Genomic DNA, 225,153 nt, shown 5'->3' on the forward strand with positions numbered 1-225,153 from the left:
GGGATCGAGCCCCGTCCGATCCGGGCCTCCGGCGGGGATATTTGAGAAGCAGAGAAGATCCGGAGAGCCATCTTCGGAAGACTTGCCCAGACCGGTCCCCACTCCCGGACATCGGACGGCGGGGGTCCGGGGGGCGTCCCCCGGCCGGGCGGACGGAGGCGCGCGCGTGATCCGGCTGGAGAGGCGGGCCGCGCCGTCGCGCGGATGGTCGGCGGCGGCGCCGGTCGTCGCTGTGATCCTAACGCTGATCGCGGGCGGGTTGATGTTCGCGGCCCTAGGCACCGATCCCGTCGCGGCCTTGCGGGCGATCTTCTGGGATCCGGTCTTCGGAGAGTTCGCCTGGTATTTCCGAGGCCAGCTTTTGGTGAAGGCGGCGCCGCTGGTCCTGATCGCGACCGGGCTGGCGCTGGGGTTCCGGGCCGGGGTCTGGAACATCGGCGCGGAGGGGCAATACATCGTCGGCGCGCTGGCGGGCGCAGCGGCGGGATTGGCCTTCTACTCGGCGGAGACGCGGCTGATCTTCCCCTTCATGGTGCTCTGCGGCCTGCTGGGCGGGCTGGCCTGGGCGATGATCCCGGCGCTGCTGCGTGTCCGATTCGGGGCGAACGAGATCCTGACCTCTCTGATGCTGGTCTACGTGGCCGAGAACCTGTTGGCCTCGGCCGCCGTCGGATGGCTGCGCAATCCCGACGCGGTGGGCTTTCCCGGCTCGCGCAACCTGAGCCGGTGGGAGGCGAGCGCAAATCCCGAACTCATCGCCGGGACCGGTGCCCACTGGGGCGTTCTGACCGCGATCCTGATCGTCGTCGCCGCCCATGTGATTCTGACGCGGCATCTGGCCGGCTTCCAGATCGAGGTTTCGGGACAGGCCCCGCGTGCCGCTCGGTTCGCGGGCGTGGTGCCGGGGCGCATGGTGCTGATGTGCTTCGGCATCGCGGGCGCGCTGGCTGGCATGGCGGGACTGTTCGAGGTGACGGGACCGGCGGGACAGATCAGCATCGACTTCGCGTCGGGCTACGGATTCACGGCGATCATCGTCGCGTTCCTCGGGCGGTTGCAGCCCCTGGGCATTCTGGTGGCGGGGCTGCTAATGGCGCTGACCTATGTGGGCGGGGACAATGCGGCCTCGAATCTCGGCCTGCCGGTCGCGGCGATCAGCGCGTTCCAGGGGATGCTCCTGTTCTTCCTGCTGGCGGTCGACGTTCTGGCGAACTTCCGGGTGCGGGTGGGGAGGGTGGCCGCATGAAGGGCTTTCTCATCTCCACCCCGCGGGAGCGGTTGATCGCGGTGGCGTTGGCGGTCGCGGGCTATGTCTGGGCCGCGTTCTGTTTCGACGCGCTGGGCGGGCTGGAGGGGTATGGCGGGGTCGACCTGTTTCTGGTGTTCGCGCCCGGGCTGGCCATGAGCCTCAAGCCCGTCCGCCCGCTGGTGAACGGCACCTTCGCGCGGGGCAGCCGGTGGGACGTCGCCCGATTCTGGGCGGGCTGGACGTTGTTCGGGCATTTCGCCGCGATGATCTGGGCCGTCCTCGACGACTGGGTCCTGGCCGGGCTTCCACCCCTCCTCTGGTCCGGCGCGGAGGGTGCATGAGCAGCGGACCCGACATAGGACGCGATCTGGTCTTCACCCTGAAGCTGATCGCGGTCGCGCTGACGACGGCGATGTCGATGGTCGGGTGCATCGTGGTTTCGTTGGCGATGCGGGGGCCGGAAGTGGGAATTGGCGTCGCCTTTGTCGGCATCCTGACACTGGCGGCGCTTGGCGGGCTGAGACTGTGGCGGGGGCGCTGGCCTCTGCCGGGGCTGGCCATCTGGCTGATCGCGGCGGTGGCGGCGGGCGGCTTGATCTGCACGATGCTGATCGGGGGGGCGAGCTTTGCCTGAGGAACCTCGGTACCAGCCGCGTGGCGGAAGACCGTCCCGACAGAATCGGGTGCACCTTCCAGTCGCGATCCGGAGGGCTTTGCCATGATCGGCTCCATCGATCCGGCATTGCTGATCGCGTCGCTGATGGTCGCCTCCACCCCGATCCTACTGGCCGCGCTGGGCGAGTTGGTGGTGGAGAAGGCCGGCGTCCTGAATCTGGGCGTCGAGGGGATGATGATCGGGGGCGCCGTCGTCGGCTTCATCGCCGCGGCCACCAGCGGATCGGTCTGGTTGGGTTTTCTGGCCGCCATCCTGGGCGGCGCGGGGCTGGCGCTGATCTTCGGGGTGCTGACGCAGGTCTTCCTGTCGAACCAGGTCGCGACGGGTCTGGCGCTGACGTTGTTCGGGCTGGGGCTGGCCAGCCTGCTGGGCCAGTCCTGGGTCGGCATCAAGGGGCCGGGCGTGGACCGGCTGGACGTCCCGATCCTGTCGGACCTGCCCGGGGTGGGGGTTGCTCTGTTCCGCCACGATCCGATCGTCTACCTGTCGCTGGCGCTGGTCGTGGGGGTCTGGCTGTTCCTCAACCGCTCCCGCGCCGGGCTGGTCCTGCGCGCCGTGGGTGAGAGCGCCGAGGCCGCCCACGCGCTGGGCTATCCGGTGCGCGCGGTGCGGCTGGCGGCCATCGCCTTCGGGGGCGCCTGCGCCGGGCTGGGCGGCGCCTATCTGAGCCTCGTGCGAGTGCCGCAATGGACCGACGGGCTGACGGCCGGGGCGGGCTGGATCGCGCTGGCCATCGTGGTCTTCGCCTCGTGGCGGCCGGAACGCGCGCTGGTCGGTGCCTATCTCTTCGGCGGGATCAGCGTGCTGCAGCTCAACTTGCAGGCGGCGGGCGCGGATATTCCCGTCGAGCTGCTGAGCGCATCGCCCTACCTTGTCACCATCCTCGTGCTGGTGCTCATATCGCGGCGCCGCGAGAGGGGGGGCGACGCGCCCGCCGATCTCGCCAAGCCGTTCCATGCCTCCGCGTGACTGTCCGCGGGACCGGGGGCCAATCGACCCGATAACGGGGAAACTGGGGAGAGATACATGAAACTGAAGGCACTTCTGGCCGCCACGCTGCTGGCGGCCGCGCCGGCGCTGGCGCAGGACGATCCGGTGAAGGTCGGCTTCGTCTATGTCGGGCCGATCGGCGACGGCGGCTGGACCTATCAGCACGACCAGGGCCGTCTGGCCGTCGAGGAGCATTTCGGCGACGCCGTCGAGACCGTCTACCAGGAGAGCGTGCCCGAAGGCGCCGATGCCGAGCGGGTCATCACCCAGATGGCGCTGCAGGGGGCGGACATCATCTTCACCACCTCATTCGGCTACATGGACGCGACCAATGCCGTCGCCGCCCAGTTCCCGGATGTGAAGTTCGAGCACGCCACCGGCTACAAGCGCGAGCATCCGAACGTCTCGACCTATGACGCGCGCTTCTACGAGGGCCGCGCCGTGATCGGGACCATCGCGGGCCACCTGACCGAGACGGACCAGATCGGCTACATCGCGTCCTTCCCGATCCCCGAGGTGATCCAGGGCATCAACAGCTCGTTCCTGCACGCGCAGAAGGTGAATCCGGATGTCGAGATGAACGTGGTCTGGGTCTACACCTGGTTCGACCCCGCCAAGGAGGCCGATGCCGCGAAGGCTCTGATCGACCAGGGCGTCGACGTGATCCTGCAGCACACCGACTCGACCGCGCCCCAGGCCGCAGCCGCCGAGGCGAACGAGAACGGGGGCCGCGTCTTCACCTTCGGGCAGGCCAGCGACATGGCCGAGTTCAAGCCGACCCCGCGCGTCGCCTCGATCATCGACGAATGGTCGCCCTACTACATCGAGCGGGTGCAGGCGGTGATCGACGGCACATGGGAGCAGGCGGCCCATTGGGGCGGGATGCCCGAGGGCGAGGTCGTGATCGGCGAGATCACCGATGCCGTGCCCGCCGAGGTCAAGGCCGAGGCCGAGGCGATGATCGAAGCCATCACCGCGGGCGAGTACCACCCGTTCACCGGCCCCATCGACAAGGCCGACGGTTCGGTCTGGCTGGAGGACGGCGAAGTCGCCGATGACGGCGCGCTGGCCTCGATGGATTTCTACGTCGAGGGCATCGACGCCGAGATCCCGAACTGAGCGTCGCCTCGCGCGAGAGCTACGCCCGGTCGGAGACGGCCGGGTGTTTTTCGTCAGCGGTGTGTTCTTGTCGGATGCCATCCGACGAATTCGGGGCTCGTTGCGAGCGGCAGCAGGGGGGAGCCGGAGCCGGCCGTGGACGTTTCAGACAAACCCCTGCTTCTACATCCAAGGCTCGACATTTGGCTTCTCTCCCGACCGATGCCATAACATCCTGAGCCAAGAAAACTGGAGACGACTTTGATGCTCGTTGTCGGCTGGCAGGAGCGGGTCGATCTCCCGCTTCTCGGGCTTACGAATCTGAAGGCGAAGATCGACACGGGTGCGCGCACATCCGCCCTGCACGCCACCGACATTGTGGCATTCGAACGTGATGGAAGTCGATGGGTTCACTTCCATACGCGCTTCGACGACGACGCCCGTGACACGGATGTCGAATGCCCCATTCATGATCAACGCGAGATCACGAATACAAGCGGGGTTCCAGAAAGACGATATGTGATCCGAACAAAGTTTCGGATTTCCAATCGGCTCTGGAGAATCGACTTATCTCTGACCGAAAGGACCGAGATGAAGTTTCGGATGATCATCGGCCGAACGGCTCTCCGTGGTCATTCGATTCTCGTAGATCCTGGCAAACGCAACCTGACAACACTCGCACCTGCAAAACCCAACCATTAAAGAGAGAGTTTCACATGAAGATCGCGATGCTGGCCCGTAACGCGGAGCTCTACTCACATAAGCGCCTCAAGGAAGCCGCCGAAGAGCGCGGCCACGAACTCGACATCATCAACACGCTGCGCTGCTACATGAACATCGCCTCGCGTAGGCCTGAGATCTATTACAACGGCGAGAAGCTTCCGAAATACGATGCCGTGATCCCCCGGATCGGCGCGTCTGTCACTTTCTACGGGATGGCAGTGCTGCGTCAATTCGAGATGCAAGGTGTCTATCCGCTGAACGAGTCTGTCGCGATTGGCCGGTCGCGGGACAAGCTGCGCTCGATGCAGCTTCTGGCGCGCGATGGGGTCGGTCTGCCAGTGACGACCTTCGCCCACGACCCGAAGCAGACAGAGGAAGTTCTGGAGGTTGCTGGCGAGGCACCGCTTGTAATCAAGCTCCTCGAAGGGACGCAGGGCCTCGGAGTCGTTCTCGCCGATACGAACCGTTCGGCGAAATCCGTCGTCGAGGCTTTCCGAGCATCCGGGACAAACATCCTGATCCAAGAATTCATCAAAGAGGCGGGCGGCACGGACATTCGAGCCATCGTGATCGGCGGGAAAGTGATTGCCGCCATGAAGCGTACGGGAGCTGAAGGCGAATTCCGCTCGAACCTCCACCGGGGAGGTTCAGCCCAGTTGGTCAAGCTCACGCCCGAGGAGCGGTCCACAGCCGTAAGGGCAGCCAAGGCCATGGGGCTGAATGCCTGCGGTGTCGATATGCTGCGGGCCAATCACGGAGCCGTCGTGATGGAGGTCAATTCCTCTCCGGGACTAGAAGGCGTCGAAAAGGCGACCGGGCTCGATGTTGCAGGAAAAATGATCGAGTTTCTCGAGAAAAATGCCAAGCCTGGCAAGACAGGGACCAAGGGCAAAGGCTGATGCGGAAACGCCCCGGCTTCGAGATCGGCGGAGAAGAAGTCTTGCCGGGACAGCGCCGAACGATCGACCTTCCCGTGAGTTCGTTGTCTGACCACACGCCGGTCAACATGTCGGCCCATATTGTCCACGGCAAGGGTGATGGCCCTGTTCTCTTCGTCAGCGCCGGAGTGCATGGCGACGAGGTGATCGGGATCGAAATCGTGCGCCGTCTCTTGAAGTCTCCGGCCTTGCGAGGCCTGAGAGGTACGTTGATTGTCGTTCCTATCGTGAATTCCTTCGGGTTTATAAATCGCTCCAGGTATCTGCCGGATCGACGTGACCTGAACCGATCCTTCCCTGGAAACGAAGGCGGATCGCTTGCAGCGAGACTCGCCCATCTTTTCCTAAATGAAATCGTGTCCCGCTCGGACATCGGAGTCGACCTGCATTCAGCGGCGATCCATAGGATCAATTACCCTCAGGTTCGCGTCTCTCCAGATGACTCGCCGGCACGAGCGCTCGCGGAAGAATTTGGCGCGCCGATCATCATGGAGTCTCCGATCAGGCAGGGCTCATTGCGACGCTCGGCGAAGGACATGGGAAAGACGGTTTTGCTCTTCGAGGCGGGTGAAGGCCTGCGATTCGATGAGGTGTCCGTGCGCTCAGGTCAGGTCGGAATCCTGAGGGTCATGAAATCATTGCAGATGATATCGGGTCGGGGCGTCGCCGCCGCCAAAGCTCCACCGCAGATTTGTTCTTCGAGCAAATGGTTGCGCGCACCGATGGGAGGTCTCTTTCGAAGCCTGAAGGCTGACGGAGACGCGGTGCGCAGAAAAGACGTCTTAGGTGTGGTGTCTGATCCGTTTGGAGAAGACGAAACGGACGTGGTGGCACCATTTGACGGCATTATCGTAGGTCGAGCCGTGCTGCCGGTCGTCAACGAAGGCGATGCCGTGTTCCACCTGGCGCGCGTGCAGTCTGTAGAGAAGGCCGAAGATGCAATGGATGATCATTCGAGCCAGCTCTCGGATGATCCAATGTTCGACGAGGACGAGATCATCTGACACTCATCACGACGATGGCTCGCGAATTGACCCGCAATCCCCTTTTGGAGATGGCGGTCGCATAATCCTCGGCTGCCGTTGATTTTTCTTTAGCATTCGGGAGACCAGGGCTCAAACCGAGCACGCAAGCCCCCCCTTCGTGCCATGCTCCCCTTCTCCAGCCACTCCCCACCGGCAGGAAAGCGGAGGGGCACGGCGTCAATCGTCGAACAGGTGCGGCGTGCGGGCGATGAGGGCGGCCGTCTCCTCGTCGCAGGTGAAGACGCGGGTGAGCGTGGCGACGAGGGTCGCTTCGTCCATGCCCTCGTCGATGCGGTAGAGATGTTCGAGGTCGATGGCCCGGATCTGTTCGAACTCGGCGACCACGTCCTGCGTCAGCGTGGGCAGAATCTGCCGGATGGTCGAATCGGGCGTGCTGTCACCGATCAGGCCGATCCGTTCGGCGTGGCCGCGCAGATAGGCGTCGTCGGTGTCGCATTCGACCAGCAGGACGCGGGTCAGCGACCGGTCGGCGGCGAAATCGGCCACGAGATCGTGGCGCGCCGGATCGAGGCAGATCACCAGCCGGTCGGCCTCGAACCGGTTGTAGAGCATCCGCAGGACCGCGCGCCGGTGGCGGTGACGCTTTGCCAGCGTCCGGTCGATGCCACCCAGATCGGGCAGCGCCGTCTCCTCCTCGTCGAAAAGGTACTCGACGACCGGGATCGACAGCGCCTCGCGCGCGGTGGCCGCCAGACGCTTGGCGACGTGCCACTTCTTGCAGACGATCACGATCAGCTCGCGCTCGCGGCCCAGGCTGCTTTCGCGCTCCCAGAACCGCTGGGCGAAGCGGCGGCCCACGCGGCCGCGCTGGGTGAGGAACTCGAACAGGCGGCGCCCGTCGCCCGCGATGGGAAAATCCGTCCGGTCCGAGGACCAGAGCGCGCCGAGCCGTTCGAGCAGACCATGCGCCTCGGGCGAGATTTTGCGGGCGAAGAGGTAGTCCTGCGCCAGAAGCAGGTCGTGATGATCGTCGTGGAAGGTCGCCGGCATCCCGTAATCCGTGAACATCAGGAAGGTCAGCGTCCGACTCTCGATCTCGGCTCGGGGCACGAGGTGGCGCACGAGGGTCTGGAAGAAGGTCTCGTCCGGGATCCAGGTGGTGCGGAAGAAGCGCACGACGTCGCGGCGCCGGTCGATGAAGGCCAGAACCTTCTCGACGGTCGGGCGGCGCAGGCACCACCACTGGCTGCCGATCATCACCTCGATGTCGGGAGGGATGGACCGCGACAGGCCCAGGCGGCGCTGCATCTCGAGCAGGGCATAGAAGGTGCGCTTGTGCCGCCGCTCGTTGACGAGGTGGCGGTAGATCAGCCGTTCTTCCTTCATGCCGGTCTTGATCCAGTCGCTGTCGAAGAAATCGACGCTCTCGATGTAGTCGACGTCGCGGGAATCCAGCATCGCATGGGCGTGGCGCGCCGACTTGATCGCCCGGCAATCGCCCGAGATCATGTAGAAATGGCTGGCCCGCGGGAATGCATCGACGGCCTTGCGCAACGTGTTCAGCGTGGCCTCGACGAGGCTCCATTCGCCCCAGCCGCATTTCACGCGTGGCTTGGTGACGACGATGTTTGGCTCGCCGGCGATCCCGCGCTCGATGGCGGCGAATTGCGATGCGGGCGCGCGTCCGTCGAAATGGATCGCCACGTAGTCGCCCGCGGCCGACAGCTCGCGCGCCTGGGCGACGACGACGTCGGGATCCTTGTGGCAGAGCAGGATGAAGGCGATGCGGGCCATGGGCGTCCGAGGTTCGTTTCCCGACAGGAGACTGTCTTAGCTTCCGTGTGCCGTTGAAGGAACCGCCCCGAGGCGCTTAAGTGCGTGTCGGGTACAAGAGGGTTCGGTCCAGATGGGTTTTCCCGGCACGTGGATGACGGAAAGCGAAAGCGTGGTCTACCGCGTGGTGCCGAAATGCGCCTGCTCGTCCATCGGGCAGATCATGTATTATTCGGATCACGGCCGGTTCTTCGACGGCGACATCCACGACGCGACCGAGGGCCTGCACAAATGGGCGCAGGACCACAGTCAGCCCGTCATCACCGAGAACGTGCAGTCCCACCGCTCCTATGCGTTCACCTGCGTGCGCAACCCCTATACCCGGATCCTGTCGTCCTTCTTCGACAAGATCGCGGGCATTCAGCGTAATGGGCGGCGGTATCGGGGCAACCTGGTGCCCATGCTGGCGCAGAAATACGGGATCGACGTCGGTAGCCCCGAAAACGGGTTCGAATTCGACCAGATCGCCAGCTTCCGCCGATTCCTGCTGTTCGCGCGCGATACGATCCGGTTTCGCAAGCCGATGGATCCCGACATCCACTGGTCGGCCGTGTCGGGCCATGTGGCGACCTTCGTGGCCAATGGCGGGCGCTACGACCGGGTGATCTTTACCGAGGCGTTCAACGACGGGATGCAGGCGGTCCTGGACGCGATCGAGACGCCGGTTCCGGTCGATCTGGCGCAGGTGCCGCGTTTCAACGAATCCGAAGGGCACGGTCCCAAGCGGCTGCACCCGGTCGAGGACTATTTCGACGATCTGTCGATGCACCTCGTCTGGGAAATCTATCACCGCGACTTCCAGCTCTTCCGCTACGATTTCGAGCACCCCGGCAACAAGCTGCCGCTGGGCGAAGTCGATCTGGACGAATTGCACGCCGTTCTGGGAGAGTGATCCGGCGGACGGCCTGACGGCCGGATCCCCGCGGTCCGGGGGCTCTGCCCCCGATGCGCGCCTGCGGCGCGCCCCCCGGAGTAGTTGGACCGAGACAAAGGAGGGGAACGGGTGCAGCGGATCGCCTTGGCATCGAGCCTCGTCGTTGTGGGCATCTCCGGCACGGCCTTGGCGGATGGGCTGTTGCAGACCTGCGAGAACGTTCCGTTCGATCAGGCGAACTGCGTGCGTGCGCTGGCCTGCCTTGGGACCGAAGGGGTTCATTTCGACGGCATGGCGCGAGGCTGGGATGCCGGGACGCTGAGCGGAGAATTGTCGGATGGGGCGGCCTGCGTGGGACGATGGTCGTCGGACGGCCCGCTGGGGACCGGGATCGCCGATCTGGTCTGCGACGACGGGACCGAAGCCGATATCGTCTACTACACCCAGGACAACGTGACCGGCACGGTGATCGGGCGCGGGATGGACAACCGCGGGCGCGCGATCCGGGCGTGGTCCGGCCTGAACGTGCTGGAGTTCCTGACGCCGGACGGACAGTTGGGCGCCGAATTGCCCTGTGGGGACGCGCCGGTGCCGATCAGCTAGGCGGCGGCCCGGGCGCCGTCGTGTCGTCTGCGGGCGTCAGCCAACCGCGATAGTGCACCAGCAGCCCGGCGAGGGGCGCCGAGAGGCGGACGTCGAATTCGACCCGTGCGTCGCGGGCGAATTCCCGCGTCTCCGACCGGGGCAGCAGCGCGCGCGGGATCGGGATCCCCAGTGCCCAGCCACGGCGGACAGGATAGTGCAGGCCTTCGTCATCGGCGGTCAGGTCCAGCTCGAAGGTCAGGAGGCCGAAGCGTTCCGTCATCCGGTCGCCGCGCGGGCGCAGGTGGCTGCGGAAGCTGTCGCGGCCGAAGGTCCGGATCCAGGTCTCACTTTCGCCGTGGCTTTCCATTTCGACTTCGACGGGCACGTCCGGGGCCGCGCGCGGAAAGCGGAAGACGGCGCAGACGAGGCGCGACAGGACGGAGCCGCCCCGCTCTATCCGGGCGCGGCCCTGCCAGCGGCGCACATGCAGCACGTCGTGGAGCGCGCGGACCTCCGGCGGCAATGTCGCGAAGGCCGGGCCGAGGGTGCGGGCGAAGAGCGGGGGCGCCTGTCGCTCGGACCGGCCGAAGCTGACGGCAAGCGGGGCGGCCGCCTCGCGGACCTCGTCCAGCGTGAAGGCGCCCAGGGCCGGGCGTAGGCCCGGAGAGACGGTGCCGCGGGCGAGGCGCGCGATCAGGATGCGGGCGGGCAGGGCCGGGATGTGCGGGCCGTCGCCACCCTCGGCGATCAGGGTCCAGCACCGATCCAGCGCAACGCCGTCCCGCCAGCCCAGGACGCGCACCACCATGCCGCCCCGGTCGGAGCCGAAGCGTTCTAGCCGGTCGGCGGGACGGCAAAGCCGTAGTGTCGCTGCGCAGCGTGATGCGGTCGAGACGCGACCAGCCGGACCGCGTCGTCCAGCGGCCCCCGCGCCAGAGCCGAAGGGGGCGGCCCGCCTGGGCCAGAATGGCGTGCATGACCGACAGACCCCTCGGGGCACGATTACCGGGCAGGATCGCCGCCTCGACCAATTCGACGCGGTCGAGCCCCTCGACAAGCGCATCCGCCGCCACCGAAGACAGCGCGGGCACCGAGGAGACGCCCGACAGGACCGGGATGCTTGCCGCTTTCGCCCGGTCATCGAGATCGGCGATCGCCGCGGTGAAGGCCGCGTCGTCGGACAGGTCGAGATAGGGCACTCCCGCCGCGATCGCCGCGAGGGCGAGGCGTAGGACTGGAACGGTCCGGCGGCGTCGACCACCGCGTCGAACCCGGCGAGGCGGGCGGCGAGGTCTGGTGCATCCCGGTCGAGGGCAAGCGCCGCGCCTCTATGCGCCGCGACCACGAGGTCGAGGGCGGCCCGGGTGCGTCCGGCGACCGTCACGCGATGTCCGTCCGACAGAAGACCTGCGGCCAGGCGAGATCCGAAGACCCCCGCGCCGCCCAGGATTAGCACCCGCAGCGACCGGGACCGCGCCTTGGCGGTCGGGTCGGGTGACGCCGCGCCATCGGCCATTCAGAGCATCGCCGGCACGACCTGATCCGGCGGGCGGTGGCCGTCGGCAAAGGTTTGCATGTTGACGATGACCCGTTCGCCCATCTCGTGCCGCGCCTCGCGGGTGGCCGAAGCGATATGCGGCGTCAGTACCACGTTCGGCAGCGCGCGCAGGCGGGGGTTCACGCCGCGCCCGCGCTCGTAGACGTCGAGACCCGCGCCGGCCAGGTCTCCGCCGCGCAGCATCCGGGTCAGGGCGTTCTCGTCGATGACCTCGCCGCGGGACGTGTTCACGATCACGGCCGTGGGCTTCATCAATCGCAAGCGGCGCGCGTTCATCAGGTGGAACGTGGCGGGCGTGTGCGGGCAATTGACCGAAAGCACGTCGGACTGGGCGACCATCCGGTCCAGGCTCTCGAGATAGGTCGCGCCAAGCGGGTCCTCGATGCCGGAATGAAGACGGCGGCGGTTGTGGTACGAGACTTCCATCCCGAATGCCGAGGCGCGCCGCGCGACGGCCTGGCCGATGCGGCCCATGCCCAGGATACCCAGCTTGCGCCCCCGCAGGCGGCCGCCCAGCATCGCCTCGGGCGCCCATCCCTCCCAGTCGCCCTGCTGCATCTTGGCCATGCCCTCGGGCATCCGGCGGATGACGGCGAGGATCAGCGCCATGGTCATGTCGGCCGTATCCTCGGTCTGCACGCCTGGGGTGTTCGAGACCAGCACGCCGCGCTGCCGGGCGGTGGCCACGTCGATGTGATCCACGCCCGCGCCGTAATTCGCCACCAGCCGCAGCCGGTCGGAGGCCGCCAGCATGGGCGCGTCGACCGGATCGGACAGCGTCGGCACCAGCACGTCGGCATCGCGAAGCCGGGCCAGCACCTCGTCGCGGGTGAAAGCGTCGCCCTCGGGGCGGGTGACGGCGAACAGCTCGTCCATGCGCGCCTCGATGGCGGGCGGCAGGCGTCGCGTGACGACAACACTCAGCGGCGCTTTCGCCATGGCGGGTCCCCTCCCCTTTTGCGCGGGCGCTCCGATCATGGCATCCTCGCGCTGCAAGGCAAAGGGGCGCAAGACCCCGCCAGGACATTGACGGGCAGTCAGTATGAAAACGGTTCTCTTCGCGGCGCTTGCCGCACTTCTCCCCTTGTCGGCGCTGGCCGACGCTCAGAGGGGGTCTGTCACCAACCTTCCGATCCCGCGCTACGTGTCGATGAAGGCGTCCGAGGGCTATGCGCGGCGCGGCCCGTCCAGCACCCATCGGATCGACTGGGTCTTCGTGCGGCGCCACATGCCACTGCGCGTGGTGGACGAGTACGGGCACTGGCGCCGGGTCCAGGATCGCGAGGGCGCGGGGGGCTGGATGCATTACTCGCTGCTGTCGGGGAACCGGACCGTCATCATCGAGCCCGAAGAGCTGCATCTGAGGCGGCGGCCCGCGCCGGACGCGCCGGTCTCGGCCCGGCTGGCCAAGGGCGTGGTGGCATGGCTGGGCGAATGCCGCGACGGATGGTGCGCCGTCGAGGTGGAGGATGCCGAAGGCTGGGCCCAGCAGGCGATGCTGTGGGGCGTCAGCCCCGGAGAGACGCGGGAATAGATCGGGACATCCAAGTGAGCGCATCGCAGGGGCGAAACTGTCTCGCGCGATGCGTCAACCTGCGCGTTCGTCGGTCTGCGGTCCCCGAGGCGGCAGCCTGGGCGAGTGGGCCAGCGGGCCTCATCCGCGCTCGACCAGGCGTGCGCCCGGGCCCTCTGCGGCCTTCTGGTCGTCCGGGTTATAGAGCGGGCAGGTCTTCATCGACAGGCAGCCGCATCCGATGCACCCCGTCAGGCGGTCGCGGAGTCGGGTGAGTTCCTCGATCCGTTGCGTCAGGTCGTCGTGCAGATCCTCGGCGATCCTCTCCCAATCGGAAGGCGTGGGCGGACGACCCCCGGGAATGCCGGCCAGTGCCGCGCGGATGCGGCGCAGGGGCAGGCCCAGCCTCTGGGCGACGCGGATGAAGGACAGGCGCCGCAACTCGGCCCGGGGAAAGCGGCGGCGGCCCCCGCCGTCTCGGGGTGGAGAGATCAGGCCCTCGCCTTCGTAGAAGCGGATCTGGCTGATGCTGAGACCGGTCCGGTCGGCGACCTGGCCGATAGACAGTTCGCGGGGAAGACGCATGACGAGACTCCTCTTGACCTCGACCATGGTTGAGGTCCGATCAGAGGCGGGTCAATCGTGAAAGGAGGCCGCCATGGCCCATCTCGAACATGCAAACATCACCGTCCGCGACGCCGAGGCCGCCGCCGCGACCCTCTGCGACCTGTTCGGCTGGCGAATCCGCTGGTCGGGCGACGCCATCGGCGGCGGGCGCAGCGTCCATGTCGGTGACGACGAGGCCTATCTCGCGCTCTACACCCCGGCCGGGGAGGTGGCGGACGGGCCCAGCAGCTACGGCTTGCAGCGGTGCCTGAACCATGTGGGCATCGTCGTGGACGATCTGGATGCCAGCGAAGCGCTGGTGCGCGATGCCGGTTTCGTTCCGCGCAGCCATGCCGATTACGAGCCCGGACGGCGGTTCTACTTCGACGGGCCCGACGGGCTGGAGATCGAGGTCGTCGCCTACGACAATGCCTCGGCGAGCTGAGGGGCCATCATCTCCCACACGGCGGAGGAGCGCGCGTTGAAGAGCGCGCTTCCCGCCAGGTCGGCATCCGTCATCGTCGGCGCGTAGTCCCGCCCGTCCAGCAGGCCCGACCGTCCTCCCGCCTCCCGCAGACACAGGACGCCGGCCGCATGATCCCAGACGTTGATCCCGCCATTGACCACGAAGTCGGAGCCGCCGAGGCAGAGCAGGCGGTATTCATGGACGCTGGCGCCGAGATTGGTGTTGCGCCGCAGGCCCGGCGTCAGCGCCGCAAGCCGGGTGCGTCCGGGCTCGCCGTAGAAGTACTCGCCCAGATTGCCGCGCATCCTGTCCTTCGGCCCCGCCTCGGCGGTCGTGCTGAGGCGCCGCGCGGTGCCGTTCCTGTGGAAGTGGCAGCCGCCGCCCCGCGTCGCGAGAACCCAATCGTCGAAGCCCGGATCGTAGAGACAGCCCCAGACCGTCTGCCCATCCTCGACCACGGCGACGATCACGCCGTGATTGGCAAGGCCATGGGCGAAGTTCCACGTCCCGTCGATCGGGTCGATCACCACGCAGCGGCCGCCCGCCACCGCGTCGAGGCTCGCAGTGCCATCGGAGATCGACTCCTCTCCGATGACGGCGTCGCCGGGCAGAATGGCGCGAACCCGCCTGGTCAGGGCCTCTTCCGCGGCGCGGTCGGCCACGGTCACCAGATCGTCGAAGGCGCGCTTTTCGTCCACCGCGTCGGGCGGCAGGTTGCGGAACCTCGGGCGGATCTCGTCGGCGGCGACGGCGCGGATCGCGTCGACCATGGCGTCGGACTGGGTCGGGGTGAGGGGCATCGCGGTCTCCGGGCTGGTCTGGCCTGCGCCTAGCGCGCGGGCGGCGCGGCCACAACGGACCGCGCGGCCCGGCGATGCGCGTCAGCCGGGATCGTCACCGCGGGGACCCAGCCGCGCGGTCGCCCAGCGGTCCAGCCAAGTCAGACCAATCAGCGCGACGCCCAGCGCGAGGAACGCAAACACCCGGAACAGGCCGCCCAGCGCCGCGGCGTCGATCAGGAAGACCTTGGCGATGGTCAGGCCGATCGCCACGCTGCCCGCACGGCGCAGGCCCGGCGATTGCCGGGCGAGGCCGTACCAGAACAGCACCGCACCCAGGACGATCAGCGCCGCGGTGTAGACCACCATCTCGGCGGAGGAGATGCCGGACCCGATCTCCATCGCCGCGCTGCCCCTGATCGCGTGGCGCAGGGTGAGAATCGCCCAGAAGCCCGCAAGCACGGCGCCGGCCCCGGTCAGGATGCGCCAGCCAAAGCGGCGTCCCGCCCCGATCAGCAGCAGCCCGGGCAGGAGATAGGCGGGCAGCAGCGTATTCAGGATCGGGGGTCCGGCCACCAAGGCGAACCGGCTGGTTAGCGGCGATGACACGGTCAACCCGAAGACCAGCATAGCGAACCCTGCAAGCGCGAAGGCACCCGCCATGGCGATCCGCAGAAAACGCAGACCCGCGCCCCGGCGCAGTAGTTCGATCTGCGCGGCGGCAAAGAGAAGCAGAACCGTCGCCAGAATGCCCAGGGACGCATGGCCGCCGTCGGAATCGACCTCTCTCAGCACCCGCAGCAGCGACATCCCCACCGCATAGCCCAGGAAAGCCAGCGCTGACGTCTCGGCCACGTCGAAGGCGGCGCTGGTCTTCGGGCGCCCGCCGGCAAGCTGCTGCCGGGCGAGCCCGAACAGGATGGCCACGCCGAACATCGAGACCAGCACCTCGATCAGCGGGCCGTCCAGATGCCAGAAGACGCCCGGATCGACGGTCAGGCGCCAGCCGATGAAGGGGGCCGACAGGATGACGAACCAGCCCATCTCGGGCAGGTCCTGCCGCCGGGCGATCCAGGCGGACCCGAAGGCGAGGCCCGCGACCGAGATCGTCAGGGCCGTCTCGCCCACCAGCCAGCCCAGCCCGTAGCCGATCAGCGCCAGCGCCATGAGGCCCGCGAGCGCGACCCGCAGCCGATCCTCTCGCCGGTCGGGGAAGGCAGGCGCACGGGCCCAGAGAAGCGCCATCGCGGTCGCCGCCGCCGCCGCGCCCATGGCGATCAGGGCCCAGGTGAAGGCGCCCATCACCCGTGGTGCGTCGGCCTCCAGATGCAACGCCAGCCCCATCGCGGGCAGCGTGACCACGGCGCCGATGGCCCAGGGCAGCGGCCAGGTCGGGAACCGGTCGAGCGACCGGCGGAAGGCCGCCGCCGAAACCAGGGCCGCCAGCGCCAGGAGCGCGGCCATCTGACCTGTCCCGGGCGCCCAGCCCTGCAGCGGCATGGCGGGATCGGCAGGCGGCAGAACGACGGGGACGCGCATATGCGTCACCATCGCGATCAGGGCGGCGACCGGCAGCAGAGCCATGTCCTGCAGCGCGCGGGCCTCCCGGCCATAGAGCGCGACCATGAGGTAGAGGACGAAGGCCAGCCCCGCGCCCAGCATCAGCATCCTGTCCGCGAGCCAGAAGCTGGCACCGGAGGCGACGGCCACGGCGACGAAGGCCATCAGGACGGGCGGTCCGGGCCGCCGCATCCTCTGCCGCCGCGCCGTCCATTCCAGCACCATCCGGCCGCGATGCGCCGGCACGATGCGCCCGTCCGGGAAGCACAGCGCCAAGAGGACGATCACGCCCAGCGCGATCGCGTAGGCCGGCGCGGCATCCGGGTCGGCGGCGTGAATCAGCGCCGTGCCGCCAAGGCCCACAGCCAGCGCGAGCCACGAGACCCAGCGCCCCGACCAACGCCGCACGGCATCCACGCCCAGCCCGATCATTGTGAGCGCCGCGTAATAGCCATGGAGCAGCGAGAGGTCGTCAGACGCCCCTCCGAACACGAACGGAGAGAGCGCGCCCCCCAATAGCCCCGTCGCCACGAGCACCGGGCCGTGGAACCAGCCCAGCAGGACCGACAAGAGCGAGACGGCCACGATGCCCGCGAGCCCCGGACCCGGACCGATCAGCCCGTAGAGGTGGATCGCCCCCAGGATTGCGGCGTAGGCGGTGACCAATCCGGCCCCGGACAGCACCGAGGGGATGGACGCGGTCAGCGTCGCACCCTCCTCGGTCCCGTCTCCGTAGCGGCGTCGGACCACCTCTCCGACGATGACGAGCGCGGTGCCGAAAGCCAGCGCCGAGAGCACGCGGACGACCGGCGGAAAGACGCCCCGCTCCGCGCCGTACTGGACGAGGAAGATCCCGGCGAGGCCCAGCGACGCCGCGGCGGCGGCCAGGAACCAGTTCCGGGACAACCAGTCGGTCAGGCGTTGCCACAAGCCAGGACCCTGCGGAGCCGTTGTACATGCCTCTACCTGTGGTGCCGAATCCATCTGGCGCGATGCCGTCGCCTCCGGCGCGGGCTCCGAGGCCGGCTCGGAGCGGATAACGCGATCCGGCTCTTGGGACGCGGCGCGCCAGGGGCCAGCCGGCGTTTCAGCCGCCTCGTCGACCTCGGCCTCCGCGATGGTCGGTGCGGGATCGGGCGACCGGACCGGCCGTGACGCAGACTGTGGGATCGGGGCAAGTGCCGCGACCCGCGCCTCCAGATCGGTGAGCCGGCGGCGTTGGCGCGCGACCTGCACCATCAGAACGATGACCGCGACCGGAAACCCGACGATGAAGGCAAAGGCGACGATGCCGAGCAGAACTTCCACGCGCAATCCTTCTCATTCGCTCGAATGACGACGGAGCCTGCGCACGGGCCCGGCCCCGCAGGCCCGTCTAGAGCGTCAAATCGACAGAAACGAGGCAAATGCGCGTCCCGGTCGCCCGGGCGCCCGCGCGCGCACGGCGCCTAGTAGGCGCCGTGGCAGTGCTTGAACTTCTTGCCCGACCCGCAGGGACACGGGTCATTCCGGCCGGGATCGCCCCAGGTGCTTGGATCGTCCTCGACGAAGCCCTCGGCGGGCTGGCCCGCGGCGGCCGGTTCCGTCACCGGCTGGGGCTGGGCGGCGGCCTGCCGGTCCGCGACGGCACGCTGCTGCGCGACGAGCTGCGCCAGCATCTTCTTGCGCTCTTCCTCGGACAGCGGCCGGATCTGCGCCAGCTTCTGCGTGACGTCGGCGCGCAGGCTGTCGAGCATCCCCTCGAAGAGCTGGAAGCCCTCGGTCTTGTACTCGTTCAGCGGATCGCGCTGCGCGTAGCCACGGAAGCCCACCACCGAACGCAAATGTTCCAGCGTCAGAAGATGCTCGCGCCACTTCGCGTCGATGGTCTGCAACAGCACCTGCTTCTCGATCGAGCGGAGCTGTTCGGTCCCGAACGCCTTTTCCTTCTCGGCCATCATCTTGTCGGTCGCCTCGTAGAGGCGCTCGCGCATGACCTCCTGATCGACGCCGTCTTCCTCGGCCCATTCCAGGATCGGGACATCGACCGAAAGCCCGTCGATGACCGCGGCGTACAGCCCCTCGGCGTTCCACTGGTCGGAATAGCTCTTGGGGGGCAAGTACTGGTCGACCAGATCGTCGATCACCTGGTGCCGCATGTCTTGCGCGATCTCGCCGATATCCTCGGCCTCCATGATCTCGAGACGCTGCTCGAACACCGCCTTGCGCTGGTCGTTCATCACGTCGTCGAATTTCAGGAGTTGCTTGCGGACGTCGAAGTTGCGTCCCTCCACCTTGGCCTGCGCCCGTTCGAGCGACTTGTTGACCCACGGATGGACGATCGCCTCGCCCTCCTTCATGCCCAGCGTCGACAGCATCTTGTCCAGACGCTCGGACCCGAAGATCCGCATCAGGTCGTCTTCCAGCGACAGGAAGAAGGACGAGCGGCCCGGATCGCCCTGACGGCCCGACCGGCCGCGCAACTGGTTGTCGATGCGGCGGCTCTCGTGACGCTCGGTGGCGAGCACGAACAGGCCTCCCGCCTCCAGAACCTTGGCCTTCTCGTCGGCGACTTCCGCTTCGATCCGTGCGCGGATCTCGGCGGGCTCGGCCTCCGGCGCCTCGGCCAGCGCTTCGAGGACGCGCATCTCGACATTGCCGCCAAGCTGGATGTCCGTGCCGCGCCCGGCCATGTTCGTCGCGATGGTCACGGCGCCCAGACGGCCCGCCTCGGCCACGATCTTGGCCTCTTTCTCGTGCTGACGGGCGTTCAGGACGTTATGGGTCACGCCCGCCTCGTCCAGCATCTTGGACAGCATTTCGGACTTCTCGATCGAGGTCGTACCGACCAGGACCGGCTGGCCCTTCTCGTTGGCTTCCTTGATCTGCTCGACGATGGCCGCGTATTTCTCGGTCGCGGTCCGGTAGACGGCGTCGTCCTCGTCCTGGCGCGCGATGGGCTTGTTGGTCGGCACTTCGACCACGCCAAGCCCATAGATCGACGCGAATTCATCGGCCTCCGTCGCCGCGGTGCCGGTCATGCCGGACAGCTTGTCGTAGAGGCGGAAATAGTTCTGGAACGTGACGCTGGCCAAGGTGACGTTCTCGGGCTGGATCGCGACGCCTTCCTTGGCCTCGATCGCCTGATGCAGACCGTCCGAGAGACGGCGGCCCGGCATCATCCGGCCGGTGAACTCGTCGATCAGGACGACCTCGCCATTGCGCACGATGTAGTGCTGGTCCTTAAGGAACAACTTGTGGGCCCTCAGGCCCTGATTGACGTGATGGACCAGCGTCGTGGATTCCGGATCGTACAGCGACTGGTCCTCGGGCAGCAGGCCCGCCGCGTCCAGCCGGTTCTCGAGCCACTCGTTGCCTTCGTCGGTGAAGGTGACCTGGCGGGTCTTCTCGTCCAGCGTATAGTGCTCGTCCAGCACTTCCGGGATGATCCGGTCGACCGTCACGTAGAGGTCGCTACGATCCTCCGAGGGGCCCGAAATGATCAGCGGCGTGCGCGCCTCGTCGATCAGGATCGAGTCCACCTCGTCGACGATCGCGTAGTTGTGACCGCGCTGGGCCATGTCCTTGATCGTCGCGCGCATGTTGTCGCGCAGATAGTCGAAGCCCAGCTCGTTGTTCGTGGCGTAGGTGACATCGGCGGCATAGGCGGCACGCTTTTCGTCATCGGGCTGCTGCGGCACCACAACTCCGACCGTCAGGCCCAGCGCCTCGTAAACCTTGCCCATCCATTCGGCGTCGCGCCGCGCCAGGTAGTCGTTCACGGTGACGATATGAACGCCCTTGCCGGTCAGCGCGTTCAGATAGGCCGGGAAGGTCGCGACCAGCGTCTTGCCCTCGCCCGTCTTCATTTCGGCGATGTTGCCCTGGTGCAGGAAGATCCCGCCCAGAAGCTGCGTGTCGAAGGCCCGCAGACCCAGAGCGCGCCGCGCCGCCTCGCGGCAATTGGCGAAGGCCTCCGGCAACAGGTCGTCCAGGCTCTCGCCCTTCATGGCCCGCTGGGCCAGCGCCTCGGTGCGTTCCTTGATCTGTTCGTCGCTGAGCGCCTCGAATTCCGGCTCGAGCGCGTTGATCGCCTCGACCGTCTTGCGCTCCGCCTTCACCTTGCGGTCATTGGCGGTTCCGAACACCGCCTTCGTGATCTTGCCTAGTCCGAGCATTCCAGCCTCGCCCTTGCCGCCCCGCCCGAGGCCCCATAGGTGGGCGGGGATCAACTCGGCGGGTGGGGAAATCCGTTCGCCGTCACCTAAGACCGGCCCCCCGGGGTGTCAACGAACCCGAGCGGCGCAGGACGCGCCGGAAAGGACCAGACCTCATGATCCGACCCCTTCTTCTCGTCGGTGCCCTCGCCGCGCCGATGCCCGCCCTCGCGCAGGACGCGTCGACCGTGCTGGCGACCGTCAACGGCACCGACATCACGCTGGGCCATGTCATCGCCCTGCGGGAGCGTCTTCCCGCCGAATACCAGCAACTGCCCGATGACGTGCTGTATCAGGGTCTTCTGGACCAGTTGATCCAGCAGCAGGCCCTCAACGACGTGATCGGAGACGATCTGAACCGGGCCGACGAGCTGAGCCTAGAGAACGAGCGCCGCGCCTTCCTGGCCTCCCGGATGATCGGCCGTCTGGCCGAAGAGCCGCTCGACGAGTCCGCCATCGAGGAGGCCTACAAGGAGCAGTTCGGCTCTGCCGAGCCGGAAACCGAATGGAATGCCAGCCACATCCTCGTGGAAACCGAGGAAGAGGCCCGTGCGCTCAAGGCCCAGGCCGACGAAGGCGCCGACTTCGCCGAACTGGCGCGCGAGAATTCCACCGGTCCTTCTGGCCCCAATGGCGGTCTTCTGGGCTGGTTCGGCGCGGGCCAGATGGTGCCCGAGTTCCAGCAGGCGGTGGAAAGCCTTGAGGCCGGTCAGGTCTCGGACCCCGTGCAGACGCAGTTCGGCTGGCATGTCGTCAAGCTGAACGAGACCCGCCAGAAGGATGCTCCGCCGCTGGAGCAGGTCCGCCCCCAGATCGAGAACGCCTTGCGCGAGAGTACCGTTCAAGCCGAAATCGAGCGGATCGCGGGCGAAGCGCAGGTGGAACGGGCCGAGATCGACATCGAGCCGTCGGTGATCCGCGATCCGGAGCTGATCGACTGATCCCGATCTTTCCTCTGACCGGAAAATGATGTTCCCTCCCTGCCAGCCACGCCGGCAGGGAGGGTCCAAAACATGGCCAAGAAAGCCAAGGACAAGAAAATCAAGAAGCTGAAGGCCAAGGTCAAGAAGCTCAAGTCCCGTGCGAAGAAAGCGACGGCAGCGGCCGCCGATCAGGTCGCGGCAACGACCGCCATGTCGACGCCACAAGTCTCGCCCCTCGCCGTCGACATGCCCGATCTCCCGGTCGTGGATGGCGTGCGCTTCGCGACGGCTTCGGCAGGCATCCGCTACAAGGGCCGCACCGACCTGATGCTGGCGGTCTGCGACCCGGGCACGACGATGGCGGGCGTGACGACGCGGTCGGCTACACGCTCCGCCTCGGTCCTCGATGTCGAAGCCAAGCTGAAGGGGGCCAAGGGCAAGGCAGGCTGGGCGATCCTCGTCAATTCGGGCAATGCCAACGCCTTCACCGGTCAGGCGGGCGTCGATTCGGTCGCCGCGATCACGCAGGCGGTCGCGCAGGCGACAGGCCTGCCCGCCACCCGCGTCCTGACCTCTTCGACCGGCGTCATCGGCGAACCGCTGCCCCCCGAAAAGATCGCCGAAGCGCTTCCCGGACTGGGCGAAGCACTGTCGCCCGGCGGCATGGAAGACGCGGCGCGCGCGATCATGACGACCGACACCTTCCCCAAGGCCGCCACCCGGACAGTCGAGATAGAGGGCGAGACCGTGACCGTCGCCGGCTTCGCCAAGGGATCCGGCATGATCGCCCCCGACATGGCCACGATGCTGGCTTACGTCTTCACCGATGCGCGGGCCGGCGCGGGGATGCTGGCCTCGACGCTGCGGGATCTCGCCGACAAGACGTTCAACGCGATCACCGTCGACGGCGACACTTCCACCTCGGACACGGTGCTGCTGGCGGCGACGCAGAAGGCGGGCCCCGCCATCGCCTCGGCCCGCACGCGCGCGGGGCGTGACCTCAAGGCGGCGCTGCACGAGGTTCTGCAGGATCTGGCATTGCAGATCGTGCGCGACGGCGAGGGCGCGACCAAGCTGGTGGAGATCCGCGTCGAGGGTGCCGCCAACGCGCAGGACGCCCGCCGCGTCGCCTCGGCCATCGCCAACTCACCCCTGGTCAAGACCGCCATCGCCGGAGAGGACCCGAACTGGGGCCGCATCGTCATGGCGGTCGGCAAGTCCGGCGCCCGGGCCGACCGGGATCGCCTGTCCATCCGTTTCGGTGAGATCGAAGTCGCCCGCGACGGCCGGCGTGCCGACGATTACGACGAGGAGACCGCCGCCAGCTACATGACCCGCGCCGAAATCGCGATCACCGTCGATCTGGGCCTGGGCGAGGCATCCGACGTCATGTGGACCTGCGACCTGACCCATCGCTACATCGACATCAACGCGGATTACCGCTCTTGAGCCGCAAGACAGGGCCGCGCGCGTGAAGACCGTCCTCGTCTCGGCGGTGGCGCTGATCGACCCGGATGGCCGCCTGCTTCTGGCGCAGCGGCCCGAAGGGAAGTCGATGGCCGGCCTGTGGGAGTTTCCGGGTGGCAAGGTCGAAGCCGGCGAGACGCCCGAAGCCGCCCTGATCCGCGAACTGCACGAGGAGTTGGGCATCGACACCTGGGCTAGCTGCCTCGCTCCCCTGACCTTCGCGTCCCATAGCTACGGCCCGGACGAGGGGGGCTTTCACCTGCTGATGCCGCTCTTCACCTGCCGCAAGTGGGAGGGCGCGCCCCGCCCCAGAGAGGGACAGACCCTGAAATGGGTCGCCCCCGCCCGTCTGCGAGACTATCCGATGCCGCCCGCGGACATCCCCCTCATCCCGATCCTGCGCGACTGGCTCTAGCGGCGGGCTTGCCGGCCGACTGCCGGGGGCGCTGCCCCCGGACCCCCGGGATACTTGAAAAGCGAAGAAGACGCACGCAGGTCGCGGCCGTCCGGCCCATGCTCGATCGGGATGAGGAGCGAGGTTCCTTCTTCGCTTCGGAAATATCCCGGGGTCAGGGGCAGAGCCCCGGCACACTTCAGGAAGAAACCGGCCGTCAGGCGGTCCGCCGGATTACTCCGCCGCCTGCGCCACCGCGGCCCGGTCCGGCTGGATCCAGCCGGCGAGGTTCTCGTCGACGATGGCGGCCAGCGCGTCCATATGGGCGTCGTCCTCGTTGAGACAGGGGATATAGGTGAAATGCTCGCCCCCCGCCTCCTCGAAGCTCTCCTTGATCTCCTCGTTGATCTCTTCGAGCGTTTCGATGCAGTCGGCCGAGAAGGCGGGCGCGATGACGGCGATGTTCTTCTTGCCGTCCTCTTCGGCCAGGCGCGCGACCTCTTCGACGGTATAGGGCTTGAGCCATTCCTCGGGGCCGAACCGGGACTGGAAGGTGGTGACGATCCTGTCCTCGGCCCAGCCAAGCCGCTCGCGCAACAGGCGCGTCGTCTTCTGGCACTGGCAGTGATACGGATCGCCCTCCAGCAAATATCGCTTCGGCACCCCGTGATAGGAACAGACGAGGATGTCCGGCTCGCGCTCTAGCCCGGCATAGGCGCGCTCGACCGACTGCGCGAGCGCGTCGATATAGCGGGTATCCTCGTAATAGGCGGGGACGGTGCGCACGTTGGGCTGCCACTTCATCTTCATGAGCGCGCGGAAGAACTGGTCGCAGGCCGTGGCCGAGGTCGCGCCAGCATAATGCGGGTAGAGCGGGAAGAACACGATCCGGTCGCAGCCGGCGGCCTTCATCTGCTCCACCTTCGAGGTGGTGGAGGGATTGCCGTAGCGCATGCAGTAATCGACCACCACGCGGTCGCCGTACCGGTCCTGCATCCGCTCGGCCATCTTTGCGGTCTGGGCCTTGGTGATCGTGGCCAGCGGGCTTTCGCCTTTTTCGTCGTTCCAGATCGAGCGGTAGGCCGCCCCGGACGAGAACGGCCGCTTGGTCAGGATGATCCCCTGCAGCAGCGGCTGCCAGAGCCAGGGCGAGTAGTCGATGACCCGCCGATCCGACAGGAATTCGTTCAGGTAGCGCCGCATGGACCAGTAATCGTGCCCGTCGGGCGTGCCCAGATTGGCCAGCAGGACGCCGATCCGGCCCATCTTCACCTTCGGGTGGTCCTCGGGCGCGTGCGGCAGCGGCGTGTGATCGGTCATCATGTCCTCGTCCCCTCTTCGCCCAGTTCAGGCACGCCCAGCGCATCCGCCAGCCGGGCGGTCGCCGATCCCGGCCTCAGCGGCTTCGGCTGGTCGTCCGACGGCGCCCATCCGGTCAGGAAGATCGTCTCGAACGTCGCGCCGATGCCGTCCCCGTCCGGGTAGGCAGCCTTATAGATACGCTCGGCCTCGGAAAACAGTTCACGCGGCGGGGTGACGCGGTGGCGCGCGGCCAGGGCGTTGGTTTCCCCGGTGGCGCGCAGATCCCCGACCAGATGACGCAAATCGCGATAGCGGACCCGCCGCGGTTGGGTGTCGGCCACCGGAAGGGCCAGTCCCGCCCGCTGCAACAGGGCGCCCAGATCGCGCACTTCGCCCATCGGAGCGACGCGTGGCGACAGACCGCCCGAGATGCGCGCCTCCGCCTCGGCGAAGGCGGCGCGCGCCTCGGCCAGCGTATCGCCCCCCATGGCGCAGGCGATCAGCAACCCGTCGGGCCTCAGCGCCCGGCGGCACTGGATCAGCTGGCCCACCGGGTCGTCGGCCCAATGAAGGCACATGAAATGCACCACCAGGTCGTGCGCGCCCGGCTCCAGCGCCAGAACGGGCGCGTCCAGCACCACGACGGCGCCGGGCAGGAGATCGGCGAAAAGGTCCGGAAATGCCGTCACGACCGCAGGCGCGGTAAACGTTCTGTTAACGTCTCTGAGCCTTTCCTGCACCTCGTCCGCAGCTTCGCGATGCAGCGCCCAAGCACCGTCATCCGCGATCCGGCGGGCGCGGGCACGGGCCGCCTCCAATGCGCGGCGGTCGGTCAGGGTCGGTGTCTCGGCCATCGAAAGGCAGGTAGGACATGTCGGATGCGATGCAAAGGGTGGCAAACCTGACCCTCCGGGGTGGAATGGCGTTGCGCGACGCGATCTTTCCGCTCACCTGCCTGATGTGCGACGCGCGGGTCGAGGCGCCGGGCCTCTGCCCCGAATGCTGGCGAGAGACGCCCTTCGTGTCAGATCCGGCCTGCGACCTGTGCGGGACGCCCCTGCCGGGAACCGAAACGGCAGAGGGCGGGCGCTGCGATGAATGCCTGACCGTCCCCCGACCGTGGGAGGCGGGGCGCGCCGCGCTGGTCTATGCGGGCCGCGCCCGCGCGCTCGTCCTGCAACTCAAGCACGCCGACCGGACCGAACTGGCCCAGGCGGCGGCGCTTTGGCTGCACCGCAGGGCCCGCGACCGGTTGACCCCGGACACCGTCATCGTACCGGTGCCGCTGCACCGCTGGCGCCTGTTCCGCCGCCGCTACAACCAGTCGGCCGAGATCGCGCGCGCCCTCGCCGCGCGCACGGGCGGGCCGTGCCTGCCGCAGGGCCTGCTCCGGACCCGCGCGACGCTCAGCCAGGACCACCGCTCCCGCCCCGACCGGTTCGAGAACATCCGCGGCGCCATCGCGCCGGCGCCGGGCCTGGATTTGAACGGCGCGCCGGTCGCGCTGGTGGACGATGTGATGACCTCGGGGGCGACGATGGCCGCCTGTGCCGACGTCCTGCGCGCCGCCAGGGCGGGGCCGATCACCGCGCTCATGCTGGCGCGCGTTGCGAAGGACCGCTGAGCGTCTATATCGGGCACACCCCACAGGAGTGTCCCGGATGCAGCCCGTCACCGTCTATACCCAGCCGCTTTGCGGCTTCTGCACCGCCGCCATCCGCCTGTTGCGCGACAAGGGCGCCCAGATCGAAGAGATCGACGTCGCCAGCACGCCCGGCGCGCGGGCCGACATGACCCAGCGCGCGAACGGGCGCCGCACCACGCCGCAGATTTTCGTGGGAGACACGCATGTGGGCGGCTGCGACGACCTCTACGCGCTGGAACGGGCGGGCAAACTCGACCCGCTCCTGCGGGGATGAGGGCCGCCCTCCTCCAACTCACCGCCTCCGACGACCCAGAGGCCAATCTGCCCAGGACGCTCGCCTACGTGGACGAGGCCGCGGCAGAGGGCGCAGACCTGATCCTGACACCCGAAGTCACGAACTGCGTCTCTTCCTCGCGCGAGCATCAGAAGGCCGTCCTGCGGCCGGAACCGCGCGACCCGACGCTCTCCGCGATGCGCGCGGCGGCGGCGCGGCACCAGCGCTGGATCCTCATCGGCAGCCTCGCGTTGCGGACCGCCGACCCGCAGGGCCGCTTTGCCAACCGCTCGATCCTGATCGACCCGTCGGGCGCCATCGCGGCGCGTTACGACAAGATCCACATGTTCGACGTCGACGTCTCGGACACCGAGACGTTCCGCGAATCCGCCGCCTATCGCCCGGGCGCCCGCGCGACCGTGGCGCAGACGCCGTGGGGTGGGCTGGGCATGACGGTCTGCTACGACGTGCGCTTCGGGCACCTGCACCGGATGCTGGCGCAGGCGGGGGCCGTCATGCTGTCGGTGCCGGCCGCTTTCTCGCCGGTCACCGGCGCCGCCCATTGGGAGGTGTTGCTGCGCGCCCGCGCCATCGAGACGGGCTGCTTCGTCCTGGCGCCCGCCCAGACCGGACAGCACGAGGCCAGCGTCGGACGGACACGCCGGACCCACGGGCATTCCATGGTCGTCGCGCCCTGGGGCGAGGTGCTGCTGGATGCGGGCACGCATCCGGGCGTCCATCTCTGCGATATCGACCTGGCCGAAGTCGAAGCGGCGCGCGCCCGTGTGCCCGCCATCCATGCCGACCGCCGTTGGGACGGCCCATGACCGAGGAAGCCGACCGCCTCGCCGTCGCGCTCTTTTCCGAGGTGCTGACCGCGGACCAGCTCATCCGCGCGCGCCTGTCCAAGGCCTTGCCCAAGGGGATGGAGCTGAGCCATTTCGTCGTCCTGAACTACCTCGCGCAGCACCGGCAGGAACGGTCCCCTGCTGATCTGGCCCGCACGTTCCACCTGACGCGGGGGGCGATGACCAACACGCTCAACCGTCTGGAATGGGCCGGGCATGTCCATATCCGCCCCGACTGGGACGATGCCCGCCGCAAGCGCGTGGCCATCAGCCCGGCGGGCCAAAAGGCGCGCGAGGCGGCCCTTGCCGCGATCCGCCCGATCATGACCGCGGCCGTCCAGGAAATCGGCGAGGCCCGCATCCGTACCGCCATCCCCGTCCTGCGCGAGTTGCGCACCCGCTTCGGCGCGGGCGAAGACTAGGCCCGTCCGCCCTAGTCCCGCCGCCGCACCATGATCTGCGTGCCGTCCTTGCGGGTCTCCAGCCGCTTGATCTCGGCGATCAGGTCGCTCAGCTTGCGGCGCCCGTAGGTCCGGGTGTCGAAATCGGGGGCCACCGCGACGATCTGGCTGCCCAGCGCGCCCAAAGCGTACCAGTCGCCATCCGGGTCCATCCGCTCCATCGCGCGCAGGATAACCGGCAGCGCGTCCTGCGGCTTGCGCTTCGAGGGGCCGTCATCGACCCGCTCGTCGGTCAGGTTCTCGATCATGATGAACCTGTTGCAGACATTGCGTAGCGCCTCGGGGGCCTTGCCTTCGCCGATGCCGATCACGTCCAGCCCATCCTCGCGGATCCGGCTCGCCAGACGGGTGAAGTCGCTGTCCGAACTGACCAGCACGAAGCCGTCGAACCGCCCCGTATGCAGGATGTCCATCGCGTCGATCACCAGCCCGATATCGCTGGCATTCTTGCCCTTTGTGTTCGCCGTCTCCTGATGGGCGACCAGGCCCAGGTCGCGCACCTTACCGGCCCAGGGCTTCAGCCGGTCGCTGGACCAGTCGCCGTAGACCCGGCGCAGGCCGGGCTCTCCCAGCCCCGTGATCTCTTCGAGGATGGCTTCGGCGTACTTGGCGGGGATGTTGTCGGCGTCGATGAGGACGGCGAGAAGGGGTCTGTCGCGATTGGGCATCCCCGTAAGCTAGGCGAGTTTTCCGCCGCCGCCCACCGCAATCGCGGCCATCGCGCCAAAGATCTCTCGCTCGACCGGGCGCAGGGCATCGTCCTCGTCGCCCTCCGGCAGGCCGTTGAGCAGATAGGCGAAGGACAGACCGGCCTCGGCGTCGTGCCAGATCCCGCCGCACAGCCCGTATGCGTTGGCGAAATGCCCGATCAGAGCCCGGGGGTAGAAGGCGGGCCGGCGCAGGATCATCAGGCCCGGCCCGTAGCGGTCGAAGAGGTCGGTGGGCCGGGCTGGCCCCGGATCGTGCAGCACCGTCCGATCCATGGCGGGAATCGCGCGCGCCAGTGCAAGACAGCCCCGCAGCGAGGTCCGCAACCCGCCCTGCGGCGAGAAAGCCCCCGCGCCCGCGGCTTTCGGCGCGGGCGCCGGACCGGCCCCGTCGATCTGCGCGACGAAGCTCCGGTCCGTCCGGCGCAGGCAGGGGACGGCCCGCGCCCATGCTTCATCGGGAACGCCGGACCAGTTGAACCCGCCCTCGATGCCCCACGCGGCCAGCCAGGCCGAGGCCGCCTCTCCGAACCCAGCGCCCAGCACCGCGTCCGCCGCGAGGGCATAGCCCAGATTGCAATAGTCGAAGACCGGCGGCCCCCATTCCGCGTCCCCGGCCATCTGCACCGGCGACCGGCCATCCGCAGGCACCAGCCCCGCGCCGTCGCGCAGCCCGCTTACGTGACCCAGCAACGCGTCCAGCGCGATCCGCCGCCCCGCCACATCCACCGTTGCGCCGGGCGCCGCCGCCGCACGCACCACCTGCCCCGTCACCACCTTCGAGATCGAGGCCACGCGGATCGGTGCGTCCGGCCCCATCGGCGGCGCGTCCGGCGCGGCAGAGATCCCGAAGACCTGCGTCTCGTCGGCGCGCCCGACCGCCAGAGCCGCATGGGCGAGGCGCCCACGGACGGATCGGGCCAGATCGTCCAGGACGGTCACAGAAGCCGATACAGGATCAGCGCGTCGACGAAGCCCTCGCTCGGGTGTCGAAAAGCGCCGGGCACCCGGCCCACCTCTTCGAACCCCGCACGGCGCCAGGTGTCGATGGCGCGCGTATTCGTGGCCACGACGAAGTTGAAGACCATGCCGCGAAAGCCCAGCGCGCGCGCCTCCGACAGCGCGTGATCCAGCATCGCCCGCGCCACGCCGCGTCCTCGCGCCGCCGGGTCGGTGACGAAACCCGCATTGCACAGATGCGCCCCGCCGCCCTTCTGGTTCTCGCGGATGTAGAACGTGCCCACGGGCGCGCCCTCCAGCGACGCCACCCAGACCCGTTCCGCGAACCAGTAGGCCAAAGCCGCCTCGCGCGGGATCCCGCTATCGACGGCATAGGTGTCGCCCGCCCGAAAGACCGGCTCCAGCATGGCCCAGACGGTATCGTCCATCTCGCCGGGTCCGATCTCCCGGATCGTGACCGCGTCGCCGGTCATTCCCAGGCGAACCCGTCGCGGAACACCGAAAGTCCCTCCAGCGTCTCGGACAGGGACATCTCGCGGTTCTCCTTGATGACGACCGGGTTTCCCTGCTCTGGGGGCCGCTCGTTCCCGATGGGCCAGAACCGATCCGGGTTGTAGGCAAGCGACGTCTCGATCAGCCGGTCGCCATGCTTGGTGACCACCGAGGGCAACTCGTTCCCGTTCGTCTGCTGCATCGTCGCGACGGGCCCGTCATGGGCGGCGAACTGGAACAGCCAATAGGGAAAGTAGATGCCGCCGTTGAAATACTCGTCGTCATGGAAGGTCTGCGTCATGCGCAGGGCATGGCTGCCCTCATGCGGCTCCCTTGGGGCTTCGACCAGCTCACCGCCGCGGTAGACGCGCTTGGGACCGTAATGCCAGTAGAGATGGACGCCGTCGCCGGGCGCCCCCGTATTGCCGCGCAGGTAATCCTTCACGATGCCAGGCAAGCCGTCCAGCTCCGCGTCCGTCGGCGCATTCCCTTCGGACAGCACGGTCAGCGCCCGGTGCAGGGCCGCCGGCGCGTCGTGACGGACGTCGAAGCGGATGTGGAACAGGTAATGATCGGACATCGGAGTGGCCTTTCCTGACGGCGGACCCGGGTGGCCCTTCCTTCCATGGCGGCGCGCGGCGGGAAAGACGGGTCGCGCGATGTCGCAGGCCTAAGCGGGCGAACCGGGTCGCCACGCGCTCCAGGACCTGCAAACCTGTCCCTAGGCCCCGTGTAAGCGCTGCGCTCACCCTCCTGGGCACTCTGTCCCTTCGCGGATCGCGGCCGCCAGCGCCTCTGCCGATCCGGGATCGACGGGCGCGGGGATCTGGATATTGCCGCTGTAGATCGGCGTCATCAGTCGCGGTGCCACAAGCACCTCGCCGCAGCGCGAAAGTTCCACCACTTCGCCCACCAGCGGGGTGGTGAACGCCGCCAGACGTCGCGCGCCATTCTCCGACAGAGTGACGAAGACGACCGGCCCGCCCTGCTGCCCCTGCGCGATGACGGCATCCGCCACCTCGGCGCCGGTAAAGACCGCCTCTTCCGGACCCGCCGACAGGACGAACGCCTCCCCGGCCTGTGCAGCGCCCGCCAGCAGTGCCAGACCGGCGAGCGGAGCCCTCAATAGACCACCACGCTGCGGATGCTCTCGCCGCGATGCATCAGGTCGAACCCTTCGTTGATGTTCTCGAGCGACAAGGTGTGGGTGATCATCGGATCGATCTCGATCTTGCCGTCCATGTACCAGTCCACGATGCGCGGCACGTCGGTCCGACCCCGCGCCCCTCCGAAGGCCGTGCCCCGCCAAACGCGGCCCGTGACAAGCTGGAAGGGCCGCGTCGCGATCTCCGCGCCCGCCGGCGCGACGCCGATGATGACGCTCTCGCCCCAGCCCTTGTGCGCGGCTTCCAGCGCGGTGCGCATCACGTCCACGTTGCCCGTGGCGTCGAAGGTGTAATCCGCGCCCCCGCCCGTCAGCTCGACCAGATGGGCCACCATGTCGCCACTGACGTCCCCGGGGTTCACGAAGTCGGTCATGCCGAACCGCTCGGCCATCGCGCGCTTGTCCGGGTTCAGATCCACGCCCACGATCTGGTCGGCGCCCGCCAGCCGCAGCCCCTGGATCACGTTCAGTCCGATGCCGCCCAGCCCGAAGACCACGGCGCGGGACCCGATCTCCACCTTGGCGGTGTTGATGACGGCGCCGATCCCCGTGGTCACGCCGCAGCCGATATAGCAGATCTTCTCGAAGGGCGCGTCGCGCCGCACCTTGGCCAAAGCGATCTCGGGCATCACCGTATGGTTCGCGAAGGTCGAGCAGCCCATGTAATGCAGGATCGGCGTGCCGTCCGTCATGCGGAACCGGCTCGTTCCGTCCGGCATCACCCCCTGGCCCTGCGTCGAGCGGATCGCCTGGCACAGGTTCGTCTTGGGGTTCAGGCAATAGTCGCATTCCCGGCATTCCGGCGTGTAGAGCGGGATCACATGGTCCCCGACTTCCAGCGAGGTCACGCCCTCGCCGACCTCCACCACCACGCCCGCGCCCTCGTGGCCGAGGATGGCGGGGAACAGCCCCTCGGGGTCGGCGCCCGACAGGGTGAACTCGTCCGTATGGCAGATGCCGGTCGCCTTGATCTCGACCATCACCTCTCCGGCCTTGGGGCCGTCCAGCTCCACGTCCATCACTTCCAGCGGCTTGCCCGCCTCCAGTGCCACCGCCGCTCTCGTGCGCATCGCGTCCTCCCTGATCCTGCCGATCACCGTGGCGCGGCGACGGTCCACTTGCAATCGCCGCGCACCCGGTGATGCTGTGGGCCATGCGACGTCTCGCCCTCCTGATCCCGGTGCTCCTGATGGCCTGCAACGACAGCGACGATCCCTGCGGCGCCGAGGGTTACGCCTCGCTGGTGGGGACGAACGTGGCGGCGGTGACGCTGCCGGCGGACCTGAACCACCGCATCCTGGCCCCCGGCGGCATTGCGACCACCGATTTCGTCCCCGACCGCCTCAACATCGAGACCGACGCCGAGGGCACGATCACCCGTCTCTATTGCGGCTGACCCGGCGCGCATTGCCTGGATGCGAGGGGTCCGGCCCCCACAGCGCGACATAGGTGTCCACGACCATCCCTCGGCGCTGGAAGATCACGAAGGCCGCCGCCAGCCCGCCCCACCAGAACGACAGGCTCATCCACATCCAGCGCGGCGCGTTCGCCTGCCACAGCCCCGTCATGACGGCGGCAAGCGACAGGGCCAGCGCCGCATAGCCCAGCGTCTTGTGCACCCGCTCGAAGACAAGGCGGCGGCGCGTCATGTCGTAATGGTCGCCCCGCAGGCTGCCGCGGGGGTCGGTCGGCCCGCCCTTCGTGCCGCGCAACAGGCCCGACATCCCCTGCGCCGCGCCCAGCGCCAGGATCGCCCAGCCCAGCCAGTGATGGACCCATGCCCCCGCCGTGGCCGAGACCCCCGGCCCGGTCCACAGCACCAGCACGAGGCCGACCGCCATCAGGACCAGCGCCCCGCCCTGCGCCGCCAGATGGGTGCGCCACCAGAACAGGTTCTCGACCACTTCGGGAAAACGCTGTCGCGGCAGGACCTTGAAGAACCGCGCGATGATGACGCCAAGCGGTACGAGCACGCCCCAGGCCAGCACCATCAGCCGTCCGTGCCAGGCATGGAGCGCGCCGACATCGTGGGGCCGGGTCAGGTCGATGGGGGCCAGCAGCCAGTCGATCACGACGGAGCCCCCTCGGGAACGCCTCCGGTCATCGGCGCACGGACGGGGGCGGTCTTCCTCCGGCACGTCGCTTGCGATCCCCTCGAAAGGTCCACTGGACCTTTCGCCGGCTTCGCCGGTCCGTGGGTCGCCCAGGGCTGCGCCCGTGATCCGCCCGATCGATCCACCGGATCGATCGCCGCCGAGGGCGGACACCGGATCACCCCTTCACCGCCCCTGCGGTCATGCCGGTGATGATCTGCCGGCTGGCCACCAGAGTGAACAGGATCGGAGGGATCGCCAGCAACATGCCGGTCGCCATGATGACCCCCCAATCGATGTCGTACTCGGTGATCGAATTCACAATCACGACGGGCACCGTCCGCGTGTTGCGGTCCGCCAGCGCGTTGGCCAGCAGGAACTCGTTCCAGGCGATGCGGAAGGTGAAGATCGCCGCCGCCGCCAGCCCCGGCTTGATCAGCGGCAGCACCACCAGAAAGAAGGTGCGGAACGGCCCCGCGCCGTCCATCCGCGCCGCCTCTTCCAGTTGGATCGGCACCTGCACGATGAAGCTCTGCAGGATCCAGATCACGAAGGGCAGGTTCATCGCCACGTAGACCAGCACCAGACCGGCGCGCGAGCCGTCCAGCCCGTACTGGAACGTCCAGATCCCGAAGACCGGCACCAGCAGGACGGCCGGCGGCACCATCCGCACCAGCAGCGTCGTCAGGCTGGTCACCCCGCGCCCCATGAACCGGAACCGCACCAGCGCATAGGCCGCCATGCAGCCCAGGATCAGCGTCAGGAAAGTCGCGACCGTCGACACGATCAGCGAGTTCACCAGCGCCCGCCCGAAGGTCCGGTCGCAGCGGCGCACATGCTCCGGCTCGTACCAGAGGTAGTCGCACAGAACGGTCTCATAGTTGTTCAGCGTCGGCACGAAGAACAGAGCCGATGTGCCCGAGATGATATCCACGTTCAGCTTCAGCGACGTGGCCAGCATCAGCCAGATCGGCCCCACGGCCATCAGGACCAGCGCCACCAGCAAGGCATAGAAGGCGGGGTTGGCGCGGCGCTCCATCAGGTGATCTCCGCCTCGCGGGCCGCCGCCAGCCGGGCGGCACGCCGCTCGGTCAGACGGGTATAGCCGAACATCAGGATTGTCAGAACCAGCAGCAGGATCAGCAGCAGGTTCGACATCGCCGCCGCCGTGCCCAGATCCTGGAATTCCTGCGCCGTCCGCGCGATCCGCAGCGCGACGATTTCGGTCGACAGGCCCGGCCCCCCATTGGTCAGGACCAGGATCACCTCAAGCACCTTGAAGGCGTCGATCAGCCGCAAGAGCGCGGTGACGATCAGCACCGGCAGCATCAGTGGCAGCTTGACGTGCCAGATCAGTTGCCAGCCCGAAGCGCCGTCGATCCTTGCCGCCTCCATCGCCGATTGCGGCAGCGATTGCAGCGCCGCCAGCGCGAGGATGAAGATGAAGGGCGTCCATTGCCAGATGTCGGCGATCACGATCGAGGCGAACGCCCAGGTTCCGTCCGACAGCCAGGGCGCCGAAGGCAGACCCACGCTCTCCAGCATCCGGTTCAGCGTGCCGACGGTGGGATGGTACATGTAGCGCCACATCAGGCCCACCACGATGGGCGCGATCATCATCGGCAGGATGAAGATCGTCCGCAGCACGGTCATGCCCCGCAATTTGCGGTCAAGCAGAAGGGCCAGCCCCACGCCCAGCACCATCTCGACGGTGACCACGATCGCCGCGAACCGGATCGTCACCCAGAAGCTCTCGCGGAAGGCCGCGTCGCCCAGCAGGTAGATGTAGTTGCGAAGGCCCACGAACTCGGCCTCCCCGATCCGCTGGCTGGGATTCCAGTCCAGGAACGAGGCCCAGATCATGTACCCGATCGGGTAGAGCAGCGCGACCGCCATCACCAGGACGGCCGGCGCCAGGAACAGGTAGGGCGTCGCGCGGTTCACGTTCGCCAGCATGTCGACCCTCCCTCTTCGGTGGGGGCGTGCCCCCGGCTTCTTCTCGGCCCAAATACTCCCGCCGGAAGCCCGGATCGGTCGGGGCTCGATGCCCAGTCCGATCCGTCTCCCCGTGCCTCCGTCCGCCGCAATCCGTGCCGGTTGTGCAGACGGGGGGTGCACGGGGGGTGTACTGGACTTTCGGCAACACTCGCGTTGCCGATCGGTCACAGACGGCCCGCCGCGGGGGCGGGCCGCGTCCCTCACTCGGCGGCCTGCCAGGTGTAGTAACCCGACTCCTCCATCAGCGCGCGGGTCCGCTCCGCGACCCCGTCCAGCGCCTCCTGAGGGTCCAGCCCTTCGGTCAGGACCTGGCTCATCGTCGTCCCGATATCCGAGTTGATCTGCCCCCAGACCGGGATGATCGGCCGCCAGTCGGGATCCGCATATTTCAGAGCTTCACCAAAGGTTTCCGAGTAGGGATACTTCGCCTGCACCTCGGGATCGGCATAGGTCGAGAAGCGCGAGGGATTGCCGCCGGCCATCGCCACGGCCTTGTCGCCCTCCTTCGAGGTCAGCCATTGCAGCAGCAGGAACGCCGCCTCCTTGTTGGGCGCGTTCGCCGGGATGGCCAGCCCGAAACCGCCTGTCTGGCTGGCCCGCTCGACCCCCATCGGATGCAGCGCATAGCCGACGTTTCCAGCGACCTGGCTCTCGCTCGGATCCTCGAACCCGGCCGCAAAGGCGATCGAGTCGAGGAACATCGCCGCCTGACCCGACTTGAACGCCGCCGCCGCTTCGGACGGGCCGAAGGTCGTGCCACCCTCGGGGCCGCAATCAACGATCGTCTTCAATGCGTTGGCCGCCTCGACCCCCGCTTCGTTGTTGATGATCGGCTCCCAATTGTCGTCGAAGACCTGACCGCCCAGAGGCGCAAGATGCAGCAGGAAGGCATGGCTCGCCTGATGCCCCGACGCCGCGCGCGAGGCCATCCCCCCCATGCCCGGTTCCAGTTCGGGGATCCGGCATGCGATGTCGAGCAACTCCTCGTAGGTCTCGGGCGCTTCGATCCCGTGCTTCTCGAAGATGTCGCGGCGATAGGCCAGAACGCTGGTTTCGGACCCGAACGGCACCCCGAAGGCGCTGCCGAGCTGGCCTGGCAGATAGCCCTTGGTGCCGCCGGCCACGCCGATGTTCTGGACGTACCCGTCGATCAGGTCGCCCTGGTCGTAGGTCGGATCGGCCAGGGCCGGGTTCATGAAATACTTGGCCAGGTTCTCGAGCTGGTCGGCATAGACGTAGTCCGCCTTCGAGAACACCACGAAGGAGATCAGGTCGTAATCGCCCTCGTCCTTGGTCAGCTCCAGCGTCTGACGCTCCCGCATCCGCAGATACTGGAGCTGGTCCACCTCGACCTCGATACCGGTCTGTTCGGTGAACTGGTCCAGCACCTCGATGGCGGCGTCGTAGTGGGGATGCGCCGGGAACATCACGACCAGCGTCGTGTCCTGATAGGGCTCGTAGGGGTTGGCGAACGCGGTCCCCGCCAGCAAGGCCGCCGCGGCAGCCCCCGATCCTAGTCTCTTCAGCATGTCGTCTCCTCCCATGGATTATCCCTCGCCGTCCGGGACAAGGCGGGTGCCCGTCTCCGGATCGAAGATCATGATCTCGGCCGGATCGACGGCGAAGCGCACGGTCTCTCCGGGTTTCGCGCGGGTTGCGCTCTCGACTTCCGCCAGCACTTCGTGGGGGCCGCACCGTGTCACGAGGACCGATTGCGCGCCCAGATACTCGGCCACGACCACGCGCAACTCCAGCGGGGCGCCGTGATCGACCGTGATGGCGGAAGGGCGGATGCCGATCTCGACCGCGCCCTGCGGCACGGGCAGGCCGGGCGGATGCGGCAGGTCGAAGCCCTCGCCCACCAGCCGGTCCCCCTCGGCGCGCGCGGGCAGGAAATTCATGGTCGGCGCGCCGATGAAGCCCGCGACGAACTTGTTGACCGGCCGCTCGAACAGATCCTCGGGCGTGCCCTGCTGCTGGATGCGGCCGGCATTCATCACGACGATCCGGTCGCCCAGCGTCATCGCCTCGACCTGATCGTGGGTCACGTAGATCATGTTCTTGTCGATGGAGTTGCGCATCTCGGCCAACTCGGTCCGCATCCGGGCGCGCAGCTTGGCATCGAGGTTCGAGAGCGGCTCGTCGAAGAGGAACACACCCGCATCCCGCACCAGCGCGCGGCCCATCGCGACCCGCTGGCGCTGCCCGCCGGACAGGGCCGCGGGCTTGCGGTCCAGAAGGTGGTCGATGCCCAGCATTTCCGCGGCCGCGGCGACCCTGCGATCGATCTCGTCCTTTGGCACGCGCGACAGGCGCAGCGCGAAGCTCATGTTCTTGGCGACGTTCATATGCGGGTAGAGCGCATAGTCCTGAAAGACCATCGCCACGTCCCGCGCCTTGGGTTCCAGCTTGCTGATGGGGCGGCCGTCAAAGGTGATCTCTCCGCCGGACAAGGTCTCCAGCCCGGCGAGCAGGCGCAATGTCGTGGACTTTCCGCATCCGGACGGGCCGACGAGCACGGTGAATTCGCCGTCCTCCAACGTCAGGTCCAGCGGCGGCAGCACCTGCGTGCGGCCATATCGCTTCTCGACGCCGTCCAAGACGATTTCCGGCATTCCCTTCCTCCCGGGATGCAGCTTTGCCCGTGGACGGTCGCGCGGGAAGATGAGAAAAGCCGGATCAGCGTTACCGGTAACGTCAAGAGGGCCAGAGGGATGCGGAAGGGATCGGGCGCCGTCGGCGTGCGCGACGTCGCGGTGGCCGCCGGCGTTTCGGCGATGACCGTCAGCCGGGCGTTGCGCGGCATCGACGGGGTGTCAGAGGCGACGCGTCAGCGCATCGCGAGCCTCGCCGCCGAGATGGGGTACGTCCCCGACGGCACCGCCCGCGCGCTGGCCGTGGGCGAGACCCGCCTGATCGGGATCTCGGTCCCCAACCTCTTCAACGATGTCTTCGCCGACATTCTGGGCGGGATGCGTCGCGCGCTGCACCTGGCGGGTCATCCGAGCATCATCGACACGACCGATTACGACCCGTCGAGAGAGCTGGACTGGGTGGAGCGCATGACGGTCTGGCGTCCCGCCGCGCTGGTCCTGACGGGCTGCGACCACGATCCCGGGCTGGCCCCCATCCTGACGCGGGCCCGCCTGCCCGTGGCCGAGGTCTGGGACGTGCGCACCGATCCGATCGACTTCTGCGTCGGGGTGGATCACCTCGCGGCGGGTGAGACGCTGGGCCGGCACGCCCTGTCGCTGGGCTATCGCGCGCCGGCTTTCGTCGGCCCCCGTCCCGGGCGGGATCGACGGGCCGACCAGCGGGCCGAGGGGATCGCCATGGCCTTCGCGGGGATCGCTCCGCTGGCCCGGATCGTGGCCGAAGAGGACAGCGCCTTCGTCGCCGGTCATCGCGGCATGGCGCAGGTCCTGTCGGGGGAGAAGCGGGACGCCGTGTTCTTCCACAACGACAACACGGCGTTCGGTGGCCTTATGGCGGCCGAGGCGGCGGGGCTCGACGTGCCAGGCGATATCGGTGTCGTCGGCTTCAACCGTCTCGACCTGACCCGGGTCCTGTCCCGCCCCCTGACCACGCTAGAAACGCCCAGGCGGCAGATCGGCCAAATGGCGGCGGCGCATCTGCTGGCCCGCCTCAACGGCGTGACGCCGCCCCGCGTCACCCGGCTGGAATGCCGCCTGATCGAAGGGGGGACGTTGCGGAGAGTGGCACCCTAGGCGGCCGGACCACCCCTGTGCCTAGCCCGCCAGCGCCGCGCGCAAGTCTTCGGCGAGGTCGCCTAGACGAGGCGCGAGCGGCGTGGTCCGGCGCCAGACCATGCCGATCTCACGCCGGGGTTGCGGCTCGGGAAAGCGGGCGGTGGCGACAGGGGCGGCGCGGGTTTCGGCCTCGACGGCCATTTCGGGGATCAGCGTCACGCCCAGCCCCGCCCCCACCATCCGCACGAGAGTGGCCAGCGACGCCCCGTCCAGACCGGCCCCCGGGCGGGAGGGGCGGAGCGCGCAGAACGACAGCGCCTGATCCCGGAAGCAATGCCCCTCCTCCAGCAGCAGCAACCTCCGCTCGCCCAGGGTTTCGCGGTCCGGGATCGGCATTCCGGCCTCGGCCTCCGGCCGGACGAGAACGAAGGTCTCCGACAGGAGGGGCGCTTCGACCAGCGTCGGCTCCCCGAGGGGCAGCGCCACGATCGCGGCGTCCAGCCGGCCCTCGCCGAGCTCCTCCAGAAGGCGGGGCGTGACCGTCTCCCGGATATCGAGGTCGAGACCCGGACGCGCCTCGGCGACCGCCCGGACGAGGCGCGGCACGAGGTAGGGGGCAACGGTCGGAATCAAGCCGAGGCGCAACCGGCCGGACAGGTCGCCCCCCGCGGCGCGCGCCAGTTCCGACAATTCCTCGACCCCGCGCAGGATCGCGGCGATCCGAGGGGCGGCCCGTTCGCCGAAAGGGGTGAGGCGGGCCTGGCGGGGGCCGCGCTCGAAGAGGTCGGTGCCGAGGGCGGATTCCAGCTCACGGATCTGAACCGAAAGCGCGGGCTGAGAGACCGCCGACGCCTCGGCCGCGCGACCGAAATGCCCATGCCGCGCGAGGGCTTCGAAGTAATGCAGCTGCCTGAGCGTGATTGCCATAATCCAGTCCTATCGTTTGGATTGGAATTTGCAACTTTCCCCTATTGGCGGGAAAGGTTAGAACGATTCCACAAAGGCCGGACGACCGGCCCCCACCTACATTTCTTCCGGGAGGATCCGATGGACGGAACCGACAGCTCCGCCGGCAAGTGCCCCGTCGTTCACGGCGCCACGCTTCACGTCACGAACCGCGGCCGCGGCAACAAGGACTGGTGGCCGAACCAGATCAACCTGCGCATCCTGCACCAGAACCAGCCCGCTTCGCAGCCGCACGGGCCGGAGTTCGACTACGTCAAGAAATTCGAGGGGCTGGACTACGAGGCTCTGAAGGCCGACCTGACCGCGCTGATGACCGACAGTCAGTCCTGGTGGCCGGCGGATTACGGGCATTACGGGCCCTTCTTCATCCGCATGGCCTGGCACGCGGCGGGCACCTACCGGACAGCCGACGGGCGCGGCGGGGCGTCGACCGGCAATCAGCGCTTCGCGCCGCTCAATTCCTGGCCCGACAACGGCAACCTCGACAAGGCGCGCCGTCTGCTCTGGCCGATCAAGCAGAAATACGGCGACGCGATCAGCTGGGCGGACCTGTTCGTCCTGACCGGAAACGTCGCGCTCGAGTCGATGGGCTTCAAGACGTTCGGCTTCGGCGGAGGCCGCGCCGACATCTACGAGCCCGAGGAAGACATTTACTGGGGCATGGAAGACGAGTGGCTGGGCGATGCCCGCTACGACAAGGGCGAGGATGGCAAGGGCCGGTTCCTCGAAAACCCGCTGGCCGCCGTTCAGATGGGCCTGATCTACGTGAACCCCGAAGGCCCCAACGGAAAGCCGGACCCGATGGCCTCGGCCTACGACATCCGCGACACCTTCGCCCGGATGGCCATGAACGACGAAGAGACCGTCGCCCTGACCGCCGGAGGCCATACGTTCGGCAAGGCCCATGGCGCTGGCGATCCAGGCCATGTCGGCGCAGAGCCCGAAGGCGCCCCGATGGAAAGCATGGGCCTCGGCTGGACCAATACCTGGGAGACCGGGCATGGCGGCCATACCATCACCTCCGGCCTCGAAGGTGCCTGGACGCCGACGCCGACCAAGTGGGACATGAGCTATTTCGACGTCCTGCTGGGCTATGACGACGATGAGTGGGAGCTGCACAAATCCCCCGCCGGCGCGCAGCAATGGCGGCCCAAGAATCCCAAGCCGGAGCATATGGTACCGGACGCACACGACCCGTCGAAGACCCACGCGCCGATGATGTCCACCGCCGACATGGCGATGCGGACCGACCCGGACTATCTGCGCATCTCGAAGGATTTTCATGCGAACCCCGACAAGTTCGCCGACGCTTTCGCCCGCGCATGGTTCAAGCTGACGCACCGGGATATGGGTCCCAAGATCCTCTACAAAGGGCCCGAAGTCCCTGCCGAGGACCTGATCTGGCAGGATCCGATCCCGGCCGTCGACCACCCGCTGGTCGATGATGCGGACATCGCGACCCTGAAGGCAAAGCTGCTCGACAGCGGTCTCAGCATCGCGGAACTGGTCGGCACCGCATGGGCCTCGGCCTCGACCTTCCGCGGGTCGGACAGACGCGGCGGCGCCAATGGCGCGCGCATCCGTCTTGCCCCGCAGAAGGACTGGGAGGCGAACCAGCCTGCGGTTCTGGCAAAGGTGCTGAACAGGCTTGAAGGCATCAAGGCCGACTTCGATGGCGCCAACGCGCCGAAGAAGATCAGCCTCGCCGACCTCATCGTGCTGGGCGGTTGCGCCGCCGTCGAGAAGGCGGCCAAGGACGGCGGGCACGATGTCACGGTCCCGTTCACGCCGGGCCGCATGGATGCGACCGACGAGCAGACCGACGCCGACAGCTTCGAGCCGCTGGAGCCCCATGCCGACGGCTTCCGCAACTTCCAGGCAGCGGATTTCAACGTCTCGCCGGAGGAGTTGATGGTCGATCGCGCCCAGCTTCTGACCCTGACAGCGCCCGAGATGACGGTTCTGGTCGGCGGTCTGCGCAGCCTCGACGCCAATACCGGCGGCAGCAAGCACGGCGTGTTGACGGATCGGCCGGGCGTGCTGTCCAACGACGTGTTCCGCAATCTGCTGGACATGAACGTCGTCTGGAAACCGTCTTCGGACGAGGCGAACGTCTTCATCGGCGGCGACCGCTCCACCGGAGAGACGAAGTGGAGCGCGACGCGCTGCGATCTGGTCTTCGGATCGAATTCGCAGCTACGCGCCCTGGCCGAGGTCTATGCCCAGGACGATGCGTCTCGGAAGTTCGTCGACGACTTCGTCGCCGCGTGGACGAAGGTGATGGAACTGGATCGCTTCGATCTGAAGTGAGGCCGGATCAGCGGCGGCCCTGAGTTCAGGGCCGCTGCACCCCCCGCCGCGCCAGAGCCACGGAATAGAGGCTCGTGGTCGCGGTGATGTAGAGGACGTGCTTCGCCCGCCCGCCGAAGCAGACGTTCGAGACCGTTTCGGGCACCCTGATCTTGCCGAGCAGCCGCCCGTCGGGCGCGAAGCAGTGCACGCCGTCCCCCGCGCTGGTCCAGAGGTTGCCGTCCTCGTCCAGCCGGAACCCGTCCGCGATCCCCGCATCCGGCTTGGCGAAGAGGCGACCGTTCACGGGACGGCCGTCCTCCATGTCGTAGACCCGGATATGCTGCGGATCGTTGGACCACATACGCCCGGTATCGGCCACATAAAGCAGAGTCTCGTCAGGCGAGAAGGCCAGCCCGTTGGGGCAGTTCATGTCGGTGACCATGGGCTCGGGCACGCCGCCCTCGGGGGGGATACGGTAGACGACGCAAGGGTTCTCCTGCTCGGCCCGCGCGCCTTCGTAATCCATCATGATCCCGTAATGGGGATCGCTGAACCACACCGCCCCGTCCGACGCGACGATGACATCGTTCGGAGAGTTCAGGGGCTTGCCGTCGAAGCGATCGGCCAGGACGGTGATCGTTCCGTCATGTTCCGTCCGGGTGACCCGGCGCGCGCCGTGCTCGCAACTCACCAGCCGGCCCTGCCGGTCCCGCGTATGGCCGTTCGCGTAATTCGACGGCGCGCGGTGGGTGGTGACGACGCCCAATTCGTCCGGCCCCGTGCCGCGATCCGGCGTCCAGCGGAGGATGCGGTTGTTCGGGATATCCGAGAACAGCAGGCAACCGGCGTCGCCGAACCAGACAGGTCCCTCCACCCAGTCGAAGCCGGTGGCGAGGCGCTTCAGCGGGGCGTTGCCGAGAACGTAGCGGGCGAAGGCGGGATCGTGGATTTCGAAGTCTGACATGGGCCGGTTGTCATCCCGCCCGGACCGTTGCGTCAACCCGGCAGCCGGTGTTCCGCCAAAGCCCGCGCCAACTCAAGGAAACCCCGCGCCTGGTGACGGGCCAGTGCGTGACCCTTCTCGGCCGTCGCCAGATGCGCCTCGCCCACGACACCGTCGGGAGACAGGTCCGATGCGACCCAACCCAACGAAACCGGTCCGATCGGCGGGATCGGCGCATCCTCGGCGGTCGAGCGGAAATCGCGTGCCGCGCCCATCTCTACCGTCTCGGGCCGGAACGCCAGCATCAGCGACGTCTCCCGGTCGCCGCCATGGATCCCGAACTGCGCCTCTTGCGCGCCGAACATCCCGTCCGGTGCGCCAAAACTCATCCACTGGCACTTCACCGCCAGCATGTCATGCTTCACGCGCAACTCGCGCGACAGGATCGACACCAGATCCAGATTTCCCCCATGTGAATTCACGAGGATCACCTTTCGGATCCCCGCACGGGCAAGGCTGTCGCCGATCTCACCCCAGGCGCGCAAAGCCGTCTCGGCCGTGAGCGTCAGCGTCCCGGCCGCCCAGAGGTGCTCGTTCGACTTGCCCACGGCCTGGACCGGCAAGATCAGCAGGTCCAGATCATCCGGACAAGTGGCGCGCACTTCATCAAGCATGCCCTCGGCGATGTACGTATCCGTGCCGACAGGCAGGTGCGGCCCGTGTTGTTCGATCGCGGCCGTCGGCAGGACGGCGATCGTCCGCATCGGAGCCAGCGCCTCGAAATCCGGCGCACGCAGGTCGGCCCAGTCGCGCGCGCTCATGACGCCTTCGGCGCGTAGGTCGCCTTGAGCCTGGAGGCGAGGTAATCGGCCGCGCGGATCGGCGGGTATTTCGGTTCTCCGGTGCCCGGCAAAGCCGCGACGACGGCATCCGGATTGGCCTCGGTGAAGAACGCGACGGATCGGCGGACCCGTTTGGGCGGAAGCACGCGATGGGGGGTTGAGACGTAGATGTCGTTCGTCCACCGCATCAGACAATCGCCGATATTCACGACATAGGCACCTTCTATGTGGGGCACATCGGCCCAGTCGCCGCCACGGGGCCGGACCTGCAACCCGCCTTCGCCATCCGTAAGCAGCAGCGTGATCGCCCCGTAATCCGTATGCGCGCCGGCCCCGATCTCACCCTGCGCTCCACTGGCGGGCGGATAGCGCAGGACCCGCAGCGCGGAAAGCGGCTCTTCGAAGAGAGCGTCGAAATGGTCCGCCGGCAGGCCCAGATCGCGCGCCAGCGCCGACAGGACCCGCAATCCCAGACCCTGGCAGGCGTCATAATAGGCCAGCATGGTCTCGCGAAAGCCGGGCAGATCGGGCCACTGGTTCACGCCGCGGAATGGCTCGCCTGCAACGACGCGGGGGTCGTCAGCGGCAAGGTCGTAGCCGATATTGAAGCTTTCCTTCGTGTCCACTTCGGGCCGCGTCTCATCCAGGCTTTCAAGCCCTGCGCGGGCCCAGCCGCGATAGTGGGGCGTCTTCTCGATGGCGACTTCGGCTTTGGAGGCGACGGGCAGGTCGAAGAAGAGATCGGCCTGCCGCAACACCTCTGCCTGAAGGTCGGCTGGCACTCCGTGATCGCGCAGCAGGAAGAACCCCGTCTCGCGCACCGCGACGCCCAGTTCCGCGAGGCCGTCATCGGTGGATAGCTCGGGCAGGGACAGGATGGGGATCATGCGGTCATCCGATCGACTTTGGCGGCCACGGCGCGCAGATGCCTGGCGCGGGTCTCGGGGGTGGAGCTGTCCATCAGGTGATGGGCGGCGTAGTAGGTCCGGCAGCCCTTGGCGCAGATCGCGCGAACGCCGCGGGTCAGGGTCCGCTTGCCGGGTGCGCCGATCACCTGCGTCAGCCACCAGGACGCGCCGCAGGTCGTGAAGATGGCCAGACGTTTGATGTTGGTCAGGCCAGGACGGATGTCCTCTCCCTCGGCTTTCGGCATCAGGAAGGCGACGCCGGGCACCAGCACGCGGTCCAGCCACCCTTTCAACATCGCGGGCAGCCCGTACCACCACGTCGGATAGACGAAGATCAGCGTATCCGCCCATCGCAGATCGGCCACGTCCTGGGCCACCGGCTCGGTATTGGCGGCCTCGTCGAGATAGATGTCCAGCTCATGGGCGGTCAGAACGGGCGAGAAGTTGGACCGGTAGAGGTCGCGGATGCGGTACTCGACCCCGGCGGCCTCCAGTCGCTCCTTCACGGTGGTCAGGATCGCGGCGGAGAAGCTGTCCTCCTTGGGATGGGAGAAGACGATCAGGGCGCGCATTCAGAAGGACCCCATCTCGGCTTCGACCCGCTTGAGGAACGCCCCTCGCCGCGCGTCGCTCGCCCGGTTCATGTCGTAGAGCGCGAGATACCGCATGGTCCGCGGCTGGCAGACGAACCGGACCGCGCGCGTGACGCATCGGCGGGGCGGGTCGCCGCACAGCATCGCCCGCATCCGCGTCCCGCCATATGTCGTCACCGCCGCGAGACGGCGGACCCGCGTCAGGTTTGGCGCCAGCTTTCCGTCCCGGATCAGGAACGAGACGCCCGGCAGGAACACCCGGTCCAGGAACCCCTTCAGGATCGCGGGATAGCCGAAGTTCCAGACCGGAAAGACCATCACCAGCGCGTCGGCGGCCTCGACCCGTGCCACGTAGCTCTCGACCGGGCCTCGGTTCGCCGGCACCTCGTGATATCCGCGCCGCTCCGCCTCGCTGAGCACGGGGTCGAACCGCTCGGCGTAGAGGTCGCACAGGTCCACATCCCAGCCCCGCCCGCGCAGGGCGCCCGCCGTCGCGTCGCGCAGCGCCGCCCCGTAGCTGTCGGGCACGGGATGCGCTGCGAGTACCAGTGCGCGAACCAAGTCTCTCCCCTTCTTCGCTTTTCAAATATCCCGGGGAGCGCGAGGGGCTGGCCCCTCGCCCTCGCCGCATCCGATCACTCCGCCGCCTGCATCTTCGGGTAGGCGTACATCGCCTTGTAATCCCAGTCCGGATCGTCCCAGGCGATCATCTTGCCGGGGTTCAGCAATCCCTTCGGATCCGCCTCGCGCTTGAAGGCCAGTTGGCGGTCGTCGACCGATTGGCGACCGCCCTCCTCCAGCGTGTAGCGGTGGGGATTGAAGATCATTGCGCCCGCCTCTTCGTGCAGGCGCACGATCTCGTCCAGCCGCTCCTCGGAGGTGAACTTCACGAGGCTCAGGCCCGCGAACATGACCTTTCCGTTCTCGCGCAGGACCTCCAGATGCTGCAGGACCTCGGGCGAAAGCTCGTTCCGCATGCGCTCGATCAGGTTCAGGTGCTCGGGAAAGCCGTAGCGGACCTGCAGATAGGTGATCGACGGATCGACCTTCAGCGCCCGCAAGGTCGTGTGATTCCAGCCATATTCGAAGACGGGGCCGGGATCGCGCGCCCAGGCGTGATCATCGCTGCGATAGATGAGCTTGGCCTCGGGGCGGCGGCCCAGGAAGGTCAGGAACCCGTCCATCGAATGCGGGGCGACCATCAGGCCGACGAGGTTCGAACCCGGCGACACGTACGGCTTGACCCGCTGGAAGTAGTCATGGGCCACCGGAGCCTCGAACACGGTGGCCAGCTTGATCAGAATGCCGTCCTCGTTCGCAAGCTCCTCGGCGAAGCGCGCGGCGTCCATGAAGTCGTCGGTCTCGATGAACATGCCGACCCAATCGTAGGCGGGCGCCAATGGCATCTCGATTTCGGTGATGATCCCGTTCGTCCCGTAGGCGTGACTGACGCGGGCCAGTTCCTCTCCGCGGAACTCGACCACGCGGGGCTCCGCTTCCATGGTGACGACGCGGAGGCGGATGATGTTCCCCAGATCGCGCAGACTGCCCCAGGTGCAAGAGCCCACGCCCCCCGACCCGCCGGCGATGAAGCCGCCGATCGTAGCCGTGGCCCAGGTGCTGCTGAACATCCGGATCTCCTGACCCGAATGCTCCTTGCAGGCGGCATCAAGGTCCTTGAGCAGGACCCCCGGCTCGGTCACGACGCGGCCCGGTGCGATCTTCTTCACGGCGTTCATGCGCTGCAGGTGCATCACGCATCCGCCCGCCAGCGGCATCGCCTGTCCGTAATTTCCGGTCCCGGCGCCGCGCGTCGTCACCGGGCAATCGTGTTCGTAGCAGGTGCGCAGCACCTCGATCACTTCGGCTTCGGATTTCGGCGACACCACGAAATCCGCTTCGATATGGTCCAGCCGGTCCTTCAGCACCGGCGAATACCAGAAGAAGTCGCGGGACTTCGCGCGGATCGCGGCATCCGACGTCTCGATATCCAGATGGGCCAGCGCGTCTTTCGCGGCCTGTACGTTCGGTCTCATGGGCTCACCATTCGGTCGAGGTCACGGTAGTCGGGCAAGGTGCGGTCGATAGCGATGCCGTCGCGCAGCACGATGCGGTCGGATTGGGGCCGGGCCAGCAACTCCGTCCAGGTGCGCACGCGGAAGATCACCAGATCGGCCGGCGCGCCGGGGGACAGATCGGAACGACCGAAGCCGCAGATCGCAGACGGCTCCGTCGTCACCGACGTAACCCAGTCGTCGCGCGCATGGTCCAGATGACCGATGCGCGTCGCCTCGCGCCAGACCTCCAGCATATCCATGTCGCCATAGGCATAGAACGGATCGCGCGTATTGTCCGAGGCGAAGGCGACCGGGATCCCCCGCTCTCGCATCTCGTGGACGAGGGTGATGCCCCGCATCCTGGGTGTCCGGCCCGCCTGGCGGTCCTGAAGGTAGAGGTTGCACATCGGCAAACTGACGACGTTCAGTCCGGCCCGGGCCACCAGATCCAGCGTGTCGAGGGCCCGCGCCTCATCCTGCGAGGAAAGCGAGCAGCAATGGCCCACAACGACCGGCGCGTCGAAGCCTGTCTCGATCACCGTTTCGGCGATCGCGCGCAGCGTCTCGGAGGTCGGGTCGAGCGTCTCGTCAACGTGGAAATCGGCCGACAACCCGCGTGCGCTCGCCATCTCGAAGAAGAGGCGTAATCGCGGTCTCAGGTCGTCCACCGGATAGGTCACGGCGCCCAGCAGACCGCCATGTTCGCCCACGATATCGGCGGTGCCCGCAAAGGCATCATCCACCGCGTCGATCGGCACCAGACAGACAGCCTGCATCTCGATCCGGCCGGCCCAGCGGTCGCGCATCTCGGCCCAGACCGGCCAGGAGATCGCGTCCTGGCCGTTCATCGAATCCAGATGCGTCCGGATCGCACGGGTGCCGTGGGCATGGGCGCAGGTCAGCGAGAACTCCATCCGCGGGGCAAGGTCGTCCGCCGACCAGTTCGCGTGATCGGCGCGGACGGTCTCCAGTGCGCCCATGAAGGTCCCGTCGGGGTTCGACGCACGGGGCCAGATGTGTCCCTTGTCCAGATGGGTGTGCATGTCGGTGAAACAGGGCAGAACCATCGCCCCATCCATGGCGACGGTCTCGCCCGGTTCTTTCGAGAGGCGCCCATCGCGCAGATGGAGGTCGGTGCGGATCAGGCCACCGGTCCGCCCTGCGAGGCAGGCCGGGATCGTGACGTCAGACAAGGTGATCGGGCCGCTGGGCAGGGCGCGAAAGTCCATCAGCCCTCCCGCTTGAGGGCGGATTCGTGCCACTTGCGCAGCAGCAGATGCGACAGGAGCGACAGCGCGGCGAAGATGAACACGCCCATCGCGGCGATCAGCGACAGCGACGCGAACATCCCCGCGATGTTGAGGCGGTATCCGGCCTCCTGGATGCGACCGGCCAACCCGAGGCCGACGCCGCCGGTACCGGCGACCAGTTCGGCCACGACGGCGCCGATCAGGCTGAGGCCTCCGGCGATGCGGAGGCCGCCCAGAAAGTAGGGCAGGGCCGAGGGCAGTTGCAGGTGGATCAAACGCTGCCAGCGCGAGGCACGGTAGATCGCAAAGAGATCCCGCAAGTTCCGGTCGACCGAATTCAGGCCCAGCGTCGTGGAGGACAGGACGGGAAAGAACGCGACGATCCAAGCGCAGAGCAACATGCCCACCGTCTTGGATTCGACGTAGATGAAGATCAGCGGCGCGATCGCGACGACCGGCGTCACCTGTAGGATCACCGCGTAGGGGTAGAACGACAACTCGACCATGCGCGACTGGTTGAACAGGATGGCAAGCCCCGCGCCACCGATCACCGCGACGAGCAGCGCCATCAGTGTGATGCGCCCCGTCAATAGGGCGGCATCGGTCAGGTTGCCCCAATTCTCGACCAGATAGGCCCAGACCAGTCCCGGGGCCGGCAGGATGTAGTGCGGAATCTCGTTTATGGCGACGATCCGGTCCCAGGCGAAGATGGCCAAGACCATGCAGAGGACCGGCAGCGTATACCGCGCCGTCGCCTCGATCTTGCGGCTTTTGGCGCGACGGGCCTCTTCGGCGTCGACCACGGGGGCGCGCGTTGCGGCGTCGGTCATCGGCGCGTCGGTCATGCGGCCTCCATCGCGGTTTCCAGCGCCTCGCTGGCGCGTCGGGCATGATCGGCAAAGGCCGCGGAGGTACGAAAGCTCTCGGGACGCGGGTAGGGTTCGTCCACCCGAAGTTCTTCGGTGACGCGCCCTGGACGGGCGGCCATCACGACGATGCGATCGGACAGGAACACGCTCTCGAAAACGGAATGGGTGACGAAGATCACCGTGCACCCAATCTGGGCCTTCAGTTCCAGCAGGTCGTTGTTCAACTTGAAGCGCGTGATCTCGTCGAGCGCGGCGAAGGGTTCGTCCATCAGGATCAGGCGGGGGCGCGTGACCATGGCGCGGGCGATGGAAACGCGCATCTTCATGCCGCCGGACAATTCTCGGGGATAGGCGTTCTGGAACTTCTCGAGGCCCACCAGCTTGAGCGCCTCGAGGACCTCGTCGCGGACCGAGTTGTACGATTTGCCGACCAGTCTGAACGGCAGATAGACGTTTTGCGAAACCGTAGCCCACGGCATCAGTGTCGGTTCCTGGAACACGACTCCGATATCGCCGGCCCCGTGATCGCCCCGCCATTCGATCTTGCCGGAAGTGGGCGTGGATAGTCCCGCGATCAGGCGGAGCGCTGTCGACTTGCCGCACCCGGACGGACCCAGCAGAGAGATGAAATCCTCTTGCCGGACCGTCAGGTCCAGTCCGCGCAGGGCCTCTACATTGCCGGCGAAGACCTTGTCGACGCCGGACACGTGAAGCAGTTCGCGGCGCTCCCGGTTCATTCGGCCGGCTTCAGGTCCATGCCGACGCCCTCGTTGACGAAATCGAGCGTATAGCTCGCCTGCCAGTCGACATTCTCCTCGATGACGCCAGCAGCGACCATCTTGTCGAAGAAGCCGCCGATCACCTCGTCGGTCATGGCTCCGATGCCCAGTTCGAGCGCGTCGCCCGAGTCGACGATGCCCTCCTCGCGCATCATGTTCTTTGCGAAGTCGATCTTGTCCTGGGTCATGTCGGGGTTGGCTTCCAGGATCAGCGCGTCGGCCGCCGACGAGTCGCCGTAGAGATAGTTGTACCAGCCCGTGATCGACCCCTCGACGAAGCAGGCCACTTCATCGGGTTTCTCGTCGATGGTCGCCTGCATCGTCTCGACCGTCGTCGCGTAGGAGGAGTACCCGTTATCCGCGATCAGGAAGACGTTCGGCGTGATGCCGCCCTCGGTCTGGATCAGATACGGCTCGGAGGAAAGGTAGCCCTGCATCGCCAGGTTCGTGTCGGCCAGGAACGGCGCGGGGTTGAAGGTGTAAGGCTGGCGCTGTTCCACGGTGAAGCCGTGCTCGGCGATCATCCACTGGTAATAGCTGGTGAAGCCGTTGTCGCCGATCAGCAGGGTCCGGTCCTTCAGGTCCTCCCAGCTTTCCACGTCCGGATGGGCCACGATGACCTGCGGGTGTTTCTGGAAGGTGGCCATGACGGCCACGACCGGGATGCCTTCGGCGACGGCATTGAAGGCCTGAAGCATGTCGCCGCCCATATGGTAGTCGATCCGTCCCGCCAGCAGGAGGGCGCGATTGTTGACCTGCGGCCCGCCCGAGATGATCGTGACGTCCAGCCCGCAAGCTTCGTAGGTGCCGTCGGCGACGGACTGATAGAAGCCGCCATGCTCCGCCTGGGCCAGCCAGTTGGTGCCAAACGTCACGGGTACGGCATGGGCGTCGGCCAGTGCGGCACCGGGCACCAAGGCTGCGGCGAGGGTCAGAGCAAAGGATCGGGACATGGGGACTCCTCCGGGACTGTCGGGCCCAACGCGGGCCGCGTGACAAGGTCGGCGCGGTTCCGGCGATGGAAAGACGTTGGGGAAGGTTAACGGCCGCCGCCCGCGGAGTCTGCCCATTTCTTGAGCAGATGCTCACTGTGCGGGCGCGTTTGTCGGCAGATTGCGAAACGCGCCCGCCCGGCTGGACTGGATCGTTCTTCCGGGACAGCCTGATCCAATGACACCTCTCACTCCTTCCGACATCGCCCCGCCCTTCGGCGCCTACTCGCACGGTATACTCGCGCCTGCGGGCGGACATCTGGTCGTCACATCGGGTCAGTTGGCCCTGGCCACGGACGGAACCGTCCCTGACGATGCGCGACGTCAAGCCGACCTCTGCCTGTCGAATATCGCGGCGATCCTCGCGGAAGCAGGGGCCGGGCCCCGTCATATCATCCGACTGAACGCCTATGTGACGGACCGCGCGCATTTCCTCGATTACATGGCCGCCCGCGACGCATGGCTCGATGCGGCCGGAGTTGCGGTTCGACCCGCTTCGACCCTGTTGATCGTGTCGGGCTTCACCCGGGAAGAGTTTCTGGTCGAGGTCGAAGCGACCGCGTGGCTGCCCGGCGGCTAAGGCGTCCGCACGCTTGGACCCCAGTAAAAGCTGATCAACCCGATGCACCGAAAAGGCCATTTGTTCCCTGTCGGTCGCTCCGAATGACAGGCTTGTGATCGCGCGGGACCCATTTGGTGAGCTTCGTGCAAAGCGGACGAGTGAGTGTGCATTGACGAACGTTGAAAGCCAAGAAACCTGATCGGGGTGCGTTGAAGGACGCCGGATCTTCCCCAGATGTATCCCATCCAACGCGGATCAGTTCTGACCGCACGAACCACCGGAACTGGATCCGGGCTGAAATTAGAAGGAGATCGAAAATGAAGACGCTCATGACCACCGCCCTGATCGCCACCCTCGCCGCTCCGGCCATCGCTCAGGTCGATGCAGGCCCCGAAGGCGCGATCATGCACTTCAACCAGTCGCTCGAAGGTAACGACGTCGTGACGCTGAGCGTCGTGGACACGGAAATCGTTTCCACCCGCTCGGAGCTGAAGAGCAACGTGATCGACCGCTTCAATGCGTCGCTGTCGGGCAACGAGGTCATCACCGCCACCCCGACGCTCGTGTCGGGTGAGCCGGCCTTCGGCTCCGACATCTTCGAGCAGATCGACGCCGAAGACTAATCCCCTTTCTGTGCGCGCCCCCTCCCGCGCGCCTGCAGCAAAACGCCCCCGCCCCCCCGGCGGGGGCGTTTTCATTTTGTCAGGTGCCCCGGGGTGTGGCGACATCGGACGCGGTCGGGCCGACCGGGCAGATCCAGCGTGGCATCCCCACGCGGCTGGCGCGAGACGATCCGCCCCTTCGATACGACCGCGAGCCGGGCCGGACGCAGACGGACGGCTTCGACCGGGTCGCCGGCATCCAGAACGACAAGCGAGGCCATCGCCCCGACGCGCAGACCGTAATCCTGTGCCCCGACAATTGCGGCATTGGTGTCCGTGACCATCTCGAAGCAGGCGACCATCTCGCCGGGTGCGGTCATTTGGGCGACGTGCAGCCCCATGAAAGCCACGTCGAGCATGTCGCCCGTGCCAAGAGAGTACCAAGGGTCGCGGACGCAATCCTGCCCCCAGCCGACCGCGATCCCCTCGGCGCGCATCTCGCGCACGCGGGTCAGGCCCCGGCGCTTGGGATAGGTATCGTGGCGGCCCTGGAGCGTGATGTTGATGATCGGATTGGGGATCGCCGCGACCTGTGCCTCGGCCATCAGGGGTAGCAACTTGGACACGTAGTAATTGTCCATCGAATGCATCGACGTCAGGTGCGAACCGACGACCCTGCCCTGAAGACCACGGCGGATCGTCTCGGCCGCGAGCGTCTCGATATGGCGCGACATCGGATCGTCGGTCTCGTCGCAATGAAGGTCGACGGGCAAGCCGCGTTCGGCAGCGATCTCGCACAGGCGCACGACAGAGGCGCGTCCGTCCTCCATCGTGCGCTCGAAATGCGGGATGCCGCCGACCACATCGCAGCCCATGTCGAGGGCACGGACCAGATTGGCCTCTCCGTTCGGCGCCCGGAACAGCCCGTCTTGCGGAAAGGCGACGAGTTGCACGTCCAGGTAGGGCGAGACGCGGCGCTTGACCTCGAGCATCGCCTCGACCCCGCGCAGATGGTCGGGAGTCGTGTCGACATGAGTCCGGATGGTGAGCAGGCCCAGGCTGACCGCCCAGTCGCAATAGCGCAGCGCGCGGTCCACCATCTCGTCCACGGTCGCGATCTCTCGCAACTCCCCCCAGAGCGCGATGCCCTCCAGAAGGGTGCCGCTCTCGTTGAGGCGGGGCAGCCCGTAGCTGAGCGTGGCATCCATGTGGAAGTGCGGGTCGACGAATGGGGGTGAAACCAGATCGCCACTCGCATCGACGGTCTCCGCGGCATCGGCCTGCGACAGGTCGTCGAGAGCGGCGATGCGGTCCCCGCGGATACCGATGTCGGTGACGGTCCCGTCCGGCAGGGTGCCGCCGCGAACGATCAGGTCGAAATTCATCGCGTGCCTTTCCGATACGGAACCATCAGCGCCGCCGGGACGCGCGCGCTGCGCGACATGGCGACCAGTGCGAGAATCGACAGGATGTAAGGGGTCATCAGGAAGACCTGGTAGGGAAGTACCGCACCCAGATCGGTCTGTTGCAGACGGATCTGGAGCGCGTCGAACGCGGCGAACAGCAGCGCGCCGAGAACCGCCTTTCCCGGACGCCAGGCCCCGAAGACGACCAGCGCGATGCAGATCCAGCCGCGTCCGTTGACCATCTCGAAGAAGAACGAGTTGAAGGCCGACAGCGTCAGGAAGGCGCCGCCCACCGCCATCAGGCCTGATCCGGCGATCACTGCGCCCATCCGCAAGGCGGTCACGTTGCCGCCCTGCGCCTCGACGGCGGCCGGGTTCTCGCCGACGGCGCGCAGCGAGAGGCCGAGCGGGGTGCGATAGAGTACAAGCGCCGTCAGTCCTGCGATGGCGAATGCGGCATAGGTCAGGGGCGTCTGGGCGAGCGCGCCCGGCAGATCAAGCGGCTGAAACGGCTCGATACGGGGCGGCGAGGACACTTCGGGCAAAGCGACACGGTACGCGAAGTAGGTGGCCGAAGTGGCGAGCAGCGTGATCCCCAGGCCGACCACATGCTGCGACAGCCCGAACGGAACCGTCAGCGCGCCGTGGATCAGGCCAAAGCCGGCGCCGGTCAGGAACGCGACGACGACCGCCGGCCAAAGCGGCAGGCCCGCATAGGCGGCGATCCACCCGGCGAAGGCGCCCGCGACCATGATCCCTTCTATCCCCAGGTTCAGAACACCGGCGCGTTCGCAGATCAGCTCTCCCATCGTGGCGAGGATCAGGGGCGATGCGATGCGCAGGACCGCAGCCCAGAAGCTGGCCGAGAGGAGGATTTCGAAGAGCTCTGTCATGGTAGGGGAAGGGATCGGCGGACGAAGCAGGACCGGGGCTTTGCCCCGGACCCCGGAATATCTGCGGCAGGATGACGGAGCGGTCGTATCACAGTCGACGCGGCAAGGGACCGAACCGGGAGCCCGAGGCCGAACCGGTTGGCCACGAATGTCCGGCGGCGCATATGCATCGGACGTGATCTCATTCCCGCCGGACCCGGAACCGCGTGAAGAGAAGCGCCAGAACCATCGTCAGCAGCGCCGTCGCCAGCAGGATGTCGGCCACATACGACGGCACGCCCGCAGTGCGGGACATCGCATCCGCGCCGACGAAAACGCCCGCCACGAACAGGGCGGCAATGACAACGCCAAGGGGGTGCAACAGCGCGAGCATCGCCACGATGATGCCGGTGTAGCCATAGCCCGGCGACAGATCGAGCGTCAGCGAGCCTTTCGCCCCAGACACCTCGGAAAAACCGGCCAGCGCGGCGAGTCCGCCGGACAGCAGCGCCACGCGCAGGATCGTGGCATTCACCGGCATTCCGGCGAAGCGGGCCGCCGGAAGGCCCGCGCCGACGGCCCGCATCTCGAATCCCCAGGTCGTGCGCGACTGCACCAGCCAGACCAGCCCCGCCGAGATCACGGCCAAGGCAAAGCCCCAGTGCAGGCGCAGACCTTCGGCGATGCGCGGCAGACGGGCCTCGGCGACCAGACGCTCCGATTTGGGCCAGCCCATGCCCATCGGATCCTTCAGAGGACCTTCGAGTAACATCGACACGAAGAGCAGCATCACGAAATTGAACAGGAGCGTCGTCACCACCTCGTCCACGCCGAGGCGCAGCTTGGCCCAGGCGGCCCAGACGAGGCAGAGCGCGCCAGCCAGCATCGACGCCAGCGCGAGCGTCGGCAGCAATGCCCAGGCGGGCCAGCCCAATGCTCCGGTGCCCAGGACGACCGTCATCAGCGCACCGGCATAGAGTTGCGCCTCGGCTCCGATGTTCCAGAGTTTCGCACGGAAAGCGACGGCGACGGCAAGGCCTGTGAAGATGAGCGGCGTGGCGCGGTTCAGCGTCTCGAGCAGAGCGAAGCGGGAACCGACCGCCCCCGTCACGATCTGTCCGAAGACGGCAAGGGGAGCGGCCCCCGCGATCAGGGCCAGCGCCATCCCGACGCCCAGCGTCGCACCCAGCGCAATCAGCGGCGGGCCGAAGGTGCGGGCCGGACCGGGGCGGGCGATGGCCTCAAGCCGCATCAGCGCCTCCGCCAGCCATGGCAAGGCCCAGCGCCTCGACCTCCGCCCGCTCGCGCGGGACGGGGGGCGATAGACGGCCCGCATGGATCGTGTGGATCACATCGGACAGGGCCAGGATCTCGTCCAGATCCTCGGAGATCAGCAGGATCGCCGCACCTGCGTCTCGCGCCGCCAAAAGGCGAGACTGGAGATAGGTGACAGCCCCTATATCGAGCCCCCGGACCGGCTGATTGGCCAGAATGATCCTGGGGGCGCCATGCAGGGCGCGGGCCAGGATCAGCTTTTGCATGTTGCCGCCCGACAGAAGCCGGATCGCCGCGTCGGGGCCGGGGCAGCGCACGTCGTTCGCCTCGATCAGGTCCTCGGCATGGGCGCGGGCGGCAGACCAGTCGATCAGGGGTCCGCGCGCGAACGGGGCGTCGCGGTAGGTTTCGAGGATCGCGTTCTCGGTCAGGGTGAAATCGGCGATCGTGCCGGTATGGTGGCGATCTTCGGGAATGCGTCCGATCCCGGCCGCCACCGCGATCCGGGGCGACCAGTCGGCGGGCGCCGCGTTGCCCAGCGTCAGGGTGCCCGAGGCTGGTCGGATCAGCCCTTCCAGCAATCCGGCCAATGCGGATTGGCCGTTGCCGGAAACGCCCGCGATCCCCTTGATCTGCCCCGCGCGCAGATCCAGAGACGCGCGATCGAGCGCCGCGCCCTGGGTCGCGCCAGGCGGCGTAGAGACGGCGTCGAGGCGTAGCAGAACCTCGCCCGGTTCGGCCGGCATGGCCTTGGGTTCCGCGATGTCTGCGCCGACCATAAGACGCGCGAGATCGGCCGGATCCGTGGCCGCGGTCGCGCGTTCGCCGACCACACGGCCATGGCGCAGGACGACGATCCGGTCGGCCGTCGCCATGACTTCGTGCAACTTGTGGGAGATGAGGATGACTGCCAGTCCGCGTGCCGTCGCCCGGCGCAGGGTGTCGAACAGGGCGCGCGCCTCTTGCGGTGTCAGCACGGCGGTCGGCTCATCGAGGATCAGGACGCGCGCATCGCCATAAAGCGCCTTGAGGATTTCGACCCGCTGGCGCTGGCCGACGGTCAGATCGGCAATTGCGGCGTCGGGGTCGACCTGAAGCCCGTAATCGCGGGCGAGGTCCTCGATCCGCGCGCGCGCGGCGGCGCGGCCGCCCGGCCTCCACCAGGGACGGGTCCCGAGCGTCACGTTTTCCTGCACGGTCAGGGCGTCCGCGAGGGTGAAATGCTGGTGCACCATGCCGACCCCGGCCTCGATCGCGGCCCGCGGCTGCCCGGGCGGCAGGCGGCGCCCCATCACGCGCACCTCTCCGGCATCGGCGGCGTAGTGGCCGAAGAGGATGTTCATCAGGGTCGTCTTGCCGGCCCCGTTCTCACCCAGCAGGGCCACGATCTCTCCGGCGCGGAGCGTCAGGGACACGTCCTCGTTCGCGGTCACCTCGCCAAAGCGTTTGGTGATGCCGTCAAGGCGCAGGACCTCCGCGTCAGCGGAAGCCTGCGCCCCGGTCTCGGGGGAGGTCAATTCGAGACCGGCTCCGAGTCGTCGATCTCCACCTCGAATTCGCCGGCCTTGATCGCGGCTTCGCGTTCGCGGACCAGGGCCATCGTCTCTTCCGGAACGCGACCCTCGAACGTGCCCAGCGGCGCGAGGCTGGAGCCGCCTTCCTTCATGTATGAATAGACCCCGTAATTGTCTGCGGTGAAGCTGCCGTCGTTCACGGCGGCGATGGCGGCCTGCAGCGTCGGCTCGAAATGCCAGATGGCCGACGCGACGACGGTTTCGGGATAGTCGGCCTGGGTGTCGATCACGTTGCCGATGGCGAGAAGCCCGCGTTCCTGCGCGGCGTCCGAGACCCCGAAGCGTTCGGCATAAAGCATGTCCGCCCCGTTCTCGATCATGGCGAAGGCCGTCTCCTTGGCCTTGGGCGGATCGAACCAGGATCCGATGAAGGCGACCTGGAACTCGACCTCCGGATTCGTCTCTCGCGCGCCGGCCATGAAGGCGTGCATCAGGCGGTTCACCTCGGGGATGGGAAAGCCGCCGACCATGCCGATATTGTTCGACTCGGTCATGGCCCCCGCGATCAGGCCGGTCAGGTAGCTGGCATCCTGAATGTAGTTGTCGAAGACGGCGAGGTTGGGCAGCGCCGGGTCGTGCAGGAAGCTGGAGCCCATCAGGAAGGCGGTCTCGGGATAATCGGCCGCCACCTCTCGGGCCTCGTCCTCGACGGCGAAGATCTCTCCGATGATCAGGTCGTTCCCGCCTTCGGCATATTCGCGCATGACGCGGGCGTAGTCGGTGTTCGAGACGTTCTCGCTGAAGGTGTATTCGATCTGGCCGGCGTCCTGCGCGGCGAGGGCAGCTTGATGGATGCGGCTGACCCATTGCTGCTCGACCGGGACGGTATAGATGCCAGCGACCTGCAGAGGCGCGTCCTGCGCGGTGGCGGGCAGGGCTAGCAGGGATGCGGCCGCAGCGAGGACCGCGCGGCGAGTGAGTGAGATGAGCATGGTTCTTCCCCCTGTCGTGTGGCGCCCATGGGCGCCCAGAGGGGCCGTCGCGTCAAGCCGTCCCGATAGGCAGGTTCTCGGCCTGCCCGCCGATCAGGCGGGAACGGGACCGCCTGCCGCCCGCATTTGCAGATGCAGATCGGCGAGATCGGCATCGCGTCCAGCCGTCAGCGCGGCGATGACCTGACCCTCCTTCACATACCGGGCCATGAAAGGGCCGGAGGGATCGCCGTCGATGCGGATCTCGTCCCAGTCGGTCGCGTGGCCCAGATATCGGTACTGGCGGGCGAGCGCCGTCCAGAAAAACGGGATATCGGCAGGGTCTGCACGGTGACCCAGCATCGCGCGGGCGGCGCGCTTGCCGTGCTGGCAGGCGACGCGCCAATGCTCGATCCGGGCGGGGCCGAAGGGCGTGGGCGTGCTGGCGCAGTCACCGGCGACATGCACGCCGGCCAAGCCGGGCACCGACAGGTCCGGTCCGACGCTGACGCCGCCATCGTCGTCCAGCGGCAACCCCTCGATCCCGGCCGTCGCGGGAGACACGCCGACGGCGACGAGCACGAGATCCGTCTCGGTCCGGCCACCATCCTTCAATTCGACGGCGGTCACGCGATCCGTACCGTGAAAGAGGCGCGCTTCGGTACGGGGCGTGTGGTGGATGCCGGCTTCCTTGACCTCGGACAGAATCAAGCGGGCGATCTCTTCTCCGACGATGCGGGCCAGCGGCAGGGCCTCGCGGGTGGCCAGCGTTACCTTCACGCCGCGCTTCGACAGGCTCAGCGCCGCTTCCAGCCCGATGAAGCCGCCGCCGATGACCACCGCGCGGCTGGCGCCCTCGGCCGCCTCGGCCAGAGCGGTCGCCTGATCGCCGTCCCGCAAGCGGTAGATGCCGGGCAGATCCTCTCCGGGCAGGTCCAACCCGCGGGGCAGACCGCCGGGCGCGACGAGCAATCCGTCGAACGCTCGCGTCCCGCCGGAAGCAAGTGTCAACCGACCTTCGGAGACAGCCGTCACGCGATCTTCGACATGGACGACATTGAGACCCTTGATCGTGGGACGCAGTGTCAGGTCCTCGACCTGCTTGCCTCCGGTCAGGACGGCCTTGGACAGCATGGTGCGGTCCAGGGGCGGCCCGTTCGGTGCGATCATCTCGATCGCGCCATCGAAGCCCTCTTCGCGCAGGGCCGCGACGCAGGCATGGGCAGCGGCCCCTGCGCCGACGACGACCATCCGGCGGGCGTCCGGACCCGGGGTCGCGGTGTCCGGCAGCGGATGGGGGTCGATCCCGTCCGGCACGTCCACGAGTACACGCCCGTCGCGCAGGGCAACGGCGAATCGCGCCAGATCGCCATGACCCGGCGGCTCGGCCTGCTGGCCGGTCGCGGCATCGAAACAGGCATGGTGGAACGGGCAGATCACGGTGCCATCGCGCAGCACGCCCTTGGACAGGGGCAGGCCGAGATGCGGGCATTCGTGCGTAAAGGCCCGCACGTCGTCGCCTTGCCGGACCAACAGCATCGCGCGATCACCCGCTTCGACCTTCGAAAGCCCGTCGGGAATGTCGGACAGGGCGGCGACGTCGTGTTCGGGCATGGGTCTCTCCTTGCGGGCGGATCCGTGCAGGCGGATCGTCCGGTCAGATAGCGCCGGACCGCGCGCAGGCGAGACGAAGGCTTGCGCCGTCCGGACGTCCCGCCTATATGACCCTCAACAGCGGCGCCCCGCGGGGCTCCACCGACACTCTCAGCGGGCCGCACGGCCCGCTTTTTCGTTTCTAGAGGCATCCATGTCCGATCTGGTCGCCAAGACCGCCCTCGACCGCCGCCTGGTAGAGATCGTGCGCCCCGTCGTGGAGGACATGGGCGCCGAGTTGGTTCGCCTGCGCATGCAGGGTGGCAAGACTCCCAAGCTGGAGATCATGGCCGACACCGAAGACGGCATCGAGATCGACATGCTGGGCGAGATCAACACGATGCTGTCCGCGACGCTTGACGTCGAGGACCCGATCGACGGCGAATACACGCTGGAAGTCGGCAGCCCCGGCATCGACCGCCCGCTGACCCGCCTCAAGGACTTCGAGACATGGGACGGCTATGACGCCAAGGTCGAAACGGTCGAGCCTATCGACGGGCAGAAACGCTTTCGCGGCATCATTCGCGGGACCGAGGGCGAAGAGATCCTGCTGGAGATCGACCGCCCCGGCGGCGCCGTGACGATCGGGCTGACCTTCGACCTGCTGGCCGACGCCAAGCTGATCCTGACGGACGAGCTGGTGCGCGCCACGCTGAAGAAACGCAAGGACGCGGGACAGATCGACCAGTCCCAATACGACGAAATCATCGAGATGGACGGAGAGGACGAGTAGATGGCCATCACATCCGCCAACCAGCTGGAGCTGCTCCAGATCGCCGACGCGGTCGCGCGCGAGAAGATGATCGATCCCGGCCTCGTGATCGAGGCCATGGAGGAATCTCTCGCCCGGGCCGCCAAGTCCCGCTACGGCGCCGACATGGACATCCGCGTGTCCATCGACCGCAAGACCGGCCAGGCGACTTTCACTCGGGTCCGCACCGTGATCGATCCCGAGGAAGAAGAGCTTGAAAACGAGAAGGCGCAATTGACGCCCGATCAGGCGCGCCAATACCTCGCCGACCCCAAGCCGGGCGATACCATCGTCGACGAGGTGCCGCCCGTCGATATGGGCCGGATCGCCGCGCAATCCGCCAAGCAGGTCATCCTGCAGAAGGTCCGCGAAGCAGAGCGTGAGCGCCAGTACGAAGAGTTCAAGGACCGCGCCGGCACGATCATCAACGGTCTCGTCAAGCGCGAGGAATACGGCAACATCATCATCGATATCGGTGCCGGCGAAGCCGTCCTGCGCCGCAACGAGAAGATCGGGCGCGAGGCGTATCGCCCCGGAGACCGGATCCGCGTCTACATCAAGGACGTCCGCCGGGAGCCGCGCGGGCCCCAGATCTTCCTGTCGCGCACCGCGCCCGAATTCATGGAAGAGCTGTTCAAGATGGAGGTGCCGGAGATCTATGACGGCGTCATCGAGATCAAGGCCTGTGCCCGCGATCCGGGGTCCCGCGCCAAGATCGCCGTCATCAGCTACGATTCGGGCGTCGACCCGGTTGGCGCCTGCGTCGGCATGCGCGGCAGCCGCGTTCAGGCCGTCGTCAACGAGCTTCAGGGCGAGAAGATCGACATCATCCCCTGGAACGATGACGCGCCCACCTTCCTGGTGAACGCGCTGCAACCGGCCGAGGTCTCGAAGGTCGTGCTCGACGACGATGCCGAGCGGATCGAGGTCGTCGTTCCCGAAGAGCAGCTTTCGCTCGCCATCGGTCGGCGCGGCCAGAACGTGCGCCTCGCCTCGCAACTCACCGGGCTGGAAATCGACATCCTCACCGAGGAGGAGGAGTCGAAGCGCCGTCAGGCCGAGTTCGAAGAGCGCACCAAGTTGTTCATGGACACGCTCGACCTGGACGAGTTCTTCGCCCAGCTTCTTGTCTCCGAAGGGTTCACCAACCTCGAAGAGGTCGCCTATGTCGAAGTCGATGAGCTTCTTGTGATCGACGGCGTCGACGAGGACACGGCCAACGAGCTTCAGGCCCGGGCCCGCGACCACATCGAGGAGCAGAACCGCAAGGCGATGGAGCATGCCCGCGAGCTTGGCTTGCAGGACGACCTCGCCAATTTCGAGGGTCTGTCGCCACAGATGCTGGAGGCATTGACTGAGGACGGCGTCAAAACGCTGGAAGAGTTCGCCACCTGCGCCGACTGGGAACTGGCGGGCGGCTGGACGACGATCGACGGCGAGCGCGTCAAGGATGACGGCTTGCTTGAGAAGTTCGGTCTGGAACTGGAAGAAGCTCGCGAACTTGTAATGACCGCCCGAGTCATGCTGGGCTGGGTCACCCCCGAAGAGGCACTGGGCCAGGGCGACGAAGAAGCCGCCGAAGGCGAGGAAGCCACCGAGACCGAGGAGGCCGGGGCGTGATCGCCCCGGATCGTCTCCCTGAGCCGCGGCGGCAGGACGAAACATAGCAGCGAGCCAGAACGGCGCTGCATCGTCACCGGAGAGACCGGCCCCAAGGCGGGGCTGATCCGCTTCGTGGTCGGGCCGGACGACATGATCGTCCCGGACCTGTCGGGCAAGTTGCCCGGCCGGGGCATTTACGTCTCGGCCGAGCGCGAGGCCTTGGAAAAAGCGGTCGAAAAGCGCATATTCTCGAAAGGGGCGAAGCGGCAGGTCGTCATTCCGGACGGTCTGGTGGGCGGGCTCGAAGCGGGGCTTCTGCGCCGGGTTCAGGACACGATCGCATTGGCTCGAAAGGCGGGCGACGCTGTCTGTGGCTACGAGAAGGTGAAATCCGCCCTTGGAGATTGGCGCGTCGCGGCGCTGTTGCAGGCCGCCGACGGATCCGAGCGCGGCAAGGGAAAGCTGTGGACGCCCGAGGGTGCCCGCTGGATCGGCCATCTGAGTGCCGACGAACTTGGCCGCGCCTTCGGGCGCGACCGTGTGATCCATGCCGTTGTCGCGGCTGGCACACTTGGAAGAAGAGTTGTAGAGGAAGCCGCGAAGCTGAAAGGCATACGCGGATTTGACGGGGGCGATACGGCCTCCGGGAAGGACGATAGAAGCGCATGAGCGATACGGACGGCAAGAAACCCCTCGGCCTCTCGGGCGGCGCCCGCTCGGGCCAGGTGAAGCAGAGCTTCGCGCGTGGCCGGACGAAGAACGTTGTGGTCGAAACGAAGCGCAAGCGCGTGGTCGCCCCCAAACCGGGGACGCAGACCGCCGCACAGCAATCGGCGTCAGGCTCCAAGGGCAAGGCGGGCGTCACCGACGCCGAGATGGAGCGTCGCCTCAAGGCCCTCCAGGCCGCGAAGGCCCGCGAGGCCGAAGAGGATGAGCGCCGCAAGCGTGAGGAAGAGGAGCGCGCGCAGGAGCGCGAGCGCCGTCGCGCCGAGTTGGAGGCCAAGGAGCGCGAGGAACGCGAGCGCGAAGAGTTGCTCCGTCAGAAGGCCGAGGAAGACGAGCGTCGCAAGCGCGAAGCCGAAGAGGCGCGCAACCGTCCCGCGGCTGCCGTCGCCGATGCGCCGGCTGCCGACAAGCCGGACCGGTCCCGCAATCTGGGCCCCGACGCCAAGCCGGGCGGGCGGGATGCTCCGCGTCGGCGTGACGACGATTCGGGCAAGCCGAAGGGCGGCGACAGCCGTCGCAGCGGAAAGCTGACGGTGAACCAGGCCTTGCGGGGCGGCGAAGGCCGCCAGCGCAGCCTCGCCTCGATGCGCCGCAAGCAAGAGCGTCAGCGCCAGAAGGGCGGCAGTTCCGGACCGCAGGAAAAGGTGATCCGGACCGTTCAGCTTCCCGAGGCCATCACAGTCAGCGAGCTGGCGAACCGCATGACCGAGCGTGTCGCCGACGTGGTCAAGGCGCTGATGCAGAACGGCATCATGGCGACCCAGACCCAGTCGATCGACGCCGACACCGCCGAACTCATCATCGAGGAATTCGGCCACAAGGTGCAGCGCGTCTCTGATGCGGATGTCGAACAGGTGATCGACGTCGCCGAGGACAAGGACGAGGATCTGAAGGCCCGCGCACCCGTGATCACGATCATGGGCCATGTCGACCACGGCAAGACGTCGCTGCTGGACGCGATCCGCAACGCGCGCGTCGTCGCGGGCGAAGCGGGCGGCATCACGCAGCATATCGGCGCCTATCAGGTGAAGCAGGGCGACGCGACGCTGACCTTCCTCGACACACCGGGCCACGCGGCCTTTACGTCGATGCGGGCGCGCGGCGCGCAGGTGACGGATATCGTCGTGCTCGTCGTGGCCGCGGACGATGCGGTGATGCCGCAGACGGTCGAGGCGATCAACCACGCCAAGGCGGCTGAAGTCCCGATGATCGTCGCGATCAACAAGGTCGACCTGCCGGCGGCAGATCCCGACAAGGTGCGGACGGATCTGCTGCAGCACGAGGTCATCGTCGAGAAGATGTCCGGCGAAGTGCAGGACGTCGAGGTCTCGGCCCAGACCGGACAGGGTCTGGACCAGTTGCTGGAAGCGATCGCGCTGCAGGCCGAGATCCTCGAACTCAAGGCCAATCCCGACCGGGCCGCCCAAGGCGCCGTGATCGAGGCGCAGCTCGACGTGGGCCGCGGCCCAGTCGCCACCGTCCTCGTCCAGAACGGCACCCTGAAGCAAGGCGACATCTTCGTCGTCGGCGAGCAGTGGGGCAAGGTTCGCGCGATGGAAAACGACCAGGGCAAGCGCGTCAATGAAGCCGGTCCGTCCGTTCCGGTCGAGGTGCTGGGCATCAACGGCACGCCCGAGGCGGGCGACGTCCTGAACGTCGTGCAGTCCGAGGCGCAGGCCCGCGAAATCGCCGAGTTCCGCGCCCAGCAGGCCAAGGACAAGCGCGCCGCGCTCGGTGCCGCGACGACACTGGACCAGCTTCTGGCGCAGGCGAAGGCCGACGAGGACGTCAGCGAGTTGCCGGTTCTGGTCAAGGCCGACGTGCAGGGCTCGGCCGAGGCGATCATCCAGGCGATGGAGAAGATCGGCAACGACGAGGTGCGCGTCCGCGTGCTCCATTCCGGCGTCGGCGCGATCACCGAAAGCGATATCGGCCTTGCCGAGGCGTCGAAGGCGCCCGTCATCGGCTTCAATGTCCGTGCCAACGCGCCCGCGCGGGCCGCGGCGAACCAGAAGGGCGTGGAGATCCGCTACTACTCGGTGATCTACGACCTGGTGGACGACGTGAAGGCGGCCGCCAGCGGCCTGCTCTCGGCGGAGATCAAGGAAAACTTCATCGGCTACGCCGAGATCAAGGAAACGTTCCGCGTCACCGGCGTCGGAAACGTGGCGGGCTGTCTCGTTACCGAAGGCGTCGCGCGCCGCTCGGCCGGGGTGCGCTTGCTGCGCGACAACGTCGTGATCCACGAAGGCACGTTGAAGACGCTCAAGCGCTTCAAGGACGAAGTGAAGGAAGTCCAGTCGGGCCAGGAATGCGGTATGGCGTTCGAGAATTACGACGACATCCGTCAGGGCGACGTGATCGAGATCTTCGAGCGCGAGGAAGTCGAACGCTCGTTGGCCTGATCCGGGTCGAACGAAAGCAAGAGGGGCGTCCCGCGGGGCGCCCCTTCTTCATTCCGCGCCGCTTGCGGCACGGTCCAGAGCGAGGGGCCAGCCCCTCGCGCGCCACGGGATATTTCGAGCAGGATGAGAGAGCCGGTGCTTACCGCGCGACCGGCACGAAGCCCCTGTTGCGTCTCCAGATATCGGCGTTGAGCGCGGCCGCGTAGCTGACCCATATGAGGTAGGGCACCGTGAGCCAGAACGCGAGCGTGTCGAGCGGCCAGAGCGACCAGACGAGGCCGAGGACAGCGATCCAGAGACCCGCGATGACGATCAGCGCAGGGCCGATCTTGCGCAGGCCGAAGAAAATCGGCGTCCAGAGCGTGTTGAAGGCGATCTGCATCGCCCAGAAGGCCAATGCGTAGGCGGCCCCCTCCTGCGTCGCGATCCGGGCGCCCACGTAAGCGAGAGACAGGTAGAGCAAGGTCCAGGCCACGGGAAACAGCCAGTCGGGCGGCGTCCAGGACGGCTTGTCGAGGCGTTTGTACCAGTCGCCCGGCGGAAAGACCGCCCCGGTCGTGGCGGCCGCCCCACAGGCGGCAAGAAAGATGAGAAACAGAACCCAGTCCATGAAGATCAGTTAGGGCGCTGCAACATCCGGACCATGTTCCCGATCCGTCGCTTCGAGCTGAGCGAGAGCAGAGATCAGGCTCTCACCCCAGCCACTGCGCGCTGGGCGCGGATCCGCGGCGGCTTCGACGAGGAAAGCTGTCTCGGCCAAAGGTGCCGCATGGAGGATCGGCGATCGCGGCATCGTCGTGATCCAGGCGGATTGGACTAGCGAAAGACCCAGCCACCGCAGCTTGGCTGCCGATGAAGTGACAGCCCGGCTGGTTACGCTGTCATGGCCGGACCGGGCCACGGCCGTACCGATCCCGGCATAGGCGTGCCGCGCAGCGAGGATGCCGGGCCGGGCCGCGAGCGGCAGCGCCGCGACCCCCGCCTCTGAACGATGATAAAGCCGCGTTGCCTCGCCCAGCAGGCGCCGCGTCATCGCGCGGACGGCAGGCGAGGCTGTCGGCTCGGACAGGAACGCGTCTGACGCCAATCCGGCTTCGTCCAGCCACTCGGTCGGCAGGTAGAGCCGTCCTGCCCGCGCGTCCTCCCCGACATCGCGGGCGATGTTCGTCAGTTGCATCGCGACGCCCAGATCGCAGGCGCGGGCGAGCGCGTCGCGATCCCGCACTTCCATCAGGACGCACATCATGGCGCCGACGGTACTGGCGACCCGGGCCGAATAGGCGCGCAGGTCCGACAGGGTGGCGTACCGCCGATCCTGCGCATCCCAGGCAAAGCCTTCGAGCAGCGCCTCGGGCAGAGCGCGGGGCATGTCGAAGCGCTCTACCACGCGGGCAAAGGCCCGATCGGCAGGCGCATCGAAGGGGAAGCCGTTGTAGATCGCCGCCAGCCGGTCGCGCAGGCGCAGCACGGCCGGACCCTTGTCGGCCACCTCGTCCACGGCGTCGTCGGCCAGCCGGCAGAACGCATAGAGCGCGAGCGCCGGATCCCGGACCCGTGCCGGCAAGAGACGCGATGCCGCATGAAACGAGTGAGACCCCGTCCGGATCGCCGCGCGGCATGCTTCCAGATCCGTCTCAGCGTTCACTCGGCCGCCTGCTGCATTGGATCGGCCGTCACGACCGGAAGGGGCGGAACGACCCTTTCCAGCACCTCGGCCGAGGCGACGACGCCCGGAAGCCCGGCCCCGGGATGGGTGCCGGCGCCCACGAGAAACAGGCCCGGAACTTCTTCGGAGACGTTATGCGGACGGAACCAGGCCGATTGCAGGATGCGAGGCTCGATCGAAAACCCGGCCCCATAGGGCGAGAGATACCGGTCGCGGAAATCCTCGGGCGTGAAGCACATCGAGGCCGTGACGTGGTCGCCCAGACCCGGCAGCAACCGCTCTTCGAGGACCGCCTGAACGCGGGCCCTATAGCTTTCGGCGATCTCGGACCAGCGGACCGGGTCGCGATGTCCCAGATGCGGCACCGGCGACAACGCATAGAACGTATCTCCTCCCGCCGGTGCGCAACTCGGATCCGTGACCGAGGGACGGTGGACGTAGAGACTCATGTCGTCGGCCAGATGGCCTTTGCGGAAGACGTCGGCCAGAAGCCCCTCGTACCGCGGCCCGGACAGAATCGTGTGGTGGCCGACCTCGGGCCAAATGTGCCGGGTCTCCTCGGTGCCGAAATACCAGACGAAGAGTCCCATCGACAGACGCGTCCGGCTTAGCTTCCGCTTGGTCCAGCGCCTTCGCCCGGGCAGGAGTCGCGAATAGGTATGCCCGGCATCCGCATTGGAGACGACTATGTCGGCAGGGATCTTCTCTCCGTCGCTGAGCCGGACGCCTGCGGCGCGCTTTCCCCTCGTCAGGACTTCGGCGACCTCGGTCCGCTGGCGGATCTGTCCGCCCTGCCGCTCGACGATCCGGGCCATCTCTTCGGCCATCGCGCCGACGCCGCCCATCGCGTAATGAACGCCTTCCTTCGCCTCCAGGTGACTGACGAGCGCGTACATCGACGTGACCCGCGCCGGATCGCCGCCGATGAAGAGCGGATGGAAAGACAGAGCCATGCGCAGCCGTTCGTCCTTTACCCTGGCGCGGGCCAGCGACAGGATCGACCGGTCGGCCCGCAGCATCGCGAAGCGCGGAAGGACGCGGATCGTCGACCAGGCCCGGTGCATCGGCTCGATCAGCATCCCCTCGTAGCCGGTGACATAGCGCGCGTGGGCATCCCGCAGGAAGCGGTGCCATCCCTTGACGTCGTCCGGCGCCAGCCGCGCGATCTCGGCTTCGGCGGCGTCGTGCTGCGCGAACGCGTCGAAATGGGATCCGTCGGGCCAGGTGATGCGATAGAACGGATCGAGCGGGCGCAGGTCGACATCGCGGTCGAAGTCCTCACCACAATCGGACCAGAGCCGCCGGAACACGCTGGGCGCGGTGACGATGGTGGGGCCCAGATCGAATCGGTGCCCCCGCGACGTGATCGACGACGCCCGGCCGCCGGGCATGTCGAGACGGTCCAGAACGGTGACGTTCCAGCCCTTGGCTCCAAGGCGCATTGCAGCTGCCAGACCACCGAGGCCCGCGCCGATGACCACTGCGCGGCCGGACTGGCCGGAATGGGTGTCGTATTCGTTCTGAAGATCTCGCATGTCCAGTCTAGTTTACACAGGGTGCGTCGTCATGGCTATTCCAATGTAAGGATATCCGTGCAAACTTAGTGTCAGGAGGATAGGACAATCCAGACCGTCACCCTCACCCTCTGCCGTTTCGACGGGATACGCGACCGTGCCTGGGCCTTTGCCCAAATGGGCCTTGCACGTCCGTCTCTGCGTGCGACGCCCGGTCTGGAATTCTTTCGCCTAATGGGTAGCGGCACGGGCGAAGGGTTTACGCCCTTCCCGAACACGGCCGTCTGGGCGATACTCGCAGTGTGGCACGATGCCGACTCGGCGGCGAAAGGTTTGCAGAACGGCGTCCATGCGACCTGGACGGCACGGGCGGCGGAAAGCTGCCGCCTGTCGCTGACGACGATCTCTGCGCGCGGAGCCTGGGGCGGCGTGGCGCCCTTCCTTCCCGGCGCCCGACCCGTGCCGGGCCCGGTCGCGGTCCTGACGCGGGCGACGCTCCATCCGGCGAAGGCGCTTCGATTCTGGAAGCGTGTGCCCGACATCTCTTCGCGGATCGGCGCCGACCCCCATGTCATGCTCAAGATCGGCGTGGGCGAGGTGCCCTGGCTGCATCAGGTCACCTTTTCGATCTGGCCGGACACGGCGGCCATGACGCGTTTCGCGCGCGAGGCGGGACCCCACGCCGAAGCCATCCGCGCCGTGCGCGAGGAAGACTGGTTCCGGGAAGAACTCTACGCCCGCTTCGAAGTGCGGGAAGCCGCGGGAACCTGGCACGGACGACCCATGCAGGAGGCTCTGGCCGCATGACCTATCCCTTTGCCGCCATCGTCGGACAGGACGAGATGAAGCTGGCCATGATCCTGACCGCGGTCGATCCGGGGATCGGCGGGGTCCTGGTGTTCGGCGACCGTGGAACGGGAAAGTCCACCGCCGTGCGTGCGTTGGGCGCCCTGCTGCCCCCTCTGAACATGGTCGCCGGCTGCCCCTGCAACTCGGCCAGCGCAGACGCGGTCCCCGATTGGGTGACGCTGGCGGACGACAAGATCGTTTCCCGGCCGACGCCCGTGGTCGATCTGCCCCTGGGTGTGACCGAGGATCGCGTGACCGGCGCGCTGGATATCGAGACGGCGCTTACCCGCGGCGAGAAGGCGTTCCAGCCCGGCCTGCTGGCCCGCGCCAACCGGGGCTACCTCTATATCGACGAGATCAACCTGCTGGAGGATCACGTCGTCGACCTGCTGCTCGATGTCGCGCAATCCGGCGAGAACGTGGTCGAACGGGAGGGGCTGTCGATCCGACATCCCGCCCGCTTCGTCCTCGTCGGCTCCGGCAACCCAGAAGAAGGGGAGTTGCGGCCCCAGCTTCTGGATCGCTTCGGCCTGTCGGTCGAGGTCGGCTCTCCGTCCGAGATCTCCGACCGGATCGAGGTCATCCGCCGGCGCGACGCCTACGACCGCGACCCGGCGGCGTTCGCCGACAAGTGGGCCGATGCCCAGAACGACCTGCGCGCCCGGATCGTCGCCGGCCGCTCGGCCCTGCCTGCGACCGAGGCGGGGGACGACGTTCTGCACGATTGTGCCGCCCTCTGCCTTGCGCTCGGCTCGGACGGGCTGCGGGGCGAACTGACGCTGCTGCGCGCATCCCGCGCCTTGGCTGCCTTCGAGGGCGCGGCCCAGGCCACGCGGGACCAACTGCGCCGCGTCGCGCCCCTTGCGCTCCGCCATCGCCTCCGTCGCGACCCCCTGGACGAGGCCGGATCGACGATCCGCGTTGGCCGCGCGGTGGAGGAGGTGCTCGCGTGACGCCGTGGCCCGTCGCCGTCCTTGCGGCGCGCGCGTTCCGCGACGATCCCACGCTCTGCGTCTGGCTCCGCGCCCGCGCCGGGCCCGTGCGGGATGCCTGGCTGGAACTGGTGGGGCCCCTGCGCAAGATCCCGGTCGGGGCCGATGATGACGCCCTGTTCGGCGGACTCGACGTCGCGGCCACGCTTGCGGGCGGACGGCCGGTTTACCACGCCGGTCTGGTGGCGGACACGTCGCCGCTGATCCTCCCTTCCGCCGAGCGATGCCCCCCCGACCAGGCGGGCCGGTTGGCGCAGGTGCTGGATGCGGGGCGCCACGGCCTGATCGCCCTCGACGAGGGTCTGGAGGGCGAGGCGCCGCCCGCCGTCCTGACAGACAGGCTGGGCCTCGTCGTCGATCTGGACGGCATCGCGCTCGCCGACATGACTGGCTCGGCAGAGACGGCAGGCGACACGGTCGGGGATCCCGCGCCCGCGCTGATCGCTTTGGCCGACAGTCTCGGTGTGCCCGGGTCCCGCGCGCCCCTCGCGGCCCTGCGGCTGACCCGGACCCTCGGATCGACCGAGGCAAGTCTGACCCGCGCCGTCGAGCTGACGCTTGCCCCCCGTGCGACCCGCCTCCCCGCCCCTCCGGAGGAAGAGGAGGACACGCGGCGCGAGAGCACGACGCCCGATCCGACCGATGGCAAAGGCCAGCTCGAGGATCGCGTGCTGGATGCCGTGCGCCCCGCCCTTCCGGCCGACCTGTTGGCCGGTCTCGGACGCGCGGCGAAGGCGGGCGGCGACGGCGCGGGCGACAAGACGCGCGGCAACCGGCGCGGCCGCCCACTGCCCGCACGTCCCGGACGGCCCGGCGGACGGGCGCGCGTGGATCTGGTGGCCACCCTGCGAACCGCCGCGCCGTGGCAGAGGCTGCGCGGCGCCGAACCCGGCATGCGCCCGCGCCTGCGGGTTTCGGATATCCGCCTGCGCCGCCACGAGCATCGCTCCGACCGGCTGGTGATCTTTGCCGTCGATGCCAGCGGGTCCGCTGCCGCCGCCCGACTGGCCGAAGCCAAGGGCGCCGTTGAGATTCTGCTGGGCGAGGCCTATGCCCGCCGCGACCACGTCGCCCTCATCGGATTTCGCGGAACCGGCGCCGAGATCCTGCTCGAGCCGACGCGCAGCCTGGTCCGCACGAAACGGCAGCTCGCCGGCCTTCCCGGCGGCGGTGGGACCCCGCTTGCCGCCGGACTTCATGCCGGGGCGGCGATGGCCCACCGCGCACGGCTGCACGGCATGGCCCCGGCTCTTGTCGTTCTGACCGATGGCCGACCGAATATCACGCTGGCTGGCCAGCCCGGCCGTCAACAGGCCCGGAGCGACGCAGAAGCCATGGCCCGCCGTCTGCGCGCCGACCGGATCGACGGGCTGGTCATCGACACCGGCAATCGTGCGTCCCCGGCGCTTGCCGATCTCGCACGCGACATGGGGGCGACCTGCCTGGCCCTGCCCCGCGCCGACGCCCACGCTCTGGGCCGCGCCGTGGCCGCCGCGCTTTGAACTGGGCGCAATGGTCGGACCGCTGGCCTCAGGCCGAGCATTCGCGCTTCGTCGATGTGCGCCCCTATCGCTGGCACGTTCAGCAATACGGGCAAGGGCCCGATCTCGTCCTGCTCCATGGTGCCGGGGCTGCGACACATAGCTGGCGCGGATTGGGCCCGCTCCTGGCGCAGAACCACCGCATCACAGCGATGGACCTGCCGGGTCACGGGTTCACGTCGCGCGTTGCGGGCCGGTCCACGCTCGACGCGATGCGCGACGACGTCCACGCGTTGCTGGACGCGCTCGAAATCGTCCCCGCCGCGATGATCGGCCATTCCGCCGGGGCGGCGATCGCGCTGCGCATGGCGCAGGAGAGACCCCGACCCGTGGTGTCGATCAACGGGGCCTTCGCCATGTTCGAGGGCTTTGCCGGATGGCTCTTCCCGGTCATGGCCAAGGCGCTCGCCCTGAACCCGCTGACCGTGCCGTTCTTCACCGCGACGGCAACCGACACTCGCATCCGCCGCCTCCTGGAACAGACCGGCAGCCGCATCGACGACGACACGCTGCGCTGGTACGGCCCGCTGATCCGCGACGGAGAGCATGTGGCGGGCACCCTTGCCAAGATGGCGAACTGGCGCCTGGAACGGCTGAACCGGGCCGCCCCCGAGACCCACGCCCCGGTCCTGCTGCTCGCCGGGTCGAAGGACGGCACCGTCCCGCCCCGCGTCAGCCGCGACATGGCCGGGCGTTTGCCCGACGCTCGGCTCGAAATGCTGGACGGCTTGGGCCACCTCGCACATGAAGAGGCCCCCGACCGGGTGGCGGGGGCCATCGAGAGCTTTCTGAAGAAACACGGTGCCTGAGCGGCACCGCCGGCTTCAGTTAGTTTCTTCGCCAGTGCCCTCGGGCGCGGTGAACTGCGCGAGGAAGGCATAGAGGTTCAGGGCGTCATCCTCGGCGCGGACACGGTAGGACATCTTGCCGCGACCGTTCTCGCCGGTGACTTCCTGCAGATGGCCGGTTGGATCGAGCAGGTACGCGACCATGTTGGCTTCGTCCCAGACGAGGCCGCCCTCACCCGCCGTCACGATGATGTCCGAATACCGGAAATCCTCGACCACGCCGGCAACGCGGCCGACGACGCCATAGAGGTTCGGCCCGGTGCGCGCCGCGCGGCCGGCCAAGACCTCGCCGTCAGGGTCGGCGACCACGTGGCAGGACTGGCACTGACGGAACGCGCTTTCGCCCGCGGCGGCGTCGCCGGTCGCGGTCAGGTCGATTTCGGTGTGGGCATCCGCAAAGGCGGGTCCCGCGGCCAGCAAAGCCGCTGCGATGGCTGTTGTGCGGATCATGCAGTTTACTCCTCCTGAGTCCGGATCAGATGATAGCTTCACCACCCGGGAGGTCCAGCCGGCAGAGGCGGTCATGCAATAACCGGAAGGTCCGGAAGATGAATGCGGAAGCAGAAGACACCCGCAGTGGAGATGCGGCGTGGCTCGACGGCACCATCGGGACCGCAGATTGCGTGAGCCCGGACCCCGCAGCGGGCAACGTGGTTCTGCGTATCCGCCGGCACCCAGAGCCCGACGCTTACGTCAGACGGTTCGTCGGGCCTGCCGCGGACCGGCGGTTCCACCGCGAGCGTCCGGCACTGAAGCGGCTGTCCGCGAGGCCTCGACTGACCCGCAGTTTCTTCGTTCCGCGTCTCCTCCGGGAAGACAGCCCGTCGCAACGTCTCGCGATGACGATGGTCGAGGGGCAGTGCCTGACCGACGTGCTGGACGGGGCCGAGCGGCCACGCGCGCCCGGATCATCACGGCGACCGGGGCCGCGGCCCGGACGATCCGATCCACGATCCGCGTGACGTCGCGGCCTTCGCCCGCGGATTTGGTTCGGACCCGACATGGGATCCGTGCTTTCGGATCCTGATTCTCGAAGGGATCGTCCGCGACATGACGCGAGAGCTGAGCGATCTCCGCCATGGCCAGCCGCGATCGAACCTCCTGCACGCGAGCGCGCTGGCCGTGCCGGAATGGGAGCCGGAATTTCCCGGCCCGGACCGGGCCCCGCCTGAAGCGGGGACGATCCCGCTACGCCGTCAGGTCAGGCGCTGGCCCGTGCGAGGGCGCACTGCTTCCACAATGACGACAGCGCGCGCACCAGATGGTCGATATCGTCGACGGTATGGCGCGGGCCCGGGGTGAAGCGCAGGCGCTCCGTCCCCTTGGGCACCGTGGGATAGTTGATCGGCTGCACGTAGATCCCGAACTGATCCATCAGGTAGTCCGACAGCATCCGGCATTTGACCGGGTCCTTCACCATCACCGGGATGATGTGGCTCGGATTGCGCTCGTGCGGGATGCCCTCGGCATCGAGGCGGGCGCGCAGGCGGGCGACCTGCCGGCGCTGCTGCGCGCGTTCGATATCGCTGACCTTCAAGTGCCGGATCGACGTCGTCGCGGCGGCCGCGATAGCGGGCGGCAGAGCGGTGGTGAAGATGAAGCCGCTGGCGAAGCTGCGCACGAAGTCGCACATCGCGGCCGAACCGGCGATATAGCCGCCCATCGTGCCATAGGCCTTGCCCAGCGTCCCCTCGATGATGGTGACGCGGTCCATAAGCCCCATCTCCTCGGCGACGCCGCCGCCGCGGGGTCCGTACATGCCGACCGCATGGACCTCGTCGAGATAGGTCAGCGCGCCATGCTTCTCGGCGACGTCGCAGATCTCGTCGATGGGGGCGATGTCGCCGTCCATGGAATAGACGCTCTCGAAGGCGACGATCTTGGTCGCATTTGCCGGCAGACGGGACAGCTTGGCGTCGAGATCCGCTGGGTCGTTGTGCTTCCAGATGGTCTTGTCGCAGCGGGCGTGGCGGATGCCCTCGATCATGGAGGCGTGGTTCAGCGCATCCGACAGGATCACGGCGTTGGGCAACCGTGCTCCCAGCGTGCTGAGAGTCGCCCAGTTCGAGACGTAGCCCGAGGAGAAGACCAGGGCCGCTTCCTTGCCGTGCAGGTCGGCGAGTTCCGCCTCCAGTTCCAGATGCTGATGCTGGGTGCCGCTGATGTTGCGCGTCCCGCCCGCCCCGGTGCCGCATTCGCGCGCCGTCGAGGCCATCGCCTCGACCACGTCGGGATGCTGGCCCATGCCCAGATAATCGTTCGAACACCAGACGGTGATCTCGCGGGTCTCTCCGTCGTGGTGGTTCAGCGCGCGGGGATGCTGACCGCAGCGCCGCGTCAGGTCGGCGAAGTAACGGTAGTTGCCCTCGTCCTTGAGAGCCTGCAACTGGCTCTCGAACATCTTATCGAACGGCATCCGTTCCCTCCTCCTGCTTGTCAGGCAGCATCCACCGCCAGAGTTTTTCGTCCGGCAGCGGGACGACCATGAACCAGTGTTCCAATAACGCGAGCGCGGTCAGGGCCGCCAGTAAGGCGAACCCCACCTCTTGCGCCGGGGCGGGGGCGGCGATCAGACGCTCCAGCCAGCAGGCCACGGCGAATGTCAGCGCCGTGACCGATGTCGGGAACAGCCAGTTCATCCGCGCCGCGCCGAAATGGCTGGGCAGATGACGCAGGCTGCTCGGGATGAACTCGGTGTTCACCTTACGCACGCCCAGATAGAGGTTCAGCTTGGCGCTGATCCGCGCGGCGTAGAGCACCGCGAAGATCCACAAGCCGAACGTGTTGGCCGCGTCATGCGTCAACGCGATGATGGCGATCAGCGCCGCCGTCAGCGTCATCTCGTGATAGGCGACCGTGCCCCAGGCGCGGATGAACCGCTCCCAACCCGGGACGCCCGGCCGCGCGGGCCGGGTGTTGGGGCCGGTGATCATGCCGGTCAGAAAGGCCAGCTCGATCCAGCCCCACACCGCCAGCGCCGAAGCTGCGGCGAGGTAGACCTCCGCCGGATCCAGAACGCCCCGCGTGGCCCAGAGACCCCAGAAGCCCAGCCCCAGTATCGGCAGCGTCCCCAACGTCAGCGCCACGTGCCGGCCCCGCAGGTCGGCGCGGCGCACGGCCCAGAGGATCGCCCCGGTGGAGACCCACCAGGCGACCAGCGCGACCGCGCCCGCTATCCAGGGGCTCAGTAGCACGGCTCCAAACGGGTCTGGACGGGCACCTCGTGCCGCTTGGCCGGGATCGCGTAGAGCCGGGCGAAGGCCGCGGCGGCCTTGGCCGACCCGGCCAGCCGCTTGAGCCTGCCGCCCAGACCTCCCTGCCGATCACCCTCGGCGATCTGCTCGTTGGCGGCCTGCAGCTTGCGCAGCGTCGGCAGCCAGGCGGGATGGTCGATGTCCAGCGTGATCGGGAAGACCTGCTCGGACAGGGCCGAGGTCTTCTCGAAGACGGACTGGGCATATTCCTCGGGATCGACGCCCAGCGCGGCGTGGAAGGCCGGCCGCTGGTGGTCGCGCACGAACATCGTGCCGTAGACCGCCGTCAGGAAGAACTTGATCCACCAGACGTTGCGCCCGCTGGTCAGCTTGGGATCGGTCTTCATCAGCAGGGCGAAGGCCTCGCCATGGCTGAACTCGTCGTTGCACCATTCCTTGAACCACTTGAAGATCGGGTGGAACCGATGTTCCGGATGCTTCTCCAGGTGGCGGTAGATGGTGATGTACCGGGCGTAACCGATCTTCTCGGACAGGTAGGTCGCGTAGTAGATGAACTTGGGACGGAAGTAGGTGTACTTCTTCTTCTGCGTCAGGAAGCCCAGGTTCACCGCGATCCCCGCTTCGCGCAGCGCGTCGTTGATGAAGCCCGCATGACGCGCCTCGTCCCGCGCCATCAGCTGGAACAGCGTGGTGATGTCGCTGTTGGACCCGCGGCGCTTCATCTCCTTGTAGAGGACGCAGCCGGAGAACTCGGCCGTGCAGGACGAGATCAGGAAGTCGATGAACTCGGCGCGAAGCTCAGGCTCCATGCCGTCCCAGTCGATGTGGTCCCAATCCTCGTTCTTGCGGAAATGACCCTTGTTGGGATCCGCCTTCATCTGTGCGATCAACTCGTCCCAGTCCTTGCGCACGGGGGTCACGTCGATCGCGTCCATCTCGTCGAAATCGGTAGTGTAGAAGCGCGGTGTCAGCAGCGTGTTGCGCATCGCCACCTCGGTGGCGGTCTTGCTGTCAACGGGCGCGTGCATGTTCTCGGCGGCGAGGCCTTCCTCGGCCGTCGTGGCGTCGGCGGTGTGCTTGAGAGGCGCGTTCATGGCCGCACCTCCAGCGGCTCGCCCGAGAAGCTGAACTCGCAGAGCTCCATGAATTCGGCATCTCCGGTCATCCGCGTCCACCACCGCTCGAGTCCGCTCGCCCGCGTGATGACCGCCTCGCGGTTCTCGCAGACGACCTCGCCGAAGGGGGCCATGATCTCCGGCCCCAGCACCTCGACGACGTCGCCGGGATGTACGACCGATCCGTCGTCGAAGCGCACATGCGCCGACAACTCTTCGAAACGGTGACTGACCTCGACGGTACAGGGCACGCGTTCTGTGGTTTTCGTGAAGATGGGCATTGGTCGTTCCCCCTCTCAGTTGAGCAGCGCCGCGAAGGCGGCTGCGTTCTTGGCGCCGAACCCGATCAGCTCGGCACGCCATCCGGTCACGTCGTCCCGTAGGCTAAGCTGCCCCGTCTCGAACTCGATCAGGCGGACGGGTTGGGACATGTCTGCCCCCCGCCGCTCCCGCTCGAACTTCAGAGCACGATGCACGCCCGCGACGAAACCGCCCTGAGATGGATCAAGCTGCGCGATCACCGTCCCGTTCGTATCCAGCACACGCGCTGCCCCGGTCGAGCCGTCCGCATCCAGAAAGATCGTCCGCTCGCGCAGGATGCCGGCCTCGCCCTCCATGACCGGCATCGCTTCCAACGGCCGATCGGTGAGGCGGGCATAGGTCACGATAAAGAGCGCGCAGACCACCAGCACCCCAAGGGCGCGGATCAGCGTCGTGGGCACCATCTCACGGTCACGGGCCGCAAGGCGTTGTTCTGGCATCATCGCGTCTACTCCGCCGGGACGGGCGTGGCGCCCGTGGGTTGCGTCTGCGCGATTTCGACCTGCGGTAGGCTCGCCTGGACCTGCGCGGCCTCTGCCAGCATCCGCGCGACCGAGGCCGCGTCCGGGATGCAGCGCAACGCAGGCTGCGGCGGGTTGAAGCGCCACGGCCGCGCATGGGGCCAGAGCAGCAGATAGCTGAACCGCGTCTTGCCCAGCGTCCGCAGCGCGATCGTGCCGGTGCCGTCCCCCGCCAGTGTCAGATCGGCGGCGCCGATCCAGCGATAGGGGAATTGCAGCGACATCGTCAGCGCCGCGCCCACGCGCAGCACCACGCGCGCATCGGTGATCGTGTAGACCGTCGCCTTGGCCTGGCACCACGCGATCACCCAGAGCAGGGCGCAGGCCGCAGCGCCCAACACCAGATAGAACGCCGCGCCCCCAAAGGCGGCCAAAACCCCCATTTCGGTCAGCCGCGCCGTGCCGGACCCCAGGAAGAACAGGACGAAATAGGCCGCGACCCATCGCACCTTCAGCGCGTCGCGCGCCAGCGCCCATACCGAAGGCGCCCCCTGCCACAGGATCCGCTCTCCTGCGGGTAGGGCCTGCGGCAGGCCGCGGATCGGTTCCTGGTCGAAGTCGTCGTGGTCCATCTGGTCCTCCTCGGGCCGGGTCTGGCGGCCCTCATCGCGTCTTCAGAGTTGCGGCTCCTGCCGGTCGGGCGCGGCATAGAGCTTGCCGCCGCCGACGAAGGCCATGATCTTCTCTTCCTCCAGCAGGGTGACCTGGCTGTCGGACTTGGTGGTCGGGATCATCGGGAAGTGCCGCTGGTACAGAGCCTTGACCTCCACATGGTCCTCGAAGATGCGGACCAGCTGGATCGGGATCAGGTGCTTGCTGCCACCGGGCGCCTCGACTTCCAGAAAGCGGACGAGCTGTTCGGGCGCGTCCAGCCACATGTCGGTCACGACGGCGCCCGGCAGATCGTCGCCGCCGCGCACCTCCAGGCCGCGCGGATCGCGTCCGGCGGTCACGCGGAAGTCGGGCTTGCCGCGCATCGGCACGATCTTCGGATGGCCGTGACCGTCCAGTTCCGGCACGTCGCGGCGCGGCGCCCAACTGGCGGCCCCCACCCCGTCCACCATGGGATCCCCCGTCGGCTCGAACGGAAAGCCGTTGGGCGTCGCGGTCTTGAACATCGCGATCTCCCGCCCCTCCGGCGACATGTTGGGCACCGTGACCGTGCCGCGCCCGTGGGGCAGCACGAAGGTCTTCTGTCCCGGCAGCGGGAACGGCCCCTGGTTCGGCGCCAGCGTCCCGTCGTCGTTCTCCAGCGGGTAGCCTTCGCGCATGTTTTCCGTCTGCAGATAGAAGATCAGCAGCGCGAAGAAGAGGTAGAAGAGCCAGAGACTGAGGCTGGCCAGATCGAATTGCGCGAAGAAGGCTTCCGTCTGTTGCATGGGATGCTCCTGTTCAGGTCGGGAAGTCGGCCAGTCCGATCCTGGCCTCCTTCGATTGCGTTGTGTCTGTGCGCCGCACCAACGGGCCGAGGGCCACGAGGGTGAGGAAGAGAAGGCCGATCTCGACGTGGTAGACGACCGAGTAGCCGGTAGAGGGATCGTTCAGCGCAGGCCCCAGCGCGCCCGACATGGCCGCCGCGTCAACGGCATCGCGCAGGCCGCCGCCCAGCGCGGTCGCCAACCCCTGCGCCGTCGCCTGCGCGGCGCCCCAGGCGCCCAGCGCGAGGCCGCGCCCGGCGATGTCGGTGACTGGCAGCGTCATGGCCGTGGTCAGCGTCGCCACTGCGAACAGCCCACCGCCGAAGCCAATGCCGAAGCTGCCCGCGAAGAACAGCGCGGCGTTGTCGAAGGGCGCGGCGAAGATCACCGCGCAGAAAGAGGCAACCCCGGCCAGCACGCCGGCCGCCGCCATCCGGGTCGGATTCATGCCCCGCGCCAGCCACCGCGCCGCCAGAGCGAAGGCGCCCAGCGCGCCCAGCGCCCATGTCGCCGTCAGATAGGTCGTGGACGACACGCTCAGGCCCAGGATCTCGCCGCCATAGGGCTCCAGCAGGACGTCCTGCATGGCGAAGGCCATCGTGCCCAGAAAGACCGCCGCCAGCAGGCGGCCGGCGGTGCCGCCCCGCGCCAGATCGGCCCAGGCCTCCGCGAAAGGGGGACGCGGCCGAGCGCGCTCCTCGGCCGAGAGACTGCGCAGCCCCTCCTGCCGCCAGAGCGCGATGACGTTCAGCGCCAGCGTGGCGACCGCGGTGCCCTGCACCACCTGGATCAGCTTGACCGGCGTGAAGTCCCGCAGCAGCCACCCGATCAGCACCGCGCTGACCAGCATCCCCATCAGGAACGCCACATAGAGCAGCGCGACCACCCTCGGACGGGTCTCGTCGTCCGCCCGGTCGGCGGCCAGCGCCAGCCCGGCCGTCTGGGTCATGTGCATCCCAAGCCCCGTCATCACGAAGGCCAGCGCGGCGAACAGCTCGCCGACGAAGGGGATGTGGATCCGGTCGTAGCCCGACAGGATCAGCAGGGCGAAGGGCATGATCGCCAACCCGCCGAACTGCCAGAGCGCGCCGAACCACAGATAGGGCAATCGCCGCCAGCCCAGTGCCGACTTGTGCGTATCGCTGCGGAATCCCAGCAGCGCCCGGAACGGCGCCACCAGCACCGGCAGCGCGATCATCGTCGCGACCAGCGCCGCCGACAGGCCCAGCTCGACGATCATGACGCGGTTCAGCGTCCCCAGCAGCATCACCGCCGCCATGCCGACCGAGACCTGGAACAGCGACAGCCGCAGCAGCTGACGCAGCGGCAGGCCTTCGGACCCCGCATCGCCGAACGGCAGAAGCCGCAGCGCGATATGGCGCAAGGCCGTCACGCCCGCAGCTCCATCGCGGTCGAGATGTAGAACCCGCTCGTGACCCGCTCGATCACGGAGCCGTCCAGATCCCGCGCCATCCGATCGACGTCATGAGGCACCATCGCCGGGCTACGGTCGGAGCGGGGAAAGGCCTTGCCCGCCAGGAACATCACCGTCAGCAGGCGCGTGCGCGGCGCCAGGCTGGTCACGATCAGCGGCGCGCGGCCGCGCAGCGCATCCAGCTTCGCCTTCAGATCGCCCGCGCCGTAATAGATCATCGAATCCTGTGCCACGATCGCGTCGAACCGGCCCAGGCCGCCATCGAACATGTCGCGCGCTGCGAACGTCACCCGTCCGCGTAGCGCAGGGTCCAGCCGCTGGGCCGCGATCTCGAGCAGTTTCGGGGCCACGTCCACCGCAACCACCTCGGCACCCCGGGCGGCCATGGCGGCCGCCTTGGCCCCGGTGCCGCAGCCCGCATCCAGCACCCGCATGCCCGACAGATCGTCCGGCAGGCGCGACAGGATCACGTCGCGCATCCGCTCCCGTCCGGCGCGCACGGTGGCGCGCACCCGGCTGACCGGCGCGTCGGAGGTCAGATCCGCCCAGACCTTTGTGGCCGAGCGGTCGAAATAGCCTTCGACGCGGGAACGGGTGGCGGCGTAGTCCATCAGTCGAACCCCAGAAGCTCGAAGATGTCCCGGTCCTCCATCGGCGCGGGAGCCAGCGGGTCGGTCCCGCGCCACAGCGTCTCGGCCAGCCGGACATATTCGGCGCGGCAGCGGACGATGTCCTCGTCGTCGTCCATCTCGAACAGGGTCTTCTTCTTCAGCCGCGACCGGCGGATCGCATCCACGTCGGGCATGTGCGCGATGCGCTTGAACCCAACCGTGCCGCAGTAACGGTCCACCTCGTCGGTGTCGCGCGACCGGTTGGCGACGCAGCCCGCCAGGCGCACCTTGTAGTTCTTCGACTTGGCCTGAACGGCGGCGATGATCCGGTTCATCGCGTAGATCGAGTCGAAATCGTTCGCTGTCACGATGACCGCCCGGTCGGCATGTTGCAGCGGCGCCGCGAAGCCTCCGCAGACCACGTCGCCCAAGACGTCGAAGATCACGACATCGGTGTCCTCCAGCATGTGGTGCTGCTTGAGCAACTTGACCGTCTGCCCCACGACGTAGCCGCCGCAGCCGGTGCCCGCGGGCGGTCCGCCCGCCTCGACGCATTGCACGCCGCCCCAGCCTTCGGTGACGAAATCCTCTGGCCGCAGCTCCTCGGCGTGGAAGTCGACATCCTTCAACGTGTCGATCACCGTCGATTGCAGCTTGCCGGTCAGGGTGAAGGTCGAGTCGTGCTTGGGGTCGCATCCGATCTGCAGCACCCGCTTGCCCATCTGCGCAAACGCCGCCGACAGGTTCGAACTCGTGGTCGACTTGCCGATCCCGCCCTTGCCGTAGACCGAGAAGACCTTGGCCCCCTCGATCTTGGCGGCTGGATCCTGATGCACCTGCACCGATCCCTCTCCGTCGAGACCTTTCAGCGTGGGGATATCCTTGGGCATCTCGTCTCCTATTCCGCCGCGATGACGCCTTCGAGCCGGTCTTCCAGCTCGTCCGCGGCGTCCTGAAGCGCGGCAAGTGTTTCAGCGTCGGGCTGCCAGAAGTCGCGGTCGCCCGCCTCCAGCAGCCGGTTCGCCATGCGCGCGCTGGCCTTGGGGTTCAGCTCCGCCAGGCGGCGTCGCATCTCCTCGTCCAGCACGAATGTCTCGCTGATGCGCTGATAGACCCACGGGTCCACCGCGCCGGTCGTGGCCGACCAGCCCAGCGTGTTGGTGACAGAGGCCTCGATCATGCGGACGCCCTCGGCGCCGTGCCTGAGCAGGCCCTCGAACCACTTGGGGTTCAGGCTGCGCGACCGGGTCTCCAGCGCCACCTGATCGCGCAACGTCCGCACCTTGGCCGACCCTGTCGTCGCGTCGCCGATATAGACCGCCGGTTCCTCTCCGCGCGCCCGCGTCACCGCGCGGCTTATCCCGCCCAGCGTGTCGAAATAGTGGTCCACCGTCGTGACCCCCAACTCGACCGATTCGAGGTTCTGGTAGGCCAGATCGACCCGCGCGAGATTCGCCTGCAATGCATCCGGGTTGCGCGCCGCCTTGCCGTCGCGCCCGTAGGCATAGCCCTTGCGCGCCTCGTAGGCGTCGGCCAACTCGCCCTCGTCGTCCCAGGCACCTGAGTCGACCAGCATGTTGACGTTCGACCCGTAGGCCCCTTCGGCGTTCGAGAAGACGCGCAGCGCCGCTTCCTCCAGATCGCAGCCGGTCGCCGCCATCTGAGCGCGCGCGTGGGCCGCGACGGGGTTCATCGCCTCGGGCTCGTCGGCCGCGGCCGCAAGAAACGCCGCCTCGGCCAGCATCCGGGTCTGGAGCGGCAGGAGGTCGCGGAAGATCCCGCTCAGCGTCATCACCACATCCACGCGCGCCCGGCCCAGTTCGCCCAGCGGGATCAACTCGGCCCCGCAAAGCCGCCCGTAATGATCGAAGCGCGGCCTTGCCCCCAACAGCGCCATCGCCTGCGCCACCGGCACGCCGTCCGACTTGATGTTGTCCGACCCCCACAGGACCAGCGCCACGGATCGCGGCAGCGTGTCGTGGGTCTGCAGCAGCAGCGCCGCCTGCGCGGCACCGTCGCGCATCGCGTATTCGGTCGGCATCCGGAACGGGTCGAAGGCGTGGATGTTGCGCCCCGCCGGCAGGACCTCGGGCGACCGGATCAGGTCGCCCCCCGGCACCGGCGCGATGAACCGACCAGACAGCGCCGCCATCAGCCCGTCGAGTTCGGCACCGGACCGCAACGCGGCCCCCGCCTCTTCCCGCGCCGCTTCGGGCAGATGCGCCAGATAGGCGTCGACCTGCCCCGCCTCGGGGGCTGCCCCGACGACATGCAGCCCGTCGGTGATCAGCGCCTCTTCCGTCTCGAGCAGGGTCAGCCACAGCCCGTCGGGACGCCCCTCCAGATCGACGGCCGCCGCCTGATCGGCGATCAGGTCGGCCAGCGTCTCGGACCGGTCGCCGCCGCGCCAGCGCGTCAGCGACTCCTTGAGCGCCGCCAGCCCCTTGTAGAGCCCCGACGCCGCCAGAGGCGGAGTCACGTGCGTCACCGTCACCGCACCCGATCTGCGCTTGGCCAGCGTCGCCTCGGACGGGTTGTTGGACGCGTAGAGATAGACGTTCGGCAGATCCCGGATCAGCCGGTCCGGCCAGTCGGTCGCTCCCATTCCGGCCTGACGGCCCGGCATGAATTCCAGCGCCCCGTGCATCCCGAAATGCAGCACCGCATCGGCGCCGAAATCGTCGCGGATCCAGCGATAGAAAGCGCCGAATGCATGGGTCGGCGCAAAGCCCGTCTCGAAGAGCAGGCGCATCGGGTCGCCCTCGTAGCCGAAGGCCGGCTGCAGCCCGACGAAGACGCGGCCCAGTTGCGCGCCCAGCACGAAGACGCCGCGTCCGTCGGTCTGCACGCGGCCCGGCGCGGGGCCCCAAGCGGCCTCGGTCTCGGCGAGATAGGGATCTTCGGCCACCAGACGGTCGGCGGGGATATGGGCGGCCACGTTGGCCTCCTGGCCGAAGCGTGCGGCGTTGCCCTCCAGCACGGCGCTGCGCAAGGCGTCGACGTCTTCGGGGACGTTCACGTCGTAGCCCTCGGCCGCCATGCGGCGCAGGGTGTTAAGCAGGCTTTCCCAGACCGCCAGGTAGGCCGCCGTCCCGGCGCCTCCGGCATTGGGCGGGAAGTTGAACAGCGTGATCGCGATCCGGCGCTCCGCGACCTCGGACCTCCGCAGGCTCGCCAGCCGTGTGGCGCGCGCCACCAGCCGCTCGACCCGCTCGTGGCAGGGGGCCATGGCGCGGCTGTCGTCACCCCGGCATCTCAACGGGCAGCCGTCGCAGCCGCCCGCATCGTGGCGCCCGGCAAAGACGGTCGGGTTGGTCGCACCGTCGATCTCGGGCAGGGCGATCAGCATGGTCGTTTCGACCGGTCCCAGCCCCCGCGCATCCCGGCCCCACTGGCCCAGCGTTTGGAACTCCAGCGGATGGGCGGCGATATAGGGCACGTCCAGCGCGGCCAGCGCCGCGACCGCCGCCGGGCTGTCGTTGTAGGCCGGCCCGCCGACGAGGCTGAATCCGCTCAGCGACACCAGCGCGTCGATCCGGCCGTCCGAGAAGAAGGCGTCGATCGCCGGTCGGCCGTCGAGGCCCCCAGCGAAAGCCGCCATCACGCGCACGCCCTTCGCCTCGAAGGCCCGGATGACCGCGTCGTAATGCGCCGTATCGCCCGCCAGGACATAGGATCGCATCAACAAAAGCCCGACGGTGGTCCCGTCCCGCTCGGGCGGCACCTCGGCGGTGATCCCGTGATCGGGGTGGTAGAGGCCGACCTCCGGATATTCGACCGGCGCGCGGGCCTCGGTGTCGAACCCCGGCGCGTACCGACCCAGCAGGTGCCGCAACAGCCCCTCGAAATTGTCGTCCGACCCACCCAGCCAGTATTGCATGCACAAGAACCAGGCGCGCAGATCCTGCGCCTTGCCGGGGACGTACTTCAACAGCTTCGGCAGGCGGCGCAGCATGCGCATCTGCTTTTCGCCCGACGTGCCCGACGGCGCCTTCGAGCCGCGCAGCTTCTTCAAGAGCTGCACCGCCGCCGACGACGGCTCCGCCATGTCCAAGTCGCCCATCCGCGTCAGCCTGACGATGGCCGGATCGCTGACCATGCCGACGATGGCGTCCAGCCCGTCACGCCGCGCCGTCAGGTTCGGCAGGATCGCCTGGATATGTTCGTCGATGAACAAGAGCCCGCAGACCACGATATCGGCCGCATCGACCGCGCTTCTGGCTGCGTCGAGCGCCTCGGGTCGCTCATGCCATTCGGCGGCGGCATGGACGCTGACCTCCAGCCCCGGAAACTCGCCCGCGAGCCGCGCGCCCACGCGCCCTACCGGCCCCGCCGCATGGGCGTCCAGCGTGACGATCGCCACCCGGTAGGGCCGAGGCCCGGGGAAGGGCCCGTCACCGCGCATAATGCGCCTTCGCCTCGTAGAGCGTCTCGACCGAGATCTCCGCAAGACCCTGATCCTGGGCGAACTTCTCGGTATTCCGCCGCGCCTTTCCGCGCACGAAGAACGGCACTTTCCGAAGCTCCCGCTCGGCCCCGTCGAGCCAGATGAGCGCCGCGGGCGACGCGTCATGCCCGTCCCTCATCCTGCCGGACATGGCCGGTGGGTGCAGGGCCGGAGAGTGCAGGGCCGGAGGGTGCGGGGACTGGCCCCCGGCGCTCCCGGCGGGGGCCAGATGTCCGTGATGCGACGGGCCAGCCGCATCCGAGAATTCCGGATCGTCACGGAACATCGCCAGAAGATGCTCCTCCAGCCCCATGACCAGCGGATGAACCAGCGTGTCGAACAGGACGTTTGCGCCCTCGACGCCCATGAATGGCGAGTGCCGCGCCGGGAAGTCCTGCACGTGGACGGGCGAGGAGATCACCGCGCAGGGAATCCCCAGCCGCTTGCCGATATGCCGCTCCATCTGGGTGCCCAGGATCAGCTCCGGCGCGAGCTCGGCGATGCGGGCCTCGACCTCCAGGTAGTCGTCCGTGATCAGTGCCTCGACGCCGTAGTCCCTGGCGAGCGAGCGGATGTCGCGGGCGAATTCGCGGTTGTAGCACCCAAGGCCCACCACCTCGAAGCCCATCTCGTCGCGCGCCACACGGGCCAGCGCGCGGACATGGGTCGCGTCGCCGAACAGGAAGACGCGCTTGCCCGTCAGGTAGGTGCTGTCGACCGAGGCCGACCACCAGGGCTGGCGCAGGCGATCCTCGTCCAGCCGGGCCTCGATCCCGGCCAGTCGCGCCACCTCGGCTACGAAGTCGCGGGTCGCGCCCGCGCCGAGCGGGATCGTCTTCGTCCAGGGCTGGTCATGCTCGCGCTCCAGCCAGCGGGCGGCGGCTTCGGCATGTTCGGGGTAGAGGACGACGTTGAAATGCGCCGCCCCCAGCCGTGCCAGATCGGCGGGCGCCGCGCCCAGCGGCGCGACGACGTTCACGTCGATCCCCATTCCGGCAAGCAGCGCCTTCACCTCGACCAGATCGTCGCGGTGGCGGAAACCCAGGGCCAACGGCCCGAGGATGTTGCAACTCACCCGCTCCGTCCGCTGGATCGGCCGGGCGAGATGCCGCACGAGCTGATAGAAGGTCTCGTCCGTCCCGAACAGCTCCTTGCGGGTATAGCTGGGCAGGTCGAGCGCCACGACCGGCACCGGCAGGCCCAGCGCCTCGGTCAGGCCGCCGGGATCGTCCTGGATCAGCTCTGCCGTGCAGGACGCGCCGACGATCATCGCCTGCGGCTCGAACCGCTCGTAGGCCGCGAGGGCGGCGTCCTTGAACAGCGTCGCCGTGTCCGAGCCCAGATCGCGCGCCTGGAACGTCGTGTAGGTGACCGGCGGGCGATGATCCCTCCGCTCGATCATGGTGAAGAGCAGGTCCGCATAGGTGTCACCCTGAGGCGCATGCAGGACGTAGTGGACGCCCTTCATCGCGGTGGCGACGCGCATGGCGCCCACATGGGGCGGACCCTCGTATGTCCAGACGGCCAGCTTCATTCGGCCGCCAGGACCGGGGGTTTCACACCCCCGGACCCCCGTGGAGTATTTGAGCCGAGAAGAAGACCCTTGCGGCGCAGGGGCCGCGCGAAGAGCGCGGCCAGATCGGCCGCCTGCTCGTAGAAATGGACCGGCGTGAAGACCAGTTCGATGGCCCACTTGGTGGTCAGCCCCTCAGCCTCCAGCGGATTGGCGAGGCCAAGGCCGCAGACCGTCAGGTCGGGCGCATCCGCGCGCAGGCGGTCGAGTTGACGCTCGACGTCCTGACCCTCCGAGAGACGGCATTCGGGGAGCAGCGCCAGTTCCTCGGCCATGATGGCGGAATGCAGGTATGGGGTGCCGACTTCGACCGGTTCCATTCCGCATTCGCGGGCCAGGAAGCGGGCGAGGCTCGGCTCCATCTGGCTGTCGGGCAGGAAGCTGATCCGCTTGCCCGACAGCGTCTCGGCCACGGTGGAAACGGCCTTGCGGGCGCGGGCACGGGGCGCGTCGGTTGCGCGGGCGAAGGTCGCGTCATCGACCCCGTGGGCGTCGGCCACCGCGCGCAGCCAGGCGGTCGTCCCCTCTTCGCCAAAGGGGAACGGCGCCGCGATGCGTGTGGCGCCGGCGCGGTCGAGCGCGGCGGCGGTGTCGCCAAGAAACGGTTGGAGCAGGGCGTAGCGGGTGTTCGGGCCCACGCGCGGCGCTTCGCCCGCGCGGCGGGCGGGCAGGACCTGCGCGGCGATGCCCATGGCCGAGAGGAGCGCCAGCGCCTGATCCTCGACCACGTCCGGCAGCGCGCCGACAAGGACGAGGTTCGCATCGTCGGTCCGCTCCAGCGCGGGAACCATCGCGGCGAGGCAGGCATCCTCGCCTTGGGTGAAGGTCGTCTCGATACCCGAGCCGGAATAGTTCAGCACCGCCGTATGGGGCGCGTGGGCGGCGTTCAGGCGCTCGGCGGCGCGCGCCAGATCCAGCTTGATGACCTCCGACGGGCAGGAGCCGACGAGGAACAGCCGCCGCACGTCGGGCCGCCGTTCGAGCAGTTGGGCGACCGTGCGATCCAGTTCCTCGTTGGCGTCCTTGAGCCCGGCGAGGTCGCCCTCCTCCAGGATGGCGGTGGCAAAGCGCGGCTCGGCGAAGATCATGACCCCGGCGGCCGATTGCAGCAGATGCGCGCAAGTGCGCGAGCCGACGACGAGGAAGAACGCATCGGGCATCTTGCGGTGCAGCCAGACGATGCCGGTCAACCCGCAGAATACCTCGTGCTGCCCGCGCTCGCGAAGGACGGGGGCTTGCGCGCAGCCGGTCATGCCGCCTCCAGCCGCGCGGCGCGCAGCTTCAGCAGGAACTGCCCGGCATTGACGACGTAGGCGGCGTAGGCCGCCAGGGCGCAGGCCATCTCGGCCACCGGCGAGAATCCGCCGGACATCAGCATCCAGACATAGGCCAGGTGCAACGCGATGACGCCGAAGCTGACGACATCCTCCCAGAAGAAAGAGGGGGCGAAGAGCCAGTGGCCGAAGACGACCTTCTCCCAGATCGAACCCGTCACCATGATCGTCAGCAGGATGCCGGTCTTGAGCACGATCGACGCGGTGGCCGCCTCGTAGCCCGCACCGGTCAGCAGGAACCGCACCACGAGTGCGAGCGAAATCAGGAAGATGAGGAACTGCAACGGAGCCAGAACGCCCTGGACCGTGGTCCAGACCGTGGCGTCCCTCCGGGCGCGCTCTGCCGGCGTGTAGAGCCGGGCTTCGGCGCGGGTTCGGCCTGGCGCGTCCATCACGACGACTCCCCCCAATCATTGGAGGTATCATCCCCTTTACGCGCCAGATGTCAATTTTCATTTACACCTGCTCTGGGCGGCGTGTCGCTGGATCTGCAATCCGAATGTCAATCTGAGTTGACATTTTACTGGATATCACCAATCGTTCACGCAGCCGATGTGGGAGGTCCGGACGATGTACGACCTGACTTGGGACGACCGACCGCCACCGATCGCGCTGCGCTCTCTCGCTGCCCTTCGTGAAAATATCCGCGGTGCGCGCGCCGACGCGCGCCTCGCGGTCGAATTCAGACCGCTTCTTTTGGACGAGAGCGAGATGCCATGGCGCGCTTTCGTGCGGCAGGCGGCGCGCGAAGGGTTCGGTGATCGGCTGCTCGACGCGATCGCGCCTGCCGCCGCCGATCTCGGCGACGATTGGATGCAGGACCGGCTCTCCTTCGTGGACGTATCCATCGGGTCATCGCGCCTGCAGGATGCGCTGCGGCAGCTTGCCGGCCAGACGATGCGCCGGGCCGCAGGGCCCGCGATCCCGATCCTGGTTCCGCCCTGGGAACAGCATGTCCTCGCCGCCCATCTCGCCGCGTTGCGGCTTGCGCGGCGCGGCCGACGCGCCCCCGTCCTGACCGGTCTGTCTCCGGCGCAGGCTGCGGCGATGCCGGTCGTCAGGCAGGCCCCGGCCATCCTTGTCTCCTGCAGCGGCTCGCCTGGACGTGCCCGGCTGCCGGCATACGTTTCTTCCTTGGGGTCGTGTTTGCGCTCTCCTGTCCCCATCCTGACCGGGGGACCCGCAGAGATGGACACAGGTCCTAGGCCGCTCCATAGTCGCGAACGGAAGGACCCCGTCGCGGCGCTCGAGGCATGTGGCCTGCGATTCGACGACCTCGGAGACGCACCGGGCTGAAAGAACGACGGGGGTTGAGCAGGCGGAACGGGTAGCATGGCCACGCGAGAGAAAGACTTCTGGAACGAACGGGCGGTCCCGCGGATCGCGCCCGAGCATCTCAGCCACATCCTCGCAACCGCCGCCGACCTTGCCCTGATCGTCGGCGAAAGCGGCACGATCCACGACGTCGTCGCCAACCCGCTCAACAGCAGCTTCGGCAAGGTCGATCACTGGGTCGGCCGGAATATCGGCGATTTCCTGGCCCTAGACAGCCGCGAGAAGGTGCTGCGCCGCTTGCAGGATCTCGATCCGGCAGTCCCGACCCCTCCGATGGAAGTGAATCATGTCGACGGCGCGAACTGGACCGCGCCGATGCGGTATACGCTGCATCCGACCGGGCAGGACGGGCGCATCCTGCTGCTCGGGCGGGACCTGAGGCCGCTTGCCGACCTCCAACAGCGGCTGGTCCGCACGCAAGCCGCCCTCGAGCGCGACTTCGAGGCCCAGCGCGTGCACGAGACCCGCTTCCGCGTCCTTCTGGCCGAAATGTCCGAGGGTACCGTTCTGATCGACGCCACCACCGGGCGCGTGCAGGAGGCGAACGACCGCGCCGCCAGTCTTCTGGGCACCAGCCTCGACGCCCTGCGCGGCGCCGCCTTCACCGCCGAATTCGACGGTCGCCGCCGCAGCGAATTCCTGGACGAGCTTGCCCGTGCCGGCGCCGCCGGGACGTCAGTCGAGGTGCGGACGGCCCGTGGCGGCGCCATGCTGCGCCTTCTGCCGCACGCCTTCCGGGCGGGCGGGGACCGCGCGATCCTGTGCCGGATCGCGACGGACGAATCGCACCGGCCCGCCACATCCCCCCAAATGGCCGAGTTCTTCGACCACGCGCCCGATGCGATTGCGCTGATCGACACCGAGGGCCGGGTGACGCGGGCCAATGATGCCTTCCTGTCGCTGGTCGATATGGACAACCCGGGCGATCTGCGCGGACGAAGCCTGATCGACTTTCTGGGTCGCGGCGGCATCGACCTGAAGATGCTGACCGGCGAGGATCGCCCCCGCCTCCACGCGACGCGGCTGATCTCCGCTTACGGCACCCCCGTCCCGGTCGAGATCGCACCGGTCGACCTCGCCGACGGGGGTACCGGCTTCGTCATCCGCGAAACGGCCATCGCGCAACCGCTCCGCGATGAAGCAGGGCCCGAACAGGCACCGGACCGCGCCGCGCAGAACGCGCGCGCCCTCGTCGGTGCGGCCCCGCTGCGCGACATCATCTCCTCCATGACCGACGTGGTCGAAAAGGAATGCATCGAGGCCGCGATCGAACTCACCGACAACAACCGCGTCGCCGCCGCCGACATGCTCGGTCTGTCGCGGCAGAGCCTCTACGTCAAGCTCCGCAAGTTCGGGCTGCTCCAGAGGGACGAGTCGTAAACTTCATCTGACAGTGCGTGACATGCGAAGTGTATCTGCTACGATACACCCATGACGGCGACCGACCTTCTGCCATCCAGACGATTCCCGGAACCGGCGGCGCTTCTGCGCCTCATCAAGCCGGTGACGTGGTTCCCCCCGATGTGGGCCTATCTCTGCGGCGTGGTCTCTTCGGGCGTGGCGCTGTCGGCCGATCCGGTGGCCGTGGCGCTGGGTGTCCTGCTGGCCGGACCCATCGTCTGCGGCATGAGTCAGGCGGCCAACGATTGGTGCGACCGCCACGTGGACGCGATCAACGAACCCGACCGGCCGATCCCGTCGGGGCGCGTGCCGGGCCGCTGGGGCCTGTGGGTCGCGCTGGCGATGACGGCGCTGGCGCTCCTGCTCGCCACCCGACTGGGTCCGTGGGGCTGGGGCGCGACCGCGCTGGCCTGCCTCGCCGCCTGGGCCTATTCCGCAGAGCCTGTGCGCCTGAAACGCTCTGGCCTCTGGGGCCCCGGCCTCGTCGGCCTGTCCTACGAGACGCTGCCCTGGATCACCGGGGCCGTCGTCCTATCGGCGGGCGCGCCGGATCCGCGCATCGTACTGGTCGCGGTGCTCTACGGGATCGGGGCGCACGGGATCATGACCTTCAACGACTTCAAGGCGCTGGAAGGCGACCGGGCGATGGGCGTGAACTCGCTGCCGGTGACGCTGGGCCCGGAGCGCGCGGCGCGCGTCGCCTGCGCGGTGATGCTGGTGCCGCAACTGGGCGTGATCGCCGCGCTGCTGGCCTGGGGCCGACCGGTCCACGCCGCCGTGGTGGGCGCGCTGGTTCTGGCGCAGCTCTGGGCGATGGCGCGGGTGCTGCGCGATCCCAAGGGGCTGGCGCCGTGGTTCAACGGGACGGGCGTCGCCCTGTCCGTCGGCGGCATGATGGTGGCCGCCCACGCGCTGAGGGGGCTGTAGGATGCTGGGCTGGGGGAACATCGCACGTCTCTGCCTCGTGAACGCGGCCATCGGCGGCATGGCCGCTCTGCCCGTGAACCTGTTCAACCGCCTGATGACTGTGGAATTGGCGTTGCCCGCGCTGCTGCCGGGCCTGCTGGTCGCGCTGCATTACGCGGTCCAGCTTACGCGCCCGGTCTGGGGCCACCGCTCCGACACGGCGGGCCGCCGGACGCCGGTGATCCTGTGGGGGATGGGCGTCCTGGGGTTCGGCACGGTGGCTGCGGCCTGGGCCGTCTCGCTGCCGACGCCGGCGGCGCTGGCGGTCTGGGTGATCGCCTATACGGTCATCGGGCTGGGGATCGGCGCCGCGGGTACTTCGTTCCTCGCGCTGCTGGCCACGGCCGCCCCGGACACGAAGCGCGGCGCCGCCGCGACGCTCGCCTGGCTGATGCTGATCGCGGGCGCCATCGCCGCCTCCATCGGCACCGGCATCGCGCTGGAGCCCTATTCGCCACAACGTCTGACGCTGGTGGTGATCACCGTCGCCGCCATCGCCTGGCTTCTCTCCGCCATTGCCACCGTCGGGATCGAACGGCGGGCCCCGACCGTCGCGCCCTCCCGCCCGCAACCGCTCCGCGCGGCGCTGGCCGAAACCTGGGCCGATCCGGCCGCGCGGCGCTTCACCGGCTTCGTCTTCCTGTCGATCCTGGCCTTCTACCTGTCGGAGCTGATCTTCGAGCCCTTCGCCGGCCATGTCCACGGCCTGCCGCCCGAGGCATCGACCAAGCTGTCGGGCGCCAAGGACGGCGCCGCGCTGCTGGGCATGATCGCGGCCGGGGCGCTCGCAACGCTGCGGATGGGCGATCTGCGCATGTGGGCCGTGACCGGCTGCGTCGTCTCGGCCCTCGGCCTCCTTGCGCTGGGCGCAGGCGCACCGCTGGTGCCCGCGACGGTGACGCTGGGCCTCGGCAACGGTCTCTTCGTGGTTGGCGCCATCGGGTCGATGATGCGCCTCGCCTCGCAACGGGCGGGCGCCACGGGTACGCGCATGGGAGTGTTCGGCGCCGCGCAGGCCATCGCCGCGGGTCTCGCCGGTCTGCTGGCGACGGGCATGCTGGACCTGCTGCGCCTCGCCCTGCCCGACGCGACTGCCTATGGGGCACTCTTCACGCTGGAAGCTGCGCTCTTCATCGCCGCCGCGCTGGTCGCGGCGCGCATCCTCGCGGGCCGCGCGCCCGCCGCCATTCCGGGGGAATGACCATGGAACATGATGTCGTCGTCGTCGGAGGCGGCCCCTGCGGAGCGACCGCCGCCGAAGACCTGGCCCGCGCGGGCCTGTCGGTCGTCCTTCTGGACAAGGCGGGCCGGATAAAGCCCTGCGGCGGTGCCGTGCCGCCCCGCCTGATCCGCGACTTCGACATCCCCGACGAGCAGCTCGTGGCCAAGATCGACACCGCGCGGATGATCTCTCCGACCGGGCGTCAGGTCGATATCCCCATCGAGAACGGCTATGTCGGCATGGTCGACCGGGAACATTTCGACGAGTTCCTGCGCGATCGCGCCGCCCGCGCCGGGGCCACCCGCCTGACCGGCACCTTCCTCTCCATCGACCGCCCGGACGGCCGTCCTGTGGTCCGCTACCGCGACAAGGCCACCGGAGAGGAGCGCGCCCTCCGGACCCGCCTCGTGATCGGCGCCGACGGCGCCCGCTCCGCCGTTGCGCGGGCCGAGGTGCCCGGGGGGCGCGAGATCCCCTACGTGATCGCCTACCACGAGATCATCGCAGCCCCCGGCCGCACCGCGACCTACGACCCCCATCGCTGCGACGTGGTCTATGACGGCCGCATCTCGCCGGACTTCTACGGCTGGGTCTTCCCCCATGGGGCGCATTGCTCGGTGGGGATGGGCACGGGCGTCGACGGCGTCGACCTCAAGGCCGCAACCGCCGCCCTGCGCGAGGCGGCGGGCCTCGCCGACGCGCCGACCATCCGCAAGGAAGGCGCGCCGATCCCGCTGCGCCCGCTCGACCGCTGGGACAACGGCCGCGACGTGGTCCTGGCCGGCGATGCGGCGGGTGTGGTGGCGCCCTCCTCGGGCGAAGGGATCTTCTACGCCATGGCCGGGGGCAGGGCTGCGGCCGAGGCCTGCGAATGCGTCCTGCTGTCGGACAATCCGCGCGATCTGCGCATGGCGCGCAAGACGTTCATGAAGCAGCACAAGGCCGTGTTCCGCATCCTTGGCGCCATGCAGGACGCCTATTACAAGTCGGACGAGCGGCGCGAACGCTTCGTGACGCTCTGCCACGACATCGACGTCCAGCGCCTGACCTTCGAGGCCTACATGAACAAGGAACTGGTCCACGCCCGCCCGCTGGCCCACATCAAGATCGGGATCAAGAACGTCGCCCACCTGATGGGCCTCGTTCCGGCCCGTCCCGCCCTGTGAGCGTCCTGATCCCGGCCTGGGACGGCGGGATCCTGACGCCGGTCGAGAAGCTGGAGGTGCACCGCCGGGGCCTGCGCCACAAGGCGGTGTCGGTCTTCGTGATCCGCGACGGCGCGACGCTGATCCAGCAGCGCGCGGCGGGCAAGTATCACTCACCGGGCCTCTGGGCGAATACCTGCTGCACCCATCCCGAATGGGGCGAGGACGGCGCGGCCTGCGCCGCCCGCCGCCTGCAGCAGGAGTTGGGTATCGAGGGCCTGACCCTGACCCCCCGTCCGGGAATCGAGTACAAGGCCCGTGTCGGCCCCGACATGATCGAGCACGAGGTGGTCGAGGTCTTCACGGCACTTGCCCCGGCGACGCTGACGATCTCGCCCGACCCGGACGAGGTGCAGGCCACGCGCTGGGTGGACCTGTCCGCCCTGCGCCGCGACGTGGCGGAGAACCCGGACAGCTTCACCGCCTGGATGCGCATCTATGTCGGCGACCATCTCGATCAGATCGTGGGCCTCGCCGCCTGACGGCTGACCGGCTGCGGCGTCAGGGCCAGCCCAAGCAATGATGCGTCAGGTCCGCGTGGCCCGGACAACGCGGGTTGGCGCATCGCCCCTGCGCATCGCGCTCGACCGGAGGACGGCGCACGATCCGCCCGTCTCGCGCCCATTTCGCGAACACGTCATGGGGATCGACCGTCCCGTGCCCCTCGATCCTCATGCCCCGCAGGCCCATGCTCGGGAAAAGGGCGCCCGGTGTCATCGGTGACAGGCCCGACAGGTCGTTCGATGAAGCCCCGGCCGCGTAGACGGTGAAGCCGACGACCGTCCGGCCCGGCAACAGGCGCGAGATACCTTCGAGCAGCCGGTCTCCCGCGGCTTGGGCCCCTGCGGCGCAGGAATAGAAGATCAGCTCCGCCCGCGCGGTCAGGAAGTCCTGCAGATCGCCGATCTCCTTGGCGAAACTGTCCAGCGTCAGGACGGTCAGGTTACGCCGTTGTTCCTGTGGGTCCCGCTCGGGTCGGTCCGGGGAGACCCGCCCGAGCTGGATGACACCGCTCGTGTCGCCATGCGCCACGATGCCCAGCCGCGTGACGCTGCGCTCCAGGTTCCGCTCGGCCATCTGCCGGGTGAGATTGTAGAAACCGTGGTGATGGATCGTATGACTCCAACCCGACGCATAGGCCCGGTCGTGGTAGGTTCCGATCCCGTCCGCATGATACGGCGCCCAGACGGTCGCCATATCGCACCCTTTCGAAGGCCGTGCCAATGCCCGGAAGCCTAGCCTGAGACGGCGATGCGCGAAGCTACGGGTTCCCTACCCGACCGACAAATCGGCCCCGTCGGGTTTACTCGGGTTCCGCGTCCGAGGCGTCCTGCCAGTGGCCGGCTTGCGGCGCGAGGATCAGGCACAGGAAGATCGCCGCGAACATCAGCGCCGTGTAGAAAGACAGGCCCGAGGCCTGCGGCAGATGGCGGATCGAGGTCGGGTCGAAGGAATGACCGAGAAGAAGCCCGCCGAAAAGCGACAGGCCGGCGATCGACGGATAGTAAGCAAGGTCGGGCGCGCGGTCCCGTTCGGCGTCTCTTGCACACTGGATTACGGAGATCCCCGCCAGAACGGCACCGGTGATCGTGATGTTCGACATCTTGTCGAACGTATCCAGCGAATAGGGAAGGAGCGACTCGAAGCCGCGATCATCGACCAGGGTCCGAATCAGCAGATTGCCCAACGCAACGACGACTGCGACGACGGCCAGACGCTTGGCCATGCGGGCCTGTCCGAAGCCGGGACCGATGACGACGGCGGCAGCCAGAAGCGCGATGCAGAGGGCCGTGCTCGGCACCATCGCGGGCTGCCCGGGCCGGAAGCGGACCAATGCCTGAACGTCCAGATGCCATCCGAAGACCAGCGATCCGACCGAAAACAGCAACGCCGCAAGCCCGAAGACCAGGACGAGCGTGCGGATCTGAACCAGTGTCTTCATCGCCTCGGCCTCGTCACGGAAGGAGAAGAGCCGATGGAAAGATGAACGGCTCTTTCACTAACGTTAACACGGGCTTGCAGCTATTGGCAACGGCAGGCGCCCGGCGCGCCGGTCCCAAATTTTTGTAATACCGAAATAATTCGCGGCAACGACCGGAACCGGAGGCCGGTGTCGGCCCCCGGTCCCGCGATGCCAGGCGGTCACTGCGTGACGGCGGAGTAGTCAGGCTCTCCGGTGGTCGCCAGTTCGGGCCAGTCCGCGATCACGTTCAGACCCTGCATGGGCTTGTTGTACCCCTTGTGGCAGGTCTTGCAGGCGCCCTTGGGGGCGTCGGCGTAGATCGGTCCCAGACGCTCCGGCGGGTAGACGTCGCGCAGCGGCTCCAGATGCAGGTTGTTCAGATCGCGCACCATCTCGATCGCGAGAGAGGCATTTGCCCATTGCGGCGTGAACTGGGTCGGATCGTAGAACGCCCGGCTGTTGTGGCAGAAGACGCAGTTCACCCCCAGCGAGTTCGAGAAGTAGTTCATCAGGCTGTAGGTCCGCTCCGTGTCCTGCCAGGTCGGGCTCATCGGGTCCGACGGCACGTCGCCCACGCGGCTGGCCAGATCGTGAACGGTGATGCGGTTGTCCTCGTAGAGATAGCGGTAGAGCGCATCCGAGGGCAGCGAGGTGAACTGCGATTGCGGCGTCACCAGGTTCTGCACTCCGCCCCAGCCCTCCATGACCTCGACGGTCGGGTCGATCCTGAACCAGATCTCGCTGGGGACGTTCTGGCCGCGGTGGCAGGTGTAGCAGTTCACACCGACCTGGGCGTTGTAGTTGACGTGTGCGTCCCACTCCTCGTTGATGACCTGGGTCATCTGGATCATCCGGCGCCCGACGACCTTGGTATAGAGGCTGTCATCGGCATAGATGCCCTCGTCCGCGCCGGCATGGCAGTAGGCGCAACCCTCTTCCGGCGCGACCCAAAGCGTGATGGCGTTCATCAGCCGCAGGAAGTTGGCTTCGGTTACGTCGCCCAGCACCTGAACGTTCTCGTAGACCTCGCCGGCCAGCGGCTCCCCGGGTTCGGGGGCATAGGGCGCCTCGGTATAGTACTCGTCGATGGTGGGGTCGGCGGGACGGTTCTCCCGCTCGACCACGGCCATGCCGATCCCCGGAGGACCGGTCTGGATCGAGGTCAGCTGATAGGGCTGCCCCCAGGTCACCAGCATCGCGGCGACGAAGACGGCGGCCCCCAGCGCTCCCACCAGGATGGCAGGCCCGAAGATGTTGGTCGGGTTGCCGTTGTTCCAGTCGTTGAACCACTTGGGCAACATCTCATTGGCCTCCCGGATAGGTCCCGTCGCCGTAGGCTTCGTAGCCGTAGGGCTCCAGGTAGGTGGGGGCGAAGTTGTGCTCCTGCGCCCAGATGAACCAGTTGTCGACGACCGTGCCGGTCAGCAGGATGCCGATGCCGCCCGTGATCGGGGTCAGCACGGCGAACCACCAGGCCCAGCGGTGGATGCCCTCCATCGTGGCGTTGAACCCCATGGTCCAGCGCCAGAACAGCGAGGCGCGCTCGGTCGCGGTGCCGCGGTCGTAGATCTGCTCCAGTTCCCGGTCGCCGCCGTAGCGCGTGACCGCGAGGATCGTGCCGCCATGCATGGCGAAGAGCAGGACGGAGCCATACAGGAACACGATGCTCAGGCAGTGGAACGGGTTGTAGTAGAGGTTGCCGTAGCGGATCGAGAAGGCCGTCGTCCAATCGAGGTGCGGGAAGATTCCGTAGGGCACCATCTCGGACCACGATCCCATCAGGATCGGGCGGAACAGGCCCAGCACCAGGAACAGCCAGATCGCGGCCAGGAAGGCCCAGGCGACGTGCTTGCCCATCTTGTGCTGCTTGGCGAGGCTGTAGGACCGGGCCCACCACGACATGACCGAGACCAGCAGGAAGAAGCTGGCGATCATGAACCATCCGCCGTCATGCAGCGGCGGCATCGTCAGGCCGTATTCCGGCGACGGCGGCTCCAGCGACAGCCAGAAGAGCTGCCGGATGAATTCCGGGATGCTCCAGCCGACCTGGGCCAGCATGTTGAAGCCGATGATGTTCAGCCACAGCGTACCGGTGATCAGGCTGACCACCCCGTAGGCGCCCAGATAGATCGGGCCCAGCTGCGCGTTGCCCAGGAGCCCCAGAAGGGTCGAGAACGACGCGCCCTTGGTCCGCTCGCGGGCCATGCGGTTTTCGTTGTCCATCCCCATCTCGGGCGGACCGGCCACCTGTACCTGGGTGAAGATGTTCTGGTATTCGGGAAGCCAGCTCATGATCCCAATCCTCCCTCAGACGCCCGGCCAGATCGGCAGCTCGAGCCACCAGTTCCACCATTCGGGCCAGCCGCGGGTCCAGAGCGGACCCGAGATGATGATGCAGACCGCGCTCCAGAAGCCGGCATTGATCGCCAGCAGGTAGCCCAGGCGGTGGATGCCCAGAGTGCCGATCGAGTAGCCGATGAAGTCGCGGAAGAAGGTGTCCTCGTGATCCGGTGTCTTGGCTTCCTCGCCCTTCTCGGGGTTGGCGGCCGACAGGATCAGAGCTCCGTGCAGCGCCAGCGCCAGCGTGGTGGTGAAGAACAGCGTCACCGCCAGCATGTGCGCCGGGTTGTAGTGGAAGTGCAGGTAGGCGTAGCCCGTGTTCGACACCCAATCGAGGTGGCTGAAGATCCCGTAGGGAAAGGCGTGGCCCCAGGCCCCCATCAGGACCGGACGGAACACGTTCAGCGTCACGAACGCGAAGATCGCGACGCCGAAGGCGACAGGCACATGGTACCCCATGGCCAGCTTCCGGCAGATCTCGACCTCGCGCAGGGCCCAGCAGGTAAAGGACCCGACCGCACATATGGTGATGATCTGCCAGAGCCCGCCCTCGCGCAGGGGCGCCATGCCCAATCCGTAGGACAGGTCCGGCGCCTGGATGTGGATGATCCAGGGGTTGTAAGTCCCCTGCCACATCGCGCCGATGAAGATCAGGATCACGCCCAGCAGCGTGAAGAAGGCGCCGACGACGCCGAAGAACCCGACGTAGAATGGCCCGACCCAGAAGTCGAACAGGTCGCCCCCGATCAGCGTCCCGCCACGGACGCGGTATTTTCTCTCGAAGCTCAGAACCGCCATCAGTCGGCCTCCGCGTTTTCGGGACGGCGCGCAGCACAGGGGCGCGGGGGCCGTCGGGTGGAAGGTGGGCCGCGGGCAGGCATCCCGCCCGCGGCCAAGGCTCTACGTGCGGATCACTCGCCGGCCCGAGCACCCGGCAGCGCGCCGTTGCTCAGTTCGAACCAGTTGAATCCGTCATAGGAGAGCAGGACGAGGTGGATCATGACGGCGAGGAGGAACAGGAACACGCCCTGCGCCACGAAAACCCGCCGGGGGTCGAAGACCAGCCAGATCTTATAGAACTTAGCCATCTGCGATCACCCGAAGCTGAACCACGGGAACACGATATACGTGAGCAGATGAGCGACGACGGCCACGGCCGAAAACAGCCAGAGCCCGCTCAAATACACCGCATGCAGTTCCTGGGCCTGCTCGTCGGTCAAACCTGTAAAGGACAGGTCCGTTCTGTCAGCCATTGGAAAACCTCCGTAGGACTGACGCCGCACACCCTGCGGCCGGGCCCCGGTGCGGGCTCATTCCCCCACCGGCCATCCGTCCCCCGGCCCTGACGGACCTCGGTTGGGGAACGAACCCTGCGGCACCTGCCCCCCGGCCAGGGGCGTCGTGCCTGATCTGATTACTGCGCGGCGGTCTAGACCGAGCAGATGGTCGCCGTGACCTCATGGGCGCGCGACCAGGCATCCCGCAGGACCCCCTGACGCGGCGCCGCCTCCGAGGTGACGACCGCCCGCGCCGCGCGCATCGCGGCCAAGGGCACGCTCAGCACGAAGACGGGGGCGAAATAGGCCCAGTATTCCGGGCCACGCCCGCGCGATTGCCGCGTGGACGGAAGCTGTGAGGTGATGTCTGCCATCAGGCGTCCTCCTCTTTGGGCGCCAGGGGCGCGATGTGATCCGTGACGACCCGTTCGGCGCCGGCGTCCAGCGCGGCGCGCTCGGCGGCGTCGCGCAGCGACTTGGCGGCCGAGATACGGGTCAGGATGGGGTGATCCGCGACGATGCGGTCCAGAAGGGCCTGGGCCTCCGGTTCCCATGGCATGTCGCGCTTGAGTTGCGCGGGCGTGGCGGCGGCGTCGTCCAGATCGCTGCCCAGGGGCAGGATGTGGAAGAGCGCGTCGAAAAGCCCGTTGCAGATCTCCTGCAGCAGGTAGGTCGCGCCTGCATAGCCCATGAAGGGCGTCCCCGTGGCCCGCCGGATCGCAGCGCCGGGGAACCCCGCGGGGATGAAGGCGGGCTTCGGCCCGTGGCCGCCGGCCATCTCGGCCAGGTACATCTTCTCGTTGATCGAGCCCATCAGGATCAGCGGGCGCTTGGACTGGATATCCGCCCGCACGGCGTCGTTGTCCGTCTTGGTCCCGGCGACGCGCGCCGTCGCGATGACGCAGGGCAGGCCCAGATCGTCCTCGAGATATTTCCGGATCCCGCGCGTATAGGTCTCGTTCGCGACGATCCCGAAGCCGGCGGTGGCAAAGAAATCCTGCGTCACGCTGCGCCACAGGTCCCAGACCGGCTTGAGCGTGGAATGCTTCTCGCGCTCGATGAAGGGCTCGGGGTCCAGCCCGGTCAACTCGCCCAGCTTGCGCAGGAACAGCGTGGTGCTCTCCACCCCGATGGGGGCCTGCAGGTAGGGCTTACCCAGCACCTCGCACAGGCCGCGCCCGAACTCGCGGTACAGGCACACATTCACATCCGCATTCACCAGGTTGCGCATCTCGGCCAGATGGGCGCCCAGCGGCATCACCATGTTGACCTCGGCGCCGATGCCTTCGATCAGACGCCGGATCTCGGCCAGGTCGCTGGGCATGTTGAAGGTGCCGTACATCGGCCCGAGGATGTTCACGCGGGGCTTCGCGCCGTCGGGCCGCTTGACCTCTTTCGGCATCCGGCCCTTGGTCATGCCCCATTCGGTGAAGAGCCAGGTAATCGCCCGGTCGGCGGCCTGCCACTGGTCCTCGTCGATGGTGCGCGGCAGGAATCTCTGGATACCGGTCCCTTCGGGCGTGACGCCCCCGCCGATCATCTCGGCGATGGATCCGGTGACGACCACGGCGGGCAGGGCCGGGTCCAATGTACCCCAGGCGCGCTTCATCGCGCCTTCAGTCCCGTCGCGCCCCAACTCCTCTTCACCGAGGCCGGTCGTGACGATGGGCAATTCATGCGGTGGCAGTGCGTCGGTGTAATGCAACACGGAGGTCACGGGCAGGTTCTCGCATCCCACCGGCCCGTCGATGACCACCTGAAGTCCCTTCACGGCACAGAAGGCATAGACCGCCCCCCAATAGCCGCCAGCACGATCGTGATCCTGGATCAGCATGGGCGACCCCACGAGTCTGCCTTCTTCTCGGCCGAAATACTCCGGGGAGCGCGAGGGGTCGGCCCCTCGCTCCTACGGTCTCCGCTGGCGCTCGCCGTGCAGACGGGGGGTGCACAGGGGGTGCACAGGGGGTGCATCGGCATTTCTGCACGAAAGAGGCGCATCAGATCATCGCCTCCGCATTTTTCGCACGTTCTCGCTTGCCCATCTTCTTGGCATTGGTCTCGCGGAAATCGGGTCTCAGATTGGGGTCCCCTTCCCAGATCCCGGCCGTGTCGCCATGCCCCACGCCGTCGAAGAACGCGCGCATCCGGCCCATCCGGTCCCGATTGCCCATGGCGGCAGAGACGACCTGTTGCAGGCTCCCGGCCCCGGCGATCCCCATCAGGGGTCGGGCGGAAATGAGGTTCGTGAAATAGAGGCTCGGCACCCCCAGCTCTTTGGCCTTCTGCACCACCGGCGTCGTTCCGATGGCGAGGTCAGGGCGGAGCCCTTCGACCACGGCCAGATCGTCCTCCAGCGACGCTCGGAACCGCACTTCGCAGTCATGGGCCGCCAGCCATTCCACATCAGGCGCGGACCAGGGCGTCTTGGCGCAAGCCGTTCCCACGTAAGGAACTTTCGCCCCGCTCTCGATCAGAAGCCGCGCCACCAGAAGCTCCGATCCCTCGTAGCCCGATACGGTGATCGTCCCGTCGATCCGGGCCGCGTCGAACGCTCCGCGCATGGCGGGGAGAACGGCGTTCTGCGCCGCTTCTACCTTGCCTTGCGGCAACCCGAACGCGTCGCCTACCGCCTCCAGCCATGCGTTCGTCCCGTCCACGCCCACGGGCGCAGAGGGCAGGATCGGCCGCCCGGCGGCCTCGAACTCGCGGATGCTCGCGGTGTAGAACGGATGGATCGCGGCGACCGCCCCGCAATCCAGAGCGGAATATAGCTCGCGCCACTCACGGCAGGGAACGACCGGACCTGCCGCCAGACCGAGTGGCGCGAGCATCCCGCCTATCCCGATGGGATCGGCGGGAAACATCTCGCCCAACAGCGTAACCGTGGGACGAGCCTCGACACCCGAAGCAGGTGCGGGCACCGGACCGGCGGCCACCTCGCGACGGGCATAGGAGAGCATGGCGGATGCGAGGACGTCCTTCGCCTCCGCATGGGTGGGGATGCCGAAGCCGGGCACGTCGATGCCCACGATCCGGACCCCGTCGATCTCGTCGGGCAAGAGCCGCAGCGGCACGCCCGACGCCGTGGGAACGCACAGGTTCGTCACGACGATCGCATCGTATTTCGCCGGATCGGCCAACTTGTGGACCGCCTCCCGGATATCTTCGAAGAGCTTGCCGGTCACCAGCGTCTCACTGTCGAAGGGGACGTATCCAACCGACCGGCGCGCACCGTAGAAGTGGCTGACGAAGGTCAGGCCGTAGACGCAGCAAGCGCTGCCGGACAGGACGGTCGCGACCCTGCGCATCCGCAAACCCGTGCGCAGTGATCCGAAGGCGGGGCACATGCTCTGCGGCTTGTCATGAGGGCCGACCGGGTAATCCGCCTTGTAGCGGTCCAGCAAGGACCCCTGTCCCGCACGGCGCGCCGCCTCCTCCATCGTCTCGGCGGAGGAGCAGGCCGGAGCCTCCATATGCCCCAGGTCCTCAGGCATCGTCGTAGACGACCTCCAGGGACGGAACGGGAGCATAGTGCTTGCCGCGCATGTCGGCATCGGTCGCGGGTTCCAGCGTCACGCTGGCGCCGGTCTCGGATCCGTCGAAGAGCTCCAACAAGCCGTCCTGATCGAGCGGCGTGGGCCGCACGGGTGGCGCGGCGGCGACCTCCTCGCCCAGTCCGGCGAACAAGGCGCCCCACTGGCTCTCGGCGGTGCCGACGATCTGATAGTTTGCGGACTTCTTGCGCAGGTCGTCATCCTGCGGAATCGAGGCCAGGATAGGGATGCCGGCCGCTTCGGCGAAGGCCTGCGCCTCGCCAGAGTCATCGTCCTTGTTCACCACGAGGCCCGCGACGCCGACATTGCCGCCCAACTTGCGGAAGTACTCCACCGCCGAGCAGACATTGTTGGCGACATACAGCGATTGCAGGTCGTTGGACGCCACAAGGATCACTTTCTGCGCCATGTCCCGCGCGATCGGCAGGCCGAAACCGCCGCAGACCACATCGCCCAGGAAGTCGAGCAGCACGTAGTCGAAATCCCAATCGTGGAAGCCCAGCTTCTCGAGCAGTTCGAATCCGTGGATGATGCCACGTCCGCCGCAACCGCGTCCGACTTCGGGGCCGCCCAGCTCCATCGCGAAGACGCCGCCACGCTTGAAGCAGACGTCGCCGATCTTCACCTCTTCGCCGGCCAGCTTCTTGCGGGTCGACGTCTCGATGATCGTCGGGCAGGCCTTGCCGCCGAAGAGCAAGCTGGTTGTGTCGGATTTCGGATCGCAGCCGATCAGCAGGACGCGCTTGCCTTGCTCGGCCATCATGTGGCTCAGGTTGGCCAGCGTGAACGACTTGCCGATCCCGCCCTTGCCGTAGATCGCGATGATCTGCGTCTTCTTGGTGGCCTCGGTCGGAATGACGTCGGCTAGATCCTCGTTCGCCTCGTCGCGGAGGCGGTTCGAGAAGTCCCTGAGATCGGGGATATCCTTCACTGGATGGTCTCCCAGTCCAAAATCATCTTGAGGCAGGCGGGATCGTCGAAGGCGGTGGCATAGGCCGCCGTCGCGTCGCCGGCATCCGCCCGGTGCGTGACCAGCCCGTCGAGCGACAGGATGCCCGCCTCGACCAGATCCCGCGTCGCTATGAGGTCGTCGCGGGTCCATTCCGCGCTGACGCGCAGACGGGCTTCGGCCATGAATGCGGGGGGATAGGCGAAGGAGAGCGGCTTGGCGTAGAAGCCGGCCAGCACGATCTCTCCGCCCTTTGCGAGGCGGGGGATCACGGTGTTCAGGATGCCGTCGGCACCTGACGCGTCGTAGATCGCGGCATACTTCGCCTCGTCGCCCGCAGGGTCGATGACGGTATAGCCGTCCGCGCCGTCGCGACGAGCCGGGTCAACTTCCCAGACCGTCGGAGCGCCCCCCGCAGCGACCGTCAGACGGGCCAGCAGTCGCCCGAAGGTCCCATGGCCAACGATCAAGTCAGGCAATGCGGTGTGGATGCCGGCGATGGCGTGGCGGGCGGTGGCCGCGAGAGCCAGAAGCGCACCGTTCGCCCCATGGCCCGCATCGATTCGGGCCACGCGGTCGGCCGACGTGACGACGTGGCTGGCGGCCGCGCCGAAAAGGCCCCGCGCGCCCTCGAACCCGTCCGACCCCGGAACGAAGACCGTCTCGCCGACCTTCAGGCCGCCCCCGTCCTCGACCACTTCGCCCACGGCCTCGTAACCGGGGACAAGCGGGTAACCCATGCCGGGAAAGGGCGGCATCTCGCCGGACCAGAGCAGACGCTCGGTCCCTGTCGAGATTGCGGAATGACGGATCGCGACCACGACATCGCCGGCCGTCGGGGCGGTCAATGTCAGGACCTTCGGCGCGATATCACGCGGACCTGACAATGTGATCGCAGTCGTCTGCATTCCGCCTCCCACAAGCGGACGTTGCGTCCACCTTGCCTGTCACTCTATCGAGACAAGCCTGATTGTCAATTCAACCTTACAGTTTGATTGTCAGTCTTTGCGGCGGGCGGACAGGACGTGCGTCACGAATGGCCGTGACGTCCCATGATCGCGTACTGCTTCGAAACCCGCCGCTTTCAAAAGCTTGGCGATCTCGTCCGGGCTACGGGCCCGCCCCGTTCCCATCGCGAGCGTGTAGAAGGCGAAATACGCATTGCCCGATCGGTTCGGCGATACTCCGCCGGTCATGGGTTCGCTTACGACGACTCGGCCGCCGGGCGGCAGGGCGGCACGAATGGCGGAGAGGAGCGCCGCCACCGTCTCGTCCGCATGATCGTAGAGGACGCGGTTGAGGGTGATCGTATCGGCACCTTTCGGCAGCGGGTCGTCCCTGAAGCTGCCGGCGGTGACGTGCGCCCGGCCCGCCAGTCCTGCATGCGCCAGCCGTGCCTCTGCCTGCGCGACCACGGCCGGCAGATCGAAGAGGTGCAACCGGGGATGCGGATGCCGCTGCCCGAGGGCGGCCAGGAACGCGCCCGTACCACCCCCGACATCCAGCACTTCGGTCGCATCGGACAGGTCGATCCGGGCCAGGGTTTCCTCGGCGACCAGGATCTGGCTGTCGGACATGAGGCGGCTATACCGCTCGGCCGTGGCGGGATCCTCCGCGGCCCCCGCCCCGAAGACGTAGGGCCAGAAGCGGCTGAGTTCCGTCTCGCCCCCGCGCAGAAGCGCGAGCGGATCGGCCATGTCCCGATAGAGGACGGGGTGATGACGTATCATCCCTTCCAGCCCGGGCACACCCAAGAGAGCCGCGCCGCGCCTTGCGATCCGATAGCCGCGACGGGCCCGCCGCATCAGACCGAGGGCCACCGCTCCGTCGCAGAGGATCGCGATGCGTCGCGCATCGATGCCCGTGCCGGCGGCCAGATCAGGGGCATCGGCCGGACCGTCCATCAGCCTGTGCAGCAACTGAAGCTCCACCACGGCGAGCAGGATCTGGGAGTGAACGAATCCCGCGACGAGATCCATAAGCGCATCGCCGTCGCGTCGCGCCAGTCGTCTGAGCACCGGGATGCGCGCCACACTGGACTGGAACCGGGGCGAGGCGATGAGATGCGCGATAGACCACCCGCGCTTCGGGGGCGCCGCGTCGGCCAGGGTCACTCGGCCGGCGTCCTGTGATGGACGGGGGTCAGCCGTTCCGCCGTCTTCCGGACCATTGCCGCCAGCATCGCCTCGCCCGGACAGGCGGGAATAGAGGCGATGGCTCCCGACAGGATGTCCTCCAGCCGGCGGATGGCACCCGGAATGCCAAGCTGCCCGACGGCCGACGGGCGGTCGTGCAGGGCATCCTGCCCCATGGGCTTGCCGGTCTGCATCTCGGTCTGTGTCGCGTCCAGCAGGTCGTCGGCAACCTGGAACGCCTCGCCGATCCGCGCGCCGAGTTCCGTCCACGGCTCGGGGTCATGGCCGGCGGCGATCGCGCCCATGCGGGTCGCGGCGGTGAAGAGCGCCCCGGTCTTGGCCCGGTGGTAGGTCGCGAGGTCAATCTCATCCTCGCTCTCCCAACCCTGACCGGCACAGATCCCATGGGGCATACCCGTGAAGCGCGCGAGTTCGGCGACCAGGGGCAGACCTCGGGCGGGCGTCGCCCGGGACAGTTCCTCGAAGGCGAGGATGATCAGGCTGTCGCCGGCCAGCACCGCCAGCGGCTCTGAATAAGCGCGGTGCACGGTGAGCTTTCCACGCCGGATCGCGGCGTCGTCGAAACAGGGCAGATCGTCATGGACCAGCGATGCGCAGTGGATCAGCTCGATCGCCGCGGCGGCCCGGTCGGCCGTTCCGGGATCGTCATCCCCGCAGGCAAGCGCGACCGAAAGCGAGATCGTCGGGCGAATTCGGGCCCCACCGGGCTTGACCGCATGGTGCAGAGCGGAGGTCAGGCGGGGCGGCGGGGCGCCACCTCCGGCCCGGGCCAATGCGCCGTCGATGGCGCTTTCGATCCGGAATGTCAGCGGCATTCGCCCTCCGATCCGTGTATGTCATTGATAAATTACACGCGGTGTATAGTCTGGTTGACAGTTGGGGTGTCTGTCAACACTGAGAGGGTCATGGACGAGGTCGTCGTCATCGGAGCCGGGGTCGGTGGCTTGGCCGCCGCGATGCGGCTCAGCACGGCGGGCCTGCGCGTCACGGTCCTGGATCGCCACCCGGCGCCCGGCGGAAAGATGCGCGTCGTCGACAGCCTTGCCGGCCCGATCGACGCAGGTCCGACAGTGCTGACACTCCGGCACTTCTTCGAATCGATCTTCGAGGCCTGCGGCACGTCCCTCGATGCGCATGTCACACTGCGGCCGCTCGAAATCCTCGCGCGGCACCATTGGCAGGACGGATCTTCGCTGGATCTCTATGCGGATTACGACCGCTCCCGCGATGCCATCGCCGCGTTCGCCGGTGCCGAAGCCGCGCGCCAGTTCGCCGCCTTCCACCGCAACGCCGCCGGCCTGTTCCGCGCATTCGAAGCCCCGATGATGCGCGCCGCCGAACCGTCGCAATTGGGCGCGGGTCTGTCGGTGGCCCGCCGGCCGTGGCTGGTACCGTCCCTGACGCCGGGGCGCAGCATGGCGACCGCGTTGCGAACCCGGTTCCGGGACAAGCGATTGCGCCAGCTCTTCGGCCGCTACGCGACCTATGTCGGCGGCTACCCAGCGGCCACCCCCGCCCTCCTGTCCCTTATCTGGTATGCGGAATCCCAAGGCGTCTGGACCGTCGATGGCGGCATGCACGCGCTGGCTCAGGCCATGCAGGGCATTGCGGAACGGGCGGGTGCGGGGTTCCGCCTCGGGACCGCGGCAGAAAGCGTCGTGACGGAAGGCGGGCGCGTCACCGGCGTGCGGACTGCCGATGGGGTGATTCCGGCCGATGCGGTACTCTTCAATGGCGACCCGAAGGCCCTGCGGGATGGCCGGCTGGGCGCGGATCTCGTGTCGGTCGTCCCTCAGGCCGCAGTCGCACGGCGCAGCCTGTCCGCCTATGTCTGGACGTTCGCCGCCCGACCGACCGCTCTGCAGCCCCACCGCCATTCCGTCTTCTTCGCCGCCGATCCGCAGGCGGAGTTCGATGATATCGCAGCCGGGCGCATGCCGAGTGACCCGACGCTTTACATCCACGCTCAGGACCGTGCCGAAGCCGCATCCCCGGAGGGGGCGGAGCGGTTCGAGATCATCGTGAACGGCCCCCCACGCCAGAACACGACACCGGACCCCGAGGAGGCCCGCCAATGCCGGAAGATCACGTTCGACATGCTGGACCGGATGGGACTGAGCTTCGATACCAGGCCGGAAGTGACGGCGTTGACGGCGCCGGAGGATTTCAACCGGATGTTCCCGGGATCGGACGGATCACTCTACGGGCTATCCCCCAACGGCCTGATGTCGGCGTTCCGTCGTCCGAGGGCGCGGACGGCGCTTCCGGGCCTGTACCTCTGCGGGGGCGGGGCGCATCCGGGGGCCGGGATTCCGATGGCGTCCACGTCAGGTCTGCACGCGGCCGAGGCGATCATGCAGGACCTCGCTTCGACCTCGCCGTCCCGCCGGACGGCTATGCCTGGTGGTATGTCGACGGCATCTCGGATGACGGCGAACGGGCGATCTCGATCATCGCATTCATAGGATCGGTCTTCTCGCCCTGGTATCGGTGGAGCGGGCGGCGAGATCCCGAGAACAACGTCTGCATCAACGTCGTCACCTACGGGCGGGGCGGCCGCTGGTGCATGACCGACCGCGGGCGCGCGGCCCTGCGGCAGAGCGCCGAACGGCTGGAGGTCGGGCCGTCCTCTCTGCACTGGGAGGGGGACCGGCTGGTCATCGACATCGACGAGCTCTCCACGCCCCATGCGCAGCGGCTCGCCGGCCGGATCACGCTCACGCCGTCGGGGATATCGCCTGTCGAGGTCCCGCTGACAGCGGACGGCGCCCATGTCTGGCGTCCGGTCGCTCCGGTTGCGGATATCGAGGTGGACCTCAACCGGCCCGGCTGGCGCTGGTCCGGTCATGGCTATCTGGACAGCAACTTCGGGACCCGCGCCCTGGAAGCCGATTTCTCCTATTGGACCTGGGGGCGCTTTCCCACACCGGACGGCGCGGCCGCGTTCTACGATGCGGTTCGCCGCGACGGCTCCGAGCTGTCGGTCGCCTTGCGGTTCGGAGCCGACGGATCGGCCGAGGCGGTCGAACCTCCGCCGAAGGCCTCGTTCCGCCGGCCGGGCTGGATGGTCCGGCGCGAGACACGGTGCGACGCGGGCCACCGCCCGAGACAGGTGAAGGCGATGCTGGATGCTCCGTTCTACAACCGGTGCATCGTGGAAACGGTGATCGACGGGCACCGCACGGCCGGCGTGCATGAGTCGCTGGATCTCGACCGGTTCCGTGGCCCCTGGCTCATGCCGATGCTCGCCGTCCGGGTCCCGCGGCGTGCGGGGTGGCGCTGGCCCGATTGACGGCCCATATGCCCCCGGACAGGAGGCCCGACCCATGAGCGAACATCCCGGCTGGCACGGAACCACCATCGTCGCGGTCAAGCGCGGCGGGCACGTCTGCGTGGCGGGCGACGGGCAGGTGACCCAGGGACAGGCCACGGTGATGAAGGGAAATGCCCGGAAGGTCCGCCGGCTGTCCCCCGGTGGCCACGACGTGGTGGCGGGGTTCGCGGGCTCCACGGCCGACGCGTTCACCTTGCTCGAACGGCTCGAAGCCAAGCTCGAAGCGACACCCGGACAGCTTGCCCGGGCCTGCGTGGATCTGGCCAAGGACTGGCGCACGGACAAGTACCTCCAGAAGTTGGAGGCGATGCTGATCGTGACGGATGGGGATACGCTGCTCGTCGTGACCGGAGCCGGCGACGTGCTGGAGCCTGAACACGACGTCGCCGCCATCGGGTCCGGAGGCAACTTCGCCCTCGCCGCCGCGCGTGGCCTCATGGAAACGGACGGCGATGCCGAGGCCATCGCCCGCGGGGCGATGGCTATCGCCGCAGAGATCTGCGTCTACACGAACGGCAATCTGACGGTGGAGACGATCGGCCGCTCCTGAGGATTCATCACGGGTTAAGGCTTGGCCCCTAGACGGTGCGGGATGATCACGCGCCGCGCCTCCGGGGATTTCGTCGGACTTTTACTCATTCTGACCACGGTCCTGACCGCGCCCCTCCTGTCGCTCGCCGCGATGCCCCCTCGGGGGGGACCGGTCCTGGTGATCGTCGCGCCTTGGGATAATCCCGATACTGTCGTCAGTCTGGCTGGGGGGCGCCCGGTCCTTCCCGTTCCGGCACTCATGGCAACGCTTGCGACGGGTGACGACGGCTTCGGTCGCCGGGCCGTTCAGCAGGGCGCGTGGATAGTGGCGGATGGCGGATGGCTCGCTGCGATCTGCGGCGCGGGGTCCTGACGGTTGGATCATCTCGACGCGATCCGATCCGCCCGCAATCGCGCGGCATGGGGTCTCGCGTTGCTCTGCTGGCCGCTTGCTGTGGCGAACGGACTGACCGCCTTCTTGGCTGGCAACGGCCCGTTGCCAATTCTGGCCTTTGCCGGTCTCCTCGCCGGGCTCGCCGTCTGGGGGGCGCGGTTGACCTCGCCGACGGGCCACATGCTCGTCGCATATGGCGTGATTGGGCAGGCGATGGCCTTCACGGCCGCGCTTGCGGGTCATCCATGGCAGTCGGACAGTCATATGCTGTTCTTCGCGCTGCTCGCGGCGATGATGGGGATGGGGACGCGCAGGCCGATCGTCGTGGCGGCCTCTGCCATCATCGCCCACCATCTCAGCCTGACCTTCGTTGCGCCCGCGCTCGTCTATCCCTCCGGCGAGTTCGCTCCGAATGTCGGGCGGACGATCATGCATGCCGTGATCGTCGCAATGGAAACGGCGGCCCTTCTGATCGCCGTCACCCGCCGGCACACGCTCGACCTCGCGGTCGCCGAGACGTCCCGAAACCTAGAAGCCGCCCTTTCGCAGAGCGAGCAGGCGGAAAAGGAAGCGCAGCAAGGACGCGAAGATGCCGAACGCGCCCGCGATGAGGCACAGGAAGCGACGGCCGCTGCCAAGGCCGCGCATGATCTGGCCGAGGGGGAGTCGAAGCGCGCACAAGAAGCCGATGACGCTGCACATGCGATCGCCCTGCGCGAAGCCGCCGCATTGGCCGAACTCAGCGTTTTGCGCGAGAGGGTGGTCATGGTGCTGAGCGAGGCACTCGAACGCCTTGCCGCCCGGGACTTGACGCACAGCCTGGACCTTTCGTTTTCGGACGACCATCGCGAACTTCAGGTGGACTACGACGCCGCGACCGGTGCCCTGCGCGACGCAATCGCCTCTGTCGCCACGGCATCGCACAGGATCCATGAGGATCTCGGCAGCATCGACACCGCTCTGAGAGACCTTACCCGGCGGTTCCATGATCAAAGCGAAACCCTCACGCAGACCGCCAGGGGCGTGAGTGCAGTCGCAGGCCAGGTTCGCGGTGCTGCCGAGAATGCGCGCCGGACGGACCAGATCGTGACCGCCGCGGAGGCGGCGACGCGAACGACCGGCGAACTCGCGACCGACGCGGTCGACGCCATGACCGGCATCGAGGCGGCCTCTCATCAGATTGCTGGCATCGCGGAACTGATCGAGGACGTCGCGGCCCAGACGAACCTGCTCTCCCTCAACGCAAGGATCGAAGCCGCGAGGGCGGGCGAGGCGGGACGTGGCTTCGCCGTCGTCGCTGCGGAAGTCGGGAATCTGGCCAAACGCATCGCGCAAGCGGCGTCGGAGATCACCGACCTTGCCGAAGACAATGACGCACGCGTCGCCACCGGAACGGTTTGCGTTCGCAACATGTCCGAGGCGGCCTCCCGCACGATCGGTGATATGGAACGCGCGCGGAGCGTCGTCTCAGGGATCGTTGCGACGGCTCTCAACGTCTCCACCAAGCTGGACGAGGCGGAACACGCCATGGAAGCGCTCGATGGCCTGACTGCCGAAAATCTCGGGATGGTCGAGAGCGCTTGCAGCACCGGACAAGTCCTGCGGGAGGGGGCGCTTGCTCTGAAGCAATCGGTCGGGACCTTCCGGATCGCCCCACCCCAGAACGACGCAGAGGCGGAACCCATCAGGAACTCGCGCGCATCCTGAGATCAGCCGGCCCGCCGGACGGGAGGATTCCCATCACCGGAATTCGGGAAACGACGAAATGGACCGGCCCCTTCGATCGGACCGGTCCGAGAGATGCCTCGCCATCGGTTCGGACCGGGGAAGGACCCCGATCCGGACAGGATCACGACAGGTGGTGCACCTCCTGCAGACCGTAGACCGGCGTATCGATCCCGGCCTCCCGCGCTTTCAGTTGCAGCGCGAGGAACTGCGAATAATGCCGCGACTGGTGCAGGTTGCCGCCGTGGAACCACAGCCCCTCCTGCTGGGTCGGCTTCCACATGTTGCGGAGCTCACCCTCCCACGGGCCGGGGTCCTTCGTCGTGTCGGAGCCGAGGCCCCAGACCTTGCCGACCTTGTCCGCAACATCCTGGCTGATCAATTGCGCCGCCCAGCCGTTCATCGAGCCATAGCCCGTCGCCAGGACGATCACGTCGGCCTCCAGCTCGGTGCCGTCATCCAGCTTGAGGCCGGTCTCGGTAATCTCTGTCACCTGACCGTGGGCCAGCTTGATCTTGCCGTCGGCGACAAGCTCCGACGCGCCGACGTCGATGTAGTAACCTGACCCCCGGCGGAGATACTTCATGAAGAGCCCGGTCTCGTCGTCGCCGAAATCCAGCTTGAACCCCGCCTTCTCCAACCGCTCGTAGAAGTCCTTGTCCCGCTCCTTCTGGCCGTCCGCGACGGCCTTCTGAACGGACGGCAACATGGCGTAAGGGATCGAAGCGAAGATCAGGTCGGCGGTATCGGTGTCGATCCCGTTGGCAACGGCCTCTTCGGAATAGAGCCCGCCCAGCGCCAGATCCATCAGCGTCTCGGACCGAGAGATATGGGTGGAGGACCGCTGCACCATCGTGACGTCAGACCCCGCCTCGTAGAGCGCGGCCGAGATGTCATGGGCCGAGTTGTTCGATCCGACCACGACCACCTTCTTTCCGGCATAGGTATCAGGCCCCGGATGCTGGCTGGAATGATGGATGTCGCCCTTGAACCGGTCCATGCCGGGAAGGTCCGGGATGTTGGGAATACCGGACATGCCCGTGGCCAGCACCAGATGCTTGGGCGTCAGGGTCATGGCCTCGCCGTCACGGTCGATCTCCACGACCCAATGGTCGGCCTTCTCGTCATAGCGGGCGGATCTGGCCTCGGTTCGCGCCCAGTAGGGCAACTCCATCACCTTGACGTAGCTTTCCAGCCAATCGCCCAGCTTGTCCTTGGGCGCGAAGACGGGCCAATGGTCGGGGAACGGGATGTAGGGCAGATGGTCATACCAGACCGGATCGTGCAGGCAGAGCGACTTGTACCGCCGCCGCCAGCTATCGCCCGCCCGGTCGTTCTTCTCGATCACGACATGGGGCACCTCCAACCGGCGCAGACGGGCGCTGAGCGCGATACCGCCCTGTCCGCCCCCGACGATGACCACGAAGGGCTGTTCTTCCCGGCCAAGCCGCGCCTGTTCGTCGGCGCGCCGTTCGGACCAGGTCTTGCGGCCCGGATGACTGCCATGCTCCACGCCCGGTTCGCGTGTCGGACCGCGTTTCTCTTCGTAGCCCTTCAGTTCCTGCGCCGTGGTCAGCAGCGTGATCGCCCCATCGGGACCCAGTCGAAGATGGCCCTTGCCCCGCGCGACCTCGGTCTCGAAGGTCAGCCAGGCCTCGGCGGTTCCATCGGCTTCGGTCACATCGCCGTCGATCTGCCAGTTCCTCGGGCGGGCGTGATCGCGGGTCGCGCCCACCATGTCGGCGATGGCATCGCGCCCTTCCATCGTGCGGATGTTCCAGGTCAGCGCGATCAGGTCGCGCCAATAGCAGGTCGGCGCGAAGAGCTGGGCCACCTGATCCGGCGACCCGTTCTCGAGCGCATCGGCGAACTTGGCAAGCCAGGTCGAGACCCGGCCCTGCGGCGAAGCGATATCCATGTCGTCTCCTCCCAAAGACGGACCCCTTCCCCAAGCGGTCGGCCTCTCCTCCCGGAGGGTGACGGGTCGATGCTAGCAATGACGGCTCGACCTGCCAATCGGCCGGTTCCTAGTCGCCCGGTTGCCACAGACCATATTGGATCGCCTTGTTGCGAAGAAACGGAAGGCCACGCTCCAGAACCACGTCGCGGCTTTCGGCGACCGGGCGCCAGACGGCAAGGCCGTGCGCGATCTCGGGAGGCATGTCGATGAAGCTCTCCATCGCGAGCCCGCCCTCGAAGCCGATCGCGGCCAGGGCGCCATAGACCTCGTCCCACCGGACATTCCCGGCCCCCGGTGTCCCCCGGTCGGACTCCGAGAGATGAATATAGGCCAGATGCTCTCGGGCCTCGAGGATCCCGAGCGCCATACCGCGCTCCTCGATATTCATGTGATAGGTGTCGAGGTGAAGGAAAAGGTTCGGCGCTCCGACCCGCTCGATCATTTCGACGCCTTGGCGCGCCGTGTTCAGAAGATGGGTCTCGTATCGGTTCACCGGCTCGATGCCGAAGCGCATGTCCAGCTTGGCCGCGTGGGCCGCCGCCGCATCCAGGGTGCGGGCAGCGTTATCCAGTTCGACCGCGGTCGGGGGGGCGCCGGTCGTCTCGCCGATGCCGCCGAAGGTCACGCCGGACAGGGCCTCGGCCCCCATCGCATGGGCCACGTCCAATGCATTCGTCAGGAAAGCGACCGCCCCCTCGGGTCCATGACGCGAGGGCCAGACCGCTTGGGGCAGACCGAGAGAGCAGACCGCCCGAAGTCCGGCCTTCTGCAGCAGGCCACGAGAATGGGCCGGATCGACGTTATCCGGCGACAAGAGCGCGATCTCGATGAAGTCGAAGCCGTGATCAACGGCCGCCGCGACGGCACGTTCGGCGCCCGCCCGATCCCAGGACATGGTCCACATGCTCGTATGAACGCCGAAGCCCTTCATGCGTCATCCTCCATCAATGCCGTTGCCAGTGTCTCGTCCGCGATCAGCCGGTCCACGAACCCCGCGCGAAGGACGGCGCGGGTCGCCCGTCTCTTCGCCGTTCCCGCGGCGAGCATCGTCACCTCCGACCGGCGGAGGTCATCCAACCCGATCGAAGGCGCGCGCTCGTTGAGATCCACGGGCGCAAGCGTGCCGTCCTCCCGGAAGAACTTGCCCGTCGTATCCGCCACCGCCCCGGCCGCCGCCAGCCGCGCCAGATCGCCGTCATCCAGAACGCCCGACATCGACAGAAGAGAGCCGGGGCCGCCCTCGCCGACCGAGATCACCATGCGGGACGCCGTCCGCGCGACGTCCAGCGCCTCGCGGACCAGCCGCTGTGACTGGATCCGCGCGGCGTCTTCGGGGGTGTCGGCGAGGAAGGGCGCGGGCAGGAACAGAGCCTGCCCTCCGGCCGAGGCCGCGATACGCGCGCAGACGTCGATCGGCCCGTCATCGCCGGTTCGGACCATGGCCCCCATCAGCGAGACGACGCGCAGATCGGGATTTCGGCCCCCGGGCCAGGCATCGGCCATCGCGGCGAGCGTTCGGCCCCAGCCGACCCCCAACACGCCGGCCTCTCCGACGATCGCGTCGTCCAGCCATCGCGCCGCCACCGTCCCCACCGCGCGCCGCACGGCAGCGGGATCAGAACCTGGATCGGGGGCGACAAGGGCGTCCGACAGGCCGAAGCGCTCTCTCAACTCCTCTGCCAAAGCCAGGGTCGTGGCATTCTCATGATCCAGCGTGACCCGCACGAGGCCCGCCTCGCGGGCTTCGGACAACAGCCGCAGAACCTTGAAACGCGACAGGCCGAGACGCTTGCCGACCTCGTCCTGACTCAGCCCGCCGACATGGTAGAGCCAGGCCACCCGGACGCGCGTCTCCTCCCCCGCCATCGCCGTCTCCTTGACTCGTCGCAGGTTCGAGATACACAAATGTGTGTTGTCTGCACAATTGTGCAGTTGCAGCAGAGCAGTCGCAGCGAGGGGAGGCGCATGTGACGGGAACCCATGTGATCGGCATCGACGGCGGGACGGAAGGCCTGCGCGCCCGCGTCTTCGACCTGACAGGCCGGTCGCTTGGGGACCACTCCGCGCCCTACGAGACCGACTTTCCCGCGCCCGGTCGCGCCGAGCAGGACCCCGACGCGTGGTGGCGTGCCTGTGGAGAGGCCGTGCGCGGCGCGGTCGCCGCTTCGGGCGTGGACACGGGCAGCATTGCCGCCCTCGCCTGCGACACCACAAGTTGCACCGTCGTCGCGCTGGACGAAGACGGCGCGCCGCTCAGGCCATGCCTGCTCTGGATGGACGTCCGCGCCCACGAGGAGGCGGCGGATATCCTCGCCACGGGCGATCCGGCCTTGCGGGTCAATGGCGCCGGGGCGGGACCGCTCTCACCGGAATGGATGCTGCCCAAGGCCTTGTGGATCAAACGGAACCAGCCTGACATCTTGGCACGCGCGACAAAGGTCGGCGAATACCAGGATTTCCTGACATTCCGACTGACGGGTCGCTGGTGCGCCTCGTTGAACAACCTGACGATGCGCTGGCACTATCAGACGCAGCATGGCGGATGGCCCGATAGCCTGCTCGCCCGCCTGGATCTGTCGGATCTACGCGAGAAGTGGCCCTCGGATATCGCCGCACCGGGGGAAGTGGTGGGCCCCCTGACACCGGCGGCGGCGGATCATCTGGGATTGTCCACCGGCGTTCAGGTCGTTCAGGGCGGGGCGGATGCCTTTATCGGAATGATCGGTCTGGGCGTCACGCAGCCGGGCGACCTCGCGCTCATCACCGGGTCGTCGCACCTGCAATTGGGCATCGCCGCCGGAGAGACCCACGCGGCCGGTGTCTGGGGCACCTATGCCGATTGCGTCTACCCTGGTCGCCCGGTGATCGAGGGGGGCCAGACCTCGACCGGGTCGATCATCGCGTGGTTCAAGCGCAACTTCGCGCCCGGTACGCCTTACGACGACTTGAACGCCGCGGCTGCCGCCCTGCCTCCGGGGGCCGAAGGCCTGCTGGCGGTCGATCATTTCCAGGGCAACCGCACACCTCACACGGATGCGCTGGCCCGTGGCGCGATCACCGGCCTGACCCTGAAGCACAGCCCCGCCCACGTCTATCGAGCCCTGATCGAAGGGGTTTGCCTGGGGACCCGCGCCATCGTCGACGCTTTCGGCGATGCCTTCGAAGCCAAGCGCATCGTCGTCGCGGGCGGCGCCACCAACGCGCCGTTCTGGTTGCAGATCCACGCCGACACGCTGGGCCTGCCGCTTGAGATCACCGAACAGCCAGAGGCGCCGTGCCTGGGCTCGGCGATCCTGGCCGCTTATGGCGCCGGGGCCTTCGACAGCATCGACGCGGGCTGCGCCGCGATGGTCCGCACGGCTCGGGTGATCGAGCCGGACATGGACGCGCACGCGGCCTACGCCCCGATCTACGACCGCTACCGAACGGCCTATCACGCCCTGAAAGAAGTTCGCGAATGAGCCGGGCCAACGACGCACATATCGCGCGCTACCGCACCATGCGCCGGATCCGCACCTTCGAAGAGCGGGTGGGCGAGTTGTTCCTCAAGGGCGAAAGCGCGGGCTCGATGCTGCACCTCTCCATCGGAGAGGAGGCCGTGGTCGGCCTGACCGACCATATGCGCGACGGCGACACGTTCACGACGCATCACCGCGGTCACGGGATCTTTCTGGCCCGCGGGGCAGATCCGGCGCGGATGCTGGCCGAGATCGGGGGGCGGGGGTCCGGCTATTGCCGGGGCAAGGGCGGCTCGATGCACATCGCGGATCGCGGTCTGGGCCATCTGGGCGCCAATGCCATCGTAGGCGGTGGAATCCCCCATGTCGTGGGGGCCGGCATCTCTGCGCGAAATGCCGGGTCCGACGCGGTGTCTGTCGCCTTCTTCGGGGACGGCGCGATGAGCCAGGGCATCCTGTACGAAGCGAAGAACATGGCCGCGCTCTGGAAGCTGCCGGTCGTGTTCTGCTGCATCAACAACCAGTACGGGATGGGGACGCGGGTGGACCGTTCGGCCGGACATCGCGACTTCCCGGCGCGTGCAACCGCATTCGGTTTGAACGGTGCACGCGCCGACGGTGCAGAGGTCGAAGAGGTCTTCGAGGCCGCGCAGGATGTGATGGACGGCGCCCGGAACGGCCGCGCCGGATTTCTGGAGATCGACGCCTATCGCTTCCACGGGCACGCGCGGATGGACAAGTCGCCCTACCGCAGCCCCGAAGAAGAGGAGGAGGGCCGTCAGCGCGACCCCCTTGCCCGCGCGCGGAACCGGATCGGCGACGATATCACGCTCGACCGGATCGACGACGAGGCGGAAGCGGAGATGGACAAGGCGATGGAAGACGCGATCGCGGCGGCTCCTCCGGACCATGCGAGCATGTTCGAGGACGTCTATGCCGAGGGGACGCCCCCGCCGCGCCCGCAACGCGAAAGACTGATGGACATTCTGGGAGAGAGCGCGTGACGACGACCTATCGTGACGCGCTTAGACAAGCGCTCGTCGACGCGATGGAGGACGACGATTCCGTCATCCTCTTGGGCGAGGAGGTGGGGCTTTACGGGGGGGCCTATGGCGTGACCAAGGGCCTGCTCGACCGCTTCGGAGAGACGAGAGTCATCGACACGCCGATCTCGGAGCCCGGGATCGTCGGCGCCGCCATCGGCGCGGCGATGACCGGACTGCGGCCCGTGGCCGAGATCATGTATGTCGACTTCGCGGGCCTCGTCATGGACCAGCTTGCCAATCAGGCGGCGAAATCGCGCTACATGTTCGGAGGTCAGATCGGCGTGCCGATGGTTCTGCGAACGCAAGGGGGAACCGGACGGTCCGCCGCCGCACAGCACTCGCAGAGCCTGGAGGCATGGATGATGCACGTCCCCGGCCTGCGCCTCGCCATGCCCGGCACGGTTTCCGACGCCTACCATCTTTTGCGCGACGCCCTGCGCCAGCCCGATCCGGTCTGCTTCATCGAGCACAAGGGGCTCTACACCCTGAAGGGAGAGATCGGACCCGAGCCCGACGCGCCCTGGGGCCAGCCCGCGATCCGCCGCAAGGGGACGGATCTCACGATCGCCACCTATTCCCGGATGCTGCAGGAGGTCCTGAAGGCCGCCGAAGCCCTCGCGCCCTCGGTCGAGGTCGAAGTGATCGACCTGCGGACCCTGAACCCGCTGGAGGACGAGGTCCTGATGGACAGCGTCCGGCGCACCGGCCGATGCCTGATCGTGACCGAGGCCGTCACGACGGGGTCCGTCGCCTCGGAAATCGCGGCGCGGGTGACCGAGCAGTGCTTCGACTGGCTGGAAGAGCCGCCGCTGCGCCTTGGCGGAGAAGACATCCCCGTTCCCGTGGCGCCGGCGCTGGAAGCCGCGTCGATCCCGGATGCGACCCTGATCGGGGAGACCGCCCGCTGGCTGGTCACGCGAGAGGCACCGTCATGGGCCGCGTGATACTCAAGCTGCCCCGGCTTGGGGAGACGATGGAAGAGGCGCGCGTCACGGAGTGGATCGTCGCGCCGGGTGCATCCTATCGGCGAGGCGATGTTCTGCTGGAGGTGGAGACGGACAAGACCGTCGTCGAGGTTCCCGCCCTCGCAGCCGGAACCCTGCTGGAACGGCTGGTCTCCGAAGGGGACACGATCGAGCTGGATCAGCCGATCGCCGAGGTCGAACAGGAGGCCGACGAGACCAAATCGGACGTGCCGTCACCTTCGGGGCCGACCAGAGAACCGACCGCACCGGACGCATCGCGTGCCCGACGCGCTCGCGCTCCACGGCCGTCGGCGGACCGCGTTCCCGCCTCGCCTGCCGCCCGGGCGGAAGCGCGGCGGTTGGGTGTGTCCCTGGACGGGATCCGCGGGACAGGCCGTCGCGGCCGTATCACGGCGGCAGACGTCGCAGGCGGTGCATCGGACGGCACGGTCGTCCTGATCCATGGGCTCTACGACGACCCGTCCGGCTGGCGCGGGCTGCCTGCGCGGCTGGCGAAGCGCGGCCTGAAGACCACAGCGCTCGCACTACCCGGTCACGGCGCCGGGGCGCCGCCGGTCGACAGCTTCGCCGCCGCAGCCGAGCAACTCTTGGAGCATCTGCCCGCAGGGCCGATCCATCTGGTCGGCCATTCCCTTGGCGCGGCGCTGGCCGCGCGCCTCGCGACGCGGCTCGGGGACCGGGTGCGCAGTCTGACGCTGTTTGCGCCGGCCGGGCTTGGCGCGAAGATCGACGACGGGTTCCTGACCTCGATGGCGAAGGCCCGCGATCCCGAAGCCCTGCGCGCCGCGATCGAGCAGCTCGACGGCGGACCGATCTCGGATGTCGCCCTGAGAGACCGGCTGGAGCGTCATCTCGACGGTCTGGAGGGCCGCGTGCTCCTGGCGAATGCGGTCGCGCGGCACGGCGTCCAGCAGATCGACGTGACCGGAGATCTGGCGTCCGCACCCTGCCCGGTCTCGGTCGTTTTCGGCACCGCGGACCGCGTTCTGGACTGGCGCGACGTCGCGCACCTGCCTGCCGAGGCGCGCATTCACCTGATCCCGGGCGCGGGGCATCTGCCCCATCTCGTCCGGCCCGACCTTGCCGCCGCGCTGATCGCGCCCCGGCCAGACCTTGCGGAAACCGCTTGAACGGCGGAGCCCGCAATTTACCGTGCGTCATGCACGCCCCCGGTGGAGGCCGGGGCGACACAGGGAGGAAGACATGAAGAACCTGACAGTCACCGCGGCCGCATTGGCCACGACGATGCTGGCCGCCCCGGCCTTCGCCGACGCCCATGCCAAGCAGATGGCCACCGTCGTCAAGATCGACGGAATCGCCTGGTTCAACCGGATGCGGGAAGGCGTCGACGAATGGGCCGAGGAGACGGGGAACAACGCCTTCCTCGTGGGACCTGCCCAGGCCGACCCACAGCAGCAGGTCGCGCTGATCGAAGACATGATCGCGCAGGGCGTCGATGCGCTCTTGGTCGTGCCGATGTCGCCCGAGGCGATCGAGCCCGTTCTGGGCCGCGCGATGGAGCAGGGCATCACCGTCATCACGCACGAGGCGGCGAGCCAGCAGAACACCCAATACGACATCGAAGCGTTCCGGAACGAGGATTTCGGCGCCAACCTGATGGACCGCCTCGCCGCCTGCATGGGCGAAGAGGGCGAATATGCCGTCTTCGTCGGCTCTCTGGGCAGCCAGACCCACAACCAATGGGTCGACGGCGCCATCGCCCGCCAGGAAGAAGCCTACCCGAACATGACGCTTGTCGGCGACCGCAACGAGACGGCGGACGACCAGCAGCAGGCCTATGCCCGTGCTCAGGAAGTCCTGCGGGCGCATCCCAACATCAAGGGCATGCAGGGCTCGGCCTCGACCGACGTGGCGGGGATCGGCCTCGCCATCGAAGAACGCGGACTGGAAGACGAGACCTGTGTCTTCGGCACGTCGCTTCCTTCGATCGCCGGTCAGTACATGGAGACGGGCGCCGTTGACGGAATCGGCTTCTGGGATCCGAAGATTGCCGGCAAGGCCATGAACGCAGTCGCGATGATGGTCATGAATGGCGAAGAGATCACCGACGGCATGGATCTCGGGCTTGAGGGCTACGGGAACATCACGCTCGACGGAAAGGTCATCTACGGCGAAGCCTTCGTCGACGTGGATGCGTCCAACATGGCCGATTACGACTTCTGATCGGCGCGCGGGGGGCGGCATCGGCCGTCCCCCGGCAAACGGGAAATCCCATGACCGACACGTCCGCCCCCTTGGTGACGCTCGAAGGCGTGACCAAGAGATATGCCGCCATAACCGCCCTGTCCGAGGTCGACCTGACCATCCGCGCCGGAGAGGCGGTCTGTCTCGCTGGAGAGAACGGATCCGGCAAATCGACTCTGATCAAGGTCCTCGTCGGCGTCGAACGTCCGAGCGCGGGGCGCATCCTCTTCGACGGGGTGCCGCAGACACGGCTGACGCCGACCGCCGCGACCCGGGCCGGGATGCAGGTGATCTTTCAGGATTTCAGCCTGTTTCCGAACCTGTCGGTGGCCGAGAACATCGCCATGACGGCCGAGCGGGCGACAGGCGCGCGTCTCGTCCATCGTCGCCGCGCCCGTGAACGTGCGCGGGAGGTGCTAGACCGGATCGGCGTCGATCTGGACCTCGACGCGCGGGTCGAACGCCTGCCCGTCGCGCACAAGCAACTCGTCGCAATCTGCCGCGCGCTCGCCGCCGATGCGCGCCTCATCATCATGGACGAACCCACCACCGCTCTGACCGAGCGCGAGGTCGCCCGGCTGCTCGATCTGATCCGCAGGCTGAAGGCCGATGGCGTGGCCGTCCTGTTCGTCTCTCACAAGCTGGCCGAGGTCTTGGAAGTCTGCGAGCATGTCGTCGTCCTGCGCAACGGCGAAAAGGTCGCCGATGGCCCGGCAGAGACCTTCGATGCCGCCTCCCTGACCCGGGCGATGACCGGCCGCGACGTGGCCGAGACCCCGCCCGAGCCGCTCGATCCCTCCGCGTCGGACCTTCTTAAGGTCGAAAACCTCACGAAGGACGGCGCGTTCCGCGATGTGTCGCTGACCCTGCGCGCGGGGGAGGTGCTTGGCGTGGCAGGCCTGCTCGGCTCCGGCCGGACATCGCTGGCCAAGGCGTTGTTCGGACTTGCCACCCCGGACAGCGGTCGCGTGACGCTTGACGGGACGGACGTGCCGTTGGGCGACCCCATCGCGGCGGCGGGGGCCGGGATCGGCTACGTGCCGGAAGACCGCCTGACCGAGGGCCTGTTCCTGGAACAATCGATCGCGCGCAACATCGCGGTCGGCCGGCTCGAAGCCCACGCATCCGGCGGCGTCCTGAACCTGCGCGACCTCTGGGAGGAGGCCGCCGAATGGCTGAAACGCCTGTCCGTGAAAGCGCCCGACCCGCAGGCGCCGGTACGATCACTGTCCGGCGGCAATCAACAGCGTGTCGTGCTCGCACGCTGGATGGCGCGTCAGCCCCGCGTCCTGATCCTGAACGGACCGAGCGTCGGGGTGGATGTCGGCTCCAAGGCAGAGATCCACGCCATCATCTCAGACCTCGCCGCACGCGGTCTGGGCGTGATCGTCATCTCCGACGACCTGCCAGAGCTTCTGGGCACCTGCCACCGCATCCTCGTCATGAAGGCTGGCGTGATTACCGACGAGGTCGCCGGCGGCGAAGGCATCACCGAAGACGACCTGAGCCACAGGCTGGCCTCGTGAGGATCGACATGGACCAGATACCATGGAGGCAGGCGTGAAATCATTCGACTGGGCCCGCAACGAAGTGCTCGTCTTCGGTGTGATCGTCGCCTTCTGCGTGCTCGCCGCCGTGTCCGATCCGAACTTCTTGTCGATCCCGACCCTGATCGACCTGATGCGAAACGGGATCGTTCTGGGCATCCTGGCCGTCGCCGCCATGGTGGTGCTTGTCTCTGGGGGGATCGACGTCAGCTTCACCGCCGTCGCGGCCTTTGCCATGTACACGACCACGGTGATCCTGCGTGACGTGGCGCCCGATCTGCCCTGGCCCGTGGCCTTTGCGGTGGCGACCGCGATCGGTGCGGCGCTGGGCGCGATCAACGGTGTCCTGATCGCCGTCTTCGGCCTGCCGACCCTCATCGTGACGCTGGGCACACTGTCGGTCTTTCGCGGTTTCCTTCTGACCTTCGTGGGCACGGTCCAGATTTCAAACCTGCCATCCGGGATGCGGGACTTCAGTCGCCTGATGATGATCCGGGGGACGAACTCGGACGGCAGCTTCTATTCGCTGCCCTGGGCCTTCGCTTTCCTTGTGGCGCTGGTCATCCTGACCTGGTTCATCCTGAACCGCACCATGCTGGGCCGGTCCATCTATGCCATCGGCGGCGCCCCCGAAAGCGCGCGCCGCATCGGGATCGACGTCACGAAGACGCAGATGTTCATCTACATCTATGTCGGTGCGTTGGCCGGATTGGCCGGGATCATCCACGCCTCGACCGCGCGCATCGCCAACCCCTTCGACCTCGTGGGCCTGGAACTGAGCGTGATCGCCGCCGTCGTCCTGGGCGGCGCACGCCTGACCGGCGGCGTCGGCACGCTGACGGGGACATTGCTGGGGGTCGCGCTGATCGTGCTGGTCCGGAACTCTCTGATCGTGATCGGCATCCCGTCGACCTGGCAATCGGTCACGATCGGCGCGCTGATCCTTCTGGGAACCGGCCTGCCCGCCTGGCAGGCGAAACGGGCGGAGGCACGCGCCGCATGAGCCGCATCCTGCATTCCACCGAAGGGCGCCTGGCCCTGATCACGATAGTGGTCTTCGTGCTGATGGCGGCGCTTTCGCCCGAACGGTTCCTGTCGCCTCAGAACCTCACCTCTATGGCGTTCCAGTTTCCCGAATTCGCCATCCTCGCGCTTGCGGTTGCCGTGGCGATGCTGACGGGCGGCATCGACCTGTCCGTGGTCGGGGCGGCCAACCTGTCGGCGGTCGTCGCCGCCCTGTTCATGGCGAACGTCGTCGGGGCCGATGGCGGCGCGGGGATGGTCGCGCTCGCCTTCGTCATGGCTCTGTGCGTCGGACTGGTCGCGGGTCTGTTCAACGGGGTCCTCGTGGCCACGCTGGGCCTGCCGCCGATCTTGGCGACGCTCGGGTCGGGCCTGATCTTCACCGGGTTTGCCATCGCGATGACGGGGGGCAGCGCGGTCATGGGCCTGCCGTCCGCGGCGGCGTGGATCGGAAACGGGACGATCCTGTGGATCCCCGTTCCGCTGGTCGTCTTCGCCCTGCTCGCCGCGGCGCTCGGCTGGCTGATGTCGCGCACGTCCTTCGGGCTCAAGACGCGGATGTTCGGCGCGAACCCGCTGGCCGCGCGCTATGCGGCGATGGATACCGGCGCCGTGCTGATCAAGCTCTATGCGCTCTGCGGGATGCTGTCGGCGGTGGCGGGCTTCATCGTCATGTCGCGCGCCAACTCCGCCAAGGCGGATTACGGGTCGAGCTACCTGCTGCTGGCCGTGCTCATCGCGGTGCTGGGCGGCGTGAACCCCTATGGAGGCTACGGCCGGATCATCGGGGTCGTGCTGGCCGTGCTGTCGATGCAGTTCCTGAGCTCGGGCCTGAACCTTCTCGGCGTCACCAATTTCGCGCGGGAGATGATCTGGGGCGCGCTTCTGATCGCGGTGATGCTGATCAATACACTCGCCAAACGGAGGACATCATGAAGAAGATCCTGAACGATCCGGAAAGCTACGTCGACGAGATGCTGGACGGCCTTTGCGCTGCGCATCCGGAATTCTACCGGCTGGTGGGCGAGGACAAGCGCGCCGTCGCCCGCGCGACGCCGGGGGCCGAAGGCAAGGTCGGCATCGTGACCGGAGGCGGCTCGGGGCACCTGCCGGTCTTCACCGGATATGTCGGACCGGGCCTCTTGGATGCCTGCGCCATCGGCCAGGTCTTCGCCTCTCCGTCGGCCGAGCAGATGGCGGACGCAATCCGCGCTGCGGACCGGGGCGCGGGCGTGCTGCGCCTGTATGGGAACTACGGCGGCGACGTCATGAATTTCGACATGGCGGGCGACCTGGTCGAGATGGACGATATCGAGACGACCACCGTCCTTTTGGCGGATGATGTCGCCTCGGCCCCGCCAGAGGAGGCCGACAAGCGGCGCGGCGTGGCCGGCATGGTCTATGCCTTCAAGATCGCAGGCGCCGCCGCAGAGGCCGGCAAGGACCTGACAGATGTCACCCGCATCGCCCAGAAGGCCGCCGATGCCTGCCGCTCCGTTGGGGCGGCCCTGTCGCCCTGCACCGTTCCGCAGGCCGGAAAACCGACCTTCGAAATCGCCGAGGACGAGATGGAGATGGGCATGGGCATCCATGGGGAGCCCGGCGTCTGGCGCGACAAACTCAAGCCCGCCGACGAGATCGCCGAAGAGATGATGGACCGCCTGCTGGCCGATATCGAGGTCGCATCGGGCGACCGCGTGTCGATCATGGTCAACTCGCTGGGCGCGACGCCGCCAGAGGAGCTGTATATCCTCTACCGCATCGTCAAGAAGCGGCTGGACGGTGCGGGCGCGGACATCGTCATGCCACTGGTCGGTCGTTACGCCACATCGATGGAAATGGCGGGCGTTAGCTTCACGCTCTGCAAGCTGGACGAGGAATTGGAGGGATATCTCAAGGCACCGTGCGACTGCGCGTTCTGGACGGTCAAATGATCGGTGTCGACGATCTGCGCGCAGCCGCTGCACGCCTTAAGGACGCGATGGAGCAGGAATTCGATGCCCTCAATGCGGCCGACGGCAAGCTGGGCGACGGCGATCTGGGCGTCACCATGCGCAGCGGCGCGCGCGAGGTGGCGGCGCGGACGGATCAGATGCCGGACGACGATTTCGGCATGGCGCTGATGAATGCGGCCCAGGCCTTCACCAAGGTCTCTTCCTCCTCGTATGGGACGCTTCTGGCAACCGGCCTGATGGCGGCCGCGAAGGAGACTAGGGGCAAGGCAAGCGTCGAACCCTCGAAGGTCGCGGCCCTGATCGCCGCCGCGCGGGACAAGATGATGGCCCGCGGCAAGGCGGAGCTTGGGAACAAGACCGTGCTCGACAGCCTGCACGCGATGGTCGGCGCGCTGGAAGGCGCGGACGACCCCGCCGCCGCGGCCGTCACGGCCTGCCGCGACGCGCAACAGGCTTTCCGCGACAAGCCCGCCCAGATCGGCCGCGCCCGCATCTTCGCCGAAAAGTCGGTGGGAATGGACGATCCGGGCATGCTGGCGATGACCCGGATCGTCGAGGCGGTGACGGGGCGCAAGTAACCGCTCGGCCGTCCCCGGAGGGATCAGTCGGAATACCCCTCCAACCCATCGACCTTCTGGCCACGATGCAGCGCCCAGTCCGCGTCCGAGAAGCGCGGCTTCGCGAACTGATGCTGGTGCCAGTAGGGGTAGATCAGCGGCGGACGCGAGACCTCGTCCAGCTTGGTGACATCCTCTTCGCTCAGCTTCAGGTCGCAGGCTGCCAGCGTCTGGGCGAACTGGTCCTCCGTGCGTCCGCCGACCACCAGAGTCGCGACGGCGGGCCGCTGCAAAAGCCACGCCAGTGCGACCTGAGCCGGGGGCACGCCGTGCCCCTCGGCGACATCACGGAGCACGTCCACGATCCGCCACAGGCGATCCCAGTCGCGGATGGGCGGCTCTGTCCATCCGCTTTCCTGCCGCGACCCTTCGGCAAAGCCCTCCCGCGTGTGCTTTCCCGTCAGAAGGCCCGCGACCAGGGGCGACCAGATCATCACGCCGATTCCCTGATCGACGGAGAGAGGTAGCAGTTCGTATTCGGACTCGCGCGCCTCCAGCGTGTAGTGGATCTGCTGCGCGGTAAACCGTTCCAGCCCGCCGGCCCCACTTGCCATCAGACCCTTCATCACCTGCCATCCGGACCAGTTCGAGCAGCCGAAATACCGCACCTTGCCGTGCTTCACGAGGATATCGAGCGCCGCCATCGCCTCCTCGACCGGCGTCCGCCCGTCCCATTCGTGCATGAGGTAGATGTCGATGTGGTCTCGGCGCAGGCGTTTCAACGACCGCTCGCATTCGCGGATCAGGTGCCAGCGGCTGATGCCTTCATCATTCGGTCCGTCGCCGATCCGCATCCGCGCCTTCGAGCAGATGAGCGTGTCGGGATCGCGCGTCGCCATGACCTCGCCCACGATCTCTTCGGACAGGCCCAGCGAGTACATGTTGGCCGTGTCGATCAGGTTGACCCCCCGATCCAGGCAGGCATCGACCAGGCGGCCGGCGCTGGCTACGTCCGCGGAACCAACCATGCCGAAATCGCCTCGGCCACCGAAGGTGAAGGTCCCCATCGCAAGCGCCGAAACACGCAGCCCGGATCGGCCCAGATAACGATATTCCATGTCATGTTCCTCCCGCCTTCATCCTGACGCGGGGGGAAGCGAGAGGGCAAGCGTCAAGGGGCGGACACCTTTCGGCGCCCGCCCCAATGGTCAGAGGTTTCCGGCCGACATCTCGCTGGCGATATGGTCCGCCTGACGGATCGCCAGCGCGACGATCGTGAGCGTCGGATTCTCGGCCGCACCGGTCGTGAACTGGGACCCGTCCGACACGAACAGGTTCGCGATGTCGTGCGTCTGCCCCCAACGGTTGACGACGCCGTCCTCGGGCCTTTCCGACATGCGGTTGGTGCCGAGGTTGTGCGTCGACGGATAGGGCGGCGTCGGCATCGTCCGGGTCGCCCCCATCGCATCGTAGATCGCGGCCCCCTGACGATAGGCGTGATCGCGCATCGCGATATCGTTGGGATGATCGGAATAGTGGACGTTCGCCACCTTCAGACCCCACTGATCCTCTGCATCGGACAGCGTCACGCGGTTGTCCGCCTGCGGCATGTCCTCTCCGACGATCCACATGCCGGCCATGTTCTCGTACTGGTCCAGTGCCGAGGTGAATTCCCGGCCCCATGCACCCGGATCGAGGAACGCCGCCATGAAGGGAAGACCCAGACTCAGGGTTTCCAGCTCGTACCCGCCGACGAAGCCCCGGGACGGATCGTGCTTGGACTCGTCGGCGACGATCCCCGCCATCGTGGTACCGCGCCACATCCGGACCGGTTTGTCGAAGATCCCATAGACCGAGCCGGTGAGGTGGCGCATGTAGTGCCGCCCGACGTGACCCGACGAGTTGCCCAGACCATCGGGGAACATCGACGAAGCCGAGTTCAGCAGAAGTCGCGGGCTCTCGAACGAATTGCCGGCGACCGCGACGATCCGGGCGGCCTGGAAGTTCAGGTTGCCGTCTTCGTCGAAATACTCGACGCCAGTCACCTTGCCACTGTCGTCATGCAGGATCCGCGCGACATGGGCCTTTTCACGGACCTCCAGATTGCCCGTCGCCTCGCCGTCGGGGATGTCCGTGTAGGCCGCCGACCACTTGGCGCCCCATTTGCATCCCTGAAAGCAGAATCCCGTCTGCTGGCACTTGATCCGGTCGCCGTCATCGGTGGACTGGATCGCCATGCGGCCGGTATGGACCTCTTCGTAGCCCAGCTTGCGCGCGCCCGCTTCGAACACCTTGAAGTTGTTGTTGCCCGGCAGCCCGGGACGATCGCCGGTGCGCGTGACGCCCAGCTTCGCCTCGGCCAAGTCGTACCACGGCGCCATCTCCTCGGCGTCGATCGGCCAGTCGAGCAGGGTCGCGCCATCGACCGCGCCGTAATTGGTCAGCGCCTTCCATTCGTGAGGCTGGAACCGGATCGACGCGCCAGCCCAGTGGGTCGTCGTGCCGCCCACCGCCTTCACGATCCAGGCTGGCAACCCCGAGAAGTCCTTGGCCACCCGCCAATCACCGGACGTGGTCCGTGTGTCCGTCCAGGCCAGCTGGCCGAAGCTGTCCCATTCGTCGTTGACGTAATCCTCGGGCAGGTAGCGCCCGCCCGCTTCCAGCGCGACGACGCTGACGCCCCGCTGGGCCAGTTCGTTGGCCAGCACGCCACCGCCTGCGCCGGTGCCGATGACGACGACCACGCTGTCGTCGGTGAGTTCAAAAGGTGCAGTCATGTCCCGGTCCCCCTCACCCGATCCACGTGATGTCGTCGAAGCCGCGGTCGATGTAGCCGCCATGCTCATAGGAGGAGCCCTCGTAGCCGAAGATCGGCCACACCTCCTTCTGATTGTAGAGACCGGTCACGAGACCGCCGCGCACGGTCTGGAAGAAATCGTCATCCTCCATCGAGCGCAGCACGTCGACGCGGTCCCTCTCCCAGCCGATATCGAGGTAGTCTTCGCCCTTCATCTCGCGGGACCGCTGGTTCAGCGCGCGGATGCCGGCCTCGGCCATCTCGGCCTTGTCCTGCACGTCGTAGCTCTTGACCGCGCGCACGTAGAATTCGTCCGCGACACGGTCATGGGGATAGATGTCGCGCGCCATCTGGATGAGCGTCGCGAAATCCTCGGGCTTCATGGCCACCATCTCGGTGGCCCAATCGGCCTTCGCCGCCGTCACGTAGCCGTTGCCGATCACGAAGGCCCCCAAAGCCGTCGCGCCCGTCAGCAGCTGCCTGCGGGTCATCCGCCGCATGTCTGTCAGAGTATCCAAAGCCATGTCCTCCCTTGGCTTCCTTTGCGTGTGGCGGGGCCCCTCCTCCGAGCCCTGCCGCTCACTTGAACCGGCCCGACCGCTCCAGAACCTCGATCTGGTAGCCGTCCGGGTCGGCGATGAAGAAGAAGCGTCCGACCAGCGTCCCGCCGGGCGCGAATTCGACGATCTTGCGCGGTTCGAGACCGGCCTCGGTCACGCGCGTATGCTCCGCTTCCAGATCCGCGACGGACACGGCGAGATGGCCGTATCCGTCCCCCAGATCGTAGGGTTCGGTCCGGCCCTTGTTGACCGTGAGTTCGACCTCGAAGTCGCTCTCCGGGTTGGAGAGGTAGACCAGCGTGAAGTCGTCGAAGTCGAGCCTGTCCGCGACCTCCAGGCCGAAGGCCGTCCGGTAGAACTCGACCGAGCGCGCCTCGTCGAGCACGCGCACCATGCTGTGAATTGCCTTCGCCATCTGTCCTCCCCTGGCGTCGCCTGTCCGGGGAGTTTGACCGATCCTGCAGGGCCGTGGTGGTAGCGGGTTACTACGCGGCCTCGGAATCCCTACGACCTTGGTCGGTCCCTTCGAGGTAGATCAGGCAGGACGACCGCAGGACGGACGTGAAGTTCCTGGGCACGTTCCGATCGCCCGAAGCCTCTCGATGGAGGGTCGCGATCAGGTCGTTCAACGTGCGTCCTTCCGACTGGGCCATCCGCTCCAGCACATCCCAGAACGCGTTCTCGAGGCGGATGCTCGTGCTGTAGCCGTCGATCCGCAGGCTACGGGAAGTCAGTTCGTACCTCTTCGGATCCTGCCGTGCATAGATCTCACACATGCGCCCCTCCTCCTCTGGCGGTGTCCCAGCCGCCCCTCGAAGGTAGCACGGCGATCCCGCTCGCGTCGATTGCGGCGCATCAGCCCGCCGTGGCGGACCGGCCCGAACTTGCAAATCGGTTCCGCAGGCGGGCGTAGATCGACGCATAGGCCGGGACCAGCACCATCTGGAAGATCGAAACGAAGGCCACTCCGAAGCCCAGCGAGACGGCGGTCGGGATCAGGAACTGCGCCTGCACGGACGTCTCGAGGATTAGGGGCGAGATACCGAGAACGGTCGTCAGCGTCGTCAGGATCACCGGCCGGAACCGGCCGAGGGTCGCCTCTGTGATCGCCTCGTGCCAAGGCTTTCCGTCAGCTTCCGCTTCGAGGATGTAGTCCACGATCAGCAGGGCATCGTTCACGATGACGCCGGCCAGCCCGACCACGCCGAACATCGACAGAAGAGTCAGGTTCAGCCCCAGCAGTGCATGACCGAAGATCGCGCCGACCAGCCCGAACGGGACGATCCCGAGGACGATCAGCGGCCGGAGGTAACTGCCGAAGGCGAGGCTGAGCGTGGCATAGATCGCGAACAGCGCCAGACTGAAGTTGAAGGCGAGCGCGGGACCGAACCGGCCGGCCTCCTCCTGCTCTCCACCGGCGCTGACAGAGACGCTCGGCAGGTCGCGGGTGATCTCGGGGACGACATTCTGCAGAACCCAGGCTGTTTCGGCACCGCCAGTCGTGACGGACCCGTCCACATCCGCCTCGAGCACGGTGATCCGACGCCCGTTCAGCCGGGTGATTTCGGTCGGGGCGGGCCGGAACTCCAACTCCGCGACAAGGGCCAGCGGGACCAATCCCCCGGTCGCCGTCGGGATCCGAAGCTGAGCGAGATCCGAGATCGAATCGCGCTGATCGGACGGCAGGCGGACACGGATATCGACCTCTTCCCGGTTGCGCGCGAATTGATCGACGATGGCGCCGTACACCGCGGCGCGCACCTCCCGCGCCACATCCTCCAGCGCGACGCCGTAGACCGGGGCCGCGCGGGTCAGCGAGATCGCGACTTCGCGGGACGCCGAAAACCGGTCGTCGCGCAGATCGAAGACGCCGTCCCTGCCCTGCAGCGCCTCGCGGAGACGTCCGGTTGCCTCCTCTCTCGCCTCGTCGCTATCCGCGGACACTTCCAGCGAGATCGGCGCGCCGATCGCGACGGTCGAGGCGGAATAGACCACCTCGCGCGCACCGGGCACGTCACCCACCGCCTCGCGCCAGCGGTTGCGGAAGGTTTCGGCGGCGATGTCCCGCTCTGCACCGTCCATGAGCCTGGCCGAGATGGTCGCGGTACTGCCGGACGCGGCGCCCGCGCCGTTCGGCCCGGATGTCGGGGAAAAGCCGATGACGACCGACGTGCCCAGCAGAAGTCCCGCGCCGCCCAGCTCCTCGCCGATACGCTCTGCGGCGTCCACGAAGCGGACGGCCCGCGCGGCCGTGGCCTCGGCGCTCGTGCCTTCCGGCATCGACAACTCCGCCGTCACGAAGTTGCCCTCGATCTCCGGAAAGAAGACGAACCGAACCGTGCCGCCAGCGACCAAAGCGACCCCCATCGCACCCACCGTCAGGCAACAGACCAGGGCGAAGACAGGGTGACCGACCGACCCCTTCACGAGCGGCCGGACAGCCCGGTCGGTAAACCACTTGAAGCCGCGATCGACCCGGTTGCGAAGCCAGTCGGTCACGCGGCGTGGCGACCAGCGACGCGGGCGACCCAGCCGGATATGCGACAGATGACGCGGCAGGATGAAGAAGCTCTCGATCAACGAGACCACAAGCAGATAGATCACGACCGCCGCGACGGGCGCGATGAAGGAGCCGGACGAACCGGGCAGGAACAGGAGCGGGACGAAGGCGGCGATCGACGTCGTCACCGAAAAGGCGACCGGTCGCCAGACGCGCCGGACCGCCCGGTCGGCCGCCTTCTCGGGGTCGCCGTCGCCTTCGAGTTCTCCGAAGGTTCGTTCCCCCACGACGATTGCGTCGTCGACGACGATCCCCAAGGCCAGGATGAAGCCGAACAGCGACAATTGATTGATCGTGGTGCCGAAGGCCAGCATCAGCGCGAAGGCCCCGACGAAGGTCACCGCGACGCCCGCCGCCACCCAGAAGGCAACCCGAAGGTCGAGAAACAGCGTCAGCAGAACCAGAACCAGCGCGAGACCGATCGCGGCATTCTCGGCGAGCAGGGCGATACGGCCGCGTAACGTCTCTGCCTCGTCGCGCCAGATTTCTGCGGTGACGCCGGGGGCGAGGGTGGATCGGAACTCCTCCTCAAGCCAGCCGGTCGCGGCATCCGCCACAGTCAGAACCTGCTCTCCACCGGCACGATTGACCGACAGGAAGACGGCCGGCTGCCCGTTCACCTCTGCGACGATATCAGTCTCGGCCAGCCTGTCCCCGATCCGGGCGATGTCGCCCAGCCGAACCCGGGCTCCGGTCGGATCGGTGAACAGGACCTTCTCGCGCAATTCGGACGCCTCTTCGGCCGCCCCCGTCGCTCGGATCTGAATATCGCGACGCCCGGTGTCGATCGTCCCGCCCGACAGGTCCAGAACGTCTGCGGCCAGAAGGGCGGACAGTTCGGTCAGGCCGATCCCGTAGCCTTCGAGCGCCTCGCGCCGGATCTCGATCTCGATCAGATCCTCCCGGACACCCAGGATATCGACCTGGCTGACCTCTGGCAGATCCGTCAGTTCGTCCCGCGCGCGCTCGGCCAGGGCCTTCAGCGCGATCGCGTCCAGAGGGCCGTGGATGGCGATCTGGACCGCCAGTTCGACAGGCTCGACTTCGACGACGCGGGGCTGTTCGGCCGCGGCTGGAAACGTCGTGATGCGCGCGACCTCGACTTCGATGTCGTCCTTCACCTCGGTCAGGTCAGCGCCGCGTGTCAGCTCGGCGGTGACGGTCCCCGCGCCCGACGTCGCGGTCCCGTTGAGTTGCCGGATCCCCTCCAATCCTTCCAGTCGCTCTTCGATCGGCGTGAGGATCGCGTCGGCGACCTCGGTCGGGGTGGCGCCGGGATAGGCGACGGTCACGGACACGGCCTGAGTGGCGATTTCCGGGAAGGTTCGCACGGTCAGGGTCGCCATCGCCGCGATCCCTGCCGCAAGCAGGCCGACCATGAGGAGGTTCGCGGCGACCGGCGATCGGAGGAACCAGCGGAGGATCCCGGTCACTGCGTGTCCTCGGTGCGGACCTGCAATCCCTCCGACGCTTCCGGCAGGGCGCTCAGCAGGACGGTGTCACCCGCCGAAACCGGACCGGCGCGGAGGATTGCGCGCTCGCCATCACCGGTACTCTCGCGCCGCAGCAGCTCGGGAGTCGTCCTGATCAGGCCCCCCTCTTCGATCCGCCAGACGATCCCCCCGGGTCGGAGGGCTTCGGACGGGATTGCAACGGCGGCGCCCCCCTCGATCGCGACAGGCAACTCGACCGTCACGAGTTCGCCCAGCCGCAGGGGTCGTCCGTCCGGGCCGGGAGAGAAGGGGTCCGGAACACGCACGATCAGAGGTAAGAGCCGGGTCCCGTCCCGGATCTGGGCACCCACGGAATGGACGGTCCCTTTCGCCAGCACCGAAGGCTCCGGCGCGGGATCGTTGGGCAAGATCCGAACGTCAGTGCCCGGCAACGCGGCCGGATCAGGAAGAAGCGCGAAGTCGCCGGGCAGAAGGCCCATGTCGACTTCAGCGACGTTCGAAGCAACCAATATCCCAAGCGGCGTCCCGGCCGCCGCGAGGTCCCCGACATCGGCCGCGGCCTCGACCACAAGGACGTCGAACGGCGCGCGTATTTCGGTGTCGTCGATCCGGTCGCGGACAAGTGCGAGATCCGCACGCGCGGTTTCCAGAGCGGCCTCCGCAGAGGCAAGCGCCACAAGCGCCGTCTGAAGCACGGTTTCCGCCGCAACGCCCCGCTCCTCCAGCTCTCTCTGGCGGTCCGCCTCGATCCTGGCTTCCGCCACGGCGGCCCTGGCTTCGCCCACGCGCGCCTCTGCGCGGGACCGCTCCGCTTCGATGCGTGTGGGATCAAGACGGAAGAGCAGATCGCCCTCCGCGATGCGGCGCCCGCGCTCGAAGTCCGCGGATACCTCGACGACCCGCGCGGTGATCTCGGGCACGACCTCCACTTGGGCGGCGGGTCTCAGAAATCCGGTCTGCCGGATGCTGATGCGGTCGACCCGCTGCACCTCTGCCGTCTCCACGAGACGCGGGGGTGGCGGGTTTGCGGGCTCTGCCTGCTCCGACCGGGTGATCCACAGCCATCCTGCGACGCCGATGGCGATGACGCACAGACCCGCGACCAGCCATGGCCAGACCGACCCCTTGCCGGGGCCTTCAGCGTTCTCTTTCCCATCCTGCGCCATCAGATCAGTTCGGTGCGCCCAGGGACGGCCACCACGCTGCCGAGCGGGCATCCCCGATCGTCACGCGGCCCCTGTCGGCCGTAGAGGTCGCCCGACAGGCGGCGATGACCCGCACTGGCGGGACCGGGAAGGTCGATCTCATGCCTGGTCCTCGCCCCAGCGGAAATCAGAAATGATGGCACCGGATACGGCACCGGTCAGACTACCTAGTCCGAGAGGGCAGTCGGCAAAGCCGGAGCGTGATCGGCGAAGCGGAGCCGGTGCGTCCCGGCTCCGCCAAATCGGCTACATCCCCAGCGACGCCTTGTAGAGCGCGATCTGGCTGTCGCGGCCGATCTGGTCGGTGATCTCCTCCCAGGCGGCGGCGATGGCGTCCGCCGTTTCCTGCGCGCTGCCGTATTGGCCGGCATAGCCCTTGGCCAGTTCGTCTTCGGCGACCGAGTAGTACTGGAAGATCCCGGGGATCCGGGGCTCGATCGCCGCGTTCGGATGGTTGTAGCTGTCGAGGTTCGAACCAAGGTAATCCTCGATATAGTCGCGGTCGTAGCCCGCTTCTTCCCATTCCTCGTACTGGAAATGGCTGTTGCGGTAGGGCTGGAAGCCGGACGGGTAGGCCGAGCACCAGAGCGAGAGGTCACGCCCGCCCAGATGCGCCGCCGCCGACCAGGCGGCCTTGGCCTTGGCGTCTCCGCCTTCGGCTGCGCGCTGCATCACGTAGACGCCCCAGCCGATATAGGCCATGTTCGGCGCTTCGTTCGGCGTGTCTTCCCAGGCGCCGGACTGCGCGTTGTAGACCCGCTGCGCGCCCGGATTGGTCGAGAACCCGACGACGTCGCCCACGACCGAGGTGTCGGATGTCCGAGCCGACGACCCGACATCGCCCCACCATGTCAGCGCGCCACCCGTGCCTGCGAGGAACTGCTGGAATGCAGTCGTGCCCGGATCGGCGTTGATCTGATCGGCCGGATAGGCGCCCTCGGTCGCGATCAGGTCCATCACGTCCTGGATCGCCTGCACGAAGGCGGGGTTGTTCACCCGAGGCGCCATCGTCTCCGGATCGAAAAGCCAGGCCGGATCGTCGGGGTGCTTGGCATAGGGCGTGGCGCGGTCTTCGAGGAAGTAGAACCCGAAACCGCCCCATCCCTTGAGCGGGTCTAGGAATCCATGCGCGGGCAAACCGGTGAGCGGATCCGTCTTTCCGGCCAGGAACATCGAATGCGCGTTCACCTGCTCCCATGTGGTGGGCATAGCCCAGTCGCCTTCACCACCTTCGGAGGCCCAGGCTTCCGCCAGTTCGGCCGACTCGTAGAGGTCCTTGCGGTAGGCGAAGGTATGGCAATCGCCGTCGATCGAGACGCGGTAGGTCCGGCCGTCCCACGTGCCCACGGGTGCCTTCAGGTAGTCGACGTAGTCGTCCATGTCGATCATGTCGCGGACCCAGTCGGGCATCTCCATCGCCATGCCGCGGCCCAGCACGTCGCCTTCGAACGGGGCGCCCATCTCGATGATATCGAAATCGACCGTGCCCGTCGCGATGGCCTGCTGAAGCCGGGCGTTGTAGTCGGCCTGGGCCAGGTCGATCCAGTTGATCGTCGCGCCGGTGTAATCCTCCCACGGCTTGAGGAAGCCACGGAACAGAAAGTTGTGAAGGTTCTGGTTGTTGAGCCCCATGAAGGTGAGCTCGACGCCCTGGAATTCGCCGGGCTGCACGACCTGCTTGATCGGCTCCAATGTCATCTCGCCGACCTTCTGCCAATCGGCATCCGTCGGAGAGCCCATGCCGACGCCGGGGATCTTGAGGATCTCGGACCGCAGATTGGCATGGGCGTCGGCGAAGGCCGGCCGCACGCCGATCCCGGTCGAAACACCGCCCAGCGCCGCCAGCGTTCCGGTCGCGGCCGCACCTCTGAGCAGGCCCCGTCGGTTCAGCTTTCCGGTCCGCATCATGTGATTGTAGATATGGGTCTTCATCGCGTCCTCCCTGACACGCCCGTCCCGTTCCTCCGCAGGACGTTGACCCTAGGACAGTCGCCGCCGGTCACCGCGGCTGTCAACTGCCCTGCGGCGTGGACAGCCCCGCGGGGCCCCGCTAGCGTCGGCCCACGGCGGGCGCGGGGAGGGCGCATGGCACAGGTGACGATCCGCGATTTGCGGAAATCCTACGGCAGCGTCCAGGTGATCCACGGCCTCGACATCGACATCGACGACGGGGAATTCGTCGTCCTCGTCGGACCGTCCGGCTGCGGCAAGTCCACCCTCTTGCGGATGGTCGCCGGGCTGGAGGGGATCACCGGCGGGACCGTCTCGATCGGAGATGGCGTAGTAAATCATCTCGCGCCGGCCAAGCGCGACATCGCGATGGTGTTTCAGAACTACGCGCTCTACCCCCACAAGACGGTGCGCGCGAACATGGCCTTCGCGCTGCGGATGGCACGGATGGACAAGGCGGAAATCGCGCGCCGAGTCGACCGCGCCGCCGAAATCCTGGGGCTTGGCGACTATCTGGACCGTTATCCGCGCGCCCTGTCAGGCGGCCAGCGTCAGAGGGTCGCCATGGGTCGCGCGATCGTGCGCGAGCCAGCGGTGTTCCTGTTCGACGAGCCGCTGTCCAACCTCGACGCCAAGCTGCGCGTCCAGATGCGGGCCGAGATCCGGGAATTGCACCAGCGTCTTGCGACGACGACGATCTACGTCACCCATGATCAGATCGAAGCCATGACGATGGCCGACAAGATCGTCGTGCTGCAATCGGGCCGGATCGAGCAGATGGGCGCGCCGCTGGATCTCTATGACCGGCCAGCGAACATTTTCGTGGCGGGCTTCATCGGATCGCCGGCGATGAACCTGCTTCCGGCAGAGCACCGCGACGGGGCGTTGCATGTGTCCGGAACGACCCTGGATCTGGCCGCGCCTTCCGGCCCATCCACCATAGGCATCCGGCCGGAACATCTCGCCCTGTCCGAGACCGGCATCCCGGCCGATGTCTCCGTCATTGAGCCGACGGGATCGGAAACGCACATCGTCGCCCGGGCCCAGGGTCAGGAGATCGTTGTCGTCACGTCGGAACGCCCCGCGCTTCGCCCCGGCGACCGCATCCACCTGCGGCCGGATCCGACCCGGACCCATTTCTTCGATCCCGAGACTGGAACCCGGCTGGACACCTGATCGGGCTTGCCCGTCACCGGGCCCCGCGCCTAGCGTAGCCGGAGGGAGGACTGAAATGCTCAAGGGAATCGACCCGCGCCTGAACGCGGATGTTCTGTACGCGCTGCGCGCGATGGGGCATGGCGACATGCTGATCCTGTCGGATACAAACTTTCCGTCGGATGCCATCGCGCAGACGACCGTTCATGGCGAGTTGCTGCGGATGGAGAACCTTACCGTCGCCGGGGCGGCCGACGCGATCCTCAGCGTCATGCCGTTGGATACGTTCGTCGACGACTTCGCCGGACGGATGGAGATCGTGGACGATGCGGCCACGATTCCCCCTGTCCAGCAGGAGGTGCAGGACGCCATCGCCGCAACCGGCGAGACACGGTCGATGGTGGGAATCGAACGCTTCGCCTTCTACGACCTCGCGCGAGAGGCCTACGCCGTGATCCAGACGGGCGAGCGGCGCTTCTACGGGTGCATCATGCTGCGCAAGGGAGTGATCGGCCCCGATGAGTGAACACGACGTCGTCATCCTCGGTGTCTTCGTCGCCGACACGGCCTACCGTGCATCCCGGCAGCCGAAGATGGGCGAGACGATCTTGGGATCGGGCTTTGCCCTGGGCCCCGGAGGAAAGGGCTCGAACCAGGCCGTCGCTTGCGCACGGGCCGGCGCGCGGACGGCGATGCTGACCAAGCTGGGCAGCGATACGTTCGGCGACATGGCGATGGAGACATGGAAAGACGCAGGCGTCGTCCCGCTGGTCGAACGCGGAGAGACCCCGACCGGAGCGGCGTTCATCTTCGTCGATGACGCGACCGGCAACAATGCGATCATCATCTATCCCGGCGCCGCGGGAGAAATCGACGCTGCCTTCATCGAAGCGCGGGCCGACACGATCCGCGCGGCGCGCGTTTTCGTCACCCAGCTCGAACAGCCGATCGACGCGGCGCTCGCTGCATTGCGCATCGCGCGGGAAGCGGGCGTCGAAACGATCCTGAACCCGGCCCCTGCCGCTTCGCTCCCCGAGGGCACGCTACAGCTCTGCGACTACGTGACCCCGAACGAGACCGAAGCGGAAACTCTGACCGGCCTGCCGGTCGAGACGGTGGAAGAGGCGCGCGCCGCAGCCGCCCGCCTCCTTGAAATGGGCGTGGCGAAGGCGGCGATCCTGACGCTGGGCGAACGCGGCGCGCTCTACCACGACGGGGAGACATCCGAACTCGTCCCGCCCTTCGACGCCGGACCCGTGGTCGAGACGACCGGGGCGGGCGATGCCTTCAACGGAGGCTTCGCGGCGGCGCTGGCCGAGGGTCGCGACGCGCTTGAGGCGGTGCGGTTCGGCTGTGCCACGGCGTCGATCAGCGTGACGCGGCCGGGCACGGCCCCGTCCATGCCGGCCCGCGCCGAGATCGACGCTTTGCTGGCCGGCTAGGGCGCCCCTTACTTCAGCGCCGTATGGAGCTGCTCCCGCGAGGCGATCTTGGCCTTTCGCATCAACGACACCGGATAGCTGGGATCGTCTGTCAGGCGGCTGGCCGTGACATCCGGCTCGAGCACGCGCAGGCGCTCGAAGGCTTGTGCGGCCAGCCGCCCCGCATCGTTGCCAGCATGCAGCGCCGTCAGATACCGCAGCGGCGGTCGGAACGAGGGGGAGAGGGCGCTGGAAAGCTCCGCCGCCTGGATCGCCTCCAGCCGCTTGTCGCAAAGCGCAGCGCCCAACGCCGTCTGAAACTCGGCCCAGAACCGGAAACGGGTTCCACCAGCAAGGGCACGGCTCCGCCGGGCGCAGATCAGGGCCTCTTCCGACCGGCCGTAATAGAGATGCGCCGCGGCCAGCGCCCACCAGCCCAGCGGGTTCGCCGCGTTCGCATCGGTGGATACGCGGGCCAGCTCTCCTGAAGGCGCGAGTTCCTGGAAAAGAACGAGTTTGGCGTTCGCCGAACAGGCGAGGACGTTCGAGTTCCCCGGCTCCATTTCCAATGCGCGGCGCATGGCGGCCTCGGCCTTGTCGGCGACGTCCTCGCGCGAGGCGAACCGTTCCACGAACTCGATGGCGTGAAGCTGAGCGAGCCAGGCGTGGTAGACGCCGCGCGGCTGGATCTCGATCGCCTGGCGCAGCAACGCTTCCGCGCGCTTGAGCCCCTCGGGCCGAATGGTGAAGATCAGGCCTATGGCATCCAGCGCCATCAGGGTGGCATCGGGATCGGTCACGCCGTCGGTCCGAAGCCCTTCGTCGAGAACCGCGTTCGCCAATCGATTGCCCAGCGAAAGCAGCCCCTCGTCGTCGGGTTCCGGCGCGCCCCGGCAGTTCAATTGCGCAATGTCGGACCAGATCATCCGGCCGGTGAGCCCGCAATCCAGACTGCAGCGCAGCGCGACGCCGCCTCCGGGCAGCGGAAACGCCTGCACATCCGCAAGCAGAAGGCCATCAGGCGCCGGATCGGGCGCGATTGTCAGCACGTCGATATCGCCCAACTCGCGCAGGGTGCGTGCGCAGGCCTCCATGAAGAAGGTCTCGAACAGCTTCAACTCCGGAGAGCCGCCTTCCGTGGGCCGCATCAGGACAGACATCCGGTTCGGACGGCGCAGTGGCGCGACGAAGGACCGGGGCGCCGGCGTCCTGCGGGACTGGACCCATGCGACGAATGCCGGGTCCGCGATATCCAATCCTTCGAGAAACTCTCCGCCGCCCTCGATCACCTCGATCCTGTCCGGATTCAGGCCGACCGTCGTGCGGGTCGATATCAGTACGTCGGCTTCATCGCCGAATGCCTTCCGAATCTCCGCGAGAGATTGCCTCAGACTGGCGGCCGCCTGAGGCGCACCCCGATCGCTCCACAGCTTGCCCTGCAGCCAGACCCGGCCCCGTTCATGTTCGGGGGCGGTCGCCAGTAGGGCCAATATCCCCTGAGCCTTGGTTCCACGTGGCGTCAGCGAGACCCGGTCCGGGCCTTCGACACGAAAACGCCCATTCAGACGAATGGACAGGATCGGTTTCTCAGCCATGATCGCCGCCTTCCATTCCCTGCATTACCCGTCGTCAACATAAACCGAACTCGAGCCGCGCGCACAGACTTCATTCGTAAGCGTGAAACCTGCGTGAAAAGGGAAGTCGGGGTCTAGGCGCGGCCTGTTTCCCTGAGCAGGGTGACGGTCGTGTTAGGTTTACGTTGGGGAATGACATGATCTTTTCGGGCGGAGGACAGGGTGGCGGCCAAGGCGGGGGCCAGGGCGGCGGACAAGGTGGAGGACAGGGCGGCGGTCAGGGCGGTGGCCAAGGCGGAGGACAGGGCGGCGGTCAGTCTCACGCCGGCGGAAGCTACGGGCCGCAACTGAGCTATGCCATTGCCTCGACACATGACGGCGTCGGCGGCCCATGGGATTTGCGTGCAGATCCGGGCTATTCGGCTGCGCGGCCTCGCCCGGGTCCAGCCGATCTCGACTACAGGGAAGCGCCCGGGCGCATCGGGATGCTGGCCTCGGCGATCCGGTCGGCGATTTCCGTCGCGCCGGCCGGCGTCGGGTCAGCCATTGTCACGTCGGGAAATGCGACGCTGCTGAAAATCTCCCGGCCGGCGGATGGGGTCGATCTGTCCCCGCAACTGGATTTCGTTCGGGCCTATTCCGACCTTCGCGGCGACCGGACCGGCGAAATCCTCGAGCAGACGGGCGATCTGGCCTCGTTCTTCGGCGCGGCGCTGATGTTGGATCGCGGCGGTCGGCGGCGTAGCCTGGAGCTGCTGGCCGCAGTGCAACTGGCGACGATCGACATCGAGCAGCAGGTCAAGCATCTGACATGGCTTCACAGGCCGATCGATCTCGATGCGCGGATCATGCCGATCATCCAGACACCGGATCATTCCGCTTATCCGTCGGGCCACGCGACCGAGGCATTCGCGCTGGCCACTGTTCTGCACAGGTTGGCCAGCGAAGGGCCCGAGGGTCCGCTGGCGGGGATCGCCGCTTCGGCCATTCCGTTCCGTATCGCCCATCGGATCGCGGTCAATCGGACCGTCGCGGGCGTGCATTACCCGATCGACAGCATGGCCGGTGCGATGCTCGGCTGCGCGATCGGAGACGCGATTTTCGCCATGACCGAGGGGGAAGGGGTCGGGGCGGTTTCCATGTCGGTGGCCGACGCCGGAGGAATGCCGGTCGATGCCGATTTCACGCGCACCGGACTGGCTGATCGCCTTGAGGCGGCAGCGGCGGCGGAACCTGTCGCGGACGTGCCCGACTACCTGGTCGCCGCATGGAAACGCGCCCGTGGCGAATGGGCCGTATCCGAGCACGAGGATGTCGGCCAATGACCGGCAAATGGACAGAATGGGATGGCACGAGCTGGGACAGCTCCAGCCAGCTGCCGGACGTGCACTGGTGGCGGATGCGCTATGGCAGCGAGGGTTTTATCGGCGAAGTCCAGACCGTCCCCATCCCCTTGCAGCCCGAAGACCCGACCTCAACTGAACCCGAGGCCGATGTCTCTCAGTCCGACCCCAGGACCGATGTAACACAGAGTGCGCCGGCAGAACCGATCGTCGGAAAGGACGGTGGTGAGCCAGTCCCGGACGGCCCCGAATACGAACCGGACGCGCTCCGGAAACTGCTTGAAGAGAACTATGGCGGCGGGGTGGAGCAGCCCGTTCCAGGCCATGTGGGCAATGAAGGCTTCGACCCCGATGCACCCTGGTTTCCAAGCCTCTCCGAGTTTCCGGATCCTCCGTCGCCCGAGACCGCGATTACCGGCGTGATCGATACGGGGCTACCCCTATCCCATTACCGGACGACGGGTGCGGATGGCCGGACACGCATTCTGCACGCATGGATGCAGGGTGCGGAATGGGTGCCGGCACAAAGCTACTTGCCCTTCGGCAGGGAGTTCATGAAGGCCGATATCGACAGACTGCTCTCCGATTTCCGGATCGACCCCGCCCATCCAGAGGTCGACGAAGAGGCGCTGATCTCGTCAGCGGGCCTGAGAGACATGACCCGTGACAGGGGAGAGCGGACATTGGCCCGCAGGGTCGCCCATGGCGCCGCCGTCCTGGGACTGGCCGCCGGCCGCGACCCGATCGAGCGGGGCGGTCCGATCCTTCTGGCCAGCCTGCCCGGTCGTCAGATCGTGGGCCTCTCGGGGACCTTTCTCGAATACTTCGTGATCTACGCGATCTACCGGATGGTCGCCTTCTGCGATCTTCTGTGGTCCCGTCTTCCAGAACAGGTGCGGCAGGCCCAGACCGTTCAGGGCTACCCTCTGGTGATCAACCTGTCCTTTGGCAAACAGGCCGGTGCGCGCGACGGTGCAAGCCCCCTTGCCGACACGGTCCGCCTGATCAACACCGAGCGCCAGAAAAAGGGCCGGTCGCGCCTTCACGTGATCCTGCCGGCCGGAAACGAGAACCTTCTGCGCGGGAATGCGGCCGTCGAAGTGCCGTCCAACACCGATACGGAGATCGATCTTCGCGTTCCGGTCGAGGACCATACCGACACCTTCGTGGAGATCTGGTCCGATCCCGAGAACGGTCTTGACGGCCTGGAGATCTCGGTCGCGGCTCCGGGCGCCGCGCCCCCTCCGACGGCGGTGGGTCCGCACGGCTCCGTCCAGTCCCTCACCAACCCGTCCGGTGAGGTCATCGCCTCGCTCTATGCCGAAAACCGGGTCGGCGCGGATACCCTTACCCGCAAGCTCTACACGCTGGCCGTTGCCGCCACCCAGACACATGGCGAGCGTCCGGAAGCGCCGTCGGGATCATGGCGGATCCGTCTGGCCCATGCAGGTGGCGACGTCAGAAAGGCGCGGATCAATGTCCAGACCGACCAATCCGCCCGCGACGGGGCGTCGACGGGTCGTCGGGCCCATCTCTTCGACGCCGAGTACCAGCGTTACGATCCGACGGATGGCCGCGTGGTCGACAGTTGTGACTACAGACCAGCGCCGGTCGCGGCACTCGCGCTGCCGCCGGCTGCCGAAGCCGCAGGCGCCACGGTAAGCCGGTTCGGAACGCTCAACGCGCTGAGCCACGGGGAAGGCCTCATCACGGTCGCTGGATACCGGGAATCCGATGGGCGGCCCGCCCCGTACTCGTCGACGGGACGGAATGGGTTCGATCCGGATTTCGCGATGGCCACCGACAAGGGACCGGCGACGTTCGGCGTCCTGACCTCCGGTGCCGCGGATGGGTCGACGGTTGCCGTCCGCGGAACCAGTTTCGGGTGTGCGATGGCGACCCGCCAGGCAGCGGCCGCCCTTCGGGGCCGGCCCGGCCACGGGTTCGATCTGGCAAATTTCCTCCGTGCGAGCCTCACGCCGGTGCAGCAGCCCCCGAGCTGGGGCGCGGCCTGCTCCGCAAAGGTCGGGCCCGCAAGATTGACGAACCCGGTCACGCGATTGCGTGCCGCGCCGCGTTAGGCCCTCAATGGCCACCAGCCAACCGATCCGATTTCAGATCCGAGGATTTCGAACATGAACGCCCAGATCATGCCGACCATGACGCCAACCGCACATGTGCCCCTGGCCGCGCTTCTCGCGTGCTGCGTCCGCCCCCTCCATGCCTGCGGTGCATTTTCCGGCGATCCGGCCTTCGGGGCCGCCGAGGCTTCGGATCGCGTCTTCTACCGCAAGGGTGGTCCGACGCACGCGCTGACGAAAGCCTTCTCGTTCAACCACGAGGGAACGGTCTGGTCGGCCCCCATTGGGGCGGCGACCGATGGCGCATGCCTGCCCGAATGGGCCCGGACGATCGTTCCTACCTCGATGGAGCCCGCCTTCGCGAAGGCTGCGATCCTTCACGACCACCACTGTCTCGTCGCGGAACGGACATACCTCGAGACGCATCGCATGTTCTTCCATGCGCTCGTCGCGGCGGGCCTCGCCCCCACCAAGGCGGCGGCCCTCTACGCGGCGATTGTCGTCGCCGGACCGACATGGACCATTCTGCTGCCGACGGGACTGCCGATCGGATCGGCGACCGAACGGGCCCCTATCCGGGTGATCGACCGAACCGATGCGATCTATGTCGATCCCGGCATGGGCGCGCTGCTGGCGGAACTAGGCGAGCGGATCGCGGTCGAGGGACTGGACGATATCGAAACGCTCGAACGGCTCGCGATCCAGCACCGGCTCAATCTCGATCTTCCGCTGCCTGCTCCGATCCGGGTCTTGGAAGGCTGAAGGCGACTCTCGGAAGACGGAGAAAGGCGGGCTCTGCTTGCCCCGCCCGACGGCATCGCCCTAGTCTCCCCCATGTCTCGACCGAACCGCCCGCGCTACGCGACCCGTCTGAACGCCTTCAAGCCGCTGGGAGGTGGCATCCTCGACTGGATCGGAGCCGCAGGCGAGGCCGGGCTGGACGCGGCGGACCTGAATTATCCCGACCATTTCGATGGAACGCCCCGGGACGATGTTTCGGCGGCAATGGGTCGCGCGGGGTTGCAACTAAATGGCCTCGCGATGCGGTATTATTCCGATCCCGGCTTCAAGCTCGGGGCCTTCACGAACCCCGACGAGGCCACACGACGGCGGGCGATCGACCTCACAAAACGGGGCATGGACACGTGCCGCGCCATGGGCGGCGAGGTGATGACGCTCTGGATGGGCCAGGATGGTGTCGATTACGCGCTTCAGGCCGACTTCCGAAGGCTTTGGGACGACATGATCGACGCCCTGCGCGAGGTTGCGGATCACGATCCGGACCTTGCGATCGCGGTCGAATACAAGCCCGACGAACCCCGCGCCCTGGCTCTCCTTCGCGATATCGGGCACACGCTTCTGGCCGTCCGAGAGGCGGAACGCCGGAATCTGGGCGTAACGCTGGACTTCGCCCATGTCCTCTATGCGGGCGAGATGCCGGCCTGTTCCGCGATGCTGGCGGCGCGTCATTCCCGGCTGCTGGGCGTGCATCTGAACGACGGATATGGTCGCCGCGACGATGGGCTCATGGTCGGCACGGTCCATCCGGTCGCGACTGTCGAACTCTTCGTCGAACTGCACCGGATCGGCTATGACGGGGCGATCTACTTCGACACGTTCCCCGATGCCGGAGGCACGCATCCGGTCGAGGAGGCGCGCACGAACCTCGCCATCGTGGAGCGCTTGCGATCCATCGCGCTCTCGCTCGCGGACGATGCGGAGCTGCAATCGGCCATCGCCGCGCAGGATGCCGCGGCGAGCCAACGCATCGTCGCGCGCGCGCTCTACGGCGCATGAGTGTCCTCGTTCTGGGCGCGCTTCACTGGGACACCGTCGTGCGTGCGCCCAGATTGCCAGAACTGGACGAGACCCTGAACGGCCGCGACGTCGTCTATCGTTTCGGCGGCAAGGGCGGGAACCAGGCTCTCGCGGCGGCCCGCGCCGGGGCAGAGACCGCGATATGGGGCAGGGTGGGGGATGATGCGGCGGGAAACGCGATGCTTGCGGAACTCGACCGGGCCGGGGTCGACCGGGCCGGGATCCGTCGCATCCCGGGCGCCTCGGGGATGAGCGTCGCCATCTCGGTCGATGGTGGGGAATACGGGGCGGTCGTCGTGACCGGCGCGAATGCCGCGAATGACGGCGAGGGGGAGGTCCCGTCCGATACCCGGATCATCCTGCTGCAGAACGAGGTGCCGGAGACCGCGAACCTGACGCTCGCGCGGCGGAAGGGCGAGGCGACGGTCATCCTGAACGCCGCCCCCTCACGACCGGTCGACCCGGCGCTTGCATCGCTCGTCGATATCTGGGTCGTGAATCGCGTCGAAGCCGCCGGGCTGGGCAAGGTCGCGGGGTCCGTGATCGAGACGAGGGGGGCGGAGGGCTGCCTGCTTTGGCGTGAGGGATCACGGATGGCCTTTCCGGTCGCCCCCCTCGCGGGAGAAGGCCATGGCGCCGGCGATGTCTTCTGCGGCACGCTAGCCGCCCGGATGGATGCGGGCGATAGCTTGGAAAGCGCAATCGAGGCGGCCCAGCGATCGGCCGGTCGCCACGTTTCCCGGTCAGGTTAGCCCGTAGGCCTCTGCGGCCGTGCCTCCGAAAATGCGATCCCGCTCGGCCCGGGTCAGGTCATTGGTCAGAACCCGCGCCGCATCCCACCATCGACCGTATTCGGCCCGGAGGCGGCAGACGGGCCAATCGCTGCCCCAGAGTACCCGGTCCGGCCCGAATTCCCGCAGGACGTGGTCCGCATAGGGGCGCAGCTGATCCACCGTCCAATCGGCCGCAGCCTCGGTGACGAGGCCCGATAGCTTGCAATAGGCGCCGGTATCCCGTGCCAGCCGCGTCATTCCCGCCTTCCACCCGGCCCAATTCGATCCGGTCGCGATGTCGGGCTTCATGCAATGGTCGATCACGACACGCATGTCAGGGTGACGGGTCAGGATGCTGTGGAAGTTCTCCAGATGCGCGGGAAAGCCCAGCGCGTCGAAGGTCAGGTCCAGTTCGGTCACGGCGTCGTAGGCCCAGGCCACGTCTTCCCGCAACATCCAGTCCACGTCCGGGATATCCTGGATCATGGGCCTTATGCCCCTCAGCTTGGGATGGCCCGCGATCCGCGCCAGCACGTCGCGATGTGCGGCGATCTCGAAATCGACCCACCCGACGACGCCGAGGATCCAGCCGGTCGCGTCGGCGAGGCCCAGCATGTATTCCGTCTCGTCCACGGTGGCGGCGGCCTGGACCAGGATCGCGGCGTCGATCCCGTGGGCGTCGAGATTGGGTTTCATGTCCTGAGGCCTATAGGCGCGGTTCAGGATCGGTTCGCCTTTCGGCATCCAGTCGTAATCGCCACGGGCGGGCTGCCAGAGATGGTGATGTGCGTCTATCCTCACGACGCGACTGGGCCTGCCGGAGGAAGCGAGGGGCCAACCCCTCGCGCTCCCCGGGATACTTCCGGCAGGATGAGGGTCATGTCGGCGCGTCCTGACGCATCAGACCCTCGGACTTGAGATCATCCCAAAGGGCAGACGGAATATCCGCGGCCGCGGCCTGAAGGTTCGAGGCCATCTCCTCGCGCCCCTGACCGCCGGGGATCACGCTGACGGTACAGGGATGCAGCAGGGGGAAGCGGAACGCCGCGTCGACCATTCGGACCTTGTGGGCCTCGCAGACCCTCTGGATGGCTGCGACGCGGTCGAGGATCTCTTCGGGTGCGAGTTCGTAATTGTAGTAGGCCCCGGGCTTCGGCCCGGTGGCGAGGATGCCGGAATTGTACGGACCGCCCGTGACGATTCCGATACCGCGCGCTTCGCAGAGGGGCAGGAACGTCTCCAGCGCCTCCTGCTCCAGCAGGGTGTAGCGCCCGGCCAGCAGGAACAGATCGTAATCCCCACGCTCTGCAAGCTGTTGACAGACCTCCCACTCGTTCACGCCCGCGCCGAAGGCCTCGATGACACCTTCGCTCCGCATCCGCTCGAGCGCGTGGTATCCCCCCGCCATCAACTGATCGACCTTGGCGTTCACGTTGGCCCGGCTGCCCTGGTTCGGCACGTCGATGTCATGGGCAAAGAGAATGTCGATCCGGTCGACGCCCAGACGTTCGAAGCTGGCCTCCAGGCTGCGCATGACGCCGTCATAGCTGTAATCGTAGACCTCGCGCCGGGCGGGAACGTCGAACCACTTGCCGTGTCCGTCCCGGGTCTCTTCGGTGGCCGGCACAAGGTAGCGCCCGACCTTGCTGCTGAGCACGTACTCGTCGCGCGGCTTGTCGCGCAGGAAGCGGTTGAGCCGCGTCTCGGACAGCCCGAAGCCATAGAGCGGGGCTGTATCGTAATACCGGACACCCCCATCCCAGGCGGCCTGAAGGATCGCATCCGCCTCGTCGTCGCTGATGGCGCGGTAGAGGTTGCCCAGCGGCGCCGTTCCGAACCCGATCTCGGTGAAGGTCAGGCCGCCATTGTCCAGGCGGTCCCAATGTCGTGTCGCTTGCGTCATGCCGTCCTCCCGACGGTGATGCTAGTCCGGCAGATCCGGCCGCGCCAGCGCGGGCGTTATTTGACGGCGCCCGACGCCATACCCTTGATGATGTAGCGTTCCAGCAGGATGCCCGCGACGATCAAGGGCAAGATGGCGGCCCAGCTCAGGGCCGCCATCGACCACCAGCTGATCCCCTGCGAGCCGGTTTGCGAGGCGACCATGACTGGCAGCGTGTTCGCATGGGTCGAGGTCAGGAGCGCGGCGAAGAAATATTCGTTCCAGGTCAGGACGAGGCTCAGGATGAAGGCCGCGACCATGCCGGGCAGGGCGATGGGCAGGATGATCGTCAGGAACGCACCCCAGACGCCCAGGCCATCCACCATCGCGGCCTCTTCCAGCTCGGTGGGGATGGACTGGAACTGGTCGCGCATGATCCAGATGACGATGGGCAGGACCGTCAGGGTATAAAGCGCGATCAGGCCGATCCGGCTGTCGAGCAGGTCGAGGGACTTGTAGAGGACGAGGAACGGGAGCGCCAAGACCACCGGCGGTAGGATCAACTGGCTGAGGAAGAAGAACCCGATATCGTCGTTCTTCATCGGCCCGAGCCGATAGTCGAAGCGTGACAGCCCATAGGCCGCCATCGACCCGAGCACGACCGCAATGACCGAGGCCGACACGGAGATGATGGTCGAATTCCAGAACCGTTTCATGAATTCGGCGCGAACCGTCGATTCGCTGCCCAGCAGCTCCGGCGTCAGGCCCAGCGACCGCCAGCCCAACTGCTTGGGCGCATAATCCACCCACGGGATCAGGTTGCCCTGCATCACGTCCGGCGCAGCCTTGAAGCTGGTCGTCAGCGTCCAGTAGATCGGGAACAGGCAGACGATGGCCCACAGGATCAGCGCCCCGTAGATCGCCCCGCGCGACAGCCAGACCGAGGGGCGGAACGTGCGGTCGGCTTCTCCGTCGCGGAAGATCTGGGCGCTGGTCTCGGCGGTGGTCATCGCGGCTCCGTCCAGCGGCGCGTGCCTTTCATCAGCACCGTCATGCCGATCACGATCAGCACGAGGTAGATGAAGGCCAGCATCGTCCCGTAGCCCACATTCGAGCGGTCGCGGTATTCACGGAAGATGAAGCTCGTCACCGTATCCGTCGCACCGCCGGGCCCGCCGGCGGTCACGTTGATCACGATATCGGCCAGCTTCAGCTTGAAGATGATGCGGATCAGGATTGCCGTGATGCTGACCGGCAGCATCAGGGGAAACGTCACCTCCCAGAACTTCCGCCAGCCAGAGGCTCCGTCGACGGACGCGGCCTCGTTCAATTCTTTCGGGATGGCCTGAAGACCCGCCAGAAGCATGATCATCATAAAGGGAATGTAGGTCCACGCATCCATCGCCATGATCATGAAGCGCGCGATCTCGGGCGAGCCGAAGAAGCTGGGTGTATCCCATCCCAGCGTCCGGGCCAGACGCGCCATCGGGCCGAACCGCGGTTCGAACATGGATTTGCCGATCATCCACGATACGGCGACCGGCGACAGCATCAGCGGCAGCAGGAACGCCACGCGAAAGAACTTCCGCGCCCGGATCTGCGCGTTCAGCAGCAGCGCGAGGCCGAAGGCGATCACGTATTCGACCAGGATCGCCAGAGTGTACCAGACCATGTTCAGAAGCGCGTTCAGATAGAACGGATCACGCCAAGCGGCCCAGAAGTTGTCAAAGCCGTTGAACTGACGGCCATCCGGGCTGGAGAGGTTCCAGTCCGACATCGCGATCCCGGCGCCGAAGATGAGCGGGAAGATCACCATCGCCACGACGAACAGGGCGGCCGGCAGCACGAAGAGCGCCCGCTTGCCCTGCTCTCCGCGCGTCAGGACCTGACCCCAGCAAAGCAGCGTGGCGAACGCGAAGTAGGCGTAGAGCGTCGGGCGCCAGCTTTGGAAACCCAGATCGATGCGTCCCGACTGGTCGGCCCATTGAAGCGCCGCGACGAAAACCAGCAGACCGGCCCCGCCCCAGATCATCGTCCTGCCGAGACCGGCATGGGCCGGGGCCGCATCCGAGACGATGTGCAAGCGATCCGTCATCGAAGCGACGTTAGCGGCGGCTGGCGAAGCTGGCCAGCAAGATCGGATCGCTATCGGGGAAGGCCCGTATCCACCCGCCGCATCGCGGATCGCGACGTGGCCATCAGGCTCGGGCCGGAAGCTCTTGCAGATGGACCCCGGGAAGCGTTTCGCGGGCCATGTCCACCAGATGGCGATGATGGGTCATCAGGATCGCCTGACCCCGCGCGCCAATCTCGCCGAGCATGGTCAGCGTGGCCCGGGCACGGCTGTCGTCGAACGTCTCTGCGATGTCGTCCAGAACGAAGGGCGGTGGGTCGGCGACCATGGCGTGACCCGCCAACCTGAGCGCCAAATAGATCTGCCCGCGCGTGCCGGTTGAAAGCTGATCGACCCGCGTCCGCTCTCCGCGGCCGATGGCGAAGAGCGCTTCGCCCTTGTCGCCGGGGCCTGTCTCCAGCCGGGTCCAGGCTCCTTCTGTCAGGCGGGCGAAGGCCGCTTGGGCGGCCTCCAGCATCCGGCCCCGGTTCTCTCCCTGATGCCGGGCGAGGGCGCGGCGCGCGACCATCTCTCCCAAGCGCAGGGCCACCGCCTCGCGCGCTTCGGTCCGCAGATCTGCCAGAAGGGCGGCACGGGCCTGTCGCGCCGCATCGCCGCCGGCACCGTCGAGGGCATCATCCCGCTTCGTCCTGGCGGACCCCAGTGCCTCGCGTGCGGCGCCGAGCGCGTTCTCGGCCTCCACCACGTCATCGGCCAGGATATCTGCCCGGCCCGGTGTCATATTCGCGATTTCAGCCTCCAGCGCATCTCGATCGACCTCCTGCCGCGCCTCGGCGATCTGGCCGCGGAGTTCGGCCACCCGGCGGCGTTTTGCATCGCGGTCGAGCAGACTGGCCAAGCGGATGCCCGGAGGGCCCTCACCGCCTTGATCCACGAACACGGCCTCGATCTTCTGATCCGCCGAGGCGGCGCGAACGGCGAGCCGAGCCAGTTCCTCGCTTGCTTTGGCGATTGCCTCCTTCGCCTCGGTCCGACGGGCGGCCACGTTGCGGGCTTCCCCGGCCCGGGCTCGGGCGCGCGCGAGGCATGTGAGAGCGTCGCCTTCGGGAAACGGCGTCCGTAGCGGGGCGACCGCCTGATCGAGTCGGGCGATATCCGTTCGAAGCGTCTCGATCCGCGACACGGCGCTCCGGTACTCCTCGTCCAATCGAAGCGCCTCGCCCAGGTCAGGCAGGAGCGTGCGAAGTTCGGCAAGGCTGGCATCGGCGCAGAACAGACCGTCCAACAGCTCGCGCAGAGCGGAATCGGCCATTCCGGCCACCCGAAGGGCCTCCTCTGCCGTCTCCCGCGTCTCGGCCGCACGGCGCAGCGCCGCTTCTCGGAGGGCGAATTTCTTCTCCGCGTCGATCAATCGGTCGCGATGCTGCCCGGCCGAGAGACGCAGATCGGGGCCGATCTCGCCGCCGCTTGCTATCAGTGCAGCAGCCAGCGCCTCCGACGCGACCCTCTCTCTGGTCTTCGCTTTAGCCAAATCGCGCTCTGCCCGCTCTGCCGTCAAATCCGCGTCGAGCGCTTTCCGCAGGCGCGCCAGACGCGCGCGCAGACCGGATGGTTCGACATCGCCAAGACGTTGGGCGAGGCGGTCCACGACGCGGCGCGCCTCCGCCAAAGCCGCTTCTGCCGCGTCCCGCACCTCCCGTGCGCGCTCGGCCTCGCGCCCGGCCCGCGCGCTCCTCTGCTGCGCCTCCTCCAGCGCGGCGCGGGTTTCGGCACCCTTCAGGAAATGGCGCATCGCGTCATCGTCGGCCCGCATCGCCTCGGCGAACCTGTCCGCGGTTGCCTCGGACAGGGACGCCCGGTGGCGGTCCCAAGCCAGATCACGCGCCTGACGGGCTGCCGCTTTCCCGGTTTCATCCACGCTGTCGGGACGCGCGCGCAGCGCCGCTTCGGCAGCCTCCGCCTCATCCAGCATGCGACGTGCCTCGTCCGCGGCCTTATCCACCGAATGGAAATGCCGCTCCGCATTTCGCCAGCGATCCAGGGCCGCTTCGACGGTCTCGTCCTCCGGCAGATCGTCACACAGGTTGCGCCAAGCATGAGGCAGGCTCTGGGCTGCCGACACGGCCCTATCCCGTGCAGCTGCAGCCTCACGCGTCAGGCGGTCCAACTCATCCGGGTGCGGCATGGCTTCGAGCGCGTGATCCAGCACAGTCCGGTCGCCCGAATGGACGACTTCCGGCGGGATAGCGGCCTCTGCCCGATCCTTGTCCGCGACCTTCGATCCGGCATCGCGCTGCGCGGCCTCGGCTTGGCGGAGTGCGGCCTCGATCCGCTCTAGACCCTCACGATCAAGGGCCGGCAGGTCGCTTGTTCCGGCGCGCGCGAGAGCCGCGTCGCGCCGGGCGAGCAGGGCGGCGCACGCCTTTTCCCGCTCCGGCAGGTCCGCGATCGCCGTCTGCGCACGATCCAGGATCGACGCGTCCCGTGCGTCCCTGAGCCCCTCGATCCGCTCCATTTCATCGGCGATCCGGAGCCCTTCTTCGTCTTCCGGCATCCGATCGAGGATCGCCTGCGCCTCCGCGATGGCATGCTCGTGCACGGCTTTCCCCTCGCGAACCGTGTCCAGCAGCGTGAGCGCCGCGTTCACGTCCACCTCTGCCCCGGCCGGAAGGTCAGACCCGGCAGGCAACTCCGCCAGATCGGCGTTCAGTCTCTCGACGTCCGCCCGCGCGCTCCGGATCCGCGTGGCGCGCGCGTAGAGATCGGCCGACATCCTGGCGCAGGCCAGCCCCTCCCGCGCCAGCTCCACGCGCCTCTCCGCCTCGGTCACAGCCTCGGTCAGGGTGTCCCATGCGGGGGGCGTGACTGCACTGTCCTTCAGGCGCTCGGCCAGGTCCTTCAGCTCCGATTTGGCCTCGGCCAGCCTGGTCGATCTGCCGCGCTTCTTGTGGAAGGCATCCACCCGCTTGCCCAATTCGTCGAGCGCGTCGGCCACGCCCAGCGTGCCGGACGTCCCCACATGGAGCGCCGAACCAAGATCGCCGTGCCCGGAGGCGATCTCTTCCCCGCCGGCGCGCAGCGTCTGGTCGTCGAGGGAGAACCGCTTGCGAAAGGCGTCTCGGTCGCCCGAGGGAAGGCAATCATGCAACCAGCTTTCATCGAGTGGGTGCCCGGCGCTATCCAGCAGCCCACGCCCGATCCGGCGGACGGAAATGACGCCATCGTCGGTGTCGAGCGAAGCCGTGATCTCCAGATCGCGCCGGTCGAACCGAAACGTCCTGTCCGACCGCATGGGTATGCCGAACAGCAGATCGAGCCACGCCTCGTAGAGCGTGCTCTTGCCGGCCTCGTTGTCGCCGTAGATCACGGTCACGTCGCACTCCCGCGCGGGGCCGAAATCCAGACTCACGCCTTCGAGGTGACCATATCGGACGAGGTCCAGCCGAGAGACCCTCATGCGCCGCGCACCGCTTGCGTCGCGGCAGCCAGACCTTCGGCGATCAGGTCGTCCAGATGCTCTTCGGCGAGTTCGTCCCTTATCTCGGAGGGCAAGGCATCGCGCCATTCGGACAGGAAGGCCTTCGCCTCGTCCAGATAGCTTGCACGCTGCACTTCCTGCATCATGAGATCGGTCAGGATGCCGGCCTCCGGCGGGGGCGGCGCGGCCCGGCGGACCGCCTCCACGGCGACGTCGTCCCGTCCCTCGATCGCCTCCCGAGCCAAGTCCAGAAGTTCGCCTTCGGGCAGGACCGCGCCGCGCGCGACCCAGCGCACCATCCTGAACGGCGGACCTTCGGGCAGGGCGGCGAACGCGTTCAGCAGATCCCCCTCGTCCAGATCCTGTGCGTCGAGCTCGCGCCGCTCCCAGCGGACCGTCTCTACCGGGACCTGTCGCAGGTCAGGATTTCCGCCAAGCGTCGCAAGGGTGACCGTCCCACCCGCATCCTCGTTGATGTGGCGCCCTTGCGGAATGCCCGGCATCACCACCGCGACCCCCTGATCGACCCTCTCGGAGCGTTTGTGGATATGCCCCAACGCCCAGTAATCGTAGCCATGCGCCAGCAGATCGCCGGTCCTGCACGGGGCGTAGGGGTCGTGCCCCGGAGCACCGTCCAGCGACGTGTGCATCAGCCCGACATTCAGGCGCCCGGGATGGGCGGCCGGGTAATCCGGCAGGGTCGATCGGGGGGCCCTGCCCTCGAACCCCAGCCCGTGGAACGCGACATCGCCGACCAGCGCGGTGGGGGTCTCCCGGTCCAGCAGAAAAATTCCGTCGCCCGGCGGGCCGAACCGTCCGAGATCCAGCAGCTCGTCGTGGTTTCCCCGGATCGCGATGACGGCGATCCCTGCCCCGGTCAGGCGCCGAAGCTGCGCAAGGAACCGGGCACGCAGCGTGACGTCGGGGGCGTCGCTGTCGAAGATGTCCCCGGCAAGGATGACGGCCTGCACCTTCTCCCGCAGGGCTAGGTCGGCGATCCGCTCGACGACGCCGCCCACCGCGCGGTCCAGAACGGCACCCGCATCGCGCGCGCCCGCCGCGCGCAAGGGCGAGCCGAGATGCAGATCGGCGGAATGGAGAAACTTCATGGCGCCACTTCGTCCGGCAGGCCGATGCGGGTCAAGGCTAGCGGGCCATCGCGGGCCATGTCAGGGTCGCGCGGATGGATCATCCTTCTCCCCTGATCGGCCGGCAGAGCCAGAGTTTCGGGATCCGTCTCGTCACACTTGAGGATGGGCCGGGCCGCGGCGTCCGCCTTCTTCAGGGCTGGACCGAGGCCGGCCTCTCCTTCGAAATCGTCGTGGACCGCGGCTTCGACATCGGCGATGCCCGGCTGGGGGCGCGCGCGCTGGCCTTCCACGGTCCGGGAGGTATCCGTGCGCCAGGTCTCTACGATCCGCACGGGACCGAAGCCTGGCTGCGCGGCTTCACCGGCGGGCTCCTCATGACCGGCGGGCTAGATCATGTCGGCGGCGGGGCCGAGGACGACGCGTCCCGCTTCGCCTATCCCGGCCGCGACCGCGAGACGTTCCCGCTACACGGCCGCTTGACCGGCGAACCCGCGACGCTGCGCGCCTATGGCGCCGAGGACGGACGGCTTTGGGCCGAGGCGGAGGTCGATCAGGCCATGCTCTACGGAGAGCGCCTGCGCCTGATCCGCAGGATCGAAGCCGAAGACACGACGATCACCGTCACGGATCAGGTGACCAATCTCGGCAGGGCGACCAATCCGGTCCCGATGCTCTATCATTGCAACCTCGGCTGGCCGCTGCTCGCCCCCGGGGGGCGCCTGCATCTCGAAGCAGAGGAGGTCCGGGCCTGCGGCGAGTTCGACACAGAGGGCTGGAACCGCGTCCCTGAACCGCGAGACGGTTTCGTCGAAGAGGTCTTGGAGATCCGCCCGAAGATCAGAAGCGGGCGCGCGGAAAGCCTGCTGGTCAATGCCGACCGCGACCTCGCCCTGCGCCAGTCGTGGGACGCGCGCGAGATGCCGTGGCTCTATCTTTGGCGGCAATTCGCACCCTGTACATTCGTCATGGGCGTCGAGCCCAGCAACGTTCCGGCGCTTAGCCGGGCCGACCTGAGTGAAAGGGATCTGATGCCGACGCTCGAACCCGGACAGAGCCGCACCACCAGCCTGTCCCTGACGGCCTTCGGGGGCGCAAGAGCAAGGGAAGCCGCCGAGAAGGTCGAGATGTCATGATCGAACGGGATGACCTGCGCGCGGCCGTCAGTGCCGGTTTGCTGACCGAGATGCAGGCTGGACATCTGACGGCCTTGGCCGATGCCCGCCGCGGCACCCGTGAGGCGATAAGCCCGGGCGAGGAGCCGTTCGAGCTGTTCCGCGGCTTCAACGAGATCTTCATCGTCGCCGGGCTCCTGATCCTCTCGACCGGATGGTGGCTGATGACCGGGATCGCCATGATCGCCTCCGACGGGCTGACCGGGATCGTTCTGATGACGACGACCGGCGCGGGGCTCGTCTGCCTTCTCTCGGAGTACTTCATCCGGAGGCGCCGTATGGTCGCACCCGCGATCATGCTGACGATCCTCTTTACCATGGCCGCCGCAACGGCCGCGCGAGTCGTGGCCGGAGGCGCGATCCCGGTGCTGACCTTTCTCGATCCGGGTCTGGGCCTCGTGGCGATCCTGTCGACCATCGTGGCCCTGCTGGGCTATTTCCTGCGCTATCGCGTGCCCTTCGCGCTGGCCCTGATCGCGATCCTCACCTTCCTTGCGACCTTCCTTGTCGTGGCCGAGACGACGGGAACGGCGCTGACGTGGATAGGCCTGTTCAACCTGGCGGCCGGATCGGCCTATGCCTGGGCAACGCTGGTACTGGGCCTGGTCGTCTTCGCCATCGCGATGCGTTTCGACATGTCCGACCCGCATCGGGTGACCCGCCGGTCCGCGAATGGGTTCTGGCTGCACATCGTCGCCGCACCGGCCATCGTGAACACGATGGCGATCAGCCTTCTGGCCGATCCGACGACGCTTCGCCTGACGGCCTTGGCGGGGATCCTGGCACTGCTGGCTCTCGTGGCGCTGGTGATCGACCGGCGCTCGTTTCTGGTATCGGGCGCGGGGTACACCGTCGCACTTGCCGGATTTGCGGGCAGCGGGGCTGGCATCGCCTTCGCGATCCTCGCCATGGGCGCCGGGCTCGTCCTGCTCGGCGCCGCGTGGGAGCGGATTCGCGCGGTGCTGATGGATGGGCTCGGCGACGCGATCCCGCGGGATCGTCTGCCCCCGGCCCACCACCCGGACCGGATCAGGACCCCAGCTTCGCCACCCCCAGCGGCACGTTGAAACGCTCGCACCAGATCCAGACCTCGTTGTACTCGTCGGGATTGATGCCCGCCGGGATCTCGTAGCTGCTGGTGCCGGAGGTCGATTTCAGCGGTCCCATCAGCGTCGCGGGATCGTATCCGTCGCGGCCCAGAGCGACCTTCGGATCGGGCGCGCTGCCGAAGACGAAATCGTCCAGCAGATTGACGCGGCCGTCCGCGATCTCGGCGGTACCCCCGATCCCGTAGCGGGCCGCCCCGGTGAAGGTGCCCAGACGCCCGTGACCGCCGGCCAAGGCGGGGGATGCACCAAGTGCTGCAGCGGTGGCGAGGAATGTACGACGATGCATGGCGGTGTCTCCGTTTCAGGTGGCAGCACCCTGCCCCGCCGCGCGCCGTCTGCGAAGCCGCCCCCACGCGATCGTGACGCCCGTTGCGTTTCCGTGATCCGGGGTTATCTGGGCGCCATGACAGACTTGACCCCCCGCGAGATCGTCTCGGAACTCGATCGCTTCGTCATCGGACAGAAGGATGCCAAGCGCGCCGTCGCCGTCGCCTTGCGCAATCGCTGGCGCCGCCGCCGCCTGGACGGCGACATGCGCGAGGAGGTCTATCCGAAGAACATCCTCATGATCGGCCCCACCGGCGTCGGCAAGACCGAGATCAGCCGCCGCCTCGCCAAGCTGGCGCGCGCGCCGTTCCTGAAGGTCGAGGCCACCAAGTTCACCGAGGTCGGCTATGTCGGCCGCGACGTCGAACAGATCGTCCGCGACCTGATCGACAATGCCATCGTCATGGTGCGCGACCATCTTCGCGAGGACGTGAAGGACCGCGCCCATCAGATGGCAGAGGATCGCGTGATCGCGGCCCTTGCCGGTGAGGACGCCCGGGAAGGGACCCGCGAGGCGTTCCGCCGCAAGCTGCGCGCCGGAGAGCTGGACGACAAGGTGATCGAGGTCGAGGTCTCGGACACGTCGAACCCCTTCGGCATGGAAATCCCCGGTCAGCCGGGAATGGGTCAGATGGTCAATCTGGGCGAAATGTTCGGCAAGGCGTTCCAGCGCAGCCAGAAGAAGCGCATGACCGTCGCCGCCAGCTATGATGTCCTGATCGACGAGGAAGCGGACAAGCTGCTCGACGACGAGGTGGTCAAGCGCGAAGCGATCCGCGCCGTGGAACAGGACGGCATCGTCTTCCTCGACGAGATCGACAAGGTCTGTGCGCGGGCCGAGAACCGCGGTGGCGACGTGAGCCGCGAGGGCGTGCAGCGCGATCTGCTGCCACTTATCGAAGGGACGACCGTCAGCACCAAGCACGGGCCGGTGAAGACGGACCACATCCTCTTCATCGCCTCCGGAGCGTTCCACGTCGCCAAGCCGTCTGACCTCCTGCCGGAGCTTCAGGGCCGGTTGCCGATCCGGGTCGAACTGCGGCCGCTCACGGAGGAGGATTTCGTCCGCATCCTGACGGAGACGGACAACGCGCTGACCCGACAATACGCGGCCCTCATGGCGACCGAAGAGGTCACCGTCGAGTTTACCGAGGACGGCATCGCCGCGCTGGCCCGTATCGCCGCACAGGTGAACGGCAGCGTAGAGAATATCGGCGCGCGGCGGCTCTATACCGTCCTTGAACGGGTCTTCGAGGATCTGTCCTTCGAGGCCCCCGACCGCGGCGGAGACACCGTCACGATCGACGGCGCCTTCGTGGAGCAGCATCTGGCGGAACTCGCCAAGTCCGAGGATATCAGCCGTTACGTCCTTTGAACGAGCCGCCCCGGCAATCCACCGGGGCCTTCCTCCGGCAGAATGGACGCTGGCTGTCGGCCGGTGCGCTGATCTCTTTCACGTCGAGCTACGGCCAGACCTTCTTCATCGCCCTCTTCGCGGGGCAGATCATGGGCGAGTTCGGCCTGACGGACGGAACTTGGGGCACACTCTACGCCGTCGCAACGATCGTCTCGGCCGGCGCGATGATCGCGGCCGGGCCCTGGACCGACCGGCTCCGTGTCCGGCATCTGGCGACGCTGACCTGTCTGACCCTGGCCGTCGCCTGCCTGTCGATGGCGGGATCGCGGGGCCTGATCTGGCTGGCGGTGACGGTATTCCTTCTGCGTTTCGCGGGCCAAGGCATGATGAGCCATCTGGCGGCGGTCGGGATGGCCCGCTGGTTCGCCGCATCGCGCGGGCGGGCGCTCGCCATCGCGGCGACGGGCTTCGCGCTGGGACAGGCTATCCTGCCGGTCCTGTTCGTCCAGGCCGGAGCGATCCTCTCGTGGCGGACGCTCTGGGTCGTGGCGGCTCTGGCCGTCGTGGCAACGATCCCGGTCATCCTCTACCTGCTCAGAACGGAACGGCATCCGAGCGGGTCGGCGGAGGGCCAGACCGTCTTCGGTCTGGACGGAATTCACTGGACACGCGCGCAAATGCTGCGGAGCGGTCTGTTCTGGGCCCTCGTCCCGCTGATGCTGGGTCCGCCCGCTTTCGGAACGGCCCTGTTCTTCCACCAGGTTCATCTGGTCGATGCCAAAGGCTGGGACCTTGCCGGCTACGTTGCGCTTCTCCCTCTCTTCACGGTCGTGTCCGTCGCGACGATGCTCTTGTCCGGGGTGCTGCTGGATCGCTATGGCGCCGCGAGGCTGATGCGGGTCTACCTGTTGCCCTTCGCGCTTGGATTCTGGGCCATGGGCATGGCGGACACGCTTTGGGGCGCGGCGCTGGCTCTGACGATTTTCGGAATTGGAACAGGGGCGCAGGGCACCCTTCCGACCGCGTGCTGGGCCGAACTCTACGGCACGCGGCATCTCGGGGCCATCAAGTCGGTGGCGACCGGGATTATGGTTCTGGGATCGGCCATCGGTCCCGCCGTGACCGGCTGGACGATCGACGCGGGCTTCGACTTCCCGCAGCAAATGATCGCGATCGTTCTCTATTTCCTCGCTGCGACGCTTCTCGCCGCGTGGGCCCTGACCCGGGCACTACCGCGGCTATCGCAGACGGCGGAGATAGACGTAGTACGCGCCTGACCCGCCATGGGATCGATGAGCTTCGGTGACCTGAAGCACGTGCGGCGCAAGTGGCGGCAGGCGGAGCCATTGCGGCACCTGATGACGCAGAACGCCGATCCGCGTCGGGATCGGCCCGCCTTCATCGCGCGCCTTTCCCTTTCCCGTCACGACGAGCAGCAGGCGCTTGCCCCGAGCACTGGCCGTCAGGATGAAATCGGTCAGTTCCGCATGGGCGACCTCGAGCGTCATGCCATGCAGATCGAGTTTCCCTTCCGGACGCAACTTGCCCGCCCGCAAGCGGGTGAAGGCCTTGCGGTCCATCGCGACCGGCTCCCGACGCGACGCCTCCCCCGGACCCGGCGCGAGGTCGGCGGTCAAGCCGCGCGTCGGAACCCGCTCTCCGACGCGGAAGGTGGGAAGCGGCTCGCGGGACATGGTGGGCTGCGCCGCCTTGGCAGGGGCCGGAGCGGGATCGGCCCGGCGCGGCCTGTCGGAAAGGGGGTCGGCGGTCTTGCGGTAGGCATCCCAGGCGCGGCGATCGGCCTCTGTCAGGCGCCGGGTCATCCGCGCGGACGCAGGACGATCATCCGTCCGGCATGGTTCAGTGCACCGGCGGCGCGGCCAGCCTCTTCGCCCGTCCCGTAGAACAGGTCCGCCCGAGCGCCCCTGATCGCGCTGCCGGTATCCTGAGCGACGCAGAGCCGGCGGATGGGGCCCTCGGGCCCGTCCACCTCGACCCAGACGAGAGAGCCGAGCGGCACCAATTCGGGATCGACCGCCAGGGACCGGCCAGCCGTGACGGGCAGGCCCAAGGCGCCCGGTGGCCCCTGCCGCGCCTCGGCGCCGTGCAGCGCACGGAACATGACGTAGGACGGGTTCCGGCGCATCATCTCGCGTCCGCGCACGGGATCGGCGCGCAGCCACGACTTGACCGCGTCCGCCGTTATCCGCCTCTCGTTGAACTCGCCGGACTCGATCAGGATTCGTCCGACCGAGATGTAGGGATGACCGTTCTTCGCCGCATAGCTGACCCGCAGGACCTGCCCGTCCGGATAGATGATCCGGCCGGATCCCTGGACCTGCAGGAAGAAGCGGTCCACCTCGTCCGCAAGCCACGCGATCTCGTAGTCAGCGAGGAGGTCTTTCTCTTCGATCTCCGCCCGAGTGGCTCCGGTCCCGCCTGGTGGCGGGGCGTGGATCGGAACCGGAAAATCATCGGTTCGAACGGGCGACCCTCGAAGCTCCGGCTCGTAGTAACCGGTGAAGTGGGTCGGGATGGCGTCGAAATCGTAGGTCGTAGCGAGAAATGCGGCGGGGTCGCCGGTTGCGGCAATCCCGGCTGCGGATAGGCCTTCGGAGAGATCGTCGCTTGTCCAGCCGTCCAGGGTGGCTGGATCGACCAGCGTCAACGCCTCCGGCACCTCACGCGTCCGTGGCGACAAGCTTCCAGTTCGGATCGTCAACACCCATCCTGCGCGCGAAGGTCCAGGTGTCGCGGCTCTTCTTGATTTCGTTCGGATTGCCTTCGACCACCTCGCCGTCGCTGTCCTTCACCACGCTCGTCATCTCGCCGACGAAACGCAGCGTGATCTCGCCGGTATCGGTGTCGCGATCGAATTCTGCGTTCACCAGCGTCGTTTCGCGTACGCCGATGAAACTTGCCTCGACCCTCAAACCCCGATCCTCGCGGTCCGAGATCGCCGCGAGGAAAGCTTCGTAGACGTCTTCTGCCAAGAAGGGCTGGACCGGTACCAGATCGCCGTTCTCGAACGCCATCAGGATCATCTCGTAGGCCTGACGCGCGCCGCCCACGAACTCGGACACCGAAAACCCCGGCTCGGCCAGCTTCATCGCCGCAAGGGACTTGGCCGCCTCGGTTCCGTCATCGACATGGTCGGTGATGTCGCGATCCGGTCCGCCATCGATCACCTCGAACTCGCGGCGCACGGGGCTAGACCCCTCGCGCTGATCGGCAACGCGCGGCTTCTCGAATCCGGTTCGGGTGCCAAGGACGTTCTTGAGGCGCACGATCAGAAACAGCGCGATCGCGGCCAGAACCAGAAGTTGTATCACGGCGTCATCCATCCTTGCTCGCGCGGGGCCCCGTCTTGGTAGTGCAGGGATGGCACATATGTAAGAGGCGCAACGGGTCAAGTGAACCGGAGGTCTCATACCATGTGGCTGTTCGCCATCTTCGTCGCCGTCCCGATCCTGGAGATCGCGCTGTTCATCCAGGTGGGCGGCTGGCTCGGCCTGTGGCCGACGCTGCTGATCGTGGTTCTGACGGCTGCCCTCGGGACCTTCCTCGTGCGTCGGCAGGGTCTCGCCGAGATCCAGCGTCTGCAGGCCTCGTTCGACCGTTTGTCCGATCCCACGCGGCCGTTGGCGCATGGCGCGATGATCCTCGCATCCGGGCTGCTTCTGCTGACGCCGGGCTTCTTTACCGACGCGATCGGCTTCTCGTTGCTGGTCCCGCAGGTCCGCGACGCGCTGATGCGGTACATCGCCGCGCGTGTGAAGGTGCAGCGCTTCGAGATGGGCCGGCAAGCCGAGTACCGGTCGGGACCGGGTGCCCATCCAGCCCCGCAAGACGACATCATCGAAGGCGAGGTCATCGACACGCCGCGGGACGGTCCGTCGGGATGGGCGCGGCCCGAAGGGCGGAACCGTTAGCTTGTGACCGTCGGGACGCTTTGCTAGGCGCAGCGCAACCCGCGACCCGAGGAGACAGACATGGCCGACGAAAACGGCACCGACGCCCCCGAAAAAGCCAACGGTGAGACGCCGCAGCCGAACGGCGAGGCGCAACCGAACCAACAGCCCCAGACGCGCATCCTTGTGCAGTATGTCCGCGACCTGAGCTTCGAGAACGTCGCCGTCCAGAAGGGCAAGCTGATCAGCGGTCAGCCAGAAATCGCCATTCAGGTCGGCCTGGATGCCAAGAAGAAGCCGGAGGATGACCGCTACGAAGTGGCGATCAAGCTGAAGGTCACATCGAAAGGCAAGGACGATGGCGAGATGATCTTCTCCATGGAGATCGACTATGCCGGTCTGTTCGAGGTGAAGAACGTCCCCGAGGCGCAACTTCACCCGTTCCTTCTGATCGAGTGTCCGCGTCTCATCTTCCCGTTCCTGCGCCGCGTGGTCCACGATGTGACGCGCGATGGCGGCTATCCGCCTCTGAACCTCGAGCCGTTCGATTTCGTCGCGCTCTACCGCCAGGAACTGCAACGCCGCGCTGCGGCCGAAGGTCAGGGTCAGGTCGGACAGGCCTGATTTCCAGAGCGGCGGGCGTCAGGCCCGTCGCCACAAAGCCCCTCCGCCCAACGCGTCGACGAACGCGGCATGGGCGGCTTCTTCCTCCGGGGTGATCCGCGGAGGAAGGGGCGCAGGGCGAGGCCGGGGTCGCCACGTCCCTTCATCCGTACCGCTCTCGGACCCGATGGACGCCAGCGCCATCGTCGGCTGACGCCCTCCGATCAATTCCAGATAGACCTCGGCGAGGATCTCGCTGTCGAGTAGCGCGCCGTGGAGCGTGCGCGAGGAATTGTCGATCCCGAACCGCTTGCAGAGCGCATCCAACGAGGCCGGGGAGCCGGGAAACTTGGACCGCGCGATGGCCAGCGTATCGACGGCCCGGTCGGGAGCGAGACGCGGCAGACCCATCCATTCCAGCTCCGCATTGAGGAATTTCATGTCGAAGGCGGCGTTGTGGATCACGAGTTTGTCGTCGCCGATGAAGTCCAAAAAGGCCCGGCCTATCTCTTTGAAGAGAGGGAAATCCTTGAGGAAGTCGTCGCCTAGCCCATGCACCTCGAAGGCGCCCTGCGGCATGGTCCGTTCGGGATTGATATATTGATGATAGGTCCGGCCGGTGGCGATGTGATTGATCAACTCGACGGCACCGATCTCTACGATCCGGTCGCCTGATTCCGGTTCGAAGCCGGTGGTCTCTGTGTCGAGGACGATCTCTCTCATGTCAGCTCCGCGATGATCCGGTCTACGTCCTGTCTGGCGCCGTCCATCGTCGAGGTGTCGATGATGTAATCGGCCCGCCTGCGCTTTTCCGCATCGGGCATCTGTTTGGCAAGGATGGCGTCGAATTGATCCCCCGTCATCGTTCCCCGCTCCATCACGCGCCGACGCTGGGTGTCCGGGTCGGTGGAGACGACGGCTACATGATCGAACTGCCCGGCGGCATCGGTCTCATAGAGAAGGGGAATATCGAAAACGGCCATCGGCGCGGATCGCGCCTCGCTCCAGGCAGCGCGGTCGGCCGCGACCAGCGGATGGACGATTGCCTCCAACCGCGCCAGCGCATCCGGATCGGTCGTCACGACCCCCCGCAGACGGGCCCTGTCGACCGCGCCGTCCCGGACTGCATCGGGAAAGATCGCGGCCACGGGGTCGACCGCGCTTCCGCCTTGGGCATAGAGACGGTGTACGGCGGCATCGGCGTCCCAGACCGGAATGTTCCGGTCTCGGAACATCTGCGCCGTCGTCGTCTTGCCCATACCGATCGAACCGGTCAGCCCAAGCCGGATCATCCCAAAACCGCGCGTCGCAGATCGGCGTCCACTTGGGGGCGCACGCCGAACCATGCCTCGAAGCCCGGAACGGCCTGGTGCAACAGCATGCCCAATCCATCCACGGTCGCGAGGCCGCGTTCCCGGGCGGCGCGCAGCAACGGCGTCTCCAAGGGCGTGTAGACGATATCCGTCACGACTGCAGCGTCGGGAAGGTACGCAAGATCGAGGTCGAGCGGCGGTTGTCCTTCCATCCCGAGACTGGTCGTGTTGACGAGAAGACCGGCATCTCCAAGTTCCGCTTCATCCTGCGCGACGCATCGGTCGAACCTTTCAGCCAGAACCTCGGCGCGCCCGTGCGTCCGGTTGACGATCCGAACCTCCGGAACGCCTGCGCTGACGAGCGCGTCGACGATCCCGCGGGCCGCCCCACCGGCACCCAGGACGACGGCAGGCCGATCCTTGGGCCAATCCGCGCCTGCGTCGAGCGATGAGAGGAAGCCTTCCCCGTCGGTATTGTCGGCGAGGATCATCTGGTCCTTGAAAGTCAACGTATTGACCGCGCCGATCCGCCTTGCCCGATCCGTCACCTGATCGGCAACGGCCAGTGCCGCCTCCTTGTGAGGGATCGTGATGTTGCATCCCGCGAAGCCGAGACCCGGCAGGAGATCGAGGACGCGCAATAGATCGTCGTTTGACACGTGAAGCGGGACGTAGGCTCCGTCGATGCGATGGCGCCGAATCCAATGCCCATGGAGGCGCGGAGAACGCGAATGGGAGATCGGATCCCCCAGAACTGCGGCGAGGATCATGCGTCGAGCACTCCACGGGTGACGAGGTAATCTATGACCGGCAGAAGGGGCAGGCCGAGGACGGAGAAGTAATCGCCCTCTACCGCCGTGAACAGGCGTGCGCCCTCGGCTTCCAACCTGTAGCCGCCAACGCAATGGCGGATGCCTTCCCAGTACTCCGACACATAGGAGTCGAGAAACCCGTCCGAGAGCGGCCGCATGACCATGCGGACTTCCGAGGCATGGCGCCAGACGGGACGCCCGTCCTCGACGATCACGGCGGCTGAGATCAGGCGGTGCTGTCGCCCGGCGAGCATGGCGAGCTGTTCGCGGGCCTCGTGCGGGGTGGCAGGCTTGGACAAGAGCTTTCCGCCGTGCGACAGCACCTGATCGGCGCCGAGCACCAAGCCGCCAACCTGCGGCTTGAGCGCCTTCATCTCAGCCAGCGTATCCGCCACGTCGCGGGCCCGGGCACCTTCGACGAGCAGGCTTTCCTTGACCGCATCCTCGTCGATCCGGGCCGGTCGGATCTCGACCTTGACGCCCGCAGCCCGCAGCATGTCGGCGCGGACCTGGCTGCCGGAGGCGAGAACGAGCATGGGGAAAACTCCGTGGAGAAACCTTTGGGTCGGTGGGTGGATAGGACGGGGGGAACGGGCGGTCCAGCGACCGGCGACCCGATCCGGTGGAAAGAGGGGGCCGGCATGCACGATTCCTCCACCGGTCGACCTGATCCTGAGTCAGAGATCTCTTCACGCAATGCCCCCGCGTCTTCCCCAAGCTTGCTCACAGGCCGAATGCTTGAAGGCGCGGCGTCGGATACGAAATCAGGGGATAATCGACCGCCTTCTCATGTTCGCCCTTGCGAGGTGAACGAGGCAGAGTTCTCCCCGTTCTTCATCGGACCTACAAACATCATTCTTTCTCTCTTCTATTCTATTGGTTTGACGGAACCCGGCGCGACGATTAGATCGGGATCGAACGGCGGGTCGTCCTGATCCGGAAGCCGGTTCCCGAATGACGATGTTTGAGCCGGGCGAAGCCCGGTCTGGAGGACGTGATGCGCGACGAGCATGATGCGGTCGAGGCGCTGAACCTGCGCGATCTGAAGGCGATGTCGCCCAAGGACTTGGTGGACATGGCCGAGGGCCTCGAGATCGAGAACGCCTCGACGATGCGTAAGGGCGAATTGATGTTCTCGATCCTGCGGGAGCGGGCCGACGAGGGCTGGGAGATCTCGGGTGAAGGCGTTCTGGAAGTCGTCCAGGATGGATTCGGATTTCTACGGAACCCCGAAGCGAATTACCTGCCGGGTCCCGACGACATCTATGTGAGCCCCGACGTGATCCGTCAGCACTCTCTCCGGACAGGTGACACGCTGGATGGCGTCATCCAGGCTCCTGACGAGAACGAGCGCTATTTTGCGTTGACGAAGGTCACCTCGATCAATTTCGAGGAGCCGGAAAAGGCCCGCCACAAGGTGAGCTTCGATAACCTGACCCCGCTCTACCCCGACGAGCGGCTGACGATGGAAATCGAGGATCCGACGATCAAGGACCGGTCCGCCCGGATCATCGACCTGGTCGCGCCGATCGGGAAGGGACAGCGCTCGCTGATCGTCGCGCCACCACGTACGGGTAAGACCGTCCTCTTGCAGAATATCGCCAAGTCGATCGAGTCGAACCATCCGGAATGCTATCTGATGGTTCTTCTGATCGACGAACGGCCGGAAGAAGTGACTGACATGCAGCGGTCGGTGAAGGGCGAAGTCATCTCTTCGACCTTCGACGAGCCAGCGTCGCGGCATGTGGCCGTCTCCGAAATGGTGATCGAGAAGGCAAAGCGCCTGGTCGAGCACAAGCGGGACGTCGTGATCCTGCTCGACTCGATCACGCGTTTGGGTCGCGCTTTCAACACCACTGTCCCATCGTCGGGCAAGGTCCTGACGGGTGGTGTGGACGCGAACGCGCTGCAACGGCCGAAGCGTTTCTTCGGCGCGGCGCGGAATATCGAAGAAGGCGGATCATTGACGATCATCGCGACGGCGCTGATCGATACGGGCAGCCGTATGGACGAGGTGATCTTCGAAGAGTTCAAGGGGACGGGTAACAGCGAGATCGTTCTCGACCGCAAGGTGGCCGACAAGCGCGTCTTCCCGGCGATGGACATCCTTAAATCCGGTACCCGCAAGGAAGATTTGCTTGTGGATCCGAAGAACCTTCAGAAGACATTCGTTCTGCGTCGGATCCTCAACCCGATGGGGACGACCGATGCAATCGAGTTCCTGATCGGCAAATTGAAGCAGACGAAAACGAACTCGGAATTCTTCGACTCAATGAATTCGTAGCGCCATGGCGGCCGATACGATCCACGCGCCGGCCACCGCCCCTGGTAAGGCCGGGGTCGCGGTCGTGCGTGTATCCGGCCCGTCGGCACGGACCATTGCGGAGAAAGTCGCCGGGACGGTTCCGAAACCGAGATACGCGTCGCTGCGCTTGATCCGGCATCCGGACGACGGGACTTTGATCGACCGTGGACTCGTCCTGTTCTTCCCGGGACCGGACAGTTTCACCGCTGAAGATGTCGTGGAATTTCAGATACATGGCGGCCCGGCTATTGTCGATGCAGTCCTCGAATCGATCTTGGCGACAGGCCTTTCGCGGGTCGCCGAGCCGGGAGAGTTTACCCGTCGGGCACATGAGAACGGCAAGCTGGACATCGTCCAGGTCCATGCCTTGTCAGACGCGATCGAAGCAGAGACGGAGCTTCAACGGGTTTTCGCGATGCGTCGGCTCGAAGGCGAAGCAGGAGAGCGGTTTCGGGCCTGGCGTGATGATCTTCTTTTCACGATGGCGCGCCTCGAGGCCTCGATTGACTTTTCCGACGAAGATCTCCCGGCTGATGTGCTCGGAGGTTTGAAGGACCGGTTAGTGCGTGTGTCTCTTGCGCTTAGGGAGGAGTTGGATGGCTTCTGGTCCATGCAACGCTTGCGTGAGGGATTCCGGGTCACGATCCTCGGACGGCCGAATGCAGGAAAATCATCTCTTATCAATAAGATAGTCGGGGAACAGCGTGCCATCGTCTCCAGTACACCTGGCACTACGCGGGATGTGATCGAAAGTCGGGTCGATCTGAACGGGATCCCGGTCGTTTTTGTCGATACCGCGGGGCTGAGAGAGACTTCGGACGAAGTGGAGAGCATCGGGGTGGCATTGGCGCTGAAGGACGCCGACCGTGCGGATCTGAGAATTGTATTGGTAGCGGGGAACGACCCGCTTCCCGAGATAGAGCTACGAGATGACGACTTGCTGATCCGCAGCAAGCGCGATCTCTATCCGGAGGCGGATGTATCCGCCCTGACCGGGGACGGCATCGCCACTCTTGTTAATCGGATAACTTCGGTTCTGAGAGGGCGAATCCATATGTCTTCGGGCATTTCTCGCCGGTACGAGTACGACGCGATGTCCAAGGCGCAGCATCACATCAGTGAAGTGATCGAAGGATGGGACGCGGTGGACGTTGAGATTTTGCTCGCGAAGCTTTATCCGGCGGTGCAGGCGCTTGGTCGGGTCATCGGGGACATCGACCTTGATGATTTGCTCGACGAAATCTTCTCTTCGTTCTGTCTCGGAAAGTAGGTGTTTCACGTGAAACAGGCTTTTGACGTCATTGTTGTAGGTGGTGGACATGCCGGTTGCGAGGCTGCCCACGCGGCGTCGCGTATGGGATGTTCGGTGTGTCTCGTTACGATGAAGCCGACAGACATTGGACAGATGTCGTGTAACCCTGCGATCGGCGGAATCGGGAAAGGCCATCTTGTCCGCGAGGTCGACGCACTTGACGGTATCATGGGACGATGTGCCGATCGTGCGGGAATTCAATTTCGGCTCTTGAACCACACGAAGGGACCGGCCGTTCGCGGTCCACGAGCCCAGATCGATCGAGAGCTCTACGCGGCAGCGATCCGTGAAACGCTGAACACATCATCCATCGCTCAGGTATTTGGTGAGGTGACCGGCCTTGTCTTGGAGCGAGACAAGGTCGCCGGGGTCCGGCTGGCCGATGACACTGTTATAAGAGCGCCCGAGACTATTTTGACATCGGGAACGTTCCTTGGCGGATTGATCCATATCGGTGAGCGCCGCATCCCGGCCGGCCGGATCGGTGATGAGGCGTCGAATCGGCTCGCCGATCAGATCAAATCGCTTCCTCTTAACCTGGGGCGATTGAAGACCGGCACGCCGCCGCGCTTGGATGGACGGACAATCAACTGGGCCATCCTGGATCAGCAACGTGGCGACGAGATCCCGACACCTTTCTCCTTCATGACGCAAGAGATTTACCAGAGCCAGATCTCCTGCGCCGTTACAGCGACGAACTCCCGGACCCACGAAATTATCGCTCAGAACCTCGACCAGTCAGCTCTATACGGGGGCAGAATTGACGGCGTTGGACCGCGATACTGCCCATCAATCGAAGACAAGGTGGTGCGCTTTGCCGAAAAGACAGCGCACACTATCTTTCTCGAACCGGAGGGGCTGACGACTGACGTCGTTTATCCGAACGGTATCTCGACATCGCTCCCCGAAGATGTCCAAGACCTGTATGTTCACTCGATCCGCGGCTTGGAGAATGCCCGGATCATACAGCCAGGTTATGCGATCGAGTACGACTACGTCGATCCGCGGGGTCTCATGCCCGATCTTCGGGTCTACGATGTGGGCGGCCTCAGCCTCGCTGGGCAGATCAACGGTACCACCGGGTATGAAGAGGCGGCCGCACAAGGGCTTGTCGCTGGACTTTCAGCAGCATGCCGGATCTTACAGAAGGCACCGCCGGCGTTCGATCGCCGCAATAGCTACATTGGCGTGATGATCGACGACCTAACGACGCGCGGTGTCACGGAACCCTATCGAATGTTCACGTCTCGGGCCGAATATCGCCTGTCGCTTCGGATAGATAACGCCGATCTGAGGCTGACACCGACCGGAATTGAATTGGACTGTGTTACCCCAGATCGTCGCCAGGCATTCGAACTCCGTGCCGACCGGCTGCGGCAGACTCGGACCAAGATGCGCGAAATCGAGGTGCTGCCGGCTGTCTTGGATCTTCTGGACGTAGAGGCACCGCGCGGACTGCGAGACGTTCAAGCCGTTGCGGCGCGGGTCCCACCCCAATGTCTTCCGCGTCTCCTGAGGGAGGTTCTTGCCGGTGAGGCCAGTGATCCGCTGACTCTGGCAAGCATCGAGTCGGAGGTGGTCTATGGAAACTACCTCGAGCGACAGAAGCGAGATGCCGAACGGCTCTCGGAGCTGCCGGACACCGAAATCCCGGCGGGTTTCGAGTTCCCGATCGAAGGACTTTCAGGTGAACTTCGTGAGAAGCTTGCTCGGGCGCGGCCAAGGAACTTGCGACAGGTAAACGCAATCGAGGGAATGACGCCTGCAGCGATGCTGCTGATCGGGTCAAAGGTTCGGGCTTTCCAGCGAAATGCGGGCTGAAGGTGTTTCACGTGAAACACAGCGTCGGTTGGATGCATTCCAAGCGCTCGTACAGAAGTGGTCTCCCCGGATCAATCTTGTCTCTCGTGGCGACCTCGATCATCTTCGAGACCGGCACATTGCTGACAGCATCCAGGTCGCCGATGCGGGCCCTAGAAGCGTAGATCATTGGGTCGATCTTGGCTCCGGCGGCGGCTTCCCCGGAATTGTCGTTTCGATCATGCGGCCAGACGTTTCGCGCATGACGCTCGTCGAGTCCGACGCTCGAAAAACTGCTTTCCTTCGGACCTGCGTCCGAGATCTTGAATTGCGCGATGTCTCAATCGTAAACAAACGGATCGAAAACCTGCAGCCAATGGTTGCTGATGTCATCTCCGCTCGCGCAGTCGCGCACTTGACGGCTCTGCTTCAGCTAGCCTCACCACATTTGATCCCCGATGGTGTCGCGCTCTTTCCAAAAGGAGCCAATTGGAAGGACGAGATCGAGGCTGCGAGGAGGGATTGGGACTTCGACTTCGACGCGATACCGAGTACGACGTCCCCAACTGCTTCGATCCTTTCCGTACGGAACATCCGACATGCGCCGAAATAGACCGAAGATCGTCAGCATCGCCAATCAGAAGGGGGGTGTCGGAAAGACGACCACTGCGATCAATCTGGGCGCTGCACTCGCTGCTCGTGGTAGCAAAGTCCTCCTGATCGACCTGGATCCCCAAGGAAATGCTTCGACAGGCCTCGGGATCTCGCGAGATCAGCGCGGACTGACCACGTATGATCTGCTGCTTTCGGACGCGGACATTCAATCGACGGCACGGTCAACCGGCTTCGACGGCTTGTCCATCGTACCAGCGACGACTGATCTCAGTTCGGCAGATGCGCAGATGATGTCCGGCCCCCGCCGTCTTTCTCATCTCAAGATGGCTTTGTCGCAAAGCGCCTCGGACTTCGATACGATCCTCATCGACTGCCCTCCGTCACTTAACCTGTTGACTCTGAACGGTTTGGTTGCAGCAGATACCTTGCTCGTCCCGCTCCAATCGGAGTTCTTCGCCCTCGAAGGTTTGTCCCAACTCCTTCTCACGGTGAAGGAGGTTCGCGCCTCGGCCAATCCGAAGCTGAGATTGGAGGGGATCGTTCTCACGATGTACGATGCGCGGAACAATCTCAGTCGGCAGGTTGAAGCCGATGTACGGGATACCCTTGGCGACCTTGTCTATCAGACCCGTATACCGCGCAATGTCCGGCTCAGCGAAGCGCCGAGCTATTCGATGCCGATCTTTTCTTTCGACCCGCTCTCCAAAGGGGCTGTCGCCTACAGGATGCTCGCGGGAGAGTTCCTTCGCAGAAATCCCGCTGAACCGGAGCCAGCCCATGTCTGACCCTCAAAAGCGCCGTGGCCTCGGACGCGGATTGTCTGCGCTGATGGCCGATCTCGAAGACCCCGGCGGCAGCAGCGATACCGGAACACAGCGGACACTCCCAATAGAAGCGCTGGAGCCGAATCCGGATCAGCCGCGCAGACGGTTCGATGACGATGCCCTCCATGATCTGGCGGCCTCCATTCGCGAGAAGGGGCTTCTGCAACCGATCATCGTTCGGCCGCATCCGAACCAGACCGACCGCTATCAGGTCGTCGCCGGAGAGCGCCGGTGGCGGGCTTCCCAGCTGGCACAGATTCACGAAGTCCCGGTCATCGTCAGGGATCTGGACGATCAGTCGGTCCTCGAGATCGCAATTATTGAGAATGTTCAAAGGGTCGATCTCAACCCGATTGAAGAGGCGCTGGGCTTCAAGCAGCTGATCGACAGGTTCGGCCACACGCAGGAGCAATTGGCCAAGGCTCTCGGGAAGAGCCGAAGCCATATCGCCAACCAGATGCGCTTGCTCAACCTGCCGGAGCCCGTCCTCGAATATCTCAAGGCCGGTGTGCTTTCCGCCGGCCACGCCCGTGCGATGCTGACGGCGGATGATCCCGTTGCGCTGGCCCGACAGACCGTTGCAGCCGGTCTGTCTGTCCGGGAAGTCGAGCGTCGGGCGAAGGGAACTGCGTCTTCGGACGCCAAACCTCGTAAAGCGCAAACACAAAAGGGAAATGCGGACACCCGGATGCTGGCGGATGATTTATCCGCCGCCATCGGGATGGCGGTCGTCATAGACCACGAGAATGACGGGTCCGGTCGACTGACGATCAAGTACAAGGATCTGACCCAGCTCGATCAGATCTGCGAAATGCTCTCCGGCTTCGGTACGGAACGGACGGCGAGGTAGGAGATCAGGGCGTCGGCAACCGCCATCCCCCGCGTCGTCGGCCGGAGCCGCTCGTTATCCAGGGTGATCAGCCCGTCTTCGACCAACGGCTCGCACATCTCTTCGGGAACCGTCGCGCCAAGCTCGCGCAGCCGGCGCAAGTCCACGCCTTCCCTTAGCCGCATCGCTCCGATCAGGTACTCCTCCGCGTGACCGTCGGCTGTCTCCCGCCGCGCCTCTCCGCGCCCTCTGTCCGAGACTGCGGCTAGCCACGTTGCCGGCTGCCGTTCTGCAATCGTCGAAAGACGTTGATGTCCGGTTCCGTACCGGCCATGTGCCCCCGGACCGACGCCCAGCCAGTCTTCGGCTCTCCAGTAGGTCAGGTTGTGCCGCGACTCCAAGCCCGGTCTGGCGTGGTTCGATACCTCGTAGGCGGGCCGCCCGCGAGATTCCAAAAAACTGTTTGAAAACAGATACATGTCTGCCTGTTTGTCATCGTCCGGCAGACCCGGGAGCTTGCCCGCTTCGTGGCGTCGCGCAAAGACCGTCCCCGGCTCGATCGTCAATTGGTAGATCGACAGATGGTCCGGATCCATCGCGACCGCCTCCGTCAGTTCAGACCGCCATGCCTCCAGATCCTGTCCCTGTCGCGCATAGATCAGATCGAACGATACCCGATCGAAGGTCGCGCGCGCGATATCATAAGCGGCCCGCGCCTGAGCGGAATCGTGCGTTCGCCCCAGCGCGCGCAAATCGTCATCTCGCAGCGATTGGATGCCGATCGACACCCGATTGACCCCACCGGCCGCGAAGGCGGCAAAACGCCCGGCCTCGACCGACGTGGGGTTGGCTTCCAGCGTCACTTCCAGGTCGTTTGCGCAGGGCCAGATGCGCCGTGCCTCGTCGACCAAGGCGGCAACCGTCTCCGGTTCCATTCGAGAGGGTGTGCCGCCGCCGAAAAAGATCGACCCGAGGATGCGGTCCGGCATCTCGACCGCCTGCGACCGAAGGTCGGTCAGAAGCGCCTCCCGCCATGCCGCATGATCGACCGATGCGCTGACGTGGCTGTTGAAGTCGCAATAAGGACATTTGGCCTCGCAGAACGGCCAGTGGATGTAGAGGCCGAACCCGCTCATCCCCGAAAGGCCGTCACCTCGACCTCGTAAAGCATCTCGGCCTCCATGAGGCCCGCGATCACCATCGTCGCGGCGGGACGTATCTCGCCCAGATGGCGGCCAAGGACCGGGACGAGACGATCGACCAGCGCCCTGTCGGCGACATAGTGGGTCACACGGACAATATCGGACATGGCAAAACCCGCCCGGTTCAGCACTTCCGCCACGGTCGCAAAGCAATTTTCGGCTTGGTTCTCGATGCCTGCCGGCAGCGCCATGGTCGCGTAGTCATACCCTGTCACGCCCGCCATGAAGCACCAGTCGCCCTGCACGACCGCGCGTGAATAGCCGATTTCCCGCTCGAAGGTCGAACCGGTCGAGATAAGTTCACGCGTCATCCAGAGCGGCCTTCAGCTTCGCAAGTGCGGCCGCGCGGTGGCTCAGCGCGTTCTTTTGCTCAAAGGTCATCTCGCCCATCGTGATGTCGTGTCCGTCGGGGACGAAGATGGGGTCGTAGCCATGGCCTTCCAGCCCCCGGGGCGGCCAGGTCACGCGACCTTCGACCGCGCCTTCGAAGACGGCCTCCTCTCCATCCGGCCAAAGCAGGACGAGCGTGCAGCGGAACCGCGCGGTTCGGGGTTCGGCGGCGCCCCGCGCTTCCAGTTCACGATGGGTCCGCTCCATCGCCTGCATGAAGTCGCGGCCCGCAGGCGTCTCTGCCCAGTCGGCGGTATAGACGCCCGGTGCCCCGCCCAGCGCGTCGACCTCGATCCCGCTATCGTCGGCCAGCGTCGGCAGGCCCGTTGCCTCCATGGCCGCGCGGGCCTTGATGCGGGCATTGCCGAGAAAGGTCGTCTCGGTCTCTTCCGGCTCCGGCAGGTCAAACGCCCGGGCACCTTTCACCCCGATCCCAAGCGGCGCGAAGAGCGCGGCGAACTCTTCGAGCTTTCCCGCATTGTGCGTCGCCACCAGAAGAGTGTCGCCCAACGGCTTCATGACACCGCGGCCCTCTGGGCCGCGACCAGCTCATCCACGCCTTTCTGTGCGAGACGCATCAGTTCCGCGAACTCGTCCTGCCCAAATGTCGCGCCTTCGGCGCTGGCCTGTAGCTCGATCATCCGGCCCGCGCCCGTCATCACGAAATTGCCGTCGGTCCCTGCTTCGCTGTCCTCGGCATAGTCCAGATCCAGCACGGGCTGCCCGGCATAGATCCCGCAGGAAACCGCTGCGACGTGGTCCAGCATCGGGTCGGTGATCACGTCACCCGCCTTCATCAGCGCGTTGACGGCGAGGCGCAGCGCGACCCAGCCGCCCGTGATCGAGGCGCACCGGGTCCCGCCATCGGCCTGGAGCACATCGCAATCCACCGTGATCTGACGTTCGCCCAATGCCTGCTGGTCGATGCCCGCGCGGAGCGAGCGGCCGATCAGGCGCTGAATCTCTTGCGTGCGGCCCGATTGCTTGCCCGCCGCTGCCTCGCGCCGTCCGCGCGTATTCGTCGCACGGGGCAGCATCCCGTATTCCGCCGTCACCCAGCCCTGGCCCGAATTGCGCAGGAAGGGAGGAACCCGTTCCTCCACGCTGGCGGTGCAAAGGACGTGCGTGTCGCCGCAGCGGATCAGGACAGAGCCTTCCGCGTGCTTCGTGAAGCCGGGTTCGATGACGATTTCGCGCATCTGGTCGAGGGCGCGTCCGGACGGTCTCATGTCTTTCTCCTTCGGGGTTCGTCCCCACTTGCCGCCCACCGCGCGCGGGGGCAAGGCGATTGACGCCGCCGGGCCCCGTTCCTAGGTTCGGTCGCCGGAGATCGACCATGTCCATGCCACCCACCGACAGTGCCCGCGTCCTGTCCGAGATGAACGATCGCTCGCGCGAGGTATTTCGCCGTGTGGTCGAAGGCTATCTCGGGACGGGCGATCCGGTCGGCAGCCGCACGCTGAGCCGGGAGATGACCGAGAAGGTCTCGTCGGCGACGATCCGCAACGTGATGCAGGACCTGGAGTTTCTGGGTCTGCTTCAGGCCCCCCATGTCAGTGCCGGTCGCGTCCCGACGCAGGCGGGTCTGCGGATGTTCGTGGATGGTCTGCTCGAAGCGCAACTCGGTGAAGAGGACCGGGAGCGGATCGAGGCGTCGGTCGGAGCATCCGAAAGCGACGCGGCGCGCCTGCTCGACCGGGTGGGCGAGGCTCTGTCGGGGATCACGCAGGGCGCCAGCCTGGTCTTGGCGCCCAAGCGCGAGGCGCCGATCAAGCATATCGAATTCGTCTCGCTGGGCCCCGACCGCGCACTGGTGGTGCTGGTCTTCGCCGACGGCCATGTCGAGAACCGTGTCTTCATACCACCCCCCGGCCAGACGCCCTCGGCCATGCGAGAGGCGGCGAACTTGCTGAACGCCATGATCGAAGGCCGTACCCTGAGCGACCTGCGCGGCCTGATGGAGACCGAGGTCGCCGCGCGCCGTCAGGAAATCGACACGCTGGCCCACTCCCTCATCGAGAAGGGTCTCGCCGCGTGGGAAGGCGAAGGCGAGGACCGGGAACGGCTGATCGTCCGGGGACGCTCGAACCTGCTGGATCAGGGTGCCGCGCCCGAAGAGCTGGAGCGCATCCGCAGCCTTTTCGACGATCTGGAACGCAAGCGCGACATCGCCGAGTTCCTGGAGTTGGCCGAGGACGGCGAGGGGGTGCGGATTTTCATCGGATCTGAGAACAAGCTCTTCTCACTTTCCGGTTCATCTCTGGTCGTATCTCCCTATATGAACGCCGACCGACGAATCGTGGGCGCGGTGGGTGTGATCGGTCCGACCCGACTGAATTACGGGCGGATCGTTCCCATCGTGGACTACACCGCGCAATTGGTGGGCCGGATGCTGTCCGGCTCCGGACAAACGAGGTAAGGATGGGCGAGCCCAAAGACGATTTCCTGGACGACCCCGAGGCCATGGACGAGGAATTCGACCTCGATGCCGCCATGGAAGAGGATGCCGACGGCCCGCGTCGTCCCGCCAATATCGACACCATCCTCGCCGAGCGCGACGAGATGAAGGACCGCTTGATGCGGGCCCTCGCCGAGGCGGAGAATGTTCGCAAACGCGCCGCCCGCGATCGCGAGGAGGCCGCGACTTATGGCGGATCGCGCCTCGCGCGCGACCTGCTTCCGGTCTACGACAACCTCAAGCGCGCGATGGATGCGGTCCCCGAGGACCAGTCCGCGATCCTCGAAGGCCTGGAACTCACCTTGCGCGAACTGACGGGCACGTTCGAAAAGCATGGGGTCAAGGTCGTCGCCCCGGCCGAGGGAGAGAAGTTCGATCCCCAGCTTCACCAAGCCATGTTCGAGGCTCCGGTCCCCGGCACCAAGGCCGGCGACATCATTCAGGTGATGGCCGAAGGCTTCATGCTGCACGAACGCCTCTTGCGTCCGGCACAGGTGGGCGTCTCGTCCACTCCGGCAAGCTGATTTGGGCGCCCCGCGGGGCGCCTTTTTCGTTCAGGCGGCGTGCCGCAGATTGTCGAGCCGGGCGCGCAACAGGTCGCGAACGGTCAGGCCGACCATCTCGCTCAGGTCGATCTGCCGCTGGCGTGCGACGTCCAGGCTGTCGTTCAGCTTCTCCAACCCGTCCTGCAATTGCGCGGCGTGGCTTTCGAACCCGGCAGCGCGGTCGACGCGCGGGATTTCGAACTGACTCCCGATCCGCCAGAGCGGCGCGCCCGATCGGTCGAAAATCGTGAATATATAGAGGAAGTTATCGAACGCCTCGCCGGACTTTCGATAGTTAGTCACCACCACGCGACTGTCACGTCCCGCGGCGAAATCCCCGCGCAGCGTCTTGCGGACGCTGTCCTGCGCCCGGTCGCCTTGCAGGAAGCGGCAATTGCGGTTCCCAATTTCGGAAAGGTCGTAGCCGGTCATCCGAAGGAACGCGTCGTTGGCCAGAACCAGCGGATCGTCCTTCTGACGCGGATCGGAAAGGGTCAACGCGACCTGGCTTCCATCGAAGAAGTCACGGATCGGCTGGGGAATTTCGGTCGTCATGATCGCCTCTGTTCGGAGATGGATATCGGCGCGGAACGGAGGCTCCGCGCCGGATCCGGCGATCAGATTTCGAGCGTCTTCTCGACGTTCTTCACCTGAACCCGGGCCATGCCCAGATTGGCGGTCTTCTTGTCCAGCGCGACGTAGACGAAGACGGTCGGGCTCTTCTCGAGCGGGCGGATCAGGTGCAGCTGCTTGCCCAGCGTGATCAGGATGTCGTCGATCCCGTCATCCAGGCCCAGCATCTCGATCGCCGACAGCTTGGCCTTCACGACCTCGGTGTTCGCCGCGCCAGCCGCTTCCAGATCCAGATTGCCGCCGCCTTCGGAGGCCATCATGAGACCGGTTTCGCTATCGACGAGGCACGCGCCGATGAAACCGCCGATGTCGCTCAGCTTCGAGATATCCGTTTTCGCCATCTTGGCATTCCTTCTACTCAACATGTCGGACCGAACCATCGGCCCCTGGGGTGGTGAACCGGCCCGGGGCGCATCAGGCAGGGGGAGGAGAGAGCCGCCGCAGCGGTCCGCTGCGGAAGTCTTCCAGGTCCCTTGCGATCTGCGTCATCGCTCGTGTCCATTCGATGCCATCGTGACGCTCGGGGCGGAGGATCCGCTCGATGACAGCGCGGTGGTCATCAGATGGTTTCTGGTACGACTCGAATGTCCGGAAAATTTGGTCCAACACCTCTTCCGGGTGGCCATTTGAAGGTATTTCCGTGGCGAGCAATTCGGCCAGGCCGGGAACGCCTTCTTGTTCCTTGCAAAGTTGGGTTTGCGGCTTTTCGGAATGTGGCGGTTTTGCGGTGAAGATCGGGCGAACCGGTTCTGTCGCAGAGACGGTTTGCGCCTCGCCGAGAGGCTCACGCCGTGAACAGGCATCTCTCGCCGCAGTGAGCCGTCCGTCCAGTGCCGACATGAGGGCTGCGCCTCCGGACGCGTTCCACGCACTCTGGTCGTCGTCGGCGCGCGCGGCCCTCGCTGCCGGCGTCGCCAGGGCAAGCGCCTCGGCAAAAAGCGAACCGGCCTCGCGTTGCACCCGCTTCATGATGCGGCCCGCATCCTTCGCCTTCCGGATCTGGTCGATCCGGGTGACGACGAGGATACCGTTCTCGTGCAAGTCCTTCGGAAGGGACTTCCAGAACTTCGCCTCGGTCGCGCGCCATGCCTGTTCTGCTGCGCTGCACCAGATCGCCGCGTCCAGGTAGGGTTTGAGGAAGTCGAGCGCGTCCTTCGCCATGTGCGGATCAGAGATCCCCGGCGTGTCGATGACATCGATCCCGTCGAGAAGCGCGGCATCGTGGGTCATCCGCACGAGAAGCAGATCATCGTCGTCCGATGACGCCGCGTCTTCCAGCGTGATCGGTTGGAGTCGCCCGTCGCGCATCAGCGCCTGGCACTCCGGCCCTCCATCGGGTGCGGTGAACCAGACTGGCGGCAGGCTGGTCGCGGTCGCCTGCATCGGAAGGACGCGCTCGCCCAGAAGCAGGTTCAGCAGCGAGGATTTGCCCGAACTGAACTCGCCCATGACGGCGAGCGTGCCGCGCGCCGAATACCATTCCGCAAGTCGCGCCTTCGCATTGTCGGATAGCCCGCTCATGCCGCGCGGCTACCGTCGATGGCGCTTTCCTTCGGCGCATGCTCGTCCGCGATCTTGCGCAGCTTGCCCGAGATTTCCTGCAATCGGGCAATGCGCTGGGCGACCTCGTTCCGGACGCCGAGCCGGGCCCGCAAGGCACTGCGCTGGGCGCCATCGTCGAAGGCCGAAAGACTTTGGAGCGTTTCGACGTGACCAGCCAGGAAGTCGTGGAGTTGCGTGCGTGTCCGCTGGGCGAAATCCGCGATATGGGCGTCGCGGATCTCGTCCACCGTCTCGCGCATGGCCTCTCCCGCGATCTCGCGGAAGCGATCCACGAACGTGTCCGGACGCAGCTTGCGCCGCAGCCATGTGCCCACGAGTCCGCCCGACAGGTCGATCGTCATCGTGCGCATCAGCGAGGTCGGTGTGCCGGGTTCGACCGGACGCGGCGGCGCAACGGAAAAGACCCGGCTCGCATCGTTCAATGCGTCGCCGTAGAGGGACTCGATCCGGGCGGCGGCGGCTTCGAAGATCGGTGCGATCTTGGCCGGTGCGATCTGAACGAACCGGTCGTAGGCGACATTCAGATCGCGGCGCAGACCTTCGGTATCCGGGGCCCAGTCGGCAGGGTCCCCGCCCTTGGCGATCAGGCGCGACAGGGTTTCGGATTCCTGCGTGACGAAGTCGTGATACGCGCCCGACATCAGCATCAGCATCTTCTCGGACGTCTCGTGGATCATCTGATCGCAGGCCAGATGGACCTGAGCCAGCAGGCTGTCGAGTTCGTCCACCATCGCGCTGAGATCCAGATCGGTCCGCACGGCGGTCGCCTTGTCCTTCATCGCTTCCCGCAGGAGCATCAGGGACCGACCCACGACGTCCGACGCATCGCGCGCCGTCTCGGCCAGGGCAGGGGCGGCGACGGCTTCTGCGCTGCGCTGCTGGATCAGGTCCGAAAGCTCGTGCAGGCCGGAAAGGTCGATGGGCTTGCCCGCATTCCAGTCCGGCGTACCGATTGCGGGGAGATCTCCCGCAGACTCCTCCTGCAACCTGTGGGCCCGCGCGTCCGCCAGCGCGATCAGAACGTCCATGCTGGCTTCCGAGATCTCCTCGATCTCTCCGAATCTGGCGAGGCCAGCCCAGACCGCGCTGCCAAACACCATCGGAACGTCGTCCGCCAGACCTTCGCGCGACAGCAGCTTGCGGATGGACGCCTCGATCTTCGGGATCTGCGCATCCGGATCGTCGAGCTGGTCGATCCGGTTGACGTAGAGGATCACCTGTTCGTTCTGCAATCCGCGCAGCACCCGCATTAAGCTGACATCGACGGTGGACAGCGCCTGATTGGCATTCAGGACGAGCACGCAGATGTCCGCGTCTCCGATCCGCTCCAATGTCGCGGCCTCGCGCACCAGGAACGGGTCGTTCACGCCGGGCGTGTCGCAGATCACGGTCGGCAGGGCATAACCTCGGTGATCGAGATAGAGATCCGCGCTGCGCGTCACGTCGGCGTAGCGGCCTTCCGATCCGCCCGGCTGGTCGGCCATCTCTTCCTCGCCCATGCAGACGTATTTCTCGACGAGGGATGGCGAGTGACCGGCGAAGCTGTGACGACCGTCTAGCAAAAGCTGGAAGTTGCGACCGAGCCGGGCCTCGGTCCGGCGCTGCATCTCGTCGATCTGCTCGCGCAGGGTGTCGGTTTCCAGATCCAGGCCCGCTTCGTCCGACATGCGGCCCAGCTTGCCGCCGCGCTCGACCATCTCGGCCCACTCCGCCGAAGAGAAGAAGGTGAAGACGGCGTTCTTGCCGCGCGGTTTCGGCGTGTTGAGATGGATCGACGTGACGACCGACGTCCACGGGTTCACGTCCGACGGCAGCAGACCGCTAGAGCCGATCAGTGCGTTCGTCAGGGCCGTCTTTCCGGCCTTCACCTGTCCCAGCAGCGACACCCTCGTGCGGAAGTCGTCCAGACCGGTGCGCAGGCGCGTCACGCGGTCGGTCTCCTCCGGAACGACGAGACCCGAGATCTCGTCCAGCAGCTGGCCGACCTCACGCCGGGCGGTTGCGATTTCGCGTGCAGCCTTGGCCCCGTCGACGGGGCCACTGCTGAGCGCGAGTTGCTGCAGAGCCTTGTCATTCATTCACTCGTTCTCCCGCCTGTCGGGCCGCTCTAAGCCCCCGCGACCACTGAGCCTTTTTCGTTCATTGTCATTGATATCGGTGGCGCGCCCGGTTCCGCGTGAAGCGTCGCGCGCCCGGCGCCCAAGGCACGAAGGGCGCGGGAAAAGCCGACCATCGCGGCGATCTCGGCAAATGCCGCGTCCTTGGGGCAGGCGAGGGGCCAGCCGCTTCGGTCGAGCCTCCAGAGCCCGTCCTCGCAACCCAGAAGGACCGGAGCCGGGACCTGAGGCCCGATCGTGTCTTCGGGAGCAGCCAACGTGTAGACGACGTCCCGCCCGGCGCCGATGGCCGAGGTGATGAGGGGCGCGATGTCCGTCGGATCGGTCGCGCCGGCGACCAGCCTCACTCCGTCGCGGTCCGCCCGCAGCTTGAGCCGTTCGCTGCCGGTCAGCACGCTCAGGAGGCGCGGCAATTCGACCGCGTAGAGGCGCTGAGCCAGTGCCCAGAGCGTGTGATGGACCGCATCCGTCCAGACAGGGGCGGGACCGGCCGGGATCGCGTTGACCGCTTCGGGCAACGCGCGAAGCCGGACAGCCAGAAGTCCCGCGTTCAGACGGTCGTCGCCTTCGACGACGAGCCCGGTTCGAAGGCAGAGGATCACACGACCATCTCGGCCCGAAACGACAGCGCGCCTCATGCCGAGGCCGGACAAGGCATGGCATGCTGCGATCTTCGGGGAGATGGCAGACGCGTCCTCTCCGATTGACAGGACGCGCGTCACGCCTTGCACCTCTGCGAGGCTGGCATATTCGGAGGACAGGTCGGCTTGGGCGTGGTGCAGCATCGGACTCGGTTCAGGACAGTTCGGTGCAGAGAGCCGAAGAACCCGCGCTAAATTATGGCAAATCGGGTCGGCCTGTTCGAAAAATGTGCAAACACGCATTCATACGCATCCGCATCGGCCCCACCGTTTCCGTGTCTGGGCACCTTCAGATCATGCTCCGGAGTTGCACAATCCGTCCGCCCGCGGCGGCTGCATCCTCGGCATCGTGGGTCACGAGGATCGTGGGGATCCCGGCCTGTCTGGCGCGGTCCAGAACGAGGGATCGGATCCGGGCACGGAGTTCTGTGTCGAGCTTGGAAAACGGCTCGTCCAGCAAGAGCGCGGAGGGCCGCGAGAGGAGCGTGCGCATCAACGCGACCCTTGCCGCCTGCCCGCCGGAGAGGGTCGCCGGATCGCGCGATCCGTAGCCTTCCAGACCGATATCCGAAAGGGCGGCGTCCACCATGGCCCGGCGTTCGGCCCGCGATCCGCCCCGTGGTAATCCGAACGCGAGGTTGGAGGCGACGTTCAGGTGCGGGAACAGCAGGGGGTCCTGATACAGGATGCCGATGTGGCGGGCCTCGGGCGGGAAGCCGTCCAGTTCGCGCCCCGCTAGAAGGACCCGGCCTGTCTGTGAGAAGCCGGGGGCAAGATCTCCCATCACCGCCGACAGGATCGTGGACTTGCCGGATCCGGACGGCCCCATCAGCGTCAGCACCTCGCCCGGCGCCACGCTGGCCGAGACCTGCGCGACCACGCGACCGTCGTGGGATACGGTCAGATCCTCAAGTGTCAGGCCGCTATTCACGGCGCATGCCCAGGCGATTGCGGAAGAGGATGGCCGGGATCGCGAGGGCCAGCGCAAAGGGCAGAAGCGCGGCCGCCGTCTGGCCCAGACCCCAGACCCCGATCGCCCTCCGGTCGCCGCCGGATGCCAGCGCGACCGCCTCGGTCGCCAGTGTCGGCACGCGGCCACCGCCCAGCAGCAACGTTGGGAGATATTGTCCGACGCTCACGGCGAACCCGACGGCGCAAGCGGTGAGCACGGGGGCCAGGAGCATTGGCAGCCTGAGGCGCCAGAGCGTCCGCTCCGCCCCCGCCCCCAACCCTGCCGCGACCCGGGCGTAGCGTGGATCCCAGGCGCGGAACGGACCGGACAGGGACAGGAAGACATAGGGCAGGACGAAGACCACATGTGCAGCGATCACGAGCGCCAGGCCGGGATCCCCTCCCAGCCAGAGCGGAAGGATCTGGAGGCCCGGCAGAAACGCGATCTGCGGCACGATCAGGGGAAGATAGAGAAGCCAGAGCGCGCGGCTGGAGGCCGTGATGCCGTGACGATGCTCGGCCTCGAGGCAGCCGATGGTGAAGATTAGAGAGATGAAGGTGGCGGAGAGCGCGATGAAGGCCGTCGTGAGTGCCGTGTCCGCCATCGCAGGCCCGAAGCGCATCCAGCTTCGCAGCGTGACGGCTTCGGGTGCGAGGTCCGGAAAGGACCATCGCGCCGCGACCGACCAGATCGCGAGCGCTGCTATGCTGGAAAAGACCGCGACGGCCGATGCGGCACCAAGGGCAAGCCCCGCGACTCGCAAGCTCCGCTCCGGCAGTCTTGCCGCGGACCAGACCATGCGCTTGCCCAAGAGGGAGGTCAGGCGCTCGAACGCCAACCAGACGGCCAGTGCGAAAAGGACGAGGGCGAGCTGGATCACGGCCGCCGCCGCCGCCGTCGCCCGCAAGGCCAGATCGGGGTCCATCATCCAGCGCGCGATCTGAACCGACAGGGTCGGTGGCGTGGAGGGCCCGAGGATGGCCGCCATGTCGACATTCGTCATGCCGTAGACCAGCACGACCATCACCGGCAGGCGGATCCGGGAATAGAGATCGGGAAACACGGCCAATAGCCATCCGACGACGCGCCCGCGCCCCAGGCTACGCGCGACCGCGAGCCTGGGCTTTGCGGAGAGTTGCGGCAGCGCCGCCAACGCCATCAGCAGGAGAAAGGGAACCTCCTTGGCGATCAGGCCCAGGGCGAGCGACAGGCCCAGCGGATCCTGGAGGATCAGGAGATCCGGCGGCCGGTCCCATCCGAGGGCCTGTGCCGGAAGCCGTGCGATCCAGCCCGAGGGCGCGATGACGAAGGCGAGGCCGAGCGCCGTCGCCGCGTGAGGCACCGCCAGAAGCGGAGAGAGGAGCCGTTCCAGCCACGCAAAGGCGCGCGTCCCATGCCATGCCGCCAGAACCAGTGCGACGATGGCAAGCGCACCCAGTGTCGAGATCATCCCCGACAGGAGGGAGACGGTCGCCGCGCGGGCAAGGCCGGGCCAGGAGAACGCCTCCCGAAAGGGATCCAGCGAAAAACCGTCCCGCAGCGGCCCGATGCCGAAGGCGGGCAACAGCGTCCCCAGAAGCCCGGCCAGAACCGGGCCGACCAGGACCAGCGCGGTCAGGAGCGGCAGAGGCCGCAGCACGTCCTACTGCGCGACGCCGAAGCGAGCGGTCCAGTCCTCTGCCAGACGCTCCGCCCAGCTTGGATGGGGTTCGGGCAGGGCCTGGCCCAGTTCATCGGGTGACAGCGTCGCGATCCCGAGTTCGAGCGCGTCGAACGCGGCGCGGTCGGCTTCGGGCAACTTGTCCATGGCGAGCACCGTGCCGTAGCCGAGGATATCCGGATCCTGCGCACGCAATTGCGCCTCAGGCGACAGGAGGATGTTCGCCACGACCATGGCACCTTCCTTCGACGACGAATTGTAGGGGATCGCGACGAAGCTGGCATTGCCCAGCGTGCCGCCGTCCAGCACGTAGGTGCGGACGGTTTCCGGAAGTTGGAAATTGGCGATGGCCGCCGTCGCCTCGCCCGGCGAGAAGCTGATGGCGAGGTCGATTTCCCCGTCGTTCATGAGTTGCCATTGCCGCGGTCCGGTCTGCGGATAGGCGCGGCCTTCGCGCCAGAGCAGCGGGGTCAGCTCTTCCATGAAGGCCCAGAGCGGGGCGGTGACATCCGCGTAGTCGCCGCCGACAGGGTCGGACAGGCGATCCGGATCCGGGGCGAGTTCGAGCAGCATCTGCTTGAGGAAGGTCGTCCCGAGGAAGTCGGGCGGCTGTGGAAAGGCAAGCCGTCCGGGATTGGCGCGCGCCCAGTCCAGCATCGCCTCCGCGCTGCGTGGCGGATCGGTGAGCCGGGCGGTGTCGTGGACGAATACGACCTGCGCCATGGCCCATGGGCTTTCGTAGCCTTCGGTCGGGATCGTGAAATCGGTGGTGACGGTCTTGCCCTCGACATCGACATACTGCCAGTTGGGCAGCGCCTCGGCGAAGGGACCGAACAGAAGGCCGGCTTCCTTCATGGCGGCGAAATTGGCGCCGTTGATCCAGATGAGGTCGACCGACCCGCCCTCGTCCCGGCCCGCCTGTTGTTCGGCGAGGACGGCGGAAACCGCATTGGCGGTGTCGTCCAACTTGACGTGGCGCAGGTCGACACCCTGCTCGGCGGCCTGCTCTCTGATCCAGGCGATGAAGTCGTTCGTCGCCGTCGAGCCGCCCCAGGCGTGCCAATGGACCACCTGTCCCTCGGCGGCGGCGGTCACGGAGGCCCAATCCGTCGGATCGGGATCGGCAAGGGCCGGGGCCGCGAGGAAGGGAAGCAGGGCGAGGAAACGGCGCATCGGGCACTCCGGTCGGGACAGATTGGCGGAGACTTGTCGCCCCGTCCTGCGGGGGTCAAGCCGGGTCCCGCGCCCTCGCGCTCTCGTGACCGGCGCGGAGTGGCTTGCGGTTCGACCAAACTCGGCCATTGTCCGGAGCACCAGTCAGAGAGGGGATTGTCTGGCCCATGACCGACTTCCTGTTCGATCCGCCCGAACCAGTGGCCTTGTCCCTTGCCGGCGGGTCCGCCCGGATCCCGGTCCGGCGCATCTTCTGTGTCGGGCGCAATTACGCGGCCCACGCCGCGGAGATGGGAGCGGAGGTCGATCGGGAGGCGCCGTTCTATTTCACCAAGTCCGCGCCGCACCTGCGGGCCGGGGGCGGAACGGTCGCCTATCCGCCCGGGACCGACGACTACCATCATGAGATGGAACTGGCCGTGGTTCTGGGCGCGCATGCCTACCGGGTGACACCAGCGGACGCGATGGACGTGGTGCTTGGCGCCGCCTGCGCGCTGGACATGACCCGCCGTGATCGACAGGCCGAGGCCAAGGAGAAGCGCAGGCCCTGGGATGTCGGCAAGGATGTCGAGGGATCTGCCATTCTGGGCGAGGTCACGCGCGGCTTCGTCCCTGAAGGACAGTGCATCCGCCTTAGCGTCAACGGAGAAATCAGGCAGGATGCGCGTCTGTCCGAGATGGTTCATTCCGTGCCCGAGATCATCGCGGACCTGTCCCGCCTCTATCACCTCGCGCCCGGCGACGTGATCCTGACGGGGACGCCGGCCGGTGTGGGCGCGGTCCAACCCGGCGATGTGCTCGACGGGTCGATCGAGGGCCTGACGCCGCTGCACGTCACGATCGGGTCCAAGACGTAACAGACGCTCGACAGGACGCGTGGGTGCTGTAACTTCCGACGGGTAAGGCGCCGAAGCGCGCCACACCAAGGGAGGAATGACATGACCAATCGCAGGACCGTTCTCGCCGCCGCCGCGCTGGCGCTGACCGGGCTACCCGCTGCCGCGCAGGAGGTGACGCTCAAGCTGCACCAGTTCCTGCCCGCGCAGGCCAATGTGCCGATGCTGATCCTGGACGTCTGGGCCGACAATGTCGAAGCGGCGTCGAACGGCCGTATCGAGGTGGAGCGCTATCCCTCCATGCAGCTGGGCGGCGTGCCGCCAGAGCTCATGGATCAGGCCATCGACGGTGTCGCCGATGTAGTCTGGACGGTCGTCGGCTACACGCCCGGCCGCTTCCCCAGGACCGAGGTCTTCGAGTTGCCCTTCATGACCGAGGATGCCCGTGCCACGTCCTATGCGTACTGGAAGCTCTTCGAGGAGGAGATGGGTGAGGATTTCCCGGGCGTGGAAATCCTGGGCACATGGGTTCACGGCCCCGGCATGTTCCACACGGCCGATCCCGTCGAGAACCCGGAAGACCTGCAGGGCATGAAGATCCGCGGTGGCGGCCGTCTGGTCAACGCCATGCTGGAGCGGTTGGGCGCAGAGCCCATCGGCATGCCCGTCCCGGCCATCCCCGAAGCCCTGTCCAAGGGCGTGATCGACGGCACGACCATTCCGTGGGAGGTGACCCCTGCCATCCGCGTGCCGGAACTGGTCGAGTTCCACACCGAATTCGAGGGCCCCGCCCTCTATAACCTGACCTTCGTGCTGGCCATGAACGAGGGCACCTATGACGGGTTGCCCGACGACCTGAAGCAGATCATCGACGAGCAGTCGGGCCAGGCCTTCAGCATCTTCGCGGGCGGGACGCAGGCGGATGCCGACGGTCCGGCGCGGCAGGTCGCGGTCGATAACGGCAACGAGATCGTCACCATCTCGTCCGAGCAGGCCGAAGCCTGGCGTGAAGCCGCGCAACCCATCTACGATGAATGGATCGCCGAGATGGAGGGCAAGGGGATCGACGGCCAGGCACTAATCGACCGCGCGCGTGCGTTGATGGAGGAGTATGACTCCTCCCTCGACACCTACGCGCCGCTCTGACTTCATGACCGGCGTGGGCCTTCGGTGGCCCACGCCGACCTTGCGCTTGCCCGGCTCGGCGGAGAGCCGCTAGGTCCGGGCGAAGGGGGATCGCTCATGCACCGTTTCTTCCTGACGCTCGCGCGCGCCATGGCGCTGGCGGGCGGGGCGATGCTGCTCCTGCTGATCCTGATGACCTGCGTCTCGATCCTCGGGCGGGAGTTGAACGAGATCCTGCAGGCGGATGGGTTGCGCAGTTCGGCCATCGGACGCTGGCTTCTGGACGAGCTGGGCGTCGGCGCCATCGACGGCGATTTCGAGTTGCTGGAGGCGGGCATGGCCTTCACCATCTTCGCCTTCCTTCCGTTGACCCAAATCACGCTCGGACATGCCAGCGTCGATGTCTTCGCCGACCGGTTGCCGCCCGCGTGGAACCGATGGTTCGCGGTCGTGATCGAGGTCGTCTTCGCGGCCGTCCTGATCCTGATCGCCTGGCAGCTTTTCCTCGGGATGCTGTCCAAGCTGAATTCGGGCCAGACGACCATGCGGCTCGAGTTTCCGGTCTGGTGGAGCTACCTTCTGGCGGTTCCGCCCGCGTTCCAGGCCGCCACGACCGCGATCTGGTGCGCCTGGGCGCGTCTGGTCGAGGCACGGACCGGTCGGATCATCCTGACCGAGGCGGAGGGCGGGCATTGAGCGACTTCGTTCTCGGCGCGCTGTCCTTTCCGGCGCTGCTGACGCTGATCTTCCTTCGGGTTCCGATCGGGCTGGCGATGTTCCTTGCCGGGCTCGTCGGGCTGATCATCGTTACCGGGGATGTGACGGTCCCCTTCGCACGGCTGAAGTCGGAGACCTACACGACCTTCTCGAACTATTCGCTGTCGATCGTGCCGATGTTCCTGCTGATGGGGTATTTCGCCACGCTGGGCGGCATGTCGACGGCGTTGTTCAAGGCGGCCGAATCCTTTCTCGGACATCGAAAGGGGGGCGTCGCCATGGCGGCGGTCGGGGCGTGCGGTGGCTTCGGCGCGATCTGCGGCTCGTCGCTTGCGACGGCGGCCACCATGTCCCGTGTCGCGCTGCCGGAGTTGCGCGCCTACGGCTATTCCGGCGGCTTCTCGACGGCGACGCTGGCGGCGGGCGGGACGCTAGGCATCCTGATTCCGCCTTCGGTCGTGCTGGTGATCTATGCGATCCTGACCGAGCAGAACATCGCCAAGCTGTTCCTCGCCGCATTCCTGCCGGGTGTGCTGGCGGCCCTGGGCTATGTGCTGGTCATCTCGATCTATGTGCGCGTGAACCCCGGAGCGGCGGGCCTGCGCGACCGGGTGCCATGGGGCGACCGGATGCGCGCGCTGGTGGCGGTCTGGCCGGTCCTTCTGGTGTTCCTCGCCGTGGTCGGTGGCATATATGGCGGGCTGTTCACGCCGACCGAAGGCGCGGCAGTCGGCGCGTTGGGCACCGGACTGATCGCGCTGGCGAATGGCGGCCTGACCTGGTCGACCCTCGGCGAAAGCTTCACCTCGACCGCGCGGGCCTCGGCGATGATCTTCTTCATCGTCCTGGGCGCGGCTTTCTACAACGGCTTCCTCGCGCTGACGGGCGTGCCGCAGGGCATCGCGGGCTGGGTTGTGGAGGGCGGGTTCAACCCATGGATCGTGCTGATCCTGATCCTGATCTTCTACCTGCTCTTGGGCTGCGTCATGGACAGCCTGTCGATGATCCTGCTGACGATCCCGATCTTCTGGCCCGTCGTGCAGGAACTGGACTTCGCCTTCGTCACGCTGGCCGAACTGCATGCCACCCGCGCCGTTCCCGTCATCGCCGAGATCGAAGCCGCTTTGGCGGCGGGCATGGCCCCGCCCGTAGAGATCGCCGCAGAGATGCTGGCCGAGATCAAGGCGGCGCTGGCTCAGGGGGCGGAGCTGACACGCGACCAGATCCGCGCGCTGGAATTGCGCCGGGTCAATCAGGGTGCCGTGAACCGCATCAATCAGGAGATGGTGGCGATCTGGTTCGGGATCCTCGTGCTGATCGTCGTCGAGGTGGGCCTGATCACGCCGCCGGTGGGGATGAACCTCTTCGTCATCAACGCCATGGACCGGGACACGCCGATGACGGCCACCTACCGGGCCGTGCTCTGGTTCGTCGCATCGGATCTGATCCGGGTGGCGATCCTGCTGGCCTTCCCGATCATCACACTTGTCTTCATCGCCATCTGAGGGAGGTCATCATGCGGATCGACGGCACAAGCGCGATCGTCACGGGCGGCGGCAGCGGGCTTGGCGCCGCGACCGCGCGGCACCTGGCGGCCCGGGGGGCCAAGGTCACCATCCTCGATCATGACGGCGACAAGGCCGAGGCCGTGGCGGCCGAGATTGGCGGACGGGCCGCGCCCTGCGACGTCACCGACGAGGCGCGGGTAGAGCGTGCCGTGGCGGCCGCGGCCGATGCCCATGGCACACCGCGCATCGTCGTGAATTGCGCCGGGATCGCGAATGCCGCGCGGATTGTGAACCGCAAGGGAGAGACCGGGCTCGCCACGTTCCGGCGCGTGATCGAGGTCAACCTGATCGGGAGCTATGCCGTCGCGGCTCATACGATCCGTCTGATGCAGGAAGCCGATCCTCTGGACGATGAACGTGGCGTGGTCATCAACACGTCGTCGGCGGCGTATCAGGACGGACAAGTGGGCCAGTCCGCCTATGCTGCCTCCAAGGGGGCGATCGCTTCGATGTGCCTGCCTCTGGCGCGGGAACTGGCAAAGCCCGGCATCCGCGTCTGCGCCATCGCGCCCGGCCTATTCCATACGCCGATGATGGAGGCCCTGCCAGAAGAGACCGTTCAGAAGATCACCGCCGATGTGCAGTTCCCGCAGCGTTTGGGCAACCCGCACGAGTTCGCCGCCCTGGCCGCGCATATCGTCGAGAACCGCTATCTGAACGGAGAGGTCATTCGCATCGACGGGGCGACGCGCCTGCCGCCGCGATAGGCCGGCCACGGGCGCCGAACCGCGACCTCGCTAGAGCCTGTATGCCTCGCGCGCCAGTCCGTGGGCGAGGCGTGGCATGATTTCGAAGGCCTCTTCCTCGTCGAGGCGATGGGTCGTCACCAGCCCTGCCAGAAAGGCCGCGTCGCAGCGCCTCGCCACATCGTGTCGCGCCGGGATCGAACAGAGCGCACGGGTGTCGTCGTTGAAGCCCGCCGTATTCTCGAAACCCGCCGTCTCCGTCGCCATCTCCCGGAACCGTCGCATGCCTTCGGGCGAGTCGTGGAACCACCAGGGCGGGCCGAGGCGCAGGCATGGATAGGCCCCGGCAAGGGGGGCAAGCTCGCGAGCATAGGTGGCTTCGTCCAGCGTGAACAGGATCAGCGTCAGGCGTGGGTCCATCCCGACCGCGTTCAGCAAGGGCCGCAAAGCGTGGGTCCAGCCGGTCGGTTGCGGAATATCGAAGCCCCTGTCCTTGCCGACCGTGTGGAAGACGCCGTGGTGATGGTTCCTCACCGCTCCGGCATGAAGCTGCATCACCAGACCGTCCTCGGTGGACATGCGCGCGAATTCGGTGAGCATCTGGGCGCGGAAGGCCTCGGCATCCTCTGGCGAGACCGGGGGGCGGAGGACCCGTTTGAACAGCGCTTCCGCCTCTGCCGTGCCCAGGTCGAGCGTCCGCGCCGTGGGGTGACCGTGATCGGTCGCGGTGGCGCCCATCTCTCTAAAGAAGGTCCGCCGCACACGGTGAGCGTCGAGATAGCCTTGCCATCTGGTCGTATCGCAGCCCGTGATTTCCCCTAGTCGCATGACGTTGTTCCGGAAGCGGGGTGTCTCCGGATCCGTCACGGCGTCGGACCGATAAGTCGGGACCACGCGGCCGGTCCAGTCGCTTCTTTGGACGGCATCGTGGTGGCGCAGATCCGACAGCGCATCGTCGGTCGTGGCGATCACGTCGATTCCGAACCTGTCATAGAGCGCACGAGGCCGGAATTCCGGTCGGGCAAGCGCGTCGGCGATGGCATCGAACTGCGCGTCGGCATTCGCGGGCGACAAGCGCTCCGACAATCCAAAAACCTCCGACAGGGCGTGGTCGATCCAGAGGCGCGAGGGGGTCCCCCGGAAGAGGTGGTAGCCCTCTGCGAAACGACGCCAGATGGCGCGCCTGTCTCCTTCGGCCTCCTCGCCGATCCCGAGCTGCGCGAATGACATGCCCTGACTGAACAGCATCCGTGTCACGTAGTGATCGGGCATCACGAAAAGCTCCGCCGCGTCGGTAAAGGCGGGGTCCTCTCCCCACCAGCGCGGATCGGTATGCCCATGCGGCGAGACGATCGGCGCATCCGCGACGGTGTCGTACAAGGCTCGGGCGATCTTGCGGGTCGTCGGGTCCGGCGGAAAAAGACGGTCGGGATGCAGCAGGCTCATGGCCCGGCACGCTAGGCTAGAGGGCGACCCTTCGTCCATCGGGTCCGTCTCGCAGCAATGTCCGCCGCCGCTCGAAGCCTTCGGGGACGACGAAGGCGGTCGCAGCCCGGAACCGCCCGTCATACGGCCCGAAATAGAGCGCGCGATGCGGCGAGAGCGGGGCAAGCGCCAGATCTCGGGCAAAGCTGTGTCCCAGACCTGCCAGGCGCCAGTCCGGCGCTTCGGTGACCGGCTCCAGATAGCCCTCGACGCTGAGCTGACGCAGCGCGGTCCCCGGCGCGAACCGGCCCGACCGGGCCCGCTCGACGGTCAGGGCGCCATTGGTATAGCGGCCCTGCGCGGCGAGATAGCTGCCGGACGGCCCGGCGCGCCCGCGCAATCCGGTGCCGCCGATCCCGCCTTGGTCGACCACGCCGGCGATCAGGTCCGGGCCGGGGGACGCGGCCGAGATACGGCTTGCGACGACGCCCGTCCGGGTCCAAGCGCCGTCCACCGCGACCCGCGCGCCTTCGACGAGAACACCGGAGATGCCGGCTTCGGCCCGGACCGGAACGCCGTTGACCCGGCCATCGGCCACGGTCCCGACAAGGGCATGTTCCACCCGGACGCTCTGCGCCACCAGCCGATCCCCGCGGCGGTCGGCTACGACCGTCAGAGACTGCCCGTGCCCCAGCGCATCCACGTCCATCCGTCCGAATGGCCCCGAAACGGGGGTCCGGTCGTCGATCTCGATCCGGAGGCCGTTGACGATCAGGCTGCCGAAATCCGTCAGGACACCGACGATGCCGGTCCCCCCGATGCCCCCTTCGAACGGGTCCTCCCGGGTGACGAGCGCGGGCGCGGGCATGCAGGCCGATAATCCGGCGCCCGCAGCGAGGCACAGGACGTGACGGCGATCAGGTTTCTTCATCGTCGGCCTTTGGTTCGCGGAAGAAGTAGACCCCGAGGCGATAGCGCTCTGTCGCCGCCGGATCGCCCGCACCATCGCGCTGTTCCTGTCGGGACCGGGCGTCGAGGTCTTCGAGCAGGCTTTGCAATTCGACCCGCGCATGGCGTTCCAGACGATCCACGGCATCGGGGGTCAGGTGGTTGTAGAAGACCGCGCGCTCCAGAAAGGGGGGTGTCTCCGCCTCCAGGTTTTGCGAGGCCGCGGCGAGGTGGTCGCCCAGATTGGTCGCGAAGAAAGCCAGCCTGTCGTCGTCCGACCGGGGACCGACGACGGCCTCTGGCGAGAGATGCAGCAGGTCGTCCCGTCTTTCGACCAGACCTTGCCGCAGCAACTCGTCCAGTACGGTGCGGGGCCGGATGTCCCGGCTGAAGCCCTCGACCAGATCGTCGAATTGCGCACGCGACAAGGGCGTGCCGATCTCGCGCCAACGCGACACGACAGTCGCCAGCGCGGCGGATCGCGCGCGGGCCACTTCCCACCCGTCCGGACCGGCGGAGAGGATCGCACGGACGTCCCGGCGGTGGACACCGGTCAGCAGGGTGATCCGGCTGTCCGTGGGCGGCTTGCCATCGATCCGGAAGGAGGCCTGAGCGACATCGACATACACGGATTTCAGCAGCCTGTAGAACCTGGGTGCGGTGACCCCGCGCGATATCAGCAGCCGCACCAGCGGGCGAAGCACGCCGCGCAGGGCACGGGTGAAACGGTCTGGGGATGGGTCGCTCATATTAGGCGGTGATATGCCGCGTGGAAAAAAATTCCACAAGTCATGTTGACGTGATCGAGGACCAAGCCAGTTCCAAGCCCACGGGGAGAGTGGGACAATCGCCCACATTGACCCCGCGGATAATGGAAGAAATGCGAACAGGGAGACCCGCATGACCCTCATTCTGAACCGCCGCAGCGCACTGACCCTCGGCGCTGCCTCCGTCGGAACGCTGGCTCTGACGGGCTGCGCGACGACAGCCTCGGGTGCAGGCGACATCGTCGACGTCGCATCCGGTGCGGGCAACTTCAACACACTGGTGGCTGCCGTTCAGGCCGCGGGACTGGTCGAGACGCTCAAGGGCCCCGGCCCCTTCACCGTCTTCGCCCCCACCGACGATGCCTTTGCCGCGCTGCCGGCCGGGACGGTGGACAGCCTGCTGCTGCCCGAGAACCGCGACCAGCTCACCAGCATCCTGACCTACCACGTCGCACCAGGCCTCTACCCGGCATCCGCGATTGTGGGCCGCCGTGGGTCGATCCCGACGGTTCAGGGCCAGAACCTGCATGTCGACGGCCGCAATGGCGTCACGGTAGAGGGCATTCCGGTCATCACGCCGGATGTCGAGGCGTCGAACGGTGTGATCCACGTCATTTCCGGCGTCCTTCTGCCCTGATCCTCAGGCAACGTCGCAAAGACCTCCGTGCTGGCCGACCACCCGGGCGGCCAGCGCGGCTCCCTCCTCGACGCAGGACGTGACGGGCTCACCCTTGATGTAGGCGGCCAGAAAGCCGGCATTGAATGAATCCCCGGCGGCCGTCGTGTCCACGATCTTTTGCGTCACATGCGCCGGACGCGTCGAGATTTCTCCGTCAGAGCGGATCGTGATGGCCTCGGGGCCGTTCTTGACGATCACGCACGGAGCGGCCGCATAGCGCTCTAGCGTGGCGCTCGGATCGGCATCCCCGAAAGCCGCCGCCTCGTCGTCGAAAGAGGGCAGCACGATATCGCTTTCATCCGCCATCGCCGTGATCGTCTTGCATGCGATGTCCGCGTCCTCCCACAACCGGGGCCGGATGTTGGGATCGAAGGCGATGACGGCACCCTGCGCCCGAAGCTCTGCCAACCCTTCCATCAGGCTTGTGCGATCCGGGGACGACAGGATCGCGAGCGTGATGCCAGACAGGTAGACGAGGGGCCGCTGCCCGGGCGGGTTCAGCGGATGGCCGGCAAGCAGGCGCGCCGCGGATCCGTCCCGCCAGTAGGTGAAGCTCCTCTCTCCGTCGCTCAGGTGAATCGTGTAGAGACCGATCGTCCGGCCCGTGTCCCGCGCGATCGAGCCAGTCTCGATTCCGGCATCCTCGATGAAGCGCACCATGGCATCCGAGATCGCATCCGTCCCGACTGCCGTGTGGTAGTGGACGGGGATGTCGCGGGACAGTCGTCGGCGCATGTACCAAGCGGTATTGAAGGTGTCGCCGGCGAAGGCCCTGCGGAACAGGCCGGGGCATTCGGCCGGGCCGAACTCGACCATGCACTCGCCGATCGAGAGAACGCCATCGATCATGCGCAGGCCGCCATGACGCCCCGGATTTCGGCAAGACCCCTTGCCCGCCCGGCCAGCGGGTAGCCCGGCGTGGCCGTCGCCGGATCGTCCGTCAGGATCGTCTGCCCATGATCGGGGCGCATCGGAATGCGCCAGTCCGTGCGCCCTTCCGCCAGACGGCGCGCCTGTTCCCGCATGAGGGCGCGGATCGTGGCGACCATGTCGGTATCGCCGTCCAGATGCTCTGCCTCGTGGAAACCGACGCGAAGGCCATCGCGCGGCTCGCGTCGGCGCGTGTTGCGGAGATGGACGAAATGGATGTGACCGCCCAGCGCCTCGACGAAGGCGGCGCCGTCGAAATCATCCGCCACGCCAGGCGATCCGGTACAGAAGGTGATGCCGTTCGCCGGACTTGGCACGGCGTCGACCAGCCGTTTGTAGTCGGCCCGAGACGAGACGATGCGTGGCAGACCCAGTAGCGGGAAGGGCGGGTCGTCGGGATGGCAGCACAGGCGCAGGCCCAGACGCTCTGACTCTGGGATCACATCGGCGAGGAAGTCGTCGAGGTTGCTCCGCAAGGCGGTCGCATCAATGGCGTCATAAGCCGACAGACGTTCGCGAAGCTCTGACAGGCCCCAGCTTTCGGCCGCGCCGGGCAGGCCTTTGACGATCGTGTCGAGCAATGTTCCCCGGTCTGTATCGCTCATCTCGAAACTCAGCTGGTCCGCAGCGTCGAGGATCGCCTCGCCGTAATCGTCCCGCGCGCCAGGGCGGGCGAGGATGTGGACGTCGAAGGCGACGAACCGGGCAAGGTCGAAAGCCATCGCCGTGCCACCATGAGACATCGGCGCATTAAGCTCCGTGCGCGTCCAGTCGAGCACCGGCATGAAGTTGTAGCAGACGACCTCGACCCCGGCGGCTGCAAGGTTGCGCAGGCTTTCCCTGTACGCGGCGATATGCGTTGCGCGATCGGGACCCTTGGTCTTGATCGCTTCGGAAACCGGGAGGCTTTCGGCGACCGTCCAGTCGAGCGTCGGATGCCCCGGCGCCTGTGCGATGCGGTCGACACGGCGCGCGATCCGCTCGCTCGTCCAGACCTCCCCGGGTGGCACATCATGGAGCGCGGTCACGACGCCCTCGACCCCGGCCTGTTTGAGATAAGCAAGGGGGATCGGGTCGTTCGGACCGAACCACCGCCATGTCTGCTTCATCTTCCCCTCCCCGCATCCGGCTGTGATGGTGGCGGCAAAGCCATGTCCCCGCAAGCCGGAGTCCAGATGCCCACACAGCTCCATATCGGTCTCGGCGCTTTTCACCGCGCTCACCAGGCTCCGGCGACGCAAGAGGCCGGCGGATGGGATATCATCGGCGTCTCTCTGCGCTCGCCGGACGTGAGGGACCGGCTGCGGCCGCAGGACTGGGACTACACGCTGGCAGTCAAGGACAGGGGCGGAACCGAGTATCGGCGCATCACGGTCGTTCGGGACGTCCTCGTCGCTCCCGAAGATCCCGACGCGGTTCTCGCCGCGATCGCTGATCCGGGCATTCCGCTGGTGACGATCACGGTGACGGAGAAGGGCTATTGCCTCCGCGACGGCACGCTGGATTTGCATCACCCCGATATCGGACACGACCTGACTTCTGCACACCCTCGCAGTCTGGTGGGGTTCCTGGCGCGGGGCCTCGCGAGGCGGAACGGTCCGATGACCGTCCTGAGTTGCGACAACCTTCCGTCGAATGGCCGGGTGCTGGAGTGGGCGGTGCGGGACTTCGCGCAGGTGGCGGGTCTGGCTTTGCCGGCCGGGACGCGGTTTCCCTGCTCCATGGTCGACCGGATCACGCCACGGACGACCGAAGACCTGCGATCGGAAATCCGCCGCGAACTGGGGTTGGACGATGCCGCGCCGGTCGAGACAGAAGCATTCACCGAATGGGTCATCGAAGACGCTTTTGCGGGTCCTCGGCCCCGCTGGGAGCGGGCGGGTGTCGCATTCGTGGACGACGTCGCCCCCTATGAGAAGCGCAAGCTCAGGATGCTGAACGGGGCGCATTCTCTTCTGGCCTATGCGGGGCATCTGGCCGGGCATCGCAATGTCCACGAGGCGGTGGCGGATCCGGACCTGCGAAAGGCGGCGGTCGGGCTGATGGATGCGGCGGCGCGCACGGTGGGGGCCTTCGCTGAAGGCGATCTCGCTGCCTATCGCGACGCGCTGCTCGAACGGTTTGCCAATCCGAACCTCGACCACGCGTTGTTGCAGATCGCCATGGACGGATCCGAGAAAGTGCCCGTGCGATGGCTCGACACCGCTGCCGACCTGATCGCGAAGGGTGAGGACTCCGCCATGATCGCCGCGGCTTTCTCGGCATGGGCCCGGTTCCTGCGATCCCGGAACGAGGCCGGAGAGCGGTTGGACGATCCGCGCACCGACGATCTGGTGCGCCTCGTGCGGGAAACGGAGGGTGAGGCCTATATCCGGGCCCTTCTCTCGCTGGTCGACGGACGGAGTTGGCCGGACGAATTCGTTCGCGCCGCGTCCTAGCCGATCGGCCCGCGCGCGCCACCCGTCTGTCCGCGATCCAGCAGCAGATGGTCCAGGATCACGCAGGCCATCATCGCCTCGGCCACCGGCACGGCGCGGATCCCGACACAGGGATCGTGGCGGCCCTTGGTGATCAGCGTCGTCTCTTCGCCCGACTTGGTGATCGTGCGCCGCTCCGACAGGATGGACGAGGTGGGCTTGACGGCGAACCGCACCACCACGTCCTGTCCGGTGCTGATCCCGCCTAGGATCCCCCCGGCATGGTTCGAGGAATAGACCGGTCCGTCGGGTCCCATGGATATCTCGTCGGCGTTGTCCCGGCCCGTGAGGCGCGCGGCCTCCATGCCTTCGCCGATCTCGACGCCCTTGACCGCGTTGATCGACATCATCGCCGCGGCGAGATCGGTGTCGAGCTTGCCATAGACCGGCGCACCCAGTCCCGCCGGAACGCCCCGCGCGACGCATTCGATGATCGCGCCGACCGAGTTGTGGTCGTCCTTGCGCAGCCAGTCGAGATGAGCGGCGAATTCCTCCGCGGCGACCGGGTCGGGGCACCAGAAATCGTTTCGCCCGATCTCCTCCCAGTCGAAGCGGGCGCGGTCGATATCCAGCGGACCCATCGCGGTCATGTAGCCCGTGACCGTCACATCGGGTGCAATCGTGGACAGCGCCGCCCGTGCCACGCCACCGGCCGCGACCCGCGCGGCCGTTTCCCGCGCACTGGACCGGCCGCCGCCGCGATAGTCGCGGATGCCGTATTTCTGCCAATAGGTGATGTCGGCGTGGCCGGGACGGAATTTCTCGGCGATGTCGCCGTAATCCTTGGACCTCTGATCCGTGTTCCGGATCATCAACTGGATCGGCGTGCCGGTCGTGCGGCCCTCGAATGTGCCGGACAGGATCTCGACGGCGTCGGGCTCCTTGCGCTGGGTCGTGTGCTTAGATTGTCCCGGCTTCCGCTTGTCGAGCCAGACCTGCAGATCGGCCTCGGACACCGCGATGCCGGGGGGGCAGCCGTCGATCGTGGCCCCCAGAGCCGGCCCATGGCTCTCGCCCCAGGTGGTGACGCGAAACAGATGACCGAATGTATTGAGCGACACGGACGCGATCTCCTTCGGCCAAGGGCATTAGGGGTGGGGCGCACGCCACGCAACCCGCGCTCTTTCCCGGCGCGATGATCCATGCGACGCGGAGATCGGGAAACCCGGACGCCGTCCCGGTGTTGCCCGATGGGAGGATCCGATGACGAAGACCGGCCGTGGCCTGACACAGGATGGCGCATTCGATCTCCGCTGGCGCCGGGGTCGGCGTGACCTGATCGGACCGCTGACGCGGCTTTACGGCCCTGCCCACGACGTCGATGCCCTGATGGAGCGTCTGCGCGACCTTCTCGAGTCGCATTGGCGAAAGCGCCCGGCCGATCTGCGGCAGCTCGATCTCGTACGGGATCTCGACCCGAACTGGTTTCTCTCCGAAGAGATGGTCGCCTACGTCTTCTACGTGGACCGCTTTGCCGGCGGGTTCCGCGATCTGCCGTCGCGCATCGGATATCTGCGCGATCTGGGCGTCACCTATGCCCATGTCATGCCCTGCCTGATGCCCCGCCCCGGTCAATCCGACGGGGGTTACGCGGTGATGGATTATCGGCGGATCGACCCGGCGCTGGGCTCGATGACGGATTTCCGGGAGGCGACGCTGGCGCTTCGCGAGGCGGGGATGAGCACCTGCATCGACATGGTGCTGAACCACACCGCGAAGGAGCATGACTGGGCCCGGAAGGCTCGCGACGGCGATCCGTTCTACCAAGCGTTCTACCGCATGTTCGATGACGAGACGCTGCCCCGCGCCTACGAGGAGACCCTGCTGGAGATCTTTCCGGACCAGGCGCCCGGCAACTTCACCTACTACCCCGAGATGGGAAAATGGGTCTGGACCACGTTCAACGAGTACCAGTGGGACCTGAACTGGGAAAACCCGGAGGTCTATCTCGCGATCCTCGACACGATCCTGTTCCTGGCGAACAAGGGGGTCGAGGTGTTCCGGCTGGATGCCGTGGCCTTCATGTGGAAGCGGATCGGCACGATCTGCCAGAACCTGCCGGAAGTGCATGACATCCTTCAGGCGTTGACCCAAGCGACCCGGATCGCCGCGCCCGCCGTCATCCACAAGGCCGAGGCGATCGTGGGACCGGCCGACCTCGTCCCCTATCTGGGCATGGAGAGCCATCAGGGCCGCGAGAGCCAGTTGGCCTACCATAACAACCTCATGGTGCAATATTGGTCATCGCTGGCGGCCCGTGACACGCGGTTGATGACGCACGTCCTGCGCACCCACTTCCCCGAGCGGTTCCAACGCGCCTGTTTCGCGACCTACATCCGCTGCCACGATGACATAGGGTGGGCGATCACGCCGGAGGACACGGCCCATGTGCCCGGCATCACGGCTCCCGAGCACCGCGCCTTTCTCGCCGACTACTATGCGGGCCGGTTTCCCGGCAGCTTTGCACGGGGCGCGGACTTCCAGGTCAATCCGGAGACGGGGGACAAGCGGACGAATGGGAGTTTCGCATCGCTTGCGGGACTGGAGGCCGCACTCGACGCCGACGATTCCGCGCAGGTCGACCTGGCGGTCGCGCGCATCCTGCTGGGGCATGCACTGATCGCATCCTACGGAGGCGTGCCGTTGATCTACATGGGCGACGAGATCGGCCTTCTGAACGACGACGGCTACCTGTCCGATCCGGTCAAGGCCGATGACGGGCGCTGGATGCAGCGGCCGCCCATGGACTGGACGCGTGCCGCTGAAGCGATGGCGGGCGATGGGCCGCACGGCCGCATCTATCGCGGCACGCAGCACATCCTGTCCGTGAGGAAACGGACGATGCAACTGGCCTCGGATGTCCCGACCCGCGTGATTGACACAGGCAACCGCGGCGTCTTTGCCTACCTCCGTCTTGGCGATGACCGGACGATCAGCTGTCTGTGCAACTTCACGGAACATCCCCAGAGCGTGGGTCTCGACGTGCCGCCCGGTGCGATCGACCTGTTGACCGGCCAGCCGCCCGGAAGGTCGGGAAACCTGATCGGTCTGGCCCCGTATCAGGCCGTCTGGCTGCGCGCCTGAGTGGCGCTGGACGCCGGAAGGTCCCCACGATAGGTTTGGTTCCACCTCGGGGTGCCTGCTCGTCAGGCTGAGATGCGCGTCCGCGCGAACCCGTTGAACCTGAACCGGTTAAGACCGGCGGAGGGAAGGTGCACCCGCTCCTCGCCATCCGCCCGTCGCTATGGAGTGAGAGATGAGGATCACCATCGCAACGGGATTGACGTTCATCGCCGCGCAAGCCTGCGCCGAGACATTGACCGTCTACGCCCCCGACTACTTCGCCAGCGAATGGGGCCCCGGCCCTGCCATCGCCGAAGCCTTCGAGGCCGAGACGGGCCATACGCTCGAATACGTCACAGGCGACGTGCTGCCCCGCCTGCGGCTGGAGGGCGAGAACACGCAGGCCGATGTCGTGATCGGACTGAATACCGACACCGCGCAGCCGGCGCGCGAGACCGGGCTGTTCGCTCCTCACAATGTCGACCTGTCCGGCCTGACGCTGCCCGTCGACTGGACGGACGAAACCTTCCTGCCGTTCAACTGGGGCCACACCGCCTTTGTCTACGACCGGACCCGCCTGCAAGACGTTCCGGCCAGCTTCGCCGACCTGCTGGACGCGCCCGACGATCTGAGGATCGTCGTGCAGGATCCCCGCTCCTCGGTGTCCGGTCTGGCCCTGGGCCTCTGGATGAACGCCGTCTTCGGCGACGAGGCGGATGAAGCCTGGGCCGCGCTGTCGGACAATATCGTCACGGTGACGGCCGGATGGTCCGAGAGCTACGGCATGTTCACCGAAGGCGAGGCGGACATGGTGCTGTCCTACACGACCTCGCCCGCCTACCACATCATCGCCGAAGAGGACGACACCAAGGCGGCTGCGATTTTTCCCGAAGGGCATTACGTGATGGTCGAGACGGCGGCACAGCTTGCCGGGACCGACCAGCCCGAACTGGCTCAGGCCTTCATGGATTTCGTCCTGTCGCCCGAATTCCAGTCGATCATTCCGACCGGCAACTGGTCCTTCCCGGCCAAGCAGGCGGGCGAGCTTCCAGCGGGCTTCGAGAAGCTGGCCCTGCCGGAGACGGCACTCGTCTATACGCCCGAAGAGGCGGAGGCGCTGCGCGATGATGTGGTCGAGGCCTTCCAGACGGGACTGCGCCGCTGACATCTTCACGGTTGGGGCAGGCCGTCGCGGCAGCGCTGATCGCGGCGCTGATCCTGCCCCTGATCGCGGTCGCCTGGCGCGCCGAGGGCTGGGCCGCCCTGCCCGCGCGGGACTGGGGCGCGTTGTGGTTCACGCTCTGGCAGGCGGCGGTGTCGGCCGCCCTGTCGGTGCTGTTCGCAGTGCCGGTCGCACGGGCGCTGGCGCGGCGGCACTTCGTCGGCCGCGGTGTGGTGATCCTGCTTCTGGGGGCGCCGTTCATCCTGCCGACCCTCGTCGCCGTTCTGGGTCTGATTGCCGTCTTCGGCCGGTCGGGCTGGTTGGGCGCGCTGGACTTGCCGCTTTACGGTCCACAGGGCGTCATCCTGGCGCACGTGTTCTTCAACATGCCGCTGGCCGTGCGTCTGATTCTGCAGGGCTGGCTCTCCTTGCCGGGAGAGCGCCTGCGTCTCGCGGCATCGCTGGGCTTTACAGCCAAGGACACGTTTCGCCTGCTGGAATGGCCGATGCTGCGCGCCATCGCGCCCGGCGTGTTCCTCGTGATCTTTCTGATCTGCACCATGTCATTCGCCATCGCCCTCGCCCTGGGCGGGGGGCCGCGCTCGACGACGGTCGAACTGGCGATTTATCAGGCTTTTCGGTTCGACTTCGACCTGGGGCGCGCCTCGGCGCTTGCGGCGATCCAGTTGGCCATCGGTGCTTTGGCCGCACTGCTGACGTTTCGTCTGGCACTTCCGTCCGGGTTCGGGGCGGGCCTGGACCGGACCGTCCGCCGCTGGGACTCGGGGGGATGGCTTCGGTGGCAAGACTGGGTCGCGATCCTTGCGGCCTGCGGGTTCCTGCTGATGCCGATGGCCGCCGTCTTGGCCGATGGAGTGCTTGCGGTGCTGTCCCTGCCTTCCTCGGTCTGGTGGGCCGCGCTGAGATCGCTGGCAATCGCCATGACGGCCGCGTTCGCGACAGCGGCTCTTGCCTTGCCGATGGCGCTGGCTGTCGCGCGGGGGCGCGACTGGGTCGAGGTGGCGGGTGCCCTGACGCTCACGGCGTCCCCACTTGTCCTCGGAGTCGGCCTCTATCTGATCCTCTTGCCCGTCGCGAACCCGGTCGCGCTTGCCTTGCCGGTGACGGCGGGCGTGAACGTGATGCTGGCCCTGCCCTTTGCGCTCCGCGCCCTGATCCCGGCGGCGCAGGATGTGACTGGCGACCACGGCCGACTCGCCGCATCGCTGGGTCTAAGCGGTTGGACATGGTTGCGTCTGGTCGGTCTGCCGCGAATGCGGCGGCCCCTCGGCTATGCGATGGGGCTGACCGCGGCGCTTTCCGCTGGCGACCTGGGCGTCATCGCGCTTTTCGCGCGGCCGGGCGATGCGACCCTGCCGCTGGCGATGTATCAACTCATGGGCAGCTACCGGCTGGAAGAGGCAAAGGCCGCCGCCCTGATCCTCGTGGTTCTGGCTCTGGGCCTGTTCTGGGTCTTCGAGCGGGGAGGCCGCCATGCTGACGCTCGATGACCTGCGCATCTCGCTTGGAGACTTCACCCTTCGCGCAGACGCGACCATCGCAAGCGGTGGCGTGACCGCCCTGATCGGAGCGAGTGGTTCCGGGAAATCGACGCTGCTGGCCGCGATCGCCGGGTTCCTAGCGCCGGTATCGGGACGTATCCTGATCGACGAACGGGACATGGCCGGCATCGCACCCGGTGAAAGGCCCCTTTCCATCCTGTTTCAGGATCAGAACCTCTTCCCGCATCTTTCCATAGCCCGGAACGTCGGGTTGGGCCTGCGCCCCGATCTGCGCCTCAACGAAACACAGGTCGAACGGCGGGACGAGGTTTTGCGTCAGGTCGGGCTGGCTGGACTGGGGGACCGGTTGCCACGGGACCTTTCCGGGGGCCAGCAATCCCGCGCCGCCCTTGCCCGCGCTCTCTTGCGGGCGCGCCCCTGGCTGCTGCTGGACGAACCGTTCTCCGCCCTCGGGCCTGCGCTTCGATCCGAAATGCTCGACCTCGTCGAGCGCACGGCACGGGACGAGGGGCTATCCGTGCTGATGGTCACCCACGATCCGGAGGACGCAAAGAGGATCGCGGACCGGACTGCATTCATCGCCGAAGGCAAGCTGCAGGAACCCCGTCCGACCGCAGACCTCTTTTCCGATCCGCCGAACGCGCTGCGCGAGTACCTGGGCGAATGAAAAAGGGCGCCCGAAGGCGCCCTATCTCAATCTGTCCGGGGCAGATCATTCTGCCGGTGTGTTCACCTTCTTGTGCGGTTTGACCGGCGCCCAGATCTTCTTGTTCGTGAAGTAGAGCAGCACCGACAGGATGCCGAGCATCAGGATCGCGACGAGACCCATCTGCTTGCGCGCGGCCAGCTTTGGCTCGGCGGTCCACATCAGGAATGCAGCAACGTCTTTCGAGATGCTTTCAGCGTCGGTAGGCGACCCGTCGTCGAATACGACATCATCGCCATAGATGACCGGCGCCATGCTGATCCATCCGCCCGGGAACGCGGTGTTCTCGTACAGGATGCTCCCGGCCTGCTCCATCTCCTCGCCGGTATAGCCCATCAAGAGAGACGCGATGTATTCGGGACCGCCCATTCCCTTGATGATCTGGTTGATCCCAAGGTTGTATGGGCCGCTGAACCCGGCCCGTGCCTTCGCCATGAGCGACAGATCGGGCGCGCCGACCGAGTTGTTCTCTGGGAACTTGTCGGTCAGGGCGGCCGGACGGAAATCCCCGAGACCGTCGTTCAGCGACGGGTCGAACACCTCGAACAGCTCCGCATAGGCGGTCGCCTCTTCTTCGGTAAAGCCGACGCCGCCTTCATCCGCGAGGTTGCGGAACGCCACGTATTTGATGCCGTGGCAGGCCGAACAGATCTCGGTGTAGACCTTCAGGCCGCGCTGGAGCTGGTTCTGATCGTAGGTGCCGAACGGACCTTCGAACGGGAACGCGTAGTCGGTCACCTCTCCCGCCTTCCCGGCGGCAAAAGCCGCCGAGGTCGAGAGGGTCAGTGCCGCGAGGGCGGTGGTGAGTTTCTTCATCATTTCCATCACTCCGCGGGCGTGGCCGCCTTTTCGCCGGGCAGGCGCATGCCTGTGCCCGTGCCGCCATCGGTGTCCGAGCCGTAATGCTCCGCGAAGTCCTGTTCGATGGTCGCCGGACGCGGCAGCGGCTTCTCGATGACGCCCAGGAGCGGCAGGATCACCAGGAAGTAGGCGAACCAGTAGGCCGATCCGAGCAGCGACAGCGAGGCCCACGGCTCTTCGGCGGGCATGGAGCCCAGCCACATCAGGAAGAAGAAGTCGACCACAAGCAGCCAGAACCACCACTTGAACATCGGACGGTACCGACCCGAGCGGACCGACGACGTGTCGAGCCAGGGCGCGAAGGCCATGACCGCGATCGCGCCGAACATGGCGAGCACGCCGAAGAAGGCCGCGTCGATGATCCCGCCCGAGATCCAGTTGAAGAACATCACGATCCAGACGTCGGACGTGAAGGCACGCAGGATCGCGTAGAAGGGCAGGAAGTACCATTCCGGCACGATGTGCGCGGGCGTCGCAAGCGGGTTCGCCTCGATGTAGTTGTCGGGGTGACCCAGATAGTTGGGCATGAAGCCGACGATGGCGAAGAAGACCAGCAGGATGATCGCAAGGGCATAGAGGTCCTTGATCACGAAGTAGGGCCAGAACGGCAGCGTGTCCGCCTTGGCTTCAGCCTTCGAGGTGCGGCGCACCTCGACCCCGGTGGGGTTGTTGTTGCCGGTGGAGTGGAAGGACCAGATCTTCACGATCGAGAGGCCCAGGATCAGGAACGGCATCAGGTAGTGCAACGAGAAGAAACGCGTCAGCGTCGCGTTGCCAACTGCCGGTCCGCCCAGCAGCCAGGTCTGGAGGCCCTCACCGATGAACGGGATCGCGCCGAAGAGGCCGGTGATCACCGTCGCGCCCCAGAAGGACATCTGACCCCAAGGCAGAACGTAGCCCATGAAGGCCGTGCCCATCATCAGCAGGTAGATCAGGATGCCCAGAATCCACGTGATCTCTCGCGGGGCCTTGTAGGACCCGTAGTAAAGATTGCGGAAGATGTGCGCGTAGACCGCCACGAAGAACAGCGATGCGCCGTTCTGGTGGATATAGCGCAGCGCCCAACCGCCGTTCACGTCGCGCATGATGTGCTCGACCGAGGCGAAGGCCAGATCGACATGGGGCGTGTAGTGCATGACCAGCACGATGCCGGTCACGATCTGAAGGACCAGCGTGAACGTCAGGATGATGCCCCAGATCCACATCCAGTTGAGGTTCTTGGGGGTAGGGATCATCAGGGTGTTGTAGAGCAGCCCGATGATCGGAATGCGGCTCTCGACCCATTTTTCGCCGGAAGTCTTCGGCTCGTAATGGTCGTGGGGGATACCAGCCATAGAATCCTCTCCTTATCCGAGCAGAATCGTTGTTTCGTCAGTGAACTGCGCCGGGGGAACCGGTAGGTTCCGGGGCGCGGGGCCGCGACGGATGCGGCCGGCAGTGTCGTAGTGGGAGCCGTGGCACGGGCAGAACCAGCCGCCGAAATCGCCGGCATTGCCCAGCGGAACGCAGCCCAGATGCGTGCAGACACCCATCATGACCAGCCACTCGCCGGTATTCTCGCCCGAAAAGTCGGCGATGGACCGGTTTTCGTCGGCGGCGGATGCCTCGGCTTCGATGTTCTCGTTGTTCGCCAGCGGATCGGGAAGGCTGTCGACCTCGCCATCGGTCTCGCGCGCGGCGGCGATTTCTTCCTCGGTCCGGCGCCGGATGAAAACCGGCTTGCCCAGCCACATCGCGGTGATCTGCGTCCCGGGCTCGAGGCCGGCGACGTCGACGGGGATCGTCGACAGGGCCAGCACGTCGGCCGAGGGATTCATCTGATTGATCAGGGGCCAGACCGCCGCACCCGTCACCACTACGCCGGCCGCACCGGTGGCGTAGTAGAGAAAGTCGCGGCGCATGTAGTTTTGGTCTTCGGCTTGGGACACGTCTCACTCTCCAAGACTTGACGGCAGTCGATGCACGTTAGAACGCGGGATCTGCCAGCGCGGTTTCGCGGGCCTATAGCGCGATAACGCTCGTAGATGCCAGCGGACAATGTAACGCACGCGATCCAGGAGGGTAGCCGGATCGGACGGATGGTCGCATCTCAGCGTGCCAGACGCATCAGGACGACCCCGCAGAGCGTCAGGAAAACCGAGGCCGCGCGCGCCAGATCCACCCGCTCTCTCAGGACCAGCGCGCCGATCAGGACCGCGAAGATGATCGACGACTCGCGAAGCGCCGTCACGAGGGCCAAGGGCGCCTGCGTGAATGCCCAGACGACGATCGCATAGGCCGTGAAGCTGGCCCAGCCGCCGCCGAAGAAGGCCGCGGGGGCGGCCTTGGGCAACTGCAAGAGAAGGCCGGGACGCTTGAGGCGGGTGTAGAGCGCGAACGGGAACGCGCCCAGGAACGCGACCCAGCCGAAAAAGGCGACCGGACTGTCGGAAAGCCGCGCACCGATTCCATCTGCCAGCGAATAGCTTGCGATGAAGAGACCCGTAATCAGCGCCGCAAGGATCGCCTGAGGCGCGGCACGGCCCGCCCGGGCGGCGCCGATGGAGAGGATCCCGATCGCGATCAGGCCGATCGCGAGCAGTTGCTGGCCGGTCAGGGCCGCCCCGAGGAACGCGACCGAAACCAGCGTCACGATCACCGGGGCAGATCCACGCGCGATGGGATAGACTTGGCTGAGATCGCCGAGTTCATAGGAGCGCAACAGGAACCATTGGTAACCGAAATGCAGCGCGACGCTGAAGGCGATCCACGGCCAGGCCTCCGGCGCCGGCGCCGGAAGGACGAGAATCGCGAGCGCGCCCGGTACCGCGTGGCCTATGGACATGCCCGCCATGCTGGCGAGCTTGTCCGACCCGCCCTTCACCACCGCGTTCCATCCGGCATGCAGAAGGGCGGCCAGAAGGACGGCAAAGAAGACCGTTGCCGTCAAAGCCCTTTCCTCATGTCGCGGTGCGGGATGCCCGCATCGTCGTAGGGCGGACCCTCGGCAGTGAAGCCCAGGCTCTCATACCAGGGGATGACCGTTTCCTGCGCTGACAGGTAGGCGCGCGTGGCGCCATCCCGCCGGGCCGCCTCCATCGCGGCCTCTATCAATCGCTTCGCATGGCCCCGGCCCCTCGCTCTGGCCAGGGTGGCGACGCGACCGATCTTGACTTCGCCGTCGGTCACCTTGCTGCGCAGGGTGGCCACGGGGTGGTCGTTTTCGTGCAGTACCCAGTGGGTGAAGCCCGGATCCGTGCCATCCAGTTCGAGCGGCTCCGGGATGCCCTGTTCCTCTATGAAGACGGCGCGCCTGATCGCGACGGCTTCGGGCGGCAACTCGTCGTGACGCGCGATCATCGCGACACCTGCCGGGCCACGAGTGCGAGCAAACCGAATGTCGCCGCAAGCGAAAGGACGGAGAGGATCGCGGATGGCTCGACCAAGTGGGACGCGGCAAAGGAAAGGGGCATCCCCACCCAGCCAACCGCCTTGGCCACCATCTGGAGCTTCGTTCCCCCGGGCAGAAGCGTGACCAGGATGAACCCGCTCAAACCCAGCGCGCCGAATTTCAACCCCGTCGTGATCGGACTGGCGTAGGCCAGGACCATCGCGTTCTCGATGAAGTCCGCTGCGACGCCGACGGATGCCAACGCGACGACCGCCCCTCCGGCCAGACCGCGGTCGAGGCCGATGCCCAAAAGGCAGAAGCCCGCCCCGTATCCGATGGGGAGAAGCGTGTCGCACGCCGCGGCCCAGGCCAGCGCCTCGTCCGCCTTGGTCTCGCCGACGCCGCCGATCGCGAGGATCACGGTCTCGCCGTCCCAGCCGAACGCGAGTATCACGAAAACCATCCCGACCAGCGCGAGGAGTGCCAGCGAAAATCCGTAGACGGATCCGGTCAGCAGCCGTGCGGTCACGGGGCGGGCCGCGTGGCCTGCATTGATGGCCGCTCGGCGAATCGCGCCTCCCACGCCTTCAGAGTGTCGCGGCCCGTTCGCCAAGCCCGGCCGTCGTGGCGCAGATCCAGATACCCCAGGGCGCAGCCGACCGCGACCTGCGCCATGTTCAAGGGCCCCTCCAGCAGCGGCATCGACCGCGCTTCCATCGCGTCGAGGGATCGGGCGATCTTGGCCCATTGAGCGTCGAACCAGTCCGGCCACCAGAGCGCTTCGGGGCGCAGGCGCTTCTCGTATGTGATCGCGATGGCGGCCTCCATGACCGCGTGGGCGTTCGCCTCGAGGCTGAGGATTTCCCACAGGCGGCTTTCGGGGTAGAGACCGGAACCCGCACGTTGATCGAGGAACCGGCAGATCACCCGGCTGTCGTAGATCGCGGGCCCGTCCTCCCGCAGGAGCGCCGGTATCTTGCCCGACGGATTCGCGGCGTTCAGCGATGCGTCGCCTCCCATCGGGCTGGCCGTGACGTCGACGATCTCGACATCGTCCTGCGCGGTCTCGATCAGGAGGACACGGCAAGTTCGTGCGAAGGGCGAGGCCCCGGAACTCAAAAGCTGCATCAGATCTCTCCCTCGGGGTCGCGCATCATCCGCGACAGAAGCACCGTCTCGTATCCAATTCCAGAGGCTTCCATGCCATCGGCCGCCGACAGCCGGACCGGGTCCGGCTTGTTCTGATTTAGCTTGAACGTGCTTCGCACGTCGTCGATCCGCATCCGACAGGGGACGATCTGGCGCATCATCCTGTCCAGGGCATCCGGTGACATCTTTGCGGTCGTCCAGGGTTTCTTGGGCAGGCGGCCCTCGAAATCGGACGATTGCCGGTCGAGCATGTCATGCATCTCCTCCTGCGGCAGGCGGTGCAGCGTGCCCCTGAGATGCACCGCGACGTAATTCCAGGTCGGCACCTGATCCGGCACCTCGTACCAGTCCGGCGAGACGTACCCGTCCGGCCCGTTGACGGCGATGACCGCTTCGGACGGAGCTTCCAGCACCCTCACGATCGGGTTGGATCGGACAAGGTGCAGGTCGAGCGCATCGCCGGCCGGATTCAACAGGAACGGCACGTGAGAGATCAGCGGCCCACTCGCGCCATTGATCGCGAGGACTCCGAAGCCGCGCCCGCGCGCGAATTGCAGTGCGCGGTCGGTTTCGGTCTGGCGAAAGGCGGGGTTCGGGTGCATCGCGTGTCTCCTCGATTTCGCATCCGACATGGCTGCGGATGAGGCAACACCGATCGGCATCGACTTGCCCATGTTGCCGATGGATTTGCACGGATCGACAGCACGGAACACGACCGGCTGTGACTGCATCGTCGGATCGTGCGCCTGTGGTCAAGCGCCGGCCCCGGTGATGATTCTCAGGCCGCTGGCGCCGATTCCGCTATCAGATGCGTCTCCGCCCGACCGGTGATGCGGGCGCGCACGATCCGTCCTTCCGGCTGGTCCGTGTCGAACCGGACCTCCGCGAATTGCTCCGTTCGGCCCATGCGCGGATGCTCCATCAGGACCGAATGCGTCCGGCCCGCCTGTCCGGCCAGATGGCGCGTGACGGCGCGCGCTCCCGCTTCGCGCAGTCGCGACGCCCGTGTCCGGATCACGTCGCCCGGAAGCTGCGGCATCCGCGCGGCGGGCGTTCCCGGACGCACGGAATAGGGGAAGACGTGCAGCCAAGTGAGATCGCAATCCTCGACCAGCCTCAGCGAGTCCTCGAAATGGGCATCGCTCTCGGTCGGGAAGCCGGCGATGATGTCGGCGCCGAACGTCATGTCGGGGCGCAGGCGGCGGGCTTCTTCGCAGAACCGGATCGCATCGTCCCGCAGATGGCGCCGCTTCATCCGCTTCAGGATCAGGTCGGACCCGTGCTGGAGCGAAAGATGCAGATGCGGCATCAGCCGGGGCTCCTCCGCGATCAGGCGCATCAGCGCATCGTCCACCTCGATCGAGTCGATGGAGCTGATCCGCAGGCGCGGCAGTCCGGGCACAAGCTTCAGGATGCGCGCGCACAGGTCGCCCAGACGCGGCTGCCCCGGAAGGTCGGCCCCCCAGGATGTCATGTCGACGCCCGTCAGGACGATCTCGGCATAGCCGCCCTCGACCAAGCGCCGGACCTGATCGACGACGACACCGGCCGGGACAGAGCGGGAATTCCCGCGGCCGAAGGGTATGATGCAGAAGGTACAGCGATGGTCGCAGCCGTTCTGGACCTGAACATAGGCGCGAGAGCGGGTGCCGAACCCGTCGATCAGATGGCCGGCCGTCTCGGTCACGGACATGATGTCGTCGACCTGCACCGGTTCGGTGTCTCCCGTCGCCAGGCCGGTCCAGGTGGCTGGCCGCATCTTCTCGGAATTGCCGATCACGTGATCGACCTCTTCCATGGCAGCGAACCCGTCGGGGCCGGTCTGTGCCGCGCAGCCGGTGACGACGATGCGTCGGTCGGGATGGTTCCGGCGCAGGCGGCGAATGTCCTGCCGGGCCTTGCGCACCGCTTCCTGCGTGACGGCGCAGGTGTTGACGATTACCACATCCAGACCCGCCTCGCGGGCCATCGCCTCCATCGCGTGGGTCTCGTAGGCATTCAGCCGACAGCCGTGATTGGACAGGATCGGGGTCGCCTTACCCATACCAGACCCCATCGAAAACATACGATGTGGGCCCGCTCATCCAGACGCCGTCCTCGCGCCAGTCGATCATCAGCGTTCCGCCGTCCAGATCGACCCGAACCGCGCGCCCGGTGATCCCCCGCCGCGCCGCCGCCACGGTCACGGCGCAGGACGACGAGCCGCTGGCCAATGTCGGCCCGACGCCCCGTTCCCAGACGCGCACCCTGAGGTGATCGGGCCCGACGACGCTGGCGATCTGGACGTTGGTCCGCTGGGGGAAGAGATCATGCGTCTCGTGCGCCCCGTAGACCGACAAATCTTCCGCCTCGGCATCGTCGACGAAGAACGTGCAATGCGGATTGCCCATCCCGGTGGCCACCGGATCGCCGGCAATGGGCAGATGAAGTGTGCAGATTTCGTGGGCGAGGGGGATCTCCCTCCAGTCGAGGATCGGGGCGCCCATGTTAACGGCCACGACCCCGTCCCGCCGCTCTGCCCGCAGCGCGCCCCGTTCGGTCAGAAGGTCGAGGGTCCCGCTTCCCCGGCGATCCATTTCCCAGGCCGCGATGCAGCGTGTCGCATTTCCGCACGCCGCCGAGGTCGAGCCGTCGGCGTTGTAGAAGGTCAGCCGCAGCGCGTCGTCGGCGCCTTCGATGAAGGCAAGCTGGTCGAAACCGACCCCGCGGTGCCGGTCCCCCATCGCGCGCGCCAGATCCGCGTCAACACGGCTTTCACCGCGCCCGTCGATGACGACGAAGTCATTGCCCAGTCCGTGCATCTTCATGAACGGCAGGCCGGAGGAGGTGTCCGCATTCATCGCGCCCACATAGATCGGACATCGTGTCTGATCCATAGGGGGTGACCGTGGTTTCACTCGGCGCCGTCGACGGGCTGGGCGATCTGCATGCCGCGCAGGGCGGTGCATCGACAGTGTCCGGTCGGCAGATGCCGATATTGAATGCTGCGGAACGACGCGGATTGTCACTTGACCGCCTCCCGACCCAACTATAGGTCCGCCCGCGGGCCGTTAGCTCAGTTGGTTAGAGCAACTGACTTTTAATCAGTAGGTCCCGGGTTCGAGTCCCGGACGGCTCACCAACTTCCGCCGATTGTGATGTGCCACATGGGTCGGCCATCACCGCCAGCTTTCTGGGCATTCTTCTCAGAGAACATGGCCACCGGGCTATCTTGGCGATTTCAGCCGTCATTGCGGCCTGAGATGTGGATATTTCATGCGCTGTGAGGCGCTTTCGCGCCCCCTGAGTTATCCATCACTCGCATCCATCTCTGTCTGAAGGCGTTCGGGGGGCGAGGGGATGATGGAGGATCCGGAGCGTAGGCTGCTGACTAAGTGCGGTAGAGCGCCAATCGGATCGCCGTCAGTGATGCGGCGTCCCCTGCAGGCTGTGGATGCTTCCTGCAAGGGGCGTAGATCGGCCTTCTGATAGGGGTACGAAATGGTCAACTATGCCAATGTAGGTTTTGGCATGCCTGGAACTGGTGAGTTGCAAAGGAGGAGAACTCTCTCCTTAGATTCGGATCGGAAGGCCGGCGGGTTGCGATTGGCGGGGGCGTCCAGCCGATTTCCCGCCTTCCCTTTCGGCGGAACGGGACCGATGTGAGGCCAGAGAGGACCTTGATCTACAAAGTCAGGTAGAAATTGTCCGAGAGGCCGCTCACACAAGCTTTTTCAGTGACGAGAAGCGACGCGGCGTCCGAACCGTCCTTTGGCGAGTCACCGAGGCAGGAGCGACGGCGCCGCTTTTGGCGGATCGTGCGATGGGTCCCGCATTGTCGGTTTGAAAGCTACTTGGCGTTGTCCCGTAGCCCGCGCGAACACTACGCGAGACATACGCCGCGCTTGAGAAGCCGCAGGCCTACGACATCGACTGCAGCAGGAGAGATGTCTCGCGAAGCAGACGCGCGGCGCGCAGCACGGATTGGGCGATGGTAAGGAAAGCCTGCTCCACGAAAAGGATGTCGGCCGCGTCTCCTTTATCGGCGACGGACCAGATCGCATTCACCCACTGGCGCTCGAAAGTTGTGAAATGGAGTCGAGAAAGAAGCGGCTGCACCGCGCGCTCGAAAGTGCCTGGCATCAGGCCAAGTATCTCAATCATGCGTGTATACGGGCAGATCACAAACAGGATGCCCAAAGCGCCGCCCTGACGCATCCACAGGTCGCTGGATGTCGGATTGACGTAGATGGCCGAGCGATCCGCGGGGCAGGGGATCGCTGTTCGCCCATCGCCGAGGTCAAATACGAGGTCTTGTTGTCGTTCCAGCCAGCCGAGTGCGAGCGTGTGATCAGCGGGTGCGTCCGCCCGTAAGGCGATCTGGCGCCCGGCGACCATCTCGATGCGAGTTTGCTGGCGACCCTTCTCGATGTGGCTGCATGTGCACGAAAGGTGGAAGGAGGGAGTGAAGCGGGTGCGACCGCGACGGTGAGGAGCATGACCGATCCCTGCAACCGGGCGATGGCGATCGGCGGCGCGCGTGAGCAAGTGCGGCCGACAATGAAATACCGGACACCCGAACGGACCACGGTCGGTTGCGGACACCGCCTCGCACCTACGCGGCACAGAAAATCCTAGGCTTGAGGTACGTTCCTCATTTCCGCCTGAGATAGGGAACGATTCGGCCATGGACCGGGCGCCCGTCACTGGGAGGAACATCACGAAGACGATTCAGTTGGCCTCGGCCAGCGCGCTTGCGCTTGTCGGTGCGACATTCGGAACCGCCGCTGCCGCCGAGGATCTGACGCTGTGTTGGGCGGCGTGGGACCCGGCCAATGCATTGGTCGAGCTCAGCAAGGATTTCGAGGAACAGTCCGGTCACACCATGAACTTCGAGTTCGTGCCCTGGCCGAACTTCGCGGACCGGATGCTGAACGAGTTGAACTCAGGCGGCCAACTCTGCGACCTCATGATCGGTGACAGTCAGTGGATCGGCGGCGGTGCCGAGAACGGCCATTACGTCAAACTGAACGACTTCTTCGAGGCCAGCGATATCTCGATGGACGATTTCGCCGATGCGGCCGTCTATGCCTACTCGACCTGGCCCAAGGGTACCGAGAACTACTACGCGCTTCCCGCCATGGGCGACGCGAACGGCTGGTTCTATCGAAAGGACTGGTTCACCGACCCCGAGATCATGGCCGCCTTTGAGGCCGAGCATGGCCGCCCGCTTGGCGAGCCGCAGACGCAGCGCGAATTGATGGAGATCGCCAAGTTCTTCCAGGGTCGGGAGATCGACGGCCAGGAGCGCTATGGCGTATCCATTTTCACTGAGCGCGGGTCCGAAGGCATCACCATGGGCGTGACCGGTGCGCTCTACGCGTGGGGACTCGAATACGAGAACGAGCCGGGCAGCTACGACATGGTCGGCGCGATGAACTCGCCCGAGGCGGTCGAGGCGCTGGAGTTCTACACGGAGCTCTACGAATGCTGCACGCCTCCGGGATACACCAACAGCTACATGGGCGAGAGCCTCGACGCCTTCAAATCCGGTCAGGTTGCGATGGCGATGAACTGGTTCGCGTTCTTCCCGGGCCTCTACGCCGATCCAGATATCGGCGGCGACAAGATCGATTTCTTCGTCAACCCACCTCAGAACCAAGAGGCCTCGACCCTGGGCGGCCAAGGCATCTCCGTGGTCAGCTATCCCGACAAGCAGGACGCCGCGCTGGAATACATCGCATGGTTCGCCCAGCCAGAGGTGCAAAAGCAGTGGTGGGCCCTCGGCGGCTATGCGGTCCATGACGCTGTGCTCGAGGATCCAGCCTTCGAGGAAAGCCAACCCTTTGCCGGCGACTTCCTCCAGGCGATGAATGCGGTGCAGGATTTCTGGCAGGAACCGACTTACGCCGAGCTTCTGCTGGCCATGCAGGAGCGGGTCCACAACTACGTCGTTGCCGACCAGGGTACGGCACAGGAGGCGCTTGACGCCCTGATCGAGGACTGGACCGAAGTCTTCGAGGACGACGGCAAACTCTGACGTCCGACACGCGCGGGGCCGGACGCGCCGGCCCCGCGCTCCACCTCCACCCCTTTCCCGGATGCGGTCCGGGGCGCGCGCGATCCCGACGGGTCCGCGATCGGAGAGTTCATGTCCGACACGCCCATCCATCGCGGCGCCGACCGTGCCGCCCGCGCCACCCCGGCTCGCGTCGCCCGCAAGGTCCGTGGCCTGAGCGACCGGGCCATCGCCTGGATCTTCGTGGCGCCGACGATCTTCCTTCTGTTGGCGGTGAACATCTTCCCGCTGATCTGGACGATACGCCTGTCATTCACGAACTACCGCGCCAACCGCCTGAACCGCGAACCCGAATGGGTCGGCCTGCGCAACTACGAGCGCATCCTCACCGACAGCGACACCTGGGCGTCGATGCAGGCCACGGCGCATTTCCTGATCTGGACCATCGCGCTGCAGGTGCTGATCGGCTTCGCGCTGGCCTGGCTGATCAACCGTCAGTTCAAGGGGAGTGCCTTCTGGACGACGATCATCGTGCTGCCGATGATGCTGTCGCCTGCCGTGGTCGGCAATTTCTGGTCGTTCCTCTACCAGCCGCAGATCCGTCTGTTCAATTACGTCATTGCATTCCTGAGCGGACAGGATCCGTCGAGCTTCGACATACTGGGCAGCGTCAATCTCGCGCCCTGGGCCATCGTGATCGTCGACACGTGGATGTGGACGCCTTTCGTTATGCTGATCTGCCTTGCCGGGCTGCGCTCGATCCCCGACTACCTCTACGAGGCGGCTGCCGTCGACCGCGCTTCGCCCATCCGGCAGTTCTTCACCATCACCGTGCCGATGGTGCTGCCCTTCCTGATGCTGGCCGTGCTGTTCCGCGGCATCGAGAATTTCAAGATGTTTGACCTCGTGGTGCAACTGACCGGCGGCGGGCCCGGCAACATCACCACGCTGACCTCCATAGACCTCAAGCGCGAGGCCTTCGAGAAATGGCGCACCGGCTATGCCTCGGCCTACGCGATCATCCTGTTCGTGACCGTGTTCGGGCTCGCCTCCATCTACGTGAAGGCGCTCAACAAGGTGAGGGAGCGCTAGATGTCCGCCTATTCCATCTCGGCCCCCACCACCCGGTCCAAGTGGGTCGCCGGCATCTTGGTCGTGACCTACGCGATTATCACCATGATCCCGCTGATCTGGATCATCCTGACCGCGTTCAAATCACCCGCCGACGCCATATCCTACCCGCCGAAGGTGGTCTTCGACCCGACGCTGGAAGGCTACGTCAACCTTTTCACCACACGGACCCGCATCTCGCCCGAGGCGCTGGCCGCCCTGCCCGAGCCGGATACATGGTACGATCGAATCGTACGCCAGTACGACATGGTGATCGCCGGCCCGTCCAAGTTCGGCGAGCGGTTCGTCAACTCGGTCATCATCGGCTTTGGCTCGACCTTCCTTTCGGTCTTCCTCGGGACGCTGGCGGCCTATGCCTTCTCGCGCTTCCGCATCCCGCTGGCTGACGACCTGCTGTTCTTCATCCTCAGCACGCGGATGATGCCGCCCATCGCCGTCGCGATCCCAATCTTCCTGATGTACCGACAGTTGGGGCTGTCGGACACGCATCTGGGAATGATCCTGCTCTACACGGCGGTAAACATCTCGCTCGCGGTGTGGCTGCTCAAGGGTTTCATCGACGAGATCCCGCGCGAATACGAGGAAGCCGCCCTGATCGACGGCTACACCCGGTTCCAGGCCTTCTACAAAGTGGTCCTGCCTCAGGCGGCAACGGGCATCGCGTCCACCGCGATCTTCTGTCTGATCTTCGCATGGAACGAGTACGCGTTCGCGGTGCTGTTGACCTCCGCCAACGCACAGACGGCACCCCCCTTCATCCCGACGATCATCGGCGTCGGCGGTCTGGACTGGCCGGCTGTCGCGGCAGGGGCGACACTGTTCCTGTTGCCGGTGATGATCTTCACCGTCGCGCTGCGAAACCACCTGCTGCGAGGCATCACCTTCGGAGCTGGAAGGAAATGACCGAGCGCAACCCCACTGCCCGCGAGGGATACGGCCTTGGCTATGGCGTCGTTCCCCCCGAGGACGACCAGGGCGTGTTCGAGCCGCCCGCGCCGCGCCTGGGCGGTCCCTCCCATACCGGTCGCCGCTGGCCCCGCTGGCTGCGTCGTGGACCGATGGAGATCCTGGCGATGGTCCTGATCGCGCTGGGCGTCTTCATGTTGATGCAGCCCTTCGCGCTGGTCCTCTTCACCTACAGCTTCATCGTCACGCTGGTGGGCACGGTGATGTTCATCGTCGTCTCGCATTTCCCGGACTAGCGCATGTCTTTCACAGCCCTCTTCGCCCAGCTCGCGTGCTCCGACGCGACTGCGAGCCACGACTGGTTCGAAACGCTGTTCGCGCGGCCATGCGACATGCGGCCGATGTCCGGGCTGGCCGAATGGCATATCGGCGATGGGGCGGGATTCCAGCTGTTTCACAATCCACCCGCCGCCGGACACGGGACGATGACGGTCTTCGTCGACGATCTTCGGGCCGAGCGTGCGCGGCTGTCCGAGGCGCGCCTTGCCGTCGGGGAGATCGAGCCCGGGGACGCGGTCGATCTCCTGCAATTGCGCGATCCCGACGGAAACCTCGTGGTTCTCGTGGAAAAGAGGCGTGACACCGATGGCTAGGATCGAGATCAGGGACCTCAGGAAGCAATTCGGCGATTTCACCGCCGTCCGCGAGAGCAGTTTCACCATCGAGGACGGAGAGTTCTTAATGCTGCTGGGCCCCTCGGGCTGCGGCAAGACGACGACGCTGCGCATGATTGCGGGGCTGGAACTGCCCACCTCGGGCACCATTCTGATCGACGGAGAGGACGTAAGCCGGCGTCCCGCCTCAGAGCGTGACATCGCAATGGTGTTTCAGATGTTCGCGCTCTACCCGCACATGAATGTTCGCAAGAACATTCAGTATCCGCTGGTCAGCCAGGGTTGGTCGCGCGACCGCATAAAGGAGAAGGTCGCGGAGGTGGCGCGGATCCTCGGGATCGAAGACATCCTGGACCGCCCCGTGGGCGGCCTTTCGGGTGGGGACCGACAGCGCGTGGCCCTCGGGCGCGCCATCGTGCGCGAACCGAAGGCCTTCATGATGGACGAACCGCTCGGCGCACTGGACGCCGAGTTCCGCGAGCGCATGGCCGAGGAGCGGCGCGCGCTTCACGATCGCATGGGCGCCACCACTGTCTACGTAACTCACGATCAGCTGGAGGCGATGCAGATGGGAGACAAGATTGTCGTGATGAACAATGCCGTGGTCGAGCAGTTCGGTACGCCGCGCCAGATCTACGACACTCCGGCCACGATGTTCGTTGCCGACTTCATTGGTGATCCGTCCATGAACTTTCTGCCTTTCGAGGGCAGCATTGCCGAAGGCGCGTCTTCCGTGCGCTTGGGAGAAGCCGACGTCGCCGTGCCCACCGCCCGGGAAGGGGCGCAGGGCAAGCTGGCGCTTGGCGTTCGGCCCGAGCATATGGATCTGTCGGATGACGGCCCTGTCCGCGGACGCGTCGTCGCCACCGAATATCTGGGCAACACCCAAGTCGTGACGTTGGACACCGCTTGGGGCGAGGTGAAGGCCCGCGTGGACGCCCGTCTGAATGTTCGGCCCGGAGAGACGGCCGCCGCCGCCATCGACAGCACGCGCGTGACCCTTTTCGACGACGCCACGGGCCGTGCCCTGAGGTCGGAGTTGAACGAAGGAGTGTTCCCGTGACCCCGTCGTACCAGACGTCGCCGCCCCCGCACGGGGGCGAAGGAGCAAATTCTGCCACGCCGCATCAGTCCTCGGCTCGGTTCGCCGATCTTTCGCGGCCCGAGTTCCTCTGGCCTGTCGAGGACACGGCAGTTCTCGGAGGCAGCACCTGATGGCTGAAGTCGCCCTCTCCTCCGTCACCAAGCGGTTCGGTATGACGACGGCCGTCTCCGACATGAAACTGACCATCGAAGACGGGGCTTTCGTCGTCTTGCTCGGCCCCACCGGTGCTGGCAAGATCACAACCCTGCGCCTGATTGCGGGGCTGGAAACGCCTGACGCCGGCAGCGTCGCCATCGGCGGGCGCGACATGGCCGGGCTCACGCCAGCGCAACGCGATGTGGCGATGGTGTTCCAGCAGTACTCGCTCTATCCGCACATGACCGTTCGCGAGAACCTCGAATTCCCTCTGAAGTCGCCAATCCTGCGCACGCCACAAGCCGAGATCGACCGTCGTGTCGGCGAAGTGGCCGAGGTGCTGCGTATCCCGCACAAGCTCGACAATAAGGCCACTGCGCTGTCGGGCGGCGAAATGCAGCGCGTATCCATCGGCCGTGCGCTAGTACGCGACCCTGCGGTCTTTCTGATGGACGAACCGCTCAGTTCGCTCGACGCCAAGCTGCGCTCCGACCTGCGTGTCGAACTCAAGCGGATCCACTCCGATCTGGCCGCGACGCTGCTTTACGTCACGCACGATCAGGTCGAGGCCATGACCATGGCCTCCAAGATCGGCGTATTGCATGATGGCCGCCTCGCTCAGGTCGGCACCCCGCGTGAGGTCTACGAGAACCCGGCCTCGGCTTATGTGGCCGCGCGCTCGGGCTCTCCGCGCATCAATCTCCTGCCCGCAGGTCTCCTGGGTGACGCGCCGGACGCGGCACGGACCATGGGCCTGCGCCCAGAGCATATCGTCATCGGCGATGGCACCGAGGCCGCCGTCACCCGCGTCGAACATCTGGGTGACCAGACCCGCCTGCACCTCCGCCTGCGCGACCACGACGTCGTCACCCTGACCGACAGCACGATCCCGAACGCGGGCGAGACCGTCCGCATCGCCCCGCGCGAGCCGCTCTGGTTCGACGCCGACGGCAGCCGGCTATGAGCCGCCTGCCGGATGAACACCACGACCCCGCCCCCGGGCCGGGATATCGCTCCCTCGATCTTTCACCATCCCCCTGAGGAGGTCCCCCATGCAGTTCATCAACGCCAAAGCCGACCTCGTGACCGAAGCCCTCGACGGCCTCGTCGCGTCCTCCGGCGGGACGCTGGGCCGGCTCGACGGATATCCGCATATCAAAGTCGCCATCCGCGCCGACTGGGACCGGTCCAGGGTCGCGCTGGTTTCCGGCGGCGGTTCGGGGCACGAGCCCGCCCATGCAGGCTTCGTTGGGCCCGGCATGTTGACGGCGGCGGTCTGTGGCGAAGTGTTCGCTTCGCCTTCGGTCGAGGCGGTGCTGGCCGGCATCCTTGCAGTGACCGGAGAGGCAGGCTGCCTGCTGATCGTCAAGAACTATACCGGTGACCGCCTGAATTTCGGCTTGGCCGCCGAGCGTGCGCGGGCATTGGGCAAACAGGTCGAGATGGTCGTCGTCGACGATGACGTGGCCCTGCCCGACCTGCCGCAGCCGCGCGGCGTGGCTGGCACGCTTTTCGTGCACAAGATCGCAGGAGCGATGGCGGAACGTGGCGACGATCTGGCCACCATCGCCTCCGCCGCTCGCGACTTGATCCCGCGCATCGCGTCCATCGGCAAATCGCTCTCGACCTGCACCGTGCCGGGGAGCGCGCGCGAGGACCGCATACCGCCGGGCAAGGCGGAGCTGGGCCTCCGTATCCACGGGGAGCCGGGGGTCGAGCAGATCGATTTCGAAGGCGCCGACGAGGCCGTTGCCACCATGGCGGCCCGCCTTCCGGAATCCGATGCCGACCGTGTCGTTCTGGTCAACGATCTGGGTTCGACGACGCCCTTGGAATTGTCGGTGTTGACCCGCGCCGTCCACCGCGCGGGGATCGCGGGCCGCATCATCGGACCGGCGCGCTTGATGACATCTCTCGACATGCACGGGGTCTCGCTCTCGGTGCTGGACTTGAAGGAAGGTGAAGCGGAACTGCTGGCGGCCGCC

The 225,153-nt window shown here is 66.7% G+C and carries 219 protein-coding genes, 1 tRNA gene and 1 riboswitch (1 of these 221 only partly in view); of the genes, 96 read left to right on the forward strand and 124 right to left on the reverse strand.

Features of this window, described 5'->3' with window-relative positions; translation table 11 throughout:
- The first annotated feature begins 166 nt into the window (after window positions 1–166).
- The 8 genes from jaqu_RS15480 to jaqu_RS15515 all read left to right on the forward strand — a co-directional run bounded on the left by jaqu_RS15480 (window position 167) and on the right by jaqu_RS15515 (window position 6,678).
- Window positions 167–1,246, forward strand: a complete 1,080-nt coding sequence (locus jaqu_RS15480; protein ID WP_043919911.1) for an ABC transporter permease — start codon at window positions 167–169, stop codon at window positions 1,244–1,246.
- A complete protein-coding gene (locus tag jaqu_RS15485) occupies window positions 1,243–1,590 on the forward strand; it encodes a hypothetical protein (protein WP_043919912.1) in 348 nt (115 codons plus the stop codon). Before jaqu_RS15480 ends, jaqu_RS15485 begins: the two co-directional genes overlap by 4 nt.
- Window positions 1,587–1,883 (forward strand): hypothetical protein, encoded by a 297-nt coding sequence (locus jaqu_RS15490; RefSeq protein WP_043919913.1) that lies wholly within the window; start codon window positions 1,587–1,589, stop codon window positions 1,881–1,883. Before jaqu_RS15485 ends, jaqu_RS15490 begins: the two co-directional genes overlap by 4 nt.
- A gap of 84 nt (window positions 1,884–1,967) precedes the next feature.
- A complete protein-coding gene (locus jaqu_RS15495; protein ID WP_043919914.1) occupies window positions 1,968–2,894 on the forward strand; it encodes an ABC transporter permease in 927 nt (308 codons plus the stop codon).
- 57 nt (window positions 2,895–2,951) lie between these two features.
- Window positions 2,952–4,034 carry a BMP family ABC transporter substrate-binding protein gene (locus tag jaqu_RS15500; RefSeq protein ID WP_043919915.1) on the forward strand — a complete coding sequence of 361 codons (1,083 nt, stop codon included), beginning with the start codon at window positions 2,952–2,954 and terminating at the stop codon, window positions 4,032–4,034.
- 243 nt (window positions 4,035–4,277) lie between these two features.
- On the forward strand, window positions 4,278–4,715 hold the full coding sequence (locus tag jaqu_RS15505; RefSeq protein ID WP_043919916.1) for an ATP-dependent zinc protease family protein: 438 nt from the start codon (window positions 4,278–4,280) through the stop codon (window positions 4,713–4,715).
- A gap of 14 nt (window positions 4,716–4,729) precedes the next feature.
- Window positions 4,730–5,635 (forward strand): 30S ribosomal protein S6--L-glutamate ligase, encoded by a 906-nt coding sequence (gene rimK / locus jaqu_RS15510; RefSeq protein WP_043919917.1) that lies wholly within the window; start codon window positions 4,730–4,732, stop codon window positions 5,633–5,635.
- Window positions 5,635–6,678, forward strand: a complete 1,044-nt coding sequence (locus tag jaqu_RS15515; protein WP_043919918.1) for a succinylglutamate desuccinylase/aspartoacylase family protein — start codon at window positions 5,635–5,637, stop codon at window positions 6,676–6,678. Before rimK ends, jaqu_RS15515 begins: the two co-directional genes overlap by 1 nt.
- 198 nt (window positions 6,679–6,876) lie before the next feature.
- Here jaqu_RS15515 and jaqu_RS15520 read toward each other — a convergent pair whose 3' ends face one another.
- Window positions 6,877–8,454 (reverse strand): DUF5928 domain-containing protein, encoded by a 1,578-nt coding sequence (locus jaqu_RS15520; protein WP_043919919.1) that lies wholly within the window; start codon window positions 8,452–8,454, stop codon window positions 6,877–6,879.
- 112 nt (window positions 8,455–8,566) lie between these two features.
- Between jaqu_RS15520 and jaqu_RS15525 the strand changes: the two genes are divergently transcribed.
- On the forward strand, window positions 8,567–9,385 hold the full coding sequence (locus tag jaqu_RS15525) for a sulfotransferase family protein (protein WP_043919920.1): 819 nt from the start codon (window positions 8,567–8,569) through the stop codon (window positions 9,383–9,385).
- Window positions 9,386–9,496: 111 nt separating this feature from the next.
- Window positions 9,497–9,970 carry a hypothetical protein gene (locus jaqu_RS15530; RefSeq protein WP_043919921.1) on the forward strand — a complete coding sequence of 158 codons (474 nt, stop codon included), beginning with the start codon at window positions 9,497–9,499 and terminating at the stop codon, window positions 9,968–9,970.
- Here the strand turns inward: jaqu_RS15530 and jaqu_RS22155 are convergent.
- Window positions 9,963–10,760 (reverse strand): DUF4166 domain-containing protein, encoded by a 798-nt coding sequence (locus jaqu_RS22155; protein ID WP_052501009.1) that lies wholly within the window; start codon window positions 10,758–10,760, stop codon window positions 9,963–9,965. The two genes, jaqu_RS15530 and jaqu_RS22155, sit on opposite strands and share 8 nt — an antisense overlap.
- A gap of 167 nt (window positions 10,761–10,927) precedes the next feature.
- On the opposite strand from jaqu_RS22155, the gene jaqu_RS22160 reads away from it, so the two are divergent.
- On the forward strand, window positions 10,928–11,146 hold the full coding sequence (locus tag jaqu_RS22160; protein WP_212668550.1) for a hypothetical protein: 219 nt from the start codon (window positions 10,928–10,930) through the stop codon (window positions 11,144–11,146).
- 322 nt (window positions 11,147–11,468) lie between these two features.
- On the opposite strand, the gene jaqu_RS15540 is transcribed toward jaqu_RS22160, so the two are convergent.
- Window positions 11,469–12,449, reverse strand: coding sequence for a 2-hydroxyacid dehydrogenase (locus jaqu_RS15540; RefSeq protein WP_043919922.1), 981 nt, complete (start codon window positions 12,447–12,449; stop codon window positions 11,469–11,471).
- 103 nt (window positions 12,450–12,552) lie between these two features.
- On the opposite strand from jaqu_RS15540, the gene jaqu_RS15545 reads away from it, so the two are divergent.
- Entirely contained in the window at window positions 12,553–13,044 is a 492-nt protein-coding gene (locus jaqu_RS15545) for an SH3 domain-containing protein (protein WP_043919923.1), read from the forward strand.
- A 120-nt stretch (window positions 13,045–13,164) separates the two neighbouring features.
- On the opposite strand, the gene soxR is transcribed toward jaqu_RS15545, so the two are convergent.
- Complete coding sequence (gene soxR, locus jaqu_RS15550) at window positions 13,165–13,608, reverse strand: redox-sensitive transcriptional activator SoxR (protein ID WP_084629967.1); 444 nt, start codon at window positions 13,606–13,608, stop codon at window positions 13,165–13,167.
- Between the two features lie 73 nt (window positions 13,609–13,681).
- On the opposite strand from soxR, the gene jaqu_RS15555 reads away from it, so the two are divergent.
- Window positions 13,682–14,074 carry a VOC family protein gene (locus jaqu_RS15555; protein ID WP_043919925.1) on the forward strand — a complete coding sequence of 131 codons (393 nt, stop codon included), beginning with the start codon at window positions 13,682–13,684 and terminating at the stop codon, window positions 14,072–14,074.
- Here jaqu_RS15555 and jaqu_RS15560 read toward each other — a convergent pair.
- The 3 genes from jaqu_RS15560 to secA form a co-directional block, all read right to left on the reverse strand.
- Window positions 14,050–14,895: an inositol monophosphatase family protein gene (locus jaqu_RS15560; RefSeq protein WP_043919926.1), complete on the reverse strand. Its 846-nt coding sequence runs from the start codon at window positions 14,893–14,895 to the stop codon at window positions 14,050–14,052. The two genes, jaqu_RS15555 and jaqu_RS15560, sit on opposite strands and share 25 nt — an antisense overlap.
- Before the next feature lie 81 nt (window positions 14,896–14,976).
- Window positions 14,977–17,742 carry a DUF2339 domain-containing protein gene (locus jaqu_RS15565; protein WP_043919927.1) on the reverse strand — a complete coding sequence of 922 codons (2,766 nt, stop codon included), beginning with the start codon at window positions 17,740–17,742 and terminating at the stop codon, window positions 14,977–14,979.
- A gap of 140 nt (window positions 17,743–17,882) precedes the next feature.
- The gene (secA, locus tag jaqu_RS15570; RefSeq protein WP_043919928.1) at window positions 17,883–20,591 is read right to left on the reverse strand and encodes a preprotein translocase subunit SecA; all 2,709 of its coding nucleotides are present in this window, start codon (window positions 20,589–20,591) and stop codon (window positions 17,883–17,885) included.
- 155 nt (window positions 20,592–20,746) lie between these two features.
- Here secA and jaqu_RS15575 point away from each other — a divergent pair, with 155 nt between their 5' ends.
- The 3 genes from jaqu_RS15575 to jaqu_RS15585 all read left to right on the forward strand — a co-directional run bounded on the left by jaqu_RS15575 (window position 20,747) and on the right by jaqu_RS15585 (window position 23,435).
- Window positions 20,747–21,571, forward strand: a complete 825-nt coding sequence (locus jaqu_RS15575; protein ID WP_043919929.1) for a peptidylprolyl isomerase — start codon at window positions 20,747–20,749, stop codon at window positions 21,569–21,571.
- Between the two features lie 72 nt (window positions 21,572–21,643).
- Window positions 21,644–23,002 carry a bifunctional glutamate N-acetyltransferase/amino-acid acetyltransferase ArgJ gene (gene argJ / locus jaqu_RS15580; RefSeq protein WP_084629920.1) on the forward strand — a complete coding sequence of 453 codons (1,359 nt, stop codon included), beginning with the start codon at window positions 21,644–21,646 and terminating at the stop codon, window positions 23,000–23,002.
- Window positions 23,003–23,024: 22 nt separating this feature from the next.
- Window positions 23,025–23,435 (forward strand): (deoxy)nucleoside triphosphate pyrophosphohydrolase, encoded by a 411-nt coding sequence (locus jaqu_RS15585; protein ID WP_043919930.1) that lies wholly within the window; start codon window positions 23,025–23,027, stop codon window positions 23,433–23,435.
- A 213-nt stretch (window positions 23,436–23,648) separates the two neighbouring features.
- Here the strand turns inward: jaqu_RS15585 and hemH are convergent, their stop codons facing one another.
- Window positions 23,649–24,737, reverse strand: a complete 1,089-nt coding sequence (gene hemH / locus jaqu_RS15590; RefSeq protein WP_089268310.1) for a ferrochelatase — start codon at window positions 24,735–24,737, stop codon at window positions 23,649–23,651.
- Window positions 24,734–25,570, reverse strand: a complete 837-nt coding sequence (locus tag jaqu_RS15595; protein ID WP_043919931.1) for a methyltransferase domain-containing protein — start codon at window positions 25,568–25,570, stop codon at window positions 24,734–24,736. Before jaqu_RS15595 ends, hemH begins: the two co-directional genes overlap by 4 nt.
- Before the next feature lie 29 nt (window positions 25,571–25,599).
- On the opposite strand from jaqu_RS15595, the gene jaqu_RS15600 reads away from it, so the two are divergent.
- From jaqu_RS15600 to jaqu_RS15615, 4 genes are read left to right on the forward strand one after another with little or no spacing between them, the layout of a single operon-like run.
- A complete protein-coding gene (locus tag jaqu_RS15600; protein WP_236687877.1) occupies window positions 25,600–26,340 on the forward strand; it encodes a ComF family protein in 741 nt (246 codons plus the stop codon).
- A gap of 37 nt (window positions 26,341–26,377) precedes the next feature.
- Window positions 26,378–26,635: a glutaredoxin 3 gene (gene grxC, locus jaqu_RS15605; protein WP_043919932.1), complete on the forward strand. Its 258-nt coding sequence runs from the start codon at window positions 26,378–26,380 to the stop codon at window positions 26,633–26,635.
- The gene (locus jaqu_RS15610) at window positions 26,632–27,462 is read left to right on the forward strand and encodes a carbon-nitrogen hydrolase family protein (RefSeq protein ID WP_043919933.1); all 831 of its coding nucleotides are present in this window, start codon (window positions 26,632–26,634) and stop codon (window positions 27,460–27,462) included. The genes grxC and jaqu_RS15610 overlap by 4 nt, the downstream gene beginning before the upstream one ends.
- Complete coding sequence (locus jaqu_RS15615; protein WP_043919934.1) at window positions 27,459–27,905, forward strand: MarR family winged helix-turn-helix transcriptional regulator; 447 nt, start codon at window positions 27,459–27,461, stop codon at window positions 27,903–27,905. The genes jaqu_RS15610 and jaqu_RS15615 overlap by 4 nt, the downstream gene beginning before the upstream one ends.
- A gap of 11 nt (window positions 27,906–27,916) precedes the next feature.
- Here jaqu_RS15615 and jaqu_RS15620 read toward each other — a convergent pair whose 3' ends face one another.
- The 6 genes from jaqu_RS15620 to jaqu_RS15645 all read right to left on the reverse strand — a co-directional run bounded on the left by jaqu_RS15620 (window position 27,917) and on the right by jaqu_RS15645 (window position 32,338).
- Window positions 27,917–28,612: an NYN domain-containing protein gene (locus tag jaqu_RS15620; RefSeq protein ID WP_043919935.1), complete on the reverse strand. Its 696-nt coding sequence runs from the start codon at window positions 28,610–28,612 to the stop codon at window positions 27,917–27,919.
- A gap of 9 nt (window positions 28,613–28,621) precedes the next feature.
- Window positions 28,622–29,593, reverse strand: coding sequence for a serine hydrolase (locus tag jaqu_RS15625; protein WP_043919936.1), 972 nt, complete (start codon window positions 29,591–29,593; stop codon window positions 28,622–28,624).
- Entirely contained in the window at window positions 29,590–30,084 is a 495-nt protein-coding gene (locus jaqu_RS15630) for a GNAT family N-acetyltransferase (protein ID WP_043919937.1), read from the reverse strand. Before jaqu_RS15630 ends, jaqu_RS15625 begins: the two co-directional genes overlap by 4 nt.
- Complete coding sequence (locus jaqu_RS15635) at window positions 30,081–30,683, reverse strand: hypothetical protein (RefSeq protein ID WP_043919938.1); 603 nt, start codon at window positions 30,681–30,683, stop codon at window positions 30,081–30,083. The genes jaqu_RS15630 and jaqu_RS15635 overlap by 4 nt, the downstream gene beginning before the upstream one ends.
- A gap of 165 nt (window positions 30,684–30,848) precedes the next feature.
- Window positions 30,849–31,229 (reverse strand): SecDF P1 head subdomain-containing protein, encoded by a 381-nt coding sequence (locus tag jaqu_RS15640; protein WP_043919939.1) that lies wholly within the window; start codon window positions 31,227–31,229, stop codon window positions 30,849–30,851.
- Window positions 31,226–32,338: an S-(hydroxymethyl)glutathione dehydrogenase/class III alcohol dehydrogenase gene (locus jaqu_RS15645; RefSeq protein ID WP_043919940.1), complete on the reverse strand. Its 1,113-nt coding sequence runs from the start codon at window positions 32,336–32,338 to the stop codon at window positions 31,226–31,228. Before jaqu_RS15645 ends, jaqu_RS15640 begins: the two co-directional genes overlap by 4 nt.
- 83 nt (window positions 32,339–32,421) lie before the next feature.
- Here jaqu_RS15645 and jaqu_RS15650 point away from each other — a divergent pair, with 83 nt between their 5' ends.
- The gene (locus tag jaqu_RS15650) at window positions 32,422–32,664 is read left to right on the forward strand and encodes an I78 family peptidase inhibitor (RefSeq protein ID WP_201774376.1); all 243 of its coding nucleotides are present in this window, start codon (window positions 32,422–32,424) and stop codon (window positions 32,662–32,664) included.
- Here jaqu_RS15650 and jaqu_RS15655 read toward each other — a convergent pair.
- The 5 genes from jaqu_RS15655 to jaqu_RS15675 all read right to left on the reverse strand — a co-directional run bounded on the left by jaqu_RS15655 (window position 32,642) and on the right by jaqu_RS15675 (window position 37,974).
- Window positions 32,642–33,340 (reverse strand): cytochrome b561 domain-containing protein, encoded by a 699-nt coding sequence (locus tag jaqu_RS15655; protein ID WP_043920206.1) that lies wholly within the window; start codon window positions 33,338–33,340, stop codon window positions 32,642–32,644. The genes jaqu_RS15650 and jaqu_RS15655 overlap by 23 nt on opposite strands.
- A 199-nt stretch (window positions 33,341–33,539) precedes the next feature.
- Window positions 33,540–34,400, reverse strand: coding sequence for a carbohydrate ABC transporter permease (locus jaqu_RS15660; RefSeq protein WP_043919941.1), 861 nt, complete (start codon window positions 34,398–34,400; stop codon window positions 33,540–33,542).
- Complete coding sequence (locus jaqu_RS15665; protein WP_043919942.1) at window positions 34,400–35,317, reverse strand: carbohydrate ABC transporter permease; 918 nt, start codon at window positions 35,315–35,317, stop codon at window positions 34,400–34,402. Before jaqu_RS15665 ends, jaqu_RS15660 begins: the two co-directional genes overlap by 1 nt.
- A 242-nt stretch (window positions 35,318–35,559) precedes the next feature.
- Window positions 35,560–36,888 carry an extracellular solute-binding protein gene (locus jaqu_RS15670; RefSeq protein WP_043920207.1) on the reverse strand — a complete coding sequence of 443 codons (1,329 nt, stop codon included), beginning with the start codon at window positions 36,886–36,888 and terminating at the stop codon, window positions 35,560–35,562.
- 18 nt (window positions 36,889–36,906) lie between these two features.
- Window positions 36,907–37,974, reverse strand: coding sequence for an ABC transporter ATP-binding protein (locus jaqu_RS15675; RefSeq protein WP_043919943.1), 1,068 nt, complete (start codon window positions 37,972–37,974; stop codon window positions 36,907–36,909).
- A 99-nt stretch (window positions 37,975–38,073) separates the two neighbouring features.
- On the opposite strand from jaqu_RS15675, the gene jaqu_RS15680 reads away from it, so the two are divergent.
- Complete coding sequence (locus jaqu_RS15680; protein WP_043919944.1) at window positions 38,074–39,087, forward strand: LacI family DNA-binding transcriptional regulator; 1,014 nt, start codon at window positions 38,074–38,076, stop codon at window positions 39,085–39,087.
- Between the two features lie 21 nt (window positions 39,088–39,108).
- Here jaqu_RS15680 and jaqu_RS15685 read toward each other — a convergent pair whose 3' ends face one another.
- A complete protein-coding gene (locus jaqu_RS15685) occupies window positions 39,109–39,999 on the reverse strand; it encodes a hydrogen peroxide-inducible genes activator (protein WP_052501012.1) in 891 nt (296 codons plus the stop codon).
- 117 nt (window positions 40,000–40,116) lie between these two features.
- On the opposite strand from jaqu_RS15685, the gene katG reads away from it, so the two are divergent.
- Window positions 40,117–42,345 carry a catalase/peroxidase HPI gene (gene katG, locus jaqu_RS15690; RefSeq protein ID WP_043919946.1) on the forward strand — a complete coding sequence of 743 codons (2,229 nt, stop codon included), beginning with the start codon at window positions 40,117–40,119 and terminating at the stop codon, window positions 42,343–42,345.
- 25 nt (window positions 42,346–42,370) lie between these two features.
- Here katG and jaqu_RS15695 read toward each other — a convergent pair whose 3' ends face one another.
- The 10 genes from jaqu_RS15695 to jaqu_RS15740 form a co-directional block, all read right to left on the reverse strand.
- Entirely contained in the window at window positions 42,371–43,291 is a 921-nt protein-coding gene (locus tag jaqu_RS15695) for an SMP-30/gluconolactonase/LRE family protein (protein WP_043919947.1), read from the reverse strand.
- A 32-nt stretch (window positions 43,292–43,323) separates the two neighbouring features.
- Complete coding sequence (locus jaqu_RS15700; protein ID WP_043919948.1) at window positions 43,324–44,091, reverse strand: creatininase family protein; 768 nt, start codon at window positions 44,089–44,091, stop codon at window positions 43,324–43,326.
- Window positions 44,088–44,999 carry an isopenicillin N synthase family dioxygenase gene (locus jaqu_RS15705; protein ID WP_043919949.1) on the reverse strand — a complete coding sequence of 304 codons (912 nt, stop codon included), beginning with the start codon at window positions 44,997–44,999 and terminating at the stop codon, window positions 44,088–44,090. Before jaqu_RS15705 ends, jaqu_RS15700 begins: the two co-directional genes overlap by 4 nt.
- Window positions 44,996–45,592: an NAD(P)H-dependent oxidoreductase gene (locus jaqu_RS15710; RefSeq protein WP_043919950.1), complete on the reverse strand. Its 597-nt coding sequence runs from the start codon at window positions 45,590–45,592 to the stop codon at window positions 44,996–44,998. Before jaqu_RS15710 ends, jaqu_RS15705 begins: the two co-directional genes overlap by 4 nt.
- Window positions 45,593–46,174, reverse strand: a complete 582-nt coding sequence (locus jaqu_RS15715; protein ID WP_043919951.1) for an NAD(P)H-dependent oxidoreductase — start codon at window positions 46,172–46,174, stop codon at window positions 45,593–45,595.
- Between the two features lie 74 nt (window positions 46,175–46,248).
- On the reverse strand, window positions 46,249–47,649 hold the full coding sequence (locus jaqu_RS15720; protein WP_043919952.1) for an FAD-binding oxidoreductase: 1,401 nt from the start codon (window positions 47,647–47,649) through the stop codon (window positions 46,249–46,251).
- Entirely contained in the window at window positions 47,646–48,899 is a 1,254-nt protein-coding gene (locus jaqu_RS15725; protein ID WP_043919953.1) for a cytosine deaminase, read from the reverse strand. The genes jaqu_RS15720 and jaqu_RS15725 overlap by 4 nt, the downstream gene beginning before the upstream one ends.
- Window positions 48,899–49,765, reverse strand: coding sequence for an ABC transporter permease (locus jaqu_RS15730; RefSeq protein WP_236687878.1), 867 nt, complete (start codon window positions 49,763–49,765; stop codon window positions 48,899–48,901). Before jaqu_RS15730 ends, jaqu_RS15725 begins: the two co-directional genes overlap by 1 nt.
- Entirely contained in the window at window positions 49,762–50,526 is a 765-nt protein-coding gene (locus tag jaqu_RS15735) for an ABC transporter ATP-binding protein (RefSeq protein ID WP_043919954.1), read from the reverse strand. The genes jaqu_RS15730 and jaqu_RS15735 overlap by 4 nt, the downstream gene beginning before the upstream one ends.
- A complete protein-coding gene (locus jaqu_RS15740; protein WP_043919955.1) occupies window positions 50,523–51,521 on the reverse strand; it encodes an ABC transporter substrate-binding protein in 999 nt (332 codons plus the stop codon). The genes jaqu_RS15735 and jaqu_RS15740 overlap by 4 nt, the downstream gene beginning before the upstream one ends.
- Window positions 51,522–51,738: 217 nt before the next feature.
- Here jaqu_RS15740 and jaqu_RS15745 point away from each other — a divergent pair, with 217 nt between their 5' ends.
- Together jaqu_RS15745 and jaqu_RS15750 are read left to right on the forward strand one after the other, a co-directional pair.
- Complete coding sequence (locus jaqu_RS15745; RefSeq protein WP_043919956.1) at window positions 51,739–52,140, forward strand: RidA family protein; 402 nt, start codon at window positions 51,739–51,741, stop codon at window positions 52,138–52,140.
- Window positions 52,141–52,439: 299 nt separating this feature from the next.
- Window positions 52,440–52,745, forward strand: coding sequence for a hypothetical protein (locus tag jaqu_RS15750; RefSeq protein ID WP_043919957.1), 306 nt, complete (start codon window positions 52,440–52,442; stop codon window positions 52,743–52,745).
- A 71-nt stretch (window positions 52,746–52,816) separates the two neighbouring features.
- On the opposite strand, the gene jaqu_RS15755 is transcribed toward jaqu_RS15750, so the two are convergent.
- The 6 genes from jaqu_RS15755 to jaqu_RS15780 form a co-directional block, all read right to left on the reverse strand.
- Entirely contained in the window at window positions 52,817–54,109 is a 1,293-nt protein-coding gene (locus tag jaqu_RS15755; protein WP_043919958.1) for an amidohydrolase family protein, read from the reverse strand.
- Window positions 54,106–55,023, reverse strand: coding sequence for an ABC transporter permease (locus jaqu_RS15760; RefSeq protein ID WP_043919959.1), 918 nt, complete (start codon window positions 55,021–55,023; stop codon window positions 54,106–54,108). The genes jaqu_RS15755 and jaqu_RS15760 overlap by 4 nt, the downstream gene beginning before the upstream one ends.
- A 181-nt stretch (window positions 55,024–55,204) precedes the next feature.
- Window positions 55,205–56,254 carry an ABC transporter permease gene (locus jaqu_RS15765; RefSeq protein WP_043919960.1) on the reverse strand — a complete coding sequence of 350 codons (1,050 nt, stop codon included), beginning with the start codon at window positions 56,252–56,254 and terminating at the stop codon, window positions 55,205–55,207.
- Entirely contained in the window at window positions 56,244–57,794 is a 1,551-nt protein-coding gene (locus tag jaqu_RS15770; RefSeq protein ID WP_043919961.1) for an ABC transporter ATP-binding protein, read from the reverse strand. The genes jaqu_RS15765 and jaqu_RS15770 overlap by 11 nt, the downstream gene beginning before the upstream one ends.
- Entirely contained in the window at window positions 57,791–58,783 is a 993-nt protein-coding gene (locus jaqu_RS15775; protein WP_043919962.1) for a BMP family protein, read from the reverse strand. Before jaqu_RS15775 ends, jaqu_RS15770 begins: the two co-directional genes overlap by 4 nt.
- Before the next feature lie 93 nt (window positions 58,784–58,876).
- Window positions 58,877–60,376, reverse strand: a complete 1,500-nt coding sequence (locus jaqu_RS15780; RefSeq protein WP_043919963.1) for an FAD-dependent oxidoreductase — start codon at window positions 60,374–60,376, stop codon at window positions 58,877–58,879.
- Window positions 60,377–60,569: 193 nt separating this feature from the next.
- On the opposite strand from jaqu_RS15780, the gene rimP reads away from it, so the two are divergent.
- From rimP to infB, 4 genes are read left to right on the forward strand one after another with little or no spacing between them, the layout of a single operon-like run.
- A complete protein-coding gene (rimP, locus tag jaqu_RS15785) occupies window positions 60,570–61,148 on the forward strand; it encodes a ribosome maturation factor RimP (RefSeq protein WP_043919964.1) in 579 nt (192 codons plus the stop codon).
- A complete protein-coding gene (gene nusA, locus jaqu_RS15790) occupies window positions 61,149–62,786 on the forward strand; it encodes a transcription termination factor NusA (protein ID WP_043919965.1) in 1,638 nt (545 codons plus the stop codon). It abuts the gene before it with no gap.
- A gap of 18 nt (window positions 62,787–62,804) precedes the next feature.
- The gene (locus jaqu_RS15795) at window positions 62,805–63,437 is read left to right on the forward strand and encodes an RNA-binding protein (protein ID WP_043919966.1); all 633 of its coding nucleotides are present in this window, start codon (window positions 62,805–62,807) and stop codon (window positions 63,435–63,437) included.
- A complete protein-coding gene (gene infB / locus jaqu_RS15800) occupies window positions 63,434–65,899 on the forward strand; it encodes a translation initiation factor IF-2 (protein WP_043919967.1) in 2,466 nt (821 codons plus the stop codon). Before jaqu_RS15795 ends, infB begins: the two co-directional genes overlap by 4 nt.
- A 139-nt stretch (window positions 65,900–66,038) precedes the next feature.
- Here infB and tspO read toward each other — a convergent pair whose 3' ends face one another.
- From tspO to crtI, 3 genes are read right to left on the reverse strand one after another with little or no spacing between them, the layout of a single operon-like run.
- Window positions 66,039–66,509: a tryptophan-rich sensory protein TspO gene (gene tspO / locus jaqu_RS15805; protein ID WP_043919968.1), complete on the reverse strand. Its 471-nt coding sequence runs from the start codon at window positions 66,507–66,509 to the stop codon at window positions 66,039–66,041.
- A 9-nt stretch (window positions 66,510–66,518) separates the two neighbouring features.
- Entirely contained in the window at window positions 66,519–67,544 is a 1,026-nt protein-coding gene (gene crtB / locus jaqu_RS15810) for a 15-cis-phytoene synthase (protein ID WP_043919969.1), read from the reverse strand.
- Window positions 67,541–69,100 (reverse strand): phytoene desaturase family protein, encoded by a 1,560-nt coding sequence (gene crtI, locus jaqu_RS15815; protein WP_043919970.1) that lies wholly within the window; start codon window positions 69,098–69,100, stop codon window positions 67,541–67,543. Before crtI ends, crtB begins: the two co-directional genes overlap by 4 nt.
- An 87-nt stretch (window positions 69,101–69,187) precedes the next feature.
- Here crtI and crtA point away from each other — a divergent pair, with 87 nt between their 5' ends.
- From crtA to bchO, 4 genes are read left to right on the forward strand one after another with little or no spacing between them, the layout of a single operon-like run.
- Complete coding sequence (gene crtA / locus jaqu_RS15820; RefSeq protein WP_043919971.1) at window positions 69,188–69,886, forward strand: spheroidene monooxygenase; 699 nt, start codon at window positions 69,188–69,190, stop codon at window positions 69,884–69,886.
- Window positions 69,883–70,881, forward strand: a complete 999-nt coding sequence (bchI, locus tag jaqu_RS15825) for a magnesium chelatase ATPase subunit I (protein ID WP_043919972.1) — start codon at window positions 69,883–69,885, stop codon at window positions 70,879–70,881. Before crtA ends, bchI begins: the two co-directional genes overlap by 4 nt.
- The gene (locus jaqu_RS15830; protein ID WP_043919973.1) at window positions 70,878–72,422 is read left to right on the forward strand and encodes a VWA domain-containing protein; all 1,545 of its coding nucleotides are present in this window, start codon (window positions 70,878–70,880) and stop codon (window positions 72,420–72,422) included. The genes bchI and jaqu_RS15830 overlap by 4 nt, the downstream gene beginning before the upstream one ends.
- On the forward strand, window positions 72,419–73,270 hold the full coding sequence (gene bchO / locus jaqu_RS15835; RefSeq protein ID WP_043919974.1) for an alpha/beta fold hydrolase BchO: 852 nt from the start codon (window positions 72,419–72,421) through the stop codon (window positions 73,268–73,270). Before jaqu_RS15830 ends, bchO begins: the two co-directional genes overlap by 4 nt.
- Window positions 73,271–73,285: 15 nt before the next feature.
- On the opposite strand, the gene jaqu_RS15840 is transcribed toward bchO, so the two are convergent.
- From jaqu_RS15840 to bchF, 15 genes are all read right to left on the reverse strand, one after another.
- On the reverse strand, window positions 73,286–73,759 hold the full coding sequence (locus jaqu_RS15840; RefSeq protein ID WP_043919975.1) for a c-type cytochrome: 474 nt from the start codon (window positions 73,757–73,759) through the stop codon (window positions 73,286–73,288).
- 751 nt (window positions 73,760–74,510) lie between these two features.
- The gene (gene hemA / locus jaqu_RS15850) at window positions 74,511–75,725 is read right to left on the reverse strand and encodes a 5-aminolevulinate synthase (protein WP_043919977.1); all 1,215 of its coding nucleotides are present in this window, start codon (window positions 75,723–75,725) and stop codon (window positions 74,511–74,513) included.
- Window positions 75,712–76,503, reverse strand: coding sequence for a putative photosynthetic complex assembly protein PuhE (gene puhE / locus jaqu_RS15855; protein ID WP_170938628.1), 792 nt, complete (start codon window positions 76,501–76,503; stop codon window positions 75,712–75,714). Before puhE ends, hemA begins: the two co-directional genes overlap by 14 nt.
- Window positions 76,494–77,618, reverse strand: a complete 1,125-nt coding sequence (gene acsF, locus jaqu_RS15860; protein WP_043919978.1) for a magnesium-protoporphyrin IX monomethyl ester (oxidative) cyclase — start codon at window positions 77,616–77,618, stop codon at window positions 76,494–76,496. Before acsF ends, puhE begins: the two co-directional genes overlap by 10 nt.
- Window positions 77,615–77,920, reverse strand: coding sequence for a hypothetical protein (locus jaqu_RS15865; RefSeq protein WP_043919979.1), 306 nt, complete (start codon window positions 77,918–77,920; stop codon window positions 77,615–77,617). The genes acsF and jaqu_RS15865 overlap by 4 nt, the downstream gene beginning before the upstream one ends.
- A 15-nt stretch (window positions 77,921–77,935) precedes the next feature.
- On the reverse strand, window positions 77,936–78,403 hold the full coding sequence (gene puhC / locus jaqu_RS15870) for a photosynthetic complex assembly protein PuhC (protein WP_043919980.1): 468 nt from the start codon (window positions 78,401–78,403) through the stop codon (window positions 77,936–77,938).
- Window positions 78,404–78,408: 5 nt separating this feature from the next.
- Entirely contained in the window at window positions 78,409–79,053 is a 645-nt protein-coding gene (gene puhB / locus jaqu_RS15875; protein WP_043919981.1) for a photosynthetic complex putative assembly protein PuhB, read from the reverse strand.
- Window positions 79,054–79,095: 42 nt separating this feature from the next.
- The gene (gene puhA / locus jaqu_RS15880; protein WP_043919982.1) at window positions 79,096–79,860 is read right to left on the reverse strand and encodes a photosynthetic reaction center subunit H; all 765 of its coding nucleotides are present in this window, start codon (window positions 79,858–79,860) and stop codon (window positions 79,096–79,098) included.
- A 13-nt stretch (window positions 79,861–79,873) separates the two neighbouring features.
- Entirely contained in the window at window positions 79,874–81,292 is a 1,419-nt protein-coding gene (locus tag jaqu_RS15885; RefSeq protein WP_043919983.1) for a PucC family protein, read from the reverse strand.
- Entirely contained in the window at window positions 81,289–81,945 is a 657-nt protein-coding gene (gene bchM / locus jaqu_RS15890) for a magnesium protoporphyrin IX methyltransferase (RefSeq protein WP_089268311.1), read from the reverse strand. Before bchM ends, jaqu_RS15885 begins: the two co-directional genes overlap by 4 nt.
- A complete protein-coding gene (gene bchL, locus jaqu_RS15895; protein ID WP_043919984.1) occupies window positions 81,945–82,835 on the reverse strand; it encodes a ferredoxin:protochlorophyllide reductase (ATP-dependent) iron-sulfur ATP-binding protein in 891 nt (296 codons plus the stop codon). The genes bchM and bchL overlap by 1 nt, the downstream gene beginning before the upstream one ends.
- 8 nt (window positions 82,836–82,843) lie before the next feature.
- Window positions 82,844–86,350 carry a cobaltochelatase subunit CobN gene (locus tag jaqu_RS15900; RefSeq protein ID WP_043919985.1) on the reverse strand — a complete coding sequence of 1,169 codons (3,507 nt, stop codon included), beginning with the start codon at window positions 86,348–86,350 and terminating at the stop codon, window positions 82,844–82,846.
- Window positions 86,340–87,926: a ferredoxin:protochlorophyllide reductase (ATP-dependent) subunit B gene (gene bchB / locus jaqu_RS15905; protein WP_043919986.1), complete on the reverse strand. Its 1,587-nt coding sequence runs from the start codon at window positions 87,924–87,926 to the stop codon at window positions 86,340–86,342. The genes jaqu_RS15900 and bchB overlap by 11 nt, the downstream gene beginning before the upstream one ends.
- On the reverse strand, window positions 87,923–89,218 hold the full coding sequence (locus jaqu_RS15910; RefSeq protein ID WP_043919987.1) for a ferredoxin:protochlorophyllide reductase (ATP-dependent) subunit N: 1,296 nt from the start codon (window positions 89,216–89,218) through the stop codon (window positions 87,923–87,925). Before jaqu_RS15910 ends, bchB begins: the two co-directional genes overlap by 4 nt.
- Window positions 89,215–89,691 (reverse strand): 2-vinyl bacteriochlorophyllide hydratase, encoded by a 477-nt coding sequence (bchF, locus tag jaqu_RS15915; RefSeq protein ID WP_043919988.1) that lies wholly within the window; start codon window positions 89,689–89,691, stop codon window positions 89,215–89,217. Before bchF ends, jaqu_RS15910 begins: the two co-directional genes overlap by 4 nt.
- Window positions 89,692–89,869: 178 nt before the next feature.
- Between bchF and jaqu_RS15920 the strand changes: the two genes are divergently transcribed.
- Genes jaqu_RS15920 through idi form a run of 6 tightly spaced genes read left to right on the forward strand, consistent with a single transcriptional unit; the run spans window position 89,870 to window position 95,910 of the window.
- Window positions 89,870–90,595 carry a hypothetical protein gene (locus jaqu_RS15920; RefSeq protein WP_141134287.1) on the forward strand — a complete coding sequence of 242 codons (726 nt, stop codon included), beginning with the start codon at window positions 89,870–89,872 and terminating at the stop codon, window positions 90,593–90,595.
- Between the two features lie 36 nt (window positions 90,596–90,631).
- The gene (gene ppsR, locus jaqu_RS15925) at window positions 90,632–92,014 is read left to right on the forward strand and encodes a transcriptional regulator PpsR (RefSeq protein WP_043919990.1); all 1,383 of its coding nucleotides are present in this window, start codon (window positions 90,632–90,634) and stop codon (window positions 92,012–92,014) included.
- A 51-nt stretch (window positions 92,015–92,065) separates the two neighbouring features.
- Window positions 92,066–92,962, forward strand: a complete 897-nt coding sequence (chlG, locus tag jaqu_RS15930) for a chlorophyll synthase ChlG (RefSeq protein WP_043919991.1) — start codon at window positions 92,066–92,068, stop codon at window positions 92,960–92,962.
- A gap of 1 nt (window position 92,963) precedes the next feature.
- Window positions 92,964–94,202, forward strand: coding sequence for an MFS transporter (locus jaqu_RS15935; protein ID WP_043919992.1), 1,239 nt, complete (start codon window positions 92,964–92,966; stop codon window positions 94,200–94,202).
- 2 nt (window positions 94,203–94,204) lie between these two features.
- Entirely contained in the window at window positions 94,205–95,389 is a 1,185-nt protein-coding gene (locus jaqu_RS15940; protein WP_043919993.1) for a geranylgeranyl diphosphate reductase, read from the forward strand.
- Window positions 95,386–95,910 (forward strand): isopentenyl-diphosphate delta-isomerase, encoded by a 525-nt coding sequence (gene idi / locus jaqu_RS15945; RefSeq protein ID WP_089268312.1) that lies wholly within the window; start codon window positions 95,386–95,388, stop codon window positions 95,908–95,910. The genes jaqu_RS15940 and idi overlap by 4 nt, the downstream gene beginning before the upstream one ends.
- A gap of 19 nt (window positions 95,911–95,929) precedes the next feature.
- On the opposite strand, the gene jaqu_RS15950 is transcribed toward idi, so the two are convergent.
- From jaqu_RS15950 to jaqu_RS16015, 14 genes are all read right to left on the reverse strand, one after another.
- Window positions 95,930–96,625: a DUF4347 domain-containing protein gene (locus jaqu_RS15950; RefSeq protein WP_043919994.1), complete on the reverse strand. Its 696-nt coding sequence runs from the start codon at window positions 96,623–96,625 to the stop codon at window positions 95,930–95,932.
- 106 nt (window positions 96,626–96,731) lie between these two features.
- Window positions 96,732–97,370, reverse strand: a complete 639-nt coding sequence (locus jaqu_RS15955; protein WP_043919995.1) for a hypothetical protein — start codon at window positions 97,368–97,370, stop codon at window positions 96,732–96,734.
- A 200-nt stretch (window positions 97,371–97,570) separates the two neighbouring features.
- A complete protein-coding gene (gene pufC / locus jaqu_RS15960) occupies window positions 97,571–98,692 on the reverse strand; it encodes a photosynthetic reaction center cytochrome PufC (protein WP_043919996.1) in 1,122 nt (373 codons plus the stop codon).
- A 1-nt stretch (window position 98,693) separates the two neighbouring features.
- Window positions 98,694–99,683: a photosynthetic reaction center subunit M gene (pufM, locus tag jaqu_RS15965; RefSeq protein WP_043919997.1), complete on the reverse strand. Its 990-nt coding sequence runs from the start codon at window positions 99,681–99,683 to the stop codon at window positions 98,694–98,696.
- A 15-nt stretch (window positions 99,684–99,698) separates the two neighbouring features.
- The gene (gene pufL, locus jaqu_RS15970) at window positions 99,699–100,529 is read right to left on the reverse strand and encodes a photosynthetic reaction center subunit L (RefSeq protein ID WP_043919998.1); all 831 of its coding nucleotides are present in this window, start codon (window positions 100,527–100,529) and stop codon (window positions 99,699–99,701) included.
- A gap of 113 nt (window positions 100,530–100,642) precedes the next feature.
- Window positions 100,643–100,819 carry a light-harvesting antenna LH1, alpha subunit gene (gene pufA / locus jaqu_RS15975; RefSeq protein WP_043919999.1) on the reverse strand — a complete coding sequence of 59 codons (177 nt, stop codon included), beginning with the start codon at window positions 100,817–100,819 and terminating at the stop codon, window positions 100,643–100,645.
- A 6-nt stretch (window positions 100,820–100,825) separates the two neighbouring features.
- Entirely contained in the window at window positions 100,826–100,984 is a 159-nt protein-coding gene (gene pufB / locus jaqu_RS15980) for a light-harvesting antenna LH1, beta subunit (protein ID WP_043920000.1), read from the reverse strand.
- A 176-nt stretch (window positions 100,985–101,160) separates the two neighbouring features.
- Window positions 101,161–101,382 carry a cytochrome PufQ gene (gene pufQ / locus jaqu_RS15985; RefSeq protein ID WP_043920001.1) on the reverse strand — a complete coding sequence of 74 codons (222 nt, stop codon included), beginning with the start codon at window positions 101,380–101,382 and terminating at the stop codon, window positions 101,161–101,163.
- Window positions 101,382–102,842, reverse strand: a complete 1,461-nt coding sequence (bchZ, locus tag jaqu_RS15990) for a chlorophyllide a reductase subunit Z (protein WP_043920002.1) — start codon at window positions 102,840–102,842, stop codon at window positions 101,382–101,384. The genes pufQ and bchZ overlap by 1 nt, the downstream gene beginning before the upstream one ends.
- A gap of 163 nt (window positions 102,843–103,005) precedes the next feature.
- Complete coding sequence (gene bchY, locus jaqu_RS15995) at window positions 103,006–104,502, reverse strand: chlorophyllide a reductase subunit Y (RefSeq protein ID WP_043920003.1); 1,497 nt, start codon at window positions 104,500–104,502, stop codon at window positions 103,006–103,008.
- Window positions 104,495–105,493, reverse strand: coding sequence for a chlorophyllide a reductase iron protein subunit X (locus jaqu_RS16000; protein WP_043920004.1), 999 nt, complete (start codon window positions 105,491–105,493; stop codon window positions 104,495–104,497). Before jaqu_RS16000 ends, bchY begins: the two co-directional genes overlap by 8 nt.
- A complete protein-coding gene (bchC, locus tag jaqu_RS16005; protein WP_043920005.1) occupies window positions 105,490–106,419 on the reverse strand; it encodes a chlorophyll synthesis pathway protein BchC in 930 nt (309 codons plus the stop codon). Before bchC ends, jaqu_RS16000 begins: the two co-directional genes overlap by 4 nt.
- 90 nt (window positions 106,420–106,509) lie before the next feature.
- Window positions 106,510–107,619 (reverse strand): methyltransferase, encoded by a 1,110-nt coding sequence (locus jaqu_RS16010; protein WP_392387222.1) that lies wholly within the window; start codon window positions 107,617–107,619, stop codon window positions 106,510–106,512.
- Between the two features lie 2 nt (window positions 107,620–107,621).
- Window positions 107,622–108,482 carry a polyprenyl synthetase family protein gene (locus jaqu_RS16015; protein ID WP_043920007.1) on the reverse strand — a complete coding sequence of 287 codons (861 nt, stop codon included), beginning with the start codon at window positions 108,480–108,482 and terminating at the stop codon, window positions 107,622–107,624.
- Window positions 108,483–108,572: 90 nt separating this feature from the next.
- Between jaqu_RS16015 and crtD the strand changes: the two genes are divergently transcribed.
- Genes crtD through jaqu_RS16040 form a run of 5 tightly spaced genes read left to right on the forward strand, consistent with a single transcriptional unit; the run spans window position 108,573 to window position 113,633 of the window.
- Window positions 108,573–110,132, forward strand: coding sequence for a 1-hydroxycarotenoid 3,4-desaturase CrtD (gene crtD, locus jaqu_RS16020; RefSeq protein WP_043920008.1), 1,560 nt, complete (start codon window positions 108,573–108,575; stop codon window positions 110,130–110,132).
- Entirely contained in the window at window positions 110,087–110,959 is an 873-nt protein-coding gene (gene crtC, locus jaqu_RS16025; protein ID WP_084629971.1) for a carotenoid 1,2-hydratase, read from the forward strand. Before crtD ends, crtC begins: the two co-directional genes overlap by 46 nt.
- A 34-nt stretch (window positions 110,960–110,993) precedes the next feature.
- Window positions 110,994–111,551 (forward strand): ATP-dependent protease subunit HslV, encoded by a 558-nt coding sequence (gene hslV / locus jaqu_RS16030; RefSeq protein WP_043920009.1) that lies wholly within the window; start codon window positions 110,994–110,996, stop codon window positions 111,549–111,551.
- A gap of 42 nt (window positions 111,552–111,593) precedes the next feature.
- Window positions 111,594–111,905 carry a hypothetical protein gene (locus jaqu_RS16035; RefSeq protein WP_043920010.1) on the forward strand — a complete coding sequence of 104 codons (312 nt, stop codon included), beginning with the start codon at window positions 111,594–111,596 and terminating at the stop codon, window positions 111,903–111,905.
- Between the two features lie 3 nt (window positions 111,906–111,908).
- On the forward strand, window positions 111,909–113,633 hold the full coding sequence (locus tag jaqu_RS16040; protein WP_043920011.1) for a methyl-accepting chemotaxis protein: 1,725 nt from the start codon (window positions 111,909–111,911) through the stop codon (window positions 113,631–113,633).
- Between the two features lie 142 nt (window positions 113,634–113,775).
- On the opposite strand, the gene jaqu_RS16045 is transcribed toward jaqu_RS16040, so the two are convergent.
- From jaqu_RS16045 to jaqu_RS16055, 3 genes are all read right to left on the reverse strand, one after another.
- Window positions 113,776–115,569 (reverse strand): NAD(P)/FAD-dependent oxidoreductase, encoded by a 1,794-nt coding sequence (locus tag jaqu_RS16045; protein ID WP_043920012.1) that lies wholly within the window; start codon window positions 115,567–115,569, stop codon window positions 113,776–113,778.
- Window positions 115,570–115,678: 109 nt separating this feature from the next.
- Window positions 115,679–116,542: a sugar phosphate isomerase/epimerase family protein gene (locus jaqu_RS16050; protein WP_043920013.1), complete on the reverse strand. Its 864-nt coding sequence runs from the start codon at window positions 116,540–116,542 to the stop codon at window positions 115,679–115,681.
- Window positions 116,539–117,477, reverse strand: coding sequence for a sugar-binding transcriptional regulator (locus jaqu_RS16055; RefSeq protein ID WP_043920014.1), 939 nt, complete (start codon window positions 117,475–117,477; stop codon window positions 116,539–116,541). The genes jaqu_RS16050 and jaqu_RS16055 overlap by 4 nt, the downstream gene beginning before the upstream one ends.
- Before the next feature lie 101 nt (window positions 117,478–117,578).
- Between jaqu_RS16055 and jaqu_RS16060 the strand changes: the two genes are divergently transcribed.
- The 10 genes from jaqu_RS16060 to jaqu_RS16105 all read left to right on the forward strand — a co-directional run bounded on the left by jaqu_RS16060 (window position 117,579) and on the right by jaqu_RS16105 (window position 128,409).
- Window positions 117,579–119,072 carry an FGGY-family carbohydrate kinase gene (locus jaqu_RS16060; protein ID WP_043920015.1) on the forward strand — a complete coding sequence of 498 codons (1,494 nt, stop codon included), beginning with the start codon at window positions 117,579–117,581 and terminating at the stop codon, window positions 119,070–119,072.
- Window positions 119,069–120,073, forward strand: a complete 1,005-nt coding sequence (locus jaqu_RS16065) for a thiamine pyrophosphate-dependent dehydrogenase E1 component subunit alpha (RefSeq protein ID WP_043920016.1) — start codon at window positions 119,069–119,071, stop codon at window positions 120,071–120,073. The genes jaqu_RS16060 and jaqu_RS16065 overlap by 4 nt, the downstream gene beginning before the upstream one ends.
- On the forward strand, window positions 120,070–121,059 hold the full coding sequence (locus jaqu_RS16070) for an alpha-ketoacid dehydrogenase subunit beta (protein ID WP_236687879.1): 990 nt from the start codon (window positions 120,070–120,072) through the stop codon (window positions 121,057–121,059). The genes jaqu_RS16065 and jaqu_RS16070 overlap by 4 nt, the downstream gene beginning before the upstream one ends.
- On the forward strand, window positions 121,047–122,231 hold the full coding sequence (locus jaqu_RS16075; protein ID WP_043920017.1) for an alpha/beta fold hydrolase: 1,185 nt from the start codon (window positions 121,047–121,049) through the stop codon (window positions 122,229–122,231). The genes jaqu_RS16070 and jaqu_RS16075 overlap by 13 nt, the downstream gene beginning before the upstream one ends.
- 73 nt (window positions 122,232–122,304) lie before the next feature.
- Window positions 122,305–123,285: an autoinducer 2 ABC transporter substrate-binding protein gene (locus tag jaqu_RS16080; RefSeq protein ID WP_043920018.1), complete on the forward strand. Its 981-nt coding sequence runs from the start codon at window positions 122,305–122,307 to the stop codon at window positions 123,283–123,285.
- Between the two features lie 50 nt (window positions 123,286–123,335).
- A complete protein-coding gene (locus jaqu_RS16085; protein WP_043920019.1) occupies window positions 123,336–124,832 on the forward strand; it encodes a sugar ABC transporter ATP-binding protein in 1,497 nt (498 codons plus the stop codon).
- Between the two features lie 34 nt (window positions 124,833–124,866).
- Complete coding sequence (locus tag jaqu_RS16090; RefSeq protein ID WP_084629973.1) at window positions 124,867–125,856, forward strand: ABC transporter permease; 990 nt, start codon at window positions 124,867–124,869, stop codon at window positions 125,854–125,856.
- Window positions 125,853–126,812, forward strand: coding sequence for an ABC transporter permease (locus tag jaqu_RS16095; protein WP_043920021.1), 960 nt, complete (start codon window positions 125,853–125,855; stop codon window positions 126,810–126,812). Before jaqu_RS16090 ends, jaqu_RS16095 begins: the two co-directional genes overlap by 4 nt.
- Complete coding sequence (locus jaqu_RS16100; RefSeq protein WP_043920022.1) at window positions 126,809–127,810, forward strand: dihydroxyacetone kinase subunit DhaK; 1,002 nt, start codon at window positions 126,809–126,811, stop codon at window positions 127,808–127,810. The genes jaqu_RS16095 and jaqu_RS16100 overlap by 4 nt, the downstream gene beginning before the upstream one ends.
- Complete coding sequence (locus jaqu_RS16105) at window positions 127,807–128,409, forward strand: dihydroxyacetone kinase subunit L (protein ID WP_043920023.1); 603 nt, start codon at window positions 127,807–127,809, stop codon at window positions 128,407–128,409. Before jaqu_RS16100 ends, jaqu_RS16105 begins: the two co-directional genes overlap by 4 nt.
- A 23-nt stretch (window positions 128,410–128,432) precedes the next feature.
- Here jaqu_RS16105 and jaqu_RS16110 read toward each other — a convergent pair whose 3' ends face one another.
- From jaqu_RS16110 to jaqu_RS16145, 8 genes are all read right to left on the reverse strand, one after another.
- A complete protein-coding gene (locus jaqu_RS16110) occupies window positions 128,433–129,506 on the reverse strand; it encodes an aldo/keto reductase (RefSeq protein WP_043920024.1) in 1,074 nt (357 codons plus the stop codon).
- Window positions 129,507–129,596: 90 nt separating this feature from the next.
- On the reverse strand, window positions 129,597–131,165 hold the full coding sequence (locus tag jaqu_RS16115) for a GMC family oxidoreductase (RefSeq protein WP_043920025.1): 1,569 nt from the start codon (window positions 131,163–131,165) through the stop codon (window positions 129,597–129,599).
- 13 nt (window positions 131,166–131,178) lie between these two features.
- The gene (locus jaqu_RS16120) at window positions 131,179–131,685 is read right to left on the reverse strand and encodes a gluconate 2-dehydrogenase subunit 3 family protein (RefSeq protein ID WP_089268323.1); all 507 of its coding nucleotides are present in this window, start codon (window positions 131,683–131,685) and stop codon (window positions 131,179–131,181) included.
- 79 nt (window positions 131,686–131,764) lie between these two features.
- Complete coding sequence (locus jaqu_RS16125) at window positions 131,765–132,160, reverse strand: VOC family protein (protein ID WP_043920026.1); 396 nt, start codon at window positions 132,158–132,160, stop codon at window positions 131,765–131,767.
- Between the two features lie 70 nt (window positions 132,161–132,230).
- Window positions 132,231–132,521: a ribbon-helix-helix domain-containing protein gene (locus tag jaqu_RS16130; RefSeq protein WP_043920027.1), complete on the reverse strand. Its 291-nt coding sequence runs from the start codon at window positions 132,519–132,521 to the stop codon at window positions 132,231–132,233.
- Window positions 132,522–132,600: 79 nt separating this feature from the next.
- The gene (locus tag jaqu_RS16135) at window positions 132,601–135,738 is read right to left on the reverse strand and encodes an efflux RND transporter permease subunit (protein ID WP_052501013.1); all 3,138 of its coding nucleotides are present in this window, start codon (window positions 135,736–135,738) and stop codon (window positions 132,601–132,603) included.
- Complete coding sequence (locus jaqu_RS16140; protein ID WP_043920028.1) at window positions 135,735–136,925, reverse strand: efflux RND transporter periplasmic adaptor subunit; 1,191 nt, start codon at window positions 136,923–136,925, stop codon at window positions 135,735–135,737. The genes jaqu_RS16135 and jaqu_RS16140 overlap by 4 nt, the downstream gene beginning before the upstream one ends.
- A 285-nt stretch (window positions 136,926–137,210) precedes the next feature.
- On the reverse strand, window positions 137,211–138,896 hold the full coding sequence (locus jaqu_RS16145) for an ABC transporter substrate-binding protein (RefSeq protein ID WP_043920029.1): 1,686 nt from the start codon (window positions 138,894–138,896) through the stop codon (window positions 137,211–137,213).
- Window positions 138,897–139,049: 153 nt separating this feature from the next.
- Between jaqu_RS16145 and jaqu_RS16150 the strand changes: the two genes are divergently transcribed.
- From jaqu_RS16150 to rbsK, 3 genes are read left to right on the forward strand one after another with little or no spacing between them, the layout of a single operon-like run.
- On the forward strand, window positions 139,050–140,090 hold the full coding sequence (locus jaqu_RS16150; protein WP_043920030.1) for an ABC transporter ATP-binding protein: 1,041 nt from the start codon (window positions 139,050–139,052) through the stop codon (window positions 140,088–140,090).
- Between the two features lie 55 nt (window positions 140,091–140,145).
- A complete protein-coding gene (locus tag jaqu_RS16155) occupies window positions 140,146–140,595 on the forward strand; it encodes an RbsD/FucU family protein (protein WP_043920031.1) in 450 nt (149 codons plus the stop codon).
- Window positions 140,588–141,511 (forward strand): ribokinase, encoded by a 924-nt coding sequence (rbsK, locus tag jaqu_RS16160; protein WP_043920032.1) that lies wholly within the window; start codon window positions 140,588–140,590, stop codon window positions 141,509–141,511. Before jaqu_RS16155 ends, rbsK begins: the two co-directional genes overlap by 8 nt.
- Window positions 141,512–141,519: 8 nt before the next feature.
- Here rbsK and jaqu_RS16165 read toward each other — a convergent pair whose 3' ends face one another.
- Window positions 141,520–143,085, reverse strand: a complete 1,566-nt coding sequence (locus jaqu_RS16165) for a hypothetical protein (RefSeq protein WP_043920033.1) — start codon at window positions 143,083–143,085, stop codon at window positions 141,520–141,522.
- Between the two features lie 176 nt (window positions 143,086–143,261).
- On the opposite strand from jaqu_RS16165, the gene jaqu_RS16170 reads away from it, so the two are divergent.
- The 5 genes from jaqu_RS16170 (at window position 143,262) to jaqu_RS16190 (ending at window position 149,058) form a co-directional block, all read left to right on the forward strand.
- The gene (locus jaqu_RS16170; protein WP_084629928.1) at window positions 143,262–144,389 is read left to right on the forward strand and encodes a phosphatase PAP2 family protein; all 1,128 of its coding nucleotides are present in this window, start codon (window positions 143,262–143,264) and stop codon (window positions 144,387–144,389) included.
- Entirely contained in the window at window positions 144,386–146,488 is a 2,103-nt protein-coding gene (locus tag jaqu_RS16175; RefSeq protein WP_043920034.1) for a S8/S53 family peptidase, read from the forward strand. Before jaqu_RS16170 ends, jaqu_RS16175 begins: the two co-directional genes overlap by 4 nt.
- A 54-nt stretch (window positions 146,489–146,542) precedes the next feature.
- Window positions 146,543–147,250, forward strand: a complete 708-nt coding sequence (locus jaqu_RS20795; protein WP_052501015.1) for a DUF1353 domain-containing protein — start codon at window positions 146,543–146,545, stop codon at window positions 147,248–147,250.
- 72 nt (window positions 147,251–147,322) lie between these two features.
- Complete coding sequence (locus jaqu_RS16185; protein ID WP_043920035.1) at window positions 147,323–148,285, forward strand: sugar phosphate isomerase/epimerase family protein; 963 nt, start codon at window positions 147,323–147,325, stop codon at window positions 148,283–148,285.
- Entirely contained in the window at window positions 148,282–149,058 is a 777-nt protein-coding gene (locus tag jaqu_RS16190) for a PfkB family carbohydrate kinase (RefSeq protein WP_043920036.1), read from the forward strand. The genes jaqu_RS16185 and jaqu_RS16190 overlap by 4 nt, the downstream gene beginning before the upstream one ends.
- Here jaqu_RS16190 and jaqu_RS16195 read toward each other — a convergent pair.
- The 6 genes from jaqu_RS16195 to jaqu_RS16220 all read right to left on the reverse strand — a co-directional run bounded on the left by jaqu_RS16195 (window position 149,050) and on the right by jaqu_RS16220 (window position 157,622).
- Window positions 149,050–149,880, reverse strand: a complete 831-nt coding sequence (locus jaqu_RS16195; protein ID WP_043920037.1) for an amidohydrolase family protein — start codon at window positions 149,878–149,880, stop codon at window positions 149,050–149,052. The two genes, jaqu_RS16190 and jaqu_RS16195, sit on opposite strands and share 9 nt — an antisense overlap.
- A gap of 76 nt (window positions 149,881–149,956) precedes the next feature.
- Entirely contained in the window at window positions 149,957–150,982 is a 1,026-nt protein-coding gene (locus jaqu_RS16200) for an aldo/keto reductase (RefSeq protein WP_043920038.1), read from the reverse strand.
- 56 nt (window positions 150,983–151,038) lie between these two features.
- Window positions 151,039–151,971 (reverse strand): carbohydrate ABC transporter permease, encoded by a 933-nt coding sequence (locus jaqu_RS16205; protein WP_084629930.1) that lies wholly within the window; start codon window positions 151,969–151,971, stop codon window positions 151,039–151,041.
- A complete protein-coding gene (locus tag jaqu_RS16210) occupies window positions 151,968–153,056 on the reverse strand; it encodes a carbohydrate ABC transporter permease (protein ID WP_043920039.1) in 1,089 nt (362 codons plus the stop codon). Before jaqu_RS16210 ends, jaqu_RS16205 begins: the two co-directional genes overlap by 4 nt.
- A 103-nt stretch (window positions 153,057–153,159) precedes the next feature.
- A complete protein-coding gene (locus tag jaqu_RS16215) occupies window positions 153,160–156,492 on the reverse strand; it encodes an AAA family ATPase (RefSeq protein ID WP_043920040.1) in 3,333 nt (1,110 codons plus the stop codon).
- Window positions 156,489–157,622, reverse strand: a complete 1,134-nt coding sequence (locus jaqu_RS16220) for a metallophosphoesterase family protein (RefSeq protein WP_052501016.1) — start codon at window positions 157,620–157,622, stop codon at window positions 156,489–156,491. Before jaqu_RS16220 ends, jaqu_RS16215 begins: the two co-directional genes overlap by 4 nt.
- A 74-nt stretch (window positions 157,623–157,696) precedes the next feature.
- Here jaqu_RS16220 and jaqu_RS16225 point away from each other — a divergent pair, with 74 nt between their 5' ends.
- Window positions 157,697–158,737, forward strand: a complete 1,041-nt coding sequence (locus tag jaqu_RS16225; protein WP_052501017.1) for a DUF4432 family protein — start codon at window positions 157,697–157,699, stop codon at window positions 158,735–158,737.
- A complete protein-coding gene (locus jaqu_RS16230; RefSeq protein ID WP_043920041.1) occupies window positions 158,734–159,843 on the forward strand; it encodes a hypothetical protein in 1,110 nt (369 codons plus the stop codon). Before jaqu_RS16225 ends, jaqu_RS16230 begins: the two co-directional genes overlap by 4 nt.
- On the opposite strand, the gene jaqu_RS16235 is transcribed toward jaqu_RS16230, so the two are convergent.
- The gene (locus jaqu_RS16235) at window positions 159,806–160,171 is read right to left on the reverse strand and encodes a DM13 domain-containing protein (protein ID WP_043920042.1); all 366 of its coding nucleotides are present in this window, start codon (window positions 160,169–160,171) and stop codon (window positions 159,806–159,808) included. The genes jaqu_RS16230 and jaqu_RS16235 overlap by 38 nt on opposite strands.
- Window positions 160,172–160,288: 117 nt before the next feature.
- Here jaqu_RS16235 and hslU point away from each other — a divergent pair, with 117 nt between their 5' ends.
- A complete protein-coding gene (hslU, locus tag jaqu_RS16240; RefSeq protein ID WP_043920221.1) occupies window positions 160,289–161,587 on the forward strand; it encodes an ATP-dependent protease ATPase subunit HslU in 1,299 nt (432 codons plus the stop codon).
- Complete coding sequence (locus jaqu_RS16245) at window positions 161,584–162,846, forward strand: MFS transporter (protein WP_043920043.1); 1,263 nt, start codon at window positions 161,584–161,586, stop codon at window positions 162,844–162,846. Before hslU ends, jaqu_RS16245 begins: the two co-directional genes overlap by 4 nt.
- Here jaqu_RS16245 and jaqu_RS16250 read toward each other — a convergent pair.
- From jaqu_RS16250 to jaqu_RS16260, 3 genes are read right to left on the reverse strand one after another with little or no spacing between them, the layout of a single operon-like run.
- Complete coding sequence (locus tag jaqu_RS16250) at window positions 162,808–163,392, reverse strand: Smr/MutS family protein (protein WP_043920044.1); 585 nt, start codon at window positions 163,390–163,392, stop codon at window positions 162,808–162,810. The genes jaqu_RS16245 and jaqu_RS16250 overlap by 39 nt on opposite strands.
- Complete coding sequence (locus jaqu_RS16255; RefSeq protein WP_052501018.1) at window positions 163,389–164,249, reverse strand: MltA domain-containing protein; 861 nt, start codon at window positions 164,247–164,249, stop codon at window positions 163,389–163,391. The genes jaqu_RS16250 and jaqu_RS16255 overlap by 4 nt, the downstream gene beginning before the upstream one ends.
- Before the next feature lies 1 nt (window position 164,250).
- Window positions 164,251–164,913, reverse strand: coding sequence for a Tim44/TimA family putative adaptor protein (locus jaqu_RS16260; protein WP_043920046.1), 663 nt, complete (start codon window positions 164,911–164,913; stop codon window positions 164,251–164,253).
- A gap of 90 nt (window positions 164,914–165,003) precedes the next feature.
- Here jaqu_RS16260 and jaqu_RS16265 point away from each other — a divergent pair, with 90 nt between their 5' ends.
- Both jaqu_RS16265 and secB read left to right on the forward strand, forming a co-directional pair.
- Window positions 165,004–165,501: an FxsA family protein gene (locus tag jaqu_RS16265; RefSeq protein ID WP_043920047.1), complete on the forward strand. Its 498-nt coding sequence runs from the start codon at window positions 165,004–165,006 to the stop codon at window positions 165,499–165,501.
- A gap of 60 nt (window positions 165,502–165,561) precedes the next feature.
- Complete coding sequence (gene secB, locus jaqu_RS16270) at window positions 165,562–166,104, forward strand: protein-export chaperone SecB (protein WP_043920048.1); 543 nt, start codon at window positions 165,562–165,564, stop codon at window positions 166,102–166,104.
- 18 nt (window positions 166,105–166,122) lie between these two features.
- On the opposite strand, the gene dnaQ is transcribed toward secB, so the two are convergent.
- From dnaQ to jaqu_RS16290, 4 genes are read right to left on the reverse strand one after another with little or no spacing between them, the layout of a single operon-like run.
- Window positions 166,123–166,806 carry a DNA polymerase III subunit epsilon gene (dnaQ, locus tag jaqu_RS16275; RefSeq protein WP_043920049.1) on the reverse strand — a complete coding sequence of 228 codons (684 nt, stop codon included), beginning with the start codon at window positions 166,804–166,806 and terminating at the stop codon, window positions 166,123–166,125.
- On the reverse strand, window positions 166,803–167,375 hold the full coding sequence (coaE, locus tag jaqu_RS16280) for a dephospho-CoA kinase (RefSeq protein ID WP_043920050.1): 573 nt from the start codon (window positions 167,373–167,375) through the stop codon (window positions 166,803–166,805). Before coaE ends, dnaQ begins: the two co-directional genes overlap by 4 nt.
- A complete protein-coding gene (locus tag jaqu_RS16285) occupies window positions 167,372–168,166 on the reverse strand; it encodes a shikimate dehydrogenase (protein ID WP_043920051.1) in 795 nt (264 codons plus the stop codon). The genes coaE and jaqu_RS16285 overlap by 4 nt, the downstream gene beginning before the upstream one ends.
- A complete protein-coding gene (locus tag jaqu_RS16290; protein ID WP_043920052.1) occupies window positions 168,163–168,744 on the reverse strand; it encodes a Maf family protein in 582 nt (193 codons plus the stop codon). The genes jaqu_RS16285 and jaqu_RS16290 overlap by 4 nt, the downstream gene beginning before the upstream one ends.
- A gap of 461 nt (window positions 168,745–169,205) precedes the next feature.
- On the opposite strand from jaqu_RS16290, the gene rho reads away from it, so the two are divergent.
- From rho to jaqu_RS16315, 6 genes are read left to right on the forward strand one after another with little or no spacing between them, the layout of a single operon-like run.
- A complete protein-coding gene (rho, locus tag jaqu_RS16295; RefSeq protein WP_043920053.1) occupies window positions 169,206–170,492 on the forward strand; it encodes a transcription termination factor Rho in 1,287 nt (428 codons plus the stop codon).
- A gap of 4 nt (window positions 170,493–170,496) precedes the next feature.
- The gene (mnmE, locus tag jaqu_RS16300; protein WP_043920054.1) at window positions 170,497–171,783 is read left to right on the forward strand and encodes a tRNA uridine-5-carboxymethylaminomethyl(34) synthesis GTPase MnmE; all 1,287 of its coding nucleotides are present in this window, start codon (window positions 170,497–170,499) and stop codon (window positions 171,781–171,783) included.
- Complete coding sequence (gene mnmG / locus jaqu_RS16305; protein ID WP_043920055.1) at window positions 171,784–173,646, forward strand: tRNA uridine-5-carboxymethylaminomethyl(34) synthesis enzyme MnmG; 1,863 nt, start codon at window positions 171,784–171,786, stop codon at window positions 173,644–173,646.
- Window positions 173,636–174,238 carry a 16S rRNA (guanine(527)-N(7))-methyltransferase RsmG gene (rsmG, locus tag jaqu_RS21170; protein WP_084629934.1) on the forward strand — a complete coding sequence of 201 codons (603 nt, stop codon included), beginning with the start codon at window positions 173,636–173,638 and terminating at the stop codon, window positions 174,236–174,238. The genes mnmG and rsmG overlap by 11 nt, the downstream gene beginning before the upstream one ends.
- The gene (locus tag jaqu_RS16310) at window positions 174,225–175,025 is read left to right on the forward strand and encodes a ParA family protein (protein ID WP_043920056.1); all 801 of its coding nucleotides are present in this window, start codon (window positions 174,225–174,227) and stop codon (window positions 175,023–175,025) included. The genes rsmG and jaqu_RS16310 overlap by 14 nt, the downstream gene beginning before the upstream one ends.
- Window positions 175,018–175,914, forward strand: a complete 897-nt coding sequence (locus jaqu_RS16315; RefSeq protein WP_043920057.1) for a ParB/RepB/Spo0J family partition protein — start codon at window positions 175,018–175,020, stop codon at window positions 175,912–175,914. Before jaqu_RS16310 ends, jaqu_RS16315 begins: the two co-directional genes overlap by 8 nt.
- Here jaqu_RS16315 and hemW read toward each other — a convergent pair.
- Genes hemW through rph form a run of 4 tightly spaced genes read right to left on the reverse strand, consistent with a single transcriptional unit; the run spans window position 175,863 to window position 178,714 of the window.
- Complete coding sequence (hemW, locus tag jaqu_RS16320; protein ID WP_043920058.1) at window positions 175,863–177,029, reverse strand: radical SAM family heme chaperone HemW; 1,167 nt, start codon at window positions 177,027–177,029, stop codon at window positions 175,863–175,865. The genes jaqu_RS16315 and hemW overlap by 52 nt on opposite strands.
- Window positions 177,026–177,406: a RidA family protein gene (locus tag jaqu_RS16325; protein WP_043920059.1), complete on the reverse strand. Its 381-nt coding sequence runs from the start codon at window positions 177,404–177,406 to the stop codon at window positions 177,026–177,028. Before jaqu_RS16325 ends, hemW begins: the two co-directional genes overlap by 4 nt.
- On the reverse strand, window positions 177,396–178,004 hold the full coding sequence (rdgB, locus tag jaqu_RS16330) for an RdgB/HAM1 family non-canonical purine NTP pyrophosphatase (protein WP_043920060.1): 609 nt from the start codon (window positions 178,002–178,004) through the stop codon (window positions 177,396–177,398). Before rdgB ends, jaqu_RS16325 begins: the two co-directional genes overlap by 11 nt.
- Window positions 178,001–178,714, reverse strand: a complete 714-nt coding sequence (gene rph, locus jaqu_RS16335; RefSeq protein ID WP_043920061.1) for a ribonuclease PH — start codon at window positions 178,712–178,714, stop codon at window positions 178,001–178,003. Before rph ends, rdgB begins: the two co-directional genes overlap by 4 nt.
- Window positions 178,715–178,821: 107 nt before the next feature.
- Between rph and hrcA the strand changes: the two genes are divergently transcribed.
- Both hrcA and jaqu_RS16345 read left to right on the forward strand, forming a co-directional pair.
- Window positions 178,822–179,904 (forward strand): heat-inducible transcriptional repressor HrcA, encoded by a 1,083-nt coding sequence (gene hrcA, locus jaqu_RS16340; RefSeq protein WP_084629936.1) that lies wholly within the window; start codon window positions 178,822–178,824, stop codon window positions 179,902–179,904.
- A 2-nt stretch (window positions 179,905–179,906) separates the two neighbouring features.
- Window positions 179,907–180,467, forward strand: coding sequence for a nucleotide exchange factor GrpE (locus jaqu_RS16345; RefSeq protein ID WP_043920062.1), 561 nt, complete (start codon window positions 179,907–179,909; stop codon window positions 180,465–180,467).
- Between the two features lie 30 nt (window positions 180,468–180,497).
- Here the strand turns inward: jaqu_RS16345 and jaqu_RS16350 are convergent, their stop codons facing one another.
- From jaqu_RS16350 to jaqu_RS16385, 8 genes are all read right to left on the reverse strand, one after another.
- Entirely contained in the window at window positions 180,498–181,043 is a 546-nt protein-coding gene (locus tag jaqu_RS16350; protein ID WP_052501019.1) for a PAS domain-containing protein, read from the reverse strand.
- 62 nt (window positions 181,044–181,105) lie between these two features.
- Window positions 181,106–181,462, reverse strand: a complete 357-nt coding sequence (locus jaqu_RS16355; protein WP_043920063.1) for a hypothetical protein — start codon at window positions 181,460–181,462, stop codon at window positions 181,106–181,108.
- Window positions 181,463–181,535: 73 nt separating this feature from the next.
- A complete protein-coding gene (locus jaqu_RS20800; protein WP_052501020.1) occupies window positions 181,536–182,642 on the reverse strand; it encodes a dynamin family protein in 1,107 nt (368 codons plus the stop codon).
- On the reverse strand, window positions 182,639–184,762 hold the full coding sequence (locus jaqu_RS20805; protein WP_052501021.1) for a dynamin family protein: 2,124 nt from the start codon (window positions 184,760–184,762) through the stop codon (window positions 182,639–182,641). Before jaqu_RS20805 ends, jaqu_RS20800 begins: the two co-directional genes overlap by 4 nt.
- 29 nt (window positions 184,763–184,791) lie before the next feature.
- Complete coding sequence (locus jaqu_RS16370) at window positions 184,792–185,586, reverse strand: hypothetical protein (protein ID WP_043920064.1); 795 nt, start codon at window positions 185,584–185,586, stop codon at window positions 184,792–184,794.
- Window positions 185,587–185,731: 145 nt separating this feature from the next.
- Window positions 185,732–186,373: an ATP-binding cassette domain-containing protein gene (locus jaqu_RS16375; RefSeq protein WP_043920065.1), complete on the reverse strand. Its 642-nt coding sequence runs from the start codon at window positions 186,371–186,373 to the stop codon at window positions 185,732–185,734.
- Window positions 186,366–188,033, reverse strand: coding sequence for an ABC transporter permease (locus jaqu_RS16380; RefSeq protein ID WP_043920066.1), 1,668 nt, complete (start codon window positions 188,031–188,033; stop codon window positions 186,366–186,368). Before jaqu_RS16380 ends, jaqu_RS16375 begins: the two co-directional genes overlap by 8 nt.
- 3 nt (window positions 188,034–188,036) lie before the next feature.
- Window positions 188,037–189,227, reverse strand: a complete 1,191-nt coding sequence (locus jaqu_RS16385) for an ABC transporter substrate-binding protein (protein ID WP_043920067.1) — start codon at window positions 189,225–189,227, stop codon at window positions 188,037–188,039.
- A gap of 167 nt (window positions 189,228–189,394) precedes the next feature.
- Between jaqu_RS16385 and jaqu_RS16390 the strand changes: the two genes are divergently transcribed.
- From jaqu_RS16390 to jaqu_RS16410, 5 genes are all read left to right on the forward strand, one after another.
- A complete protein-coding gene (locus jaqu_RS16390) occupies window positions 189,395–190,084 on the forward strand; it encodes a fumarylacetoacetate hydrolase family protein (protein WP_043920068.1) in 690 nt (229 codons plus the stop codon).
- A gap of 81 nt (window positions 190,085–190,165) precedes the next feature.
- The gene (locus jaqu_RS16395; RefSeq protein WP_043920069.1) at window positions 190,166–191,209 is read left to right on the forward strand and encodes a TRAP transporter substrate-binding protein; all 1,044 of its coding nucleotides are present in this window, start codon (window positions 190,166–190,168) and stop codon (window positions 191,207–191,209) included.
- A 96-nt stretch (window positions 191,210–191,305) separates the two neighbouring features.
- Window positions 191,306–191,884, forward strand: a complete 579-nt coding sequence (locus jaqu_RS16400) for a TRAP transporter small permease (protein WP_043920070.1) — start codon at window positions 191,306–191,308, stop codon at window positions 191,882–191,884.
- Entirely contained in the window at window positions 191,881–193,410 is a 1,530-nt protein-coding gene (locus jaqu_RS16405; RefSeq protein WP_043920071.1) for a TRAP transporter large permease, read from the forward strand. Before jaqu_RS16400 ends, jaqu_RS16405 begins: the two co-directional genes overlap by 4 nt.
- A gap of 11 nt (window positions 193,411–193,421) precedes the next feature.
- A complete protein-coding gene (locus jaqu_RS16410) occupies window positions 193,422–194,180 on the forward strand; it encodes an SDR family oxidoreductase (RefSeq protein ID WP_043920072.1) in 759 nt (252 codons plus the stop codon).
- A 30-nt stretch (window positions 194,181–194,210) separates the two neighbouring features.
- Here the strand turns inward: jaqu_RS16410 and uxaC are convergent, their stop codons facing one another.
- The 3 genes from uxaC to jaqu_RS16425 are packed head-to-tail and all read right to left on the reverse strand — an operon-like array spanning window position 194,211 to window position 197,281.
- On the reverse strand, window positions 194,211–195,605 hold the full coding sequence (gene uxaC, locus jaqu_RS16415; RefSeq protein ID WP_043920073.1) for a glucuronate isomerase: 1,395 nt from the start codon (window positions 195,603–195,605) through the stop codon (window positions 194,211–194,213).
- A 16-nt stretch (window positions 195,606–195,621) separates the two neighbouring features.
- Window positions 195,622–196,515: a hypothetical protein gene (locus jaqu_RS16420; RefSeq protein WP_043920074.1), complete on the reverse strand. Its 894-nt coding sequence runs from the start codon at window positions 196,513–196,515 to the stop codon at window positions 195,622–195,624.
- Window positions 196,502–197,281: a DUF6502 family protein gene (locus jaqu_RS16425; RefSeq protein WP_043920075.1), complete on the reverse strand. Its 780-nt coding sequence runs from the start codon at window positions 197,279–197,281 to the stop codon at window positions 196,502–196,504. Before jaqu_RS16425 ends, jaqu_RS16420 begins: the two co-directional genes overlap by 14 nt.
- 151 nt (window positions 197,282–197,432) lie before the next feature.
- On the opposite strand from jaqu_RS16425, the gene jaqu_RS16430 reads away from it, so the two are divergent.
- Window positions 197,433–197,936 carry a fasciclin domain-containing protein gene (locus jaqu_RS16430; RefSeq protein ID WP_084629938.1) on the forward strand — a complete coding sequence of 168 codons (504 nt, stop codon included), beginning with the start codon at window positions 197,433–197,435 and terminating at the stop codon, window positions 197,934–197,936.
- Between the two features lie 3 nt (window positions 197,937–197,939).
- Here jaqu_RS16430 and jaqu_RS16435 read toward each other — a convergent pair whose 3' ends face one another.
- Both jaqu_RS16435 and uxuA read right to left on the reverse strand, forming a co-directional pair.
- Window positions 197,940–198,827: a sugar kinase gene (locus jaqu_RS16435; protein WP_043920076.1), complete on the reverse strand. Its 888-nt coding sequence runs from the start codon at window positions 198,825–198,827 to the stop codon at window positions 197,940–197,942.
- Entirely contained in the window at window positions 198,824–200,017 is a 1,194-nt protein-coding gene (uxuA, locus tag jaqu_RS16440) for a mannonate dehydratase (RefSeq protein WP_043920077.1), read from the reverse strand. Before uxuA ends, jaqu_RS16435 begins: the two co-directional genes overlap by 4 nt.
- A 66-nt stretch (window positions 200,018–200,083) precedes the next feature.
- On the opposite strand from uxuA, the gene jaqu_RS16445 reads away from it, so the two are divergent.
- Window positions 200,084–201,346, forward strand: a complete 1,263-nt coding sequence (locus jaqu_RS16445) for a mannitol dehydrogenase family protein (protein ID WP_052501023.1) — start codon at window positions 200,084–200,086, stop codon at window positions 201,344–201,346.
- Here the strand turns inward: jaqu_RS16445 and aroC are convergent.
- Complete coding sequence (aroC, locus tag jaqu_RS16450) at window positions 201,343–202,446, reverse strand: chorismate synthase (protein WP_043920078.1); 1,104 nt, start codon at window positions 202,444–202,446, stop codon at window positions 201,343–201,345. The two genes, jaqu_RS16445 and aroC, sit on opposite strands and share 4 nt — an antisense overlap.
- 142 nt (window positions 202,447–202,588) lie before the next feature.
- On the opposite strand from aroC, the gene jaqu_RS16455 reads away from it, so the two are divergent.
- From jaqu_RS16455 to jaqu_RS16470, 4 genes are all read left to right on the forward strand, one after another.
- A complete protein-coding gene (locus jaqu_RS16455) occupies window positions 202,589–204,469 on the forward strand; it encodes an alpha-amylase family glycosyl hydrolase (RefSeq protein WP_043920079.1) in 1,881 nt (626 codons plus the stop codon).
- Between the two features lie 37 nt (window positions 204,470–204,506).
- A riboswitch (TPP riboswitch) is annotated at window positions 204,507–204,612 on the forward strand.
- A gap of 29 nt (window positions 204,613–204,641) precedes the next feature.
- Window positions 204,642–205,613, forward strand: coding sequence for a thiamine ABC transporter substrate binding subunit (thiB, locus tag jaqu_RS16460; protein ID WP_043920080.1), 972 nt, complete (start codon window positions 204,642–204,644; stop codon window positions 205,611–205,613).
- An 11-nt stretch (window positions 205,614–205,624) separates the two neighbouring features.
- Window positions 205,625–207,121, forward strand: a complete 1,497-nt coding sequence (locus jaqu_RS16465) for an ABC transporter permease family protein (protein ID WP_089268313.1) — start codon at window positions 205,625–205,627, stop codon at window positions 207,119–207,121.
- A complete protein-coding gene (locus tag jaqu_RS16470; protein ID WP_043920228.1) occupies window positions 207,105–207,800 on the forward strand; it encodes a thiamine ABC transporter ATP-binding protein in 696 nt (231 codons plus the stop codon). The genes jaqu_RS16465 and jaqu_RS16470 overlap by 17 nt, the downstream gene beginning before the upstream one ends.
- A gap of 45 nt (window positions 207,801–207,845) precedes the next feature.
- On the opposite strand, the gene jaqu_RS16475 is transcribed toward jaqu_RS16470, so the two are convergent.
- The 10 genes from jaqu_RS16475 to dapF all read right to left on the reverse strand — a co-directional run bounded on the left by jaqu_RS16475 (window position 207,846) and on the right by dapF (window position 216,095).
- Complete coding sequence (locus jaqu_RS16475; protein WP_043920229.1) at window positions 207,846–208,658, reverse strand: cytochrome c1; 813 nt, start codon at window positions 208,656–208,658, stop codon at window positions 207,846–207,848.
- Window positions 208,659–208,663: 5 nt separating this feature from the next.
- Window positions 208,664–210,034, reverse strand: coding sequence for a cytochrome b (locus jaqu_RS16480; RefSeq protein ID WP_043920082.1), 1,371 nt, complete (start codon window positions 210,032–210,034; stop codon window positions 208,664–208,666).
- 12 nt (window positions 210,035–210,046) lie between these two features.
- Entirely contained in the window at window positions 210,047–210,628 is a 582-nt protein-coding gene (petA, locus tag jaqu_RS16485; RefSeq protein ID WP_043920083.1) for a ubiquinol-cytochrome c reductase iron-sulfur subunit, read from the reverse strand.
- Window positions 210,629–210,789: 161 nt separating this feature from the next.
- Window positions 210,790–211,629 (reverse strand): EamA family transporter, encoded by an 840-nt coding sequence (locus tag jaqu_RS16490; protein ID WP_043920084.1) that lies wholly within the window; start codon window positions 211,627–211,629, stop codon window positions 210,790–210,792.
- Window positions 211,626–212,039 carry a GNAT family N-acetyltransferase gene (locus jaqu_RS16495; protein WP_043920085.1) on the reverse strand — a complete coding sequence of 138 codons (414 nt, stop codon included), beginning with the start codon at window positions 212,037–212,039 and terminating at the stop codon, window positions 211,626–211,628. Before jaqu_RS16495 ends, jaqu_RS16490 begins: the two co-directional genes overlap by 4 nt.
- Window positions 212,036–212,599: a hypothetical protein gene (locus tag jaqu_RS16500; RefSeq protein ID WP_043920086.1), complete on the reverse strand. Its 564-nt coding sequence runs from the start codon at window positions 212,597–212,599 to the stop codon at window positions 212,036–212,038. Before jaqu_RS16500 ends, jaqu_RS16495 begins: the two co-directional genes overlap by 4 nt.
- A complete protein-coding gene (locus jaqu_RS16505; protein ID WP_043920087.1) occupies window positions 212,596–213,198 on the reverse strand; it encodes a glutathione S-transferase family protein in 603 nt (200 codons plus the stop codon). Before jaqu_RS16505 ends, jaqu_RS16500 begins: the two co-directional genes overlap by 4 nt.
- Window positions 213,198–213,821, reverse strand: a complete 624-nt coding sequence (locus jaqu_RS16510; protein ID WP_043920230.1) for an FMN-binding negative transcriptional regulator — start codon at window positions 213,819–213,821, stop codon at window positions 213,198–213,200. Before jaqu_RS16510 ends, jaqu_RS16505 begins: the two co-directional genes overlap by 1 nt.
- 176 nt (window positions 213,822–213,997) lie before the next feature.
- Window positions 213,998–215,275: a tRNA (N(6)-L-threonylcarbamoyladenosine(37)-C(2))-methylthiotransferase MtaB gene (gene mtaB, locus jaqu_RS16515; RefSeq protein ID WP_084629942.1), complete on the reverse strand. Its 1,278-nt coding sequence runs from the start codon at window positions 215,273–215,275 to the stop codon at window positions 213,998–214,000.
- Window positions 215,256–216,095 (reverse strand): diaminopimelate epimerase, encoded by an 840-nt coding sequence (gene dapF / locus jaqu_RS16520; RefSeq protein WP_236687880.1) that lies wholly within the window; start codon window positions 216,093–216,095, stop codon window positions 215,256–215,258. The genes mtaB and dapF overlap by 20 nt, the downstream gene beginning before the upstream one ends.
- A 168-nt stretch (window positions 216,096–216,263) precedes the next feature.
- On the opposite strand from dapF, the gene jaqu_RS16525 reads away from it, so the two are divergent.
- Window positions 216,264–216,340, forward strand: a tRNA-Lys gene (locus tag jaqu_RS16525).
- A 779-nt stretch (window positions 216,341–217,119) separates the two neighbouring features.
- Here jaqu_RS16525 and jaqu_RS16530 read toward each other — a convergent pair.
- On the reverse strand, window positions 217,120–217,746 hold the full coding sequence (locus jaqu_RS16530) for a hypothetical protein (protein ID WP_141134289.1): 627 nt from the start codon (window positions 217,744–217,746) through the stop codon (window positions 217,120–217,122).
- Window positions 217,747–217,885: 139 nt separating this feature from the next.
- Here jaqu_RS16530 and jaqu_RS16535 point away from each other — a divergent pair, with 139 nt between their 5' ends.
- The 8 genes from jaqu_RS16535 to jaqu_RS16570 form a co-directional block, all read left to right on the forward strand.
- Entirely contained in the window at window positions 217,886–219,238 is a 1,353-nt protein-coding gene (locus jaqu_RS16535; protein ID WP_043920090.1) for an ABC transporter substrate-binding protein, read from the forward strand.
- Between the two features lie 111 nt (window positions 219,239–219,349).
- A complete protein-coding gene (locus jaqu_RS16540; RefSeq protein WP_043920091.1) occupies window positions 219,350–220,309 on the forward strand; it encodes a carbohydrate ABC transporter permease in 960 nt (319 codons plus the stop codon).
- Complete coding sequence (locus jaqu_RS16545) at window positions 220,310–221,251, forward strand: carbohydrate ABC transporter permease (RefSeq protein ID WP_043920092.1); 942 nt, start codon at window positions 220,310–220,312, stop codon at window positions 221,249–221,251. It begins immediately after the preceding gene.
- A complete protein-coding gene (locus jaqu_RS16550) occupies window positions 221,248–221,550 on the forward strand; it encodes a hypothetical protein (protein WP_201774380.1) in 303 nt (100 codons plus the stop codon). The genes jaqu_RS16545 and jaqu_RS16550 overlap by 4 nt, the downstream gene beginning before the upstream one ends.
- A 3-nt stretch (window positions 221,551–221,553) precedes the next feature.
- Window positions 221,554–221,907, forward strand: coding sequence for a VOC family protein (locus jaqu_RS16555; RefSeq protein ID WP_043920093.1), 354 nt, complete (start codon window positions 221,554–221,556; stop codon window positions 221,905–221,907).
- Window positions 221,900–222,991, forward strand: coding sequence for an ABC transporter ATP-binding protein (locus jaqu_RS16560; protein WP_043920094.1), 1,092 nt, complete (start codon window positions 221,900–221,902; stop codon window positions 222,989–222,991). Before jaqu_RS16555 ends, jaqu_RS16560 begins: the two co-directional genes overlap by 8 nt.
- A gap of 151 nt (window positions 222,992–223,142) precedes the next feature.
- On the forward strand, window positions 223,143–224,132 hold the full coding sequence (locus jaqu_RS16565; RefSeq protein ID WP_043920095.1) for an ABC transporter ATP-binding protein: 990 nt from the start codon (window positions 223,143–223,145) through the stop codon (window positions 224,130–224,132).
- A gap of 88 nt (window positions 224,133–224,220) precedes the next feature.
- On the forward strand, window positions 224,221–225,153 hold the 5' portion of the coding sequence (locus jaqu_RS16570) for a dihydroxyacetone kinase subunit DhaK (protein ID WP_043920096.1). It continues 678 nt past the right edge of the window; only the first 933 of its 1,611 coding nucleotides appear in the window; its start codon is at window positions 224,221–224,223; its stop codon lies off the right edge, out of view.

The organism is Jannaschia aquimarina, assembly GCF_000877395.1.
GTDB lineage: Bacteria > Pseudomonadota > Alphaproteobacteria > Rhodobacterales > Rhodobacteraceae > Jannaschia > Jannaschia aquimarina.

What these genes read in the sequence shown, in the direction of transcription:
- jaqu_RS15645 (WP_043919940.1), bottom strand. Translation starts at nt 32,338, where the DNA reads ATGCGCACGAGAGCGGCGGTGGCACTGGAGGCGGGCAAGCCGCTGGAA.
- jaqu_RS16080 (WP_043920018.1), top strand. Translation starts at nt 122,305, where the DNA reads ATGAAGAACCTGACAGTCACCGCGGCCGCATTGGCCACGACGATGCTG.
- jaqu_RS15775 (WP_043919962.1), bottom strand. Translation starts at nt 58,783, where the DNA reads ATGCTCATCTCACTCACTCGCCGCGCGGTCCTCGCTGCGGCCGCATCC.
- jaqu_RS16435 (WP_043920076.1), bottom strand. Translation starts at nt 198,827, where the DNA reads ATGATCGATGGCGTTCTCTCGATCGGCGAGTGCATGGTCGAGTTCGGC.
- jaqu_RS15950 (WP_043919994.1), bottom strand. Translation starts at nt 96,625, where the DNA reads ATGGCGACCGTCTGGGCGCCGTATCATGCGGACGGGATCGGAACCTAC.
- pufC (WP_043919996.1), bottom strand. Translation starts at nt 98,692, where the DNA reads ATGTTGCCCAAGTGGTTCAACGACTGGAACAACGGCAACCCGACCAAC.
- jaqu_RS16555 (WP_043920093.1), top strand. Translation starts at nt 221,554, where the DNA reads ATGTCTTTCACAGCCCTCTTCGCCCAGCTCGCGTGCTCCGACGCGACT.
- jaqu_RS16445 (WP_052501023.1), top strand. Translation starts at nt 200,084, where the DNA reads ATGCCCACACAGCTCCATATCGGTCTCGGCGCTTTTCACCGCGCTCAC.
- ppsR (WP_043919990.1), top strand. Translation starts at nt 90,632, where the DNA reads ATGGCCACGCGAGAGAAAGACTTCTGGAACGAACGGGCGGTCCCGCGG.
- tspO (WP_043919968.1), bottom strand. Translation starts at nt 66,509, where the DNA reads ATGGACTGGGTTCTGTTTCTCATCTTTCTTGCCGCCTGTGGGGCGGCC.
- crtI (WP_043919970.1), bottom strand. Translation starts at nt 69,100, where the DNA reads ATGCGAGATCTTCAGAACGAATACGACACCCATTCCGGCCAGTCCGGC.
- jaqu_RS16200 (WP_043920038.1), bottom strand. Translation starts at nt 150,982, where the DNA reads ATGACGCAAGCGACACGACATTGGGACCGCCTGGACAATGGCGGCCTG.
- jaqu_RS15660 (WP_043919941.1), bottom strand. Translation starts at nt 34,400, where the DNA reads ATGGAGCGCCGCGCCAACCCCGCCTTCTATGCCTTGCTGGTGGCGCTG.
- puhB (WP_043919981.1), bottom strand. Translation starts at nt 79,053, where the DNA reads ATGGACCACGACGACTTCGACCAGGAACCGATCCGCGGCCTGCCGCAG.
- jaqu_RS20800 (WP_052501020.1), bottom strand. Translation starts at nt 182,642, where the DNA reads ATGAGCGGGCTATCCGACAATGCGAAGGCGCGACTTGCGGAATGGTAT.
- argJ (WP_084629920.1), top strand. Translation starts at nt 21,644, where the DNA reads ATGGCCAAGAAAGCCAAGGACAAGAAAATCAAGAAGCTGAAGGCCAAG.
- jaqu_RS15490 (WP_043919913.1), top strand. Translation starts at nt 1,587, where the DNA reads ATGAGCAGCGGACCCGACATAGGACGCGATCTGGTCTTCACCCTGAAG.
- bchC (WP_043920005.1), bottom strand. Translation starts at nt 106,419, where the DNA reads ATGCAGACGACTGCGATCACATTGTCAGGTCCGCGTGATATCGCGCCG.
- jaqu_RS15750 (WP_043919957.1), top strand. Translation starts at nt 52,440, where the DNA reads ATGAAGACGCTCATGACCACCGCCCTGATCGCCACCCTCGCCGCTCCG.
- jaqu_RS16410 (WP_043920072.1), top strand. Translation starts at nt 193,422, where the DNA reads ATGCGGATCGACGGCACAAGCGCGATCGTCACGGGCGGCGGCAGCGGG.
- soxR (WP_084629967.1), bottom strand. Translation starts at nt 13,608, where the DNA reads ATGCGTCTTCCCCGCGAACTGTCTATCGGCCAGGTCGCCGACCGGACC.
- hemA (WP_043919977.1), bottom strand. Translation starts at nt 75,725, where the DNA reads ATGCCGTTCGATAAGATGTTCGAGAGCCAGTTGCAGGCTCTCAAGGAC.
- jaqu_RS15910 (WP_043919987.1), bottom strand. Translation starts at nt 89,218, where the DNA reads ATGACCGGCTGCGCGCAAGCCCCCGTCCTTCGCGAGCGCGGGCAGCAC.
- jaqu_RS22155 (WP_052501009.1), bottom strand. Translation starts at nt 10,760, where the DNA reads ATGGTGGTGCGCGTCCTGGGCTGGCGGGACGGCGTTGCGCTGGATCGG.
- bchB (WP_043919986.1), bottom strand. Translation starts at nt 87,926, where the DNA reads ATGAAGCTGGCCGTCTGGACATACGAGGGTCCGCCCCATGTGGGCGCC.
- jaqu_RS15515 (WP_043919918.1), top strand. Translation starts at nt 5,635, where the DNA reads ATGCGGAAACGCCCCGGCTTCGAGATCGGCGGAGAAGAAGTCTTGCCG.
- mnmE (WP_043920054.1), top strand. Translation starts at nt 170,497, where the DNA reads ATGGCGGCCGATACGATCCACGCGCCGGCCACCGCCCCTGGTAAGGCC.
- jaqu_RS15525 (WP_043919920.1), top strand. Translation starts at nt 8,567, where the DNA reads ATGGGTTTTCCCGGCACGTGGATGACGGAAAGCGAAAGCGTGGTCTAC.
- jaqu_RS16395 (WP_043920069.1), top strand. Translation starts at nt 190,166, where the DNA reads ATGACCAATCGCAGGACCGTTCTCGCCGCCGCCGCGCTGGCGCTGACC.
- jaqu_RS16455 (WP_043920079.1), top strand. Translation starts at nt 202,589, where the DNA reads ATGACGAAGACCGGCCGTGGCCTGACACAGGATGGCGCATTCGATCTC.
- jaqu_RS16345 (WP_043920062.1), top strand. Translation starts at nt 179,907, where the DNA reads ATGGGCGAGCCCAAAGACGATTTCCTGGACGACCCCGAGGCCATGGAC.
- jaqu_RS16565 (WP_043920095.1), top strand. Translation starts at nt 223,143, where the DNA reads ATGGCTGAAGTCGCCCTCTCCTCCGTCACCAAGCGGTTCGGTATGACG.
- jaqu_RS15615 (WP_043919934.1), top strand. Translation starts at nt 27,459, where the DNA reads ATGACCGAGGAAGCCGACCGCCTCGCCGTCGCGCTCTTTTCCGAGGTG.
- bchY (WP_043920003.1), bottom strand. Translation starts at nt 104,502, where the DNA reads ATGCCTGAGGACCTGGGGCATATGGAGGCTCCGGCCTGCTCCTCCGCC.
- jaqu_RS16045 (WP_043920012.1), bottom strand. Translation starts at nt 115,569, where the DNA reads ATGGATATCGCTTCGCCGCAGGGCCGGGTCTCGACCTGGCTTGCCAAG.
- hslU (WP_043920221.1), top strand. Translation starts at nt 160,289, where the DNA reads ATGACAGACTTGACCCCCCGCGAGATCGTCTCGGAACTCGATCGCTTC.
- jaqu_RS15920 (WP_141134287.1), top strand. Translation starts at nt 89,870, where the DNA reads ATGTACGACCTGACTTGGGACGACCGACCGCCACCGATCGCGCTGCGC.
- jaqu_RS20805 (WP_052501021.1), bottom strand. Translation starts at nt 184,762, where the DNA reads ATGAATGACAAGGCTCTGCAGCAACTCGCGCTCAGCAGTGGCCCCGTC.
- jaqu_RS15665 (WP_043919942.1), bottom strand. Translation starts at nt 35,317, where the DNA reads ATGCTGGCGAACGTGAACCGCGCGACGCCCTACCTGTTCCTGGCGCCG.
- jaqu_RS15720 (WP_043919952.1), bottom strand. Translation starts at nt 47,649, where the DNA reads ATGAGACCGAACGTACAGGCCGCGAAAGACGCGCTGGCCCATCTGGAT.
- jaqu_RS16225 (WP_052501017.1), top strand. Translation starts at nt 157,697, where the DNA reads ATGGATCATCCTTCTCCCCTGATCGGCCGGCAGAGCCAGAGTTTCGGG.
- jaqu_RS15740 (WP_043919955.1), bottom strand. Translation starts at nt 51,521, where the DNA reads ATGTCCCGATCCTTTGCTCTGACCCTCGCCGCAGCCTTGGTGCCCGGT.
- jaqu_RS15780 (WP_043919963.1), bottom strand. Translation starts at nt 60,376, where the DNA reads ATGCCCGAACACGACGTCGCCGCCCTGTCCGACATTCCCGACGGGCTT.
- jaqu_RS15630 (WP_043919937.1), bottom strand. Translation starts at nt 30,084, where the DNA reads ATGACCGGCGACGCGGTCACGATCCGGGAGATCGGACCCGGCGAGATG.
- jaqu_RS16315 (WP_043920057.1), top strand. Translation starts at nt 175,018, where the DNA reads ATGTCTGACCCTCAAAAGCGCCGTGGCCTCGGACGCGGATTGTCTGCG.
- rho (WP_043920053.1), top strand. Translation starts at nt 169,206, where the DNA reads ATGCGCGACGAGCATGATGCGGTCGAGGCGCTGAACCTGCGCGATCTG.
- jaqu_RS15955 (WP_043919995.1), bottom strand. Translation starts at nt 97,370, where the DNA reads ATGAAGACACTGGTTCAGATCCGCACGCTCGTCCTGGTCTTCGGGCTT.
- jaqu_RS16155 (WP_043920031.1), top strand. Translation starts at nt 140,146, where the DNA reads ATGCTCAAGGGAATCGACCCGCGCCTGAACGCGGATGTTCTGTACGCG.
- jaqu_RS15670 (WP_043920207.1), bottom strand. Translation starts at nt 36,888, where the DNA reads ATGCTGAAGAGACTAGGATCGGGGGCTGCCGCGGCGGCCTTGCTGGCG.
- jaqu_RS15560 (WP_043919926.1), bottom strand. Translation starts at nt 14,895, where the DNA reads ATGCCCCTCACCCCGACCCAGTCCGACGCCATGGTCGACGCGATCCGC.
- jaqu_RS16230 (WP_043920041.1), top strand. Translation starts at nt 158,734, where the DNA reads ATGATCGAACGGGATGACCTGCGCGCGGCCGTCAGTGCCGGTTTGCTG.
- jaqu_RS15620 (WP_043919935.1), bottom strand. Translation starts at nt 28,612, where the DNA reads ATGCCCAATCGCGACAGACCCCTTCTCGCCGTCCTCATCGACGCCGAC.
- jaqu_RS16325 (WP_043920059.1), bottom strand. Translation starts at nt 177,406, where the DNA reads ATGACGCGTGAACTTATCTCGACCGGTTCGACCTTCGAGCGGGAAATC.
- dnaQ (WP_043920049.1), bottom strand. Translation starts at nt 166,806, where the DNA reads ATGAGAGAGATCGTCCTCGACACAGAGACCACCGGCTTCGAACCGGAA.
- jaqu_RS16480 (WP_043920082.1), bottom strand. Translation starts at nt 210,034, where the DNA reads ATGGCTGGTATCCCCCACGACCATTACGAGCCGAAGACTTCCGGCGAA.
- chlG (WP_043919991.1), top strand. Translation starts at nt 92,066, where the DNA reads ATGACGGCGACCGACCTTCTGCCATCCAGACGATTCCCGGAACCGGCG.
- jaqu_RS16110 (WP_043920024.1), bottom strand. Translation starts at nt 129,506, where the DNA reads ATGGAATATCGTTATCTGGGCCGATCCGGGCTGCGTGTTTCGGCGCTT.
- jaqu_RS15575 (WP_043919929.1), top strand. Translation starts at nt 20,747, where the DNA reads ATGATCCGACCCCTTCTTCTCGTCGGTGCCCTCGCCGCGCCGATGCCC.
- crtD (WP_043920008.1), top strand. Translation starts at nt 108,573, where the DNA reads ATGGACGAGGTCGTCGTCATCGGAGCCGGGGTCGGTGGCTTGGCCGCC.
- jaqu_RS16190 (WP_043920036.1), top strand. Translation starts at nt 148,282, where the DNA reads ATGAGTGTCCTCGTTCTGGGCGCGCTTCACTGGGACACCGTCGTGCGT.
- pufA (WP_043919999.1), bottom strand. Translation starts at nt 100,819, where the DNA reads ATGGCTAAGTTCTATAAGATCTGGCTGGTCTTCGACCCCCGGCGGGTT.
- rph (WP_043920061.1), bottom strand. Translation starts at nt 178,714, where the DNA reads ATGAGACCGTCCGGACGCGCCCTCGACCAGATGCGCGAAATCGTCATC.
- jaqu_RS16105 (WP_043920023.1), top strand. Translation starts at nt 127,807, where the DNA reads ATGATCGGTGTCGACGATCTGCGCGCAGCCGCTGCACGCCTTAAGGAC.
- jaqu_RS16475 (WP_043920229.1), bottom strand. Translation starts at nt 208,658, where the DNA reads ATGATGAAGAAACTCACCACCGCCCTCGCGGCACTGACCCTCTCGACC.
- jaqu_RS16510 (WP_043920230.1), bottom strand. Translation starts at nt 213,821, where the DNA reads ATGCACCCGAACCCCGCCTTTCGCCAGACCGAAACCGACCGCGCACTG.
- jaqu_RS16015 (WP_043920007.1), bottom strand. Translation starts at nt 108,482, where the DNA reads ATGCCGCTGACATTCCGGATCGAAAGCGCCATCGACGGCGCATTGGCC.
- mtaB (WP_084629942.1), bottom strand. Translation starts at nt 215,275, where the DNA reads ATGGGGTCTGGTATGGGTAAGGCGACCCCGATCCTGTCCAATCACGGC.
- jaqu_RS16210 (WP_043920039.1), bottom strand. Translation starts at nt 153,056, where the DNA reads ATGACGGATCGCTTGCACATCGTCTCGGATGCGGCCCCGGCCCATGCC.
- rimP (WP_043919964.1), top strand. Translation starts at nt 60,570, where the DNA reads ATGTCCGATCTGGTCGCCAAGACCGCCCTCGACCGCCGCCTGGTAGAG.
- jaqu_RS15865 (WP_043919979.1), bottom strand. Translation starts at nt 77,920, where the DNA reads ATGCCCATCTTCACGAAAACCACAGAACGCGTGCCCTGTACCGTCGAG.
- jaqu_RS16250 (WP_043920044.1), bottom strand. Translation starts at nt 163,392, where the DNA reads ATGACCCGGCGCCTGACAGAGGCCGATCGCCGCGCCTGGGATGCCTAC.
- jaqu_RS15635 (WP_043919938.1), bottom strand. Translation starts at nt 30,683, where the DNA reads ATGTCCGATCATTACCTGTTCCACATCCGCTTCGACGTCCGTCACGAC.
- acsF (WP_043919978.1), bottom strand. Translation starts at nt 77,618, where the DNA reads ATGAACGCGCCTCTCAAGCACACCGCCGACGCCACGACGGCCGAGGAA.
- coaE (WP_043920050.1), bottom strand. Translation starts at nt 167,375, where the DNA reads ATGATCCGGCTTGGGCTGACCGGTTCGATCGGTATGGGCAAGACGACG.
- jaqu_RS16205 (WP_084629930.1), bottom strand. Translation starts at nt 151,971, where the DNA reads ATGACCACCGCCGAGACCAGCGCCCAGATCTTCCGCGACGGAGAAGCC.
- thiB (WP_043920080.1), top strand. Translation starts at nt 204,642, where the DNA reads ATGAGGATCACCATCGCAACGGGATTGACGTTCATCGCCGCGCAAGCC.
- katG (WP_043919946.1), top strand. Translation starts at nt 40,117, where the DNA reads ATGGACGGAACCGACAGCTCCGCCGGCAAGTGCCCCGTCGTTCACGGC.
- rbsK (WP_043920032.1), top strand. Translation starts at nt 140,588, where the DNA reads ATGAGTGAACACGACGTCGTCATCCTCGGTGTCTTCGTCGCCGACACG.
- jaqu_RS15745 (WP_043919956.1), top strand. Translation starts at nt 51,739, where the DNA reads ATGACACCTCTCACTCCTTCCGACATCGCCCCGCCCTTCGGCGCCTAC.
- jaqu_RS15710 (WP_043919950.1), bottom strand. Translation starts at nt 45,592, where the DNA reads ATGCGCGCCCTGATCGTCTTCTCCCATCCCAAGGAGGACAGCTTCTCC.
- bchM (WP_089268311.1), bottom strand. Translation starts at nt 81,945, where the DNA reads ATGGACTACGCCGCCACCCGTTCCCGCGTCGAAGGCTATTTCGACCGC.
- jaqu_RS15730 (WP_236687878.1), bottom strand. Translation starts at nt 49,765, where the DNA reads ATGACCGACGCGCCGATGACCGACGCCGCAACGCGCGCCCCCGTGGTC.
- jaqu_RS15650 (WP_201774376.1), top strand. Translation starts at nt 32,422, where the DNA reads ATGCGACGTCTCGCCCTCCTGATCCCGGTGCTCCTGATGGCCTGCAAC.
- grxC (WP_043919932.1), top strand. Translation starts at nt 26,378, where the DNA reads ATGCAGCCCGTCACCGTCTATACCCAGCCGCTTTGCGGCTTCTGCACC.
- uxuA (WP_043920077.1), bottom strand. Translation starts at nt 200,017, where the DNA reads ATGAAGCAGACATGGCGGTGGTTCGGTCCGAACGACCCGATCCCCCTT.
- jaqu_RS16535 (WP_043920090.1), top strand. Translation starts at nt 217,886, where the DNA reads ATGGACCGGGCGCCCGTCACTGGGAGGAACATCACGAAGACGATTCAG.
- jaqu_RS15520 (WP_043919919.1), bottom strand. Translation starts at nt 8,454, where the DNA reads ATGGCCCGCATCGCCTTCATCCTGCTCTGCCACAAGGATCCCGACGTC.
- jaqu_RS15765 (WP_043919960.1), bottom strand. Translation starts at nt 56,254, where the DNA reads ATGCGGCTTGAGGCCATCGCCCGCCCCGGTCCGGCCCGCACCTTCGGC.
- jaqu_RS16085 (WP_043920019.1), top strand. Translation starts at nt 123,336, where the DNA reads ATGACCGACACGTCCGCCCCCTTGGTGACGCTCGAAGGCGTGACCAAG.
- jaqu_RS22160 (WP_212668550.1), top strand. Translation starts at nt 10,928, where the DNA reads ATGACCGACAGACCCCTCGGGGCACGATTACCGGGCAGGATCGCCGCC.
- jaqu_RS15760 (WP_043919959.1), bottom strand. Translation starts at nt 55,023, where the DNA reads ATGACAGAGCTCTTCGAAATCCTCCTCTCGGCCAGCTTCTGGGCTGCG.
- jaqu_RS15680 (WP_043919944.1), top strand. Translation starts at nt 38,074, where the DNA reads ATGCGGAAGGGATCGGGCGCCGTCGGCGTGCGCGACGTCGCGGTGGCC.
- jaqu_RS16430 (WP_084629938.1), top strand. Translation starts at nt 197,433, where the DNA reads ATGACCCTCATTCTGAACCGCCGCAGCGCACTGACCCTCGGCGCTGCC.
- pufQ (WP_043920001.1), bottom strand. Translation starts at nt 101,382, where the DNA reads ATGGCAGACATCACCTCACAGCTTCCGTCCACGCGGCAATCGCGCGGG.
- jaqu_RS16350 (WP_052501019.1), bottom strand. Translation starts at nt 181,043, where the DNA reads ATGACGACCGAAATTCCCCAGCCGATCCGTGACTTCTTCGATGGAAGC.
- pufM (WP_043919997.1), bottom strand. Translation starts at nt 99,683, where the DNA reads ATGAGCTGGCTTCCCGAATACCAGAACATCTTCACCCAGGTACAGGTG.
- jaqu_RS16175 (WP_043920034.1), top strand. Translation starts at nt 144,386, where the DNA reads ATGACCGGCAAATGGACAGAATGGGATGGCACGAGCTGGGACAGCTCC.
- jaqu_RS16550 (WP_201774380.1), top strand. Translation starts at nt 221,248, where the DNA reads ATGACCGAGCGCAACCCCACTGCCCGCGAGGGATACGGCCTTGGCTAT.
- jaqu_RS16185 (WP_043920035.1), top strand. Translation starts at nt 147,323, where the DNA reads ATGTCTCGACCGAACCGCCCGCGCTACGCGACCCGTCTGAACGCCTTC.
- jaqu_RS15500 (WP_043919915.1), top strand. Translation starts at nt 2,952, where the DNA reads ATGAAACTGAAGGCACTTCTGGCCGCCACGCTGCTGGCGGCCGCGCCG.
- jaqu_RS16290 (WP_043920052.1), bottom strand. Translation starts at nt 168,744, where the DNA reads ATGCTCGTTCTCGCCTCCGGCAGCCAGGTCCGCGCCGACATGCTGCGG.
- bchZ (WP_043920002.1), bottom strand. Translation starts at nt 102,842, where the DNA reads ATGCTGATCCAGGATCACGATCGTGCTGGCGGCTATTGGGGGGCGGTC.
- jaqu_RS16150 (WP_043920030.1), top strand. Translation starts at nt 139,050, where the DNA reads ATGGCACAGGTGACGATCCGCGATTTGCGGAAATCCTACGGCAGCGTC.
- jaqu_RS16370 (WP_043920064.1), bottom strand. Translation starts at nt 185,586, where the DNA reads ATGCTGCACCACGCCCAAGCCGACCTGTCCTCCGAATATGCCAGCCTC.
- jaqu_RS15595 (WP_043919931.1), bottom strand. Translation starts at nt 25,570, where the DNA reads ATGGCCGAGACACCGACCCTGACCGACCGCCGCGCATTGGAGGCGGCC.
- bchI (WP_043919972.1), top strand. Translation starts at nt 69,883, where the DNA reads ATGACCTATCCCTTTGCCGCCATCGTCGGACAGGACGAGATGAAGCTG.
- hemW (WP_043920058.1), bottom strand. Translation starts at nt 177,029, where the DNA reads ATGAGCGGGTTCGGCCTCTACATCCACTGGCCGTTCTGCGAGGCCAAA.
- jaqu_RS16540 (WP_043920091.1), top strand. Translation starts at nt 219,350, where the DNA reads ATGTCCGACACGCCCATCCATCGCGGCGCCGACCGTGCCGCCCGCGCC.
- jaqu_RS16425 (WP_043920075.1), bottom strand. Translation starts at nt 197,281, where the DNA reads ATGAGCGACCCATCCCCAGACCGTTTCACCCGTGCCCTGCGCGGCGTG.
- jaqu_RS16140 (WP_043920028.1), bottom strand. Translation starts at nt 136,925, where the DNA reads ATGGCGCAGGATGGGAAAGAGAACGCTGAAGGCCCCGGCAAGGGGTCG.
- jaqu_RS16260 (WP_043920046.1), bottom strand. Translation starts at nt 164,913, where the DNA reads ATGGATGACGCCGTGATACAACTTCTGGTTCTGGCCGCGATCGCGCTG.
- jaqu_RS16355 (WP_043920063.1), bottom strand. Translation starts at nt 181,462, where the DNA reads ATGGCGAAAACGGATATCTCGAAGCTGAGCGACATCGGCGGTTTCATC.
- pufB (WP_043920000.1), bottom strand. Translation starts at nt 100,984, where the DNA reads ATGGCTGACAGAACGGACCTGTCCTTTACAGGTTTGACCGACGAGCAG.
- jaqu_RS15485 (WP_043919912.1), top strand. Translation starts at nt 1,243, where the DNA reads ATGAAGGGCTTTCTCATCTCCACCCCGCGGGAGCGGTTGATCGCGGTG.
- jaqu_RS15705 (WP_043919949.1), bottom strand. Translation starts at nt 44,999, where the DNA reads ATGATCCCCATCCTGTCCCTGCCCGAGCTATCCACCGATGACGGCCTC.
- jaqu_RS20795 (WP_052501015.1), top strand. Translation starts at nt 146,543, where the DNA reads ATGAACGCCCAGATCATGCCGACCATGACGCCAACCGCACATGTGCCC.
- jaqu_RS16235 (WP_043920042.1), bottom strand. Translation starts at nt 160,171, where the DNA reads ATGCATCGTCGTACATTCCTCGCCACCGCTGCAGCACTTGGTGCATCC.
- nusA (WP_043919965.1), top strand. Translation starts at nt 61,149, where the DNA reads ATGGCCATCACATCCGCCAACCAGCTGGAGCTGCTCCAGATCGCCGAC.
- jaqu_RS16385 (WP_043920067.1), bottom strand. Translation starts at nt 189,227, where the DNA reads ATGCGCCGTTTCCTCGCCCTGCTTCCCTTCCTCGCGGCCCCGGCCCTT.
- jaqu_RS16095 (WP_043920021.1), top strand. Translation starts at nt 125,853, where the DNA reads ATGAGCCGCATCCTGCATTCCACCGAAGGGCGCCTGGCCCTGATCACG.
- jaqu_RS15540 (WP_043919922.1), bottom strand. Translation starts at nt 12,449, where the DNA reads ATGGCGAAAGCGCCGCTGAGTGTTGTCGTCACGCGACGCCTGCCGCCC.
- jaqu_RS16505 (WP_043920087.1), bottom strand. Translation starts at nt 213,198, where the DNA reads ATGCAGCTTTTGAGTTCCGGGGCCTCGCCCTTCGCACGAACTTGCCGT.
- jaqu_RS15700 (WP_043919948.1), bottom strand. Translation starts at nt 44,091, where the DNA reads ATGAGCGCGCGCGACTGGGCCGACCTGCGTGCGCCGGATTTCGAGGCG.
- jaqu_RS16145 (WP_043920029.1), bottom strand. Translation starts at nt 138,896, where the DNA reads ATGAAGACCCATATCTACAATCACATGATGCGGACCGGAAAGCTGAAC.
- jaqu_RS16215 (WP_043920040.1), bottom strand. Translation starts at nt 156,492, where the DNA reads ATGAGGGTCTCTCGGCTGGACCTCGTCCGATATGGTCACCTCGAAGGC.
- jaqu_RS15505 (WP_043919916.1), top strand. Translation starts at nt 4,278, where the DNA reads ATGCTCGTTGTCGGCTGGCAGGAGCGGGTCGATCTCCCGCTTCTCGGG.
- jaqu_RS16115 (WP_043920025.1), bottom strand. Translation starts at nt 131,165, where the DNA reads ATGACTGCACCTTTTGAACTCACCGACGACAGCGTGGTCGTCGTCATC.
- jaqu_RS15600 (WP_236687877.1), top strand. Translation starts at nt 25,600, where the DNA reads ATGCAAAGGGTGGCAAACCTGACCCTCCGGGGTGGAATGGCGTTGCGC.
- jaqu_RS15555 (WP_043919925.1), top strand. Translation starts at nt 13,682, where the DNA reads ATGGCCCATCTCGAACATGCAAACATCACCGTCCGCGACGCCGAGGCC.
- jaqu_RS16495 (WP_043920085.1), bottom strand. Translation starts at nt 212,039, where the DNA reads ATGATCGCGCGTCACGACGAGTTGCCGCCCGAAGCCGTCGCGATCAGG.
- jaqu_RS16125 (WP_043920026.1), bottom strand. Translation starts at nt 132,160, where the DNA reads ATGGCGAAGGCAATTCACAGCATGGTGCGCGTGCTCGACGAGGCGCGC.
- jaqu_RS15675 (WP_043919943.1), bottom strand. Translation starts at nt 37,974, where the DNA reads ATGCCGGAAATCGTCTTGGACGGCGTCGAGAAGCGATATGGCCGCACG.
- jaqu_RS16545 (WP_043920092.1), top strand. Translation starts at nt 220,310, where the DNA reads ATGTCCGCCTATTCCATCTCGGCCCCCACCACCCGGTCCAAGTGGGTC.
- rimK (WP_043919917.1), top strand. Translation starts at nt 4,730, where the DNA reads ATGAAGATCGCGATGCTGGCCCGTAACGCGGAGCTCTACTCACATAAG.
- jaqu_RS16400 (WP_043920070.1), top strand. Translation starts at nt 191,306, where the DNA reads ATGCACCGTTTCTTCCTGACGCTCGCGCGCGCCATGGCGCTGGCGGGC.
- jaqu_RS15900 (WP_043919985.1), bottom strand. Translation starts at nt 86,350, where the DNA reads ATGCGCGGTGACGGGCCCTTCCCCGGGCCTCGGCCCTACCGGGTGGCG.
- bchL (WP_043919984.1), bottom strand. Translation starts at nt 82,835, where the DNA reads ATGCCCAAGGATATCCCCACGCTGAAAGGTCTCGACGGAGAGGGATCG.
- jaqu_RS15935 (WP_043919992.1), top strand. Translation starts at nt 92,964, where the DNA reads ATGCTGGGCTGGGGGAACATCGCACGTCTCTGCCTCGTGAACGCGGCC.
- jaqu_RS15725 (WP_043919953.1), bottom strand. Translation starts at nt 48,899, where the DNA reads ATGGACTTTCGCGCCCTGCCCAGCGGCCCGATCACCTTGTCTGACGTC.
- jaqu_RS16265 (WP_043920047.1), top strand. Translation starts at nt 165,004, where the DNA reads ATGTGGCTGTTCGCCATCTTCGTCGCCGTCCCGATCCTGGAGATCGCG.
- jaqu_RS15735 (WP_043919954.1), bottom strand. Translation starts at nt 50,526, where the DNA reads ATGAACCGGGAGCGCCGCGAACTGCTTCACGTGTCCGGCGTCGACAAG.
- jaqu_RS15940 (WP_043919993.1), top strand. Translation starts at nt 94,205, where the DNA reads ATGGAACATGATGTCGTCGTCGTCGGAGGCGGCCCCTGCGGAGCGACC.
- hemH (WP_089268310.1), bottom strand. Translation starts at nt 24,737, where the DNA reads ATGATGACCGATCACACGCCGCTGCCGCACGCGCCCGAGGACCACCCG.
- jaqu_RS16100 (WP_043920022.1), top strand. Translation starts at nt 126,809, where the DNA reads ATGAAGAAGATCCTGAACGATCCGGAAAGCTACGTCGACGAGATGCTG.
- puhA (WP_043919982.1), bottom strand. Translation starts at nt 79,860, where the DNA reads ATGCAACAGACGGAAGCCTTCTTCGCGCAATTCGATCTGGCCAGCCTC.
- jaqu_RS15610 (WP_043919933.1), top strand. Translation starts at nt 26,632, where the DNA reads ATGAGGGCCGCCCTCCTCCAACTCACCGCCTCCGACGACCCAGAGGCC.
- jaqu_RS16130 (WP_043920027.1), bottom strand. Translation starts at nt 132,521, where the DNA reads ATGTGTGAGATCTATGCACGGCAGGATCCGAAGAGGTACGAACTGACT.
- jaqu_RS16165 (WP_043920033.1), bottom strand. Translation starts at nt 143,085, where the DNA reads ATGGCTGAGAAACCGATCCTGTCCATTCGTCTGAATGGGCGTTTTCGT.
- puhC (WP_043919980.1), bottom strand. Translation starts at nt 78,403, where the DNA reads ATGATGCCAGAACAACGCCTTGCGGCCCGTGACCGTGAGATGGTGCCC.
- secA (WP_043919928.1), bottom strand. Translation starts at nt 20,591, where the DNA reads ATGCTCGGACTAGGCAAGATCACGAAGGCGGTGTTCGGAACCGCCAAT.
- jaqu_RS16470 (WP_043920228.1), top strand. Translation starts at nt 207,105, where the DNA reads ATGCTGACGCTCGATGACCTGCGCATCTCGCTTGGAGACTTCACCCTT.
- jaqu_RS16055 (WP_043920014.1), bottom strand. Translation starts at nt 117,477, where the DNA reads ATGGCGGGGGAGGAGACGCGCGTCCGGGTGGCCTGGCTCTACCATGTC.
- hrcA (WP_084629936.1), top strand. Translation starts at nt 178,822, where the DNA reads ATGTCCATGCCACCCACCGACAGTGCCCGCGTCCTGTCCGAGATGAAC.
- rdgB (WP_043920060.1), bottom strand. Translation starts at nt 178,004, where the DNA reads ATGAAGCCGTTGGGCGACACTCTTCTGGTGGCGACGCACAATGCGGGA.
- jaqu_RS16560 (WP_043920094.1), top strand. Translation starts at nt 221,900, where the DNA reads ATGGCTAGGATCGAGATCAGGGACCTCAGGAAGCAATTCGGCGATTTC.
- jaqu_RS16220 (WP_052501016.1), bottom strand. Translation starts at nt 157,622, where the DNA reads ATGAAGTTTCTCCATTCCGCCGATCTGCATCTCGGCTCGCCCTTGCGC.
- jaqu_RS16075 (WP_043920017.1), top strand. Translation starts at nt 121,047, where the DNA reads ATGGGCCGCGTGATACTCAAGCTGCCCCGGCTTGGGGAGACGATGGAA.
- jaqu_RS16310 (WP_043920056.1), top strand. Translation starts at nt 174,225, where the DNA reads ATGCGCCGAAATAGACCGAAGATCGTCAGCATCGCCAATCAGAAGGGG.
- jaqu_RS16390 (WP_043920068.1), top strand. Translation starts at nt 189,395, where the DNA reads ATGACCGACTTCCTGTTCGATCCGCCCGAACCAGTGGCCTTGTCCCTT.
- jaqu_RS15545 (WP_043919923.1), top strand. Translation starts at nt 12,553, where the DNA reads ATGAAAACGGTTCTCTTCGCGGCGCTTGCCGCACTTCTCCCCTTGTCG.
- jaqu_RS15840 (WP_043919975.1), bottom strand. Translation starts at nt 73,759, where the DNA reads ATGATCCGCACAACAGCCATCGCAGCGGCTTTGCTGGCCGCGGGACCC.
- hslV (WP_043920009.1), top strand. Translation starts at nt 110,994, where the DNA reads ATGAGCGAACATCCCGGCTGGCACGGAACCACCATCGTCGCGGTCAAG.
- rsmG (WP_084629934.1), top strand. Translation starts at nt 173,636, where the DNA reads ATGCGGGCTGAAGGTGTTTCACGTGAAACACAGCGTCGGTTGGATGCA.
- jaqu_RS16120 (WP_089268323.1), bottom strand. Translation starts at nt 131,685, where the DNA reads ATGCGGCGGATGACCCGCAGGCAGCTGCTGACGGGCGCGACGGCTTTG.
- secB (WP_043920048.1), top strand. Translation starts at nt 165,562, where the DNA reads ATGGCCGACGAAAACGGCACCGACGCCCCCGAAAAAGCCAACGGTGAG.
- jaqu_RS16420 (WP_043920074.1), bottom strand. Translation starts at nt 196,515, where the DNA reads ATGAAGAAACCTGATCGCCGTCACGTCCTGTGCCTCGCTGCGGGCGCC.
- jaqu_RS16065 (WP_043920016.1), top strand. Translation starts at nt 119,069, where the DNA reads ATGAGCCGGGCCAACGACGCACATATCGCGCGCTACCGCACCATGCGC.
- jaqu_RS16170 (WP_084629928.1), top strand. Translation starts at nt 143,262, where the DNA reads ATGATCTTTTCGGGCGGAGGACAGGGTGGCGGCCAAGGCGGGGGCCAG.
- jaqu_RS15695 (WP_043919947.1), bottom strand. Translation starts at nt 43,291, where the DNA reads ATGTCAGACTTCGAAATCCACGATCCCGCCTTCGCCCGCTACGTTCTC.
- jaqu_RS16050 (WP_043920013.1), bottom strand. Translation starts at nt 116,542, where the DNA reads ATGAAGGGCTTCGGCGTTCATACGAGCATGTGGACCATGTCCTGGGAT.
- dapF (WP_236687880.1), bottom strand. Translation starts at nt 216,095, where the DNA reads ATGGATCAGACACGATGTCCGATCTATGTGGGCGCGATGAATGCGGAC.
- infB (WP_043919967.1), top strand. Translation starts at nt 63,434, where the DNA reads ATGAGCGATACGGACGGCAAGAAACCCCTCGGCCTCTCGGGCGGCGCC.
- jaqu_RS15755 (WP_043919958.1), bottom strand. Translation starts at nt 54,109, where the DNA reads ATGAATTTCGACCTGATCGTTCGCGGCGGCACCCTGCCGGACGGGACC.
- pufL (WP_043919998.1), bottom strand. Translation starts at nt 100,529, where the DNA reads ATGGCGGTTCTGAGCTTCGAGAGAAAATACCGCGTCCGTGGCGGGACG.
- jaqu_RS16035 (WP_043920010.1), top strand. Translation starts at nt 111,594, where the DNA reads ATGATCACGCGCCGCGCCTCCGGGGATTTCGTCGGACTTTTACTCATT.
- bchF (WP_043919988.1), bottom strand. Translation starts at nt 89,691, where the DNA reads ATGGACGCGCCAGGCCGAACCCGCGCCGAAGCCCGGCTCTACACGCCG.
- jaqu_RS15495 (WP_043919914.1), top strand. Translation starts at nt 1,968, where the DNA reads ATGATCGGCTCCATCGATCCGGCATTGCTGATCGCGTCGCTGATGGTC.
- jaqu_RS16285 (WP_043920051.1), bottom strand. Translation starts at nt 168,166, where the DNA reads ATGATCCTCGCCGCAGTTCTGGGGGATCCGATCTCCCATTCGCGTTCT.
- uxaC (WP_043920073.1), bottom strand. Translation starts at nt 195,605, where the DNA reads ATGAGCCTGCTGCATCCCGACCGTCTTTTTCCGCCGGACCCGACGACC.